This is a genomic window from Frigoribacterium faeni, from assembly GCF_011761235.1.
Classification (GTDB): domain Bacteria; phylum Actinomycetota; class Actinomycetes; order Actinomycetales; family Microbacteriaceae; genus Frigoribacterium; species Frigoribacterium faeni_A.
Genome location: NZ_JAAOYW010000002.1, coordinates 1,016,862 through 1,203,987, shown reverse-complemented (window position 1 = coordinate 1,203,987; position 187,126 = coordinate 1,016,862). Strand labels below are relative to the sequence as shown.

The 187,126-nt window shown below is 74.2% G+C and carries 154 protein-coding genes and 1 pseudogene (1 of these 155 running past the window's edge); 76 read left to right on the top strand and 79 right to left on the bottom strand.

Translation table 11 applies throughout. From position 1 onward, the window contains the following. Window positions 1-520: 520 nt before the first annotated feature. From FHR78_RS12090 to FHR78_RS12070, 5 genes are all read right to left on the bottom strand, one after another. Complete coding sequence (locus FHR78_RS12090; protein ID WP_347878174.1) at window positions 521-1,540, bottom strand: YeiH family protein; 1,020 nt, start codon at window positions 1,538-1,540, stop codon at window positions 521-523. 9 nt (window positions 1,541-1,549) lie between these two features. Then, window positions 1,550-2,320, bottom strand: coding sequence for a fumarylacetoacetate hydrolase family protein (locus FHR78_RS12085; protein WP_166760691.1), 771 nt, complete (start codon window positions 2,318-2,320; stop codon window positions 1,550-1,552). Next, a complete protein-coding gene (locus tag FHR78_RS12080; RefSeq protein ID WP_166760690.1) occupies window positions 2,317-3,429 on the bottom strand; it encodes a branched-chain amino acid aminotransferase in 1,113 nt (370 codons plus the stop codon). The genes FHR78_RS12085 and FHR78_RS12080 overlap by 4 nt, the downstream gene beginning before the upstream one ends. Then, window positions 3,426-4,508, bottom strand: coding sequence for a 3-isopropylmalate dehydrogenase (locus FHR78_RS12075; protein WP_166760689.1), 1,083 nt, complete (start codon window positions 4,506-4,508; stop codon window positions 3,426-3,428). The genes FHR78_RS12080 and FHR78_RS12075 overlap by 4 nt, the downstream gene beginning before the upstream one ends. A gap of 178 nt (window positions 4,509-4,686) precedes the next feature. Then, window positions 4,687-6,303: an MFS transporter gene (locus FHR78_RS12070; protein ID WP_166760688.1), complete on the bottom strand. Its 1,617-nt coding sequence runs from the start codon at window positions 6,301-6,303 to the stop codon at window positions 4,687-4,689. A gap of 88 nt (window positions 6,304-6,391) precedes the next feature. Between FHR78_RS12070 and FHR78_RS12065 the strand changes: the two genes are divergently transcribed. After that, on the top strand, window positions 6,392-6,967 hold the full coding sequence (locus FHR78_RS12065) for a TetR/AcrR family transcriptional regulator (RefSeq protein WP_243862289.1): 576 nt from the start codon (window positions 6,392-6,394) through the stop codon (window positions 6,965-6,967). A gap of 216 nt (window positions 6,968-7,183) precedes the next feature. Here the strand turns inward: FHR78_RS12065 and FHR78_RS12060 are convergent, their stop codons facing one another. From FHR78_RS12060 to FHR78_RS12045, 4 genes are all read right to left on the bottom strand, one after another. Next, a complete protein-coding gene (locus tag FHR78_RS12060; RefSeq protein ID WP_166760687.1) occupies window positions 7,184-8,266 on the bottom strand; it encodes a beta-propeller fold lactonase family protein in 1,083 nt (360 codons plus the stop codon). Further along, entirely contained in the window at window positions 8,263-8,622 is a 360-nt protein-coding gene (locus FHR78_RS12055) for a chorismate mutase (protein WP_166760686.1), read from the bottom strand. The genes FHR78_RS12060 and FHR78_RS12055 overlap by 4 nt, the downstream gene beginning before the upstream one ends. A gap of 101 nt (window positions 8,623-8,723) precedes the next feature. Then, window positions 8,724-9,143, bottom strand: a complete 420-nt coding sequence (locus FHR78_RS12050; protein WP_166760814.1) for an organic hydroperoxide resistance protein — start codon at window positions 9,141-9,143, stop codon at window positions 8,724-8,726. 25 nt (window positions 9,144-9,168) lie between these two features. After that, on the bottom strand, window positions 9,169-9,798 hold the full coding sequence (locus FHR78_RS12045; RefSeq protein ID WP_166760685.1) for a GNAT family N-acetyltransferase: 630 nt from the start codon (window positions 9,796-9,798) through the stop codon (window positions 9,169-9,171). 35 nt (window positions 9,799-9,833) lie between these two features. Between FHR78_RS12045 and FHR78_RS12040 the strand changes: the two genes are divergently transcribed. Then, the gene (locus tag FHR78_RS12040; RefSeq protein WP_166760684.1) at window positions 9,834-10,442 is read left to right on the top strand and encodes a maleylpyruvate isomerase family mycothiol-dependent enzyme; all 609 of its coding nucleotides are present in this window, start codon (window positions 9,834-9,836) and stop codon (window positions 10,440-10,442) included. Between the two features lie 183 nt (window positions 10,443-10,625). Here the strand turns inward: FHR78_RS12040 and FHR78_RS12035 are convergent, their stop codons facing one another. Then, window positions 10,626-11,912, bottom strand: a complete 1,287-nt coding sequence (locus FHR78_RS12035; protein WP_166760683.1) for an adenylosuccinate synthase — start codon at window positions 11,910-11,912, stop codon at window positions 10,626-10,628. A 145-nt stretch (window positions 11,913-12,057) separates the two neighbouring features. Between FHR78_RS12035 and FHR78_RS12030 the strand changes: the two genes are divergently transcribed. Together FHR78_RS12030 and FHR78_RS12025 are read left to right on the top strand one after the other, a co-directional pair. Continuing rightward, window positions 12,058-13,599, top strand: a complete 1,542-nt coding sequence (locus tag FHR78_RS12030; RefSeq protein WP_166760682.1) for a xylulokinase — start codon at window positions 12,058-12,060, stop codon at window positions 13,597-13,599. A 166-nt stretch (window positions 13,600-13,765) separates the two neighbouring features. Beyond that, the gene (locus FHR78_RS12025) at window positions 13,766-14,482 is read left to right on the top strand and encodes a metal-dependent transcriptional regulator (protein ID WP_166760681.1); all 717 of its coding nucleotides are present in this window, start codon (window positions 13,766-13,768) and stop codon (window positions 14,480-14,482) included. 302 nt (window positions 14,483-14,784) lie between these two features. Here FHR78_RS12025 and FHR78_RS12020 read toward each other — a convergent pair whose 3' ends face one another. The 4 genes from FHR78_RS12020 to FHR78_RS12005 all read right to left on the bottom strand — a co-directional run bounded on the left by FHR78_RS12020 (window position 14,785) and on the right by FHR78_RS12005 (window position 19,361). Then, the gene (locus tag FHR78_RS12020; RefSeq protein ID WP_347878173.1) at window positions 14,785-16,116 is read right to left on the bottom strand and encodes an ROK family transcriptional regulator; all 1,332 of its coding nucleotides are present in this window, start codon (window positions 16,114-16,116) and stop codon (window positions 14,785-14,787) included. 133 nt (window positions 16,117-16,249) lie between these two features. Continuing rightward, window positions 16,250-17,335, bottom strand: a complete 1,086-nt coding sequence (locus FHR78_RS12015; protein WP_166760812.1) for a Gfo/Idh/MocA family protein — start codon at window positions 17,333-17,335, stop codon at window positions 16,250-16,252. Window positions 17,336-17,400: 65 nt separating this feature from the next. Next, entirely contained in the window at window positions 17,401-18,093 is a 693-nt protein-coding gene (locus FHR78_RS12010) for a ThuA domain-containing protein (protein WP_166760680.1), read from the bottom strand. After that, entirely contained in the window at window positions 18,090-19,361 is a 1,272-nt protein-coding gene (locus tag FHR78_RS12005) for a Gfo/Idh/MocA family protein (RefSeq protein ID WP_166760679.1), read from the bottom strand. The genes FHR78_RS12010 and FHR78_RS12005 overlap by 4 nt, the downstream gene beginning before the upstream one ends. A 280-nt stretch (window positions 19,362-19,641) precedes the next feature. On the opposite strand from FHR78_RS12005, the gene xylA reads away from it, so the two are divergent. Beyond that, window positions 19,642-20,835 carry a xylose isomerase gene (gene xylA / locus FHR78_RS12000; RefSeq protein ID WP_166760678.1) on the top strand — a complete coding sequence of 398 codons (1,194 nt, stop codon included), beginning with the start codon at window positions 19,642-19,644 and terminating at the stop codon, window positions 20,833-20,835. Between the two features lie 734 nt (window positions 20,836-21,569). Here xylA and FHR78_RS11995 read toward each other — a convergent pair. After that, a complete protein-coding gene (locus FHR78_RS11995) occupies window positions 21,570-22,508 on the bottom strand; it encodes a transposase (protein ID WP_166760677.1) in 939 nt (312 codons plus the stop codon). A gap of 102 nt (window positions 22,509-22,610) precedes the next feature. Between FHR78_RS11995 and FHR78_RS11990 the strand changes: the two genes are divergently transcribed. The 3 genes from FHR78_RS11990 to FHR78_RS11980 are packed head-to-tail and all read left to right on the top strand — an operon-like array spanning window position 22,611 to window position 26,124. Then, on the top strand, window positions 22,611-23,294 hold the full coding sequence (locus FHR78_RS11990) for a TetR/AcrR family transcriptional regulator (protein ID WP_347878172.1): 684 nt from the start codon (window positions 22,611-22,613) through the stop codon (window positions 23,292-23,294). After that, on the top strand, window positions 23,291-24,040 hold the full coding sequence (locus tag FHR78_RS11985; RefSeq protein WP_166760676.1) for a hypothetical protein: 750 nt from the start codon (window positions 23,291-23,293) through the stop codon (window positions 24,038-24,040). The genes FHR78_RS11990 and FHR78_RS11985 overlap by 4 nt, the downstream gene beginning before the upstream one ends. Beyond that, on the top strand, window positions 24,037-26,124 hold the full coding sequence (locus FHR78_RS11980; RefSeq protein ID WP_166760675.1) for a YhgE/Pip family protein: 2,088 nt from the start codon (window positions 24,037-24,039) through the stop codon (window positions 26,122-26,124). The genes FHR78_RS11985 and FHR78_RS11980 overlap by 4 nt, the downstream gene beginning before the upstream one ends. A gap of 25 nt (window positions 26,125-26,149) precedes the next feature. Here the strand turns inward: FHR78_RS11980 and FHR78_RS11975 are convergent, their stop codons facing one another. From FHR78_RS11975 to FHR78_RS15445, 4 genes are all read right to left on the bottom strand, one after another. Further along, window positions 26,150-26,575 (bottom strand): DUF3151 domain-containing protein, encoded by a 426-nt coding sequence (locus FHR78_RS11975; RefSeq protein ID WP_166760674.1) that lies wholly within the window; start codon window positions 26,573-26,575, stop codon window positions 26,150-26,152. A 151-nt stretch (window positions 26,576-26,726) separates the two neighbouring features. After that, window positions 26,727-29,459, bottom strand: a complete 2,733-nt coding sequence (locus FHR78_RS15685; RefSeq protein ID WP_166760673.1) for a LuxR C-terminal-related transcriptional regulator — start codon at window positions 29,457-29,459, stop codon at window positions 26,727-26,729. After that, entirely contained in the window at window positions 29,456-29,920 is a 465-nt protein-coding gene (locus FHR78_RS11965) for an FxLYD domain-containing protein (protein ID WP_166760672.1), read from the bottom strand. Before FHR78_RS11965 ends, FHR78_RS15685 begins: the two co-directional genes overlap by 4 nt. After that, window positions 29,917-45,201, bottom strand: a complete 15,285-nt coding sequence (locus FHR78_RS15445; protein ID WP_166760671.1) for a DUF7507 domain-containing protein — start codon at window positions 45,199-45,201, stop codon at window positions 29,917-29,919. The genes FHR78_RS11965 and FHR78_RS15445 overlap by 4 nt, the downstream gene beginning before the upstream one ends. Before the next feature lie 305 nt (window positions 45,202-45,506). On the opposite strand from FHR78_RS15445, the gene FHR78_RS11955 reads away from it, so the two are divergent. From FHR78_RS11955 to FHR78_RS11930, 6 genes are all read left to right on the top strand, one after another. After that, the gene (locus FHR78_RS11955; protein ID WP_166760670.1) at window positions 45,507-46,649 is read left to right on the top strand and encodes a glycosyltransferase; all 1,143 of its coding nucleotides are present in this window, start codon (window positions 45,507-45,509) and stop codon (window positions 46,647-46,649) included. Between the two features lie 174 nt (window positions 46,650-46,823). Then, a complete protein-coding gene (locus FHR78_RS11950; RefSeq protein ID WP_166760669.1) occupies window positions 46,824-48,275 on the top strand; it encodes a polysaccharide biosynthesis tyrosine autokinase in 1,452 nt (483 codons plus the stop codon). After that, window positions 48,272-48,865, top strand: a complete 594-nt coding sequence (locus tag FHR78_RS11945; RefSeq protein ID WP_166760668.1) for a low molecular weight phosphatase family protein — start codon at window positions 48,272-48,274, stop codon at window positions 48,863-48,865. Before FHR78_RS11950 ends, FHR78_RS11945 begins: the two co-directional genes overlap by 4 nt. After that, window positions 48,862-49,926 carry a glycosyltransferase gene (locus FHR78_RS15680; protein WP_166760667.1) on the top strand — a complete coding sequence of 355 codons (1,065 nt, stop codon included), beginning with the start codon at window positions 48,862-48,864 and terminating at the stop codon, window positions 49,924-49,926. The genes FHR78_RS11945 and FHR78_RS15680 overlap by 4 nt, the downstream gene beginning before the upstream one ends. Then, complete coding sequence (locus tag FHR78_RS11935) at window positions 49,923-51,284, top strand: oligosaccharide flippase family protein (protein ID WP_166760666.1); 1,362 nt, start codon at window positions 49,923-49,925, stop codon at window positions 51,282-51,284. The genes FHR78_RS15680 and FHR78_RS11935 overlap by 4 nt, the downstream gene beginning before the upstream one ends. After that, window positions 51,281-52,861 carry a hypothetical protein gene (locus FHR78_RS11930; RefSeq protein WP_166760665.1) on the top strand — a complete coding sequence of 527 codons (1,581 nt, stop codon included), beginning with the start codon at window positions 51,281-51,283 and terminating at the stop codon, window positions 52,859-52,861. The genes FHR78_RS11935 and FHR78_RS11930 overlap by 4 nt, the downstream gene beginning before the upstream one ends. Before the next feature lie 137 nt (window positions 52,862-52,998). Here the strand turns inward: FHR78_RS11930 and FHR78_RS15675 are convergent, their stop codons facing one another. Then, complete coding sequence (locus FHR78_RS15675; protein WP_166760664.1) at window positions 52,999-55,260, bottom strand: acyltransferase family protein; 2,262 nt, start codon at window positions 55,258-55,260, stop codon at window positions 52,999-53,001. A gap of 63 nt (window positions 55,261-55,323) precedes the next feature. On the opposite strand from FHR78_RS15675, the gene FHR78_RS11920 reads away from it, so the two are divergent. After that, window positions 55,324-57,465, top strand: coding sequence for an acyltransferase family protein (locus FHR78_RS11920; protein ID WP_166760663.1), 2,142 nt, complete (start codon window positions 55,324-55,326; stop codon window positions 57,463-57,465). Here the strand turns inward: FHR78_RS11920 and FHR78_RS11915 are convergent. Next, the gene (locus FHR78_RS11915; RefSeq protein ID WP_166760662.1) at window positions 57,462-58,151 is read right to left on the bottom strand and encodes a TrmH family RNA methyltransferase; all 690 of its coding nucleotides are present in this window, start codon (window positions 58,149-58,151) and stop codon (window positions 57,462-57,464) included. The two genes, FHR78_RS11920 and FHR78_RS11915, sit on opposite strands and share 4 nt — an antisense overlap. A 74-nt stretch (window positions 58,152-58,225) precedes the next feature. Between FHR78_RS11915 and FHR78_RS11910 the strand changes: the two genes are divergently transcribed. Continuing rightward, window positions 58,226-59,038 carry an HAD-IIA family hydrolase gene (locus FHR78_RS11910; RefSeq protein WP_166760661.1) on the top strand — a complete coding sequence of 271 codons (813 nt, stop codon included), beginning with the start codon at window positions 58,226-58,228 and terminating at the stop codon, window positions 59,036-59,038. Window positions 59,039-59,256: 218 nt separating this feature from the next. Here the strand turns inward: FHR78_RS11910 and FHR78_RS15670 are convergent, their stop codons facing one another. Both FHR78_RS15670 and pyrE read right to left on the bottom strand, forming a co-directional pair. Beyond that, window positions 59,257-62,394 carry a septum formation family protein gene (locus FHR78_RS15670; protein ID WP_166760660.1) on the bottom strand — a complete coding sequence of 1,046 codons (3,138 nt, stop codon included), beginning with the start codon at window positions 62,392-62,394 and terminating at the stop codon, window positions 59,257-59,259. Beyond that, window positions 62,391-62,942, bottom strand: coding sequence for an orotate phosphoribosyltransferase (gene pyrE, locus FHR78_RS11900; RefSeq protein WP_166760659.1), 552 nt, complete (start codon window positions 62,940-62,942; stop codon window positions 62,391-62,393). Before pyrE ends, FHR78_RS15670 begins: the two co-directional genes overlap by 4 nt. Window positions 62,943-63,032: 90 nt before the next feature. Between pyrE and FHR78_RS11895 the strand changes: the two genes are divergently transcribed. Beyond that, on the top strand, window positions 63,033-63,869 hold the full coding sequence (locus FHR78_RS11895; RefSeq protein WP_166760658.1) for an exodeoxyribonuclease III: 837 nt from the start codon (window positions 63,033-63,035) through the stop codon (window positions 63,867-63,869). 31 nt (window positions 63,870-63,900) lie between these two features. Here FHR78_RS11895 and FHR78_RS11890 read toward each other — a convergent pair whose 3' ends face one another. Together FHR78_RS11890 and FHR78_RS11885 are read right to left on the bottom strand one after the other, a co-directional pair. After that, window positions 63,901-64,821, bottom strand: a complete 921-nt coding sequence (locus tag FHR78_RS11890) for an AEC family transporter (protein WP_166760657.1) — start codon at window positions 64,819-64,821, stop codon at window positions 63,901-63,903. A gap of 120 nt (window positions 64,822-64,941) precedes the next feature. Continuing rightward, window positions 64,942-65,439 carry a hypothetical protein gene (locus FHR78_RS11885; RefSeq protein WP_166760656.1) on the bottom strand — a complete coding sequence of 166 codons (498 nt, stop codon included), beginning with the start codon at window positions 65,437-65,439 and terminating at the stop codon, window positions 64,942-64,944. A 143-nt stretch (window positions 65,440-65,582) separates the two neighbouring features. On the opposite strand from FHR78_RS11885, the gene FHR78_RS11880 reads away from it, so the two are divergent. Continuing rightward, window positions 65,583-66,629, top strand: coding sequence for a threonine aldolase family protein (locus tag FHR78_RS11880; RefSeq protein ID WP_347878171.1), 1,047 nt, complete (start codon window positions 65,583-65,585; stop codon window positions 66,627-66,629). A 7-nt stretch (window positions 66,630-66,636) separates the two neighbouring features. On the opposite strand, the gene FHR78_RS11875 is transcribed toward FHR78_RS11880, so the two are convergent. Both FHR78_RS11875 and FHR78_RS11870 read right to left on the bottom strand, forming a co-directional pair. Further along, a complete protein-coding gene (locus tag FHR78_RS11875; RefSeq protein WP_166760654.1) occupies window positions 66,637-67,905 on the bottom strand; it encodes an ATP-binding protein in 1,269 nt (422 codons plus the stop codon). Then, window positions 67,902-68,555 (bottom strand): response regulator, encoded by a 654-nt coding sequence (locus FHR78_RS11870; RefSeq protein ID WP_166760653.1) that lies wholly within the window; start codon window positions 68,553-68,555, stop codon window positions 67,902-67,904. Before FHR78_RS11870 ends, FHR78_RS11875 begins: the two co-directional genes overlap by 4 nt. Before the next feature lie 167 nt (window positions 68,556-68,722). On the opposite strand from FHR78_RS11870, the gene FHR78_RS11865 reads away from it, so the two are divergent. Genes FHR78_RS11865 through FHR78_RS11845 form a run of 5 tightly spaced genes read left to right on the top strand, consistent with a single transcriptional unit; the run spans window position 68,723 to window position 72,900 of the window. After that, entirely contained in the window at window positions 68,723-69,274 is a 552-nt protein-coding gene (locus FHR78_RS11865; protein ID WP_166760652.1) for a hypothetical protein, read from the top strand. Beyond that, window positions 69,271-69,777 carry a hypothetical protein gene (locus tag FHR78_RS11860; protein ID WP_166760651.1) on the top strand — a complete coding sequence of 169 codons (507 nt, stop codon included), beginning with the start codon at window positions 69,271-69,273 and terminating at the stop codon, window positions 69,775-69,777. The genes FHR78_RS11865 and FHR78_RS11860 overlap by 4 nt, the downstream gene beginning before the upstream one ends. Continuing rightward, window positions 69,774-70,910 carry a peptidoglycan-binding protein gene (locus tag FHR78_RS11855; RefSeq protein WP_166760650.1) on the top strand — a complete coding sequence of 379 codons (1,137 nt, stop codon included), beginning with the start codon at window positions 69,774-69,776 and terminating at the stop codon, window positions 70,908-70,910. Before FHR78_RS11860 ends, FHR78_RS11855 begins: the two co-directional genes overlap by 4 nt. Then, a complete protein-coding gene (locus FHR78_RS11850; protein ID WP_347878170.1) occupies window positions 70,907-71,686 on the top strand; it encodes an ABC transporter ATP-binding protein in 780 nt (259 codons plus the stop codon). Before FHR78_RS11855 ends, FHR78_RS11850 begins: the two co-directional genes overlap by 4 nt. Then, on the top strand, window positions 71,683-72,900 hold the full coding sequence (locus tag FHR78_RS11845; RefSeq protein WP_166760649.1) for an FtsX-like permease family protein: 1,218 nt from the start codon (window positions 71,683-71,685) through the stop codon (window positions 72,898-72,900). The genes FHR78_RS11850 and FHR78_RS11845 overlap by 4 nt, the downstream gene beginning before the upstream one ends. Window positions 72,901-73,032: 132 nt before the next feature. On the opposite strand, the gene FHR78_RS11840 is transcribed toward FHR78_RS11845, so the two are convergent. Continuing rightward, window positions 73,033-73,671 (bottom strand): phosphoribosylanthranilate isomerase, encoded by a 639-nt coding sequence (locus tag FHR78_RS11840; protein ID WP_166760648.1) that lies wholly within the window; start codon window positions 73,669-73,671, stop codon window positions 73,033-73,035. Window positions 73,672-73,706: 35 nt separating this feature from the next. After that, window positions 73,707-75,896 (bottom strand): ATP-dependent Clp protease ATP-binding subunit, encoded by a 2,190-nt coding sequence (locus FHR78_RS11835; protein ID WP_166760647.1) that lies wholly within the window; start codon window positions 75,894-75,896, stop codon window positions 73,707-73,709. 179 nt (window positions 75,897-76,075) lie between these two features. Between FHR78_RS11835 and FHR78_RS11830 the strand changes: the two genes are divergently transcribed. The 7 genes from FHR78_RS11830 (at window position 76,076) to FHR78_RS11800 (ending at window position 86,432) form a co-directional block, all read left to right on the top strand. Next, window positions 76,076-78,253 (top strand): hypothetical protein, encoded by a 2,178-nt coding sequence (locus FHR78_RS11830; protein ID WP_166760646.1) that lies wholly within the window; start codon window positions 76,076-76,078, stop codon window positions 78,251-78,253. 128 nt (window positions 78,254-78,381) lie between these two features. Then, window positions 78,382-80,286 carry an Ig-like domain-containing protein gene (locus tag FHR78_RS11825; protein ID WP_166760645.1) on the top strand — a complete coding sequence of 635 codons (1,905 nt, stop codon included), beginning with the start codon at window positions 78,382-78,384 and terminating at the stop codon, window positions 80,284-80,286. Window positions 80,287-80,341: 55 nt separating this feature from the next. Next, entirely contained in the window at window positions 80,342-80,716 is a 375-nt protein-coding gene (locus FHR78_RS11820) for a hypothetical protein (protein WP_166760644.1), read from the top strand. Window positions 80,717-80,746: 30 nt separating this feature from the next. Beyond that, the gene (locus tag FHR78_RS11815) at window positions 80,747-82,630 is read left to right on the top strand and encodes an Ig-like domain-containing protein (protein ID WP_166760643.1); all 1,884 of its coding nucleotides are present in this window, start codon (window positions 80,747-80,749) and stop codon (window positions 82,628-82,630) included. Window positions 82,631-82,850: 220 nt separating this feature from the next. Beyond that, window positions 82,851-85,331, top strand: a complete 2,481-nt coding sequence (locus FHR78_RS11810) for an Ig-like domain-containing protein (protein WP_166760642.1) — start codon at window positions 82,851-82,853, stop codon at window positions 85,329-85,331. Window positions 85,332-85,442: 111 nt separating this feature from the next. After that, complete coding sequence (locus FHR78_RS11805; protein ID WP_166760641.1) at window positions 85,443-85,859, top strand: hypothetical protein; 417 nt, start codon at window positions 85,443-85,445, stop codon at window positions 85,857-85,859. Between the two features lie 126 nt (window positions 85,860-85,985). Further along, window positions 85,986-86,432: a pilus assembly protein CpaE gene (locus FHR78_RS11800; RefSeq protein WP_166760640.1), complete on the top strand. Its 447-nt coding sequence runs from the start codon at window positions 85,986-85,988 to the stop codon at window positions 86,430-86,432. A gap of 43 nt (window positions 86,433-86,475) precedes the next feature. Here FHR78_RS11800 and FHR78_RS11795 read toward each other — a convergent pair whose 3' ends face one another. The 5 genes from FHR78_RS11795 to dnaK form a co-directional block, all read right to left on the bottom strand. Further along, window positions 86,476-87,624, bottom strand: coding sequence for a methyltransferase (locus FHR78_RS11795; protein WP_166760639.1), 1,149 nt, complete (start codon window positions 87,622-87,624; stop codon window positions 86,476-86,478). Between the two features lie 122 nt (window positions 87,625-87,746). Then, window positions 87,747-88,154, bottom strand: a complete 408-nt coding sequence (locus FHR78_RS11790; RefSeq protein ID WP_166760638.1) for a heat shock protein transcriptional repressor HspR — start codon at window positions 88,152-88,154, stop codon at window positions 87,747-87,749. A 5-nt stretch (window positions 88,155-88,159) separates the two neighbouring features. Beyond that, entirely contained in the window at window positions 88,160-89,173 is a 1,014-nt protein-coding gene (locus FHR78_RS11785) for a DnaJ C-terminal domain-containing protein (RefSeq protein ID WP_166760637.1), read from the bottom strand. A 122-nt stretch (window positions 89,174-89,295) separates the two neighbouring features. Then, entirely contained in the window at window positions 89,296-90,006 is a 711-nt protein-coding gene (locus FHR78_RS15220) for a nucleotide exchange factor GrpE (RefSeq protein ID WP_243862288.1), read from the bottom strand. A 9-nt stretch (window positions 90,007-90,015) separates the two neighbouring features. Beyond that, window positions 90,016-91,896 carry a molecular chaperone DnaK gene (gene dnaK, locus FHR78_RS11775; protein WP_166760636.1) on the bottom strand — a complete coding sequence of 627 codons (1,881 nt, stop codon included), beginning with the start codon at window positions 91,894-91,896 and terminating at the stop codon, window positions 90,016-90,018. Window positions 91,897-92,179: 283 nt separating this feature from the next. Between dnaK and FHR78_RS11770 the strand changes: the two genes are divergently transcribed. Continuing rightward, the gene (locus FHR78_RS11770; protein ID WP_166760635.1) at window positions 92,180-93,541 is read left to right on the top strand and encodes an MFS transporter; all 1,362 of its coding nucleotides are present in this window, start codon (window positions 92,180-92,182) and stop codon (window positions 93,539-93,541) included. 277 nt (window positions 93,542-93,818) lie between these two features. Here the strand turns inward: FHR78_RS11770 and FHR78_RS11765 are convergent, their stop codons facing one another. Next, the gene (locus tag FHR78_RS11765; protein ID WP_166760634.1) at window positions 93,819-96,494 is read right to left on the bottom strand and encodes a S8 family serine peptidase; all 2,676 of its coding nucleotides are present in this window, start codon (window positions 96,492-96,494) and stop codon (window positions 93,819-93,821) included. A gap of 170 nt (window positions 96,495-96,664) precedes the next feature. Continuing rightward, window positions 96,665-98,794 carry an acyltransferase family protein gene (locus tag FHR78_RS11760; RefSeq protein ID WP_166760633.1) on the bottom strand — a complete coding sequence of 710 codons (2,130 nt, stop codon included), beginning with the start codon at window positions 98,792-98,794 and terminating at the stop codon, window positions 96,665-96,667. 375 nt (window positions 98,795-99,169) lie between these two features. Between FHR78_RS11760 and acs the strand changes: the two genes are divergently transcribed. The 4 genes from acs (at window position 99,170) to FHR78_RS11740 (ending at window position 104,399) form a co-directional block, all read left to right on the top strand. Then, on the top strand, window positions 99,170-101,227 hold the full coding sequence (gene acs, locus FHR78_RS11755; RefSeq protein ID WP_166760632.1) for an acetate--CoA ligase: 2,058 nt from the start codon (window positions 99,170-99,172) through the stop codon (window positions 101,225-101,227). 221 nt (window positions 101,228-101,448) lie between these two features. Further along, window positions 101,449-102,051, top strand: a complete 603-nt coding sequence (locus tag FHR78_RS11750) for a nitroreductase family protein (RefSeq protein WP_166760631.1) — start codon at window positions 101,449-101,451, stop codon at window positions 102,049-102,051. A 237-nt stretch (window positions 102,052-102,288) separates the two neighbouring features. Continuing rightward, entirely contained in the window at window positions 102,289-103,521 is a 1,233-nt protein-coding gene (locus tag FHR78_RS11745) for a DUF4190 domain-containing protein (protein WP_166760630.1), read from the top strand. 80 nt (window positions 103,522-103,601) lie between these two features. Beyond that, on the top strand, window positions 103,602-104,399 hold the full coding sequence (locus FHR78_RS11740; protein WP_166760629.1) for an isocitrate lyase/PEP mutase family protein: 798 nt from the start codon (window positions 103,602-103,604) through the stop codon (window positions 104,397-104,399). Between the two features lie 202 nt (window positions 104,400-104,601). Here FHR78_RS11740 and FHR78_RS11735 read toward each other — a convergent pair whose 3' ends face one another. The 6 genes from FHR78_RS11735 to FHR78_RS11710 form a co-directional block, all read right to left on the bottom strand. Continuing rightward, window positions 104,602-105,762 carry a YihY/virulence factor BrkB family protein gene (locus FHR78_RS11735; RefSeq protein ID WP_166760628.1) on the bottom strand — a complete coding sequence of 387 codons (1,161 nt, stop codon included), beginning with the start codon at window positions 105,760-105,762 and terminating at the stop codon, window positions 104,602-104,604. 173 nt (window positions 105,763-105,935) lie between these two features. Further along, complete coding sequence (locus tag FHR78_RS11730; RefSeq protein ID WP_166760627.1) at window positions 105,936-106,208, bottom strand: DUF3618 domain-containing protein; 273 nt, start codon at window positions 106,206-106,208, stop codon at window positions 105,936-105,938. Next, on the bottom strand, window positions 106,205-106,645 hold the full coding sequence (locus tag FHR78_RS11725; protein WP_166760626.1) for a phage holin family protein: 441 nt from the start codon (window positions 106,643-106,645) through the stop codon (window positions 106,205-106,207). The genes FHR78_RS11730 and FHR78_RS11725 overlap by 4 nt, the downstream gene beginning before the upstream one ends. Further along, a complete protein-coding gene (locus tag FHR78_RS11720) occupies window positions 106,638-106,994 on the bottom strand; it encodes a YtxH domain-containing protein (protein ID WP_166760625.1) in 357 nt (118 codons plus the stop codon). Before FHR78_RS11720 ends, FHR78_RS11725 begins: the two co-directional genes overlap by 8 nt. Before the next feature lie 126 nt (window positions 106,995-107,120). Beyond that, a complete protein-coding gene (locus FHR78_RS11715; protein WP_166760624.1) occupies window positions 107,121-108,704 on the bottom strand; it encodes a glycosyltransferase 87 family protein in 1,584 nt (527 codons plus the stop codon). A gap of 72 nt (window positions 108,705-108,776) precedes the next feature. Then, window positions 108,777-109,499 carry a TetR family transcriptional regulator gene (locus FHR78_RS11710; protein ID WP_166760623.1) on the bottom strand — a complete coding sequence of 241 codons (723 nt, stop codon included), beginning with the start codon at window positions 109,497-109,499 and terminating at the stop codon, window positions 108,777-108,779. Between the two features lie 102 nt (window positions 109,500-109,601). On the opposite strand from FHR78_RS11710, the gene FHR78_RS11705 reads away from it, so the two are divergent. Together FHR78_RS11705 and FHR78_RS11700 are read left to right on the top strand one after the other, a co-directional pair. Continuing rightward, complete coding sequence (locus tag FHR78_RS11705; RefSeq protein ID WP_166760622.1) at window positions 109,602-110,468, top strand: SDR family oxidoreductase; 867 nt, start codon at window positions 109,602-109,604, stop codon at window positions 110,466-110,468. A 174-nt stretch (window positions 110,469-110,642) separates the two neighbouring features. Beyond that, window positions 110,643-111,233 carry a TlpA family protein disulfide reductase gene (locus FHR78_RS11700; protein ID WP_347878169.1) on the top strand — a complete coding sequence of 197 codons (591 nt, stop codon included), beginning with the start codon at window positions 110,643-110,645 and terminating at the stop codon, window positions 111,231-111,233. A gap of 67 nt (window positions 111,234-111,300) precedes the next feature. On the opposite strand, the gene FHR78_RS11695 is transcribed toward FHR78_RS11700, so the two are convergent. Both FHR78_RS11695 and FHR78_RS11690 read right to left on the bottom strand, forming a co-directional pair. After that, the gene (locus tag FHR78_RS11695) at window positions 111,301-111,540 is read right to left on the bottom strand and encodes a hypothetical protein (RefSeq protein WP_166760620.1); all 240 of its coding nucleotides are present in this window, start codon (window positions 111,538-111,540) and stop codon (window positions 111,301-111,303) included. A 228-nt stretch (window positions 111,541-111,768) separates the two neighbouring features. Continuing rightward, window positions 111,769-112,035: a hypothetical protein gene (locus tag FHR78_RS11690; protein WP_166760619.1), complete on the bottom strand. Its 267-nt coding sequence runs from the start codon at window positions 112,033-112,035 to the stop codon at window positions 111,769-111,771. Window positions 112,036-112,354: 319 nt separating this feature from the next. Between FHR78_RS11690 and FHR78_RS11685 the strand changes: the two genes are divergently transcribed. After that, complete coding sequence (locus tag FHR78_RS11685; RefSeq protein ID WP_166760618.1) at window positions 112,355-112,846, top strand: hypothetical protein; 492 nt, start codon at window positions 112,355-112,357, stop codon at window positions 112,844-112,846. A 310-nt stretch (window positions 112,847-113,156) separates the two neighbouring features. On the opposite strand, the gene FHR78_RS11680 is transcribed toward FHR78_RS11685, so the two are convergent. Further along, a complete protein-coding gene (locus FHR78_RS11680; RefSeq protein WP_166760617.1) occupies window positions 113,157-114,161 on the bottom strand; it encodes a TolB family protein in 1,005 nt (334 codons plus the stop codon). 103 nt (window positions 114,162-114,264) lie between these two features. Here FHR78_RS11680 and FHR78_RS11675 point away from each other — a divergent pair, with 103 nt between their 5' ends. Next, on the top strand, window positions 114,265-114,585 hold the full coding sequence (locus FHR78_RS11675; protein ID WP_166760616.1) for a hypothetical protein: 321 nt from the start codon (window positions 114,265-114,267) through the stop codon (window positions 114,583-114,585). Window positions 114,586-114,658: 73 nt separating this feature from the next. Here FHR78_RS11675 and FHR78_RS11670 read toward each other — a convergent pair whose 3' ends face one another. Further along, entirely contained in the window at window positions 114,659-115,123 is a 465-nt protein-coding gene (locus tag FHR78_RS11670; RefSeq protein WP_166760615.1) for a hypothetical protein, read from the bottom strand. A gap of 389 nt (window positions 115,124-115,512) precedes the next feature. On the opposite strand from FHR78_RS11670, the gene FHR78_RS11665 reads away from it, so the two are divergent. Beyond that, window positions 115,513-117,813 (top strand): putative Ig domain-containing protein, encoded by a 2,301-nt coding sequence (locus FHR78_RS11665; protein ID WP_166760614.1) that lies wholly within the window; start codon window positions 115,513-115,515, stop codon window positions 117,811-117,813. Between the two features lie 154 nt (window positions 117,814-117,967). On the opposite strand, the gene FHR78_RS11660 is transcribed toward FHR78_RS11665, so the two are convergent. Beyond that, on the bottom strand, window positions 117,968-118,555 hold the full coding sequence (locus FHR78_RS11660) for a TetR/AcrR family transcriptional regulator C-terminal domain-containing protein (protein ID WP_166760613.1): 588 nt from the start codon (window positions 118,553-118,555) through the stop codon (window positions 117,968-117,970). A gap of 54 nt (window positions 118,556-118,609) precedes the next feature. Between FHR78_RS11660 and FHR78_RS11655 the strand changes: the two genes are divergently transcribed. Then, the gene (locus FHR78_RS11655; RefSeq protein WP_166760612.1) at window positions 118,610-119,830 is read left to right on the top strand and encodes a beta-ketoacyl-ACP synthase II; all 1,221 of its coding nucleotides are present in this window, start codon (window positions 118,610-118,612) and stop codon (window positions 119,828-119,830) included. A gap of 70 nt (window positions 119,831-119,900) precedes the next feature. Beyond that, entirely contained in the window at window positions 119,901-120,353 is a 453-nt protein-coding gene (locus FHR78_RS11650; RefSeq protein ID WP_166760611.1) for a GNAT family N-acetyltransferase, read from the top strand. An 84-nt stretch (window positions 120,354-120,437) separates the two neighbouring features. Here the strand turns inward: FHR78_RS11650 and FHR78_RS11645 are convergent, their stop codons facing one another. Next, window positions 120,438-120,938: a CGNR zinc finger domain-containing protein gene (locus FHR78_RS11645; protein WP_166760610.1), complete on the bottom strand. Its 501-nt coding sequence runs from the start codon at window positions 120,936-120,938 to the stop codon at window positions 120,438-120,440. Window positions 120,939-121,025: 87 nt separating this feature from the next. Between FHR78_RS11645 and FHR78_RS11640 the strand changes: the two genes are divergently transcribed. Beyond that, window positions 121,026-121,889, top strand: a complete 864-nt coding sequence (locus FHR78_RS11640) for an alpha/beta fold hydrolase (RefSeq protein WP_166760609.1) — start codon at window positions 121,026-121,028, stop codon at window positions 121,887-121,889. A gap of 69 nt (window positions 121,890-121,958) precedes the next feature. On the opposite strand, the pseudogene FHR78_RS11635 reads toward FHR78_RS11640, so the two are convergent. The 9 genes and pseudogenes from FHR78_RS11635 to FHR78_RS11595 all read right to left on the bottom strand — a co-directional run. Further along, window positions 121,959-122,411: pseudogene (locus tag FHR78_RS11635) on the bottom strand (recombinase family protein); the annotation flags it as partial. A 71-nt stretch (window positions 122,412-122,482) separates the two neighbouring features. Next, a complete protein-coding gene (locus tag FHR78_RS11630) occupies window positions 122,483-123,007 on the bottom strand; it encodes a hypothetical protein (RefSeq protein ID WP_166760607.1) in 525 nt (174 codons plus the stop codon). Between the two features lie 38 nt (window positions 123,008-123,045). Then, the gene (locus FHR78_RS11625; RefSeq protein ID WP_166760808.1) at window positions 123,046-123,609 is read right to left on the bottom strand and encodes a recombinase family protein; all 564 of its coding nucleotides are present in this window, start codon (window positions 123,607-123,609) and stop codon (window positions 123,046-123,048) included. A 211-nt stretch (window positions 123,610-123,820) separates the two neighbouring features. Beyond that, complete coding sequence (locus tag FHR78_RS11620) at window positions 123,821-124,810, bottom strand: prenyltransferase (protein WP_347878168.1); 990 nt, start codon at window positions 124,808-124,810, stop codon at window positions 123,821-123,823. Next, complete coding sequence (locus FHR78_RS11615; protein WP_166760606.1) at window positions 124,807-125,232, bottom strand: lycopene cyclase domain-containing protein; 426 nt, start codon at window positions 125,230-125,232, stop codon at window positions 124,807-124,809. The genes FHR78_RS11620 and FHR78_RS11615 overlap by 4 nt, the downstream gene beginning before the upstream one ends. Then, on the bottom strand, window positions 125,229-125,663 hold the full coding sequence (locus FHR78_RS11610) for a lycopene cyclase domain-containing protein (protein WP_166760605.1): 435 nt from the start codon (window positions 125,661-125,663) through the stop codon (window positions 125,229-125,231). Before FHR78_RS11610 ends, FHR78_RS11615 begins: the two co-directional genes overlap by 4 nt. After that, window positions 125,663-127,300 carry a phytoene desaturase family protein gene (gene crtI / locus FHR78_RS11605; RefSeq protein ID WP_347878167.1) on the bottom strand — a complete coding sequence of 546 codons (1,638 nt, stop codon included), beginning with the start codon at window positions 127,298-127,300 and terminating at the stop codon, window positions 125,663-125,665. The genes FHR78_RS11610 and crtI overlap by 1 nt, the downstream gene beginning before the upstream one ends. After that, window positions 127,297-128,193, bottom strand: a complete 897-nt coding sequence (locus FHR78_RS11600; protein WP_166760604.1) for a squalene/phytoene synthase family protein — start codon at window positions 128,191-128,193, stop codon at window positions 127,297-127,299. Before FHR78_RS11600 ends, crtI begins: the two co-directional genes overlap by 4 nt. Next, the gene (locus FHR78_RS11595; RefSeq protein WP_166760603.1) at window positions 128,190-129,305 is read right to left on the bottom strand and encodes a polyprenyl synthetase family protein; all 1,116 of its coding nucleotides are present in this window, start codon (window positions 129,303-129,305) and stop codon (window positions 128,190-128,192) included. The genes FHR78_RS11600 and FHR78_RS11595 overlap by 4 nt, the downstream gene beginning before the upstream one ends. An 18-nt stretch (window positions 129,306-129,323) precedes the next feature. Between FHR78_RS11595 and idi the strand changes: the two genes are divergently transcribed. Continuing rightward, entirely contained in the window at window positions 129,324-129,902 is a 579-nt protein-coding gene (gene idi, locus FHR78_RS11590) for an isopentenyl-diphosphate Delta-isomerase (RefSeq protein WP_166760602.1), read from the top strand. 151 nt (window positions 129,903-130,053) lie between these two features. Here the strand turns inward: idi and FHR78_RS11585 are convergent, their stop codons facing one another. Next, window positions 130,054-131,169 (bottom strand): fatty acid desaturase family protein, encoded by a 1,116-nt coding sequence (locus FHR78_RS11585; protein WP_166760601.1) that lies wholly within the window; start codon window positions 131,167-131,169, stop codon window positions 130,054-130,056. Window positions 131,170-131,508: 339 nt separating this feature from the next. Between FHR78_RS11585 and FHR78_RS11580 the strand changes: the two genes are divergently transcribed. Then, entirely contained in the window at window positions 131,509-132,234 is a 726-nt protein-coding gene (locus tag FHR78_RS11580) for a DUF308 domain-containing protein (RefSeq protein ID WP_347878166.1), read from the top strand. Continuing rightward, window positions 132,231-132,476, top strand: coding sequence for a hypothetical protein (locus FHR78_RS11575; RefSeq protein ID WP_166760600.1), 246 nt, complete (start codon window positions 132,231-132,233; stop codon window positions 132,474-132,476). Before FHR78_RS11580 ends, FHR78_RS11575 begins: the two co-directional genes overlap by 4 nt. A 276-nt stretch (window positions 132,477-132,752) precedes the next feature. On the opposite strand, the gene purB is transcribed toward FHR78_RS11575, so the two are convergent. Genes purB through FHR78_RS11560 form a run of 3 tightly spaced genes read right to left on the bottom strand, consistent with a single transcriptional unit; the run spans window position 132,753 to window position 135,036 of the window. Beyond that, complete coding sequence (purB, locus tag FHR78_RS11570; RefSeq protein WP_166760599.1) at window positions 132,753-134,135, bottom strand: adenylosuccinate lyase; 1,383 nt, start codon at window positions 134,133-134,135, stop codon at window positions 132,753-132,755. Beyond that, the gene (locus FHR78_RS11565; RefSeq protein WP_166760804.1) at window positions 134,132-134,581 is read right to left on the bottom strand and encodes a low molecular weight protein-tyrosine-phosphatase; all 450 of its coding nucleotides are present in this window, start codon (window positions 134,579-134,581) and stop codon (window positions 134,132-134,134) included. The genes purB and FHR78_RS11565 overlap by 4 nt, the downstream gene beginning before the upstream one ends. A 50-nt stretch (window positions 134,582-134,631) precedes the next feature. Beyond that, window positions 134,632-135,036, bottom strand: a complete 405-nt coding sequence (locus FHR78_RS11560) for a phage holin family protein (RefSeq protein ID WP_166760598.1) — start codon at window positions 135,034-135,036, stop codon at window positions 134,632-134,634. A 112-nt stretch (window positions 135,037-135,148) separates the two neighbouring features. Here FHR78_RS11560 and FHR78_RS11555 point away from each other — a divergent pair, with 112 nt between their 5' ends. The 15 genes from FHR78_RS11555 (at window position 135,149) to FHR78_RS11485 (ending at window position 148,065) form a co-directional block, all read left to right on the top strand. Then, window positions 135,149-136,219, top strand: coding sequence for a histidinol-phosphate transaminase (locus FHR78_RS11555; protein ID WP_166760597.1), 1,071 nt, complete (start codon window positions 135,149-135,151; stop codon window positions 136,217-136,219). 30 nt (window positions 136,220-136,249) lie between these two features. After that, window positions 136,250-137,407 carry a thiamine pyrophosphate-dependent dehydrogenase E1 component subunit alpha gene (locus FHR78_RS11550; protein ID WP_166760596.1) on the top strand — a complete coding sequence of 386 codons (1,158 nt, stop codon included), beginning with the start codon at window positions 136,250-136,252 and terminating at the stop codon, window positions 137,405-137,407. A 92-nt stretch (window positions 137,408-137,499) separates the two neighbouring features. Beyond that, the gene (locus FHR78_RS11545; protein WP_243862532.1) at window positions 137,500-138,465 is read left to right on the top strand and encodes an alpha-ketoacid dehydrogenase subunit beta; all 966 of its coding nucleotides are present in this window, start codon (window positions 137,500-137,502) and stop codon (window positions 138,463-138,465) included. Between the two features lie 13 nt (window positions 138,466-138,478). Further along, window positions 138,479-139,987 (top strand): 2-oxo acid dehydrogenase subunit E2, encoded by a 1,509-nt coding sequence (locus tag FHR78_RS11540; RefSeq protein WP_166760594.1) that lies wholly within the window; start codon window positions 138,479-138,481, stop codon window positions 139,985-139,987. Between the two features lie 70 nt (window positions 139,988-140,057). Continuing rightward, complete coding sequence (locus tag FHR78_RS11535; protein ID WP_166760593.1) at window positions 140,058-141,086, top strand: metal ABC transporter solute-binding protein, Zn/Mn family; 1,029 nt, start codon at window positions 140,058-140,060, stop codon at window positions 141,084-141,086. A 74-nt stretch (window positions 141,087-141,160) separates the two neighbouring features. Next, window positions 141,161-141,964 (top strand): metal ABC transporter ATP-binding protein, encoded by an 804-nt coding sequence (locus FHR78_RS11530; RefSeq protein WP_208393189.1) that lies wholly within the window; start codon window positions 141,161-141,163, stop codon window positions 141,962-141,964. Further along, entirely contained in the window at window positions 141,961-142,860 is a 900-nt protein-coding gene (locus FHR78_RS11525) for a metal ABC transporter permease (RefSeq protein WP_166760591.1), read from the top strand. Before FHR78_RS11530 ends, FHR78_RS11525 begins: the two co-directional genes overlap by 4 nt. Before the next feature lie 105 nt (window positions 142,861-142,965). Further along, complete coding sequence (locus FHR78_RS11520) at window positions 142,966-143,400, top strand: transcriptional repressor (protein ID WP_166760803.1); 435 nt, start codon at window positions 142,966-142,968, stop codon at window positions 143,398-143,400. 80 nt (window positions 143,401-143,480) lie between these two features. Next, window positions 143,481-144,059, top strand: coding sequence for an SgcJ/EcaC family oxidoreductase (locus FHR78_RS11515; protein ID WP_166760590.1), 579 nt, complete (start codon window positions 143,481-143,483; stop codon window positions 144,057-144,059). 270 nt (window positions 144,060-144,329) lie between these two features. Further along, window positions 144,330-144,566: a 50S ribosomal protein L28 gene (rpmB, locus tag FHR78_RS11510; protein ID WP_043595945.1), complete on the top strand. Its 237-nt coding sequence runs from the start codon at window positions 144,330-144,332 to the stop codon at window positions 144,564-144,566. After that, a complete protein-coding gene (gene rpmG, locus FHR78_RS11505; protein ID WP_043595944.1) occupies window positions 144,566-144,733 on the top strand; it encodes a 50S ribosomal protein L33 in 168 nt (55 codons plus the stop codon). Before rpmB ends, rpmG begins: the two co-directional genes overlap by 1 nt. 2 nt (window positions 144,734-144,735) lie before the next feature. Then, the gene (rpsN, locus tag FHR78_RS11500; protein WP_056058637.1) at window positions 144,736-145,041 is read left to right on the top strand and encodes a 30S ribosomal protein S14; all 306 of its coding nucleotides are present in this window, start codon (window positions 144,736-144,738) and stop codon (window positions 145,039-145,041) included. Between the two features lie 169 nt (window positions 145,042-145,210). After that, entirely contained in the window at window positions 145,211-145,498 is a 288-nt protein-coding gene (locus tag FHR78_RS11495; protein WP_166760589.1) for an HU family DNA-binding protein, read from the top strand. A 167-nt stretch (window positions 145,499-145,665) separates the two neighbouring features. Then, on the top strand, window positions 145,666-147,642 hold the full coding sequence (locus FHR78_RS11490; protein ID WP_166760588.1) for a cytochrome c oxidase assembly protein: 1,977 nt from the start codon (window positions 145,666-145,668) through the stop codon (window positions 147,640-147,642). Between the two features lie 246 nt (window positions 147,643-147,888). After that, window positions 147,889-148,065, top strand: a complete 177-nt coding sequence (locus FHR78_RS11485; protein WP_166760587.1) for a hypothetical protein — start codon at window positions 147,889-147,891, stop codon at window positions 148,063-148,065. Here the strand turns inward: FHR78_RS11485 and FHR78_RS11480 are convergent. Beyond that, window positions 148,062-148,754: an SDR family NAD(P)-dependent oxidoreductase gene (locus tag FHR78_RS11480; RefSeq protein ID WP_166760586.1), complete on the bottom strand. Its 693-nt coding sequence runs from the start codon at window positions 148,752-148,754 to the stop codon at window positions 148,062-148,064. The genes FHR78_RS11485 and FHR78_RS11480 overlap by 4 nt on opposite strands. A gap of 101 nt (window positions 148,755-148,855) precedes the next feature. Here FHR78_RS11480 and FHR78_RS11475 point away from each other — a divergent pair, with 101 nt between their 5' ends. Further along, the gene (locus FHR78_RS11475) at window positions 148,856-149,806 is read left to right on the top strand and encodes a helix-turn-helix transcriptional regulator (RefSeq protein ID WP_166760585.1); all 951 of its coding nucleotides are present in this window, start codon (window positions 148,856-148,858) and stop codon (window positions 149,804-149,806) included. Here the strand turns inward: FHR78_RS11475 and FHR78_RS11470 are convergent. Both FHR78_RS11470 and FHR78_RS11465 read right to left on the bottom strand, forming a co-directional pair. After that, complete coding sequence (locus FHR78_RS11470; protein WP_166760584.1) at window positions 149,803-150,852, bottom strand: LLM class flavin-dependent oxidoreductase; 1,050 nt, start codon at window positions 150,850-150,852, stop codon at window positions 149,803-149,805. The two genes, FHR78_RS11475 and FHR78_RS11470, sit on opposite strands and share 4 nt — an antisense overlap. 43 nt (window positions 150,853-150,895) lie before the next feature. After that, entirely contained in the window at window positions 150,896-151,642 is a 747-nt protein-coding gene (locus FHR78_RS11465) for an HD domain-containing protein (protein ID WP_166760583.1), read from the bottom strand. Between the two features lie 97 nt (window positions 151,643-151,739). On the opposite strand from FHR78_RS11465, the gene FHR78_RS11460 reads away from it, so the two are divergent. Continuing rightward, entirely contained in the window at window positions 151,740-152,708 is a 969-nt protein-coding gene (locus FHR78_RS11460; RefSeq protein ID WP_166760802.1) for a GlxA family transcriptional regulator, read from the top strand. A 151-nt stretch (window positions 152,709-152,859) separates the two neighbouring features. On the opposite strand, the gene FHR78_RS11455 is transcribed toward FHR78_RS11460, so the two are convergent. The 4 genes from FHR78_RS11455 to FHR78_RS11440 all read right to left on the bottom strand — a co-directional run bounded on the left by FHR78_RS11455 (window position 152,860) and on the right by FHR78_RS11440 (window position 156,325). Beyond that, entirely contained in the window at window positions 152,860-153,225 is a 366-nt protein-coding gene (locus tag FHR78_RS11455) for a hypothetical protein (RefSeq protein ID WP_208393065.1), read from the bottom strand. A gap of 2 nt (window positions 153,226-153,227) precedes the next feature. After that, window positions 153,228-154,391: an inorganic phosphate transporter gene (locus FHR78_RS11450; RefSeq protein WP_166760581.1), complete on the bottom strand. Its 1,164-nt coding sequence runs from the start codon at window positions 154,389-154,391 to the stop codon at window positions 153,228-153,230. A gap of 308 nt (window positions 154,392-154,699) precedes the next feature. Beyond that, window positions 154,700-154,927: a hypothetical protein gene (locus tag FHR78_RS11445; protein WP_166760580.1), complete on the bottom strand. Its 228-nt coding sequence runs from the start codon at window positions 154,925-154,927 to the stop codon at window positions 154,700-154,702. Between the two features lie 105 nt (window positions 154,928-155,032). After that, window positions 155,033-156,325, bottom strand: coding sequence for an acyl-CoA dehydrogenase (locus FHR78_RS11440; protein ID WP_166760579.1), 1,293 nt, complete (start codon window positions 156,323-156,325; stop codon window positions 155,033-155,035). A 197-nt stretch (window positions 156,326-156,522) separates the two neighbouring features. Between FHR78_RS11440 and FHR78_RS11435 the strand changes: the two genes are divergently transcribed. From FHR78_RS11435 to FHR78_RS11425, 3 genes are read left to right on the top strand one after another with little or no spacing between them, the layout of a single operon-like run. Then, on the top strand, window positions 156,523-157,548 hold the full coding sequence (locus FHR78_RS11435) for a MetQ/NlpA family ABC transporter substrate-binding protein (protein ID WP_166760578.1): 1,026 nt from the start codon (window positions 156,523-156,525) through the stop codon (window positions 157,546-157,548). Then, window positions 157,545-158,582 (top strand): ATP-binding cassette domain-containing protein, encoded by a 1,038-nt coding sequence (locus FHR78_RS11430; RefSeq protein ID WP_166760577.1) that lies wholly within the window; start codon window positions 157,545-157,547, stop codon window positions 158,580-158,582. The genes FHR78_RS11435 and FHR78_RS11430 overlap by 4 nt, the downstream gene beginning before the upstream one ends. Beyond that, window positions 158,575-159,252: a methionine ABC transporter permease gene (locus FHR78_RS11425; RefSeq protein ID WP_347878164.1), complete on the top strand. Its 678-nt coding sequence runs from the start codon at window positions 158,575-158,577 to the stop codon at window positions 159,250-159,252. Before FHR78_RS11430 ends, FHR78_RS11425 begins: the two co-directional genes overlap by 8 nt. Window positions 159,253-159,288: 36 nt before the next feature. Here FHR78_RS11425 and FHR78_RS11420 read toward each other — a convergent pair whose 3' ends face one another. Next, window positions 159,289-161,001, bottom strand: a complete 1,713-nt coding sequence (locus FHR78_RS11420) for an AarF/UbiB family protein (RefSeq protein WP_166760576.1) — start codon at window positions 160,999-161,001, stop codon at window positions 159,289-159,291. Window positions 161,002-161,006: 5 nt separating this feature from the next. Continuing rightward, complete coding sequence (locus FHR78_RS11415) at window positions 161,007-161,540, bottom strand: PadR family transcriptional regulator (RefSeq protein ID WP_243862286.1); 534 nt, start codon at window positions 161,538-161,540, stop codon at window positions 161,007-161,009. A 26-nt stretch (window positions 161,541-161,566) separates the two neighbouring features. Between FHR78_RS11415 and FHR78_RS11410 the strand changes: the two genes are divergently transcribed. The 4 genes from FHR78_RS11410 to FHR78_RS11395 all read left to right on the top strand — a co-directional run bounded on the left by FHR78_RS11410 (window position 161,567) and on the right by FHR78_RS11395 (window position 171,761). Further along, window positions 161,567-162,049, top strand: a complete 483-nt coding sequence (locus FHR78_RS11410) for a GNAT family N-acetyltransferase (protein WP_243862285.1) — start codon at window positions 161,567-161,569, stop codon at window positions 162,047-162,049. Between the two features lie 582 nt (window positions 162,050-162,631). Further along, complete coding sequence (locus FHR78_RS11405) at window positions 162,632-164,332, top strand: ribonuclease J (protein ID WP_166760574.1); 1,701 nt, start codon at window positions 162,632-162,634, stop codon at window positions 164,330-164,332. A gap of 167 nt (window positions 164,333-164,499) precedes the next feature. Beyond that, a complete protein-coding gene (locus tag FHR78_RS11400) occupies window positions 164,500-165,405 on the top strand; it encodes an NmrA family NAD(P)-binding protein (RefSeq protein ID WP_166760573.1) in 906 nt (301 codons plus the stop codon). 563 nt (window positions 165,406-165,968) lie between these two features. Continuing rightward, the gene (locus FHR78_RS11395; RefSeq protein ID WP_347878163.1) at window positions 165,969-171,761 is read left to right on the top strand and encodes a GH92 family glycosyl hydrolase; all 5,793 of its coding nucleotides are present in this window, start codon (window positions 165,969-165,971) and stop codon (window positions 171,759-171,761) included. 179 nt (window positions 171,762-171,940) lie between these two features. Here the strand turns inward: FHR78_RS11395 and FHR78_RS11390 are convergent, their stop codons facing one another. Beyond that, window positions 171,941-172,939: a hypothetical protein gene (locus FHR78_RS11390; RefSeq protein WP_166760572.1), complete on the bottom strand. Its 999-nt coding sequence runs from the start codon at window positions 172,937-172,939 to the stop codon at window positions 171,941-171,943. 125 nt (window positions 172,940-173,064) lie between these two features. Here FHR78_RS11390 and FHR78_RS11385 point away from each other — a divergent pair, with 125 nt between their 5' ends. The 3 genes from FHR78_RS11385 to FHR78_RS11375 all read left to right on the top strand — a co-directional run bounded on the left by FHR78_RS11385 (window position 173,065) and on the right by FHR78_RS11375 (window position 175,933). Then, entirely contained in the window at window positions 173,065-174,417 is a 1,353-nt protein-coding gene (locus FHR78_RS11385) for an AAA family ATPase (protein WP_166760799.1), read from the top strand. Window positions 174,418-174,510: 93 nt separating this feature from the next. Continuing rightward, entirely contained in the window at window positions 174,511-174,939 is a 429-nt protein-coding gene (locus tag FHR78_RS11380; RefSeq protein ID WP_166760571.1) for a DUF4383 domain-containing protein, read from the top strand. 64 nt (window positions 174,940-175,003) lie between these two features. Continuing rightward, window positions 175,004-175,933 (top strand): diacylglycerol kinase family protein, encoded by a 930-nt coding sequence (locus FHR78_RS11375; RefSeq protein WP_166760570.1) that lies wholly within the window; start codon window positions 175,004-175,006, stop codon window positions 175,931-175,933. Between the two features lie 190 nt (window positions 175,934-176,123). Here the strand turns inward: FHR78_RS11375 and FHR78_RS11370 are convergent, their stop codons facing one another. The 3 genes from FHR78_RS11370 to FHR78_RS11360 all read right to left on the bottom strand — a co-directional run bounded on the left by FHR78_RS11370 (window position 176,124) and on the right by FHR78_RS11360 (window position 179,818). Continuing rightward, window positions 176,124-178,286 (bottom strand): choice-of-anchor I family protein, encoded by a 2,163-nt coding sequence (locus tag FHR78_RS11370; RefSeq protein ID WP_166760569.1) that lies wholly within the window; start codon window positions 178,284-178,286, stop codon window positions 176,124-176,126. Between the two features lie 101 nt (window positions 178,287-178,387). After that, the gene (locus tag FHR78_RS11365) at window positions 178,388-178,777 is read right to left on the bottom strand and encodes a hypothetical protein (protein ID WP_166760568.1); all 390 of its coding nucleotides are present in this window, start codon (window positions 178,775-178,777) and stop codon (window positions 178,388-178,390) included. A 78-nt stretch (window positions 178,778-178,855) separates the two neighbouring features. Continuing rightward, a complete protein-coding gene (locus FHR78_RS11360) occupies window positions 178,856-179,818 on the bottom strand; it encodes a helix-turn-helix transcriptional regulator (RefSeq protein WP_166760567.1) in 963 nt (320 codons plus the stop codon). 174 nt (window positions 179,819-179,992) lie between these two features. Here FHR78_RS11360 and FHR78_RS11355 point away from each other — a divergent pair, with 174 nt between their 5' ends. Both FHR78_RS11355 and FHR78_RS11350 read left to right on the top strand, forming a co-directional pair. After that, window positions 179,993-180,481, top strand: coding sequence for a glutathione peroxidase (locus FHR78_RS11355; RefSeq protein ID WP_166760566.1), 489 nt, complete (start codon window positions 179,993-179,995; stop codon window positions 180,479-180,481). A 111-nt stretch (window positions 180,482-180,592) separates the two neighbouring features. Continuing rightward, entirely contained in the window at window positions 180,593-180,844 is a 252-nt protein-coding gene (locus FHR78_RS11350; RefSeq protein WP_166760565.1) for a hypothetical protein, read from the top strand. A gap of 26 nt (window positions 180,845-180,870) precedes the next feature. On the opposite strand, the gene FHR78_RS11345 is transcribed toward FHR78_RS11350, so the two are convergent. From FHR78_RS11345 to FHR78_RS11325, 5 genes are all read right to left on the bottom strand, one after another. After that, complete coding sequence (locus FHR78_RS11345) at window positions 180,871-181,605, bottom strand: glycosyltransferase (protein WP_347878162.1); 735 nt, start codon at window positions 181,603-181,605, stop codon at window positions 180,871-180,873. Continuing rightward, window positions 181,602-183,152: a PIG-L family deacetylase gene (locus FHR78_RS11340; protein ID WP_166760564.1), complete on the bottom strand. Its 1,551-nt coding sequence runs from the start codon at window positions 183,150-183,152 to the stop codon at window positions 181,602-181,604. Before FHR78_RS11340 ends, FHR78_RS11345 begins: the two co-directional genes overlap by 4 nt. Further along, the gene (locus tag FHR78_RS11335) at window positions 183,146-184,363 is read right to left on the bottom strand and encodes an acyl-CoA dehydrogenase (protein WP_166760563.1); all 1,218 of its coding nucleotides are present in this window, start codon (window positions 184,361-184,363) and stop codon (window positions 183,146-183,148) included. Before FHR78_RS11335 ends, FHR78_RS11340 begins: the two co-directional genes overlap by 7 nt. Before the next feature lie 50 nt (window positions 184,364-184,413). Beyond that, on the bottom strand, window positions 184,414-185,316 hold the full coding sequence (locus tag FHR78_RS11330) for a hypothetical protein (protein ID WP_166760562.1): 903 nt from the start codon (window positions 185,314-185,316) through the stop codon (window positions 184,414-184,416). Between the two features lie 215 nt (window positions 185,317-185,531). Further along, on the bottom strand, window positions 185,532-186,029 hold the full coding sequence (locus tag FHR78_RS11325; RefSeq protein WP_347878161.1) for an Lrp/AsnC family transcriptional regulator: 498 nt from the start codon (window positions 186,027-186,029) through the stop codon (window positions 185,532-185,534). 155 nt (window positions 186,030-186,184) lie between these two features. Here FHR78_RS11325 and ald point away from each other — a divergent pair, with 155 nt between their 5' ends. Further along, window positions 186,185-187,126: the 5' portion of an alanine dehydrogenase gene (gene ald, locus FHR78_RS11320; protein ID WP_166760561.1), read on the top strand. The gene runs 171 nt beyond the window's last position; only the first 942 of its 1,113 coding nucleotides appear in the window; it begins with the start codon at window positions 186,185-186,187; the stop codon falls past the right edge of the window.

Genomic DNA, 187,126 nt, shown 5'->3' with positions numbered 1-187,126 from the left:
GGCATTTGACAATGTGCACGCTGTTGAGTTCTCAAGGACCAAACGCATCAGGAACCCGACCTGTAATAGATCATCGTCCGGAGCGGCTGTGAAACCTTAGCACCGATCTTCGTGATGGAAGACCATGGCGTCTCGGCTCCGAGTGGAGCCTGGCTCTTCGAGAAGAGCCTTTCGTTCCGAGTGGAACGAGCCACAACCTTACATCGTGTTTCTCGGTGTTGCAACTTGCTTGGTCCGAGGCCAGCTAGAAGGACTAGAGGCAACTCGAGGACTTGGAAGTCGGTCCCGCTTGAGGCCGGAGGAGCTTCGCTCCGCCGCACCTTTGGGGTGACAAGAAAGAACATTACAGGCACATCGGCCCATCCGTCCAAACCCTGTCGCATCCCGGGCGTGTCGCAGTGCCGATCCCCGGAAAATCAAGGGTCGGGGCCTCGATCGGCCCGCAGACGGCGGCACACGGCCGCTCCGACCACGGTGAGCTGCCCGGTCGACCCCGCCGTCGAGGCGACGGCGGCCCCGACTAGCCCAGGGGCAGGACGAGGACGACGACCAGGGACAGCGCCGCGACGAAGACCCACGAGCCGAGGCCGACGAGCACGGCCCGACCACCGGTGCGGGCGAGCCGCTCGAGGCGCACGCTCGACCCGAGCCCGACGAGTGCCAGGCCGAGCAGGACCGTCTGGACCGTGTCGGCCCCGGTGACCACCGCCTCCGGCAGGTCGACCAGGGTGCGCAGCACGACCGCGGCCAGGAACCCGACCACGAACAGCGGCACCAGGGGCGGCCGGGTGCCGGCGTCGCCTCCCCCGCGACGGACGACCGCCGACGTGATCGCGACGACGGGGGCGAGCATCACCACACGGGTGAGCTTCACCACCACGGCGATCGCCAACGCCGAGGCGCCCGCGGTCTGCGCGGTCGCCACCACCTGGCCGACGTCGTGCACGCTCGCGCCGGTCCACGCGCCGAACTGCACGGGAGTCAGGCCGAGCGCCGAGCCGAGCGCGGGCAGCACCGCGATGGCGGCCGTCCCGCAGAGGGTGACCAGCGCGACCGGGGTCGCGGCGTCCTTGCCGCGGTCCCGCGTCACCGCCGACATCGCGCCGATCGCCGACGCCCCGCAGATCGAGAAGCCGGCTGCGAGCAGGAGGGGCTGGTCACCGGGGAGGCGCGCCCACCGCCCGAGCAGCCAGGTCACCCCGAAGGTGGCCGCGAGCACCCCGACCACCGCGAGCACGGTCACCCAGCCGAGGCCGGCGACGTCGACCAGGCTGAGCTTCAGCCCGAGCAGCACCACACCGATGCGGAGCAGCCGCTTGGCCGAGAGCGTCAGCCCCGGTGCGAGCACCCCGTCGAGGGCCGGCCGGAGAGCGGGCACCTGGCCGAGGACGATGCCGAGCACCACGCAGCCGGTGAGCACCGGCACCGCGGGGACCGCCAGGTGCAGGAGCCAGGCGACCCCGAGGACCACCGCGGCGAGGGCGACCCCGGGCAGGTGCCGTGCCCGCCGGGGCACGGCGGCGGTGGCCGGGGTCGTCACCGAATGTGCCTAGACGCGGTTCTTCGCGGGGTTGATCAGCGAGCCGATGCCGGAGATCGCGACCTCGACGGTCTCGCCCGCCGTGAACGGGCCGATGCCGGCGGGCGTCCCGGTGAGGATGACGTCGCCGGGCAGCAGCGTGAACACGTCGGTCACGTACTCGATGAGCTCGGGGATCTTGTGGATCATCTGCAGCGTGGACTCGCGCTGCTTGACCTCGCCGTCGACGCGGGTCTCGATGGTCAGGTCTGTCCAGTCGAGCTCGTTCTCGATGTACGGGCCGAGCGGCAGGAACGTGTCGTAGCCCTTGGCGCGCGTCCACTGGCCGTCGGCCGTCTGCACGTCGCGGGCCGTCACGTCGTTGGCGATCGTGTAGCCGAAGACGACGTCCTGGTAGTCCTCGGCCTTGACGCGCTTGGCGATCGAGCCGATCACGATCGCGAGCTCGCCCTCGAAGTCGACCTGCCCGACGTCGGGCGGCAGCTGGATCGAGTCGCCGAAGCCGATGACCGTCGTGTTCGGCTTCAGGAACAGCAGGGGCGCCTCCGGCGGGGTCTGCCCCAGCTCGTCGGCGTGGTCGTGGTAGTTCAGCCCGACGCCCACCACCTTCGAGCGCGGGATCACCGGCGCGAGCAGCTTCGCCGAGCGGAGCGAGACGCGCTCGCCCGTCGTCTCGTAGCCGCTGTACATCGGGTCGCCCGCGAGCACGATCAGCTCGCGCTCGTCGACGATGCCGTAGCGGGGGTCTTCTCCGGGGGTCGCGAACCGGGCGATCTTCATGCGTCGAGCCTCGTCATCCATCCGTGGACGTCCTCGCGACGCCCGTACTGGATGTCGGTGAGCTCTTCGCGCAGCGACATCGTGAGGGGTCCGCCCTCGGCGGCGGGCGACCCGATGTGCAGGCCCTCGCCCTTGAGCTCGGCGATCGGCACGACCACGGCGGCCGTGCCGCAGGCGAACACCTCGACGATGTCGCCGTTCGCGACGCCGTCGCGCCACTCGTCGAGCGAGACGCGGCGACGCTCGACGCGGTGCCCGCGGGCCTCGGCGAGCTCGAGGATCGAGTCGCGCGTGATGCCCTCGAGGATCGAGTCGCTGTCGGGCGTGACCAGGGTGCCGTCGGCGTAGACCAGCACCACGTTCATGCCGCCGAGCTCTTCGATGTACGAGCTCTCGGACGAGTCGAGGAACAGCACCTGCTGGCAGCCGTTCTCGTAGGCCTCCTGCTGGGGCAGCAGCGACGAGGCGTAGTTGCCGCCCGTCTTCGCGGCGCCGGTGCCGCCCTTGCCGGCGCGGGCGTAGTTCGTCGTGAGCCAGATCGAGACCGGTGCGACGCCTCCCGTGAAGTAGGCGCCGGCCGGGCTCGCGATGACGTGGTAGTCGACCTGCTGCGCGGCCCGGACGCCGAGGAAGCCCTCGGTCGCGATCATGAACGGTCGCAGGTACAGGCTGGTCTCGGGGGCGCTCGGCACCCACGAGCTGTCGACGCGCACCAGCTGCCGCACGCTCTCGACGAAGTCGTCGGTCGAGAGCTCGGGCAGCGCGAGACGACGGGCGGAGCGCTGCAGGCGGCGCCCGTTCGCGTCGGGCCGGAACGACCAGATCGAGCCGTCCGCGTGGCGGTAGGCCTTCATGCCCTCGAAGATCTCCTGCGCGTAGTGCAGCACCGACGCGGCCGGGTCGAGCCGGAGCGGGCCGTACGGGTGGACGCGCGCGGCGTGCCAGCCCTCGTCGAGCGTCCAGCGGATCGACACCATGTGGTCGGTGAAGTGCTTGCCGAAGCCGGGGTCGCTGAGGATGACCTCGCGCTCGGCGACGTCGCGGGCCGTCTCGGACGGCGTGAGCTCGAAGCTCAGCCCGAACTCGGCGGTGTCGTCGGTGGTGCTCATGATGCGGCCTCCTGGCGGGTGAGGGCGGCGACGCGGTCGGCGATCGCCGTGCCGATCTCGGACGTGCTGCGGCGCGTGCCCGACGAGCCGACGCGCTCGGCGAGGTCGGCCTCGACGGCGGCGCGGACGCGCCCGGCGGCCGCGTCGAGCCCGAGGTGGTCGAGCAGCAGCGCGACGGACAGGACCGCGGCGGTCGGGTCGGCCAGCTGCCGGCCGGCGATGTCGGGAGCCGAGCCGTGCACGGGCTCGAACATGCTCGGGAACGCCCCGCTCGGGTTCAGGTTGCCCGACGCCGCGAGACCGATGCCTCCGCTGATCGCGCCGGCCAGGTCGGTGAGGATGTCGCCGAACAGGTTGTCGGTGACGATCACGTCGAAGCGGGCCGGGTCGGCGACGAGGTGGATGGTGGCCGCGTCGACGTGCTGGTAGTCGACCTCGACGTCGGGGTACTCGGACGCGACGGCGTCGACGACGCGCTGCCAGAGCCCGCCCGCGAAGACGAGCACGTTGGTCTTGTGCACGAGGGTGAGCCTGCCGCGCCGGCCGCGCGCCGTCTCGAACGCGTACCGGACGACGCGCTCGACGCCGTGCGCCGTGTTCACGCTGACCTCGTTGGCGATCTCGTGCGGGGTGCCGGCGCGGAGGACGCCGCCGTTGCCCACGTAGGGGCCCTCGGTGCCCTCGCGGACCACCACGAAGTCGACCTCGCCCGGGTCGGCCAGCGGCGAGGGGACGCCGGGGAACACGGTCGTCGGACGCAGGTTGACGTAGTGGTCGAACGCGAAGCGGAGCTTGAGCAGCAGGCCGCGCTCGATGACGCCGCCCGTCAGGCGCGGGTCGCGCGGGTCGCCGCCGACCGCTCCGAGCAGGATCGCGTCGTGCGAGGCCAGGGCCTCGAGGTCGTCGTCGGTGAGGACGTCGCCGGTCTCGAGGTAGCGCGCCGCCCCGAGGTGGAACGTCGTCACGTCGAACGAGGCGTCGGCGCCGGCCGCGACCTCGAGCACCTTGAGGCCCTCTGCGACGACCTCGGGGCCGATGCCGTCGCCGGGGACGGCGGCGAGCCGGACGGTGCGCGACATGGGACTCCTGCGGTGATCGGGTCGGGTGACCCTCCACTGTACCTGCGCGGGGAGGCGGGACGCGCCTCCCCGGGACGGGCCTCGGGGAGGCGGGGGGCGCCTCCTCGGGTCGGGCCTCGGGGAGGCGGGTGCGCCTCCTCGGGTCGGGCCTCGGGGAGGCGGGGGGCGCCTCCTCGGGTCAGTCGTGCGCGGAGGCGCGGCGCAGGCAGACGAGGGCGACCACGACGGCGAGGGCCATGATGCCGGCGCCCACCGCGGCGGTCGCGACGAGGCCCGTGTCGAAGGCGTGCGCGGCGGCGGCGAGCAGCGCGTCCGCCGCCGCCGGGTCGAGCGGCCCGGCCGCGGCGACGGCGCCGCCCAGCGTCTCGCGGGCCGCCGACGCCGCGTCGCCGGGGACGACGTCGGGCACGACGAGGGCTCCGCGGTAGATGGCCGTGAGCATGCTGCCGAGCACGGCGGTGCCCAGCACGGCGCCGACCTCGTAGGCGGTCTCGGAGACGGCGGAGGCGGCTCCGGCACGGTCGGCCGGGACCGCGGCGATGATCAGGTCGTTCGAGATCGTCTCGGCGGCGCCGACCCCGAGCCCGACGAGGGCGAAGCTGACGACGAAGACCCACACGGGGGCGCCGGCGCCGGAGAGCCAGACGGCTCCGTAGGCGACGCCCGCCGCGGCGAGCCCGACGGCGACGATGCTGCGCGGCGCCACCCGGCGGACGATCGGCACGACCGCGAGCCCCGCCACGACCATGACGACGAGGCCGGGCAGCAGCGTGAGGGCGGCGTGCAGCGGACGCAGCCCGACCACGAGCTGCAGGTGCTGCGTCGTGAAGAAGAGGAAGCCGACGAGCGACGTGATGGCCAGCAGGTTGACGACGATGGAGCCCGCGAACACCGGGTCCGCGAACAGCCGCACGTCGAGCAGGGGGCGCGGCCGACGCAGCTGGCGGCGGACGAACAGCCAGCCGGCCGTGACGCCGACCACCGCCAGCCCCAGCACGTCGAGGCCGGGACCGTGCGTGGCGAGCTGCTTGATCGCCGCGACGACGGGCGCCATCGCCACGAGGGAGAGCAGGACGGAGACGAGGTCGAACGGGCCCGGCGCGGGGTCGCGGCTCTCGGCCACGAGCAGCGGGGCCGCGATCAGCAGGGGCAGCAGCACCGGCGCGGCGATGAGGAAGATCGAGCCCCAGGCGAAGTGCTCGAGCAGGACCCCGCCGAGGATCGGGCCGAGCGCCGAGCCGGCGGCGAAGCCGCTCGCCCAGATCGCGATGGCGAGACGGCGCTGGTCGCGGTCGGTGAACGTGCTGCGGAGCAGCGACAGGGTGGCGGGCATGATCATCGCGCCGAAGAAGCCGAGCACCGCCCGGGCCGCGATGAGCGCCTCGGCCGTCGGGGCGAAGGCCGCGGCGAGCGACACCGCGGCGAACCCGCTGGCCCCGATCAGGAGGAGGCGCCGCCGGCCGAAGCGGTCGCCGAGCGAGCCCATCGCCACGAGCAGGCCCGCGAGGACGAGGGAGTAGACGTCGACGATCCAGAGCTGGCCCGCCGCGCTCGGCCGCAGCGCGGTCGAGATCTCGGGGAGCGCGAAGCTCAGCACCGTGTTGTCGACCGAGACGAGCAGCACCGGGAGCATGAGGACGACGAGGGCGGCCCACTGCCGGGTGCCCGCGCGGGCGGGGGCGGGCGCCTGCGCCGGGGCGGGACCGGGTGCCGGGGTCCGTGCCGGCGCGGGGGCGGGTGCCGGGGCCGGGGACGATGCGGGCGCTGGGGTCTGGCGGGCGTCGGGGGTGCTCATGGGGCTCTCGGGGTCGAGGGGCGGGCGGGGGTTCTCGCTATACCGTCCAGACGGTACAGCTTCACAGTCCAGACGGTACAGTAACAGGATGAGCCCGCGTCCGTCAGCCCGTGAGGCGATGCTCGACTCGTTCGAGCAGCTCGTCGTCGAGGCGGGCGAGCGCAGCGCCACCTTCGACGCGGTGGCCGCCGCTGCGGACGTCTCCAAGGGCGGGCTGCTCTACCACTTCCCCTCCCGCGAGGCGCTGGTCGACGGCCTCGTCGCCCGTCTGGACGCCCTGCTCGACGACGACGTGGCACGGATGACCTCGGCGGCCGACGGGGTCGTCGACTACTTCATCCGCACCTCCTCGCGGTCGGCCCTGCCCGAGGACGACCCGCTCGACCGCTGCATCACCGCCGTCGCGGGGCTCGGCGCGAGCGGCCGCTGGCCGCAGGCCGTCGCCGCGCTGACCGCCATGCAGGACCGCTGGTACCAGGTCGTGCTCGACGAGGTCGGCGACCCCGCCGTGGCCAGCCTCGTCTGCCTCGTCTCGGACGGGCTCTACTTCACCCCGGCCCAGTTCGAGGAGGCGTCGGTCGCGTCGGGCGCACCGGGCGCGAGCCGGCGGGGGCGCGCCTCGGTGGACGAGGTCGTCGCGCTGCTGCGGAGCCTCGCGCGCTGAGTCCTGCGAGGGGTCGCCGCCCGTCGCAAATGCCGACCGTGCGGGTCGCAATGACGGGAAGATCACGTATTGCGCGGGCCGATCCGTGCCGGCGGTCGGCATTTGCGACACAGACCGTGCGGGAGGGGGAGGCCGCGGGCGATCGCAGCACGCGGGACGGGCGCGGGAGGCGGTGGAGCGGGGCCACCGGAGCAGGCCGCCGCGGCGCGGGGCGGGTCAGGCGGGGAGGACGCAGGCGGGGCTGCCGAGGGGGACGACGTCGACGGGCGCTCCGGGGACCCCGGTCTCGGGGTCGAGGGGCAGCACGACGAGCGTGTCGGACCCCTGGTTGGCGACGTAGAGGGCACCGGGCGTGACGGCGAAGTGCCGGGGCCAGGTGCCCCCGCAGGACGCCTCGCCGACGAGGCGCAGCCGGCCGTCGTCTCCGGGCGCGAGCACGCTGATGCTGTCGCGGCCCCGGGTCGCGACGTAGACGCGTCCGCCGTCGACGTCGAGGTGCGACGGGAACGCGCCCGGCGTCGACGACGAGCCCTCGAACACCTCGACGGAGTGGTCGACGACGAGCTTCTCGCCCGTGCGCCGCAGCACGTGCAGCCGGGCGTCGAGCTCGCCCGCGACGACGAGTCGGCCGTCGTCGAGCCAGGCCACGTGCCGCGGCCCGGCGCCCGCCGGCAGCAGGTGGACGCCGACGATCTCGGGCACCAGGGTGACGGGGTCGACGGCGACCTCGACGAGGCGGTCGGTGCCGAGGTCGCTGACCAGCAGCGTGCCCCAGGGGGTCGGGGAGGCCTGGTGTGCGTGCGGGTGCTCCTGGCGCTCCTGGACGGGGCCGCGGCCCACGGGCATCGCGACGGCGTGCACGACCCGGCTCGTCACGGAGGGGTCGCTCGACAGGACGCCCAGCGTGCCGCCGACGTAGTTCGCGACGACGAGGGCGCCGGAGGCCGGGTCGAAGAGGACGTGGCACGGCGCGGACCCCCCGGAGGCGGCGCTCGACGCGGCCACCAGGCGACCGGCGGAGACGGTGTAAGACAGCACCCGCCCCTCCGTGGTCTCGGACACGGCGTGCAGCGCGCCCTCGGTCGCGACGAGGAACGACGGGTCGTCGGCCTCGACGGTCTGCACCGTCTGCCACGGCTGGCCGGGCGCGGTGCGTTCGAGCACGGTGATGCCGACTCCCGAGCCGCCGCTCGAGGCGGTGTACGAGCCGACGTAGAGGCGCCGGGGCGACGTGGGCTCGGCCGGGCGGACGGGCACGGGGCCCGCGGCCGGGCCGCCCTCGGCGCCCCGGTCGCTCACGCGTCGCCCCGCGGTGCCGCGGTGCCGCTCGCGATGCGCTCGTGGTGCTGGATGACCTCGCCCACGATGAAGCCGAGGAACTTCTCGGCGAAGGCCGGGTCGAGGTGCGACTCTTCGGCGAGCTGGCGGAGCCGCTGGATCTGCACGCGCTCGCGCTCGGGGTCGCTGGCCGGCATGCCCGCCGCGGCCTTGAGGTGGCCCACGGACTGCGTGAACTTGAAGCGCTCGGCGAGCAGGTGCACGAGCGCGGCGTCGATGTTGTCGATGCTGCGACGGATGCTCGAGAGCTCGTCGATCGCCTCGCGGTCGTCGGTCGTGAGGGGGCTGTCCGCCCCGAGGGGACTGTCGAGTGCCATGCTCCGACCCTATCGGCCGGCCCCGGGCCACGACCGGACCGGACGGACGAGGAGGCGCGTCCCGCGATCGCGGGACGCGCCTCCTCGGGTCGTGCTCGACGTCAGTCGACGAGGGTCAGCGTGACCTCGACGTTGCCGCGCGTCGCGTTCGAGTACGGGCACACGTGGTGCGCCGCGTCGGCGAGCTCCTGGCGGCGGTCGGCCGGGACGTTGGGCGTGTAGATGTCGAGCTCGACGGCCAGGCCGTAGCCCCCGTCGCCGTTGCCGCCGATGCCGACGCTCGCGCTGACCGAGCTGTCGCTCGTGTCGACGTCGAGCTTCTTCGCGACGCCGTGCATCGCGCTGAGGAAGCAGGCCGCGTAGCCCGCCGCGAAGAGCTGCTCGGGGTTGGTGCCCTCGCCGGAGCCGCCGAGCTCCTTGGGGGGACGGGTGTCGAAGTCGAGGCGGTCGTCCTCGCTGCGGACGTGGCCGTCACGGCCCCCGCCGGTGGCGTGGGCGATGGCGGTGTAAGCGATCTCCAGAGTCATGAGAGCAACAGTCGACCCCTCATCTGGACGGTTGCTGAACAGTCTCCAGACGGCGCATGAGACCATCCCGGACGCCCGGCCACTCGTCCGCGAGCACCGAGTAGACCGCCGTGTCGCGCCACGAGCCGTCGGCCCGCGGCTGGGTGCGCCGCTGGACTCCCTCGAAGGTCGCGCCGAGCCGGAGGATCGCCGCCCGCGACCGCTCGTTCGCGCCGTCGGCCTGGATCTGGACACGCCCGAGCCCGTGGTCGAAGAGCGACCCGAGCACGAGCAGCTTCGTCTCGACGTTGACGCCGGTGCCCCAGACCTCCGGGGCGTAGGCGGTCCAGCCGAGGTGCGCGCTCTCGCAGCGGAGGTCGACCTGGCCGACGGTGGTGGTGCCGAGGAGCTCGCCGGCGTCGGGCCCCGGGGTCGTGCGGCGGACGCCGTAGACGAGCCCCGAGTCCCAGAGCAGGTAGCCGCGCATGAACTCGGCCCAGCCGTCGTAGTCGGCGCGGTACGCGGCCGCGCCGCCGCCCCAGCCTCCGGCGAACACCTCGGGGCGGCCGATCGCGCGGTGCAGCTCGGGCAGGTCGTCGAGGGTCAGCGGGGCCACGGTGACGAGGCGGCCGACGAGGGGCACGTGGGGCAGGGGCGCGGACGGCGACATGCCTCGATCCTGGCAGGTGGGGGCAAGATGTCATCGTGACCACACCCCGCACCTTCGGCCAGTCGGCCGAGTCGTTCGTCGACCTGCTCTCGCGCGTCCGTCCCGAGCAGTGGGAGGCGCCCGGTCTCGACCGCTGGAGCGTCCGCAGCCTGGCGGGCCACGCCTCCCGCGCCGTCCTGACGGTGTCGACCTACCTCGGCCTCGACGAGCCGAGCGACGTGACGATCCCCTCGGCCGAGGCCTGGTACTCGGCCTACGCGTCGCAGTTCACCGACGCCGACGGCGTGCACGCCCGCGGCGTCGAGGCCGGCCTCTGGCTGGGCGACGACCCCGCCGCCCGCGTGGCCGAGGCGCTCGCCGAGTCGCGCGCCGCCCTCGACCGCGCGCCCTCGAACCGCATCGTGTCGCTCGGCGGCATGGGGATCCCGCTCGGCGAGTACCTGCGGACCCGGGTGTTCGAGCTGGTCGTGCACACGATCGACCTGTCCCGGGCGACCGGGCTGACCCACACGCTGCCGTCGACCGCCGTCGCCGACACGGCCGCGCTCGCGGCACGCGCCGCCACGATGCAGGGACACGGCGAGGAGGTGCTGCTCGCGCTCACGGGACGCGGCCGCCTCGGGGACGGGTTCAGCGTCGTCTGAGGCGGGGGCGCCTCCTCGGCTCGTGCCGTCGGCCCCGGGTGCGGGGGCGGGGGCGGAACTCAGGAACGGGGCGGGGCGGGTTCCTGATCGGTGCACGGCTCAGGACGCTCGTTCCTGAGCCGTGAACACTCAGGACACGCGTTCCTGAATGAGGAGAGGACGGGCGCGGGAGGGGCGGGGCGGTCAGCCGAGGAGGTCGTGGCGCACGACGATGGCGTCGCGGCCGGGGCCGACGCCGATCGCCGAGATGCGGGCGCCGCTCATCGCCTCGACGGCCAGGACGTACTGCTGCGCCGCCTCGGGCAGGTCGGAGAACTCGCGGGCCCCGGTGATGTCCTCGCTCCAGCCGGGGAGCTCTTCGTAGATCGGCACGGCGTGGTGGAAGTCGCTCTGCGACACCGGGACCTCGTCGTGGCGGACCCCGTCGACCTCGTACGCGACGCAGACCGGGATGGTCTCGAGGCCGGTGAGCACGTCGAGCTTCGTCAGCACGAAGTCGGTCACGCCGTTGATGCGCGCCGAGTAGCGAGCGATCGGGGCGTCGTACCAGCCGCAGCGACGCGGGCGGCCGGTGGTCGTGCCGAACTCGAAGCCGTTGGCCCGGAGGAACTCGCCGGAGGCGTCGAACAGCTCGGTCGGGAAGGGCCCGGCGCCGACACGGGTCGTGTACGCCTTGACGATGCCGATGACGCGCTCGATGCGGCCCGGGCCGATGCCGGAGCCGGTGGAGGCGCCTCCTGCGGTCGCCGAGGACGACGTGACGAAGGGGTAGGTGCCGTGGTCGACGTCGAGCATCGTGGCCTGGCCGGCCTCGAAGAGGACGGTCTTGTCGGCCTCGAGCGCCTGGTGGATCTCGAGGGCCGTGTCGGCGACCATCGGCTTCAGCCGCTCGGCGAACGAGAGCAGCGACTCGACGATCTCGTCGGCCTCGATCGCGCGGCGGTTGTAGATCTTGACGAGCAGGTGGTTCTTCTGGTCGAGGGCCGCCTCGACCTTCTGGCGCAGGATGCCCTCGTCGAAGATGTCCTGCACACGGATGCCGACGCGGTTGATCTTGTCGGCGTAGGTCGGGCCGATGCCGCGGCCCGTGGTGCCGATCTGCCGCTTGCCGAGGAACCGCTCGGTCACCTTGTCGAGGGTGCGGTGGTAGTGCGTGATGACGTGCGCGTTGGCGCTCACCTTGAGCCGCGAGACGTCGACGCCCCGGGCGATCAGGGCGTCGAGCTCGTCGAAGAGCACCTCGATGTCGACGACGACGCCGTTGCCGATCACGGGCGTGACGCCGGGCGACAGGATGCCCGAGGGCAGCAGGTGCAGGGCGTACTTCTGGTCGCCGATGACGACCGTGTGGCCCGCGTTGTTGCCGCCGTTGAACTTGACGACGTAGTCGATGCGGCTGCCGAGCAGGTCGGTGGCCTTGCCCTTGCCTTCGTCGCCCCACTGGGCTCCGATGATGACTACTGCGGGCATGGTCGTCTCCTCGCGGTCGGCGGTCGCGCCGGGTGGGGCGCGGCTGCACCGTGATCGGGTGCACTCGAGTCTACCGACGAGGAGGCGCGCCACGCCGCCCGGGACCGCTCTAGGAATTCGTTGCGCGATACGACAAACTACGGCCATGAGTCTCGTCGCCGGGGTCGACTCCTCGACCCAGAGTTGCAAGGTCGTGATCCGCGACACCGTCACCGGAGCCCTGGTGCGCCAGGGCACCGCCCGGCACCCGGAGGGCACTGAGGTGCCGCCCGACGCCTGGTGGGACGCGCTCGCCGAGGCGATCGCCGCCGCCGGCGGCCTCGACGACGTCGCCGCGATCTCGGTCGCCGGGCAGCAGCACGGCATGGTCGCCCTCGACGCCGACGGCGAGGTCGTCCGCGACGCCCTGCTCTGGAACGACACCCGCAGCGCCCCCGCCGCCCGCGAGCTGACCGCCGAGCTCGGGGCCGAGGAGTGGGCGCGACGCACCGGCTCGGTGCCCGTCGCCTCCTTCACGGCCACCAAGCTGCGCTGGCTGCGCGACGCCGAGCCCGAGAACGCCGCGCGCGTCGCCGCGGTCGCCCTGCCGCACGACTGGCTGACCTGGCGGCTCCTCGGGCACGGGCCGGCCGCCTCCTCGCCCCTCGGCCCCGACCTCGACGCCCTCGTCACCGACCGCAGCGACGCCAGCGGCACCTCGTACTGGAGCCCCGGCGACGAGGCGTACGACCTCGAGCTGTTCGAGCGGGCGCTCGGGCGGGCCGGGCGGGTCGCCGCGGGGCGGAGCGAGGGTTCTGGCGCGGGGGACGGCTCGGACGGCTCGGGCGCCGGGGCCGGCCCGGACGGCCCGGACGGCTCGGACGACTCGGCCGTCGTGCTGCCGCGCGTGCTCGGACCGTCGGAGGCGGCGGGCACGACGGTCGCGCACGGGCCCGTCCCCGAGGGGATCGTCGTGGGCGCGGGCGCCGGCGACAACGCCGGCGCGGCCCTCGGGCTCGACGCCGGGGTCGGCGACCTCGTCGTCAGCATCGGCACGAGCGGCACGGCGTTCGCCGTGACCGACTCCCCCACCGCCGACGGCAGCGGCACGGTCGCCGGGTTCGCGGACGCCGCGGGCGGGTTCCTGCCGCTCGTCGCCACGCTCAACGCCGCCCGGGTGCTCTCGTCGATCGGCGCGCTGCTCGCCGTCGACCACGACGAGCTGGCCCGCCTGGCGCTCGCCGCCGAGCCCGGCGCCGGCGGGGTCTCGCTGGTGCCCTACTTCGAGGGCGAGCGAACCCCCGACCTGCCCGACGCCACGGCCACGATCTCGGGGCTGACCCTCGCCTCGACCACGCGGGAGAACCTCGCCAGGGCGGCCGTCGAGGGCATGCTGTCGGCGCTCGCCGACGGCGCCGCCGCGGTACGCGACCAGGGGGTCGAGGTGCGACGCGTGCTGCTGATCGGCGGCGCCGCGCTCAACCCCGCCGTGCAGGCCGTCGCCGCCCAGGTGCTCGACGTGCCGGTCACGGTGCCCGCGCCGGGCGAGTACGTCGCCGACGGTGCGGCACGGCAGGCGGCGTGGGCCCTCTCGGGGACGCGACCGGGGTGGACCGTGTCGACCCGCGCCTCCTCGGAGCCGGACCTCGTGCCCGCGATCGGCGAGCGCTACCGCGCGGCGCAGGCGCTGGGGTCGCTGCCGCGCTGAGCTGCTCGCGCCTGCTCGGGGCTTCCTGGGCCGAGGGCGGGTCTTCCGGGCCGAGGGCGGGTCGGCGGGGACCCGCCCTCGAGCCGGAACACCCGCCCTCGACCTGAGAACTGGGAGGCGCGGCGCCGGGACGAGGAGGCGCGGCGGCGGGACCTAGGATCGGCACATGGCACCGGAACCGGGACCCACCCGCTCGACGATGGCGGAGGACTACCTCAAGGTCATCTGGAAGGCCGAGGAGTGGGCCGCCGAGGGGTCGGCGGGCATCACGACGAACGAGATCGCCGCGACGCTCGGGGTGGGGGCCTCGACGGTGTCGGGCAACCTCCGCAAGCTGGAGCGCGACGGCTACCTCGACTACGAGCCGTACCGGCGCATCGCCCTCAGTGACCTCGGCCGTCGCGTCGCGGTCGGCATGGTGCGACGCCACCGGCTGATCGAGACCTACCTGGTCGAGCGGCTCGGCTACTCGTGGGACGAGGTGCACGTCGAGGCCGAGGTGCTCGAGCACGCCGTCAGCGACCGGCTGCTCGAGGCGTTCGACGTCGAGCTCGGGCACCCCACGGCCGACCCGCACGGCGACCCGATCCCCGCCGCCGACGGCACGGTCGAGCGGCCCGTCGCCCACACTCTGCAGGAGTTCGTCGAGGGCGAGTGCGGCCACGTCGTCCGCGTCTCGGACGACGAGCCCGAGCTGCTGCGCTACCTCGGCTCGCTGCAGCTGCACGTCGGCGCGCACGTGCGGGTCGCCGAGCGCCGCGACTACGCCGGGTCGCTGCGCGTCGAGCTGGACGACGGCACCGTCGACCTCGCCGGGCCCGCCGCCGGCGCCGTGTGGGCGACGCGCGACGAGCACGGGCACGCGGCGGCCGCGTCCGCCTGAGCGGCGCTCGGCGCGGGCTCGCGCTCGGGGGCTGCCGCGCGCCGTGCTGCTCGGCACTGCCGCGCGTCGTGTCGCTCGGGGCTTCCGCGCGCGGTACTGCTCTCTCCTGGCACCGCCGAGTGAACCGAACACCGCCCACTGCGGCGGTGTTCCGTTCACTCGGCGGTGTCGGGGGTGCGGGTCGGGGCGGCGGGCAGCACTGGGCTGGCAGGGCGGCAGGGCAGCGCGGGGCCGGGCCGGGCGGCGGGCGGCACGGGGCCGGGCGGGCAGCAGCAGGAGGCGGGGGGGGCAGGAGGCGCGGGTCAGGGGGCGACGCCGGCCGGGTCGGCCAGGAGGTCGGCGAAGGCCAGCTCGGCGGCCCCGATCATCAGCCGGTCGGCGCCGAGGGCGGCACGGCGCACGTGCAGGTCGTCGCGCGGGCCGGGCAGCGCCTGCGCGGTCACGCGGTCGAGCAGCCGGTCGGGCGCGGCGGCCTGCAGCGACCCCAGGAACCCGCCGAGCACGATCACCGACGGGTTGAAGGCGTTCACGACGTTGCGCAGCGCCACGGCCACGTAGTCGACCTGCCGCTCGACCTCGCGCCGCACGTCGGCGTCGCCCTCGGCGAGCGCCGTCGCCAGCGCGGCGTCGAGCTCGTCGGCCTGGGCCCGGCTCAGCCCGGTGACGGCGAGCAGCGCCGCTTGGCCGACCTCGGTCTCGAGGCAGCCGACGGCGCCGCAGTGGCAGAGCACCCCGGCCGACTCGACGAGGGTGTGCCCGATCTCGCCGGCGAAGCCGTCCCGCCCGCGCAGGGGCCGGCCGTCGACGACGACGCCCCCGCCCACGCCGCTGGCGCCTCCGTTGAGGAACACGAGGTCGAGGGCGTCCGCGCCGGCGCCGAAGAGGCCCTCGGCGACGACGGCGGTGGACGCGTCGTTGGCGGCACGGGCGGGCAGGCCGGTGGCCTCGGCGAGGAGGCGGGCGAAGGGCTCGTCGACCCAGCCGAGGTGCGGCGCGAGGCGCACGAGCCCGCCGTCGGCGTGCACGAGCCCGGGAACGGCGGCGCCCACCCCGACGACGCGGGCGCCGGGCACCTCGCCGGCGAGCTCCGCGACGAGGCGGGCCGCGAGGTCGGCGGCCTCGGCGGCCGTCGGGACGCCGTCGGTCTCGTGCCGCACGCGCCGCTGCACGACCCCGTCGAGCCCGACGCGGCCGACCGTGACGGCGTCGATCTCGGGGTTCACGGCGAAGGCGACGACGTCGGGCGAGGCGCTGACGACCGGGCTCGGCCGGCCGACGCGGTTGGCCGAGACCGGCTCCGACTCGACGGCCAGGCCGCGCTCGACGAGCTCGCCCACGAGGGCGGCGATGGTGGAGCGGTTCAGGCCGGTGAGGCGGGTCAGCTCGCTCCGCGAGGTCGGACCGTCGCCGTGGACGATGCCGAGGACGGTCGCGAGGTTCGAGCCCCGGGGGCGGTCGAGGAGGGGGCGGGCGCGTCCCGCAGGAGGGGCGGCCGGGACCGCGGTCGCCCGCCGCGCTCGGGCTGCGGGCTCGGGCCGGGCTGCGGACTCGGGCCGGGGCGCGGAGTCGGGCGACGTCGCCGGCACGGACGGCGTCGCCGCGCCGTCCTGGGCCTCACTCGTCTCGTCTCGCACCGCGGCCTCCCTCGCTCACGAGGTTATCGTCCGCACGGACGCGGGCCGTGCCCCCGGCGAGGTCGTGCTGCGACCCGCACGCCACGCCTCGCCCCGCACGACGCAGCCGCACCCCGCTGCACCGCGCGACCGCTCACGCCTCGTGCGGCTCGGCGCCGAGCGGGACGAGCGGCGGGACGTCGGGCCGGGAGACCAGCGACACGACCGCGCCGGACGCGCTCGACGCGGCCACCGCCTCCGTGATCTCGAGCACGTGCAGGGCGACGTCGCCGGAGGCGCGGTGCGGCTCCCCCACGGAGACCGCCCTGGCGAGGTCGGCGAGCCCGACGCCGCGTCCGGCGTCCAGGTAGCCCGCGGTCGGCTCGACGCCGCGCCAGGTGCGGTCGTCGGCGGTGAGCAGCTCGACGGGGTCGCCGAACATGTTCGCGTCGGGCACGGCGATCGTGCCCCGCGTGCCGAAGAACTCGGTGATCGGCGCCCGGGAGCCCCACACCTCGAAGCTCACCGTCACGGTCGAGACGGCTCCCGAGACGTGCCTCAGCAGGGCGCTCGCGTGGGTGTCGACCTCGACCTCGAGCGGCTGGCCGGCGCGCGGCCCCGTGCCGATCGTCCGGCGGCGGGCCGAGCGCGAGACCAGGCCGGACACGCTCTCGACGGGGCCCAGCAGGTGCACGAGCGTCGTCAGGTAGTACGGCCCCATGTCGAACAGGGGGCCGCCGCCCGGGCGGTAGTAGAAGTCGGGAGCCGGGTGCCACGCCTCGTGCCCGGACGCCGTCCACGAGACGGCCGCGCCGACGGGGTCGCCGACGACCCCCGACGCGACGAGCTGCGCCGCGGTCTGGACGCCCGTGCCGAGCACCGTGTCGGGCGCCGACCCGACCCGCACCCCGGCGACGCGGGCCGCCTCGAGCACCGCCGTGCCGTCGGCGACCGTCAGCGCGAGCGGCTTCTCGCCGTAGACGTGCTTGCCGGCGGCGATCGCCCGCAGCGCGATCTCGGCGTGCGCGGCCGGGATCGTGAGGTTCAGCACGACGTCGACCCGGTCGTCGGCGAGCAGCTCGTCGACGGTCAGGGCCCGCACGCCGAGACGCGAGGCCACGGAGGCGGCACGCTCGCCGTCGAGGTCGGCCACGGCCTCGAGGGCGAGACCGGGCAGCCGCTCGAACGTCGCGAAGTACTGCTCGCTGATCACCCCGACGCCGACGACGCCGACGCGCATCGGGGCCGGGGCGCGGCCGGCTGCGGCGCCGGTGGGGCCCGTGCGGCCCGTGCCGCTCACGCCGCTCATCGCGACGCCCACAGCAGGCCGCGCTCGACGAGCGTGCGCACGGTCGGGTGGTCGAGCACGTCCTGCGAGTGCCCGGGCGTGACGACGGCGATGCGGCCGAGGCCCCACTGCCGGGTCCAGACGGCGGGGGAGGTCACCGGGCGCGTCCAGGGGTCGCCGACCCGCGCCTCCTGCGTGGTCGTCGCGAGCACGTCGAGGTAGTCGTCGTGCAGCAGCCAGTACTGCTCGCTGTCGAGCTCGAAGTCGTCGAGCCCCTCGGTGACCGGGTGCGTCGCCGCCGCCTCCGTGAAGCGGATCGTGTGCCGGACGAACGCGTCGGTCCCGTCGCCGACCCGGTCGGCCGCGGGCTTGCCCGGGTGCGAGGCGAACTGGCCGCCGACCAGGTGCAGGTAGTCGGCGTCGCCGCGGAACGAGTCGGCGATGCCGCCGTGCCAGCCGGCCAGCCCGGTGCCGGCCTCGACGGCCGCCCGCAGGCCCGCCGTCTGCGCCCCCTCGATCGTCGACATGGTGACGTTCTGCAGCACGAGGTCGGCGCCGCTCATCACGTCGGCGTCGGCGTAGACCGCCGGGCCGTCGTGCACGCTGACCTCGAAGCCCGACCGCTCGAGGAACGGCACGAACGAGTCGGTGGTGCCGACGGGGTCGTGGCCGTCCCAGCCGCCGCGGACGACGAGCGCGCGGCGGGTCACGAGGCGGCCGCCGCAGTCGCGGGGGAGGTCGTCGCGGGGGGTTCGCTCGCGGGCCTGGTGAAGGCGCTCGCGGGCGCGGTCGGCGTCCAGCGGCTGCCGTCGGCGGCGCTGCGCTCGACCGCCTCGAGGACGCGCTGCACCTGGAGCCCCTCCGCGAACGACGGGGTCGGCTGCTCGCCGGCCGCGAGCGCGACGACGAGGTCGCGCACCTGGTGGCTGAAGGCGTGCTCGTAGCCGAGGCCGTGCCCGGTCGGCCACCACGACGCGGCGTAGGGGTGCTCGGGCTCCGTGACGTAGATCGTGCGGAAGCCGAGCTGGTCGACGGGCGCGCCGGCGTCGTAGACCTCGATCTCGTTCATGCGCTCGAGGTCGATCGCGACGGCGCCGCCCGTGCCGCTGAACTCGAGCCGCAGGGCGTTCTTGCGGCCGGTCGCGACGCGGGTCGCCTCGAAGGTGCCGAGCGCGCCTCCCTCGATGCAGGCCGTGAAGATCGCCGCGTCGTCGACGGTGACCTGCCCGCGCTCCGAGGAGGCGGTGCCGCCGAGACCGCGGACCTCGCCCAGCAGGGGCCGCTCGGTCGTGAACGTGTGCAGCAGGCCGCTCACGTCGGTGAGGGCGCGGCCGGTGACGAACTGCACGGCGTCGACGAGGTGCGCGCCGATGTCGCCGAGCGAGCCGGAGCCCGCGGCGGCCTTGTCGAGGCGCCAGGTCATCGGGCCCTCGGGGTCGACGAGCCAGTCCTGCAGGTAGAGGGCGCGCACCTGGCGCAGCTCGCCTATCGCGCCCCGGGCCACGAGGTCGCGGGCGAAGGTGATCGCCGGCACGCGCCGGTAGCTGAAGCCCACCATCGCCAGCACGCCGCGCTCCGCCGCGGCGGCGGCGGCCTCGGCCATGCGCTCCGCCTCGGCGACGGTGTTCGCGAGGGGCTTCTCGCAGAGCACGTGCTTGCCGGCCTCGAGGGCGGCGACCGCGATCTCGACGTGCGTCGAGCCGGGCGAGCAGATGTCGACGAGCTGGACGTCGTCGCTCTCGACCACGCGCCTCCAGTCGGACTCGGTCCGCCGCCAGCCCCAGCGCGCCGCCGCCGACCGGGTCGCCTCGACGTCGCGCCCGACGAGCACGGCCGTGCGCGGCCTGAGCGGCAGGTCGAAGAACGCGGGAGCGGTGCGCCAGGCCTGGGAGTGGGCCGCTCCCATGAAGCCGTGGCCGATGAGGGCGACTCCGAGGTCGCCCCGGGGGTCGGCCGAGTCGTCGTTCTCGGGGGACATGGTGACTCCTTCGTCGTCGTCCGCTGGTTCGTTGCGCTGCACCACAAACTAGGCCGGGGACGCCCGGCCCGCAACGAGCCCGGGCCGCTCGGCCGCCTCGCCGACCCTCCGGCTCCTCGCCGACTCCTCTCCGACTCCTCGCCGGCTCCTCTCCGACGAATCGCGCCGGGGGACTGTCGCACGAGGCTCGGGCGGGATATGTTGAGTCGCACAACATTCACCGTGGCGACCTCGCCCGGTGGACGGACCGCCTCGTGACCACTCTCGGAAAGGGACACCGATGTCCACCACCCCCACGCGCGACGACAAGTTCTCCTTCGGACTCTGGACGATCGGCTACACCGGCGCCGACCCGTTCGGCGGCCCGACCCGCCCCGACCTCGACGTCGTCGAGGCCGTCGAGAACCTCGACCGCCTCGGCGCCTACGGCCTGACGTTCCACGACGACGACCTCTTCGCGTTCGGCTCGACCGACGCGGAGCGCCAGAAGCAGATCGACCGCCTCAAGGGCGCCCTCGACGCGACCGGCATCGTCGTCCCGATGGTGACGACCAACCTCTTCAGCGCACCCGTCTTCAAGGACGGCGGCTTCACCTCCAACGACCGGGGCGTCCGCCGCTTCGCCCTGCGCAAGGTGCTGCGCAACATCGACCTGGCCGCCGAGCTGGGCGCCAAGACCTTCGTCATGTGGGGCGGCCGCGAAGGCGCCGAGTACGACGCGGCGAAGGACGTCCAGGCGGCGCTCTCGCGCTACAAGGAGGGCGTCGACATGCTCTCGCAGTACGTGCTCGACAAGGGCTACGACCTGCGCTTCGCGATCGAGCCCAAGCCGAACGAGCCCCGCGGCGACATCCTGCTGCCGACGCTCGGCCACGCGATCGCGTTCATCGAGACGCTCGAGCACCCCGAGATGGCGGGCGTGAACCCCGAGGTCGGCCACGAGCAGATGGCGGGCCTGAACTTCACGGCCGGCATCGCCCAGGCGCTGTACCAGGGCAAGCTGTTCCACATCGACCTCAACGGCCAGCGCGGCATCAAGTACGACCAGGACCTCGTCTTCGGCCACGGCGACCTGCAGAACGCGTTCTCGCTCGTCGACCTGCTCGAGCACGGCTCGCCCCAGGGCGGCCCCTCGTACGACGGCCCCCGCCACTTCGACTACAAGCCGTCGCGCACCGAGGACATCTCGGGCGTCTGGGACTCGGCCGCCGCCAACATGCGCATGTACCTGCTGCTCAAGGAGCGCGCGCAGGCGTTCCGCGCCGACCCCGAGGTGCAGGAGGCGCTGGCCGCCTCCCAGGTCGCGGAGCTGTCGACCCCGACCCTCGGCGACGGCGAGGGATACGAGCAGCTGCTGGCCGACCGCGCCGCGTACGAGGACTACGACGCGGGCCAGCACTTCGGCGGCCACGGCTACGGCTTCGTCCGCCTGCAGCAGCTCGCCCTCGAGCACCTGATGGGCGCTCGCAGCTAGGGCTGACGCGCCTCGCACGCCCTGACACCGCGTTGTGGACGGAGCACCGCCGAACGACGCGGTGTTCCGTTCACAACGCGGTGTTCGCGTTCGGCGGGGACGGGGTGCGGCGCTGGGCGCGGGGCGGGGTGCGGCGGGGGCAGGGTGCGGCACAGCCCGCAGGCGGCTGACGCATCACTGCCGAAACACCCCGTTGTGGACCGAACACCCCGTCGTTTCGGGGTGCATCGTCCACAACGGGGTGTTTCCGCGTGCGGGGGCGGTGCTCGCTCCTCCAGCAGAACGGGGCGCGCGGGGCCGCGGTCGGCGCGACACCGCGTTGTGAACGAAGCACCGCCCAACAACGCGGTGTTCCGTTCACGACGCGGTGCTCGCGTGAGGCGCGGGCAGGGTGCGGGGCGCGGCGCGGGGCCGGGTGGGGCGGGGTGGAGCGCAGAGAGGAGCAGCGCGGAGGGGCACGCGACTGATGCGCCGCCGCCGAGAACCCCGTTGTGGGGGGGGGGCCCCCGCGGGGGGGGGGGGGGGGGGCCCCAAGCGGGGGGGGGGGGGGGGGGCGCCCGGGCGCCCCCCCCCCCCCCGCGCCCCCCCGCGCCGGCCCCCCCCCCCCAGCCCCCCCCCCCCCACACCCGGTTGTGGACGATGCACCCCGTCGTTTCGGGGTGCATCGTCCACAACGGGGTTCTTCGGCGTGCGGGGAGGGCGCCGCGACGTGCGGGGAGGGCGCGGGGCGCGGGTCAGGGGCGGGGGGCGAGGGCGGCGCGGGCGCGGTCGGCGGCCTGGCGGGCGGCTCCGGCGTCGGCGACGGCACGGCGACGCTCCCGCGTGAGGAACTTCTCGCGGTCGTCGAGCTCGCCGCTGCGGCGCTCGGCGGCGGAGAACTCCTCGCGGAGACGGCGCAGCTGCCCGAGCACCTCGTCACGGTCGGCGGCCAGCCGGGCGGCGCGCTCGTCGACCTCGGCGAGCGCCGCCTCCGCCTCGTCGGCCTCGCGCTCCGCGTCGGCGGCCGCACGCTCGGCGGCCCGCCGGGCGGCCTCCCGCGCGCCCGACCGAGAACGTGAACCCGGGCCCGCCGATCCGCCGTCACCGTCGCCGTCGTCGCCGGACCCGTCACCGGACCCCGACCCCGCCCGCCCCGCCGCCCGGAGCCGCGCCGGGGCGACGCCCTCGGGGGCAGGGCCGGCGACGGCGTCGGCGAGGTCCGCCTCCTCGAGGCCGTCGGCGGCGAGCGCCCGCACGAGGCGACCGCTGCGCACGGCGGCGGCCGCGGCCGGGTCGGCCACGGCGGCCCGGAGGGTCTGCTCGACCTCGGCGAGCGCCGCGGCGGAGAGCGGCTGACCCGCGTCGACGGCCAGGTCGCGGGCCCGGGCGACGAGGCCGGCCAGCGCCTCCTTGCGGTCCCGGGCGAGTGCGGCGAGGGCGGCGCGGTCGCCGTCGGACTGGGCGGTGCGGAACCGCTCGCCGAGGTCGTCGAGCGCGGCGACGGCGTCGGCGGCGTCGCGGGCGAGCAGGTCGACGGCCCAGGCGGACGAGGAGGCGCGGCGCAGCGCCCGCAGGGAGGTCGCGAGGGCGGCGTCCCCGTCCGACCTCGCCTCGGCGGCCCGGGCGTCGCGCGCGGCGACGAACTCCTTGGGCGGGAGGGCGTAGAGCTGCCGGGCGGCCTCCGCGAGCGTCATCGCCCGACCCTACCCACGCCTCCTGCGGGAGGATGGCCCTGTGGACCGGCAACACGGCCTCTGATCTTGCACACCGGTGTGCAAGATCGTAAGATCGGGACCGTGACCACGCACCCCTCCTCCACCCGTGCACCACGGCGCGACGCCGCCGCGAACCGCGAGGCCCTGATGGCCGCCGCGGTGCGGCTGCTCAACGTCGACCCGGCCGTGTCGCTCGAGGCGATCGCCTCCGAGGCCGGCCTCTCGCGGCGCAGCGTCTACGGGCACTTCGCCACCCGCGACGACCTCGTCCGCGAGGTCAGCCTGCGCGGCGCCGCCCGCATCGGTGCCGCGGCGATGCCCGCCCCCTCCGACGACCCGGCCGTGCAGCTCGCCGAGCTCGGCGCCCGGCTCTGGTCCGAGGTCGAGCACGTGCGCGTCATGGCGCAGCTGACCGTGCGCGGCCCGCTGATGCGCGAGGTCGGCACGGCGCTCGCCCCGGTCAGGGCGTTCCTGCTCGAGACGGTGCGCCGCGGCGTCGCCGAGGGGCGCATGCGCGACGACGTCCGCGTCGAGACGCTGGCCCACCTCGTCGAGGGCTCCGCGCTCGCGGTGCTCGACGAGGCGACGGTGCGCGACCTCGACCGCGCCGAGGGCCACCGGCTCGTCATGCTCGCCGTGCTCGGCATGGTCGGGCTGGGCTGGCAGGAGGCGGGCGAGCTGATCCGCAGCACGCCGGCCCTGGCGCTCCCGGTCGCGACCGAGGCGGGCGACCGCGCCGGCCACGACGGGGAGGACCGCCCGTGAGGCTCGAGCTCGACCACGTCGCCGTCGGCGAGGGGCCCGGCGCCCCGCTGCCCGAGCTCACGGTCGTCGCCGACCGCGGCCGGCCCGGCTTCGTCGCCGTCGAGACGGTGGACGCCCCCGTGCTGGCCTCCCTCGTCGCGGGCGGGCGGATGGCGCCGACGCAGGGCCGGGTGACGCTCGACGGGAGCGACGACGCGGCCGCGATCCGCGCCTCCTTCGCCCTGGTCGACACCCCGTCGGTGGCCGAGCCGTTCGGGTCGCTGACCGTCGCGCAGGTCGCCCGCGAGGAGCTCGCGCTGGCCGACCTGCGCAGCGACCGCGCCTCGACGGCCCTGCTGCTCGACGAGATCGGCCTCGCCGAGCACCGCCGCACCCGCCTGCAGGCGCTGCCGACCGAGCTGCGCGTGCGCCTGCTCTGCGAGCTCGCCGTGCTGCGCGAGGGCGTGCAGGGCCTCGTGCTCACCTCGCCCGAGCGGCACGGCGGCGACGTCGCCGCGTGGCTCGCCGTCGTGCACGACCTCGTCGCCCGGGGCGTCACGGTGCTGACCGTCACCGGGTTCGCCGCGCTGGCCGCGGTCGAGGCGCTGCCGGCGCCCGACTTCTCCGGCCTCGACGAGCACGTCGGGGACGAGGTCCCCGCCGGCCCCGCTCCCGTCTCCGACCCCACCACCACCACCACCCCCGATCCCACCCCCACCCCCGACGACAGCGCGGTCGCCCCGACACGAGAGGACCCCCGACCGTGAAGATCGTCGCCGTCGTCCGAGCCGAGCTGCAGCGGCTCACCTCCACCGGCCTCGCGCGCCTCGCGCTCGTCGCCCTGATGACCGTCCCGCTGCTCTACGGCGGCCTCTACCTCTGGGCCAACCAGGACCCGTACGCGAAGCTCGACCAGGTGCCCGCCGCGCTGGTGAACGACGACCGGGGCGCCGTCGTCGACGGGACCGCCACGAACTACGGCGACCAGGTCGCCGACGAGGTCGTCGACGGCGGCGACTTCGACTGGCACGCCGTGTCGTCGGCCGAGGCCGCGGCGGGCCTGCGCGACGGGACCTACGACTTCACGTTCACCCTCCCCCGCGACTTCAGCGCCGACCTGTCGTCGGCGAGCTCCGACGACCCGCAGCGCGCCGAGATCGTGCTCGCGACCAACGACACGAACAGCTACCTGTCGACGACGATCGCCGAGCAGGCCGGCAAGACGATCCGCGCCTCGGTCGCCGAGAAGGTCGGCAAGGAGGCGGCGTCCACCCTGCTCGTCGGCCTCGCCGACATCCGCACGAGCCTCGGCAGCGCCGTCGACGGCGCCGGCCAGCTCGTCGACGGTGCCGGCTCGGCCGTCTCGGGGGCCGAGCAGCTCAGCACCGGCGCGGCCGACGCCTCCTCGGGGGCCGACCAGCTGGCGACCGGGGCGTCGAGCGCGGCGACGGGGGCACGGTCGCTCGCCGCCGGCACCTCACAGCTGAGCACCGGCGCGACGGCCCTGTCGACCGGGCTCGACCAGCTGCGCGACCAGACCGCCGGCCTGCCCGCGAGCACGCAGCAGCTCGCCGACGGCGCCGCCCGCGTGGCCGAGGGCAACGACCGGCTCGCGACCGCCGTCGGCGAGGCCGCCGCGACGAGCCAGGCGGCGGCCGACGCCGCCCCCGCGACCCAGGCCGAGATCGGGCGGCAGCTGGTCGCCTTCTTCGTCTCCCAGGGACAGACGCAGGAGGAGGCGGTCGCCTCCGCCGGCGAGGTCGCGACCTACTTCGCCCCCGTCACCGACGGCCTGGCCGACGCGAACGCGCAGGTGCAGCAGCTGAACGGGCAGGTCGGCACGCTCGCGAGCGGCGCGGACCAGGTCTCGACCGGCGCCGCCGCCCTCGCCGCGGCGACCCCGGCCCTGACGGGCGGCATCTCCGACGCGGCCGACGGGGCCTCGACGCTGGCGACGGGGGCGTCCTCGGCGGCCTCGGGCGCCTCCTCGTTGTCGACCGGCCTCGACGAGCTCGAGACGGGCTCGGCCGCATTGTCGAGCGGACTCGACACGCTCAGCACGGGCACGGTCAGCCTGCACGACGGGCTCGTGTCGCTCGACGACGGCGCCGTGCAGCTGCGCGACGGGCTGCAGAGCGGCCTGGGCGAGATCCCCGCGAGCACCGAGCAGAGCCGCGACGACCAGGCGTCGGCGATCAGCGACCCCGTCGACGTCGCCGACCAGCCGCTCACCAGCGCCGGCACCTACGGCGCGGGACTCGCGCCGTTCTTCATCAGCCTCGCGGCGTGGATCGGCATCTACGCGCTGTTCCTCATCGTCAAGCCGGTGTCGAAGCGGGCCATCACGGCCTCCGCCGCGCCCGCGCGGGTCGTCGTCGCGGGGTGGCTGACGCCCGCGATGCTCGGCGCCGTGCAGATGGTCGCGCTGTTCGCGATCGTGCGGGGCGCCCTCGGGTTCGAGGTCGTGCACACCTGGGGCATGATCGGGCTGATGGCCCTGGCGAGCGCGACCTTCGCCGCGATCATCATGACGCTCAACGTGCTGCTCGGCAGCGTCGGGCAGTTCCTCGGGCTGGTGCTGATGGTGGTGCAGCTCGTGACGGCCGGCGGCACGTTCCCGTGGCAGACGCTGCCCGGGCCGCTCGCCGCGCTGCACTTCGCGCTGCCGATGAGCTACGCCACCGACGGGCTGCGCCAGGTGATGTACGGCGGCAGCACGGCCACCGCCTGGGGCGACGCGGGCGTGCTCGCCTGCTGGCTGTTCGGGGCGCTGCTCGTGTCGCTCGTCGCGACCGCACGGATGACCCGGCGCCGGACGCTGCGCGACCTGCGGCCGTCGCTGATCGGCTAGGGCGCAGGAGGCGCGACCTGCGTCGTCAGCGTCGCGCCGCCTCCTCGGCCTCGATCGCCGGGCCGGCCGCGGGGTCGGCGTCGGCGAGGAACGTGCCGAGCCGCTCGACCTCGGTGGTCTCGCCGATGGCGGCGGCTCCGCGACGCAGGGCGAACAGCGACCGCAGCACGCCGCGGTTCGGCTCGTGCGACCACGGCACGGGGCCCTGGCCGCGCCAGCCGGCCCCGCGCAGGGCGTCGAGCCCGCGGTGGTAGCCGACCCGCGCGTAGGCGTAGGCCTCGAGGTCGGCGCCGCGCGCGGCGGCCTCGTCGCTGAGCAGGGCCCAGGCGAGCGACGACGTCGGGTGGGCGACGACGACCTCGGCGAGCGGGAGCGTGTCGAGGTCGGCGGTCACGGCGGGGTCGGCGGGCAGCAGGGTCTCGGGCACGCCGAGCAGGTTCTGGGAGGGCATGCGCCCATCCTCTCGCGCTCGGCCCCGCTGCGTCACTCAGGAAGCCGGGTGCCCGGGTTCCTGAGCCGTGCACGGATCAGGACCCGCGCCTCCTGCTTTCCGCGACTCAGGAGCCAGGTTCCTGAATGAAGCGAGAGAAGAGCGGGGGGGGTCAGCCGCCGATGAGGCCGCGCTGCGTGGCGGCCTCGACGGCCTCGCGCCGGCCGGAGACGCCGAGCTTGCGGTAGACGCTCCGCAGCTGCGTCTTGACGGTGTTGACCGAGACGTGCAGCTCGGCGGCGACCGACGGCAGGCTGCGCTCGGTCGCGAGGCTGCGCAGCACGACGGCCTCGCGCTCGGACAGTGAGCTGCCGATGGCGTCGGCGGGCAGGTCGCTCGCAGCCGGCAGGCCCTGCCGCAGCATGTCCGCCGCACGGGGGTCGCCGGCCTCGGCGGCCGCCTCGGCCAGCTGCTCGAGGTCCTCGCGCGGGGCGGTGAGCAGCACCGTGCGCATGCCCGTGTGGGCGAGCGCGTCGACGACGGCCGTGAAGGTGGCCAGCGCCACCGCGTCGCGGCCCAGCCGCAGCTCGGCGACCGAGCGCAGCAGCAGCAGCTGCGCCCGCACCCGCTGGTCGGGGACCCCGGCGAGCAGGGCGCCCGAGACCGTGTCGGCGGCCCGGCGGGCGTCGGCGCGCAGCAGGTGCGCCGCCCCGCGCCGCAGCACGACCGCAGGGTCGCCGGCGGGCAGGTGCTCGAGCTCGGCCTCGGCCCGGCTGACGCGCCCCACCGCGAGCAGCAGCCGCACCCGGGTCATCGCGAGCACCACGGCCGTCGCCCCCGTGACGGGCGAGCGGAGGGTCCAGCGGGCGGCCTGCGCGTCGAGGTCGACGAGGTAGCCGGCGGCCGCGGTCTGGCCGAGCGAGATCATCGCGGAGGCGCGCAGGGCGAGCACGATCGGCCAGTGCTCCGACGAGCCGAGGCCCAGCAAGGGCTCGACGTCGGGCACGAGCCCGAGGGCCTCGTGCGGTCGGAAGTCCTCGAGGGCGAGCACGGCGCGGGCGAGCCCCGCGGGCCCCGTGCGGTCGTCGCCGACCTGCGCGAGCAGCGCGCGGCCGGTCGAGACCTCGCCGATGAGCAGGTGCACGAACGAGCTGGCCGCGAGGGACGACGCCTGCTGGGCGGCGTCCTCCGGGCCCGAGGCCGCGTCGAACGCCTGGCCGAACGAGCGCAGGGCGGTCTCGGGCGAGCCGTCGAGCAGCGCGGTCACGCCGAGCTGCTGGTGCACGAAGGAGGCGACGGGCGCCATCGCGTCCCGCTCGGCCGGCGAGAGGGTCGCCATCACCTCGTCGGCGAGCACGGCGGCCTCGCGGGCGCGGGGGACGTCGCCGAGCATGCGCCGCGCCTGCGACTCGAGGGCGAGCAGGAACGCCTGGTCCGGCGGCGGGACCGACCCGACCCGCGCCTCGACGGCGGACACGGTCGCCTGCAGCGCCTGGGCGACGCGGGCGTGGTGCATGCTCACCGCCGAGAACGCGATGGCGGTCATGGCGAGCACGACGGGGTGGCGGGCGGTGCGCCGCGCGGGCAGGGCGCCGAGCACCTCGACCAGCTCGGTCGGGTGCCGCAGCACGAACGACGGCCACGAGCGCTGCAGCACCCGCGACAGCAGCGGCATGTCGAGCAGGGCCGCCGCGGCCCGGGCCGCGATCATCGGCCTGTCGTCGTCGAGGGCCCACTCGACCGCCTCCTGCAGCAGGCCCCGCGCGTCGTCGGGCCGGCGGGCGTCGAGCTCGCTGCGGAGCGCCCCGCGCACGGCGTCGTACCAGGCGAACTCGCCGTGCACGCCCGTGCTCTGGGTGCGCCAGGCGCCGAGCCCCTGCTCGGCCGCCCCGTCGAGCAGCTCGGTCGCGGCGGCGGCGTCGGGCAGGCCGGTGAGGCGCACGGCGAGCGGGATCGGCAGCGAGCCGACGACGGAGGTGCGCAGCAGCAGCTCGGTGACGGCCCCGTCGTGCAGCTGGCGGGCCACCGAGGCCCGGACGTGGTCGAGGGCGCACTCGCCCAGCGCCTCCTCGAACGACCGGCCGCCCCGGTCGACGAGCAGGGTGCGGTCGGCCTCGACGAGCGCGGCGACCGCCCGGGCCGACGCGACGACGGCCCCGGCGTGCCCGCCGACGGCGGCGTCGAGCACCGCGGTGCGCGAGGCGTCGACCGGGCGCCGCAGCACGCCGGTGACGATGACGGCCGCCTCCTGGGGCGACAGCGCGAGCGCGTCCGGACCGACGACGACGGTGTCGAGGGCCGCCGCGACGTCGCCCCGCTCGAGCCAGCTGCGCGACCGGCCGGCCGCGACGAGCCGCACCCGGCCGCCCGAGGCGAGCACCGCCTCCAGGTCGGCCCGCGCCGCGTCGTCGTCGAGGTGGTCGAGGTCGTCGAGCACCAGCACGAGGGGCCGGTCGAGGGCGGCCGCCGCCTGCACGAGCGCCCACCGGGCGGGCGCCGTGACGAGGTCGTCGCCGAGGAGGCGCGCGAGGCTCGTCGAGGACCGTCCCGAGCTGCGCAGGGCGTGCCCCACGGCCGCCCAGAGGAGGTGCCGCTGGTCGCCGCCGGCGCCGTCGCCGTCCCCGCCCCCGGCCCCCGCCGGCCGGTCGAGCACGTCCGCCAGCCCGAGCCAGAGCACGCGCTCGTCGTCGTGGCGGTGCCGGCGCACCCAGTCGGCCAGCAGCACGCTCTTGCCGCTGCCGGCCGGCCCGCGCAGCACGACGACGGGCGACCCCGTCGCCTCGTCGAGCACGCGCAGCAGACGGGGACGGCTGACCGTCGCGGCCGGCAGTCGCGGCACGCCGGTCAGCAGACCGGCACGGTGGCCCGTGCCGTGCTGACGAGGCGCGTCGCCCGGGGCGGTCACGCGGCGAAGCGCTCCACGCGCAGCACGCAGCTGAGGTCGGGGGCGTCGACGGCGACCTGCGCCTGCCAGTCGGCGGTCTCGCCCGCGCCGACCGAGTCGAGGTCGACCTGGGTGAGGCCGAGGGTGGCCTGGTCGCCGTCGAGCAGCGAGACGTAGATGCGGTAGTGCTGGGCCGCGTCCGTCGGGTTCGCGGCGGTGCCGGTGACGTTCCAGGCGCCTCCGTCCTGCTCGCACGCGGTCTGCTGCACGTCCTGCAGGGCGCCGACGAAGTCGGGGGCCGTGCCCGGGTCGTCGGTGATGTCGGTGACGGCGGGCGCGGCGGCCGCGCTCGTCGTCGTGGGCGTCGGGCTGGCGTCGCCGTCGCCGTCGCCCCCGCCGGTGCAGCCGGCCAGGGTCGTCACCAGGGCCGCCGTGCCGAGCAGGGCGAGGGAGGAGCGGAGGAGGGAGGGTCGGGTGGTCATGAGTGTCCTCTCGTTCGGGCGGCGTGCCGGGGGTTGTCCCGGCGGCGGCCGGTGAGGGCCAGGCCGAGCCCGGCCACCAGCAGCACCAGGGCGAGGAGCGCCGACGTGGCCGCCTCGTCGCCGGTGAAGGCGAGCATCGGGTCGTGGGTGGTCACGACGACGGTGTCGTCGTCGCGGGTCGGGGTGGTCCCGGGCGGGACCGTCCCGTCGGGGTCGGTGCCCGTGCCGATCGCGGTCGCCGTGTTCGCCACCTCGCCGGCCGCCACGTCGGCTGCCGTCACGGTGTACGAGGCGGTGGCGGTGACGGACTCGCCGGGTGCGAGCACGCCCTCGGGGCCGGGCCACTCCCCGTACCGTACGTCGCCGAGGCCGGGCATCTCGTCCTCCACGCCGACGCCGGTCATGGTCACCGTGCCGGTGTTGACGACGACGAACGCGTAGTCGAGCCGCTCGCCGACGCGGCCGGTGCTGCCCGGCGCGTAGGCCACGGTCTTGGTGAGCTCGAGGGCCGCCCGCGGCACCACCGTGACGACGGCGGTGTCCTGGTCGGCGCGCTGGGCGCCTCCCGGGGTCGTGCCGACGACCGAGGCGGTGTTGCGCACCAGCCCGGCGTCGACGTCGGCCTGGGTGAGCACGTAGTCGGCCGTCGCGGTGACGCCCTGCTGCGGGGCGAGCACGCCCGGGGCGCCGGGCCAGGCGCCGAAGACGACCTGGCCGAGGCCGGGCAGCTCGTCGGTCAGCGCGATGCCGGCCAGCGTCTCGTCGCCGGTGTTGACGACCTCGAAGCCGAAGCGGACGACCTCGCCGGCCGCTCCCTCGCCGACGAGCACGCCGGTCTTCGTCAGCGAGACGCTCGACGAGCCGGGCAGCACGACCGAGCCGTCGTCGACGTCGTCGACCTCGGCGCCGCCGGGGGCCGTGCCGGTGGCCGTGACCTCGCTGGCGACGAGGCCCGCGTCGACGTCGGCCTGGGTGAGCACGTACTCGGCGGTCGCCGTGACGCTCTGCCCGGGCTCGAGCACGCCGGGCTCGCCCGGCCAGGTGCCGAAGACGATCCGCGAGATGCCGGGCTGGCCGTCGACGAGCACGACGTCGCGCAGGGTGACGGTGCCGGTGTTCGTCACGACGTAGCCGAAGCGCACCACGTCGCCGGCCTTGCCGGTGGCGCCGTCGGCGAGCGTCTGCGTCTTCGTGACCCCGAGGGCCGCGGCGGCGGGGGCGGTGCGGACGGTCGCCTGGGCGGCCGCCGTCAGCTGCTCGCCGCCGGGCCGGGTCGAGGAGGCGGTGGCCGTGTTGGTCACCGCGCCCGCGTCGACGTCGGCCTGGGTCAGCCGCGACGTGGCGACGGCCGTGACGGCCTCGCCCGGGGCGAGCCGGCCCTCGGCGGTCGGCCAGGCGCCGAACCGCAGGGGGCTCAGGCCGGGCAGCGGGTCCGTGACCCGCACGTCGGACAGGGTGACCCTGCCCTCGTTGCGGACGGTGAGGGTCCACTCGACGAGGTCGCCGGCGACGCCCCGGCCCTGCACGGCCCCGGTCTTGACGAGGACGAGCGCGGCGTCGGCGGCGAGCGGCGTGCGGCCGTCGGCCGTGGCCGACACGTCGGCGGGGCCGCCGGGGCCGCGCACCGGGGTGCCGACCGCGGTGACGGTCGACGCGATCGCGCCGGCGTCGACGTCGGCCTGGGTCAGCACGTAGCCCGCGGTGGCGGTCACGCTCTGGCCGGGGGCCAGCGAGCCGACGGGGCCCGGCCAGGGGCCGAAGACCACGGGGCCGAGGCCGGCCTGGCCGTCGGCGAGCCGGACGCCGGTCAGCGTGACCGTGCCGGTGTTCGTGACGGTGAAGGCGAACGGCACGGTGTCGCCCGCGACGCCGGCCGTGCCCGCGGGCAGCGCCTGCGTCTTGGCGACGGCGATCCGCGGGGCGGCGGCGGCCGTGGGGACGGTCGCGGAGTCGCTCGCGACGGCCTCGGCGCCGGTGGGCGGCACGCCGGAGGCGGTGGCCCGGTTCACCACGGAGCCCGCGTCCACGTCGGCCTGCGTCACCGCGTACCGGGCCGTGGCCACGACCGTCTCGCCGGGGGCCAGCACGCCGGCCTCGCCGGGCCAGGCCTCGTACGACACGGCCGAGAGCCCGGGCAGCGGGTCGCTGACGGCGACGCCGGTCAGCGTCACCGAGCCGGTGTTGAGCACGGAGACGCGGTACTCGACCACGTCGCCGACGCGGCCCGAGCCGCCGTCCGCCCAGCGCGCCGTCTTCGCGACCGCGAGGGCCGGCGAGGCGGGCAGCACGAGCGGCGCGGAGTCCGTCGCCTCGACCGGGGTCGCGGCGGCGTCGTCGCCGGTGCCGGTGGCCCGCGCCTGGGTGGCGAGCACCCCGGCGTCGACCTCGGCCTGGGTGAGCACGTGCCGCGCCGTGTAGGTGGCGGCGGCGCCGGGGGCGAGGACGCCGGCGTAGGCGCCGGTGCCCGTCCACGAGGCGAGCGTCGGCGTCGTGAGGCCGGGCTGGGCGTCGGTCACGGCCACGTCGCGCACGGTGACGTCGCCGGTCGAGGTGACGACCCAGGTGTAGACGACCTCGTCGCCGGCCCGGCCCGTCGCGCCGGGCGCCAGGGCGACCTGCTTGACGAGGCCGAGGCGCGGGCCGTCGGCCGTGAGCGGCACGGTGGTGCGGGCGTCGGCCAGCACGGCGGCGCCCGACGGGGCGGTGCCGGAGGCGGTGGCCGCGTTGACCACGGCGCCGCGGTCGACGTCGGCCTGGACGACCGCGTAGGTCGCCGTGCCGGTGACCACCTGGCGGGGCGCGAGCACGCCCGCCGCGCCCGGCCAGGGGCCGAGCTCGACGGCGGAGACGCCGTTCAGGCGGTCGTCGACCGCGATGCCCGAGACGGTGACCGCGCCCGTGTTCGTGATGGTGAAGGCGAACGAGACGCCGTCGCCGACGCGGCCGGTGGTGCCCGAGGGCCCGGCGGTCAGCGCGCCCGTCTTCGTCAGCGCGAGCGAGGCGGCGCCGGCGAGGGGCACCTCCTGCACCTCCGAGGCCCGGACTGCCGGGCCGCTCGGCGGCGTGCCGACGACGCTGCCGCGCGAGGCGACGACGCCGCGGTCGACGTCGGCCTGCGTCAGCACGTAGCTGGCCGTGGCCGAGACCGTCTGCCCGGGGGCGAGCACCCCGGTCGCGCCGGGCCACGCGCCGTACGAGACGACGGAGGAGCGGGCCTGGTCGTCGGTCACGACGACCGACGAGAGGGTCGCGTCGCCCGTGTTCGTGACGAGGTACTCGAAGCGGACGACGTCGCCGGCCACGCCGGCGGCGCCGGGCTCGAGGGCCGCGGTCTTGACGATCGAGACGGCGGGCGAGGTCGCGGCCGTGGCGAGCGACGCACCGTCGCGCACGACGATCGGGTCGCCCCCGCCGGCCGGGCCGGCGGCGGTCAGCGTCGCGACGTTGACGAGGGCGCCGGCGTCGACGTCCGCCTGGGCGACGACCCGGTCGACGGTCGCGACGACGCGCTGGCCGGGGGCGAGCGTCCCCGGCGTGCCGGGCCAGCTCGCGGGCGTCACGACGCCGTCCGGGTTCGCGTCCGACGCAGCCATCGGGTCGGTGACCACGACGTCCGTGAGCGTGGTCGTGCCGGTGTTCGCGACCGAGATCGTGAAGCGGGCGACGTCGCCGACCCGGCCCGCGCCTCCTGCGGTCCAGGCCGCGGTCTTGACGAGCGCGGCCGAGGCCGTGCGCGAGACCTCGACGCCGGCGGTCGCGTCGGCGACGACGACCGAGCCCGAGGGCGTCGTGCCCGTCGTGCGCGCCGACGAGCTCACGCCGCCCGCGTCGACGTCGGCCTGCGTCAGCACGTAGCGCGCCGTCGCGGTGACGCTCTCGCCCGGCAGCAGCCGGTTCGTCGGGCTGGGCCAGGGGCCGAAGACCACCGGGGAGGCGCCGGTCAGGGCGTCCGTCAGGGTCACGCCCGTGAGGGTGGCCGTGCCGGTGTTCGTGACGACGTACGAGAACTCGACCGTGTCGCCGGCCACGCCGGCGGCTCCCGTCGCGAGGGCGGCGGTCTTCGAGATCCCGATCGCGGCGGCGGTGGGCGCGGTGGCGGCCGTCGCCGAGCTCGTGGCCGTGAGCGGCGAGCCGGTGGGCGGGCTCGCGACGACGCTGGCCGCGTTGACGACCGAGCCGGCGTCGGCGTCGGCCTGGGTGACCCGGTAGGTCGCCGTGCCCGTGACGGTCTGGCCGGGGGCGAGGCGCCCGGCGGTGCCGCTCGGCCACGACGCGACGACGACCGGCGAGAGGCCGACGAGGCGGTCGTCGAACACGACGCCGTCGAGGGTGACCGTGCCGGTGTTCGAGGCGGTGAAGGTGTACGTCAGCGCGTCGCCGGGCGCCGTGCCCGTGGCGGGCGCGACGGTCTTGGCGAACTCCAGCGCGGGCTGGGGCGGCACCACGACGGTCTTCTCGTCGCTGGCGGTCACCGTCTGCGCGGGCGCCGACGAGCGGCCGGAGGTCGTCGCGACGGACGACACCGAGCCGCGGTCGACGTCGGCCTGCGTCAGCACGTAGACGGCCGTCGCCCGGACGGACTCGCCCGGCGCGAGCGTGCCGGCCGTGCCGCCGGGCCAGGGGCCGGCCGTGATCGGGCCGAGGCCCGGCTGGGCGTCGGCCAGCACGACGCCGGTCAGCGTCGTGTTGCCCTGGTTGGTGACGACGAACGAGTACTCGACCCGGTCGCCGGCGCGACCGGTCGCGCCCTCGGCGAGCTGCGCCTCCTTGGCGAGGCCGACGACCGGCCCCTGGGGCGCCGCCTGCACGGTGGCCGACGCGGGCCGGCGCACGACGGTGCCGTCGGGCGCGGTCGCGAGGGCCGTGGCCGTGTTCGTGATCGCGCCGCCGGCGTCGACGTCGCTCTGGCGGATCGTGTACGAGGCGCGGCCCATGACGCGCTCGCCCGGGGCGAGCACGCCGACGGCGCCCGGCCAGCGGTCGAAGGTGACGTCGCTGAGGCCCGGCATGTCGTCGACGATGTCGAGCAGGCTCAGCGTGACCGTGCCGGTGTTGCGCACCTGGAACGTGTAGTCGACGCCCTGGCCCACCTGGCCGGTGGTGCCGGCGGCGAGGCGCCCTGCCTTGGTGAACGACATGGTCGAGACCTGGTCGACCGTGACGCCGGCCGTCGCGTCGGCGCGCACGGGCGTGCCGCCGGGGCCGGTGCCGGTCACGTGGGAGGCGCTGGTCACGCCCCCGGCGTCGACGTCGGCCTGGGTGAGCGTGTACGTCGTCGTCGCGGTGACGCTCTGGCCGGGCGCGAGGCGGCCGGCGGTGCCGCCGGGCCAGGCGCCGAAGACGGGAGCGGTGGCCCCGACCTGGTCGTCGGCGAGCTGGATGCCCGAGACGGTCTGGTTGCCGGGGTTGGTGACGACCCAGCTGAGCTGGACCGTGTCGCCGGCGACGCCGCGCGCGCCGGGCGCGAGCGCCTCGGTCTTCGTCAGCGCGAGGGCGGGGCGGCCCGAGGTCGTCGCGAGCGTCGCGGCGTCCGAGGCCCGGACGGTCTCGCCGCGGGCCGGCTGGGCCGAGGCGGTGGCGCGGTTCGCGACGGAGCCGGCGTCGACGTCCTGCTGCGTGACGGCGTAGGAGGCGGTGCCCGCGGCCGTCTCGCCCGGCGCGAGCACGCCCGCGGCGCCCGGCCACTGCCAGGCGATCGTGCCGAGGCCCGGCAGGGCGTCGGCCACGTCGACGCCCGAGAGCGTCACGGCGCCGGTGTTGACGACGGTGAACGAGTAGACGGCGGCGTCGCCCACGGCGCCGGAGCCGCCGTCGGCGTACGCGACGGACTTGTCGAGCGACACGGCCGCGGCCGCGGTGAGCGGCGTCGACGCGGAGGCCCGCCCGGCGACGGGGTCGCCCTGCGGCGGGGTGCCCGACGCGGTGACGGGCGACGACAGCACGCCGGCGTCGACGTCGGCCTGGGTCAGCACGTAGCGGGCGGTCGCCGAGACCGACTGGCCGGGCGCGAGCACGCCGTCCGTCGACGGCCAGCGGCCGACGACGAGGTCGGACAGGCCCGGCTGGGCGTCGGACAGCGAGACGCCGGTCAGCGTCGCCGTGCCCGTGTTCGTCACGGTGAACGAGTAGGTGACGACGTCGCCGGCGACGCCGGCCGAGCCGGCGGGCAGGGACTGCGTCTTCGCGACCGCGATCGCGGGCGTCGTCGGGGCGAGCGCGACCGTGGCCACGCCCGTGCCGGTGACCGGCTCGCCCGACGGCGGGGTCGCCGTCGCGAGGGCCTGGTTCACGACCGAGCCGGCGTCGACGTCGCCCTGGGTGACCGTGTACGACGCGGTGGCGCGGACCTGCTCGCCCGGGCCGACCTGGCCCACCGGGCCGGGCCACTCGCCGAAGCGGACGTCGCCGACGCCGGCGAGGGCGTCGCGCACCGTCAGCAGGTTCAGGGTCACGTTGCCGCGGTTGACGACGACGAACTCGTAGTCGATGCGGTCGCCGACCACGCCGCGCGCGCCGTCGGCGAGCGCGCCGGTCTTCGTGACAGCGACGTCGGGCCGCTCGGCGACCTCGGTGCGCGCGTCGGCGGTGCCCGCGACGCGGGCGCCGCTCGGCGGGGTGCCGCGCGTGGTGGCGGTGCTCGACACGCCGCCCGCGTCGACCTCGGCCTGGCTGAGCACGTGGGTCGCGGTCGCGGTGACCGACTGGCCGGGGGCGAGGGTGCCCGCGGCGCCGCCCGGCCAGGGGCCGAACACGGCGTCGGTGATGCGCGCCTGGCCGTCGCGCACGGTGACGCCGGTCAGCGTGACGCCGCCGGTGTTCGTGACGACGTACGAGTACCGCACGGTGTCGCCGGCCACGCCGGCGGCGTCGGGCGCGAGCGCCTGCGTCTTCTCGATGCGGATCGAGGGCGCGGCCGAGGTGGTGACCACGCTCGCCGAGGCACGGGCGGTCGGGGCGTCGCCCGAGTCCGCGGGCGGCGTGCCCGACACGGTGGCCGTGTTGACGGCCGAGCCCGAGTCGACGTCGGCCTGCGTGACGACGCGGTCGGTGGTCGCCGTGACGGCCTCGCCGGGCAGCAGCGTGCCCTCGGCCGTCGGCCAGGTGCCGTACTGCAGCGGGGTCGCGTCGGCCAGGGCCTCGACGATCGCGACGCCCGTCAGGGTCGTCGTGCCGGTGTTGCGGGCCGTGATGACGTAGCGCAGCGTGTCGCCGAGCTGCGCCGACTCGACGGCCGAGCCGTCGGTCGCGGTGGCGCGCTTGTCGAGCACGAGCGCGTTCTCGCGGACGCTCGCGACCGAGCCGTCGGCGTCGTCCGAGACGGTGGCGCCCTGGGCACCGGGCGCCGTGCCCGAGACGGTGGCCGAGGAGGCGATGCCCCCGTCGTCGACGTCGGCCTGCGTCAGGCGGTAGGTCGCGGTCGCGGTGACGGATTGCCCGGGCGCGAGGGTGCGCTCGGCGCCCGGCCACGGGCCGAACGCGATCGCCGAGAGACCCGGCTGGCCGTCGGCGAGCGCCACGTCGCGGAGCGTCGTGTCGCCGGTGTTGGTGACCGTGTACGAGAACCGGACCTCGTCCCCGGCGACGCCGCGGGCGCCTCCTTCGAGCAGTTCCTGCTTGTCGAGCGTGATCGACGGCGCCTGGGCGGCCGTCGCGAGCGTGAACGAGCGGGTCGACGTGATCGCGTCGCCGGCGGGCGGGTTCGCGATGGCCGTCGCCGTGTTCTCGACGAGGCCGCGGTCGACGTCGGCCTGGGTCACCTGGTACGAGGTGGTGCCCCGGGCCGCGCTGCCGGGCGCGAGCGAACGGCCCTCGCCGAGGCCCGTGTACGTGATGGCGCCGATGCCGGGCAGCGGGTCGCTGACCTCGATCAGGTAGAGGGTCACGTTGCCGGTGTTGACGATGTCGAAGGCGTAGTCGACGCGGTCGCCGAGGCGACCGGCCGCGCCGCCGGCGAAGGCGCCGGTCTTCTCGAACGAGTAGCCGGGCGCGGCGGCGACGAGCAGGCTGCGCACGTCGCTCGCCTCGACGCGGTCGCCCGCGGCGTCGACCGAGCGTGCCGTCACGGAGGCGGTGCTCCGGACGCGGCCGGCGTCGACGTCGGCCTGGGTCAGCACGTACGACGCGGCGAAGGTCACGGTCTCGCCGGGGGCGATGCGGCTCTCGCTCGTCCAGGTGCCCCCGTCGGCGAGGCCGATCGTGCCGAGGCGGGCCTGGTCGTCGGTCACGACGACGTCGGTGAGCGTCGAGGCGCCGGTGTTCGTCACGGCGAAGGTGAGCGACACGCGGTCGCCGGCACGGTGCACGGCGGCGCCGGGGTCGGCGAACACCTCGGTCTTGACCAGGCCGATCTGCGCGTCGGCGTCGAGCTGGATCGACGCGCTCGCGGCGGCGGTCGGGGTCGTGCCGTCGGGGGCGGACGCGGAGGCGGTGGCCCGGTTGACGAGGAGGCCGTCGTTCGCGTCGACGTCGGCCTGGGTCACCACGTGACGGCCGGTGCCCTTGACGGACTCCCCCGGCAGCAGGGTGCCGGCGGCGGCGGGCCACGGCCCGAGCTGCACGGTCACGCCGGCCATGTCGTCGGCCACGCCCACGCCGGTGAGCGTCGTGTTGCCCCGGTTGGTCACGAGGAACGAGTACACGACCGTCTCGCCGACGTCGGTCTGCTGGCCGTTGGTCGTCGAGGCGTCGAACGCGGCCGTCTTGGCCAGCGCGAGCGCGGGCGCCCGGGTGACGGGCGCCTCCGCCGCGGCGGTCGCCTGGACGGGCCGGCCGTCGGACGCCGTGCCGGAGGCCGTCGCCGCCGAGCCGATGCGGCCCGCGTCGACGTCGGCCTGGGTCAGGCGGTAGGCGCCCGTCGCCGTGGCGCTCTCGCCCGGGCGCAGCGTCACGGTCGTCGAGGTGCCCGAGCCCCAGGTCACCGCCGAGAGGCGGGCCTGCTCGTCGAGGATCGAGATGCCCGAGACGGTCACGTTGCCGGTGTTGGTGACGACGTAGGTGAAGACCGCGCCGTCGTTGGCCGTCGTGGGGCCCGAGGCCGGCGGCGTGACGGTCTCGGTCTTGGTCAGCTCGAGGCGGGGGGCGCTCGTGGCCGTGGCCACGGTCGCGGCCGCGGTGGCCGTGACGGTCTGGCTGCCGGGCGCGGGCGCGGTCGCCGTGGCGCGCGCCGTGTTGACGACGCTGCCCGCGTCGACGTCGGCCTGGGTCAGCACGGACTGCGCCGTGGCGGTGGCCCGGGCCCCGGGGGCGAGGGCCCCGGGCTCGCCGGGCCAGGTGACGACGGGCGTCGTGATGCCGGGCAGGGCGTCGGTGATCGCCGCGCCGGACAGCGTCACCGTGCCGGTGTTCTCGAGCACGAAGCGCCACTCGACCGTGTCGCCGACCGCACCGGCGCCTCCTGCGGCCACCGCCCCGGTCTTCGTCAGCTGGACGCCCGGCGCCTGCCGGGTCGTGACCTGTCCGTCGGCGTCGGCCCGCACGACGGCGCCGCGCGGCGACGTGCCCACGGCCGTGGCCCGCGAGCCGACCTGGCCGGCGTCGACGTCGGCCTGCACCAGGGTGAAGCTCGAGCTCGCCGTCACCGACTGGCCGGGGGCCAGGGTGCCGGCGGTGCCGCCCGGCCAGGCGCCGTAGACGACGGCCGTGGCGCGGGGCTGCTGGTCGCTGACCGAGACGCCCGTGAGGGTGGTCGTGCCCGTGTTGGTGATGACGTACCCGAGGTCGACGGTGTCGCCCACGTCGCCGGCGGCCGTGCCGCGCAGCGTCTCGGTCTTGGTCAGGCCGATGGCCTGGGTGCCCACGGCCGTGCGCACCGTCTCGGCGTCGGAGGCCGTCGCGGCCGTGCCGGACGGGCCGGTCGAGGAGGCGGTGGCCCTGTTCGCGACGCTGCCCGCGTCGACGTCGGCCTGGGTCAGCACGTAGGTCGCCGTGGCGCGCACGGTCTGGCCGGGGGCGAGCTGGCCGCTCACCGCGCCGGGCCAGGTGCCGTACGAGATGGCCGAGAGGCCGGGCAGGCGGTCCTCGACGGTGACGCCCGAGACGGTCTGAGAGCCCGTGTTCGTCACGTCGAAGCGGTAGGTGACGCGGCTGCCGACGGAGCCCGAGCCGGCCACGACGGCCGTCTTGTCGAGCGCGATCGCCGGGGCGGAGGCGATCGGCTGCACGGCCGTCGCCTCGGCCGACGTCTGCACGCCCTGCGGCGTCGTGCCCCGGACGGTCGCCCGGTTGGCGACGCTGCCGGCGTCGGCGTCGGCCTGCGTCACGACGTAGCGGGCCGTCGCGGTGACGGTCTCGCCGGGGGCGAGGCGACCGGCGGCTCCGGGCCAGGTGTAGCTGAGGGCGCCGAGGCCGGCCAGCGGGTCGGTGACGGCGACGCCGGTCAGCGTCACGGTGCCGCGGTTGGTCGCCGAGAAGCGGTACTCGAGGGCGTCGCCGGCGCGGCCGGCCGAGCCGCCCGCGACGGGCGCGACCTGCTTGGTCAGCGCGAGGGCGGGCGACGAGGTGATCGGCACCGTCGCGGCGCCGGAGGCGGTGGTCGCCTGGCCCCCCGGCGCGGTGCCGCGGGCCGTCGCCGTGTTGACGACCGAGCCGGCGTCGACGTCGGCCTGCGTCAGGGCGGCCGAGGCGCGGGCGACGAGGGTCTGGCCCGGTGCGAGCTGGCCGGGGGTGCCCGGCCAGGTCAGCACGGGGTCGCTGAGGCCCGCGAGCGAGTCGCTGAGGGTCACGGAGCCGACCGTGACCGTGCCGGTGTTCGTCACGCGGATGGTGAAGTCGGCGACGTCGCCGGCGGCGCCGGTCGAGCCGGCGCGCAGGGCGCCGCTCTTCGCGACGGCGAGCCCGGCGGTCTGCGGCACGGCGGTGGTGGCCGTCGCGCCCTGCGTCACGAGCGCGTTCTGGGGCGTCCGGCCGGAGGCGGTGGCCGTGTTCACGACGCTGCCCCGGTCGGCGTCCGCCTGCGTCAGGCGGTAGGTGGCCGTGGCGGTGACCGCCTGGCCGGGCGCGAGGGTGCCGGCGGTGCCGCTGGCCCAGCTGCCGTACGAGACGGCCGAGAGACCGGCCAGCGGGTCGGACACGGCGACGCCGCGCAGCGTCACGGCGCCGGTGTTGACGACGCGGAACGAGTAGGTGACGACGTCGCCGGCGGCGCCCGTCGCGCCTGCCGCGAGCGTGCCGGTCTTCGTCACGCCGAGCGAGCCGGGCGCGCTGATCGGGGCCGTGGCGGAGCCCTGACCCTGGACGGTGCCGAGCGCCGGGGTCCGGCCGGAGGCGGTGGCCGTGTTCACGACACTGCCCGCGTCGACGTCCGCCTGCGTCACCGCGTAGGTCGCGGTGGCCGTGACGCGCTGGCCCGGGGCGAGGGTGCCCGCGGTGCCGCTCGGCCACGTGCCGTACGCCGGGGCCGAGAGGCCGGGCAGCGGGTCGGCGACCGACACCGAGGTGAGGGTCTGGTTGCCCGTGTTCGTCGCGGTGAACGTGTAGGTGAGCACGTCGCCCGCGCGGGCCGCGGTGCCCGCGACCGACTTGGTCAGCGCGACCGCGGGAGCCGGGGCGACGGTGACGAGGGCGGACCCGCTGGCGCGCACCGCGCCTCCTGTGGGCGGGGTGCCGGAGGCGGTGGCCGTGTTCGCCACGCTGCCCCGGTCGACGTCGGCCTGGGTCAGCGCGTAGCGCGCGGTCGCCGTGACCTGCTGGCCCGGTGCGAGCGTGCCGGAGGTGCCGCTCGGCCAGGTGCCGTAGGCGACGGCCGAGAGCCCGGGCAGCGGGTCGGTCAGGGCGACGCCGGTGAGGCTGACGTTGCCCGAGTTGCGCACGGTGAACGAGTAGTCGACGCGGTCGCCGGCCCGGCCCTGGGCGCCGGAGGCGAGCACGCCCGACTTCGCGACGGAGAGCGCGGGCGACGAGGCCACGGGCACGGTCGCCGCGGCGTTCGAGCTGGCGCGCTGGCCGTTCGCCGGGGTGCCGGTCGCCGTCGCCGTGTTGACGACCGAGCCGGCGTCGACGTCGGCCTGGGTGAGCGCGTAGCTGGCGGTCGCGGTGACCTGCTGGCCGGGCGCGAGGCGTCCGGAGGTGCCCGACGGCCAGGTGCCGAAGGTGACGCGGTCGGCGACCAGCGGGTCAGTGATCGTCACGGCGTCGAGCGTCGAGGCGCCGGTGTTCCGCACGGTGAACGACCAGGTGACGACGTCGCCGACCCGGCCGGTGGCGCCCTGGGCGAGCGCGCCCGACTTCGTCAGCGAGACGTTGCTCGCGGCGGCCACGTCGACCGTGCCGGTCGCCGTCTGCCGCACGGCGGGGCCGGACGGCGGGGTGCCCTGCACCGAGGCGGTGTTCTGCACGCGGGCCGCGTCGACGTCGGCCTGGGTCAGCGTGTACGGCGCCGTCGCGGTGACGCGCTGGCCGGGGGCGAGGGTGCCGGTGGTGCCGTTCGGCCAGGTGCCGTACGTGATCGGGCCGACGCCGGCGACGTCGTCGGTGATCGTGACGCCGCGAAGCGTCACGGCGCCGGTGTTGGCGGCGGTGAAGGTCCAGGTGACGACGTCGCCGGCCCGGCCGGTCGCGCCGGCGGCGAGCGCGCCGGTCTTCGTCAGCGAGAGGGACGAGCCGGTCGACAGCGGCAGCGTGGCGGTGCCGGCCGACGACACGGACGCGCCGCTCGGGGGCGTGCCGGTGCCGCTGGCGCGGTTCACGACGGAGCCGGCGTCGACGTCGCTCTGCGTGACCGTGTAGGTGGCCGTCACGGTCACCTGGTCGCCGGGGCGCAGGGTGCCGGCGGTGCCGCTCGGCCAGGTGCCGTAGCGGAAGGCCGAGAGGCCGGCCAGCGGGTCGGAGGCGGCGACGCCGGTGAGGGTCTGGTTGCCGGTGTTCGACAGCGTGACCGTGTAGGTCACGACGTCGCCCGCGACGCCGGCGGCGCCCGCGGGCAGGGCCGCGCGCTTCGTCGTCGCGAGGGCGGGCGCGGCCGCGACGGCGACCGTGGTCGAGGCGGTGTTCGACGTGACGGCGGCGCCGCTCGGCGACGAGCCGCGGGCGGTGGCGGTGTTCGGCACGGTGCCGCGGTCGACGTCGGCCTGGGTGAGCGTGTACGTGGCGGTCGCGGTGACCTGCTGCCCGGGGGCGAGGCGGCCGGCGGTGCCGCTCGGCCAGGTGCCGTACGAGATCGCGCTGACGCCGGCCACGGCGTCGGTGATCGTCGCGCCGGTGATCGTCTGGTTGCCGCTGTTGCGCAGCACGAACGAGAAGCCGACGACGTCGCCGGCCCGTCCGGTGCTGCCGGCGGGCAGGGCGCCCGTCTTGGTGAGCGCGAGGGCGGGGTTCGCCGGCACGGCGGTGCGGGCGGTCGCGGAGGCGGTGGGCTGGGGGCCGCCGTCGGCGTCGGTGCCGACGACCTGGGCCGTGTTCGAGATCGAGGCGGCGTCGATGACCGCCTGCGTGAGGGCGAAGGTGGCGGTGGCGGTGACCGACTGCCCCTCGCCGAGGGTGCCGGCGGTGCCGCTGGGCCAGGCGCCGTAGGTGAGGCCGGAGAGGCCGGGGAGGCTCGTGTCCGTGATGCTGACGCCCGTGAGGGTGCCCCCGCCGGTGTTGCGGGCGGTGAAGGTGTAGGTGACGACGTCGCCCACGGCCCCGGTCGAGCCGGAGGGGAGCGCGCCCGTCTTGGTGAGCGCGATCGCGCTGAGGTGCACGTTCGTCGTGCCGGTGCTGGTGACGCTGACCGCGCTGTTGCCGGCGGCGGTGCCGGTCGCGGTGGCCGAGCTGACCTGGTTGGCCTGCGTGGGCGGGGGGCCGGTGCAGTTGAAGGTGACGACGGCCCCGACGGCGAGGGTGCCGATCGTCCGCCGGCAGTCCGGGTTGTCCGGGTCGGTCACGACGACGTTCGTCAGGGCCACGGAGCCGGTGTTCGACACCGTGATCTGGAACCTCGTGTTCTCGGTGGCGACGCGGTACTGGTCGCCGATCGTGCCGTCGAGGCTCTTCGCGATGGTCAAGGAGGCGGTGGGCACGCTGAGCACGGCGCTGCGCAGCAGGTACGAGTCGCCGCTGGTGCCGATCTGCAGGTTGATCGAGGTGTCGCCCGCCTGCACGCCCGACAGCGTCGTCGTCGCGGCGTCGACGCTCGCGTTCGTGAAGACGGGGGTCGCCGAGGCGCCGGTCTGCGTGTAGCGCGTCGAGCCGTCGGCCCGGCTGATGCCGATGTTGTTCAGGTCGCCGGCGGCGTTGGGGATCTCCGCGTAGGCCCCGGCCTGGCGGTTGTAGCGCATGTAGTCGCCGGTGATGCCGCGGTCGCCCTCGAACAGCGTGTAGCCGAAGCGGGCGGCGCCGAGCGACGAGAAGCCCGAGAACGCGACGGTGAGGTCGGGGTCGGCCGAGCCCTCGCGCACGTGGCCCTCGTAGTAGATGACGCTGTGCGGCTCGGACGCGGTGTTGCCCGCGACGTAGGTGCCGTAGTCGTAGACCACGGTGAGCGACCAGCCGGCGTAGCAGCCGGCGCCGACGGGAGCCCAGATGTCGCCGGCCGAGACGGTGAGGGCGCTGCCCGTGGCCGCGCCCGCGAAGGCGGCCGTGACGTCGGCCCCCGCGCTGTAGTACAGCGCCGTGCCGGGCGCCGTCGTGGCCGTGTCCTCGAGCACGCCCGAGGCCGGGACGCTGCGAACGGCGGCCGAGCCGACCTTGAGCTTCGCCGCCTGCGTGCGGTACCCCGCCGAGCTGTCGGGGCGGGTGGCGTAGGGGGTCTGCCCGCTGACGACCTGGTTCTGCGCCAGGCCGCCGCAGCGGAACGCGTCGGTGCCGGTGCGGCCCGCGAAGACGCCGGTGTTGGCGCTCCAGCTGAGGAACGCCTTCGCCACGGTGGCGCCCGAGGGGATGGTGACGGTCGCCGAGCTCGAGTTCGTGGTGAAGCCCGAGACCGTGTTCGAGGCCTGCATCGAGAAGTAGTCGTTGACGTTGTTCGTGACCGTGGTCGTGCCGGCGTGCAGGTTCGCGCAGGTGCCGGCGTTCGCGACGACGGCGGCGCCGCAGGCGAGCACGCCGTTGCCGACCTGGAGGAAGTCGCCGTTCACGGTGTCCTGCCACGAGGGGGCGGTGCCCCCGGCTGTACCCCACTGCACGACGGCGGCCTCGGCGCGCTCGGCCGGGTCGACGAGCGACAGGCCCGTGACGGGCACGACGACGGCGAGCAGCACGGCGACGGCGCGCAGGGGCAGCGGCCAGGCGCTCCCGCCCGCGCGGTGGCGGGGTCGTCGGCGGGCGGAGCGGGCGCGACGCGTCGGGGCGTCGGAGAGTGCGGGCACGGCTGATCCTCAGTGTCGAGCGGACGATCGCGCACGGCGATCGACGGCCTCCCGCCCCCTGGTGATCCGGGCGGACGCCGCTGCGGGGCTGCCGTCCCAGTAGGCGGCCCGCTCCCAGTCTCGGGGGGGCAGGTGTACCCCGACCATCTCCCGTCACCCAATTCACCCCGCGTTTCACCCCACGGTGTCCGCGCAAGGGGGGACACGCCTGTACCATCCCCCTCGCTCGGGGGGTCCCCGTCGTCGACGACGCGTGCTGCGGTACCGTGGGGCGGCCTCGCGCCCCCTCCCGGAACGGATCTCCCATGCCGCCTCGCACCCGCCCCTCCTCCGCCGCCGCCGGCGGTCGCCGGCCCTCGGTGGCCGTGATCGGCACGCGGGGCTACCCCAGCTACTACGGGGGCTTCGAGACGGCGGTGCGGCGCATCGCGCCCGCGCTCGTCGACGCCGGGTGGGACGTCACGGTCTACGGCCGGCACGGCGCCGTCCGCGAGGACGACCCCGCCCGCGACCCGCGGGTGCGCACCCGCACGACGCGCGGCGTCGAGAGCCGGTCGCTGAGCACCCTGAGCTACGGCCTGACCGCCGTGCTCGACGCGGTCGTGCGCCGACCCGACGCCGTGCTGATGATGAACGTCGCCAACGGCTTCTGGCTGCCGCTGCTGCGCCTCCGGGGCGTGCCCGTGCTCATCAACGTCGACGGCATCGAGTGGGAGCGCGCCAAGTGGGGCCGGGCGGCCAAGGCCGTGTTCAAGCTCGGCGCCCGCGCCTCCGCCCGGTTCGCCGACGCCCTCGTCTGCGACGCGGTCGAGATCGTCCGCCGCTGGCGCGAGGAGTTCGGCGTCGAGGGCACGTTCATCCCCTACGGCGGCGATCCCGTGCCCGAGCTGCCGGTCGAGCCCGGCCTGACGCACGGCGGCTACGCGCTCGTCGTCGCCCGGTTCGTCCCCGAGAACTCGATCGTCGAGTTCGTCGAGGCCGCCCGTCGCATCGCGCGCCGCCACGACGTCGTCATCGTCGGGTCGACGGGGTACGGGGGCGAGCTCGACGACCTCGTCCGCGACCTCGCGGCCGACGAAGAGCGGGTGCGCTGGCTCGGGCACGTCAGCGACGACGACCGCCTCTTCGCGCTCTGGCAGCACGCGGGCGCGTACTTCCACGGCCACAGCGTCGGGGGCACGAACCCCGCCCTGGTGCAGGCCATGTTCACCGGCGCCCCGGTCGTGGCCCGCGACACCGTCTACAACCGCGAGGTGCTCGCCGACGCCGGCGTCTTCGTGCCGCCCGAGCCGGACGCCGTCGCCGACGCCGTCACGGCGCTGCTCGACGACCCGGCCGAGCAGCAGAGGCTGCGGGAGGCGGCGACGCGACGGGCGGAGGAGGCCTACACCTGGCAGTCGGTGTGCGACGCGTACGAGGCGGCGCTGAGGCGGTCGCTGCGCCGCTGAGGCGGTCGCCGAGGCGGTCGTCGAGGCGGTCGTCGCGCCGCTGAGGTGGTCGCCGAGAGAGGCCCGACGAGTGATGTTCGCCATCCCTCGTCCGAAATGTTACATTGATCCCCGCACGCACAGTGCGCCGTGCGACCGCCGTCGTCCGGCACGTCGCCCGCCAGCGAGGATCACATGGAGCTCTCCGACTACGTCCGCATCGCGCGGAAGGGCTGGGCCCTCATCGTGGGCGGCCTCGCGCTCGGCCTCGGCCTCGGCGTCCTGGCCCTCCTCGTCATCCCGCCGTCGTACGTCTCGACGACCCGCGTCTTCGTCTCGGTGCAGGGCATCGACCAGTCCAGCGCCCAGGACATCGTCCAGGGCAGCAGCGCGGCGCAGCAGAAGGTCACCTCGTACCTGTCGGTGGCCACCAGCAGCCGAGTGCTCCAGCCGGTCGTCGACGAGCTGCGGCTCGACACGACGACCACCGAGCTCGCCGAGCGCGTCACGGCCACGTCCCCCGCCAACACGGTCATCATCTCGATCTCGGCCCGTGACCACGACCCCGGGGTCGCCCGCCGCATCGCGGCGGCCGTCGGCACCAGCTTCACGAAGGTCGTGGCCGACGAGATCGAGCTGCCCGTCGGGGGCGGTCCCACGCCCGTGCGCGTCGAGACGATCGAGCCCGCCTCGTCGCCGACGTCGCCGGCCAGCCCGAGGCTCGCCACCACCCTGGGCCTCGGCCTGCTCGCCGGGTTCGTGCTCGGCACGGGCGCCGCCGCGCTGCGGGCCGTGCTCGACACCAGGGTGCGCGGCCTCGCCGACGTGCACCAGGTCACCGACACGGCCGTGATCGGCGCCGTCGGCTTCGACGCGACCGTCAAGACCCGGCCGCTGTTCGTGCACACCGACCCGCGCAGCCCCCGCGCCGAGGCGTTCCGCAGCCTGCGCACGAACCTGCAGTTCCTCGACGTCGACACGGCCGGGCGCAGCTTCGTGCTGACCTCCGCCCTGCCTGCCGAGGGCAAGTCGACGACGAGCGCCAACCTCGCCATCGCCATCGCCGAGACCGGCGCGAGCGTGGCCGTCGTCGACGGCGACCTGCGGCGCCCGCGCCTCGCCGACATCATGGGCCTCGACGGCACGGTGGGCCTCACCGACGTGCTGATCGGGCGGGCCGAGCTGACCGACGTGCTGCAGCCCTGGGGCCGGGGCGGCCTCGTCGTGCTGGCCGCGGGCACGACGCCGCCGAACCCGAGCGAGCTGCTCGGCTCGCGGGCGATGGCGGCTCTGATCGACGAGCTGACCGCCACCTTCGACCACGTCATCGTCGACGCGCCTCCCCTGCTGCCCGTGACCGACGCGGCCGTCATCAGCACGATGACCTCGGGCGCGATCCTCGTCGTGGGCGCCGGCCGCGCGACCCGGGGCCAGCTCCGCCAGGCGCTCGACGTCCTCGAGCGCATCGGCAGCCGGGTGCTCGGCGTCGTGGCGACGATGGTGCCCGTCAAGGGCGCCGACGCCTACGGCTACTCGGTCTACTCGTCCTACTACGCCGACGGCGACGAGGCCGCCGACCCGGTCGTCCCCGAGCCCCTCGACGTGCCCGACCGGTCGCCGGCGGCCGGCCCGGTGGCCCCGCGGTGACGCCGCCCCTCGCCCTCGTCGTGCTCTGCACCGGCAACATCTGCCGGTCGCCCCTCGCCGAGGTCCTGCTGCGCGACCGGCTGGCCGACCTCCCCGTCACCGTCCGGAGCGCCGGCACCCGGGCCGTCGTGGGCGAGCCGATGGCCCCGCCCGTCGCGGCCAGCGTCGCCGCGCGCGGCCTCGACCCTGCCCACTCGGCAGTCCAGCTGGTGCGCGAGCACCTCGCCGACGCGGATCTCGTGCTCGGCCTCGCCCGCGAGCACCGCCGGGCCGCGATCGAGCTGCACCCCCGCGTCGTGCGCCGCGCGATGACCCTGCTCGAGCTCGTGCGCGTGGTCGAGCAGAAGGGCGCCGACCTCGCGGTCGAGGCACGGGCCGCGGGCCCCGACGCCGCGAGCCGGCTGCGCGAGGCGGTCCGGCTCGCCGTCGCCGAGCGGGGGGCCACGCTGCCCCCGGCGGCGCCCGAGCTCGACGACGTGCCCGATCCCTGGGGCCGCGACGACCGGGCCCACGCCGTCGCGGTGACCCAGATCGTGGGCGCGGTCGACACGGTCTCGCACTGGCTGCACCGCTCGGCGGGCGTGCGGTGACCGGCCCGTCGCGCGTGCTGCAGTACCGCGTGCACGACCCGTCGTACCCGCGCAACCGCAGGCTGCGCGAGCACCTGCGCGCCGCAGGCTGCGAGGTGACCGTGCTGGAGGCGAGCCGGCGCGGTCCCCGTGCGGTGCGCCTCCTGCGCGACCTCGTCGCCCTCGTGCGCGCCTCGGCCGACCACGACGTCGTCGTGCTCAGCGAGCTGCGCCTCGCGCACGCGCCCTACGTCGGCCTCGTCGGCCGGCTCACCCGGTCGACCGTGGTCGTCGACGGCTTCGTCGGTCTGCACGAGACCGAGGTGGGCGACTGGGGCCGCGTCGCGCCGGGCTCCCTGCGCGCCCGGCTCTACCGTCTGCAAGACGACCTCGCCGTCCGCGCCGCCCACGTCTACCTCGTCGACACCGAGGTGCGGGCGCGTCGAGTGGCGGCCACCCGGGCAGCGCGGCGCACCCGCGTGGTCTCCCTGCCCGTCGGCGCGCCCGCCTGGGCCGTGCCCACCCCGCCCCGAGCGCCCGGCGACGTGCTCGAGGTGCTCTGGTACGGCAACTACATCCCCCTGCACGGCCTCGACGTCGTCGTCGAGGCGCTGGCCCGGGCCCGGGGGCGGCGGCGCGTCCACCTCACCCTCGTCGGCGACGGCGGCACGCGGGCCGCCACCGAACGGGCCGTGCGGCGGCTCGGCGTCGACGACCTGTGCACGTTCCGCGGCCCTGTCCCGGAAGAGGCGCTGGCCGGCCTGATCTCGTCCGCCGACGTGTCGCTCGGCATCTTCGGCTCGTCCGAGAAGGCGCGCTCGGTGATCGCGAACAAGGTGTGGCAGGGCCTCGCCTCGGGGCGCGTCGTCGTCACCGCCGACTCGCCCGCCCTCGACGAGATCGCCGAGGCCGCCGGGCCGCTGCTCGTCACGACCGAGCCGGGCTCGGCGGCCTCGCTGGCCGACGCGCTGTGCACGGTCGATCCCCGCGCCGCGGCGCTCGCGGTGCCCGACGTCGACGTGCGGCTGGACGAGGTCGTCCGGCGCGGCTGGGCCGCGCTCGCGATCGGGGCGACCTCGTGAGCGGCCTCGCCCGACGGTCCCGGCACCTCGCCCGGCAGACGCGGCACCTCGGCCTGTTCGTGCTCGCGCCGCTCGTCGCGGCCGTGGCGCCCGTGCTCGTCGTCCCGGCCGTCACGTCGAGCTCGGGCGCCTCCGGCTGGGCCGCCGTGGCCGTCGCGCTGGCCGTCGGTGGCGCCGGCCAGGTGGTCGCCGAGCTCGGCTGGTCGCTCGACCAGGTGCAGGCGGTCGCCCGGGCCGACGACGACGAACGCCGGCGCCTGTGGGACGCGGGCCTCGCCGCCAAGCTCGCGGCCGCCTCCGTCGTCGCCCCCGTCTGCGCCCTGGTCGCCTGCCTCGTCGTGGCCGACCACGGCCTCGCGGCCGCGCTGGTCGCCGCCGGCACCGTGGTCACGGGTGCCGCCTCCCCGTCCTGGTTCTTCGTCGGCGCCGGCCGGCCCGGGGCGGCGCTCGTCTCGGACGCGCTGCCGCGGGTGCTGCTGCTGCTCGTCGCCGCGGCGGCGATGACGGCGGGCGCCGACCTCGTCGTCTACGGCGTCGTCCTGCTGCTCGTGCCCGTCGCGAGCGTCGGCACGGCGGCCGCGGTCGGGCGGCTGGCCTGGCTGCCGTCGTGGCGGGCGCTCCGCGAGGCCCCGCAGCTCGTCCGCCGACGGGCGGTGATCGTCCGGGGCCGCGCCGTGAGCACGGTCTACACGATGCTGCCGGCCGCCGTGCTGGGCGTGGTCTCGCCGGGCGCCGTCGCCGCCTTCTCGGGGGCCGACCGCCCCATGCGCATGGGCTTCGCCGTGCTCGGGGCGCTGCCCGCCCGCCTGCAGAACTGGCTCGGCTCGGCCCCCGCCCCCGACCGGGCCCGTCGCATCGCGATCGCCGTGGCGCTGAACACGGCCGCCGGCGCCGTCGCGGCCGTCGGCTTCGTCGTCGCGATGCCCGTCGTCGCCCCCGTCCTGCTGAGCGGCGCGGTCGAGCTCCCGACCGACCTGCTCGTGGCCGTCGCCGGGCTGCTGCTCGTCATGTCGGTCTCGCGGGGAGGCGCCCTCGGCCTGGTCTCCGTCGGCGAGGCGCCGCGCATCACGACCGCCGTCACCGCCGCGGCCGCCGTCGGCCTGCCCGCCCTGGTGGTCGGGGGCGCGACCGGGGGCGCCCTGGGCACCGTGCTCGCGCTCGTGCTGGCCGAGGCGGTCGGCTGCGCCGTGCAGTTCGCGTGCCTCGGCCGGGTGCTGCGCCGGCGGGTGCGGGCCGAGGGCCAGGTACCGGCCCAGGTTCAGGCCCAGGCGGCGGCCCAGGCCGGGGCCGGGGCCGGGCTCGGCGACCCGTCGGGAGCGTGCCCCCCGGCGACGGTCCGGCCGCGGACGGCGCCGTGATCGCGGCAGCCGTGGCGGCCGTGCTCGCGGTGGGGGCGTTCGTCGTCCTCTCCGCGACGGTGCGTCGCGAGACGCTCCGCGGCACCGTCGTCGCCGTGCTGCTCGGCCTGCACTGCTTCGCCTGGTCGCCGCTCGTGCCCCAGGCGATCTGCGACGCGGTCGTCGTCGCCAGCCTCGTGCTCCTGGTGCTGACCTGGGCCTCGCCCCGGCCCCGCCCGACAGCACGCCCGCACGTCGACGTCGCGCAGCTGCTGCTGGTGGTGCTCTTCGGCTGCGCGTGCCTCGTCACGGCCGTCGCGTACCCGCCGGGGCTCGGCCTCGTGGCCCGCATGGCCCTGCTCTGCGGCCTCGTCGTGGCCGTGCTGTCGCAGGCGAGCGCGGCCGACCGCCGCCGGGTCGTCGACGGCGTCGTCGTCGTCGCGCTGCTGCAGTGCCTGGCCGGCCTCGTCGAGTTCGTCCGCGGCGAGCCCCTGCTCTGGGGCTACAAGGTCTACACGACGGGACGCGGCCTCTGGAACGAGAACCACCTGCTCGGCGGCGGCCTCGTCCGGGTCCAGGGCACGATGTCGCACGCCCTCCCCTACGGCACCCTCCTGATGGTCGGACTCGTGCTGCTGCTCTGCACGTGGCGGCGGCGCGCCCCGGTCGCCCGCTGGTCGGCGCTCCTGCTCCTCCTGACCTGCATCACTCTCTCCGGCTCCCGCAGCGCCGTGGTCGGCGTCGTGGTGGCGGCGGCCTACCTGCTCGCCAGCTCGCGCCGTGCGGCGACCTGGCAGCGCGGGTCGGTCCTCGCCGCCGCCGCGGCCGCGATGGTGCTCCTCTCGTGGACGACCGTGTCCAGCACGGCGGACGCCCTGCTCGACTCCGGGTCGTACCTCAACCGAGCCGGTCACCTGCAGGCCGTGCCGCGCCTCCTCGGTCGTCCCGCCCTCGAGGCCTTCTTCGGCAGCGGGGAGTCCAGCGAGGCACGCCTCTTCGCCCGGGGCTACTTCTACGGGACGGGCTTCAACGTCGTCGACAACCAGCTGCTGTCGTCGCTCGGGACCCAGGGGCTGCTCGGGGCGGGCCTGGTCGTCGCCGTCTACGTCGCGTCCGCCGTCCGCGGGGGCCGGGACGCACGGGCCAGCGTCCTCGTCATGACCTCGGCCCTGATGACCTTCGACTTCTTCAAGATGACCACGATGGTGCTGCTCCTCACCGTCGTGGTGTGCCTCGCCGACCCGGTCTGGGCACGCGACGAGCCCGGGCCGGGGCCGGAGCCGGGGTCCGGGCCGGGTCGAGCGCGAGGAGTCGACGGCGCTCGCGGCGGCGGGACGGCGCGTCGGGAGGCGCCCTCTCGACGCCACGAGGGCGTCCCGGCATCGGTCGCCGCGGTCGTCGGGGCGGCCGCGGGGCCGGAGGGCGGCGGCGAGGGCGTCCCGGCGTCGGTCGGGTCGGCCCCGGGGCCGGAAGGCGGCGGCGAGGGCGTCGACGCCGCCGGGGACCGACCGACCTCGCGCCCGACCACCGCGACGCCGCCGGTCGCCGACAGGGACCCGAGCCGTCGACGAGGTCGGCGCGCCGCCCGGCCCCTCTGACGAGCGGTGCCCGCGGGCGCGGCGCCGGTGCCGGTCCCGGTGCCCGGCGCCGGTTCCCGGTGCTGGCGACGGGGCGGGTGCCCGACCGGGCTGGACCCGACCGGGCTGGACCCGGCCGGGCCGGACCCGGCCCGACCTCAGCCCGGGGCGGGCCCGTCCCGCAGGTGCGGCCCGACCAGGCCGGCCAGCGACCGCGACATCCGCGCCGTCAGGTGCTGGGTGTCCGACCGCACCAGCAACGGCCCTGCCGTGACGGGCACGAGCCCGCCCGACGTCGTGAACCAGGGCGTGACGTCGACCCGGACGGCGTCCGCCCCGGCCGCGACGGCGTCGGCGACCCCGGCGGCCTCCGCCCGCGCGGTCGCCGCCGCCCGCGGCTCGAGCGACGTCGAGCAGAGAGCGGCCCGGGTGGGTCTCGTCGCGCAGGCGGCGGGCGAGGCGCCCCGCGGAGGAGCGCCCAGCAGCACCACCCGAGCCCCCGCCCGAGCACCCGCCCGGGTTCCGTCACCCGCCTCCGCACCGGCAGCGGCACCGGCCGCCCCGCCGGACAGCCGTTCCACGGCCGCCGCCGTGCCCCGGCGCCACTCGGCCTCGGCCGCGACCCCGGTCGCCCCGCTCGTCAGCCGCTCGATGCCGGCCGCGCTCGACGACGTCACCACGAGCTCGGGCGCCGTCCGGTCGACGAAGTCGTCGAGGTCCTGCCGGCTCCGCGCGCAGGCCTCGGGGAACCCGTCGTCGCCTCCGCCGCTGCCGTAGCGGGCCTCGATGACCGAGCAGCTGCCGATGCCGAGCCCCAGGACGCGCCAGCCAGGCCCGAGGGCGTCGACGACGGCCGGCATCCAGCTCAGCGCGATCGAGTCGCCGACCACGACGGCGACGTGCTCGGACGACGCCGGCCCCGCCACGCACGGCCGCAGCGACCGGGCCTCGGTGCCGACGTCGAACCGGCAGCCGCCCGGGCCGATCTGCGGTGCCGAGGCGGAGGAGAAGGCCTCGCCGAGCAGGCCCGAGGGCACCTCGTCGGCCCCGGCGACCGCGGCGTCGAGCGCCGAGCGGAGCGAGGCCTCGTCCCAGGTGGGGCCGTCGGGGGCGGACGAGGCGGAGGCGTCGGACGGGGCAACGCCCGCGACGGCGGCGAGGCCGGACCGGGCCGCGGCCGGGTCGACCAGCCACGACGGCCCCCTCAGCTGCGCGGCGGACGTGCCGACCAGCACCACGCCGACCAGCGCGGCCAGCGCGACCTGGGCCGCGGGTCGCCGCGCCGCGCGCCCTCTCGCCGTCGCCCCCGGAGGTGCCGTCGGGTGCCGTGCCGCGGCCCGCAGCCAGCCGGAGCGCTGCACGCCTCGCTCGACGAACCGGTAGGAGGCGGCGGAGAGCACCAGCACCGCGCCCAGCTGCAGCGCGAGCCAGCCCGGCCCGACGAGGCCCAGGGAGGCGGCGAACACGACCACGGGGAAGTGCCAGAGGTACAGCGAGTACGACCGGCGGCCGATCCACCGGGCGGGCCGGGAGACGAGCACCGCCTCGACCGGGCCGAGCGAGCCCGTCCCCGCGCCGACCACGAGCACGGCGCCCGCCACGGGCAGCACCGCCCACGGCCACGGGAAGGCCACGACGTCGCCGGCCAGCGCGGGGCCGAGCAGCAGCGCCGAGGCGACGACGAGGCCCTGGCCGACCAGGGTGACGGCCCGACGCACGGCGACGGGCAGGGCGTGGGCCGACGGGGCGGCGAGCGCCGCGAGCCCGCCGGCCGCGAGCTCCCACGTGCGGCCGACGGAGTCGAAGTAGGCGGCCGCCGGTGCCGCGCCGGTGCGCCACGCGCACCAGGCGACCGACAGCAGGAGGACGCCCGAGAACGCCGCGGCGAGCAGCCGCCGGGACGCCGCGGGGCCGCGGCGGGCGAGCCGCACGACGAGGCCCACGGCGAGCACGAGCACCGGCCACAGGAGGTAGAACTGCTCCTCGACGGCGAGCGACCAGTAGTGCTGCAGGGGCGAGACGGCCCCGTCGGCCGCCAGGTAGTCGGTGCCGAGGGCCACGAGGTGCCATTTCTCGACGAAGAGGAGCGAGGCGAGGGCGTCGAGCCCCGTCGCCCAGGCACGGGGCGCGAGCCACAGCAGCGACGCGACGACGACGACGGTCGCGACGACGAGCCCGGCGGCCGGCAGGATGCGCCGGGCCCGCCGTGCGTAGAACGCCGTCAGCGAGACGGTGCCGGTGGCGTCGAGCTCGCCGAGCAGCCCGGTGGTGATGACGAAGCCGGAGATCACGAAGAAGACGTCGACGCCCGCGAACCCGCCCGCGGGCAGGCCGACGAGGTGCTCGGCGACCACCACGGCGACGGCGACGGCCCGGAGCCCCTCGATGTCGGGGCGGAAGGCCGGGCGTACTGCGGTCACCCCGATACTCTAGTACCGGTACACCACATTGCAGAATGTCGCTCTACCGGGTATATATGCCTCATGGACCTCTCCCGGACCCCGGTCGTCCCCCTCACGCCGCGAGCCGACCTCGAGGGGCTCCGGGCGGTGGCGGTCGCCGTGGTCGTCGCCTACCACCTCACGCTCGTGCCGCTCGGCGGCGTCGTCGGGGTCGACGTCTTCTTCGTCATCTCGGGCTACCTCATCACCCGGCTGCTGCTCGACGAGCACGACCGTGCGGGCGGCGTCGACCTCCGCGCCTTCTACCTGCGCCGAGCCCGTCGCCTGCTGCCGGCGGCGGCCGTCGTGCTGTCGGCCACGGTCGCGGCGGCCTGGCTGGTCTGGTCGACGCCGCGCGCCCTCGACGTGCTGCTCGACGCGGTCGCCGCCGCCAGCTCGAGCGAGAACTGGCACCTGATCGCCGCGGGCACCGACTACCTCCAGCACGACGGCCCGGTCTCGCCCCTGCAGCACTTCTGGTCGCTGGCCGTCGAGGAGCAGTTCTACGTCGTCTGGCCCCTGGTGGCCGTCGCGGTGCTGGCGGCGGCCCGGCGGCAGGGGCCCACGAGGAGGCGCGCGCTGGTCGGCTGCGTCGCCGTCGTCGCCACGGCCGCCTCGGCCCTCTGGTCGTGGCACCTCTCGGCGACCGCCGTCGAGACCGCCTACTTCGAGCCCTTCGGCCGGGCGTGGGAGCTGGGCGCGGGTGCCGCGTGCGGCGCCCTCGTCCCCCTCGTCGCCCTGCCGTCCGACACCTGGCGACGACGCCTGACGAGCCTCGGGGTGGTGCTGGTCGCCGTCACGGCCGTGGGCGTCGACCCCACGTCGGGCTTCCCGTGGCCCGGGGCGCTGCCGGCCGTCCTCGGCGCGGCCCTGATCGTGTCGCTCGGGTCGGGCACGATGCCCGGGCTGCCCCGGGTGCTGACCTGGCGGCCCCTCCTCTGGGCGGGACGCCGGTCGTACTCGATCTACCTCTGGCACTTCCCCGTGACCGTGCTCGGCACCGCCCTCGTCGACGCCTGGTGGCGCGTGCCGGCCTCGATCGTCCTCACGCTCGCGCTGAGCGCCGTCACCTACCGCGTCGTCGAGGTGCCCGCCCGTCGGCGACGGCGCCAGGTGTCGCCCTCGGAGCGGACGACGGCTCCCGGGCACCGGGGCATCGCCGTCGCGGCCGTGGTGACGCTCGTGGTCGTGACGGCCTCCGCGGCGCAGACGAGGTCCCCCACCAAGCTCGGCGACCCCTCCGCCCTCGCCGCGCTCGTCGGCCTCTCCTCCCGCCCGCCCGGCCTCGACGAGGTGCCGCCCCTGCCCGTGGTCGAGCCGCGGCAGACGGTGCTGGCCGCCCTCGAGGCCGACGCCTGGACCCCCGCCCAGCGCGCCGAGATCGACGCCGCCTACCGGGAGTGGCTGACCCCTGCGATGGACGTGCACACGGGCTGCCGCAACGACCCGACGCCCGACCCGGCCGCGGGCCGGACCTGCCGGTGGGGCCCCGCCGACGCCGAGCACACCGCGGTCGTGATCGGCGACTCCGTGGCCGCCAGCTGGACGAGCGCCGTCGCCGCCGCGCTCGTCCCCCAGGGCTGGGCCGTCGTCGCCCTCGCCTTCGCCGGCTGCACGCCGATCGACCTGCCGCCCGACGCCCGCTACGCCGACCCTGCCTTCGAGCGCGCCTGCGAGGTCGACCGCGAGGCGATGCTCGCCCTGCCCGCGGCCGAGGACGCCGACCTCGTGGTGGTGTCCGGCGGCGTCAACGTGCTCGCACGGCGCGTCGACGCCGTCGGGGTCGAGGCCGCCCGCGACGAGTGGCGCACTGCGGCCGAGTCGACGCTCGCCCGGCTCACCGCCGCCGCGCCCCGGGTCGTCCTGCTCGGGGCGCCGCCGGCGGGGCCGGCGATCCAGGACTGCTTCGTGCGGCCGGGCGACCCCGACGACTGCCTCTCGACCATCACCCCGGCGCAGCGGGCCCAGGTCGTCGCCGAGGCGGAGGCGGCGGCCGCCGCCGGTCCCGCCGCCGAGCACGTCGACGTGACGGACTGGTTCTGCGCCGACGACCGGTGCCCCGCCACGCTGGGCGGCCGGCTCGTCCGCCAGGACCGCTCGCACCTCACCGAGGCCACGTCGCTGGCCCTCCGCGACCTGCTGGGCGACCGCCTCCTGGGCTCGACCTCGACCGCGAGCCCCTAGGAGCGGTGCTGTCGCACCCACTCCCACATCACGACCGCGCCCGCGGCCGAGGCGTTGATGCTGCGGGTCGAGCCGAACTGCGTGATCTCGACCACCATCTCGGCGGCGTCGACGACCTCGTCGCTGAGGCCCGGCCCCTCCTGCCCGAAGACGAGCACGCAGCGCTCGGGCAGCGCGGTGCGCTCGAGGGGCACCGACCCGGCGACGTTGTCGACGGCGACCACGACGAGCCCCTCCCCCCGGGCCCAGGCCACGAAGGAGGCGACGTCCGGATGGTGCACGACGTGCTGGTAGCGGTCGGTCACCATGGCGCCCCGCTTGTTCCAGCGACGCCGACCGACGATGTGCACGGCCTCGGCCGCGAACGCGTTCGCGCTGCGCACGACGGAGCCGATGTTCATGTCGTGCTGCCAGTTCTCGATCGCGACGTGGAACGGGTGGCGCACGAGGTCGAGGTCGGCGACGATCGCCTCGAGCGACCAGTACCGGTAGCGGTCGACGACGTTGCGGGAGTCGCCGTCGCGCAGCAGCTCGGCGTCCCAGTGGTCGCCCTCGGGCCACGCGGCCTCGCCGCCGGGCCAGGGGCCGACGCCGTGGGCGACGACCGGGTCCGCCGCCGCCGCCGCGGGCCCGCCGTCGTGGCCGGGATCGGCGGGCGCGGGGTCGAGGGGGTCGCGGTCGGTCACGACGGCCAGCGTAGGGTGCCCGGACGACCGGCACCGCACCTCCTGCGCTCCGCCGCCGTCAGTAAGGTGTGCGCATGGGTACTCGCGACGAGGTCGAATGCTGGCTCACCGACATGGACGGCGTCCTGGTGCACGAGAACCAGGCGCTGCCGGGCGCCGCGGCGCTGATCCAGCAGTGGCAGGACGAGGGCACCCCGTACCTCGTGCTCACCAACAACTCGATCTTCACGCCGCGCGACCTCAGCGCCCGCCTCCGCGCGTCGGGGCTGCACGTGCCCGAGGAGCGGATCTGGACGAGCGCGCTCGCCACCGCCGACTTCTGCCGCTCGCAGATGCCCGGGGGCTCGGCGTTCGTCATCGGCGAGGCCGGCATGACCACCGCGCTGCACGAGGCCGGGTTCATCATGACCGAGACCGACCCCGACTACGTGGTGGTCGGCGAGACCCGCAACTACTCGTTCGACGCCATCACGAAGGCGGTGCGGCTGATCCTCGGCGGCGCCCGCTTCATCGTCACGAACCCCGACACGACCGGCCCGAGCGCCGACGGGCCCATGCCGGCGACGGGCGCCATCGCGGCCATGATCACCGCCGCGACGAACAAGCAGCCCTACGTCGTCGGCAAGCCGAACCCGATGATGTTCCGCTCGGCGATGAACCGCATCGGCGCGCACAGCGAGAACACCGCGATGATCGGCGACCGCATGGACACCGACGTCGTCGCCGGCATCGAGGCCGGGCTGCACACGATCCTCGTGATGACGGGCATCAGCGACCAGGCCGAGATCGACCGCTACCCGTTCCGTCCGAACGAGGTGCTGAGCGGGGTGCACGAGCTCGTCCGCGCCGAGCCCCTCGAGACCGACGTGGTGCCGAGCGAGCTCTAGCCCGCCCGGTCCGCGTGCGGGCCCGCTGCACGCTGCCCGGCGCCGGCTGCGTGCTGCGTGCTGCGTGCCACCTGCTGTCCGCAAATGCCGACCATCACGGCCCACGCGACCGCCTGGTACTCGGAAATCCCGTCATTGCAGGAGCGCCGGTCGGCATTTGCTGCAGAAGCCGGGCGGCGCCGGGCAGGGCAGGGCGCTGGAGGCGCGGGTCGGCCCGGTCAGGCCGCGGCCGGCGCGACGCTGGTCGTCATCGGCTCGCCGCCCGCCCGGTCGACGAAGCACCAGTACGACCGCACCCCGGCGGCCCACTCCGCGTCGGTCGCCGGCCAGCTCGCGCTGAACTGCGCGTCGGGGTAGGTGGACGCGGCCGCGAGGTCGAGGGCGTCCGCGCCGGTGCAGAGCACCGACATCTGCGACTGGAGCGCGTCGCTCCCCGGGTACGCGGCGGCAGGGTCGGCGTCGAGGGCGCCGATCGACGCGAGCTGCGCGACGTGCGGCTGGGCGCAGTCGACGACGTCGTAGTCCTGCTGCCACGCGTCGACGAACGTCGAGAGGCACTCGCCGCCCTGCAGGTCGCTCCACGGGTGCGAGCCGGTGCCCAGTGGGCCCGTCGCCGCCTCGGGGGCGAGCTGCGCGGGCGTCGCGGTGACGGTCCGCGTGGCCGCGGCCGCCGCGGGCGGCTCGGTCGGCTGCGGCGTGCCGGCGAAGAGCGACCGGCTGAGCACGAACAGGGCCGCGAGCGCGAGGACGATCACGACGGCGGCGCCGACCCCGAGCAGCACCCACCGGCTGCGCGGCCACGAGCCGATGCCGCCGCCCGAGCCCGCCGCGGAGCCGCCGGCCGGAGGCGTCGAGCCCGCCCCGGTCGCCGCTCCTCGCGGCACCAGCGGAGGCACGGACGAGGAGGCGCGGGTCGGCCCGGCCCCTGCCCCGCCCGCGACGGTGAGGCCGGGCAGCTCGGCGTCGCCGTGCGACACCGAGCGCGGGCGCTCCCCCGCGGACGAGGTCGGCGCCTGCGCGGTCGGCTCCGGCGAGGTGGGCGCCGACGCGGCGGCGAGCCCCGTCGGGCCAGCCGGCGGGACGGGCAGCACCGAGGTCGCGAGGTCCGCACCGGCAGGGGCCTGGTCGTCTCGGTCCAGGCCGAGGTCGAGGGCGCGGGTCGGCGGGTCGTCCGAGGCCGCGGCATCGGCGTCGGCGTCGGCGTCGGGCTCGGGCTGGAGCTCGAGCGCGGCCAGGGCCGCGGCGAGCGCGTCGCCCTCGGTGGTCGGGTCGTCGTCGGTCTCGGCCGTCGACGGCCGCAGCTCCTCCGCGGGCTCGCCGGAGTGCAGGTCGCCCCGGGGAACGTCGTCCTCGGGCACGTCGTCGCTGAGCGCCCAGGAGCCGCCCGACGCCAGCGGCCCCGGGTCGACGAGGTCGCTGCGGCCGGCGTCGGCGGACGGGTCGCCCGGGACGTCCTCGAGGGTCTCGGGGTCGTCGGCCGACGGACGCACGATGCCGAGCAGCTCCGTGAAGGTCGGCTCGTCCGCGCGCCCGGGAGCGTCCGCGCCGGCGGTCGGTGCCGCAGACCCTCCCGAAGGAGGCGCGGCGAACGACCCGGCAGCGCCCGCCGAGGCGGCGGGGCCGGCTGCGGCAGCGGGGTCGAGGTCGTCGGACGAGGCCGTCCCCTCGGCGCCCGCCGCCACGGCGGGCGGCACTACGACGCCGGCGGCCTCGGCCTCGCGGCGCTCGCGTCGGGTCATCTCGTGGTGCTCGGCCACCCACCACGGCTCCGCGGCGGGAGTCTCGCCGGCGACGTCGGAGTCGCCGGCCTCGGCGACGTCGGCGGAGTCGGTGCCCTCGGTGTCGGCGCCCTGCGGGTCGGTGCCCTCGGTCTCGGTGCCCTCGGTCTCGTCGACCTCGGTGTCGCCGACCTCGGACTGCCCCTCGGTCGTGGCGGCGCCGTGGTCGAGACCGCCACGGTCGTCGTCCGGGACGAGGTCGGGCTCACGGGCGAGGTCGGGGCCGGGGGCGAGGTCGTCCGACTCGACGCGACCGGCCTCGTCACCGACCGCGGCCCTGACGGGCAAGTCGGAGGCCTGCCCGGAGGCGTCGTCGCTCGGGCGGGCAGGCAGCCCCGTCACATCGTCAGCCGGGTCGTCCTCGGCCGTGACGGGCAGGTCGAGCGCCCGGGTCGGGGCGCCCTCGGGTGTTGCGTCCCCAGGCGTCGCGTCCTCGGCCGTGGCCTCGGGCGCCGCCGGGTCGTCGACCGTCACGGGGAGGTCGAGGGCGCGCGTCGCGGCGTCGACGGCGGGGTCACCGCTCGGGGCGACCGCCTCTTCAGGCGCCGGCTCCTCGGCGACCACGTCGAGGGCCCGCGTCGCGGCGTCGTCGTCGTCGTCGACGGGATGCCCGGACGGGGCGACCGCCTCGTGGGGCCGCGCCTCGTCGGGGGTCTCGACCCTCGCCTCCTCGGGCTCGTCGGCGGCGGCAGGTCCGTCCGACGGACGGACGGCGTCGGCGTCGTCGTCGGCGTCGCGCGTCGTGGGCGTGCCCCAGTCGAAGGTTGAGGGGAAGACCGGGGCGGGCTCCGCCGGGGGCGTGATGAGGGCGGTGAAGGGGCCGGGCTCGTCGGCGGGAGCCGCGTCCGTGGGCGAGACGTCGGCGGGCGCGGGCTCGTCGGCCTCCGCAGCCGTCCGGGCGACGTCGGCGTGCCCGGTCTCGTCGGCAGGCGGCGCGGCTGCGGGCGCCGGGGCAGGCACGACGGCCGGGCGCGGGGCCACGGCCGGCGGGACCTCGTAGCGGCGGGGCACGAGCGGCTCGGCCAGGGGCGCCGAGTCGGCAGGGTCGTCGCCCGACGCGGCGTGGTCGTCGGCCGACGCGGCGTCGTCGGCGCGCGAGGCGACGTCGCCGGTCTCAGTGTCGGCGGCGCCGGTCTCGGAGTCGGCGGACGACACCGGGGCAGGGGGCGGCACGGCTCCGGCGAGCGCCGAGAGGTCGAGCGCGAGGGGGTGGCCCGAGCTCTTCACGACGTCGGACTCGGCGGTCGGGGCGGGCGGCACGGTGAACGGCGGAGGCGAGACAGGGGTCTCGGCCGTCCCCGCAGCGGCGGGAGGCTCCTCGGCCGGGCGTGCGGCGGACGGGAACGCGTCGTCGACCGCCCCGGCGTCCGAGCGCGCCCCGGCGTCCGAGCGCGAGCCAGCGTCCGAGCGCGAGCCGGCGTCCGCGTCCGAGCCCGCGTCGGGCTCCGACTCCGCCTCGTCGTCCTCGAACTGCGCGGCGAGCCAGTCCCCGGCGTCGAGGCCGGTGGTGTCGGCGGCGGGCTCGCGTCCCGTCTCGTCGTCGTCGCCCGGGCGACGCCCCTCGCGCTCGTCGCTCACGGCTGCAGCCCGAGATCGTCCAGCCCGATGGCCGCGTAGTAGGGGTACCCGGCGGCCTCGATGACCTCGCGGGCGCCGGTGCTGCGGTCGACGACGACGGCGACGGCGGCGATCTCGGCGCCGACGGCCTCGAGCGCCTTCGCGGCGGTCAGGGGCGAGCCGCCGGTGGTCGAGGTGTCCTCGAGCACGACGACGCGGCGGCCCTCGAGGTCGGGGCCCTCGACCTGCTTGCCGCGGCCGTGGTCCTTCGGCTCCTTGCGGACCACGAAGGCGTCGTAGTCGCGGCCGAGGGCGACGCCCTGGTGCAGCACGGCCGAGGCGATCGGGTCGGCGCCCATCGTGAGGCCGCCGACGGCGAAGACGTCGGGCACGTCGGAGATGAGGTCGACCATGACGCGGCCGATCAGGGGCGCGACGCGGTGATCGAGGCTGACCTTGCGCAGGTCGATGTAGTAGCTCGCCTTCTTGCCGCTCGTGAGCGTGAAGTCGCCGTGGAAGACGGCCTCGGAGCGGATGTAGTCGATGAGCTGCGTTCGTGCGTCGGTCACGGTTGCCCATGGTAGAGCAGGCGACCCTGCCCAGGCCGGGTGCGCCTCCCGCCCAGGCCGGGTGCGCCTCCTGCCGGTAGCGTGGTGGGCATGCGCGTCGCGACCTGGAACGTCAACTCCGTCCGTGCCCGAGTCGGCCGGGTGGTCGACTGGCTCGTCCGGGAGGACGTCGACGTCGTCGGCCTGCAGGAGATCAAGTGCAAGCCCGAGCAGTTCCCGTACGACGCGTTCCGCGAGGCCGGCTACGAGGTCGAGCTGCACGGCCTCAGCCAGTGGAACGGCGTCGCGTTCGCGAGCCGCCTGCCGATGGACGACGTGACGATCACGTTCCCGACCCAGCCCGGCTTCGCGAAGGGGCAGGAGGGGCCCGACCAGCCCAAGGAGGCGCGCGCGATCGGCGTCACGGTCGAGGGCGTCCGCCTCTGGTCGCTCTACGTGCCGAACGGGCGCGAGCTGGGCGACCCGCACTACGACTACAAGCTCGACTGGCTCGCCGCCCTCGCCGCCGAGACCCGGGGCTGGCTCGCCGAGCGCCCCGACCAGCCGCTGGCCCTGATGGGCGACTGGAACGTCGCCCCGCTCGACACCGACGTGTGGGACGTCTCGGTCTTCGAGGGCCACACGCACGTCAGCCAGCCGGAGCGCGACGCCTTCGCCGCCTTCGAGGCGGCCGGCCTGGCCGACGTCGTGCGTCCGCGCCTGCCCGAGGGCTACACCTACTGGGACTACAAGCAGCTGCGGTTCCCGAAGAACGAGGGCATGCGCATCGACTTCATCATGGGCTCGCAGGCCTTCGCCGACCTCGTCACCGACGCGGCGATCCACCGCGACGAGCGCAAGGGCGACGCCCCGAGCGACCACGTGCCCGTGGTCGTCGACCTCGACCTCGAGACCGAGCTCGACGACGACCGCCCCATGATCTTCTAGCGGGCGGCCCTCACGACCGAGGAGGCGCCTCCTACTTCAACAGCGCCGCCACCAGCACCAGCAGGGGCACGGACCCGATGGTCGTGACGAGCACCGTGTCGCGGGCCACCACCACCCCCGTCTGGTAGCGCTGGGCGTAGTTGAACACGTTCTGGGCGCTCGGCAGGCCGGCGAGCACGACCGCCACGAAGAGCTGGTCGTGGTCGAGGTCGAAGACGAAGGCGCCCAGCAGCCAGGCGACGAGCGGCATCACGACGAGCTTGAGCACGGTCGCCACGGCGATGTCGGCGCGCCCCTCGCGCGCCTGCAGCGGCTTCGAGCCCGAGAGCGACATGCCGAACGAGAGGAGCACGACGGGCACGGCGGCCGCGCCGACGAGCAACAGCGGCTGCATGACGGGGTCGGGCAGCTCGACGTCGAGCACGGCCAGCAGCACCCCGAGCGCCGACGCGATGAGCAGGGGGTTCGTCAGAGGCCGGACGATCGCACGGCCGAGGCTGCTGCCGCGGTTGGTGACCGTGTCCATCACCGAGAGCACGACGGGCGTGACGACGAGCAGCTGGTAGAGCAGCACCGGGGCCACGAACGTCGCGCTGCCGAGCACGTAGGTGGCGACCGGCAGCCCGATGTTGTTCGCGTTGACGTACGCGCCGCCCATCGTGCCCATCGTCGTCTCGGCCGCCGTGCGCCGGAGGACGAACCGGAGCAGCACGACCGAGAGGACCGCGGCGGCCAGCGAGGCCAGGGCGGACACGACGAGCAGCTCGGAGAAGAGGACGTGCACGTCGGCCCGCGAGATGGTGGAGAAGAGCAGGCAGGGCGTCAGCACGAAGAAGACGAGCCGCGAGAGCACCTGGTGGGCGCCCGGGCCGAGCAGGTCGACGCGCCCCACCACCCAGCCCGCGGCGATGACCACGCCGATGATGCCGAACCCGATCAGCACTCCGCCCATGCACCCATCCTGGCGCAGACCGCCGACGGTCAGCGTCGGAGGCGGGGCTCAGCCCCGGCGGGCCGGCATCGGTCAGCCCCGGCGGGCCGGCATCGGTCAGCCCCTCCGGGCCGGCGTCGGTCAGCCCCGGCGGGCCGGCGCCGGCACGCGGGCGGCCGCCGAGCCCGGTGCCGCCGCCCGCAGCGTGGCCATCAGGTAGAGCACGGTCTCGGCGGCCTCGTCGCTCGTGGACCACACGACCTCGTCGCCCGCGGCCGCCACGACGTCGAACTCGACCCCTGCCTCGAGCCCGGAGCGCTCGGCGAGGCTGTCGACGAACCGCCGGCCGTCGTCGTCGAGGGTCGGCGACTCGCAGATCACGACGAGCGCGCCGCGGCACAGCGCGGGCGCGAGCAGGTCGGCCGCGCGGCCGAGCACGGCGGCGCAGGGCTGCGCCCGGTCGGCGCCGAACACCGCGGCCACGTCGAACCCGTCGAGGTCGGCGACCGCCACCTCGGCCTGCTCGTCGAGCTCGACCGCCACGACCTCCGCACCGAGAGCCGCCGCACGGTCGGCGGCCGGCGCGGCCCAGGACCACGAGCCCACCAGCGCGAGCTTGGGAGAGTGGACGAAGTACATGGACGGACCCCTCACGAACCACTGCCAGCCCAGCGCCGACAGGTGGGCCCACGCTACCCCCGGTGATGTGTGGGACATAAACATTCGAGGTGTTCTGGCCGATACGCGAAAATGCGCGGCTCCGAGCCGTGCAAGATGGGGTGGTGACGCGACTCCACGACCCCTCCGCCCACTCGTTCGCCTCCGACAACTACTCCGGCGCCCACCCCGAGGTCCTCCAGGCCATGGTCGAGGCGAACGGCGGCCACGTGGGCTCGTACGGCGCCGACCCGTACACGCGGCGCCTCGACGAGGTCGTGCGCGACGTCTTCGGCGAGGGCGCGTCGATCGACCCCGTGCTCACGGGCACCGGGGCGAACGTGTCGGCCCTGCAGGCCCTGGTGCCCCGCTGGGGCGCCGTCGTGTGCGCGGCCAGCGCCCACGTCTACACCGACGAAGGCGGGGCGCCCGAGCGCCTCGGCGGCATCAAGCTGCTCACCGTGCCGACGCCCGACGGCAAGCTCACGCCCGAGCTGATCGACCGGCAGGCCCACGGCTGGGGCGACCAGCAGCGCCCGCAGCCGCTCGCGGTCACCGTCACCCAGAGCACCGAGCTCGGCACCGTCTACACGCCGGACGAGCTGCGCGCCGTCACCGACCACGCCCACGCCCACGGCATGTCCGTGCACCTCGACGGCGCGCGGCTGGCGAACGCCGCCGCCTCGCTGGGGGTGTCGCTCCGGGCGATCACCCGCGACGCGGGCGTCGACTCCGTCTCGCTCGGCGGCACGAAGAACGGCCTCGTGCTGGGCGAGTCGGTCGTGACCTTCACCGAGGAGGCGCGGGCCGGCCTGGTCTTCCTGCGCAAGATGGACGCGCAGCTGGTCTCGAAGATGCGCTTCACGTCCGCGCAGTTCCTCGCGATGTTCGAGGGCGACCTGTGGCTGCGCTCGGCCACGCAGGCCAACGCGATGGCCACGCGGCTCGCCGGCGCGCTCGCCGTGCTGCCGGGCGTCGTGGTCACCCAGCCGGTCGACGCCAACGCCGTCTTCGTCGTGCTGCCGGCCGCCGCCGTCGAGCCCCTGCGGGCGACGCACCACTTCTACGACTGGGACCGCCAGACCGGCGAGGTGCGGCTGATGTGCTCGTTCGACACCACCGAGGAGCACGTCGACCGGCTCGTGGCCGACCTCCGGGCCCTGCTCGGCTGACCCGGGCTCAGCGGACGACCACGCGCAGGCCGCCGTCGGGCCGCGGCTCGACGTCGACCGTCCAGCCGTGCGCCCGGGCCACGGAGGCGACGATCGCCAGGCCGAGGCCGCTGTGCCGGGGCTCGTCGGCTCCCGTCGGCGCGGGGGCGGCCGTGCGGGCCGCGCCGGCCGCCCGCGTGAAGGGCTGCGTGAGCGTCGGCGCGACGTCGGCCGGGACGACCGCGCCGGTGTTCTCGACGACGAGCACGAGCCCCGGCCCGCCGTGGACGCGGAGCCACCCGCGCGGCACGTTGTGCTCGACGGCGTTCGCGACGAGGTTCCGCACGAGCTGCCCGAGCAGCACCGGGTCGCCGCACACCCGCGGGAACGACCCGCGGCCGACGACGACCTCGACGTCTCGCTCGTCCGCCCTCGGCAGCAGCGACCCGACGACCTCGGCCACGACGTCGCCGAGGTGCACGTCGACGTGGGCGTCGCCCGCGACCCCGCGGTCGGCCGTCGCGAGCGTCAGCAGGCTCTCGATCAGGTGCTCGCTCTGTCGGTTCACCTCGAGCAGCTGGTCGCGAGTGGCCGCGACGGCGTCGGGCGACGGGTCGTCGAGCCCGATCTGCAGGGCGGCCCGCTGCACCGCGAGCGGGGTGCGCAGCTCGTGCGAGGCGTAGGCGACGAACCGGCGCTGGGCCTCGAACGAGGCCTCGAGCCGGTCGAGCAGCTCGTCGATGGTCTCGGCCACCTGCGCCACCTCGTCGCGCGGCCCCGTCAGCCCGATGCGCTCGTGCAGGGTGCTCGCGGTGATGCCGCGCGCCGTCGCGACGACGTCGTCGAGCGGCCGCAGCATCCGGCCGCTGACGAACCAGCCCACCCCGGCCGCGAGCAGCGAGGCGACGGCGACGCCGAGCCCGGACCACAGCACCTGCTGGCGGTGCAGCAGGTCGGTCACGAGCACCGCGGACGCGTCGACCTCCTCGACGACGGGGCACCCGCGGCCGAGGCACGCCGTGGCGACGCCCGGGGTCGGCGCCGACGCCCCGACGTCGGGGTCGATCGAGGTCGTCGCCGGAGCCTCGGCGACGCCTCCGTCCACGGCCGCCAACGAGACCGCGACGCCCTGCGACGTGCCCGCGGCCACGCCCACCAGCACGATCCCGGCCAGCAGCGCGAAGGCGCCGCCGAAGGCCACGGAGGTGCGGGCCCGGATGCTCCACCGGCGCGGCGACAGCATCCCCAGCCCGCCGGTCCGGCCGCCGGCCGCCCGGCCGCCCGTGCGCGCGCTCACAGCTGGTACCCCCGCCCCGGCAGGGTCCGGATCGGGTCGGGCGGGCCCAGCTTGCGCCGCAGCTTGCTCATCGTGACGCGGACGGCGTTGGTGAAGGGGTCGACGTTGACGTCCCAGACCTTCTCGAGCAGCTCCTCCGCGCTCACGACCCTGCCGTCGGCCGCGAGGAGCGCCTCGAGCACCATCAGCTCCTTGGTCGACAGCGCCAGGTCGCGGCCCGACCGGGTCGCCATGTGGCGGGAGACGTCGAGCACGAGGTCGCCGCGCCGGAGGACGGGCGGCGCCGACGTTCCGGGTCGTCGGCCGAGCGCCCTGACCCGGGCGACCAGCTCGGGATACTCGAAGGGCTTCGCGAGGTAGTCGTCGGCCCCGAGCTCGAGGCCGCCGACCCGGTCGCCGAGGCCCCCGGCCGCCGTGAGCATGAGGATGCGGGTCGACGAGCCCCGCTCGGCCAGCCGACGGGCGACGACGTCGCCGTGCACGCCCGGCAGGTCGCGGTCGAGCACGACCACGTCGTAGTCGTTCACGGCGAGCAGCTCGTCCGCGTCGTCGCCGCGGTACGCGACGTCGACGGCCATCGCCTGCCGGGCGAGGCCGGCCGCGACGAGGTCGGCCAGGGTCTGCTCGTCGTCCACCACCAGGACCCGCACGGCCCCTCCGTCCTGCCGGAGACCGGCCTCGAGTCGACGTGCGCCGGCCGGCGCACCCTGCACCGACATTAGGACGGTGGTGTTTCACCGACATAACGTCGGCCGCCCCGCCGACGAAACGCGGCTCGTCGTGGACTGGGCGCACACCACCGACGAAAGGAGTCCTCGTGACCCCCACCGCCCCTCCTGCCCCCTGCCGGGCCGCCGCCCCGGGCGCCGCGCGCCGACGGACCGTCGCGCTGCTGGCCGCGGCCACGCTGCTGCCGGGCCTGCTCGCCGCGTGCTCGACCGACGCCTCCGGCGCTCCCGCCGCGACGACCGCCGCCGACCGCGTCGCCGCGTCCGACGCCGCCGCCCTCGGCGCCTGCGTCCGCGACGCGGGCTGGGACGTCGACGACGCCGACCTCGGCCGGCAGGGCGTCGCGCCGCTGCCCGACGGCGTCGACGGCGGCTCCGCCGACGCCGACCGCTACCTCGAGGCGGTCGAGACCTGCCAGGAGTCGGTCGGGTCGGGCACGCCGCACTTCACCGACGAGCAGACCCGGGAGTTCGACCAGCAGCTGCGGGAGATGGCCCAGTGCCTCCGCGACGCCGGCTTCGACGCCGTCGAGGATCCGGTCGACGGCGTCTGGCAGAGTCCCGAGCAGTACCTCGGCGACCCGGCGTACGACGCCGCCTCCGAGACCTGCTCGAGCGGGCTGGAGGTGGTGGGCCGATGAGCCGCCGGTCGACGACGGCGCCCCTGCTGGCTGCCCTCGCGCTCCTCGCCGCCCCGCTGACCCTGTCCGCCTGCTCCTCGGACGCCGACCCGGCCCCCGCGACGACGGCCGCGTCCGGCAGCTGGTCGTCCGCCATGGGCTCCTGCCTGCGGGCGCAGGGCTACGACGTGGCCGACTCCGACCTCGTCGAGGGCGTCGTCGCGCCGCCGGACGGGGTCGACGTCGACACGTACGCGAGCGACTGGGAGACCTGCCGCTCGGCGCTGCCCGAGGCGATCGGCGGGGGCGACCAGGAGCCGTCCGCCGAGGATCTCGCCGCCTGGCAGGAGGCGAACCTCAGGGTCGCGCAGTGCGTCCGCGACGCCGGGTTCCCCGACTTCGCCGACCCCGTCGACGGCGAGTGGAGCGCGGCCATGAGCACCAGCGACGACGACCCGCTGACCCGGGCGTTCCTCGACTGCTCGGACGAGCACGGCTCGAACGCCGAGGGAGCAGAGGGATGATGCCGACGGTGGAGGCTGCGCCGAGCGGGGCGGCGTCCGGCACGTCGGGGCGGGCCGGCCCTCGGCGGACGACGCGCCTGTGGGTCGCGCTCGCCGCCGGCGCCGCCTGCGCGATGTCGCTGAGCGGCTGCGCCCTGCTCGACGGCGCGGCGGCCTCGCCGGACCCGTCGTCGAGCGCCGCCGCGGCGACGGCCGGCCGCCCCACCACGCCGGTCGTGCGCGGCGACCTGGTCGACGGTAAGAAGTTCCCCGGCACGCTGGGCTACGGCCCGGCCACGCCGCTCCGCTCGGCGGCGGGCGGCACCGTCACGGGCCTGCCCGCCGTCGGCGACGTGATCGGCCTCGACGGCGTCCTCTACTCGGTCGACGAGAAGCCGGTGCGGGCGCTGCACGGCACCGTGCCGCTGTGGCGCACGCTCGAGCAGGGCCTGCGCGGCGCCGACGTGGGGCAGCTCAAGGACAGCCTGCGGGCCCTCGGCTACGACGTGGCCGACGACGACGTCTTCGACGGCCGCACCCGCGCCGCGGTCGTCCGCTGGCAGAAGGACCGCGGCCTCGAGCGGACGGGCACGCTGACGGCGTCCGACGTCGCCTTCGTGCCGGGCGACGTGCGGGTCGGCGAGCTGCAGGGGCGGGTGGGCGACGCCGCGGGGGAGGTCCTCTGGGGCTGGACGCCCGCCTCCCTCGTGGCCTCGGCCTCGGTCTCGGCGGCCGACGCGGCGCGGTTCCCGGGCGGCGCGGCCGTCCAGGTGGGCCTGCCCGGCGGCACGACGGTGCCGGGGACGGTCCAGGGCGTCGACGACGCCTCGTCCGACGACGGAGGCGGAAAAGGAGGCGGCGGCGGCGCCGGCGGGGAGAAGAAGACCGTCGTCGTGCGGCTCGACGGGCCCCTGCCCGAGGGCACCTCGACGACGGCCGCGGTCGACCTCCTCGTCGACGGCGAGAAGCGGGAGGGCGTGCTGAGCGTGCCCGTGACGGCCCTGCTCGCGAGCGCCGACGGCTACGCCGTCGAGAAGCGGGTCGGCGGAACGGTCGAGCGCGTCCCCGTCGAGCTCGGGTTCTTCGCCCAGGGCCGCGTCGAGGTCGTCGGCGGCGAGCTCGCCGAGGGCGACGAGGTCGTGGTGCCCTCGTGACCGGCGCGGGCACCGGGGTCAGGACCCCCGCCTCCTCGGCCGTGGCCCCGGCCGTGCTCGAGCTGACCGGCGTGACGAAGACCTACGGCGACCTGGCCGCCCTCGGCGGCGTCGACCTGACCGTCCGCCAGGGCGAGTTCGTCGCCGTGGTCGGGCCGAGCGGCTCGGGCAAGTCGACGATGCTCAACGTGATGGGCACGCTCGACCGCCCGACCTCGGGCTCCGTGCGCGTCGCGGGGCACGAGATCGGCGAGCTGAGCGACGACGCCGTCTCGCGGCTGCGGGCCGACCACATCGGCTTCGTGTTCCAGCACTTCCACCTCGCCCCGGGCGCCACGGCGACGGAGAACGTCGCCGACGGGCTGCTCTACGCGGGGGTGCCGCGCCGACGCCGGGCGGAGCGGGCGCGCGAGGCGCTCGCCCGCGTCGGCCTGGCCGAGCGCGCCGGGCACCGGCCGCACGAGCTGTCGGGCGGCGAGAAGCAGCGGGTCGCCGTCGCGCGCGCGATCGTCGGCGACCCCACGCTGCTGCTGGCCGACGAGCCGACCGGAGCGCTCGACTCGTCGTCGGGCGCGGCGATCCTCCGCCTGCTCCGCGACCTCAACGACCCGGGCACGACCATCGTCGTCATCACGCACGACCTGGCGCTGGCCGCGAGCCTGCCCCGCCAGGTGCGGATGCGCGACGGCCTCGTCGACGACGTCTCGGGGCTCGACGCGGCGGGCCTCGCCGCCGCGATGCCGGGGTCGTCGGCGTTCGCGGGGGTGGCCTCGTGACCGCCCGAGGCGCCGAGACGTCGGGCCGGACCGGCCACGTCTCGGCCGGCGACCTGCTGCGCCTGGGGTTCTTCGGCCTGCGCACGCGCCCCACGCGGGTCGTCCTGTCGGCCCTCGGCATCGCGATCGGCATCGCCGCGATGATCGCGGTCGTCGGCATCTCGTCGTCGAGCCAGGCCGCGCTCGACCGGGTGCTCGACGGGCTCGGGACGAACCTGCTCCGGGCGTCCCCGGGCGAGTCGTACAGCGGCGACGCGGTGCCCCTGCCCGCGGAGTCGGTCGAGATGCTCGACCGCCGCGACGACGTCGAGACGGCGGCGGGCGTGGGCCGCGTCGGCGACCAGAAGGTCTACCGCACCGACCGGGTGCCGGCGGCGGCCTCCGGCGGCATCGGCCTCGACGTCGTGCAGGGCGACCTGCAGGGCGCCCTGGGGGCCGAGCTCGCCTCGGGCTGCTGGTTCGGCCCGGCGGCGGACCAGCTGCCGCAGGTCGTGCTCGGGGCCGTCGCCGCGGCCACCCTCGGCCTCGACCACGTCGACGGCGACACCCGCATCTGGATCGGCGGCCGCTGGGTCGCCGTGGCGGGCATCCTCGAGCCCCTGCCGCTCGCGCCCGACCTCGACTCGTCGGCCCTGGTGCCCGCGGCGGGCGCCGACCGGCAGTTCGGCTTCGACGGGCACCCGACGCAGCTCTTCGTGCGGGCGGCGCCCGACTCCGTCACCGCGGTCCGCGACCTCATCGCCGCGACGGTCTCCCCGTCCGCCCCGTCGGACGTCTCGGTGGCCCGCCCCTCGGACGCGCTGGCCGCCCAGCAGGCCACCGAGGACTCCTTCACCGGCCTGCTGCTCGGCATCGGCGGCGTCGCCCTGCTCGTCGGGGGCATCGGCGTGGCGAACACCATGGTCATCACGGTGCTCGAGCGCCGGGCGGAGGTCGGCGTGCGGCGCGCGCTCGGCGCCCGCCGACGGCACGTGCGCGACCAGTTCCTCGTCGAGTCGCTGATGCTGTCGTCCCTGGGAGGTGCGGCGGGCGTCGCGATCGGGGTCGTCGTGACGGTCGTGTTCGCCGTCTCGCAGGGCTGGCCGGTGAGCATCCCGCTCTGGGCGGCGGCCGGCGGGCTCGCCGCCACCGTGCTGATCGGCGGCGTCAGCGGGCTGTACCCGGCGTCGCGGGCGGCGCGCATCCCGCCGACGTCGGCGCTGGCCGCGACCTGACGCACGGCGCCCCGGCGCCCCCGCACCCCGGCGCCCCGGCGCCCCGGCGGCGCATCGCCCCCGCACCCCGGAGTGGACGGAACACCCCCGAACGACGGGGTGCATCGTCCACTCCGGGGTGCCGCGCGTCGGTCAGGCCGCGGGCACGTCCCGTCGCGCGGCGGCGACGAACTCGGCGATCAGCCCGACGTCCTTGACGCCCCGCGACGACTCGACCCCCGAGCTCACGTCGACGCCGACCGCGCCGACGGACCGCAGCGAGGCGAGCAGCTCCCCGACGGTGTCGGGGGTGAGCCCGCCCGCGAGCAGCCAGTCCCGGGCGGGCGGGGCGGCGAGCAGCGGCCGGGCGTCGAACACGGCCCCGGCACCGGGCTCGACCGCGTCGAGCAGCAGGGCGTCCTCACGGAACGCGGCCCGCGCCTCCTCGGCCTCGCCGGCGTAGCGCGCAGCGCTCACGGCGCGGATCACCCGGAACCCCGCCGCCTGCACGGCCGCGACGTCGTCGAGCGACTCGTCGCCGTGCAGCTGCACCGTCGAGATCGAGGAGGCGCGGGCCAGGTCGAGCACCTCCCCCACGCCCTGGCCGCGGAACACGCCGACCGTCTCGATGCCCTCGGGCACGCGCGCCCGCAGCTCGCGTACGGTCGCGGGGCCGACGGTGCGCGGACTGCCCGGCGCCAGGACGAAGCCCACCGCGTCGGCCCCGGCGGCCACGGCCGCGTCGACCGTCTCGGGCGTGGACAGGCCGCAGATCTTCACCCAGGTGCGCATGCGTCCAGTCTGCCCGCCGCCCGGCAGGCGTCCGCTCAGTCGAGGTCGTCGAGCTCGTCGGCGGTGGGCTCGACCGCGTCCTGCCGCACGACCGTCAGCGCCTGCCCGTCGGCGGCCACGTCGACGAGCACGGTGTCGCCGTCCTCGACGGAGCCGCCGAGCAGCGCCATGGCGAGCTGGTCGTCGATCTGCCGCTGCATCAGCCGGCGCAGCGGCCGTGCCCCGTAGATCGGGTCGTAGCCGCGCTCGGCCAGCCACGCGCGCGCGTCAGGAGTCACCGCGAGCGACAGCCGGCGGTCGGCGAGCCGGCGGCCGAGCCGGTCGACGTAGAGCGAGACGATCTGGCCCAGGTCGTCGGCCGAGAGCGTCGAGAACACGACGATGTCGTCGAGGCGGTTGACGAACTCGGGCTTGAACGCCTGGCGCACGAGCCCCTGCACGAGCTCCTCCTTCTCGGGGTCGCCCAGGCCGGGGTCGGTGATGACCTGTGAGCCGAGGTTCGACGTCAGCACCAGGATCGTGTTGCGGAAGTCGACCGTGCGGCCCTGGCCGTCGGTGAGCCGGCCGTCGTCGAGCACCTGCAGCAGCACGTCGAACACCTCGGGGTGGGCCTTCTCGACCTCGTCCATCAGCACGACGCTGTAGGGGCGCCTCCGCACCGCCTCGGTGAGCTGCCCGCCGGCCTCGTAGCCGACGTAGCCGGGAGGCGCGCCCACGAGGCGGGACACGCTGTGCTTCTCGCCGTACTCGCTCATGTCGATGCGGACGAGGGCCTTCTCGTCGTCGAACAGGAAGTCGGCGAGGGCCTTGGCCAGCTCGGTCTTGCCGACGCCGGTCGGGCCGAGGAACAGGAACGAGCCGGTCGGGCGGTCCGGGTCGCTGATGCCCGCGCGGGTGCGGCGGACGGCCTCGCTGACCGCGGCGACCGCCTTCTTCTGGCCGATGAGGCGCCTCCCGAGCTCGCTCTCGAGGTGCAGCAGCTTCTCGGTCTCGCCGCTGAGCAGCCGGCCGACGGGGATGCCCGTCCACGCGGCGACGACCTCGGCGATGTCGGAGTCGGTCACGCTGTCGCTGACCAGCCGGTCGTCGGACTGCTCGAACGACTCGGCGTCGGCGAGGCGCCGCTCGATGTCGGGGATGCGCTCGTAGCTGATGCGCGCCGCGTCCTCGTAGCGGCCCTCGCGCAGGGCGCGGTCGGCGTCGATGCGGGCCTCGTTGAGGTCGCTGCGGAGCGTGCCGACGCCCTGCAGCGCGGCCTTCTCGGCCTGCCACCGCGCGTTCAGGTCGTCGTAGGCCGCCTGCCGCTCGGCGATCGTCTCGCGCAGCGTGGCGAGGCGGGCCTGCGAGGCCTCGTCCTTCTCCTTCTTGAGCGCGAGTTCTTCGATCTGCAGGCGCACGAGGCCGCGGTAGAGCTGGTCGAGCTCGACGGGCGACGAGTCGATCTCCATCTTGAGCCGCGACCCTGCCTCGTCGACGAGGTCGATGGCCTTGTCGGGCAGCTGGCGGCTCGGGATGTACCGGTTCGACAAGGAGGCGGCGGCCACGAGGGCACCGTCGGTGATGGTCACGCCGTGGTGCGCCTCGTACCTCTCCTTCAGGCCCCGGAGGATCGCCACCGTGTCCTCCACGGTGGGCTCGCCCACGTACACCTGCTGGAACCGCCGTTCGAGGGCGGCGTCCTTCTCGACGTACTGCCGGTACTCGTCGAGGGTGGTGGCGCCGATCAGCCGCAGCTCGCCGCGGGCGAGCATCGGCTTGAGCATGTTGGAGGCGGCCACCGAGCCCTCTCCCCCGCCTGCGCCCATGAGGGTGTGCAGCTCGTCGATGAAGGTGATGACCTGGCCGTCGCTCGCGGTGATCTCCTTCAGGACGTCCTTCAGGCGCTCCTCGAACTCGCCGCGGTACTTCGCGCCGGCGACGAGGGCCGCGAGGTCGAGGCTGATGAGGCGCTTGTCCTTCAGGCTGTCGGCGACGTCGCCCTCGACGATGCGCTGGGCGAGGCCCTCGACGACGGCGGTCTTGCCGACGCCGGGCTCGCCGATCAGCACGGGGTTGTTCTTGGTGCGGCGCGTGAGCACCTGGCTGATGCGCCGGATCTCGGCGTCCCGACCGATCACGGGGTCGAGCGCGCCGCTGCGGGCGATCGCCGTGAGGTCGACGCCGTACTTCTCGAGCGCGCTCTTCTGCTTCTCGCCGGTGGCCGGAGCGCCCTGCATGTTCGCCATGGGTGTGCCTTTCTCAAGAACCTGAGTGGAGCTGACTCAAGTTTACGCCGTGCCGGGCCCGGACGAAACCCCGACGGTCGTTGTGCCACCGGTCGTTGTGCCATGCTCTGTTCTACACGTAACATTCCAGTGCAGTACGACCGGCAGCGACGCTGCCTCGACGAGAGAGAGCACCCCTCATGAAGAAGTTGTCCTTGCGCTCGTGCGCGACCGGAGCGGCGACGGTCGCGATCGTCACCGGCCTGAGCTTCACGCCCGGAGCCGCCGTGCACGCCGCGGCGAGCGACGCCGCCGTCGACGCCGTCGGCGACGTCCTCGCGGGCCCGTTCCTCGCCGACTCGTGGCAGGCGTCCAACTTCGTGGTCGCCGGCGAGCCCACCGCAGGGGCCGGCCTCGAGCGCGCCGTCTACCAAGATCTCGACGCCGCGCGCGCCGCGGCCGCGACGTGGACGTTCCCGGGGCTGGCCAAGACCGGCCAGGTGCGCGGGACGGGCGCGGCCTCGAACGTCTGCCTCCAGGTGAGCCCGGCCGTCGACGAGACCGTCCTCGTGCCCCAGACCTGCGCCGACCGCCCCTCGCAGAAGTTCTCCTGGGTCGATGTCGACGGCGGCAAGACCCTGGTCTCGGCGGCCGCGCCGCGCACCTACCTCTCGACGAGCAGCGCCACGGGCACCTTCGTCCTGCACCGCTCGGCGTCCCGGGCCCTCACGTTCCGCACGGACGAGCTCACGCGCCCCTTCACCGCCGCCGTCGACGCGGTCGACGTCGCGGCGCGCACCGCCGACATCTCCGGGCGGGCCGTGCCCGGCGCCTACGTCCTCGTCGACGGGCGCGACCAGGTCCAGGCCGCCGACGACGGCACGTGGCACTACCGGCTCACCGACCTGTCGCTCGGCGTGACCTCGATCGGCCTCGAGCAGTGGGAGGGCACCACCAAGACAGGCGAGGTCACGCTCGACGTGACCCTCCCCGTGGCGTCCGTCACCGCCTCCGTCCGCTTCCCGACCGACACGTCGAAGCCCGCGGTCGTCAGCGGCGGCGCCCAGCCGGGCGCCGAGGTCGTCGTCACCGACGCCGCGGGCGCGGAGCTCGCCCGCACCACCGCCCAGACCGGCTCCGGCAGCTGGTCGGCGGCCCTCCCTGCCCCCGGCACCGGCGGCGACCGCCCCGTCCGCGTGTTCCAGCTCGTCGACGGCGAGAAGAACGGCGAGATCGGCGTCACGGTGGCCTACGGCGCCGGCGTCTCGGTCACGAGCCCGGCCGACGGCGCCGCCCACGACGGCGGCCGGCTCCGCATGAGCGGGCGAGGCGAGGCGGGCGCGTCGGTCACGATCCGCGAACAGGGCAGCGACGACGTGATCGGCACCGCCACGGTGCTCGTGAGCGGCAACTGGAACGCCACCCTCACCAGCCTGGACAGCCGGCGCCACGTGCTCGAGGCCGCCCAGGCCGGCAGGGGCGCCAACACCACCGTCGCGAGAGTGACGATCAACCCGGACGGCACCGGCGTCGAGCAGCCCTTCGAGCTGACCTCGCCGAAGGACGGCGACACGGTCGTCGCGCCGACGAACGACGTCGACTTCACGGGTCTCGGCACCACCGGCGACACCGTGCAGATCCGCAACACCTGGAACGACCGGCTGGTCACCTCGGCCACGGTCGACGAGTCCGGCACCTGGTCCGCCCGTGGTCAGGTCGGCAACGGCACGCAGCACCTCGAGGCCGTCGTCACCCACGGGGGCACGAGCACCCACCACCCCTTCACCATCACCGTGCGCAAGTCCGCCGGGGTCGAGCGTCCCTTCGCCGTGACCGACCCCGCGGACGGCTCGACCGTCGTCGCCCCGCAGCAGCGCGTCACCTTCAGCGGCACCGGCACCACGGGCGCCCAGGTCGTGCTCAAGGCCGGCTCGGGCCGGACCGTGGTCGACACCGTCGTCCGCGAGGACGGCACGTGGAGCTACACCGGCGGGCTCAACTGGCAGTTCTACGTCCTCGACACGATCTACACCGTGCCCGGCAGCGCGCCCGTGACGGGCACGATGAGCCTGACCGTCGTCCAGACCCCCGGCGTCGAGAAGCCGTTCGCCGTGACCACCCCCGCCGACGGCTCGGTCGTCATCGCCCCGGACAGGCAGGTGCGCTTCAGCGGCACCGGCACGACGGGCGCCCAGGTCGTGCTCACCGCCGGCAACGGCCGCGAGGTCGTGAAGACGGTCGTGCGGGAGGACGGCACGTGGAGCTACCTGGGTCAGCTCGCGTACCAGACCTACGTGCTCGACACCACCTACACCGTGCCCGGCAGCGCGCCGGTGCGAGGCACCCACACCGTGACCGTGCAGCCCGGCGACCTCTGAGAAGACCCCACGCACCGGCGGCCGCACGCCGCCAGCACCGGCCCGGAGGGGCAGGTCCGACCCGGTCGGCCCTGCCCCTCCCCCATCTCGACCGGCGGCGATCGCCGCCGGGACAAGGAGCACCACCCATGACATCAGCACGCAACCGCGCAGCAGCGATCGCGCTGGCCACGGCCGTCGTCCTCACCGGCACCGGCCTCGGCTCCGGGGCCGCCGTGGCCGAGACACCCGGCGCCCCGGGCGAGCCGACGACCACCGCGACCGCGGACGGCCTCACGGGCCCGTTCGTGACCGTGATGCCCGACTCGCGGTTCTCGGCAGTGGGGACGCCCGTCCCCGCGGGGAGGCTCAGCTACTCCGCCCACGAGGGTCTCGCCCAGGCGAGCGCCGCCGCCTCGGTCTGGACGTTCCCGGCGATCGGCTCGACCGGGCAGGTCCGGGGCACCGGCTCGTCCTCGAACACGTGCCTGCAGATCACCGCGACCCCGAACGGCTCGCACGTCCTCCCGCAGATCTGTCAGGACACGCCGAGCCAGCAGTTCTCATGGGTCGACCTCAGGGGCGGCAAGACCCTCACGTCGGCGGCCGCTCCGACGACGTACATGACGACGAGCGCCGTCAGCAACTTCTACAACACGACGAATCAGGCATCCCAGGCGCAGCTCGTCAGGACGGACCTGCTCGCGGGCCAGTTCTCGGCCAGGGTCGACTCCGTCGACGTCGCCTCCCGCACCGCCCGCTTGTCGGGGAGCGCCGTGCCGGGGTCGTACGTCGTGGTGAACGGCCGTGAGGAGGTCCTCGTCGACGGCACGGGCAGATGGGCCCACCAGCTCACCGGCTTGGCCCTCGGCACCAGCACGGTGGGGCTCGAGCAATGGGAGAACGGCGCCAAGACCGGCGAGACGACGGTGACGGTGACCCTTCCCGTGGCGGCGGTCACCGCCTCCGTGTCGTTCCCGGCCGACCCCCGCCAGGAGGCCGTGCTCAGCGGCGGCGCCCAGCCCGGCGCCACCGTCGTGGTCGCCGACGCCGCCGGCGCCGAGCTCGCCCGCACCACCGCCCTCCTCGGCTCCGGCAGCTGGTCCACCAGCATCCCCGCCCCCGGTGCCGGCGGCGACCGCCCGGTCCGCGTGTTCCAAGAGATCGACGGCGAGAAGAACGGCGAGATCGCCGTCACCGTCCGCTACGGCGCCGCCGTCACGGTCACCAGCCCCGTCGACGGCCAAGCCCACGGCGGCGGACGCCTCGCCATGACCGGCCGCGGCGAACACGGAGCGACCATCGTCGTCCGCGTCCAGGGCACCCAGAACGTCATCGGCACCGCCACCGTCCTCGCCAGCGGCGCCTGGAACCTCACCACCACCACCCTCGACGACCGACGCCACACCCTCGAGACGACCCAGACGGGCAAGGGCGACAACGTCACCGTCGCCACGACCACCATCAACCCCGACGACGAGGGCGGCGTCAGCCAGCCCTTCATCCTCGACAGCCCTGCCGACGGCCAGACGATCATCGCCCCGGGCAACCAGGTCACGTTCGCCGGACGCGGCACCACCGGCGACACCGTCCAGATCACGAACACGTACAACGGGCGCGTCATCGACACCACCACCATCGGCCAGGCAGGCACGTGGACCGCCCACGGCACCGTCGGCGCCGGCACCCAGAACCTCGACGCCGCCGTCACCCACCGCGGCACCACCACGCACCACCCCTTCACCGTCGTCCTCAAGACCAGCACCGGCACGGACAAGCCCTTCGCCGTCACCACGCCCGCCGACGGCTCCACCGTGACCGCGCCCCAGGGAGCCCTCCTGTTCAGCGGGACCGGCACCGCGGGCGCCACGGTCGTCGTCCGAGCCGGGAACGGCCGGGAGGTCGTCAAGACCGTCGTGCGTCACGACGGCACCTGGAGCGGCATCGGCTACCTGTACTTCATGACGTACACCCTCACCACCAGCCACGCGATCCCCGGAGGAGCCACCGCCGTCGGCAGCATCACCCTCACCGTCCAGCCCGACGACCGATGACCCCCGGGCGCACCAGCGCCGCCTCCCCCGAACACCCCACCGAGAGAGATCGACCATGAACAAGCTCCTGCTCCCCCTCACCGGAATCGCCCTCGTCGCCGCCCTCGCCGGCTGCACGAACGCCGCCGACGACGCGACGGCGACGGCGTCGCCCACCGCGTCCTCGTCTGCCGCCGCGAACGACACCGAGGCTCCGCCCACGGGCACCTGCACCGACGGCCAGGCCCTCATCACCGGCAACGAGGTCGAGGACGGCAAGGCGACGCTCCCCGACGGCTGCGAGAACGTCTACGTCCTCGTCGACGACACCACCATCGAGATCGGGCCCACCACCAAGCTCGCCTTCGAGGGCACCGGCAACACCGTCACCTACACCGGCGACGCCCCCGAGATCCTCGGCGGCGAGAACAACACCGTCACCGCCGGCTGACCCCACACCACGAGAGGAAGGAACGACTCCATGAAGACCACCCTGAGACGCGCCGGTGCGCTCGGGCTCGCCGCCGCCACGATCGTCACCGGGCTCACCGTCGGCACGTCGCCGGCGTCCGCCGTGGACGCCCCGCCCACGAGCCCGTCCGCGACCATCAAGCTCGTGTTCAAGGACGGCGCCCAGTACCGCGCCGTCGACGGCTCGTACGGTCGAGGCCAGACGCCCTACCCGACCCTCGCGGAGGCCCAGGCCGGCGCCGTCGCGTTGACCCCGATCAAGCTGAGCAACGGGTACTTCCAGCTCACCGGCGTGAGCTCGCTGGGCACCGACTCGTGCTGGTCGATGACGGCGGAGGGCTTCCGCGTGAACTGGTACTCGATGACCGAGGAGGTCTGCGCCAAGCCGGGGATCGCCTCGCAGTGGTACTACGACGGCACGACGCTGCGGAACGCGGCCGTGCCGACGCAGCAGATCGGCGCCGTCCAGGAGGGACCGCCGCGGCAGGTCTACCTCGCGTTCTCGTCGACGAACTCGTTCCCGCTGCAGACCGACGCCTCAGCCCTGCTGACCCTGACCGCGAGGGTCGACTCCGTCGACGTCGCCGCCCGCTCCGCCCGCATCTCGGGGAGCGGCAAGCCCGGGTCGTACATCGTCGTGGACGGCCGCGACCAGGTCCAGGTCTCGCCCGCCGGCACGTGGAACTACCACCTCACCGGCCTCGCTCTCGGCTCGAACAGGGTGCCGCTCGAACAATGGGAGAACGGCGTCAAGAGCGCCGAGACGGCCCTCGCGGTCGCGCTCGAGGTCGCCGGCGTGACCGCGACCGCCTCCTTCCCCGGCGACAGGAACCAGGACGCCGTGCTGAGCGGCGGCGCACAGCCCGGCGCCACGGTCGTCGTCACCGACGCCGCGGGCACCGAGCTCGCCCGCACCACGGCCCTGACCGGCTCCGGCCGGTGGTCGACCGGCATCCCCGCGCCCGGGGCAGGCGGCGACCGTACCGTGCTCGTCCACCAAGAGCTCGACGGAGAGCCGAACGGCCAGATCTCGGTGACCGTGCCCTACGGCGCCGCCGTCAGCATCACCTCCCCAGTCCCCGACCTCGGCCACGACGGCGGACGCCTGCCGACGAGCGGCCGCGGCGAGGCCGGCGCCACCGTCGCCGTCCGCGAGCAGGGCACGCAGAACGTCATCGGCACCGCCACCGTCCTCGCCAGCGGCGCCTGGAACACCACCGTCACCCTCGACGACCGCAAGCACGTGCTCGAGGCCACCCAGACCGGCAAGGGCGCGAACGTCACCCGGGCAACGGTCACCATCAACCCCGACGACGACGGCGTCAGCCAGCCGTTCGCCCTCGTGAGCCCGACGAACGGCCAGACGGTCGTCGCGCCGAACGACGAGGTCGCCTTCACGGGCCGCGGCACCACCGGCGACACCGTCCAGATCGTGAACACCTACAACGGCCGTGTCATCGACACCGCCACTGTCCGTTCCGACGGCACCTGGTCCGCCCGCGGGTCGGTGGGGCCCGGCGTGCAGAACCTGACCGCCCTCGTCACCCACCGGGGCACCGTCACGGACAACCCCTTCACGATCATCGTGCGGAGCACGCCCGGGGCGGACGAGCCCTTCGCCATCACCGCACCGGCGGACGGCTCGTTGGTCATCGCACCGGACTACCACGTCACCTTCACCGGCACCGGCAGCACCGGGGCCACCGTCGAGATGAAGGCCGGCAACGGCCGCCAGGTGATGAAGACGACCGTCCGGGACGACGGCAGCTGGACCGCCGTCGGCGAGCTCGGCCACCAGCGCTACACCCTCGACGTCATCTACACCCCGGCGGGAGGCACGCCCGTCACGACCACCTACACCATCACGGTCCAGCCCGGCGCAGCCGGCACCTGACGCGCTCCGTTCCGCCTTCGCCCGTCGAGTCCCAGAACGCTCGCGCCACCCCACGAGGCCCCGACCCCACGGTCGGGGCCTCGTCGTGCGCTCGGCGGTCGCTCGGCCGGATCCCCCATCACCGGGTGCACCGCCTTGTTGTGCATCTTGCGTGTGGCGTCTAACATTTTGGCATCTCAACGATCGGCAGTCCGACTGCCACGACAGGAAGATCACTCCCATGAAGACCACACTCAAGCGCGCCGGCGCGGTCGGGCTCGCCGCAGCCACGATCGTCACGGGGCTCAGCTTCGGCACGGAGGCCGCCATGGCCGCCCCCGCCGCCCCTGACGGCCCCGCCGCCACTGCCGTCACGGACGAGACCAGCTCCACCACTGCCGCGCCCGCCGAGCTCAGGGGACCGTTCATCACCTACCACCCCGGTGACGCGAAGCGCTACGCCGTGAGCACGGGGGTCCCCGCACGGAACCTGCTCTGGACGGACGCCGCCAAGACGCCCGACCCCGCGATCTGGACCTTCCCCAGGGTCGGCTCGTCAGGCCCGGTGCGAGGGACCGGCGCGGCATCGAACGTGTGCCTGCAGATCGGTGCGGATCCGAGCGAGACGCCCATCCAGCCCCAGACCTGCAGTGGCGGCGCCAACCAGACGTTCTCCTGGTGGCGCGCGAACGGGGGCTTGACGATCGCGCCCCTCGTCACCCCTCGGACGTGGATGCTGGAGAGCCCGAACGGCACGTACGTCACGTGGAGGAACTCGTCGCAGGCGACTCTCATCGACACCACGTTGCTCAAGGCGATCTTCACGGGCGGTGTCGACTCGGTCGACGTCTCGGCGCGGACCGCACAGATCTCCGGCAACGCCGCACCCGGCGCCTACGTCGTCATCAACGGCCGCGAGCAGGTCCAGGCCTCGAGCACCGGCGCGTGGTCGTACACGCTGACCGGTCTCGCGTTGGGGTCGAACACCGTGACCCTCGAGCAGTACGAGAACAGCGTGAAGACCGGGACGACGACGGTGCAGGTCAACCTGCCCGTCGCGACCTTGACCGCGACCGCGTCCTTCCCGGCCGACCGTGCCCAGAACGCCGTGCTCAGCGGTGCCGCCCAGCCCGGCGCGACCGTCGTCGTCACCGACGCCGCGGGCACCGAGCTCGCCCGCACCACGGCCCTGACCGGCTCCGGCGCGTGGTCGACCAGCATCCCCGCCCCGAAGGCCGGCGGCGACTACCCCGTGCGGGTCCGTCAGGAAGTCGGCGGAGACGTCGCCGGCCAGGTCTCCGCCACCGTGCCCTACGGCGCCGCCGTCACCATCACGACCCCCGTGGAGGGCCTCGCCCACGACGGCGGCCGCCTCCCGATGGACGGTCGCGGCGAGTCCGGCGCCGCCATCACCGTCCGCGAGCAGGGCACGCAGAACGTCATCGGCACCGCCACCGTCATCGCGAACGGCACCTGGCACCTGACCACGACCACGCAGCTGGACAACAAGCGTCACGTGCTCGAGGTGACCCAGGCCGGCAAGGGCGCCAACACCACCGTCGCCACCGTGACCATCAACCCCGACGGCACCGGCGTCACACAGCCCTTCGCCTTCACGAGCCCGTCGAACGGCGAGACGGTCATCGCGCCGAAGTACGAGGTGACCTTCACCGGTCGCGGCACCACCGGCGCCGTGGTCGAGATCATGAACGCGTTCAACAGCCGCGTCATCGGCACCGCCACGATCGGCGAGGACGGCACCTGGTCCACCACCGGCTCCGTCGGCTCCGGCAACCAGAAGATCCGCGCCAAGGTCGACCTCAACGGCACGATCGAGAACAACTACATCGACATCGTCGTCCGCAAGAACGCCGGCGTCGAGCAGCCCTTCGCCCTCGTCAGCCCCACCAACGGCCAGACGATCATCGCGCCGACGAACAAGGTCACCTTCACCGGACGCGGCACCACCGGCGACACCGTCCAGATCGTGAACACCTACAACGCCCGCGTCATCGACACCGCGACCGTCGGCGACACCGGCACCTGGTCGGCCAGCGGCTCCGTCGGGTTCGGCACGCAGAACCTCAACGCCGTCGTGACCCACCAGGGCGCCGTCACGGACAACCCCTTCACCGTCATCGTGAAGAAGACCGCCGGCGTCGAGAAGCCCTTCGCCATCACCGCGCCGGCGAACGGCGCCACGGTCGTCGCACCCGACGGCCAGGTCACCTTCACCGGCACGGGCACCACCGGCGCCCGCGTGGTCCTCACGGCCGGCAGCGGCCGCCGTGTCGTCGACACCCTCGTCGGCGCCGACGGCACCTGGAGCGGCACGAGCTACCTGACCGCCCAGCGGTACGACCTCGCCACCAGCTACACCGTGCCCGGCGGCACCCCGGTGACCGGCACCACCACCGTCGTCGTGCAGAACAGCGCCGGCGTGGAGAAGCCCTTCGCCATCACGACCCCCGCCGACGGCTCGACGGTCACCGCCCCGGACTACCGCGTGACCTTCAGCGGCACCGGCACCACCGGAGCCACCGTCGAGATGAAGGCCGGCAACGGCCGCCAGGTCATCAAGACCACCGTCCGCGACGACGGCACCTGGACCGCCACCGGCGACCTCAACCACCAGCGCTACACCCTCGACGTCACCTACACCCCCAAGGACGGCGACCCCGTCACCACCACCCACACCGTCACCGTCGCGCCCGGCGCGTGACCCGCGTCACCGCCACGCCCGGCACCCGGACGTAGCACCCGCACCACCCCGGCGGGGGCTGGCTCCACCAGCCCCCGCCTCCTCAGAACACCGACACGAGAGACCCCGATCATGAAGAAGCTCTTGCTCCCCCTCGCCGGCATCGCCCTCGTCGCCGCCCTCGCCGGCTGCACGAACGCCGCCGACGACGCGACGGCGACGAAGTCCCCCTCCGCGTCGTCGTCCGCCGCCGCACCCACCGACGGCGCCACCGCCGACGGCGACGCCGCGGCCGCCGACAGCACCGAGGCTCCGCCCACGGGCACCTGCACCGACGGCCAGGCCCTCATCACCGGCAACGAGGTCGAGGACGGCAAGGCGACACTGCCCGACGGCTGCGAGAACGTCTACGTCCTCGTCGACGACACCACCATCGAGATCGGGCCCACCACGAAGCTCGCCTTCGAGGGCATCGGCAACACCGTCACCTACACCGGCGACGCCCCCGAGATCCTCGGCGGCGAGAACAACACCGTCACCGCCGGCTGACCCCACGCCACGCACCGCCCCACGAGGCCCCGACCACACGGTCGGGGCCTCGCCCGTCTCCCGACCACGCCGCCGCCCGGCTGACGGCTCGGGCGCCGCGGAGGCCCGGCGGCGCATCATGGGGGCATGATCAGCGTCGACCTCGCCCGCCGCCTGCACGACGCCGGCCTGCGCTGGCGGCCGGCACCGGGCGACCGATTCGTCATCGACACCCCCGCCTTCGCCGACGACGTGTTCACGCTCAGCGACATGACGATCGAGGCCCACGACCACCCGACGGGCACCGTGCTCGGCTTCAACGGCACGACGGAGTGGGCCCTCGACTCGGTCGCGGCCGACGACTCGCTCTGGCTGCCTCGGGAGGACCAGCTGCGCCTCCTGCTGGCCGGGTCGTTCCGGTCGCTGAGTCGGCAGGGAGACGAGCACGAGGTGCTGGTCGTCGTCGGCGGCGCCGAGGAGCGCTTCGCGGCCCCCGAGGCGGAGGACGCGTACGCCCTCGCCCTGCTGCACTACGTCGACAGCTCGCTGCGGCTCGACGAGGCCGAGCCGACCCTGACGCTCGACGACGCCTGAGCCGGGGACGGGCCGGCGGGCCCGCCGGCGCGGGCAGGTCCGGTCAGCGGCGCACGGACCGCGTCACCGTGAACTTCGCGGTGCGGGACACCTGGGTCGTGGGGCCCACGACGCGGGACAGCTCGGGGCGGTAGCCGAGCGACGAGTTCCACACGCACCACAGCTCGCCGCCCGGCCGCAGCACGCGGGCCGCGGCCTCGAACAGCTTGTGCGCGATGGCGGTGTGCACCGTCGCCCCGACGTGGAACGGCGGGTTGAGCAGCACCACGTCGACCGACCCCGCCGGCAGCGACGCCGCCGCGTCGTCGCGGACGACGTCGACCCGGTCGGCCACGCCGTTCGCCTCGGCGGTGAGGCGGGCCGACGCGACGGCGGCGGCGGACTGGTCGGTGGCGACGACGTGCGCCCCCGGCCGCGCGAGGGCGAACGACACCGCGAGCACGCCCGTGCCGCAGCCGAGGTCGACGACCTCGCGGGCCTCGGGCGCGACCCCGCCGAGCTCGGCCAGCAGGGCCCGGGTGCCGATGTCGATCGTCGAGCCGGCGAACGCCGCACCGTGCGCGGCGACGACCAGGTCGCCGTGGCGCGACGTGCGAGGCCAGGAGGCGCCGCCTCCTCGACGGGGACCGCGCGCGGTCAGCACCCGCGACTTCTGGCGCGCCAGCCCCGCCGACACCGCGTCGAAGCGGCGGGCGAGCACGTCGTTCATGGCGCGGGTCATGTGCTTGACGCGGCCGCCCGCCAGCACGACGACGTCGGGGTGGGCGTGCTCGGCGACGAGCTCGGCGATCTCGTCGAGGGCGTCGAGCCCGCGCGGCAGCTGCAGCAGCACGAGACGGGCGCCGGCGACCAGCGCGGGCTCGAGGTCGTGCCCGGCCCAGCGGGCGGCGGGCACGAGGCGCGCGGCGTTGGCGGCGAGGGCGAGCTCGCCGGCCAGGGAGTCCTGGTGCACGCGCACGACGGGGTCGGCGGCGGCGGCCGCGCCGCCGGACGCCCGCACCAGCTCGGCGGCGCCGAGGGTCAGCGCGCCGTGCCGGTCGCCGACCACGACGACGTCGCCGGGGTGGCCGGTCAGCACGTCGGCCGCGACCTCGGCCGCGGTGTCGAGCAGGAGGCGGTCGGTCGCGTCGTGCGCCACGAGCTCGGGGGCCTCGATGTCGGGCCACCGGCGGAGCTGCGCGAAGTCGATCACCTGCCCACGCTAGCGCCCGGCGGGCACCACGCCGGCGGCCTCCGGCGGAGCAGCCACCGCGCGCAGCCGCCCCCGGCCGCCGGCGGAGCGGGCACCGGCGCCCCTGCGCGGCGGCCCGGGCCTCAGCGCAGCGGCCGCCAGACGACGACCGACGTCTGCCGCGACGGGCGCGTGCCGTGCCGCAGCGGCACGACCCCGCTCTCGCCCGCGGCGAAGACGCGCGACCCGGGGCGGTTGACCATCTCGTCGGCCAGCGCCCGCTCGAGCTCGCGCACCCGCGACTGCAGCGCCGTGACCTGGTTCTCGAGCTCGAGGATGCGCTTGACCCCCTCGAGCGAGACCCCCTCGCCGCCGAGCCGCGCGATCTCGCGCAGCTGCACCACGTCGCGCATCGAGTACCGGCGCGACTTGCCCGCCGTGCGCTGCGGCACGACGAGGCCGAGCCGGTCGTACTGCCGCAGCGTCTGGGCGTGCATGCCCGCGAGCTCGGCGGCCGTCGCGATCGCGAAGAGCGGCGAGTTCTCGTCCATCGGGGTCACGCCTGCGCGCGGGCCCGCACGATGAGGTCGTCGCGGGGGTTCTCGGCCGGGAGCGCCGCGGCCAGGGCCTCGACCGCCTCCTTGGCCTTGTCGCTGAGGTGCGACGGCACGGCCACCTGCACGGTGGCGAGCAGGTCGCCGGTGCCCGACTTCGTCGCGACGCCGCGGCCCTTGACCCGCAGCACGCGACCGGACGGGGTGCCGGGCGCGACGCGCAGCCGCACGGGCTCGCCGCCGAGCGTGGGCACCTCGATCGTCGCGCCGAGAGCGGCCTCGGCGAAGGTGACGGGCACGTCGAGCCGGAGGTTCTGGCCGTCGAGCTCGAAGACGGGGTGCTTGCGCACGGCGATGGTCAGCACCATGTCGCCGGCGTCGCCGCCGTCGGGGCTGGGCTCGCCCTTGCCGCGCAGCCGGATCTTCTGGCCGTCGTGCACGCCCGCGGGGATGCGGACCTTCATCGGGCGGCCGTTCGCGCCCTGCAGCGAGATGGTCTCGCCGACGACGGCGGTCTGGAAGTCGAGCGTCGTCGTGGCCGTCATGTCGCGGCCCTTCTGCGGGCCGCCGAAGCCGCGGTAGCCGCCGCTCGTCTGGCCGAAGCCGCCGCCGCCGAACATGCCGCCGAAGATGTCGTCGAAGCCGCCGCCGCCCTGCTGGCGGTACTGCGTGCGGCCGCCGCCGGGCTGGCCGCCGCCGCCGAACATGCCGCCGAAGACGTCCTCGAAGCCGCCTGCGCCGCCGCCGGGGCCGCCGCTGCCCGCCGTGAAGCGCGCGCCCGAGCCCATGGCCCGGATCTGGTCGTACTCGCGGCGCTGCTCGGGGTCGGAGAGCACCGAGTGCGCCTCGCTGACCTCCTTGAACTTCGCCTCGGAGGCGGCGTCGCCCGGGTTCGAGTCGGGGTGGTACTTGCGGGCGAGCTTGCGGTAGACCTTCTTCAGCTCGGCCGGCGTGACGTCCTTGGAGACACCGAGGATCGCGTAGAAGTCCTTGTCGAACCAGTCCTGGCTTGCCATGCGGCACCTCCTCTCTTTCTTCTGGGCCGCCGCCCTGACGGGGGCGGACCGGGGAACGGGGGAGGCGGTGGGCCCCTTCTCGAGGAGCCCACCGCCCGTCGCGACTCGCGTCGCGGATGCCGCTACTGCGGCGTGTGCACCGCGACCTTGGCGGCGCGGATGACCCGCTCGCCGATCTTGTAGCCCGGCTCGATCACGTCGGCCACGGTGTTGACCGTGACGTCGGCGCTCGGCAGCTGGACCAGGGCGTCGTGCATGGTGGGGTCGAAGACCTCGCCCTTCTCGCCGACCTGCACGAGCCCGAACTTGTCGAGCCCGCCGCGGATCTTCTGCGCGACGATCACCATCGGGCCCTCGGTCAGGTCGCCGTGCTGCTCGGCCCGGGCCAGGTCGTCGAGGGCGGGGAGCAGCGACCGGACGACCTCGGCGACCACGGCCTCGCGGTTCGCCTCGCGGTCGCGCTCGACGCGCCTCCGGAAGTTGACCAGCTCGGCCTGCGCCCGGAGCATGTCCTGGCGCATGTCGGCCACGAGGTCGCGGCTGGCCTCGTCGAGGATGGCCTCGTCGTCGGCGCTCAGCGACTCGGCGCCCTCGGCCTCGGCGGCCATCTCGGCCGCGGCGGCGGCCGCGCCCTCCGGCGCCTCGGCGCCCGCGGGCACCTCGACGTCGGGGGCCTCGGCGTCGACGAGCTCGTCGGGGTCGGTCACCGCGGCCGTGCCGCCGTCCTCGGACGGAGCGGCCGGCTCGGCACGCAGCTCGCCCGTCTCGGGGTCGATGCGGCGCTTGTCGTTCACCACGGGCTCGTCAGGCGTGCCGTCTCTCTCGTCTGCCATGAGGTGTCCCTACTTCTTGTCGTTGTCGTCGTCGTCCACGACCTCGGCGTCGACGATGTCCTCGTCGTCGCCCTGGGCCTGGCCGTCGGCGGGGGCGCCGTCGGCACCGGCCGCGCCCGCGGCGCCGGCCTGGTCGGCCTGGCCCTGCGAGTAGATGGCCTGGCCGAGCTTCGACTGGCTCTCGTTGAGCTTGTCGAAGGCGGGCTTGATCGCGGCCTCGTCGTCGCCGGCGAGGGCCGTCTTGAGCGCGTCGACGTCGGCCTGGACCTCGGACTTGACGTCGTCGGGCAGCTTGTCGTCGTTCTCCTTGATCAGCTTCTCGATCGAGTAGACGAGCTGCTCGGCGTTGTTGCGGACCTCGTTGGCCTCGCGACGCGCCTTGTCCTCGGCCGCGTGCTCCTCGGCCTCGCGGACCATGCGGTCGATGTCGTCCTTCGAGAGCGACGAGCCGCCCGAGATGACCATCGACTGCTCCTTGCCGGTGCCCTTGTCCTTCGCGGACACGTGCACGATGCCGTTGGCGTCGATGTCGAAGGTGACCTCGATCTGCGGGACGCCGCGGGGGGCCGGGGCGATGCCGGTGAGCTCGAAGGTGCCGAGGTTCTTGTTGTCGCGGGTGAACTCGCGCTCGCCCTGGAACACCTGGATGGCGACGGACGGCTGGTTGTCGTCGGCCGTCGTGAAGGTCTCGCTGCGCTTGGTCGGGATGGCCGTGTTGCGCTCGATGAGCTTGGTCATCGCGCCGCCCTTGGTCTCGATGCCGAGGCTCAGGGGGGTGACGTCGATGAGCAGGACGTCCTTGCGCTCGCCCTTCAGCACGCCGGCCTGCAGGGCGGCGCCGACGGCCACGACCTCGTCGGGGTTGACGCCCTTGTTGGGCTCCTGGCCGCCGGTCAGCGACTTGACGACCTCGGTGACGGCGGGCATGCGGGTGGAGCCGCCGACGAGCACGACGTGCGCGATGTCGGAGACCGCGACCCCCGCCTCCTTGATGACGTCGTTGAAGGGCTTCTTGGTGCGGTCGAGCAGGTCGGAGGTCCACTGCTCGAACTGCGAGCGCGAGATGGTCTCGTCGAGGTTGAGCGGGCCGTCGGCGGTGAGCGTCAGGTAGGGCAGCTGGATGCTGGTGGAGGTGCTCGACGAGAGCTCCTTCTTGGCCTGCTCGGCCGCCTCCTTCAGGCGCTGCTTCGCGATCTTGTCGGTCGAGAGGTCGACGCCGTTCTGGCTCTTGAACTTCTCGATGAGGTGCTCGACGATGCGGTTGTCCCAGTCGTCGCCGCCGAGGCGGTTGTCGCCGGAGGTGCTGCGGACCTGGATCGTCGAGAAGTCGTCGTCCTTGCCCACCTCGAGCAGGCTGACGTCGAACGTGCCGCCGCCGAGGTCGAAGACGAGGATGAGCTCGTCCTCCTTGCCCTTGTCGAGGCCGTAGGCGAGGGCCGCCGCGGTGGGCTCGTTGATGATGCGGAGCACGTTGAGGCCCGCGATCTCGCCGGCCTCCTTCGTGGCCTGGCGCTCGGAGTCGTTGAAGTACGCGGGCACGGTGATGACCGCGTCGGTGACGTCCTCGCCGAGGTACTGCTCGGCGTCGCGCTTCAGCTTGCCGAGGATGCGGGCGCTGATCTCTTGCGGGGTGTACTTCTTGTCGTCGATCTCGACCTTCCAGTCGGTGCCGACGTGGCGCTTGACGCTCGCGATGGTGCGGTCGACGTTGGTGACGGCCTGGCGCTTCGCGGTCTCGCCGACCAGCACCTCGCCGTCCTTCGTGAAGGCGACGACCGACGGGGTCGTGCGCAGGCCCTCGGCGTTCGCGATGACGGTGGGCTCGCCGCCCTCGAGGACGCTGACGACCGAGTTGGTGGTTCCGAGGTCGATTCCTACTGCACGTGCCATGTGTGGCGCTCCTTCGATTCTGGTGCTGCGTTCGATGCGGTGCCCGGCGGACCGGGAAGACTGCCGCGGACCTTGAGTCCGCTGGCATCAACTTTACTCACGCTCGACCCGGAGTCAAGCTGTGAACCTGAAAGTTGAGCCAGAGCGACTCAAGGAGGCGCGGTGCGGCCTGAGGAGGCGCGGTGCAGTCTGAGGAGGCGCGGTGCAGCCCGGCAGGGCGGGCGTGCCCCCAGAGAGGGGCGCCGCCTCCTCGCCGTCACCCGCGACCACTAGGTTGACCCCCATGACCGCAGCGCAGACGCTCGCCGACGCCGCCCCGATCCCGCGCCGCCGGGTCGTCTCGTGGGCCCTGTGGGACTGGGGCTCGGCCGCGTTCAACGCCGTGGTCACCTCGTTCGTCTTCAGCACCTACCTCGCGAGCGGGGCCTTCGTCGACCCCGCCGTCGTCGACGCGTCCGGCGAGACCAGGGCGCTGGCCGACAACGCCACCGTGATCTCGACCGCGCTGACGATCGCCGGCGTGCTCATCGCCCTGCTCGCGCCGGCGCTCGGCCAGCGCAGCGACGGCTCGGGACGACGCAAGCTCTGGCTCGCCGTCAACACCGGGCTGGTCGTCGTCGCGATGCTCGCCATGGTGTTCGTCGCGCCGGCCCCCGGCTACCTCGTCTTCGGCGCCGCCCTGCTCGCCGTCGGCAACCTCTTCTTCGAGTTCGCGAGCGTCAACTACAACGCGATGCTCGTGCAGGTCTCGACCCCGCGCACCATCGGCAAGGTGTCCGGCTTCGGCTGGGGCCTCGGCTACGTCGGCGGCATCGTGCTGTTGCTGCTGTTGCTCGTGGCCTTCCTGCAGAGCTTCGGCGTCGAGGGGCGCGGCGGGCTGCTCGGCGTCGCGACGGGCGCCGAGGGCGGCTCGTGGGACGTCCGGCTGTCCATCGTCGTCTCCGCCGTGTGGTTCGCCGTCTTCGCGGTGCCGGTGCTGCTCAGCGTGCCCGAGCTGCCCGCCGCGCCGGGACGACCCCGGGTCGGGCTGCTGGGCTCGTACCGCCTCCTCGGCTCGACGATCGCGAAGCTGTGGCGCACCAACCGGCAGGTGCTGCTGTTCCTGCTCGCCAGCGCGGTGTTCCGCGACGGGCTGGCCGCGGTCTTCACCTTCGGCGCGATCATCGCGGCGCAGGTGTTCGGCTTCACGCCGAGCATGGTGATCTACTTCGCCGTCGGGGCGAACCTCGTCGCCGGCATCGGCACCTTCGTCGGGGGCTGGCTCGACGACAAGGTCGGCGCCAAGACGATCATCGTGGGCGCGCTGGCCGGGCTGGTCGTCGCAGCATTCGCGGTGCTCGCCATCGGCACCGCGACGAACCTGTTCTGGGTCTTCGGCCTGGCCCTCGCCCTGTTCGTCGGGCCGATCCAGTCGGCCAGCCGCTCGTTCCTGGCCCGGGTGACGCCGCCCGGACGCGAGGGCGAGATCTTCGGGCTGTACGCGACCACGGGCCGCGCCGTGAGCTTCCTCGCGCCGGGGCTCTTCACGCTGTTCGTGAGCGCGACGGGCGACACCCGGTTCGGCATCGTCGGCATCGCGCTCGTGCTGCTCGCCGGGCTGGTGCTCATGCTCCCCGTCAAGGCCGTGCAGCGCGCCATCGACTGACCCCTCCCTCGTTCAGGAACATGCGTCCTGATCCGCGCTGCGGTGGGACCGTGGATCCTGAACGGTGCACGGATCAGGAACGGCGACCACCGGGTTCCTGGATCACGGACGGGTCAGCGCCCGGCGCGGCCGGCACGCCCGGAGCGCCCCGCACGCCCGCACGCCCGCACGCCCGCACGCCCCGCACGCCCGGCACGCCCGGCACGACGACGGCGCCGCCCGTCCCGGAGGACGAGCGGCGCCGTGTGCAGCAGGGCCCGCGGTGCGGACCAGCCGCCTAGCGGTCAGCCCGGACGGCGGCCCGGCGACGCAGTCGCCCGGCCGTGACCACCGTGCCCGCACCGACAACCAGGAGGAGCGCCGCGGCCACCAGGGGCACGGTCGGCTCGGAGCCGGTGTAGGCGAGCGCTCCGGCCGGGGCCGCGGCGACCGGCACGAGGCCGGAGCCCGCGGGCACCGCCACGGGAGCGGTGCCGGGCACCGTGCCGCCCGGCACCGTGACGGGCGGCTCGACCGGCGCCACGACGGCGACGACGCTGAACGGCACCGGCTCGGTGGCGGCCGACGTCGTGCCGTCGGTGAGGAGCTGCACCGCGGTCACGACGAAGTCGCCCTCGGGGACGCCCGTGAACGGCACGGAGAACGTGCCGGTCGAGTCGGTCTGCACCGTCGCGAGCGCGAAGCCGACCTCGGCGTCGTACGGGACCGGCTCGGCGTCCACGTCGAGTGCGCGCGCCTGGGCCGAGCGGGGCTCGCCGAGCTCGTCGAGCCCGGCGGCCTGGGCGGCCTCGCCCAGCAGCACGGTCACGAGCGCACCCGGCTGGGCGACGCCGGTCACCGTGACGGTGCCGGGCTGGACGACCTGCCCGGCGACGGGAGCGTCGATGCGCGGACCGGCCACCGCCTCCTCGACCAGCAGGGTCAGCTCGAACTCGCTGCCGGCGTCGCCGGTGAGCACGAGCGTGCTCACGCCCGCGGGAACGAGCGGGCTCAGCACGGCCACGTCCGCGATGCGGCCGTCGGCGTCCGCGACGGACTCGCCCTCGAGGGGCAGCCCGTCGGGGCCGGTGACCGTCACGGTCTCGTCGGGCGCGAAGTTCGCGCCGAGCACGCGGAACGGCCGCCCGGCCTGCACGGTGCCGTCGGCGACGGCCGCGATCGGGCCGACGGCGGGGACGACGTCCTCGGTGACCGCGGCGAACGCGTTGACGAGGCCCGCGCCGAAGTAGCGCGTGCCCGTCAGCTCGCCCGCGCCGGCGACCGGCGTGGCCTGGGCCTTGAGCAGCGCCTGCAGCTCGGCCGGCGAGGCGCCGGGGTGGGTCGCGGCGAGCAGCGCGGCGACGCCGGCGACGTGCGGCGAGGCCATCGACGTGCCGCTCTTCAGGCCGTACCCGCCGGGGACGGTGCTGAGGATCGACGAACCGGGGGCGGCGACGTCGACGACGCCCTCGCCGTAGTTCGAGAACGACGACTTCACGAGCGAGCCGTCGGCCTGCTGCTCGAGCGACGCGACCGTGACCACGCCGTCGATCTCGGTGGGGATGTCGGCGCACCCCGTCGAGACGTCCCGGTCGACCTTCACCGTGTCGTTCGGGCTGGAGGCGCTGCGCGTCTTGTTCGCCAGGTCGTAGTCGGAGTTGCCGGCGGCGGCCACGTTGAGCACGCCCTCCTGCTCCGAGTACTCGACGGCGCGCGTGACGGACTCGAGGGCCGGGGCCTGGTCGGCCTCGGTCGTGCACCAGAACTCCCACGGGTCGACGTAGTAGCTGTTGTTGGTCACGTCGAAGCCCTGGTCGGCGGCCCACATGAAGCCGCAGAGGGCGTACTCGGGGTAGATGAAGCCGCCGTCGTTGACGACCTTGACGCTGGCGAGCGTGGCGCCCGGCGCGACGCCGACGATGCCGACGCCGTTGTCGGAGGCCGCGATGGTGCCCGCGACGTGCGTGCCGTGGTCGCTCGTGGTGGGCACCCAGGCGGCCTGGTCGCGGTCCGGCTGGCCGTTCACGGCGCAGCCCACGGACGAGGAGGCGTCGATCCGGTCGACGAGGTCGGGGTGCGCCACGTCGATGCCGCTGTCGAGCACGCCCACGACGACGCCGTCGCCGGTCTCGACCTCGTGGGCCTCGGGGGCTCCGATGGCCGCCATGTCCCACTGGTCGCCCTCGAGCGGGTCGACGGGGGCGGCCTGCGCGTCGAGCGGCTGCTCGATGGACTGCGTGCCGGAGCCCTCGCCGGAGTCGGAACCGGTCGCGCCGGCGGCCGACCGGTCGACGGCGGCGGGCGCCTCGGCGGGGAGCGCGACCTCGGGGCCGACGACCGCGGCCGTGCGGGTCGGCCCGGCCGACTCGACGCCGGGCGTCTCGCGCATCGTGGCGAGGAACTCGCCGTCCCGCGACTGCGCCGTGACGACGCCGATCTCGGGGTAGGCGGACAGCACGACGCCGCCGGCAGCCTCGACGGCCGTGCGCACGGAGTCGACGGCGGCGTCGTCGCGCACGACGGTGTTGACCACGTAGTTCATGACGACGCCGTCGGCCACGCGGGCGGACGCCGCCGGCAGCTCGGCCGAGACGGCGTCGGACTGGTCGGCGGCGTCGGCGACGGGCTCGGCGGCGACCGGCGCCTCCTCGGCTCCGGGCTCGCCGGCGGCCGGCGCGGGCGCCTCCGCGGAACCGGGCGCCGCGACGTCGGGCGCCGAGGCGTCGGCTCCGGCGGCGTCCGCGGCCGGGGCGGTCTCGGCCGTGGCCGCGTCGCCCGCAGCGGCGTCCGCCGGGGCGGTCTCGACGGGAGCGTCGGCGACCGGCGTCGCGCTCGCGTCGGCCGTCGTCGGCACCTCGGTCGCGACCCCGTCGCCGTCGGCGGCGAAGGCGGCGGTGGGAGCGAGCACGAGGGCGCTCGCGAGGGCGAGGGCGGTCGCGTAGCGCGCTCCCCGGCGGCGGGTGGGTGTGATCACGGGGTGACTCCTGATGTCGGGCGCACGGCGACGGGCGCGAGCCACGAGGACGTGGTCGCCCGACCCCCTGGTCGAGCGGCCCTCGGGACCGGTCTCCCCCAGAGTAGGGGGCGCGAGTCCGCGACGGGTGTCGAGTGCGCATCCCGACCCGGGCCGCAGGCCGGGCGGCGTCAGACGCCGGGCACCAGCACGCCCTTCGACCGCAGCAGCTCGCCGAGCGCGGGCGACAGCACCGCCGCGAAGGCGCCCGAGAAGTGCACGTGGTCGATCTTCATCGGCACGGTGCCGACGAACGACGGGCAGACGCCCCGGAAGCAGACGAGGTCGCCCACGTCGACGATCGTCATCGGTCGAGCCTCGGCGTCCTTGCCGAGCTCGAAGAGCACGGCCCCGTGGCGCGCGCTGACCCGGCTCACGCAGTCGGCAGGCGTGCCCCCGGGCCGGTAGCACGTCTGCAGGTCGCCGCCGGGCGGGGGCGAGGTGAGGAACACGAGCTGCCCGACGGAGTCGTCGACCTGGGCCAGCAGCCGCTCGAGGCCGGACGCGAAGTCGGCGGGCGTCACGACCGCCCCCGTGGCCGCGTCGTCGAACGCGTCGAAGGTGTCGGTCACGATGAGGGCGTCGGGCTGCACCGTCTGGATCTCGTCGATGGTCCTGCTGATGTGCTCGGCGCACTGGTCGGCGACCGCGTTCGTCGTGCGCAGGTCGAGGAACGGGCAGCCGAAGCGTGCCCGCGCGATCAGCCGCCACCCGCTGTCGGGCTGCTCGACGAGGTCGACGAGCGCGTCGAGCTCGTGCACCCCGGTCGAGTCGCCCACGAGCACCGCCGTGTGCGGGGCCGTCGGCGAGCCGAAGGTGCAGGCCGCCGACCACGCCGCGGCGTTCGTCAGGGAGCCGCAGGCGAGCGAGTCGCCGCCGGGGATCTCGTGCCCCGGGTCGGGGTCGAGGGCCGGCCAGCTCGTGGCGGCGAGCGCCGACTGCACCTGCGCCTGCAGGGCCTGCACGGCGGGACCCGCCGCCGTGACCTCGGCCTGGTCGGGCGAGGCCGCGGCGTCCTCCGTGCCGGCGGCGCCGACGTCGGCACCGTCCGCCGCGAACACGGGCGGCGCCGTGGGGGGCTGCCGTTCGTGCACCACGAGCGGCGCCAGGACGACGGACACCATGAGCAGCGCACCGAGGGACGCGTTGCGCAGCGTCGTCGAGCGCTCGGCCGCCCAGTGCGCCCAGGCGTGCACCCGCCGCTGCCGCGTTCCGTGGCCGAACAGCGCCGGGGCCTGCATCAGCGGCACCTCGACGAGGTGGTGCGCGACCACGGAGCAGCCGAGCGCCAGCGGGTACGTCAGCCAGGCGGCGCCGGGCTCGACGGCCTGCACGACGACCAGCACCGGGAAGTGCCAGAGGTACAGCGAGTAGCTGATCGCGCCGACGTACCGGCTGACCGGGTTGGTGAGCACCACGGGCGGCCTCGAGGTGCCGGCCTCGCCCGCGACGATCACGAGGGCCGTCGCGAGGACGGGCAGCAGCGCCCAGGGGCCGGGGAACGCGCTCGTCTCGTCGACGACCCAGAACGAGGCCACGACCAGCGCGACCCCGGCCCACGCCGCCACGGTGCCCACGCCCGCCGGCACGCGTCGCCACCACGAGGCGGTCAGGGCGACGAGACCCCCGACGGCGAGTTCCCACGCGCGGCTGAGGGTCGAGAAGTAGGCCGTCGTCGGGCTGTCGGCCGTCTCGTGCAGCGACCACGCGAACGACGCGACCGCGATGACGCCGAGCACGACGGTGAGCGCGGTCGCGCCCCGGGCACCGGCCGACCGACGTCCGGCCAGCCAGAGCACCGCGATCACGAGCACCGGCCACAGCAGGTAGAACTGCTCCTCGACGGCGAGCGACCACAGGTGCTGCAACGGCGACGGGGGCGCGGTCGAGCCGAAGTAGTCGGTGCCGACGGCGGCGAAGCGCCAGTTGGCGGCGAGGACGGCCGACCAGGCGGTGTCGACGAGGGTCGTCGCCAGCCGGCGCTCGGGCAGCAGCCGCCAGACGGCGAACAGCGTGATGCCGACGACGACGACCAGGGACGGCAGGAGGCGCCGGGCGCGACGCCGCCAGAACCCCGCCATCGAGATGCGACCGTTCCGCGCGTGCTCCCGCAGCAGGAGGCCCGTGATCAGGTAGCCCGACAGCACGAAGAACACGTCGACGCCGACGAAGCCGCCGCCCGGGACGCCCGACACGTGGTCGACCACGACCGCCGTGACGGCGAGCGCGCGCAGGCCCTGGACGTCGGCCCGGAAGCGCATCGGCGAAGCCCGGACGGCAGCGGCCGGCGCGGGTGCGGCAGCACCACGGGCAGGCACGACGGCGGGGGCGGGGGCGGCAGTGACGGCAGCAGGCGAGTCAGGCACGGTGACGGGACCTCGGTCTCGGTGGTCGGGAGAGGCGGGGACGGGAGGAACAAGACGATCGCGGATGCAGCATGGTATGTCAGATGCGGGATGCTGGCAAAGGCCCTAGGTCGGACACGACGCCTGCCGCCGGTGCACGGGCCGATGCGTCCGCCCGACCCGGCCCAGATGACGACGTGTGTCGCCCCGCCCGCTCGACCCGCCCCGCAGCCCGTAGGGTCGACGGCCACGGACCCACGAGGGGCCCGGCACAGGAGGCGCGCACCGGCCATGACGAGCGACGGCACCATCTCGAACCTGCTCGACGAGACCAGGCGGTTCCCGCCTCCTCGTGTCCTCGCCGACCACGCGAACGTGACGAGCGCCGAGCACGAGCGTGCCGCCGCCGACCCCGTCGCCTTCTGGGAGGAGCAGGCCCGGCGCCTCGACTGGGAGACCCCGTGGCACACGGCGCACACGTGGGAGCCGGTCCGCGAGCTCGCCGACGGCAGCCTCACGGTGCCCGAGGCGACCTGGTTCGCGGGCGGCCGCCTCAACGTCGCCGTCAACTGCGTCGACCGGCACGTCGCGGCGGGCCGGGGCGACAAGGTGGCGCTGCACGTCGAGGGCGAGCCCGGCGACCGGCGCGACGTCACCTACGCGCAGCTGCAGCGAGAGGTCGTCAAGGCGGCCAACGGACTGCGCAGCCTCGGCGTCGGGAAGGGCGACCGGGTGGTCGTCTACCTGCCCGTCATCGCCGAGACGATCGTCGTGACGCTCGCGATCGCGCGCCTCGGGGCGATCCACTCGCTCGTCTTCGGCGGGTTCTCGGGCGAGGCCCTCAAGTTCCGCGTCGAGGACACGGGCGCGAAGCTGCTCGTCACCACCGACGGGCAGTTCCGCCGCGGCGCCGCGGTGCCGGTCAAGGCGAACGCCGACCACGCGGTGAGCGGCGAGAACCAGGTCGAGCACGTGCTCGTCGTGCGGCGCACCGGCGACCTCACCCCCGACGTGCCGTGGACGGAGGGCCGCGACCTCTGGTGGCACGACGTCGTCGACCCGCAGCCCGACACCGACGAGCCCGAGGCGTTCGACGCCGAGACGCCGCTGTTCATCATGTACACGAGCGGCACCACCGGGAAGCCGAAGGGCCTCGTGCACACGAGCGGCGGCTACCTCACGGCCGCGAGCTGGACGCACTGGGCGGTGTTCGACGCGAAGCCGGACGACGTGCACTGGTGCACCGCCGACCTCGCCTGGGTCACGGCGCACACCTACGAGATCTACGGGCCGCTGTCGAACGGCCTGACGCAGGTGATCTACGAGGGCACGCCCGACACCCCGCACCCGGCCCGGCACCTCGAGGTCATCGAGCGCTACGGCGTGACCACGTACTACACGGCCCCCACGCTGGTGCGCACGCTGGCGTCGTGGTTCCCCGACGGGCTGCCGACCGACCACGACCTCAGCTCGCTGCGCCTGCTCGGCAGCGTCGGCGAGGCGATCAACCCGGAGGCGTGGGTCTGGTTCCGCGAGCAGCTCGGCCGGGGCGAGCTGCCGATCGTCGACACGTGGTGGCAGTCCGAGACGGGCGCGGCCGTCATGGCCCCGCTGCCCGGGGCCGACGTGCTCAAGCCCGGGTCGTCGCTGCGCGCGCTGCCCGGGGTGTCGACCGCGGTCGTCGACGAGCACGGCGAGCGCGTGCCCAACGGGTCGGGCGGCTACCTCGTCGTGCAGCGGACGCCCCCGTCGCTGGCCCGCACCGTCTGGGGCGACCCCGAGCGCTACCGCGACAGCTACTGGACGAAGTACCGGCACCAGGGCTGGTTCTTCTCGGGCGACGGCGCCAAGTACGACGACGACGGCGACATCTGGCTGCTCGGCCGCGTCGACGACGTCATCAACGTGTCGGGCCACCGGCTCTCGACGATCGAGATCGAGTCGTCGCTCGTCGCGCACCCCCTCGTCGCCGAGGCGGCCGTGGTGGGCGTCTCGGACGACCGCACCGGCCAGGCGATCGCCGCCTTCGTCGTCCCCGCGAGCAGACCGGCAGGAGGCGCGGTGCGCGACGCCGGCGACGCCTCCGAACCGCAGGTGTGGGCCCCGCTCTCGGGGTCGCTGTCGCCCGCGCTGCGGGCCCACGTCGCCGACCAGATCGGCCCCGTGGCCCGGCCCGCGACGGTGCTCGTCGTGCCCGACCTGCCGAAGACGCGCTCGGGCAAGATCATGCGGCGGCTGCTCGGCGACATCTCGGACGGGCGTGAGCTCGGCGACACGACCAGCCTGCAGGACGCCACGGTGCCGGGGCGGATCGCGGCCGTCCTCGCGGAGGTGCGGGGCGCCTCCTAGGCACTGCCTGCCCCGGCCGGCCCCCGGCCCCTCCCCTCTTCCCCCTCCTCGCCCCCTCGAGCGGTCGGAAGAGGCTCCTCCCGCCCCCTCGGAGGACACCTCCTGACCACTCGACATCGACGACCACCCCCGTGGCGGGAATCGTGCGCCCGGGTGCTCGGTTGACCCCGCTGGCCCGACGAGGTGCCGACCCGTTCCCTGACCACGAAAGCCGGTGCTCCATGTCGATCTCCGAGTCCACTGCCCCCTCCACCGTCCGCACCGCCGAGACGAGCGTGCCGATCGTCGACCTGCTCGACGAGCGCTGGAGCCCCCGCTCCTTCGACCCGACCGCGACGATCAGCGACCGCCAGCTCGACGCGCTGCTCGAGGCCGCCCGTTGGGCGCCGTCGGCGCAGAACCACCAGGCCCGCCGGTTCGTCGTGGCCCGCCGCGGCAGCGAGTCGTTCGACACGATCGTCGGCGCCCTGCTCAGCTTCAACGCCATGTGGGCCGGCAACGCCTCGGCGCTCGTCATCGCCATCGCCGAGACCTCGACGGTCGAGGGCGACGAGCGCCCCACCGCCGAGTACGACCTCGGCCAGGCCGTCGCCCACCTCAGCGTGCAGGCGCACGCCGAGGGCTTCCACACGCACCAGATGGCCGGGGTCGAGTGGGACAAGATCGTCGCGGCGTTCGGCCTGACCGACAACCTCAAGCCGGTCACGATCACCGCGGTGGGCGTCGTCGACACCGCCGACAAGCTGATCGAGGCCCTGGCCGAGCGCGAGACCGCGCCGCGCACCCGCCTGCCCCTCACCGAGCTGGTCCTCCACCGCGACTAGCCCCCTCCGTCGCCGCCTCGAGAGGCCGCAGATCGATCTTCCCCGCACCGCGGGGGTCGGTCCGCGGCCTCTCGTGCGTCCGGGGCGGGGTCATTCCCTGGGGTGAGAGCCGAGGAGGCGCGGGTCATCCGCGAGGACCGCACCCGCGACACCGCGGGCGGACGACCGGTGCGCGGCCGGTCCGTAGCGTCGATGGCGAGCCGACGACCTCTGCTCGCCGCACCGAAGGAGACCCTCGTGACCGACGACCGCACCCCCGCCGACGGCGACCCCGCCGACCGCACCCCGGCCGACCAGCGCGCCGGCGACGAGCCCGGCGCTGCCCAGCCCGGCGCCGGAGCCGGCGACGCACAGCCCGCCGCCGGAGCCGGAGGCGGTGCCCACGGCGACGCCGCCGAGGCAGCCGACGCGGCCGCCACCGAGGCACCGGGCACCGAGACGCCCGCCGCATCCGCCGCACCTGCCGGCGCACCCGCCTCGCCCGCCTCGACCCCCATGACCCCCTCCCCCGCGCAGGCGACAGCCGCCGCGCCGACCGGCCCCGCCGCACCGACCCGCCCCGGGCACCCCGCCCCGGCCCTCGGCGGCCCCGGCGGCTGGGCGATCGCGGCGCTCGTCGTCGGCGTCGCCGCGTTCCTCCTCGGCCTCGTGCCCGGGGTCGGCCTGGTCGCCGCCCTCGTCGGCGTCGCCCTCGGCGTCGTCGCGCTCGTGCGCCGCCGGGCCCGGTCCGGCCTGGGGCTCGGCGTCACCGGCCTCGTCCTCTCGGGCCTGGCGGCGGCGACCAACGTCGCCGTCGTCGCCGTGCTCGTCGTGGCGACCCCGATCGCGGCTCGTCTCGTCGACGAGGCGGCGAGCACCTGGTACGACCGCGGGCAGCCGGCCTCCGTCGACGACGCCGACACGGACGCCCTCGGCGACGTCGCGACCTCGTGCTGGACGTTCCGGCTGCCCGCCGACACGTGGGCGGTCGGCCAGGACTCCGACGACGTCACCTGCCGCGCCTCGCTCGAGGTCGACGACGGGTCGCCGTCCTGGATCGACGTCGTGACCGTCCCCGCCGCGACCGCCGCCACGCTGGTCCCCGCCGCCGGCAACGACCCGGTCGCCGCCGTCGAGGCCCTCCGCACCAGCTGGCTGCCCGCCGTCGGCACCGTCGTCGGCGGCCCCGAGCAGGTCGAGCTCGACGGCCGCCCCGCCGCGCTCGTCCGCCTCGCGACCGGCACCGACCTGAGCGCCCCCGCCGCGGTCGTCGTGGCCTGGTCGCCCGCCGACGCGAGCGGCGCCTCCGCCCTGACGCTCGTGACGGTCTCCCAGGACGGCGACGGCTACGAGGTCGACGGCGACACGGGCACCGACACCGGCTGGGGCGACGACGCGGCCTGGGCCGCCGACGTCGCCGCCTCCCGCGCCGCCGCGACCGAGCGCGTTGTCGACAGCCTGCTCACGACCTGGGACTGGACCGACCGCTGACCGGGCCGACCCGCCCGCGGCACCCGCGCCTCCTCGGCCCCCTGCTGGCCAAGGAGGCGCGGGTGCGGTTGGCTGGACCCATGTCGATCTCCTCCACGGCCGCGAAGGCCGACCTGCTCCGCTCGCTGCACGTGCCCGGCGACCCGCTCGTGGTCACCAACGTGTGGGACAGCATCACCGCCCGCGTCGTCGCCGGCGCCCCGGGCGTGAAGGCTCTGGCCACCGCCTCGCACTCGATCAGCGAGGCCCACGGCGTCGAGGACGGCGAGGGGCTCGACGTCGACCAGATGCTCGACGCGGTGCGCCTCGTCATCCGCTCGGTCGATCTGCCCGTCTCCGTCGACTTCGAGAAGGCCTACGCCACCGACGCCGCCGGCACGCTCGACAACGTCTGGCGCCTCATCGAGGAGGGCGCCGCCGGCCTCAACCTCGAGGACAGCGTCGGCCAGTCGAAGGCCGAGCTCTACGACGTCGACACGCAGGTGTCGAAGATCGCGGCGGCCCGCCAGGCCGGCGACCGCGCCGGCGTGCCGATCGTCATCAACGCCCGCGTCGACGCGCTGGCCGGCGACCCCGACCTGTTCGACGACGCCGTCCGCCGCGCCAACGCGTACCTCGACGCCGGCGCCGACTGCGCCTTCGTGCTCGGCCTCGGCACCGAAGACCTCGTGAAGCGCGCGCTCGACGAGATCCACGGCAAGGTGAGCGTCATCTCGGGCCCGGACTCGGTGCCGCTCGCCCGCCTCGCCGAGCTGGGCGTCTCGCGCGTCAGCTTCGGGCCGATGACGATGGGCCTCACGCTGTCGCACCTGCGCGACGCCGCCGAGCAGCTCACCGCTCGGGGCGAGTACCCGCGCGAGCTCGGCTTCAGCTTCTAGGCGCCGCCGGCGGCACGGCGCGCGCCGCCGCCGCCGCGCGTCCCCGGGCGAGTTCGTCGTCGTCGGGCCGTCACGACGGCCCGTGCTCGTCGGACTCGCCCGCAGTCGCCGCCGGCCCTGCCGTCAGGCAGGGCCGCACATGACGAAGGCCCCCGCGACACCGGTCGCGGGGGCCTTCGTCGTGCCCCGAGGAGGCGCGGCGTCAGTCCCTGCCCCGCCCGCGGTCGCGCTCGAGGTCGCCCGAGTCGGCGTCGGCGTGGTCGTCGCCCTCGCGGCCGTGGCCGGCCCGCTCCTCCTCGGCCTCCTGTCGGGCGATCGACTCGGCGGCCGCCTGGCGCAGGCGCATGCCGTCGAGCTCGTCCTGGGCGGCCTTGGCCTGCTTCTTGTCGCTCTGCGCGGTGTCGCGCGGCGGCAGCAGGATGTCCTTCTCGGCCTTCATGCCGGCCTGCAGCTCGCGGCCGCGCTCGATCTCGGCGTCGAACTCGGCGCCGAAGAGCAGCGCGAGGTTGGTGATCCAGAGCCACAGCAGGAACACGATGACGGCACCGAGCGAGCCGTACGTCTTGTTGTAGTTCGAGAAGTTCGCGACGTAGAAGCCGAAGCCGACGCTGGCGAGCCCCCAGATGAGGATGGCGAGCAGCGAGCCCATGCTCATCCAGCGGAACTTCGGCTGCTTCACGTTCGGAGCGAAGTAGAACAGCACGGCGACGACGACCACGACGATCAGCAGCAGCACGGGCCACTTGACGATGCCCCAGACGAAGACCGCGGTCGAGCCGAGGCCGATCAGGTCGCCGACGGTCTGGGCGACGTCGCCGCTCAGCACGAGGATGAGGCCGGCGATCACGATCAGCACGACGGTGAAGGCCGTGATGGCGAGCATCGTCGGGCGGAGCTTCCAGATGGGGCGCCCCTCGTCGATGTTGTAGACGCGGTTCATCGCCCGGCCGAAGCCGCCGACGTAGCCCGACGCCGACCAGAGGGCGCCGAGCACGCCGACGACGAACGCGACGCCGGCCGCGCGCGACTGCGTCAGCTCCTCGATCGGGCCGCGCAGGGTGTCGGCGATCGACGAGCTGCCGAGCTGTGTGAGCAGGTCGAGCATCGCCTTCGTCGTGGCCTCGGCCTGGCCGAAGATGCCGAGCAACGAGACGACGGCCAGCAGACCGGGGAAGATCGCGAGCACGGCGTAGTAGGTGAGCGACGCGGCCAGGTCGGTGCACTGGTCGGAGCCGAACTCGCGCAGGGTCTTCTTCAGCACGTAGCCCCACGACCGCTTGTGCAGGTCGTCGGGGCTGTCGGGCTTGCGCGCGTCGTCGGGGTCCGGTGCGGTCTGGTCACGCGCGGTGCTGCTCTGCGCCATGGTCGTGGTCTTCCTGTCCTGGGGTGCTGCGGGGCCGGCGGGTGGCGCCGGCCTGGGGTGCTGCGGGGCCGCAGGTGGTGGCGGCCCGAGGTGTCGGGGGCCGAGAGGCGGTGTCGGCCGAGGTGCTGAGGGCCGGGCGACGGGGGCGTGCCCCCGTCACCCGGCCCGGACCGTCAGCGGCGGGCGATCTTCACGACGCCCGCGACGACCGCGGCCACGCCGGCCACGCCGGCGGCCGCTGCGGCGACCACGGGAGCCGGGTCGTCGTCGAGGCGGCGCTTGACGCTCGCCTTGAGGCGCCGGGCGTGCGCCGGCACGCTCAGCTTGTCCTCGATGGCGTCGAGGGTCTCGCGGAACTGCTCGCGGGTGCGGGCGATGTCCAGCTCGATCTCGGGGATGCTCGCGCCCTCGCGGGGCCCGGGCTTCTGCTCGTTCTCGTCGCTCATCGCGTCGTCCCCTCGGTGGTGGTGCTCGGCGTGCTGGTGCCCTTGAGCGCGGCGACGTCGGCCTTCACGCTGTCGACGGCCTGCTTCGGCACGGGCGGCACGCCCTTCTTGAGCGCCTTGACGCCCAGCAGCGCGAGCACGCCGGTGATGACCAGCAGCACGGCCGCCACGATCAGGGCGGCCAGCCACGGCGCCACCACGGTGGCGAGCCCCAGCACCCCGGCGGTGATCAGCACGGCGAGCAGGAAGAAGCCGAAGAGTGCGGCGCCGACCAGGAATCCTGCGCCGACCCCCGCCTCCTTCAGCTTGGTGACGAGCTCGGTCTTCGCGAGCTGGATCTCGCCCCTGATGAGGCGAGAGATGAGCTCGGGCAGGCTGCCGAGCAGCGAGCCGAGCGACTTCTTGGTGCTCTGTTCCGGTGCCTTGAGGTCACTCACCGACGTTCACCCCGGGCAGCTTGGCGGCGCCCTCGCTGTCGGAGCTCGCGCCCGTGGTCGAGGCGTCGGAGCCCGAGCCCTTCTTGTCGGTGGCCTTCGAGGCGACCGACTTGGCCTTCGAGCCGGCGGCGGAGGCCGCGTCGCCCGCGGCGGACTGCAGCTTCTTGCCGACGGCGGGAGCGTTCTCCTTGACGAAGTCCTCCGCCTGGTGGACGGTCTTCTGCACCGACGGGTTCTCCCACAGGCTCTCGGCCTGCGACTTGATCTTGACGTAGGCACCGCGCCCGGCGCGTGCGCCCAGGACGTAGCCCACGGCTGCTCCGGCGACGAAGAGGATCTTGCCCTTCATGAGTGCTCCATTCAGTTCGAGGTCGAGCGGGCCCCAGCGGCCCTGATCGTCAACGCTGGCACGAACCCCGGCGCACAGGCCAGATTCCCAGGGCGGTCGACCGCCCAGGGGTACACCGCGCGCCGCTCAGGAGGGGCGACGATCTGCCTCGCTGTGGACGCCCGCCTGGTCGACGGCCGTGCCGAGCGGCGCGCCGGTCGAGACCGACCCGAGGGGAGCCGAGGAGGCGGTGCGCACGCCCCCGAGGCCGGCGAGGCTCCCGGCCCACGCGCGTCGTGCCCATCTGCGGGGCTCGAGCCGTCGGCCCCACGCGGCGAGCGCCTCCTCGACGAGGCGCAGCACGCACCAGCCGAAGAGGGCGACCAGCAGCGCGTTGCGCAGGCCGAGCACGACCACGGCGACGGGGTGGAGGTCGATCAGGGGCAGGTAGAGCACCGGGAACACGAGCGTCGTGAGCCCTGCGGCCCACGCCGTGATCGTCGCCGGCGTGCGGAACACGGCGGGGCTCGTCCACAGGCCGGCCGCCACGACGGGCGCGATCCACAGCACGTACTGGGGCGACCCGACCTTGTTGAACACGATCAGGGTGACGGTGAGCGTGAGGGCGCCGAGCAGCACCAGGCGCGGCTCGTGCGCGGCGCCGGCCGTCGCGACGACCCGCCCGTCGCGACCGGCCTGCGCCCGCCCGGCCTGCGCCCGCCCGGCCCGCGCCCGCCCGGCCGCCGCGACGGCGAGCAGGCCGACCAGCACGACCATGACGACGCCCATCGTCTGCGTGCTGCCGTGCACCGCCCACGAGTCGCCCGGACCCATGACCTCGCGGGTGGCGAGGCCGACGTTCTCGTAGACGGAGGCGCCCCGCACCCCCAGCATCGCCATCCACAGCCACGGGGTCGCCAGCGGGGCCTCGAGCTGCAGCGCCCGGTCGGACTGCATGGTGACGAAGCTGTCGACGTTCGACAGCCCGCCGCCGAGGGCGACCGCCCCGACGACGACGAGCGTCACCCACAGGCACGACCGCACGACGGCCCCGCGGCCCCGGCTCGCGACCACGGCCGCGGCGATCACCGCGGCCGGCCACACCTTGACCCACGTGGCCGCGGCGAGCAGCGCTCCGGCTACCCGCGGGCGGGTGCCGAGCAGCAGCAGGGCGGCGACGACGGCGGGCGCGCTGAACGCCTCGAGCCGCAGGAACGCGACCGGGCTGAGCAGGAACAGCGCGAGCAGCCACCACCACGCGGCGGGCGCGTCGACGGTGCGCCGGCCGCGGTCGGTGAGCAGCCAGAGCGACGCGGCGTTCGCGGCCGTCACGAGCACGAGCCAGACGAGCTGGTAGAGCGACTCGCCCAGCACGTTCGGCAGCACGACGGGCAGCAGGGCGCCCGCCGGGTAGACCCAGGCGAAGTCCATGACGGGCCAGCGGCCCTCGCTCAGGGCGCCGGTGGCCCAGGTGCGGTACAGGGGCAGGTCGCCCTCCGCGCCTCCTCGGAGCATCAGCGGCCCGAGGGCGACGAAGACGGCGGCGTGCAGGGCGGCGAAGGTCCACCAGATCGCGCGCGGCTGCCGGCGGAACAGGCGCCAGACGTCACGCAGGTGCCGCACGCCCCGCCCGGCGCGGGCGGCGAGCGGCCCGTGCGGCGAGCGCGACCGTCGGGGCAGCGGGGGCCGTGGAGTCGAGGAGGCGCTGGTCCGGTCGGTGGGCGAGCTCACCCCCCGGACGCTAGGGCGCGCACCTTTCGACGAGGTGAACGTCGGGCGTCCGGCGTCGACGCCGCCCCTCCCCTACCGTGCGGACGGCGAGGAGACGATCCGGTCGAGCCACTCGACGAGGAGGCGGCGCTCGGGGTCGCTGAGGTGCTCGAGCTCGGGGGCGACGGCACGGAACGCGACGGCCGCGGTCAGGTGACCGGACCCGGCCGTGGCGGGGGCGTCCGTGAGGATCTGCGCCAGGAGGCCCTCGAAGACGGCATCCGCCAGTCCGGGATCGCGCTCGGCGGGCGGAGTCGCGAGGATCGTCGTGATGACCCCGACGCCCGCCGACTGGATGAGCCCGATCGCCCGCGCCTCCGGGACCGCGAGGCGCCCGGCCGCGGCGACCCGACGGACACGAGCCGCGAGGACGTCCTTGCCCAGGCGAGCGGCGGGCGAGCCCGCGACGCGACGCGGGTCGCTGAGCAGGGCGAAGAGAGCCGGGTTCTCGAGACCGAACTCGATCTGACGACGCCACCCGTCGCCGAGCTCCTCCACGGGGTCGAGGTCCGCCTCGGCGGCGGCGGCCACCGTCGAGGCCTTGTGCGCGACGAACGACGACATGACGTGCTCGGCGACGGCCTCGAGCAGGCCGTCCTTGTCGCCGAACAGCCGGTAGATCGCGGGCGCCTGGACACCGGCGGCCTGGGCGACCCCTCGTGTCGTGACGGCGCCGGGCCCCTCCTCCCGGAGGAACCGGGCGGCGACCTCGACGATGCGCGTCCGGGTGTCGGCGGGCACTGGTTCGACGGTCACGAGATCAACGATAACGCCCCCTTGTCATCGCTGCGTTTCCAGCGATAGCATCCTGAGAGTTCCGCGGATACTCCATCTGCGTTCCGACGAGAGGCCTCACCCATGATCATCGTCACCGGCGCCACCGGCGCCCTCAACGGCTCCACCGTCGCGCACCTCCTCGAGACCATGCCGGCCTCCGACGTCGCCGTCGTCGCCCGCGACTCTGCGAAGGCCGCCCACTTCGCGGACCGCGGAGTCGAGGTGCGGACGGGTGACTACGCCGACCCCACGTCGTTGCCGGCCGCGTTCGCGGGAGCCGACCAGCTCCTCCTCGTCTCGTCCAACGACCCGCAGGCCGACGCCCTCGCGCTGCACCGGAACGCGGTCGAGGCCGCGGTGGAGGCGGGCGTCGGCCGGGTGCTCTACACGAGCCACCAGGGGGCGGCGCGGGACACGCCCTTCGGGCCGGGGCGCGACCACGAAGCGACCGAGCGCCTCCTCGCCGAGTCGGGACTCGCCTGGACGTCGTTGCGCAACGGCTTCTACGCGCACAGCCTGACCTGGTTCCTCGGAGACTGGCGCGAGACGGGCGTCGTGACGGTGCCGGCCGACGGGCCGGTGTCGTGGACGGCTCGAGAGGACGCCGCCGAGGCCGCCGCGCGCATCCTGCTGGCCGACGGGGCGCACGACGGGCCCGTCACCCTGACCGCGCCCGCGGCTCCCACGTTCGCCGAGGTCGCGGCGATCGCCGCCGACGTCGCGGGCCGGCCGGTCGAGACCGTGGTGCTCGGCGACGACGAGTGGATCGCACATCAGGTGTCGGCGGGGCAGCCGGAGCCCATGGCGCGGTTCATGCTCGGGATGTACCACGCCGCCGCCGGCGGGTTCTTCGCCGGCACCGACCCCCTGCTGGGCGAGATCCTCGGGCGCGAGCCCCGCTCCGTCCGCGACCTGCTCACGGCGCCGCTCGAGGCGACCGGCCACTAGGAGGCGTCCAGCCCTCGGTCGCCGGTCATCGCGCACCGCATCAGGAGCTCTGACGGAGCCGAGACGATGACGGCCCGAACCGAGCGCCGCCCCAGAGGCGGGCCCGACGGTGTCGACGGGATCGCCCCGGATGCGACGCTGCCCGCGTGCAGGCGGGCCGAGTTATCCTCACGCGTGCGGACACGACGAATCCTGGTTCTCCCGGCCCTTCTCCTGGCCACCGGCGCGGCCGTGGCGGGGTGCACCTCATCAGCGGGGATCGAACAGCAGTGGGGTGACGGCAAGGGGTATCTCTCAGCCGACCAGCTCGTGACCGAGGTCGCTCCCGAGGACCGCGGCGATCCGATCGAGTTCGACTCCGAGCTCAGCGACGGCACGAAGATCACCGCGGCGGACTACCAGGGCAAGGTCGCCGTCCTGAACTTCTGGTTCGCCGGGTGCGTCCCCTGCCGAACGGAAGCGGCCGATCTCCAAGCGGTGAGCGAGGACACGGCCGACGACGCCGCGTTCCTGGGCGTCAACGTCCGGGACCAGCCCGACACCGCTGACGCCTTCACCCGACGCTTCGGCGTCACCTACCCCACCGCCATGGACGTGGACTCCGGAAGCGTCCAACTCGCGTTCGCCGGCGAGACGGCCCCCAATGCGACCCCGGCGACGTTCGTCCTCGACCCGGACGGGCGCGTGAGCGCGCGGGTCTTAGGGGCCGTCGATCCTTCGATCCTCCGAGCACTCATCGAGACGGCGGCCGCGACGACCGAGTGAACCGGGTGGTCTCCGCCACTTCTGCGCGATCCTCGGCCGCCCGAGCGCCCCGCCCCGTAGCCGACCCCTATCGGGTCTCTGGATCCCGGTCGGCCCGCCGGCGTGACCGCCTCCGCGCTCGGAAGAGGAGCACGAGGATGCGGAGGACGGTTCCGAGGCCCATCGCGATGATGATGCGGCCGGCGAAGGACGCATCACCCAGGACGGGGATCGTGTCGAACGGCTGAAGGAGGATCGCGGCCCCCGCCAGGACGAGAGCCACGGCGACGACGAACCATCGGCGCTCTTCTCGGGGCAGGAGCTTCATGCCATCAGTGTGCGCCCCGATCCCACGATCGACGATCCGAGGACTGGGACCGCGTGGTCCCCAAGGCCTTCCGCGGTCGACGCGACGAGATCGTCGAGCGGATGCAGCGCAGTCGTCTCCTGGCGGGGACGCCCTTCCGCGATGTCTTCGCGTGAGTCGCACTGTCCGGCAGCCGCTCCCCTACCGGGCACCCTGACGAGGGTCGAGCCAGCTTCGTCCGAGACGGACTCAGTCGTCGTCCCATTCGTCGCGCAATTCTTTGGTCAGCACCGCGACCTGAACCGTCAGAGCTCCGAGTAGTTCTTCGCGGTTTAGCCTGTTCGTCGTTCTGTAGGCCCAGGTCGTCTCGCCTTCGGCATCCAGCGTCTTCACGAGCACGAAGGCCTCGATGGCCGTCTCGCCTGCCTCCAACGCATGGACCTCCAAGCCCGTCAGAGCCTGATCGATCGGAACGCGTTGCTCGCCTGGTGCCGGAATGCCGGAGTGACTGCCCATGCCACGAGTAAATCTCATCGTGGGGCCCTGATGCTGCCTCTGTGCTTTCTCGTCATCGCGAGCTGGCGCGATGAGTCCGGGGCAGCCCTGCTGGTCGGAGTGCATGTCATCGTCGCCGGCATCGCTACTGGTGTTGTGGGTCTTCTGCTCCGCTGGGGGGCAACGTCCTGTGCGTCGCCCAGCCGCGGTGCCCATGGGTCGAGGTCAGAACACCACCGAGGGCTCGGGAGAGCTGACGGTGCGCTGAGGAACTCCCTCCGAGCACGCTGGATGGCCCCAGCTGACTTGCCCGACACTGCGCCCGTGGGACGATGGCCACATGCGTTGGGATGGAGACGTACTGCCCACGCCGACCGAGGCGATGGTCCTTCACGAGTTCCGCTTGATCTTGTCTGACGCCCTTCCCGGAATAGCAGCGCGCTGGCTCGCAGCCGAGATGGCCAACTCGCCTGCAGTGCGTTCTCTAGCAGGACAGAACCCCCACGACGCCTGGACTGTTGGAGCTCTCCTCGCGGCAACCATCGACGAGCTCGGCCCATCCGTCCCACTGGCGACAGCGGACCGCAGAGCCATGGCCGTCGAATGGGTCGCCAGGAGCTGGCTCCGACACGGCAACACGAGACACGCCGTCAACACCCTTTCGCAATTGGCCATCACGAATCTCGGTCTCGACATGTGGCTCGAAGAATTCATCGGCCTCGATGACGAGTGGGAAGACCCGGGAACGTGGGGACGGACCCACGAAGATCTCGAATCAACGGCATCACGCCTGCTAGTCGAGTTGCTTCACGAACCGGACACCGGCCGATGACGTTCTCCTCACGCACGGTGAGGGTTCGGCGGTCTGCCCGAGCAGCGGTCGAAACAGCACCGAGCCCCTGATGCCTTCTACGTCTTGATGCTCAGCCAGAGCCTGGTCGAGAGACGATGGGCCTCGGGCGCCGGGCGGAGGATCTACTTGCGCCGACGAGCCCGCTGCTCTCCGCGCAGAACAAGGCAAAGCCCCACGAACGATGCCCCGAGCACTAGAGGCGCGACGTAGTAGATCACCGCCTCAGTGTGCTCCTGCCCCGCCCCTTGGCCAAGCGTCTCGGTTCCCGATCCGCTGTGGAGACGGCACCTCAACGGCGATGAGTGATCGATGACGGGTCTGCCTGCACCACCGCGGGTGTCATGAAGATGCCCCGGAAACCCTGGCCCCCTCCGCCCGGCACGGGGAGGTCGAGGACGTCGTGCTGTTCACCACGGTCGATGTCGAGCACGCTGAGCACGAGGCGCCCCGAACCGCCGCTTCCGTAGGCGATGACCCGGCTGTTGTCCGCCCATCCGATGGCTTCCTCCCAGAACGACGCGCCTCGGCTGCGGTTCCGCATCTCGAGCGATCGGAGAGGAGTGGCGGTTCCCGACGCGACGTCGAGGATGGCGAACTGGGAGTGCGGGTCGGCCCTGACGAGGAGGCGGGAGCCGTCCGGGCTCCATGCTCCCGACCCGGCCGGGCACAGTCCTAGATGGCGACGCTGATCGCCGGTCGTGAGATCCGTGATGCTCAGCCAGTCGTTCTCGGGACCGTCGACGGCGCGGTGCCCCAGGGCGAGGAATCGGCCGTCGGCTGAGAAGTGGGCCGAGGGCCCGTGAAAGTTGAACCGGAGGGGGTCGGCGAGAGGTAGGACCTCCTCTTCTCCCTCGCCTGCCAGTACGTAGCGCCCGTGACGAGGGCCGTCGACCGTAGGGTGCGTGAACTCGATGCTGAGTCGACGCCCGTCGGGGGCCGGGTAGACCTGCTCCTCGAAGGACGGCCATCTCTCGAGCAGGGGCCCGTCGGATCGTTCGTCCGACACCAAGTCCCACCGGACGAACCGGCGCTCGGCCGGCACGTCGGGGTTCCGGCTTCCCTCGTAGTAGCGGAGGTAGGTGATCGTTCGACCGTCTGGGGCAAGTGGTGAGTGAAAGAGGAGGGTGTGCGCGTCGGGCTCGATCGGGGCCAGGGCGAGCAGACCGACTGTCGGGTCCCATGCCCACACCCTGTCGTCACTGACCGCGACCCAGGGCGAGGGCGTAGACGGACGCCCCGGACGCGATCGGGGCGCGTGGATCTTCCCGCTAGCGTGCCAGGAATCGTCAGCCATGTGACGAACCTAGTTTCCGAATTGATCTCCGGTAGGCGATCCCCTGACGGGCAGACCAGGTCCACGGAACCTAGCCGTCACCGATCCAGGGAGACAATGAGTCATGTCCTACGACGACGGCATCGCGTCTCGCCTGCACCAGCGACGGGTCCCTCGCATCGCTGCTGTCCTTCTCGCAGCAGCTTTCGTACTCCTCGTCTTGCTCCCTCTGCTGCCCAGCCCCTACGTCTGGGGCGGCGCGCGACTCGCGTTGTTCCTCCTGCCCCTCCCTCCCCTCCTGGCTTTCGGGGGCACGATCGCAGCAATTCTCGACCGGGAGGTCGGCGTGAACAGCAAGGCCCTCTGGGCCGTGGGCTCTGCCCTCTTCGGGCTCGTCTGTGTGCCGGCACTCTTCGTGCTCGTCACCCTCATAGCGGGGCCCTGAAGAACGGGCTCCCGGCCCGACGTGATCCCCGGAGGACCTATCGGCCGCTGAGCGGTCGTCCATCGGGACGTCGTCAGCGGGCGATCGGCATAGAGGCTGCTTCTTCCAAACGGGCATGAGGCCACCAGGCATGCGCGCTGGTCACGGCGAGCAAGAACCAGCCCGTCACCGCGACCGGCCAGTCAGGCACATAGGCCTCGTAGGCAGGCATTCCCTGGAACGAAGTGAAGTGTTGCATCCCCGCCTCCCCAATGAACCAGGCAGTCACGGCAACGACGATCGACGCTCCTACGGCGACCACCGTGACCAAGGGATGCCGAAGCCACACGCGGCGCAGCCCCGGCACGAGACGAAGCGGGAGCCCAACGATCAAAGCCGCGATCGTCGTGACGGCCGCGATGACGGCTACTGCTGACGCCGTGAACGCCCCCGCGGTGGCGACACTCGAGAATGCGGCCAAACCGTCTACGAACAGCAAGGCACCGCAGACCACCATCTGAACCGGCAGAGCCATCCAAACCAGCCGCTCAGCGCTCATTAGATCCACAGTGGCGGTGAAAGGCAACTCTGCCTAGCCCGCAGTCGAGGGCCGCAGGCCCGGTAGCGGATGGTCCAACGGGACACCCGGCTAGCGCGACAGCAACGGGCCTGGACACTCTCCCTGTCCATTGAGACGGCGGAACACGGTCCTACCTGATCGATCGACTGACATCGAGGATCGACTACGAGCGGGCTGCCCGCGCAGAGCTCCGATGTTGTGGCTTGTCGGCTGGATACTCCCTAGGATCGACGAGGGCCGCTCAGCGTGCCTGCACAGAACCCCCCGGGGGGTGGCCGAGCCTTCGCTCGAACGAACTGGATTCTGTGGCGGACGACATGCACGAGCGCGACCACCCTGCTCGGCGCAGCTGAAAGACGGGACTGACCATGCGCGCCCTGATCGCCGCCGTCGCGACGACGATACTGGCGGTGTGCCTCCTGTGGGCCCCCGCCGCGTTCGCTGCCACCATCACCACGACGATCCCGACCGGAGCCCTCGCCGACGACGTCGTGGCCGCACCTGACGGCGCGACGGTTTACGTCATGAACTCGGGAGACCGGACCATCTCCGTGGTCGACACCGCGACGAACACCGTCCGGGCGACCTGGCCCCTCACCACGTTGCCGGGCGCATTAGCGCTAAGCCCCAACGGATCTACCCTCTTCGTCTCCGCCTTCGACTCCGTGCTGTTCCTGGACACCACCACCGGCACGATCGAGCAGGCAGTGCCTCTAGCCGCGTCGGCGTCTGACATCACAGTCAGCCCGGATGGCTCAGTCGTCTACGCACCTCTCTACAACGCCGGGACCATCGCCGTGCTCAATGCGACGACCGGTGCAGTCGTCCGCACGATCGACCCCGGACTCCGGGAGGGCGTGATATCGCTGACCGTCAGCCCGGACAGCAGGACGCTCTATGGGTCGCTGCCAAGTTCGAGGGTCGTCTTCGAGATCGACGCCGCAACCGGAATCGCAGGACGGTTCGCCAGCGTCACCGACACGCCCCGCTTCCTCGTTACGAGCACGGACGGGACCGCGCTGTACGCCCCGACGGAACGCGGCAACGCCACCTCGGTGATCAACACCGCGACCTTCAACGTCGTGCGGACCATTCCGGGGACAAGAGCCTACGACGTGGCTGCGAGCCACGATGGCCGGTTCGTGGCGATCACCAATCGGGGGGCGGCCGGTGGGGTCCAAATTATCGATGTGACCACGAACACAGTTGTCCAGACCGTCGCCGTCGCGAACGCCTACGCCGTCGCTTTTTCCCCCTCTGGCTCGATCTATGCATCGACCCGCAGCGGAAATAGCGTGGTCGCGGTGTCCTTCGACCGGTCGCCGGTTCTGATCGACACCACGCCGCCGGCGACTGCGACGGTCGGACAGCCGTACTCGTACACCTTCAGTGCTGACGGCACCCCCGCGCCGACCTTCACGGTGTCATCAGGAACCTTGCCCGGCGGGCTCACGCTCACCGCTGGCGGCTTGCTCTCCGGCACCCCCACGACCGCCGGGGCGGTCACCTTCACGGTCACCGCGACCAACGGGATCGCACCCGATGTAACCACGGACCCTCTGACCATCACCGTAGAGGCGGCGGTCGCCGCTCCCGTCTTCACCAGCGCGGCACCGCCCGCGACGGCAATCGCAGGGCAGTCGTACTCGTACACCTTCACCGCAACCGGAAACCCGGCACCGACCTTCGCCGTGACATCAGGCACCCTGCCCGCCGGACTCGAACTCGACGCCGCTGGCGTCCTGTCCGGCATCCCGACTACCGCCTCCTCGAGCACCTTCACCGTGACCGCGACCAACGGCGTCGCCCCTGACGCGACGACGGAAGCGATCACGATCACGGTGGCCGCCGCCCCTACAGCACCCACCTTCACGGCCGCGACTCCGCCCGCCTCCGTGACCGTCGGCCAAACGTACATGTACACCTTCACCGCAACCGGAAATCCCGCGCCGACGTTCGCCGTGACATCAGGCGCCCTGCCCGCAGGACTCGAGCTCGATGCCGCTGGAGTCCTGTCCGGCATCCCGACCACCGTCTCCTCGAGCACCTTCACCGTGACCGCTACCAACGGCGTCGCCCCAGTGGCGTCGACAACACCAGTCACCATCACGGTGTCCCCAGTAGTTGTGCCCGCCCCTGATCGGCTCCCCGCACCGATCATCACAAGCCCCACCCCCGACCAGACCATCACGGGCAGCGTGACCTACAGCGGCACGGGCACCCCAGGGGCATACATCGCATTGGTGACCTACGAGGGTGAAATCCCCCCGCAGTCCTCCGGACCAATCGAGGCCGCCTTTGCCGCCGCCGACCCAATTCAGGTCTCCGCCGATGGAACCTGGTCACGGATTGTCACAGTCACTCCAGGCGACTACACGACCTTCGCGGTCCAGTTCCTTCGCGATGCGAACTGGAGCGTGACGGGCAGCTCGCCCGCTTCCGTGTCCGTCACCTACAGCGTCACCGCAGCCGTGGTCCCCGCCGCATCGACACCAACCTCCCCCACCCCTGCGGTAGGCACACCGAATGCGGGTGCACCGAAAGGGCTCGCCTTCACAGGCTCGAAAACTACAGGCCTCGCTAGTTTCGGCGCACTGCTCACAGCAGCCGGCGTCGCCCTCACTGTGACCACCCGCCGCCGACGAGCCGCGGAGCCGACCGCTAAATAGGGACCATGCGAGCAAGTCCCCGACCCGTCTGCGGCGGAGGGATTCTTAGCGCGATTGCGACCGAAGTAGTGACCGACAACCCATCCCCTAACGGGCGATCAGGAACGATCGCTAACAGGCTGCCGCCAGCGGCAACCTGCCGATGACATCCGCGTCATGACGGGTCAGCAATCGAGAGCGTCGCGGCGAGATCGAGGTCGCTAGGACCGCCGGTGACGCCCGCGGACGCGAGGAGGGTTGCTCCGAAGACCGCGCTCCAGAAGGTTCGGGCGTCCCTGCCGACACCGCTCGCGCTCGTCCAGTCGCGCTCTCGGGTCACGCGCTCCAGGTAGCGCTCTGACTGTCGGAAGAGGACAGCGAGCAACAGCCTGACGCGCTCGCGTTGCGGTGCGTCATCCCCGGCACGAGCCAGCGCCTGCACGACGATGACCGTGGCCGGCATGGCCAACGCGGTGCGGGCCAGGACCTCGCGGAACTGTCCAACGTCTGTAGCTCGGCGGCCGGCGGCTTGCAGCCGCGTGGTGTCCCTGAGGAGCAGCGCGAAGGCGGCATCGAGCACCAGTCGGTCCTTCGACCCAAAGTGGTGCGTGATTTGGTTCGGGTACGCCCCAGCCGCACGGGCGATCTCACTGACTGTGATGCCGCGCGGTTCGCTCGCGCTCAGGAGCCCGGCCGTCGCAGCGAGAATGCGGGCACGTGTCGCCGCGCCCCGTGCCGTGCCGCTGCCTGTTGCGCTTGCCATAGCTCAATTGTACGTGATACAACTTGACTTGTTCGTCGTACAAGAAGGAGCATCGTGGACATCTCAGTTACTGGCTACGGCGCGGTCTCACCCTTCGGACACGGCGTCGACCCGCTGTGGGACGCACTCCTGGCGGGTTCTTCCGGTGTTCGCCAGCTCGACCGCGATGGTGCTCTGTGGGAGCAGGTGCCGATCCGTGTCGGAGCGCCCGCAGCGCTCGACGCCGACGGCTTGCTCGGCCGGGTCCGCGCGAACCGGCTGGACCGAAGCCAGCAGCTCGCACTCGTGGCCGCGGCCGAGGCATGGTCCGACGCAGGAGCGCCGGCCGTTGCCGGCGATCGGCTCGCTGTGGTCGTCGGGACCGGCGTCGGCGGCATCGAGACCCTGCTCGACGCACACGACACCCTCGGAGCCAGCGGTGCCCGCCGGGTGTCACCGCGCACGGTGCCGATGCTCATGGCCAACGCTGCCGCCGCCCAGATCAGCATCGAGTACGGCGCCCGCGGTGGTGCCTACACGACGGTGTCCGCGTGCGCATCCGGAGCCGAGGCGATCGCCGTCGCCGCACGACTCATCGTGACGGGCGAGGCTGACGTCGTGATCGCCGGCGGGGCAGAGGCTGCGGTGACCCCGGTGACCATGGCTTCGTTCGCCCAGTCACAGGCACTGGCGAAGCCCGACGGCGACGACCCCGCGACACTCTCTCGCCCGTTCGACGTCCGGCGCCGAGGCTTCGTGTTAGGTGAAGGGGCAGGTTTCGTCGTCCTCGAACGCGCCGAGCACGCAGCGGCACGTCGCCAGCGATCACATGCGACGCTTGCCGGTTGGGGCATCACCTCCGACGCGCATCACATCACCGCACCTCTCGAAGACGGCAGTGAACAGGAACGAGCGATGACCGCGGCCATCCGGATGGCCGGGCTCACCGGTGGCGACGTCGACCACGTCAACGCGCACGCAACGGGCACCCTCTTGGGGGACATCGGCGAAGCGGCTGCAATCCGTCGAACTGTCGGGCCGCATGCGCTCGTGACCGCGCCGAAGAGTTCCATCGGCCACATGTTCGGCGCAGCCGGGGCTGTGGAGGCGATCCTGACGATCCGGGCGCTGGAAACCGGGACGGTCCCGCCAACGAGGAACCTCGAACAGCTCGACCCAGCGGTGGACTTGGACGTCGTCACCGGGACGGTTCGGAGCGCTCCGTTGCGAGCGGCGCTGAACAACTCGTTCGGGTTCGGCGGGCAGAACGCGTCCCTGGTGTTCACCACCGCCTGACCGCCTTCGGCATCCGCGACAGCCGGCCGGCTATCAGAGCGAAGCTGGAGCGCTCTTCGTAGGGTGGCTCATGGTCATCATCGGAACGGAATCGGCACGCGCAGACGATGTGCTCGATCTGCTCCGCGAGGGCGATGCATTCGCGTTGGCGTTGTACCCCGCCGAGAACTACCACGGCCTCGACGTCGAGGCTCTTGCAGCGGACGGCGTGACGCTCTTCGTCGCTCGTGATGACGGTGCAGCGCTCGGCACGGCGGCACTCGTGGACCGCGGCGACAGGTCAGCTGAGATCAAGAGGATGTTCGTCAAGGACACGGCCCGCGGACGTGGGATCGGACGTGGCCTCGTCGAAACGCTCGAGGCCCACGCGCTGGGCACGGGCATCTCGACCCTGCAACTTGAGACAGGGGTCCCACAATTCGCCGCGATCGCCCTCTATGAGAGGCTGGGCTACTGCCAGATCCCTCGCTTCGGCGAGTACACCGAGGACCCGCTGAGCTACTGCATGGAAAAGCACCTGTGAGCACCGAGCACCGATCACCGATCCACCCGGACCTGATCGACCATGGGGGCCGCACCGCAAGCAGACTGCAGACCAGGGCGGCGTTCAGCTGATCTTGGGCCGGCGCGCGTGCGTGCGTGCTTTCGCCCTGTTGCCGCAGGTCGCCATGGAGCACCACTTCGCGGTGCCGGGGCGGCTGTGGTCGATGAGGAACAGGTTGCACTCGGCGTTCGCGCAGGCGCGGACGCGACCCGGGAACTGCTCGGCGACGCGTGACCACGCCAGGACGGCCGTGGTCGCGAGGCGGTCGTCGTCCGCCGCGACGAGGTCCCAGGCCACGCCCTCGGACGTGACGCGAGGCGTGCGCACCGCCCCCTCGACCACACGCGCGAGCTCGTCGACCGCCTCCGGCCCGGCCCCGCGGATCACGGCCTGGAGGGCCGCGCGAGCCCGGCGGAGCTGAGCGGCCTCGTCGACCGAGCCGACGCCGCCCCAGCTCCGGGCCAGCTGGCGACCGTGGTCGCCCTCGAGGGCGTCCGTCGGGTGACCGTCCACCACCGGGGCGCTGTTGAGCACGGCCAGCAGCAGCTCTTCGTCCGTCAGCATCGGTCCTCGTCTCCTCGCACCTGTCCGGCGCGATCTGACCCATGCTACCGTCCACCTAACCAGTAAAACAATCCAAAGGGGTTACGCATGGTCGCCGTCCACCACCGCACCGTCTCCGTCGACGGGCACGACGTGTTCTACCGGGAGGCCGGGCCCGCCGACGCCCCCGTGCTGCTCCTGCTGCACGGCTACCCGTCGAGCTCCCACATGTTCCGCCACCTCATCCCGATGCTGGCCGACCGCTACCGCGTGGTGGCACCCGACCACCTCGGCTTCGGCCGCTCGTCCGCCCCGTCGACCGACGAGTTCGACTACACCTTCGAGGCCCTCGCCGCCGTGACCGGGCGATTCCTCTCGTCGCTCGGGATCGAGCGGTACACGGTCTACGTCCAGGACTACGGCGCCCCGATCGGCTGGCGTCTCGCCCTCGCCGACCCTGCGGCGATCACCGGCGTCATCACCCAGAACGGCAACGCCTACGAGGACGGCTTCGTGCCGAGCTTCTGGGACGGCATCTGGGCCGACGCCGCCGAGCGGACCGCCGAGACCCGCGACGCGCTCCGCCCCGCGCTCGGACGGGAGGCCGTCGAGTGGCAGTACACCCACGGCGTGCCCGACCCCACGACCGTCGACCCCGACGCCTGGGAGCACGACCTCGCCCTCCTCGCCCGCCCCGGACAGGACGACGTCCAGCTCGCCCTCTTCCGCGACTACGCGACCAACCGCGCCCTGTACCCGGCGGTGCACGACTGGCTCCGCACCTCCGGCGTCCCCGTCCTGGCCATCTGGGGACGCAACGACGAGATCTTCGCCGCCGCCGGCGCGAGCGCGTTCCTCGAGGACTCCCCCGAGGCTCGGGTGGAGCTCGTCGACGGCGGGCACTTCCTCCTCGAGTCGCACCTGGACGAGGTCGCCGGCACGATCAGGGACTGGCTCGCAGACCAGGCCTGAGCGCACCGGACCGCCCCCGCTTCAGCCACAGACACGGTCAGGGTCGAGCGAGGCGTGGCCGCAGGGCGGTCACGCCTGCTCGGCCCGTTGGATCGAGCGATACACCGTCGACCGGGCGACGCCGAACAGCTCGGCGATCTCGCCGGCGGTGTGGGCACCGGTGCGGTGCAGCTGCACGAGGCGCTTCTCCTGCGAGGCAGTGAGCTCGGGTCTGCGGCCACGGAGCTTACCGGCGGCCTTCGCGACAGCCATGCCCTCCCGCGTCCGGGCACGGATGAGTTCGCCCTCGAACTCGGCAACCATGCCGAGGACGTTGAGCAGCAGCCGGCCGATGGGGTCGGTGGGGTCGTAGACCGCTCCCCCGAGATTGAGAGCGACGCCCTTCTTCGTCAGCTCGTCCGCGATGTCGGTCGTGTCCCGCAGTGACCGAGCTGGACGATCGAGCTTGGTGACGACCAAGACGTCGCCGGCACGGCACGCCGCCAGCGCCTCAAGGAGCCCCGGCCGTGCTCGAGTCGTGCCGAAAGACCATCGTCTACTGCGACACACCAAAGCCGCCCTTTCCTCCTCTGCGCGTGCCTGGACTCCTGGTGCTACCCACGCAGGGGCCCGGGCGCGGCAAGCAAGTCGGCAGCCTCGATGGCGATGAGATCCGACAACTGTTCCCGTGGCAGCTCGTCGACACGGCTCATGATCAGCAAGGCCTCGACCGCAGGCACCCACGTGTCATCCCTGAATTTGAAACTGAATTCTCGCAAGGCTTCCGAGAGCTGCAGAGACCTGTCGTTGCGACCAGCGATCAAGCGCAGACTCTCGACAATGAGAGTTCGTCGGCCAGCCTCGTCTGCGTCGGTGGTCAACCCTAGATCGGTGCCGATCGCGAGGAGGTACCGAAGATTCTCGTTTGCAGGCAGGCTCTTGGACTCGCCAGCAAGAAGGCGAATGTTCAAGCTGTCATGGCCCGCCATCAACCAAGCGACGGCAAGCTCAGGGCCGCACCATTCATCGGCCTCTCGAGTGAGCGCGACGAGCAGCGGGATCGCGATCACGTCCCATTCAGTCACCTCAGTTTGCACAAATCCGCCATGGTCGACGGCAGCATTGTCTTCTGCGACCAAAGGTCTCGTCCTCGCCTTGACTCGCTTGTGGAACCACATCAGGACTGTTCCCCTCGTTGAATCGCACGGTAGACCGTTGAGCGGGCGCCGCCGAACAGCTCGGCGATCTCGCTCGTCGTGTGGGCGCCGGTGCGGTGCAGCTGCACGAGGTGCTTCTCCTGCGAGGAGGTGAGCTTGGGCTTGCGGCCTCGGAGCTTGTTAGCGGCCTTCGCGATGGCCATGCCCTCGCGGGTTCGGGCACGGATGAGGTCGGCTTCGAACTCGGCCACCATGCCGAGGACGTTGAAGAGGAGCCGGCCGACATGGTCGGTGGGGTCGCAGACCGCTCCCCCGAGGTTCAAGGCGACGCCCTTCTTCGTTGGCTCGTCCGCGATGTCGGTCGCGTCCCGCAGCCATCGAGCAAGACGGTCGAGCTTGGTGACGACGAGGACGTCGCCGGCGCGGCACGCGGCCAACGCCCCGCGAAGACCCGGCCGGGCTCGAGTCGTGCCCGACAAGCCGTGGTCAACATGCACGTGTTGATCGTCAACACCCAGTGCTGCAAGACCGTCCCGCTGTGCTGTGAAATTCTGTCCCGAGGTCGAGACGCGCGCGCATCCGATGAGCCCGAACGGCCGTAGCGTTCAAGCCCCCGTCACCGGGCACTTTTGCGGGACAGGCATACGCGAATCCGCAGGCCAGACGCCACTTGACCTCTGCCGGCCGAAACTGGCTCGAGAAGGTGTCCCGATGAACGACCGGCTGACGGGCACCGCAGAACCGCAGCAGGCGCCGCCCCTCAGGGCCGCGCCCGCCATCAGCGCGAGCCTGACCTCAGCGCAGCGCCACCCACGCGATCAGCAGCATCGTGGTGATGAACCCCGCCACGAAGTTGAGCCAGAGGAACCGCTTCCAGCCCTTGTTCGCGCCCTCCGCCTCCGCGTCGGTGACGTTCCACCACGGGGCGCAGTTCAGCGCGTACGCGACCGGGATCACCGCGGCGAACGGGCCGGGGGCGTCGGTGAACGTGAGCAGGACGCCCGAGAGCAGGTAGGCGACGACCGCGAGGCGCACGGTGGTGCGCGCCCCGAAGACGGTCGCGATCGAGGCGATGCCTCCCTCGCGGTCGGCGAGGACGTCCTGCACGGCGCCGAACGCGTGGCTCGCCGCCCCCCAGAGGAAGAACGCCCCGAGCAGCGCCCACAGCTGCGGCGTGAACGTCGCCCCCGCGAGCACCAGCCCGTAGACGGCCGGGCTGACGAAGTGCGTGCTCGACGTGACGGAGTCGACCACCGGGCGCTCCTTGAAGCGCAGGCCCTTCGCCGAGTACGCCACCACGGCGAACAGGCTCACGGCCAGCACCAGCCAGCTGAGCGGGCTGCCCACCGCGACGAGGAACAGCACGAACGGCACGCACGACAGCACCGCCGCCCAGAGCGTCGTGCGGTGCATGCTGCGGTCGAGCAGCGCGCCCTCGACGCCGCCCTTGCGCGGGTTGCGCAGGTCGCTCTCGTAGTCGAAGACGTCGTTGATGCCGTACATCGCCAGGTTGTACGGCACGAGGAAGAACAGGATGCCCACGACCGCGACCAGCCAGTTCACCTGCGAGAAGTCGAAGGCGGGGCTCGGGCCGGTCGAGAGGACGACGGCCGCCGTGCCGTCTGCGATCTGGCGGGCGACCGTCTCGGAGACGTAGGCGCCCTCGCTCTCGGGTCGCGGCGCACTCGCCGCCGTCAGGATGTACGCCGCCGCGAACGGGAACGCCGTGTTGATCCAGCTGAGGGGCCGGGACGACCAGAACAGGGCCTTCAGGGTCGCCGTCACCGCGCCTCCTCGGCCTTCGTCCCCGCGCCGCCGGCCCGGGCCGCACGACGCGCCGCGGTCGCGGCCTTCGCCGCCTCGGTCTCGCTCTTCGAGCCGAGCAGGGTCCACACGCTCGGCAGCAGCACGAGCGCCGCGACCGCGTACGCGAAGTCCTCGAGCGGGGCGATGCCGACGAAGGCGCCGCTGATCCGCGACTCGTCGTAGCCGACCAGCCCGACGCCGATCATGACGTTGTCGAAGACCGCGGTCATCACGAGCAGCACGGCCGTGGCCAGGCCCGCCGCGCGCACCACGGGCGCGAGCGACCCGGGAGCCGAGGAGGCGCGGGTCGCCCGGGTGCGCACCCAGCGCAGCAGCAGCGCGGCTCCCGCCGTCACGGCCACGAGCCCGAGGAACACGGCGTTGATCGCCCAGTAGGTCATGCGCGGCCGCCGTCCGTCGGCGCGTCGGAGGAGCTCGCCGACCCGGCGGCACCGGCAGACCCGCCCGGCACGACCGGCTCGCCCGTCGACAGGCGCGCCGAGGCGGCCCGCCGCTGGGCCCGGGCGTCGAGCACGAGCCGCGAGCCGGCGAGCAGGTCCATCGTCAGCCAGCAGAGCAGCACGAGGAAGAAGACCTCCTCGAGGGGCAGCTCGGGCGCCAGCTGCACGCCCGTCATGAACGAGGTCTCGCCCCGGAAGAACACTCCGGCGTCGATGCCGACGATGTCCCAGATGAGGAAGAACACGACGCCGACCAGCAGCGTGACGAACGCCCGCCAGCCGTCGCGCCAGAAGAACAGGCCGAACCGTCGGTCGAGCATCGCCATGCCGAAGATCGAGATCAGCAGGGCGATCAGGTACGCGAAGCCCATCAGGCGGCGCCGGGCTCGGGCAGCGGACCGGTGCTCGTGTCGCCCCGCATGTTCTTGAGCAGGATCTCGGCGCTGATCAGGCACATCGGCAGGCCGATGCCCGGCCGCACCGAGCCGCCGGCGTAGAACAGGCCCTGCACGTGCTCGGAGGTGTTGCCCGCGCGGAACATCGCGCTCTGCGAGAGCGTGTGCGCCGGGCCGAGCATGCTGCCGCTCCACGCGTTGACGTCGTCGACGAAGTCGCGCGGGCCGCGGGTGCGACGCAGCACGACGCGCGACGCGAGGTCGGGGATCTCGGCCCAGTCGGCGATCTGCTCGATGACCTGGTCGGCGAGCCGCTCGATCAGCGGGTCGCCGTCGCCGGCCACGTCGCCGCCGCCGAGCGCCGGGTCGGCGGGCAGCGGCACGAGCACGAACAGGTTCGTGTGCCCGGCGGGCGCCGTCGACGGGTCGACCGTGCTCGGCTTGCAGACGTACAGCGAGGGCGGGTCGGGGATGCGCTTGTCGTCGCCGAAGATGCGCTCGAAGTTCTCGTGCCAGTCGCGCGCGAAGAACAGCGTGTGGTGCTCGAGCTCGGGCACCTCGCCCTCGACGCCGAGGTAGAGCAGCAGGGCGCTCGGCCCCGGGTCGCGCGTCGCCCAGTAGTCGGAGTCGTAGGTGCGCAGCCCCTCGGGCAGCAGCGTCGTCTCGAGGTGCTCGAGGTCGGCCGCGCCGACGACCACGTCGGCCTCGAGGCGGTGGTGGCCGCCGTCGGCGTCGCCGTGCTCGACGCCGCGCACGACCGCGGTGCGCCCGGGCCCCGGCTCGGTGAGGACGCGCGTGACCGGCGCCTCCGTGACGATCCGCACCCCCGCCTCCTCGGCCACCGCCGCGATCCGCTGGATCACGGTCGTCAGGCCGCCCTGCGGGTAGAGCACGCCGTCGTCGAGGTCGAGCGTGCTCATCAGGTGGTACATGCTCGGCGTCGCGAACGGCGACGACCCGAGGAACACGGCCGGGTAGCCGAGGATCTGCCGCAGCCGCGGCTCCTTCACGGCCCGCGAGGCGAACGCGTCGAGATCCTGCAGCAGCAGTCGGCCGAGCTTCGGCAGCCGCACCACGACGTCGCCGCGCAGCAGCGGCCCGACCGTCTCGAAGCTCGTGTAGAGGAACCTCTGCTTCGCGAGCTCGTACGTGTCGCGCGCCGACCGCAGGTAGCCGCGCATGCGGTCGCCGCTGCCGGGCTCGACGCTGTCGAACAGGGCGATGTTCTCCTCGAGGCCGCGCGGCACGACGATCGGCTCGGCGCGGGTGCCGTCGGCGTCGGGCTCGAACAGCACGCGGTAGCCGGGGTCGAGCGGCACGAGGTCGAGCTGCTCGTCGGACGACGTGCCCATCATCTTGAAGAAGTGGTCGAACACCTCGGGCATGAGGTACCAGCTCGGCCCCAGGTCGAAGCGGAAGCCGTCCTGCTCCCACGTGCCGGCGCGGCCGCCGACCTGGTCGTTCTTCTCGAGCACGGTGACCTCGTGGCCCTCGCGGGCCAGCAGCGCGGCGCTGGCGAGGCCGGAGATGCCCCCGCCGATCACGACCACCCGGCGGCCGTGCCGCTCGATGCTCGTGTCGCCGGTGGCGCGCTTCAGCCAGGGGGTCGTCACAGGGAGGCTCCAGGGGGTCGGTGGTCGGGCACGGAGGCGACGCGGCCGGCGGCGGCCCGCAGCGCGATCCGCACCTTGACGGGGTCGGGCACGCGCACGCGCGTCCGGATGAGCGAGGAGGCGGGGGTCGCCTCGAGACGTCGGTTCAGCTCGGCGAACAGGCCGTGGGCGAGCGCCACCGCGCGGCGCGACGAGGCGGGGAGCACGGGGATCACCTCGCCCGAGACGCGCAGGTCGTCGTCGATGTCGGCGACCAGGCGCTGCTTCGTGGCCTCGTCGAAGGTCGTCACGTCGACCCCGGGGAAGTAGCTGCGCCCGAGGTGCTCGAAGTCGGCCGCGAGGTCGCGGAGGAAGTTCACCTTCTGGAAGGCCGCGCCGAGACGCGTCGCGCCCTCGTCGAGCAGCGCCCGCGTCGAGTCGGGGTAGGCGTGCCCGGCGAGGAACGCCCGCAGGCACATCAGCCCGACGACCTCGGCGGAGCCGTGCACGTAGCGGTCGAACGACTCTTGGTCGTGCTCGGTCGCGCTGAGGTCGGCGCGCATCGACTCGAAGAACGGCCGGGTCAGCTCGGGGCCGAAGCCCGTCGCCCGCGCGGTCCGCGCGAAGGCGTGCACGACGAGGTTGGCGCTGAAGCCCTGCTGCATCGCCCGCTCGGTCTCGGACTCGAGCTCGTCGAGGCAGCGACGGGACTCGTCGACCGTCAGGCCCGCCTCCGTGGCCGGTCCGTCGACGACCTCGTCGGCGACGCGCACCAGCGCGTAGACGTTCTCGACGTGCTGCCGCACGGCCGGGCCGAGCAGCCGCGACGCGAGGCCGAACGACGTCGAGTAGCGACGGATGACGCCGGACGCCGTGCCGTCGGCCGCGTCGTCGTAGAGCGCGAGGCCGGTCACCGCACGCGCTCCAGCACGACCTGGACGAGCGGGGCGAGCGCGTCGCGCAGTGCGGCGCCGATCTCGGGGCCGTCGAGCACGTCGAGCGCGCGGCGGGCGTGCTCCTCGACGAGCTGCTCGGCGAAGCGCCGGGCCCCGCAGGCCTCGAGCCGGCCGCGCACGACGTCGGCCTCGGCCTCGGTCAGGTCGGCCTTGCCGATGAACGGGCGGATGCCGAACCAGTCGTCCGTCGTCGCCGCGTGCGCCACGAGCACCGTGCGCTTGCCCTCGCGCAGGTCGCCGAGGGTGGTCTTGCCGGTGTCGGTCTGGGTGCCGAAGACGCCGAGCAGGTCGTCGACCACCTGGTACGCGACCCCGACCTCGCGGCCGAACTCGCCCAGGGCCCTGACCACCGCCTCCGGCGCCTGGGCCAGCACCGCGCCGGCCTGCAGCGGCGCCTCGAACGAGTAGACGGCGGTCTTGGCGCGCTCCATCGCGAGGATCTCGTCGACGGTCGGCAGGTCGTCCGAGAGCGAGAGCTCGACGTCGATCATCTCGCCGCCCGCGCTGACGAACACGGCCTCGTCGAGCAGGTCGAGGAGGCGCGCCTGCACCGGGCCGTCGCAGGGCACCTGCAGCAGGAGGCGGCTCGCGCCCGTCAGCGCCAGGTCGCCCGCGATCACGGCGGCCGACATGCCGCGGTGCTCGGCGGTGGGCGTGGGGACGCCCGCCGTGGTCGCCTCGTCGCGGTAGCTGCCCGAGACGTTCGGGATGCCGCGGCGCGAGAAGTCGCGGTCGATCACGTCGTCGTGCACGATCAGCGCGGTGTGCAGCAGCTCGAAGGCGGCGCCGACCTTGGCCGCGGCCTCGTCGTCGTGGCCGCCGAGCGCCGTGTAGGTGGTGAAGACCATGCGCGGCCGGAACCGCTTGCCGCCGCTGGTGTTGCGCTCGAGGACCTTCCAGAGGTCGACGTAGCGGTAGCCGACCGACTCGGCCCGGCGCTGGGCGAGGCGGAAGAAGTCGTCGAGCACGGCGTCGACCCGGGCCTGGTCGCGCGCGTCACGGTCGACGAGGTCGCCGCCGACACGGCCCTGCCGGTCGTGCGTCCCCGCACGCTGGTGTTCAGCGCTCACCAGGGCAGACTACCTCTCATGACACCCGAGACCTCCGTGCATCCCCAGGCGCTCCGCAGCCCCGTCACGAGCAGCGGCGACGAGCTCGTGGTACTGCTCGACGAGTCGGGCGAGCCCTGCGGCACGCACCTCAAGGCCACGGTGCACACGGCGACGACGCCGCTGCACCTCGCCTTCAGCTGCCACGTGCTCGACGACCGCGGCCGCGTGCTCGTCACCCGCCGCGCCCTGTCGAAGAAGACCTGGCCCGGCGTCTGGACGAACTCGTTCTGCGGGCACCCGGCGCCCGGCGAGACCCCCGAGGAGGCGGTGGCCCGGCGAGCGTCGCAGGAGCTCGGCATCGAGGTCGCCGAGGTGACCAGCGTGCTGCCGGACTTCCGGTACCTCGCGACCGACGCCTCCGGCGTGGTCGAGAACGAGATCTGCCCCGTCTTCACCGCTCGCGCGGTCGGCGTGCCCGACCCCTCGCCCGACGAGGTCGCCGAGTGGGCCTGGACCGACCCGCAGGCGCTGCGCGACGCGGTCGCCGCGACGCCGTTCGCCTTCAGCCCGTGGCTCGGCTGGCAGCTCGAGGCGTGGCCGACGCCGCAGGGCTGAGTGCCGCCGGGCGCGCGGGCGCCGACGCGCGCCGACAGGGGCAGGCCCCGGACGACGACGGCCGCCCCGACCGAGGTCGGGGCGGCCGTCGTGGTGAGCACCTCGGGGGACGCGGCCGTCGTCGTCGACCCGGCCCGCGCCTCCTCGGGGGTCAGCGGGGGCGCAGCTGCGCCGCGGCCGGGCAGTCGAACGGGTCGCCGCCGGCGGCGAGGCCGACGCGGTTCAGGTAGCGGATGACGATGCCGTACGACTTGACGGCCGTCGTCTCCTGGTAGGGGATCTCGTGCTCGGCGCAGTGCGCCTTGACCAGCTTCGACGCGGCACGCAGGTGCGGCCTGGCCATGCTCGGGAACAGGTGGTGCTCGATCTGGTAGTTCAGCCCGCCCATGAACGCGGTCGAGAAGCGACCCGTGATGTTGCGCGAGGTGAGCACCTGCTTGCTGAGGAAGTCGACCTTGGCGCCCTCGGGGATGATCGGCATGCCCTTGTGGTTCGGCGCGAACGACGAGCCCATGTAGAGGCCGAAGACGGCCATCTGCACGCCGATGAAGGCGAAGGCCATGCCGACGGGCAGGAAGAAGAACACGGCGCCGAAGTAGAGCACCATGCGGGTGGCGATCAGCGAGATCTCGAGCGCGCGGCCCTCGATCTTCTCCTTCGTGAGCAGCACCTTGAACGAGTGCACGTGCAGGTTGACGCCCTCGCCGAGCAGCAGCGGGAAGAAGAAGTAGCCCTGACGACGCGTCAGGTGCTTCATGAGGCCGGTCTGCTTCGCCGCGTCCTCCTCGAGGAACGACACGGTGTCGAACGCGATGTCCGGGTCCTTGCCCTTGGTGTTCGGGTTGGCGTGGTGGCGGGTGTGCTTCGACATCCACCACGCGTAGCTCATGCCGACGACGCCGGCGGCGAGCACACGGCCCACCGCGTCGTTGCGGGTGCCCGAGTCGAAGACCTGACGGTGCGCCGCCTCGTGGGTGAGGAACGCGAACTGGGTGAGGATGACGCCGAGCGCCGCGGCGATGAGCAGCTGGAACCAGCTCGAGCCGAGCAGCACGAAGCCGGTCGCGGCGCCGCCGAGGCAGGCCACGAGGATCACGAAGACGGTGACGTAGAAGCCGGTGCGGCGACGCAGCAGGCCGGCCTCGCGGACGCTGGCGAGCAGGGCCGAGTAGGTGCTGGTGGGGCGGCTGGCGCGACCGGCGACGGTCGGGCGGAAGCCGGACGAGACCGGGCCGGAGGCGGCGGTCGGGGGTGCGATGACGGACATGGGTGCTCCCGCGGGGATAGTTCGACTTCCCAGCCGCGTGACGTGAGCGATGTGCCCGGATGCTCCTGACGCTAGGGGCAGGAGCGGGGGCAGCGCCAGTGCTCGCCGCGATGCACAGGGAAGCCGGGCGGATGCACAGGTGGGGGCGTTGCTCCGCGCGCGGGCGCGGGAGGGCGCGCTGGTGCGCGCGAGAAGCCGTCTCGGCGGCTGTCGCGGCGGCTCTCCGCGCGGCTGTCGCGGCGGCTCTCTCGGCGGCGAGCGACCCGGGCCGCTCGGCGCGGGAGCTGCCAGGAGGGGGCGGTAAACTCCTCGGGTCCGCCCCGCCAAGGAAGAAGTACCGTGCCGTCTGCCTCCGCGCCTCTCGTGCCGTCCGGCGACGACACGGCCGCCGGCGGCCGCACCGCCGGTCGGGGCGACGCCTCGGTCGGGCACGACGCGTCTCGCTACTGGCCCGTGCCCCTGGTGCGTGCGGCGCCCCTCCTCGTGACGGCCGCCGTGGTGACCTTCTCGCCCGACCACTCGCCGTTCGTCGGCCTCGTGGGCTTCGGGGCCGCCGCCGCCGTGGGCGGTCTGCTGCTCGCCGTCGGCGCGCTGCTGCGCCTCGACGACCGCAGCAGCCGCACGCTGCAGGTCGTCCAGGGCGTCACGACCGCCGTCGCGGGCGTCGTGGCCCTCGCCGCCTCGTCGGCCGGGCTCGCCTTCTTCGTCGCCCTCGTCTCGGGCTGGGCCCTCGTCGCCGGCGCCCTCGAGCTCGTCACCGGGCTGCGTCGTCGCGGCCGGTCCCCCCTCGCCCGCGACTGGGTCAGCGTGGCCGTGCTCACGATCGCCCTGGCCGTCGTGTTCCTCGCCGTGCCGCTCGACTACGCGCAGCCGCTCGGGGGCGTCGAAGAGATCCAGGGCGAGCTCACCTCGTCGACGGTGCTCGTCGGCGTGCTCGGCGCGTGGGCCGCGGTCGTCGGGGTGTTCCTCGTCATCGCCGGGCTCTCGCTCCGGTGGCAGACCGACACGGCGCACGGGCACCGCCCGGGCACCGATCCGACACTCGACGAGGGACACCACGCATGACCACACCCAGCTGGCGCGAGCGCGTCCGACCCGCCGAGTTCCTCGGCCTCAGCGCCGTCTTCGCCCTCTTCGTCGGGCTCGTCGTGCTGATGACGACGCGTCAGCTCGAGCTCGCGCTGATCTTCCTCTGCATCGCGTTCATCGTCGCGCTCGTGCTCATCGCGATGCTCGCCCTCGCCGCCAAGCCCAACGAGGACGAGCGCCACGAGATCGACGAGTCGGACCGCCCCAAGGGCCACTGACCCGCGGCGCCGCCGTGCCCGTCGCAAATGCCGACGGTTGCCCCTCCCAGAGCCTCAGAACACCCGGATATCCCTCTTTTGCAGAGTGCGCGGTCGGCATTTGCGGCTGAGCCGAGTGGACCACCCGGCGTCACTGGAGCTCGAGCCCCCAGGTCTCAGCAAATGCCGACCATCCGCCCCTGGGACGGCCCACAATGACGGGATTTCCCGGTGTTGCGGACGCGGCGGTCGGCATTTGCTGCAGATCGACGAGAGGGGTCTAGGCGCAGCCGCGCACTACCCCAGGCGGGCGACGAGCTCCGAGGCGAGGCCCGTGTAGGTCGCGGGGGTGAGGGCGACGAGGCGGGCCTTCGCGTCGGCGCCGATGTCGAGACCCTCGACGAAGGCGACGAGGTCGGCCTGCGAGACGCGCTTGCCGCGGGTGAGCTCCTTGAGCAGGGCGTAGGGGTCGGCGATCGACGAGCGACCGGCGACGACCTCGGCGCGGATCACCGTCTGGATCGCCTCGCCGAGCACCTCCCAGTTGCCGTCGAGGTCGGCCTCGAGCGCCGCGGTGCCGACGGCGATCTCGCCGAGGCCCCGCCGCAGGTTGTCGAGCGCGAGCATCGAGTGCCCTAGGGCCACGCCGATGTTGCGCTGGGTCGACGAGTCGGTGAGGTCGCGCTGCTGGCGCGAGGTGACGAGCGTGGCGGCGAGCGAGTCGAGCAGGGCGCACGACAGCTCGAGGTTGGCCTCGGCGTTCTCGAAGCGGATCGGGTTGATCTTGTGCGGCATCGTCGACGAGCCCGTCGCGCCGACCTGCGGGATCTGCGTGAAGTAGCCCATCGAGATGTACGACCACACGTCGGTCGCGAGGTTGTGCAGCACGCGGTTGGCGTGGGCGACGCGCGAGTAGAGCTCGGCCTGCCAGTCGTGCGACTCGATCTGGGTCGTGAGGGGGTTCCAGGTGAGGCCGAGCGCGTCCTCGACGAACGAGCGCGAGATCTCGGGCCAGTCGGCGCCCGGGTCGGCCACGACGTGCGCCGAGAAGGTGCCCGTCGCGCCGCTGAACTTGCCGAGGTACTCGGTGCCCTCGATCTGGGCGCGGAGGCGCTGGAGGCGGTGCACGAACACCGCGAACTCCTTGCCGACGGTCGTCGGGGTCGCGGGCTGGCCGTGCGTGTGCGCGAGCATCGGCACGTCGCGGGCGTCGACCGCCCAGCGCTGCAGGGCCTCGACGACGGCGTCGAAGGCGGGCAGCCACACCTCGGCCACGGCGGCCTTCACGGTGACCGCGTACGACAGGTTGTTGATGTCCTCGCTGGTGCAGGCGAAGTGCGTCAGCTCGGCGATCGCGTCGAGGCCCAGCTCGGACAGCCGGGCGCGCACGTAGTACTCGACCGCCTTGACGTCGTGACGGGTCGTGGCCTCGAGCCCCGCGAGCTCGTCGATCGCGTCCTGGCCGAAGTCGGCGACGATCGCTCGCAGCGCCTCCTTCTGGTCGGCGGCGAGCGCCTGCGAGCCGAACGCCCCGCGGTCGGTCTGGGCGATCAGCCACTCGACCTCGACGTGCACGCGCGCCCGGTTGAGGCCGGCCTCGCTGAGGTGGTCGCCGAGCGCGCCCACGGAGGTGCGGTAGCGGCCGTCGAGCGGGCTGAGGGGCTGAGGAGGCAACGTCATAAGGGTCCCTTGCGGAGTGCGGGTTCGATCTGGCGGAAGAGGGCGGTGCAGGCTCGCTCGACCATGGCGAGCACGTCGTCGAAGGCGGCTGCGTCCGAGTAGTAGGGGTCGGGCACGTCGGGGCCGCGCCGGGTCGTGCCCTCGGGGTCGAACGACATCAGCAGCTGCACCTTCGAGCGGTCGGCCTCGTTCTCGGCCCACGACCTCAGCACCCGTTCGTGGCCCCGGTCGAGCGCGACCACGAGGTCGTGCCGGGCGAAGTCGGCGGTCGAGAACTGGGAGGCGCGGTGCCGGGAGCCATCGTAGCCACGGGCCTGCAGCGCCTGGACGGTGCGCGGGTCGGCCCCCTCGCCGACGTGCCAGTCGCCGGTGCCCGACGACGAGACGACGAGCGAGTCGGCGTGGCCGGCCCGTGCGGCGAGCTCGCGCAGGACCACCTCGGCCATGGGCGACCGGCAGATGTTGCCGGTGCAGACGAAGACGACGCTGAAGCGGCTCACCGGCGGCGGTCGCCGGACTCGACGACCGGGCGCACCACGATGCCGATCAGCCAGGCGACGACGGCGAGCACGAGCGCGCCGAGCACGCCCCACCAGAAGCCGTCGACGACGAGCCCGAAGCCGATCTGCCCCGAGATCCAGGCGACGATGCCGAGCAGCAGCCCGTTGACGATCAGCGCGAGCAGCCCGAGCGTGAGCACGTACAGCGGGAACGCCACGACGCGGATCGCGGTGCCGACGATGCCGTTGACGAGGCCGAAGATCAGCGCGACGAGCAGGTAGGTGAGCACCGTCTCGGTCGTGCCGCCGTCGCCGTAGGGGTCGACCCGCACGCCGGCCACGACGGACGTGGTGGCCCAGAGCGCGAGGGCGTTGATGAGCAGCCGCACGATGAATCGCATGGGTCCATCATGCCGACCCGCCGCCTCCTCGCGGTAGTCGTGCGCGACCCGGGAGCGGACACGAGGAGGCGCGGGCCCGCTGTGGAGGAGGGGCACGTCCTAAGGTGGCCGGGTGAACGCTCCCGTCAGGCTCCGTCCCGAGATCGCCGCCCTGCCCGCCTACCGCCAGGGGAGGCAGGCCGCGCCCGACGCGTTCAAGCTGTCGTCGAACGAGAACCCGTTCGAGCCGTTGCCCGCCGTCGTCGAGGCCCTGCGCGACGCGGTAGCGGTGAACCGGTACCCCGACGCCACCGCGGCCGACCTGCGCGCCGCCCTCGCCGACAAGTTCGGCGTCACGACCGACGAGGTGCACGTGGGCGCCGGCAGCGTCTCGCTGCTGCAGCAGCTCGTGCTGGCCGCCGCGGCGCCCGGCGACGAGGTCGTCTACGCGTGGCGCTCGTTCGAGGCCTACCCGGGGCTCGTCACGGTCAGCGGCGCGACGAGCGTGCAGGTGCCGCTCCGCGAGGACGGCAGCCACGACCTCGTCGCGATGGCCGCGGCCGTCGGCGAGCGCACCCGCCTCGTGATCGTCTGCTCCCCCAACAACCCGACGGGCACCGTCGTCACGACCGCCGAGTTCGAGGCGTTCATGGCCGCCGTGCCCGACGACCTGCTCGTCGTGCTCGACGAGGCGTACGCCGAGTTCGTCACCGACGAGCACGCCGTCGACGGGCCCTCGCTGACCGAGCGGCACCCGAACCTCGTCGTGCTGCGCACCTTCTCGAAGGCGCACGGGCTGGCCGCGCTGCGCGTCGGGTACGCGATCGGCGCCTCCTCGGTGCTCGACGCCGCGCGCTCGACCGCGATCCCTCTCGCCGTCACCGCGCAGGGCCAGGCGGCCGCCCTGGCCTCGATGGCGCACGAGGAGGAGCTGCTCGCGCGGGTGGACCGCATCGCGGTGCTGCGCGACCAGGTCTGGCGCGCCCTCGTCGACCAGGGCTGGGAGCCGCCGCTGGCGCAGGGCAACTTCGTCTGGCTGCCGACGGGCGAGCACACCGCCCACGCGGCCGAGGTGTTCGCGGCCCACGGCCTGGTGGTCCGCGCCTTCGCGCCCGAGGGCCTGCGCGTCACGATCGGCGAGCCCGCCTCGGTCGACCGACTGTTGCGCGCGGCCCAGGAAGTGCTCAGCAACACATCCTCGTGAGGGCATGTGTGCCCTAGTAGATTGGTCCCCATGTCTCCGAGCGAAGCGGGCCAGCGGGCCGGCACGGTCCAGCTGCTGACGCCCACGGGCGAGCTGGTCCGCACCGACGCCACGGCCGAGTTCCTGCCCTGGGTCGACGCCCTGAGCGACGACCAGCTGCGCGCCATGCACCGCGACATGGTGCTGACGCGGCGGTTCGACCGCGAGGCCGCGGCCCTCGCCCGCCAGGGCCAGCTGGCGCTCTGGGTGCCGAGCCACGGGCAGGAGGGCGCCCAGGTCGGGCTGGCCCACGCCACCCGCCCTCAGGACCACCTGTTCCCCTCGTACCGCGAGCACGCCGTCGCCCTGGCGCGCGGTGTCGACCCGGTCGACGTGCTGCGCCTGCTGCGCGGCCACACGCACGGCGGCTGGGTGCCGGCCGACCACGGCAACTTCCACGTCTACACGCTCGTGATCGGCTCGCAGACCCTGCACGCCACGGGCTTCGCCATGGGCCTCGGGCTCGACGGCAAGAGCGGCACGGGCGACCCCGAGGTCGACGAGGCCGTCGTCACCTTCTTCGGCGACGGCGCCACCAGCCAGGGCGACGTCAACGAGGCCATGATCTTCGCGACGAGCTTCCAGACCCCCGAGCTGTTCTTCCTGCAGAACAACCAGTGGGCGATCAGCGTGCCGGTGTCGCGCCAGTCGCGCACCCCCCTCGTCGACCGCGCGGCCGGCTTCGGCCTGCCCGCGACCCAGATCGACGGCAACGACGTGCTCGCGAGCTACGCCGTCAGCCGCCGCGACCTCGACGCGGCCCGCTCGGGCTCGGGGCCCCGCTTCATCGAGGCCATGACGTACCGCATCGGCGCGCACACCTCGTCCGACGACCCGACCAAGTACCGCACCGACGACGAGCTGCAGGGCTGGATCGCCCGCGACCCGATCGACCGCTTCGCGGCGTTCCTCCGCTCGCGCGGCGAGGGCGACGCGTTCTTCGCCGAGCTCGAGGCCGAGGGCGACGACCTCGGCCACGACGTGCGCACCCGCACCACGTCGCTGCCGTCGCCCGACCCGTCGCTGATGTTCGAGAACGTCTACAGCGAGCCGCACCCGCTGATGCGCGAGCAGCACGAGTGGCTCACCCACTACGAACAGGGCCTCGGCGGCGGCGCCGACGCCGACACCGCAGGAGGACGCGCATGAGCGACGTGACGACCACCACCGCCGCGGCCCCGGCCGAGGGCGCAGGGAGCGGCGCCGACGCGGTCGAGCCGACCCGCGCCTCCTTGGAGACCATGCCGCTCGGCAAGGCCATCAACGCCGGCCTGCGCCGCGCGATGGCCGACGACCCGCGCGTGCTGCTCATGGGCGAGGACATCGGCACGCTCGGCGGCGTCTTCCGCGTCACCGAGGGGCTGCAGGCCGAGTTCGGCGAGGGCCGCGTCATCGACACGCCCCTGGCCGAGTCGGGCATCGTCGGCACCGCCATCGGCCTCGCGATGGGCGGCTTCCGACCCGTCGTCGAGATCCAGTTCGACGGCTTCATCTACCCCGGCTTCGACCAGATCGTGTCGCAGCTCGCCAAGATGACGAACCGCCACGAGGGCTCGCTCACGATGCCCGTCGTCATCCGCGTGCCCTACGGCGGGCACATCGGCGCCGTCGAGCACCACCAGGAGAGCCCCGAGGCGTACTTCGCGCACACGGCCGGCCTGCGCGTGGTCAGCCCGAGCACGCCGCACGACGCCTACTGGATGATCCAGGAGGCGATCGCGTCGAACGACCCGGTCATGTTCTTCGAGCCCAAGAGCCGCTACTGGCCCAAGGGCGAGGTCGACCTCGCCGAGCCGCACGCGCCGCTGCACGCCAGCCGCGTCGTGCGCACCGGCACCGAGGTCACCCTGCTCGGGCACGGCGCCATGGTCAGCGTGCTGCTGCAGGCCGCCGAGATCGCCGCCGCCGAGGGCATCTCGGCCGAGGTCGTCGACCTGCGGTCGCTGTCGCCGATCGACTACGCGCCCATCCTCGAGTCGGTCCGCAAAACCGGCCGGCTCGTCGTCGCACAGGAGGCGCCCGGCTTCGTCAGCGTCGGCTCCGAGATCGCCGCGACCGTCGCCGAGAAGGCGTTCTACTCGCTCGAGGCCCCGGTGCTCCGCGTGAGCGGCTTCGACACGCCGTTCCCGCCCGCCAAGCTCGAGACGCTCTACCTGCCCGACGCCGACCGCGTGCTCGAGGCCGTCGACCGCGCTCTCGCGTACTGAGAGGAACACCTCCGTGACCAGTGAGTTCAGCCTGCCCGACGTCGGCGAGGGCCTGACCGAGGCCGAGATCGTCGAGTGGAAGGTCGCGCCCGGCGACACCGTCCAGATCAACCAGGTGCTGGTCGAGATCGAGACGGCCAAGTCGCTCGTCGAGCTGCCGTCGCCCTACGCGGGCGTCGTCGAGAGCGTGCTCGTCGCCAGCGGCGAGACCGTCGACGTGGGCACCCCGATCATCACCATCGCCGACGGCGACGGCCCGGTCACCCCGGCCGACCGCGCGGCCCGGGCCGAGTCGGCCGAGACCGGCGCGATGGCCCGCACGGCCCAGATCATCGCCCAGGAGGAGTCGGCCCTGTCCGAGCAGCGCGCTCGCCAGGCCGCGCCGGCCCCGGCTGCCGCGCCCGCGCCTCCTGCGCCCTCGGCCGACGAGGTGGCCGCGTCGGGCAGCACGGGCACCGTGCCGTCCGCGCCCGCCGAGCCGTCCGCGCCCGCCGAGCCCGCGTCGGGCTCGGGCGCCGTGCTCGTGGGCTACGGCGCCGCCGGCGGCCACGGCCAGACCCGCCGCCGCAAGGTGTCGCAGGGCGAGGTCGACGCGCGGCAGCTGCGCGTCGCCGAGCAGGCCCGCCGTCGCCCGACGACCTCGGTGCCCGCCGCGCTGGCCCTGCCGATCATCGCGAAGCCGCCGATCCGCAAGCTCGCGAAGGACCTCGAGGTCGACCTGACCACCGTGCAGCCGACCGGCCTCGCCGGCGAGGTCACCCGCGACGACGTCATCCGGCACGCGCAGCAGGCCAGCGTCTTCCGCAACATCGAGACGCCCGAGTGGAGCGAAGAGAGGGTCGAGCGCATCCCCGTCAAGGGCGTGCGCAAGGCCATCGCCGCCGCGATGACCTCGTCGGCGTTCACCGCGCCGCACGTCAGCCTCTTCGTCGACGTCGACGCGACCCGCACCATGGAGTTCGTCAAGCGCCTCAAGGCCTCGCCGCAGTTCGCCGGCGTCAAGGTCTCGCCGCTGCTGATCATGGCGAAGGCCATCATCTGGGCGGTGCGCCGCAACCCGATGGTGAACTCGGCGTGGACCGACCGCGAGATCCTCGTGCACCACTTCGTCAACCTCGGCATCGCCGCCGCGACGCCCCGCGGGCTGATCGTGCCGAACGTCAAAGAGGCCCAGTCGATGAGCCTGCTCGAGCTCGCCCAGGCGCTCGAGCAGCTGACGCTGACCGCCCGCGACGGCAAGACGAGCCCCGCCGACATGCGCGACGGCACCATCACGATCACCAACATCGGCGTCTTCGGCATGGACACGGGCACGCCGATCCTCAACCCCGGCGAGGTCGCCATCGTCGCCCTCGGCACGATCAAGCCGAAGCCGTGGGTCGTCGACGGCGAGGTGCGGTCGCGCATGGTGACGACGATCGGGGCGAGCTTCGACCACCGCGTGGTCGACGGCGACGTCGCGAGCCGGTTCGTCGCCGACGTGGCGAGCGTGCTCGAGGAGCCGGCGCTCCTGCTCGACTGAGCCCGCGCCTCCTCGGGCTGCCCCGCCAGTCCGTTTTGACAATCATTATCAGTAGCAATAGCGTGGCGGCATGAAGACATCGCGCGCCCTGCCGCTCCTCGCCCTGCCCGCCGCCGCCGTGCTCGTGCTGAGCGGCTGCGCCTCCGGCGACGGTTCGGGCGCGGCCGGCTCGTCGTCCGACGACGGAGGCGCCATCGCCGTCGTCGCGTCGACGAACGTCTACGGCGACATCGCGAAGACGGTCGGCGGCGACGCCGTCGACGTCACCAGCGTGATCAGCGACCCCTCGCAGGACCCGCACTCGTATGAGGCCGACGCCCGCACGCAGCTCGCCGTCTCGCGCGCCGACGTCGTCGTCCAGAACGGCGGCGGCTACGACGAGTTCATGCACACGCTGCTCGACGCGAGCGGCTCGGAGGCGGCCGTCGTCGACGCCGTCGAGGTGAGCGGGCTCGACGACGGGCACGGCGCCGACGACCACGGCTCGGACGACCACGGCGACGAGGCGCACGCCGACGAGACCGGCGAGGCCGGCGCCGCCGCCGGCGCCGACGAGCACGAGCACGACCACGGCGAGTTCAACGAGCACGTCTTCTACAGCCTGCCCTCGATGGCCGCGCTGGCCACCGCGATCGCCGACGAGCTCGGCGCCGTCGACGCCGCGCAGGCCGACACGTTCACCGCGAACGCCGAGGCGTTCGGCGAGCAGATCGCCGACCTGGAGGCGCAGGCCGCGGACGTCGAGGCAGCCCACGGCGGCGAGTCGGTCGCCTACACCGAGCCCGTGCCCGGCTACCTCTTCGACGCCATGGGCCTCGTCAACGTCACCCCGGCCGACTTCTCGGAGGCCATCGAGCAGGGCGACGACGTGTCGCCCGCCGCGCTGAACGAGACGCTCAAGCTCTTCTCCGACGGCTCGGTCGACCTGCTGGCCTACAACGAGCAGACCTCGAGCCCCGAGACCGAGCAGGTCGAGCAGGCGGCCACCGACGCCGGCGTCGCGATCGTCCCGGTCACGGAACTGCTCCCCGAGGGGGATGATTACGTCTCGTGGCAGCAGAGCAACATCGACAGCATCACGGCGGCGCTCGAGAAGTGACCCCGGGCACGGCCGGTCCCTCCCCCGCCGCCGCCGCCCGCGCCTCCTCGGCCGGCGGCGGCGGCGACGCCGTGCTGCGCCTGCGCGGCGCCGGCGTCTCGTTCGGCGACCGCACGCTCTGGTCGGGGCTCGACCTCGACGTCGCGCCCGGCGAGTTCATCGCCGTGCTCGGCCCGAACGGCGCGGGCAAGACGACGCTGCTGCGCGCCGTGCTCGGCCAGCAGCAGCTCACCGAGGGCACGCTCGAGTTCCTCGGCGAGCCGGTCGGCCGGGGCCACCGGCGCATCGGCTACGTGCCGCAACAGCGCCTCATGGAGGCCGGCACCCCGCTCCGCACCCGCGACATGATCGCGCTCGGCGTCACCGGGCACCGCTGGGGCCTGCGCCGCGAGTCGGCCGCCGAGCGCGCGACGATCGACGCCCTCGTGGACGAGGTGGGCGCCTCCTCGTTCGCCTCCGCCCCGGTCGCGAGCCTGTCCGGCGGCGAGCAGCAGCGCGCACGGGTCGGCCAGGCCCTCGCTGCCGAGCCCGCCCTGCTGCTCTGCGACGAGCCGCTGATCTCGCTCGACCTGCGCCACCAGCGCGGCGTCACCGAGCTCATCGACCGGCAGCGGCGCGCCCGCGGCGCCGCCGTCGTGTTCGTGACGCACGACGTCAACCCGATCCTCGACGTCGTCGACCGGGTGCTCTACCTGGCGGGCGGGCGGTTCCGCATCGGCACGCCCGACGAGGTGCTGCAGGCGCCCGTGCTCAGCGAGCTCTACGGCACGCCCGTCGACGTGGTGCGGACCATGGGCCGCATCGTCATCGTCGGCGGCCAGGGGCACGACGACCACCACGTCGACGACCACGACGACGACGAAGGACTCGTGCGGTGACCGATCTCTGGACCCAGCTGTTCTCGTTCCAGGACTTCGGCGAGCTCGTCGTCCTGGTGCGCAACTCGATCATCGCGGGCGCCGTGCTCGGCCTCGTGGGCGGGCTGATCGGCCCGTTCGTGATCACCCGCAACCTGCCGTTCGCCGTGCACGGCATCAGCGAGCTGTCGTTCGCCGGGGCGTCGGCCGCGCTGCTGATCGGGGCGAACGTGGTCGGCGGCTCGGTCGTCGGCAGCGTCGTGGCGGCCCTGCTGATCGGGCTGCTCGGCTCGCGCGCCCGCGAGCGCAACTCGATCATCGCCGTGCTCATGCCCGCCGGCCTGGGCCTCGGCATACTGTTCCTGGCGCTGTACCGCGGACGCTCGGCGAACAAGTTCGGCCTGCTCACCGGCCAGATCGTGTCGGTCGACAACCCCCAGCTGGGCTGGCTCGTCGCGATCTCGGCCGTCGTGATCGTGGTGCTGCTCGTGATCTGGCGCCCGCTGACCTTCGCCAGCGTCGACCCCGACGTCGCGGCCGCGGCCGGCATCCCGGTGCGCGCGCTCGGCCTCGTCTTCATGCTCGTGCTCGGCCTCGCCGTGGCGGTCTCGGTGCAGATCGTCGGCGCCCTGCTCGTGCTCGCCCTGCTCGTGACGCCCGCCGCCGCGGCGCTGCGGCTCACGGTCGACCCGCGCCTCGTGCCGCTGCTCAGCGTCGGCTTCGCCGTCGTCTCGGTCGTCGGCGGCATCCTGCTCGCGCTCGGCGGCGGCCTGCCGATCAGCCCCTACGTCACGACGATCTCGTTCCTGATCTGGCTCGTCTGCCGCATCGTCGGCGGCCGGCGCGAGAGCCGAGGAGGCGCCCCCAGGCGACCCCAGGACGCCCCGCTACCCTCGACGACGACGAAGGAGGCCTGACGTGGTGGACGGTGCACGAACGGTGAGCGACGCGGTCGGCGGTGCGCGGCCCGGCGGCGCGGGCGGCGGCAGCCGGCCCGGCGACACGGTCGGCGGTGCGCGGTGGTGACGCGTCGGAACACCTGGCAGCGCGAGGCCGTGCGCGAGGCGCTCGGCCGCAGCGAGGGCTTCGTCAGCGCCCAGTCGCTGCACGGCCAGCTGCGCGACACGGGCTCGCCGATCGGGCTCGCGACGGTCTACCGCGCCCTCTCGGACCTCGCCTCCGACGGAGCCGCCGACTCGCTGCAGCAGGAGGGCGAGAGCCTCTACCGCGCCTGCACGCCGGGCACGCACCACCACCACCTCATCTGCCGCACCTGCGGCACCACGGTCGAGATCGAGGCCGACGCCGTCGAGACCTGGGCGCGCCAGGTGGCGGCCCAGCACGGGTTCACCGAGGCCCAGCACGTGGTCGACGTCTTCGGCACCTGCGCCGCCTGCACGGCGGAGAAGGCCGCGGGGCGCGACCCTGCCGTGACGCGAGGCGGCGCCGTCGGCTAGAGGGGCGCCTCCTCGGCTCACCCGCCGCGGCCCGATATGGTGTCGTGCGACATTTCGCACGACACCACCTGGAGCCACGGATGAACCACCTCGACCTGCGTCGCACCCCCCTCTCGATCCGTCTCGCCGGCGCCGCCGTCACGGTCCTCGCCCTCGCGGGCTGCTCGACGTCGGGGGCGCCCTCGTCGTCGTCGACGTCGCCCGGCTCGACCGCGCCCGGCTCGACGGCGCCCGGATCGACGGCCTCGGCCGCCCAGGACGACGCCGCCCTGGCGCTCGTCGACGACTTCGTCGACGCGTTCAACGCCGGCGACGCCCCGGCCCTCGCCCGCACCTTCGCCGACGACGCCGAGTTCGTGAACATCTACGGCTCGCGCATGTCGGGCCGTGACGGCATCGAGAGCGGCCACGCCGTCGCCTTCGCGAGCCGCCTCGACGGGGCCGAGCTCGTGGTCGACGCCTCCCACGTGGTCGAGGTCGAGGGCGTGCGGGTCGTCCAGGCCGAGTGGAGCCTGCAGCACGCGGCCGACGTGGCCGACGCGAGCCTGCTCGTGCCCGAGGGCAGCGGAGTGCTGACGTTCTCGGTCGCCTGCCCCGACGACGACGCGTGCCGGTTCGCGTCCGGCGCGAACGTGCGGACCGCGGCGGCGCCGAGCTGAGGCGGCGGCCCGGGACCAGCCGTCGAAGGGTCGGGGTCTCAGCTCAGCCGACGGGCCGCGGTCGCCGGGATGACGACGGGTTGCGTGGCCTCGGGCGTGTCGCGTAGGCTCTCCCTTTGGTTGGGCGCTCTCTGCGCCCATGTGCACCGATCCTCGAGCACCACGGCCCGTCACGCGGGCCGAGCGGGGTGACGCGCGCCGACAAGTGACCTTGGGTAGGGGTCGATCGCCTCCGGGCGGCGCTCCCTACGGTACCTACGGAGGAAAATCATGGCAGCAACCTGCCAGGTGACCGGAGCCGTTCCCGGCTTCGGACACAACATCTCGCACTCGCACCGACGCACCAAGCGTCGTTTCGACCCGAACATCCAGAAGAAGACGTACTACGTGCCGTCGCTTCGTCGTAACGTGACCCTGCAGCTCAGCGCCAAGGGGATCAAGGTCATCGACGCTCGTGGCATCGAGTCGGTCGTCAAGGACCTGCTCGCTCGTGGGGAGAAGATCTAATGGCTCGTCAGCAGGACGTCCGTCCCATCATCAAGCTCCGTTCGACGGCGGGCACCGGTTTCACGTACGTGACCAAGAAGAACCGTCGCAACAACCCCGATCGCCTCGTGCTCAAGAAGTACGACCCCGTGATCCGCAAGCACGTCGAATTCCGCGAGGAGCGCTAAGCATGGCCAAGAAGAGCAAGATCGCCAAGAACGACCAGCGCGCCGTCATCGTCGCCCGCTACGCGGAGAAGCGCCTCGAGCTGAAGAAGGCCCTGGTCGACCCGGCCGGCACCGACGAGAGCCGTGAGGCCGCCCGCCTCGGCCTGCAGAAGCTGCCGCGCGACGCGTCGCCGGTCCGCCTCCGCAACCGCGACGCGATCGACGGTCGCCCCCGCGGTCACCTCAAGGAGTACGGCATCAGCCGTGTGCGCTTCCGTGACATGGCGCACCGTGGTGAGCTTCCGGGCATCACGAAGTCTTCCTGGTAGGTTCGAGCCGTTTCCCGGAGCCTCGGCTCCGGGGAGCGACCCGCCCGGCGCCTCGGCGTCGGCAACTGAACCACACGGGAGCAGGGCCCTCGGCTCTGCAGCCTGATCCGAACAGGCACGGTGAACGCCGTGTCATGTCTCACCGAACGAAGTCCGAGGAGGACACCACATGGCTGACAAGTCACTGAACCGCACCGAGCTCGTCGCAGCTGTCGCTTCCGAGTCCGGCCAGAGCCAGGCTGCCGTCGGCAGCGTCGTCGACGCGTTCTTCTCCGTCGTCTCGCAGTCGGTCGCCGACGGCACGAAGGTCACCATCCCCGGGTGGATCGCCTTCGAGAAGACGCACCGCGCCGCCCGCACGGGTCGCAACCCGCAGACGGGTGAGGCCCTCGAGATCGCCGCGAGCGACTCGGTCAAGGTCAGCGCCGGCAGCAAGCTCAAGGCTGCGGTCAAGTAGTCCTCCGCTCCTCAGGGAGCACCCGCGAGAGGGCGGCGACTTCGGTCGCCGCCCTCTTTCGTGCGTCCAGGGGGTGTTGCACGAACGGGCGGGCGGGGCGGCGGGAGATCGCTCGGCGGCGAGCGGAGCGCTCCCGCTCACGGTCGGGGCGACCTAGCATGGGAGCGATGCCCAGACTCTCTCGCACGGCCGGGCCCGCACTGCTCGTGGTCGTCGCGTTCGCGGCCCTCGTCGCCGCCCTCAAGTTCGGCGGCGCGGCCGACGCGCCGCTCGTCGTCGACCCCGGCCAGGTCGTGCGCTACGGGCTGCCCATGGCCAAGATGCTCGGCAACATCGGCGCCGCGGTCACCATCGGCACGTTGTTCCTCACCTGCTTCGCCCTGTCGCGCGACCGGCCCGAGTTCGAGCGCGCCATGGACATCGCCGCCGGCGCCGCCGGGTTCTGGACCGTCGCCTCCGCGGCCACCAGCTTCTTCACGTTCCTCAGCGTCGCCAACGTGCCCGTCACCCTCGACGAGCAGTTCGGCCGCACGCTGGCGTTCTTCCTCACCGACACCGAACTCGGCCGTGCCTGGCTCACCACGACGCTGATCGCCGCCGTCGTCACGGTGCTGAGCTTCGTGCTGCGGAACATCTGGGCCCTGGTCGCCCTGACCGTGCTCGCCGGGGGCGGGCTCATCCCCCTGGCGCAGCAGGGCCACGCCGCCGGCTCGAGCGGACACGACGCCGCCGTCACCGACCTCGCGCTGCACCTCGAGGGCGCGTCGGTCTGGCTGGGCGGGCTCGTCGCGCTCGTGCTGCTGCGGAGCACCCTCGAGAAGGGCCGCATCGGCGTCGTCCTCGCGCGCTACTCGACCGTCGCGATCATCTGCTTCGTCGTCGTCGCCGTCTCGGGAGTCGGCAGCGCGGCGCTGCGGATCGGCGACTGGGCCGCCCTGTCGACGGGCTACGGCGTGCTCGTGCTGGTCAAGACCTTCGCCCTCGTCGCGCTCGGCCTGTTCGGCGTCGTGCAGCGTCAGTACCTGGTGCGGCGCATGGACACCCACCCGACCGCGACCGCACGCTTCTTCTGGTGGTTCGTCGCCGCCGAGCTCGCCTTCATGGGACTCGCCTCGGGCGTCGCGTCGGCGCTCGCCCGCACGGCCACCCCGGTCGAGGAGGTCGCGACGACCGACCTGGCCGCCCCGACCGCGGCAGAGATCCTGACCGAGGAGGCGCTGCCTCCGGAGCTGACACCGATCCGGTACCTGACGGAGTGGAACGTCGACCTGCTCTGGGCGCTCGTCTGTGCCTTCGGGATCTTCTTCTACGTGGCCGGTGTCGTGCGCCTGCACCGCCGCGGCGACGGGTGGTCGCTCGGCCGCACGGTGTCGTGGGTCGCCGGCATGCTCGTGCTGTTCTACGTGACGAACGGCGCCCCGAACGTCTACGAGCCGTACCTGTTCAGCGCGCACATGCTGTCGCACATGGTGCTCGGCATGGTGATCCCCGTGCTGCTCGTGCCCGGCGCCCCGGTCACCCTGGCGCTGCGGGCGATCCGCAAGCGGGCCGACGGCACCCGCGGGCCGCGCGAGTGGATCATGATCCTCGTGCACTCGCGGTACGCCCACGTGATCAGCAACCCGATCGTCGCCGCCGTGCTCTTCGCCGGGTCGCTCTTCGTCTTCTACTACACGTCGCTCTTCAGCTGGGCGACGACGACGCACCTCGGCCACTACTGGATGATCGTGCACTTCCTGATCGTCGGGTACCTCTTCGTGCAGTCGATGATCGGCATCGATCCGGTCAAGGGCCGCCTGCCGTACCCGCTGCGCATCGTCGTGCTGCTGGCGACCATGGGGTTCCACGCGTTCTTCGGCATCGGCATCATGACGGCGACCGGGCTGTTCCTCGCCGACTGGTACGGCGCCATGGGCCGCACCTGGGGCGTCACCCCGATGCAGGACCAGTACGCGGCGGGCGGCATCGCCTGGAGCGTCGGCGAGATCCCGACCGTGGCCATGGCCATCGTCGTCGCGATCATGTGGAGCCGCAGCGACGGCCGCGAGGCCAAGCGCAAGGACCGCCAGGCCGACCGCGACGGCGACGCCGAGCTGACGGCGTACAACGAGCAGCTTGAGGCGCTGGCCCGCAGCGGTCGCTGAGCCCGCGGCGCGCGTGCGCTCGTGCGCGGCTGCGCTCGTGCGCTCGTGCGCGGCAGCTGCCGGCGTCACACCCCGAATGCCGCACGACACCCCGTTTATTCGAGGTGTGGTGCGGCATTCGGGGTGTAGCCCGCGCCGACGTGCACCCCGTGCGGGGGCCGCTCGCTCTGGGGGTCGTGCCGGAGGCGCGGTGCGGCTTGGATCGGAACCCGACGTCGACCGACGCCGACGACCGAGAGGACCCCCGTGGCGAGCCCCATCGTGAGAACCCAGCTCGGGGTCGTCGTGCTCGGCATCGCGGCGGCCACCCTCTTCGGCGGGGCGCTGCCCCACGAGAGCACGGCCCACTCCCCGGCGCCCCAGCAGCAGGAGCAGAGCCGGCAGCCGAGCGACGCCGCCCCCGCGGCCGGCACCACCCGCTAGAAGGGCGCCACCCCGTCGCGGTCGATGAACGTGCCCGTCGGGCCGTCGGACCCCTGGGTCGCCAGCTCGACGACCGCGTCGGTGCCCTCGGTCACCGTCTGCGGCCCGGAGTGGCCGTTGAGGTCGGTCGCCGTGTAGCCGGGGTCGGCCGCGTTGACGCGGATGCCGGGCAGGGCCTTGGCGTACTGCACCGTGAGCATCGTCACGGCCGACTTCGACGCCGTGTAGAGCGGCGCCACCACGGTCGACTCGACACGGTCGGCGTCGTGCACCGCGGTGAACGAGCCGAGCCCGCTGGTCACGTTGACGATCGCCGGTGCCGAGGAGGCGCGCAGCAGCGGCAGGAACGCGTGCGTCGTGCGCACGATGCCGGCCACGTTGGTGTCGAGGACGAGCAGCGCGTCGGCGCCCGTCAGGTCGGCCGGGTCGGCGTGCGACCCCGTGATGCCCGCGTTGTTGATGAGGACGTCGAGCCCGCCCTCGGCGGCGACGAGCTCGGCGGCCGCCGCGACCGACGCGTCGTCGGTGACGTCGAGCTGCACGAAGCGGGCGCCGAGCTCGTCGGCGGCCTGCTGCCCGCGGGCGGTGTCGCGGGCCGCCATCCAGACGGTGTGGCCCTCGGCGAGCAGGCGGCGGGCGGTCTCGAGGCCGAGGCCCTTGTTGGATCCGGTGATGAGTGTCGTGGTCATGACCCGAGTCTGCGCGCCCGCGCCGACGGGCGCGTGGCCCGGCCCGGCGGGAGGACTGCCAGTACCAGGCAGCCGCCCCCGGGGGAGGAGAGGATGAGCTCATGCCTGCACAGGACGACCAGCTCGGCTGGCTGCTGAAGACCTGGCGAGCCCGCCTCGCTCCCGGTGACGCCGGCCTGCCCGCCGGCGGCCGGCGCCGTGCCCTCGGGCTGCGGCGCGAGGAGCTGGCCGCCCTCGCGGGCCTCTCGGTCGACTACGTCGTGCGCCTCGAGCAGGGCCGCGCCCAGCACCCCTCCGACCAGGTCGCGACGGCGCTCGCCCGGGCCCTGCAGCTCGACGACTCCGAGCGCGACCACCTGTTCCGCAGCGCCGGCCTGCTGCCCCCGACGGCGGCGGTCGTGTCGCGGCACATCCCGCCCGGGGTGCAGAGGCTGGTGGGGCGGCTGCGCGAGACTCCCGTGGCGGTCTTCACCGCCTCCTGGGACCTGCTCACCTGGAGCCCGCTCTGGGGCAGCCTGCTCGGCGACCCCGACGGCTGGCCCGCCGGCGAGCGGAACATCGTCGTGCGGGCGTTCCGCGACGCCCGCCGACAGGCAGACCCCACGGCGACGGACCCGACGGCGACGGGCCGAGGAGGCGGCGGCACGGCCGTGCAGACCCGTCACCTCGACGGGGCGGGCGGCGCCCGGTTCCGGGCCGCGCTCGTGTCCGACCTGAGGCGGACGCTCGTGGACCACCCGGACGACCCGCGCCTCCGGGGCCTCGTCGACGGGCTGCTCGCCTCCGAGCCGGAGTTCGCCGAGCTGTGGGCCCGCGGCGCCGTCGGCGTGCACGAGTCGGCGCGCAAGGTGATGGACCACCCGCTCGTCGGCCCGCTCGAGCTCGACTGCGACGTGTTCACCGTGCCGGGCAGCGAGCTGCGGATCGTCGCGTACACCGCCGCCGAGGGCAGCCCGGCGGCCGCCGCCCTCGACTTCCTGCGGGTCGGCGCCGTCGGGGCCGAGGGGGCGCGGACCGAGGGGGCGCGAGCCGAGGAGGCGCGGAGCCGCTAGGCCAGCATCTCGCGCACCAGGGGCACCACCTTCGTGCCGTAGAGCTCGATGCTGCGCATCATCGACGCGTGCGGCAGACGGCCCATGCTGTAGCGCATGTCGAAGCGGGTGGCGCCGAGCAGCGCCATGTTCTTGGCGATCTTGGCGGCGACCGTCTCGGGCGACCCGACGTAGAGGGCGCCCTCGGGGCCCGCGCTGGCCTCGTACTGCGCGCGCGAGTAGGGCGGCCAGCCGCGCTCGCGACCGAGCTGGTTCGTCTGTGCCTCCTGGTACGGGAACAGCACCTCCTTCGCCTCGTCGTCGGTCTCGAGCACGAAGCCGGGCGAGTGCATCGCGATGGGCTGCGACTCCTTGCCGAACTCGCCGAGGGCGCGGCGGTAGAGGTCGGCGTAGGGCGCGAACTGGGCGGGCTGGCCGCCGATGATCGCGAGGAACAGCGGGAGGCCGTAGTGCGCGGCCCGGATGACGGACTGCGGCGAGCCGCCGACGCCGACCCAGGTCTTCAGCGTGCCGCTCTCGGGCCGCGGGTAGACCCACTGGTCGCTGAGGGCGCCGCGCTTGGTGCCCTGCCAGGTGACGGGCTCGTCCTTGAGGAGCTCGGCGAAGAGCTGGATCTTCTCCTCGAAGAGCACCTCGTAGTCCTGCAGGTCGAGGCCGAAGAGGGGGAACGACTCGGTGAACGAGCCGCGGCCCAGGATGACCTCGGCACGGCCGTTCGACAGGGCGTCGACCGTCGCGAAGCGCTCGTAGACGCGGACCGGGTCGTCGGAGCTGAGCACGGTCACGGCCGAGCCCATGCGGATCTTCTCGGTGCGCGCCGCGATCGCCGCGAGGACGACCTCGGGGGCGCTCACCGCGAAGTCGACGCGGTGGTGCTCGCCGACGCCGATGAAGTCGAGCCCGACCTGGTCGGCGAGCACGGCCTGCTCGACGAGGTCGCGGATCGACTGGGCGTGCGAGATGAGCTCGCCCGCGCCGTCGACGCCGGCCGGGCGCTCGGTGACGTCGCCGAAGGTGTCGAGTCCGAACTCGAGGGGGTGTGCCATGGGGTGCGCTCCGATCCGCTGCGTTTCATGCGTGTGCATGATTCTACGGGGTGAACCTGGGGCGGGGGCTGAGCATTCCTGGCGCGTGGCGGTCGAGCGGGTTCGCCGCGATGCGCTCGGGCATGCCGCCACGCACCGTGCGGCCCGCCTGCCCCTCGGGCTTGCGCGCGGCCTGGTCGCCGATCGAGCGTGAGAACTCGGCGGCGAAGCCGAGCCGCGGGACGGCCGCGACCAGGGAGGCGACGAACGCGTCGTCCCAGTCCGCGCCTCCTGTGCCGCTGACGTCGAGGCTGGTCGCCCGCTCGAGCAGGTGCGCCTCGGGGTCGAGCGCGACGTCGACCGACGGCCACATGTGCCGCTCGACGATCTCGGCGAGCCGGCGCTGCCGCGGCTCGGACCAGCCCGCCCCGGCGGCGAAGACGCGGGCGACGGCTCCGCCGGCCTGCTCGAAGTCGACGGCGTGGGCGTCGAACGGGGGCACCAGGCCGAGGTCGTGCAGCAGCGCCGCGACGTAGAGCAGCTCGGCGTCGACGGCGACGGACTCCCGGCGGCCGAGCTCGGCGGCGAGCGCCCACGACCTCTCGCTGTGACCGAGCAGAGCCTCGCTCGCGTGGGTCGCGGTGACCTCTCGGGCACGGGCGGCGACGGCGGTGGGCGGGACGAGGAGGCGCGCGACCGCGGCCGAGGAGGCGGCGGTCGCGAGGGCGGGAGCGGCAGCGGCCGCGGGAGCGGCAGGCGCGGGAGCGGCAGCGGCAGGCGAGGAGGCAGGGGCAGCAGCGTCGGACGACATGCCCCCGAACCTACGAGTGGACGCCGCGCCCGACCAGTGGCAGGATCGCCACCGACAGCACCAGGACTGCCAACAGCCGGGAGGCCCCGTGGACCGCATGATCGTCACCACCCTCGTCGCCGACGGGGTCGCCCCCTTCGAGTTCGGCGTGCTCTGCGAGGTCTTCGGCCTCGACCGCAGCGCCGACGGCGGCCCGTCGTTCGAGCACCGGATCGTCACCGAGCACCCGGGCGTCGTCCGCACGAACCAGGGCTTCGGCATCACCGTCGCCGACGACCTCTCGGCGGCCGCGGACGCCGACGTGGTGTGCGTCCCCGCGCTGGGCAGCTACGGCGCCGACGGCACGCTCTCGCCCGCCGTCCGCGAGCTGCTCGTCGCTGCCGAGGCGCGGGGAGCCTGGCTGATCAGCGTCTGCAGCGGGGCCTTCGTGCTGGCCGACGCGGGGGTGCTCGAGGGACGCCGCGCGACCACCCACTGGCTGCACGCCGAGCGCCTGCAGCGTCAGCACCCGGGCGTCACCGTCGACCCCGACGTGCTCTTCGTCGAGGACAGGAAGGTCATCACGAGCGCCGGCACCGCCGCCGGCATCGACGCCTGCCTGCACTTCGTCCGCCGGGTCGCCGGGGCGGCCGCCGCGAACGTCGTCGCCCGCCGCATGGTCGTGCCCGCGCACCGCGACGGCGGCCAGAGCCAGTTCGTCGCGACGCCCCTGCCCGCGGAGGCCGACACCTCCCTGGCCCCGCTCACCGACTGGATGCTCGCGCACCTCGACGAGGATCAGCCCGTCGAGGCCCTCGCCGCACGGGCCCACATGTCGCCCCGCACCTTCGCCCGGCGGTTCAAGGCCGAGCTGGGCACGACGCCGGGGGCCTGGCTGACGAGGCAGCGCCTCCTCCGGGCACAGCACCTGCTCGAGGTGACGGGCCTCGGGCTCGACGTCGTCGCCGGCCAGGCCGGGTTCGGGTCGGCCGCGGTGCTGCGGCACCACTTCACGCGGGTGCTCGGCACGACGCCGCGGGCGTACCGGGCCGCGTTCCGCGGTGCGGAGGCCGGCGAGGCCGCGTAGCCCGGCCCCCGGCCCCTGGCCCTCGGGCCGGGCGTCGAGTGGTCGGTCCCGGCTCTTGGAGGGCCCGGCACGAGCCGGAACCGACCACTCGACCCCTCGCGAGTAGCCCGGGAGAGCCGAGGAGGTGCGGGTCGGCCCGCCGAGACCGGCGTCAGTGGAACTGGGGAACGATCATCCACAGGCCGAAGAGCACCGCGGCGACGCCGACCCCGAAGCAGGCCGCACCTCCGACGGTCGCGGCGAGGGAGCGCGGGGCGCGAGGGTCCGTCGGGACGCGACCGGCGCCTCCTGCGCTCCGGGCCGCGCCGTCCGACGAGCCGGCACCGGCGGCGGCACCCCGAGCGAGCGATCCCGCGTCAGCACCAGCACCAGCGCCCGCGACCGCGGCGACGGGCTCGGTCGCCCCGGCGGCGAACAGGCGGATGCCGAGCGCGAAGGCCGTGACGATGACGGCGGTGGCGGCGAGGGCCACCACGAAGACGACCACGAAGGCGCCCCAGTCCACTCCGAGGAACACGGTCACTCTCCCTGTCCGCGGGAGGCGCCGGCCGGCTGGGTCGCGGCGGGCGCCTCCTCGCTGTCGTTGACGGTCTCGTGGGTCACCGGGTGGCGACGCGCGAGCAGCACGAGGGCGGAGCCGCCGGCCAGCGCGAGCACGGCCACGACGACGAGCCCGAGGGTGCTCGTGCTGGCGATCCAGGCGCTCACCCCGCCGACGAGGGCGGCCGCGGGCAGCGTGATCACCCAGGCCGAGGCGATCTTGCCGACGACGCCCCAGTGCACGGTCGCGAGCTTCTTGCCGAGGCCCGCCCCGACGATGGAGCCCGACGTCACCTGCGTCGTCGACAGCGCGAAGCCGAGGTGCGACGAGATGAGGATCGTCGCCGCCGAGCTCGTCTCGGCCGCGAAGCCCTGAGGGGCCTGCACGTCGGTGATGCGCTTGCCGACGGTGCGCATGATGCGCCAGCCGCCGAGGTAGGTGCCGAGCGCGATCGCGAGGCCGCACGCGAGGACGACCCAGAGCTGCGGGGTGGTGCCGGCTCCCTGGTAGCCGGCGGCGATCAGGGTGAGCGTGATGACGCCCATCGTCTTCTGCGCGTCGTTCGTGCCGTGCGCGAGCGAGACGAGCGAGGCGCTGACCGTCTGGCCGTGGCGGAACCCGGCGGTCGAGCCGCGCAGCGTCGCCTGCTTCGTGATCCGGTACGCGGCGTAGGTCGCGACGAGGGCGACGGCCCCGGCGACGAGGGGCGAGATGAGCGCGGGCAGCACCACCTTCGAGAGGACCACCGCGAAGTCGACCGAGCCGACCCCCGCGCCGATCACGGCCGCGCCGATCAGCCCGCCGAAGAGGGCGTGCGACGAGCTCGAGGGCAGGCCCAGGTACCAGGTGGCGAGGTTCCAGATGACGGCGCCGACGAGGCCGGCGAAGATCATCGTCGGGGTGACCTGCACCCCTCCCTCGCCCTCGCGGATGATCCCGTTCGACACCGTGCTCGCGACCTCGGTCGACAGGAACGCGCCGACGAGGTTGAGCACCGCCGAGATGAGCACCGCCACCTTCGGCTTCAGCGCCCCGGTCGCGACGGAGGTGGCCATCGCGTTGGCCGTGTCGTGGAACCCGTTCGTGAAGTCGAACACGAGCGCCACGACGATCACGAGCGTGACCGTGACGAAGACGTCCATCGTCGTTGCCCCTCAGCTCTGCGGGGGCCCGGGGGCCGTCACGGTGACGGGCGCGCTCCTGCACGGGCGACGCTAGGCCGGGAGCGTGGCCGCGTCGGTGAACAGCAGGCGAATTGTGCAGTGCGTGCAGGGTGGGTGTGCCGGTGTGGGCGCGGGTGCCGGCGCGGGCGCCGAGTGGTCAGGATGCGCGGTCGGCGGGGCCGGGAGGGGCCGGGGCCGACCACTCGACCGCCTGCCCAGGCCGAGGAGGCGCGGGTCGGGCCGGTGAGACCGGGCCCGGCCACGAGAGGTCGGGTCAGGAGGTCGGGTCAGGCCGAGTTCTGGTCGGCGCCCGACCACGACGCGCCGCCGGCCTGGCCCCGGGCTCCGGCCTGTCCGCGCTCGGCGTCGGCTTGCGCCCGGACCCCGGCCCCCGGGTCGGCGTCGTCGAGCTTCGCGGCGAGCGCCCGGTCCCGCCGGTCGCGCAGCATGATCGCGACGGTGGCCGCGGCGATGGCGAGCAGGAACAGGACGATGACGACGGTCGCGGTGTTCACGGTGTACCCCCTCGGTGACGTCCCGCCACGCTACCGGCGCCCGAGCTCGCCGTCGAGGCCCGCGGCACCGGCGCCGCGCGTCGGTGAGCCGTCACGAACGGCTGGTCACGACGGCAGGAGGAGCCGTTCGTGACGGCTCACGGGGCCGGTGCGGAAGGGGGTGCCGTTGAGGCGCCGGTCGCCCAGCGCCCGCTCGCGGTGCACGGCGGGGTTGTGCGACGCGATGGTCCGGGCGTTCCGCCAGTGCCGGTCGAGGGCCCGGTCCGAGTCCACCGCGGAGGCGCCTCCCACCTCGAACAGGGCGGTCGCCGCCTCGAGCACGAGCGGCAGGACGACCTGCTGCGCCTCGAAGACCGTGGCGAGCGCCTCCTGGTACCCCTCGTCGGGATCCCCAGTACCCGACGCGCCCGCCGCACCCAGGGCTCCCGCACCGCCCACGGCGTCCGCCGCCTCCCCCGCCCGCCGGTCCGCCGCCTCCAGCGCCCGCACCGCCGACAGCGTGACCGCCTCGACCGCCGACGCGATGCTCGACAGCCGGCCGACGACGCCCTGCACGAGCGGGTCCTCCCGGGGCAGCGAGACGCCGGCGACGCCGAAGGTGCGGGTGCGCGGCCGGACGAAGTCGACGGCGTCGCGCAGCACGGCCCGGGCGATGCCGCTCTGCGTCGCGAGCAGGACGAGCTGGTAGAGCGCCTGCGTGTAGGCGAGGGGGCGGCGCTCGGCGTTGTCGCTCCACGGCAGCACCTGGCGCGGGTCGACCTCGACGTCGTCGAAGACGGTCGTGCCGCTGCCGGTGAGCCGCTGCCCGAAGCCGCCCCAGTCGTCGACGCGGGTGACGCCCGGGGCGTCGGCGCGCACCGCGAGCGCGACGGGCTCGTCGCCGCGCAGCGCCCCGACCCAGATCCAGTCGGCGTAGAGGGTGCCCGTGCTGTAGAACTTGCGGCCGTCGAGGCGCAGGCGGCCGTCGACCTCGGTCAGCCGGGTCGTGACGGCGGTCGCGTCGCCCCGCTCGGCCTGCGCGTTGCCGACGAGCACGTCGCCGGCCGCGAGCCGCGTCAGCCACTCGGTGCGGAGCGGCCCGTCGGGCTGGGCCCGCTGCGTCTCGACGAACGCCACGTGCCCCCGCAGCAGCTGCGGCAGGTTCGAGTCGGCCGCGCCGAGCCGGACGAGGAGACGGAACTCCTGCTCCAGGGACGCGCCCCAGCCGCCGTGCTCGGCCGGCACCCGCAGGGCCCCGAAGCCGGCCCGGCGCAGCCGGTCGACCTCGTCCACGGGCAGGCGGCGGTCCCGTTCGCGGGCGACGGCGCCGGCCGCGACGTCGTCGACCAGGGGCCCGAAGACCGCCTCGATGCGGTCGTCGAGGAGGCGGGGGTCGGGGGCGCTCGTGCTGTCGGTCATGCGCTCCTTTGTGTCATGCCCGCGCCTCCTGCGACAGGCCCGGCGACACATGACGAAACGTCACGACACATGTCGCAAGAGTCGTCGCGGCGGGGGCGACGGCCGTGGCAGGGTCGGCAGCCACCAGCCGGTCGGCCCTCCCGCGGCGCACCCCGCCCCGACGCCGACCGCCCGTCCCCCCACACCGAGGAGTCACCGTGTCCGATCACGACGCACCGCAGTCCACGCCCGCCGCCGACCCGCCCGTCGGGCTCCGCACCTCCCTCGACCGGTCGCGCCGTCGGCGGCGACGCGGCCTGCTGACCGGGCTCGGCGTCGTCGTCGCCGCGGCCCTCGTCGGCGGCGGCTTCTGGGCCGGGTCGGCCACCGCGGGGTCCGGCGACGGCGCCCAGGCCGCGACCGGCGGCGGCGCAGGGGGCGGCGACCGGATCAGCGTGAAGATCGCCGGCAGCGGCGAGAGCGACCTGCAGGACGCGGTGAAGACCGTCGCGGCCGAGGAGGGCCTCGACGTGACCTGGGTCAACTTCGACGACTGGACGCTGCCGAACTCGGCGCTCGTCGCCGGCGAGGTCGACGCCAACGCGTTCCAGCACACGGCGTTCCTGAGCGCCTACAACGTCGCCCACGACACCGACCTGACGCCGGTGTTCTCGACCACCATCACGCAGTGGGGCGTCTTCTCCGCGACGATCGACGACCTCGACCAGCTCGGGCAGGGCGCGCGCATCGCGATCCCCGACGACGCGTCGAACGGCGCCCGGGCGCTGTTCATCCTGCAGGCGGCCGGGCTGATCGAGCTCGGCCCGGACGTCGGCCTGTACCCGACCGTCGACGACGTCGTGACGAACGACCTCGGCCTCGAGTTCGTGCCGATCGGCGCGACGACCATCCCCACCCAGTTCGACGACCCGAGCCTCGACGCCGTCGTGGTCGGCACCTCGTACTTCGACCCGTCGCAGCAGGTCGACGCCGAGGACGCGCTCTACCTCGACGACTCGCTCAGCGAGGAGTCGCGCCCCTACGTCAACGCCGTCGTGACCCGGGCGGACGACGCGGACGACGAGGCGTGGACCAAGTTGGCGGACGCCTACGCCGACCCGCGCGTCGCGGCCGCGCTCGAGGAGGAGTCGTTCGGCGCCACCGTGCTCGTCGACGTGCCGGTCGCCGACCTGCGCAGCACCCTGGCCGAGCTCGAGACCGCCGCCCGCGAGCTGACCTCGTGACGGCGGCCCCGGTCGTCTCGTTCGAGCACGTCTCGAAGTCGTACACGGTGCAGGGGCGCCGGTTCGACGCCCTGCGCGACGTCAGCCTGGAGGTGCGCCGCGGCGAGGTGTTCGGCATCGTCGGCTACTCGGGCGCGGGCAAGTCGACGCTGCTGCGCACCGTGAACGCCCTGGAGCGGCCGACGAGCGGCCGGGTGGTCGTCGACGGACGCGAGGTGTCGGCGCTGCGGGGCCGGGAGCTGTACGCCGCCCGTCGCCGCATCGGCATGGTGTTCCAGCAGTTCAACCTGTTGTCGTCGCGCACCGTCTACGGCAACGTCGCGTACCCGCTGAGGCTGTCCGGGCTGTCCCGCGACGAGACCGTCGACCGCGTCGAGGAGCTGCTCGAGTTCGTCGGGCTCAGCGAGAAGGCGCTCGAGTACCCGTCGCGCCTCTCGGGCGGCCAGAAGCAGCGCGTCGGCATCGCCCGGGCGCTGGCGAACCGCCCCGACGTGCTCATCTCGGACGAGGCGACGAGCGCCCTCGACCCCCAGACCACGGGCGAGGTGCTCGACCTGCTGCGCCGGGTCAACGAAGAGCAGGGGCTCACCGTGCTGCTCGTGACGCACGAGATGGAGGTGATCCGCGAGCTCGCCGACAGCGTCGCCGTGATGCAGGGCGGCGAGGTCGTCGAGACCGGGTCGGCCTACGACCTGTTCGCCGACCCGCAGCACCCCACGTCGCGGCGGTTCGTCTCGTCGGTGCTGCACCACCAGGCGACCCCCGGGGCCCTGCGACGCATCCGCGAGGTCCACACGGGACGCATCGTGCGCCTCCACGTCGAGGACCGCGAGTCGAACGACCCGTTCCTGTCGCGCGTGGCGCGCACCCACGGCGTCGACTTCAACGTCGTCTACGGCGGCGTGAGCGAGCTGCAGTCACGGCTCTTCGGCGACCTCACGGTCGAGCTGCTCGGCGACGACCCCGCCGTCGACGCCGCGATCGTCGACCTCCGGCGCACCACGACCGTGACGGAGGTGGTCGCCGGTGCGTGACATCGACCCCGCCGTGCTCTGGCCCAAGATCTGGACGGCCCTGCTGCAGACGCTCCAGATGGTGACCGTGTCGTTCGTCCTCGCGACGGTGCTCGGCGTCGTGCTGGGTCTGGTGCTCTACTCGACCCGACGCGGCGCCCTGCTGCAGAACGCGGTCGTCTCGACGACGCTGAACGCGGTCATCAACGTGATCCGCCCCATCCCGTTCATCATCTTGATCGTCGCGATCTCGCCCCTCACCCGGGTCGTCATCGGCACGAGCATCGGCACCGGCGCGGCGATCTTCGCCCTCACCATCGTGGCGACCTTCTCGATCGCGCGCATCGCCGAGACGAACCTCGTCGCCGTCGACCGCGGATCGGTGGAGGCGGGGGCCGCGATGGGCGCATCGCCCCTGCGGGTGCTCGTCACCATCGTCGTGCCGGAGGCGCTCGGCCCGTTGGTGCTGGGCCTCACCTACATCTTCGTGGCGCTCGTCGACGCGACCGCCGTCGCGGGGCTGGTCGGCGGCGGCGGGCTCGGCAACCTCGCCATCACCTACGGCTACCAGCGCTTCGACACGGTCGTGATGGTGACGGTGATCATCATCGTCATCGTGCTCGTGCAGGCCGCGCAGCTGCTCGGCAACGTCGTCGCCCGACGGGTGCTGCACGAGACGGCGCGCGCGTGAGCGGCTGTCGCTCGGGCCGCGCGGCCCGCGCCGCCCTCAGCCCGGGAGGCGACCGGCGAACAGCGCGTACAGCAGCGGCGCCGCCGAGACGGCCATCAGGGCCGTCCCGAGCCCGTCGCCGTCGGCCCTCAGCACCGCCCCCGCGATGAGCAGCGCGCCGAACAGGACGGCGGCCAGCACGCGGCGGGCCGTGCGCTCGATCCGGCCGAGCTGCCGCTCGATGCGGGGGCTGCCGACCTCGAGCGTGCCGTCCTCGAGGCGGCCGACGAGGTGGTCGAGGCGGCCCGGCAGCCGAGCGGCGACGCCGACCGCGTCGGCCGCGCGGCGGGCCACGTCCTGCACCGCGTTGCCGCGCTCGTCGCGGACGAGGCGGGCGGCGTAGGGCTCGACCGAGTCCCACAGGTTGAAGACCGGGTCGAGGGCGCTGGCCACGCCGGAGGTGAGGGTCACCGCCCGCAGGACGAGCAGGAAGTCCTCGGGCAGCTGGAACGGCAGCGACCGGATCAGGTCGCCGAACTGCCCGGCGAACTCGCGGTACTCGCGCGGGTCGACCTCGCGCAGCTCGGCGAAGCCCATGCCGCCGAACCGGGCGAACGTGGCCGTGACGGCCCGCTCGAGCTCGATCGTGTCGGCGGTGGGCAGCAGCACCCCGAGGTCGCGCATGGCGCCGACCATGCCGCTGCCGTCGCGCGACGCGGCCGCGATGAGCAGCTGACGCAGGCCGTTCCGGGTGCCGGTGGGCACCTCCCCCATCATCCCGAAGTCGATGAAGGTGAGGCGCCACGGCCGCTCGCCCTCGGCCGCCTCGACCGGGGTGACGAAGATGTTGCCCGGGTGCGGGTCGGCGTGGAAGAAGCCGTTGCCGAAGAGCTGGTCGAACATGACGGCCGCGAAGACGGGGGCGACCTCGACGGGGTCGATGCCGGCGGCGCGCAGCCCGGCGGCGTCGGTGATCTTGATCGCCGAGACGTCCTCGAGCACGAGCACGCGGCGGGTGGACCGCTCCCACACGACGTCGGGCACGCCCACGCGGTCGTCGTCGGCGAAGTCCGCGGCGAAGCGGGCCGAGTTCGCGGCCTCGTGCAGGTAGTCGATCTCCTCGAGGCTGGTGCGGGCGAACTCCTCGACGAGGGCGGGCGCGTCGACCCGGTCGTACACGAGCCGGACGTGGCTGAGCCAGCCGCCCACCTTGCGGAGCGCGGCGAGGTCGACGTCGACGATGCGGTCGATGCCGGGACGCTGCACCTTGAGCACGACGTCGACCAGGCCGGTGTCGGCCGCGTCGACCGGGCCGAGGACGGCGCGGTGCGCCTGCCCGAGCGAGGCGGCGGCGATCGGGTCGGGCGACACGGAGGCGAAGACCCGGTCGAGGGGCACGCCCAGCTCGGCCTCGGCGAGCGCCCTGATCTCGGGGAACGGCACGGGGGTGACCTCGTCCTGAAGCCCTTCGAGCTCCTTGGTGATCTCGGGCGGGAGCACGTCGAGGCGCGACGACAGGTACTGGCCGACCTTGATCATCAGGCCGCCGAGGTCGAGGGCGAGCACGTGGAAGCCGCGGGCGAAGCGCTGCATCCGCCGCGGCCGGGTGCGGTCGGCGAGCCAGCGCAGGCCGAGGCGCGGCAGCACCAGCTCGAACCACCAGGTCACGGCGAGGTGCCGGGACGCGAACCGCAGGATGCGGCGGTACCGCGCGCGACCGGCCCGGTCGCGCACCGCGGGGCCTGCCTCGTCGGGACGGGGCGACGCCACCCCGGTCAGTCTCGGGCGAGGATCGAGTAGATGCGCCGACGGGCCTCGTCGAGCACCGCCACCGCCTCGTCGACCTGGGCGGGGGTGCCGGTGCGGCCGACCTGGGCGGTCGCCCGGGCGAGCTCGACGCCCGCCTTGGGCAGGGCGGTGCGGCGGTCGCCGGAGGCGCGCTGCGGCGCCCACGGGTCGGTCTCGTCGACGCCCGCGGCGGCCCGGCCGGAATCGGTGAGCGACCAGACCTTGCGGCCGTCGGTCTCCTCCGCCTCGATCAGGCCCTCGTCGGCGAGCAGCTGCAGGGTCGGGTAGACGGAGCCGGCGCTGGGCTTCCAGTCGCCGCCGGTGCGCTCGTCGATCTCGTGGATGATCTGGTACCCGTGCATCGGCCGCTCGCCGAGCAGGGCGAGGATCGCCGCGCGGACCTCGCCGCGGGGGGCGCGGGCACCGTCGCGACGGTCGAAGGTCGAGCGGAGCTGATCCATCGCCTGCCACATCCCCTCGAGGTCGACGCCGAAGGTGCCGGGGTTGCGTGAGGTGCCCATGATGATCTCCTGTCGAGGGTCGAGCGATGCCCGAACGATATACCTCGGGCCCCGGCGCGAGCGGGGCTGGCACCCAGGGTCGGTGTCGGTGCCCCGAGTGGTCGGAGCCGGTGTGCCGAGTGGTCGGTTCCGGTCGTCCCCGGCGGCCCGAGCGACCGGAACTGACCACTCGACGCCCGACGCCCACCGCTTCCCGGCCTCCGCCCGGCAGGATCGACACGTGGACGACGTCCGACCCGACGGACGCTGCCGTCCTGGGGCTGCTCGCCGTCGCGCCGGCCGCGCAGGGGCGGGGTCTCGCGCGAGCGCTGATCCGTCACGTGACGGATCGGCTCGCCGAGCTCGGTCACACGCGGGTCGTCCTGCACGCACTGCTCGACGACGCCGCGGCCCTGCACCTCTCCGAGAGCGAGGGCTGGGAGGCGATCGGCGAGCCGTTCGAGCACTCCCTGCTCGGTCGCCCGATGCGCACGTACGAGCGTGACCTGCGCGCCGTCACGCCCGGCTGACGGGCCTGGCCCCGCCGACGGGACCGACGCCTCCGTCGGCTGACTGCGCCGGCTCAGGAGGGCACGGGGCACAGTTCCTGAACCGTGCACGACTCAGGACTGCGGGTCTCCCCGCCGCGCGGATCAGGACCGAGCTTCCTGAACGAGGAGAGGCAAGAGCGGGGCTGGCACCCAGGGTCGGGGTCGGTGCGCCGAGTGGTCGGTTCGGGTCGTCCCCGGCGGCCCGAGCGACCCGAACTGACCGCTCGACGCCCACCTCCGACCCGCGGGGTCGCCGTGCACCCGGGCCGGGGGGCTTACACTGGGGTCGACAGTTCGACGGACCACGCTCCTGGTGGTCGACGCGATCACACCGTGGATGAACGAACGTCTCAGCCGAAACCCCGACGGGCGGCGAGGCGGATCGCCTCGTGGTCGCCCACCGCGGTGCTCGACAGCGATGCCGACGACGCGACCAGCGCCTCCTTCGCCGGCCGCACCGCGAGCAGCCGGACAGCCTTCCGAGCCGGGCGGGACCCCGGCAGAACACCGACACCTCCGTGCGGGCACACCTCGCGCGATCCTCCACAGAAAGCGGCCAGCATGCCGAACATCGCGACCAAGCACTCCCTCGACCTCAAGAAGCCCCAGCCCCTGAAGCGCGGCGCCCTGCGCGTCACCCCGCTCGGCGGCCTCGGCGACGTCGGCCGGAACATGACCCTCTTCGAGCACAAGGGCAAGCTCGTCGTCGTCGACTGCGGCGTGCTCTTCCCCGAAGAGACCCAGCCCGGCATCGACGTGATCCTGCCCGACTTCACGCCGCTGCGCGACCGCCTCGCGGACGTCGAGGCCATCGTGCTGACGCACGGCCACGAGGACCACATCGGAGGCGTGCCCTACCTCCTCAAGGAGCGCCCCGACATCCCCCTGGTCGGCTCGAAGCTCACGCTCGCCTTCATCACGGCGAAGCTGCAGGAGCACAAGATCACGCCGATCACCCACGAGGTCGCCGCGGGCGACCACCACCAGGCCGGCCCGTTCGACCTCGAGTTCGTGGCCGTGAACCACTCCATCCCCGACGGCCTCGCCGTCGCGCTCCGCACGAGCGCCGGTCTCGTGCTGCACACGGGCGACTTCAAGATGGACCAGTTCCCGATGGACAAGCGGATCACCGACCTCAACCACTTCGCCCGCCTGGGCGACGAGGGCGTCGACCTGTTCATGACCGACTCGACCAACGCCGAGGTGCCCGGCTTCACGACCGCCGAGAAGGACCTCGGCGCCGCGATCGACCGCGTGTTCCGCGAGGCGCCCAAGCGCATCGTCGTCTCGAGCTTCGCCAGCCACGTGCACCGCATCCAGCAGGTGCTCGACACGGCCCACAAGCACGGCCGCAAGGTCGCGTTCGTCGGCCGGTCGATGGTGCGCAACATGGGCATCGCCTCCGACCTCGGGTACCTGAACATCCCCAAGGGCCTGGTCGTCGACCTCAAGCAGCTCAGCAAGATGCAGGACAACAAGATCGTCCTGATCTGCACGGGCTCGCAGGGCGAGCCGATGGCGGCGCTCTCGCGCATGGCCAACCGCGAACACATCATCAAGGTGGGCGAGGGCGACACCATCCTGCTCGCGAGCTCGCTCATCCCCGGCAACGAGAACGCCATCTACGGCGTCATCAACAGCCTGATCCGCTGGGGCGCGACCGTCGTCCACAAGGGCAACGCCAAGGTGCACGTCTCGGGCCACGCCAGCGCCGGCGAGCTGACCTACTGCTACAACATCGTCAAGCCGAAGAACGTGCTGCCGGTGCACGGCGAGTGGCGCCACCTCACGGCCAACGCCGACCTCGCGATCGCCACCGGCGTCGCCGAGGACAGGGTGCTCGTCGTCGAGGACGGCGTCGTCGTCGACCTCGACCGCGGCCGCGCCAGCATCGCCGGGCGCATCCCCGCGCCCTACGTCTTCGTCGACGGCGCCACCATCGGCGTCGCCACCGAGGACGCCCTCAAGGACCGCCTCTCGCTCGCCGAGGAGGGCCACATCACCGTGCTCGGCATCTACGACCTCGCCACGCAGAAGCTCGTCGAGCCCGTCGAGTTCATCCCGCGCGGCTTCGTCGAGGCCGTCGGCTGGGAGGACCAGGCCGAGGACGTCGCGGCCAAGGCCCTCGAGCAGGCCACCGCACGGGGCCACGTCGACGGCGAGGCCGCCGAGCGCGCCATCGAGGACGGCCTCAGCCGCTGGTTCTTCCGTCGCCACCGCCGCACGCCCGTCATCACGACGGTCGTCATCGACGCCGACTGACCCGCCCCGGCCCTCAGGGGCCGTGAACCGACGCGAAAGGCTCCTCACGCGTGCGTGAGGAGCCTTTCTCGTCGGTTCGTCGGCCGAGGGGCCGGGGGTCGGGGCCGGGAGGGGACGCAGGAGGCGCCGAGCGCGTACTGATGGAGGACCCACGTCAGGAGCCCCCCATGCCCACAGCCATCGTCGCCGGAGCGACGGGCGACCTCGGTCGCCGCGTCGTCCGCGAGCTGCTCGCCCGGGGCGCCGACGTCCGCGTGCTCACCCGCCCCGAGAGCGGTGCGGCCGACCGCCTGTTCGGCGGGACCGAGGGCGTGGTCGTGACCCGCGCCTCCTACGACGCCCCGGCGGCGCTGCGCGACGCGGTCCGCGGGGCCGACGTCGTCGTGTCGACGGTCAGCGGGGTGCGCGACGTGATCGTCGACGCACAGACCGCCTTGCTCGAGGCCGCGGTCGCCGAGGGCGTGCCGCGCTTCGTGCCGAGCGACTACTCGGCCGACTACCGGTACCTGCCGCCGCGGTCGAACCGCAACCTCGAGTTCCGGCGCGAGTTCGCCGGGGTGGTCGACGCGTCGCCGATCCGGGCGACGTCGGTGCTCAACGGCGCGTTCGCCGACATGCTCACCGGCCAGGCCCCCATCGTGCTGGCCGACCGCAAGCTCGTGCTGTTCTGGTCGGACGCCGACCAGGTGCTCGACTTCACCTCGAAGGACGACACCGCCGCCGTCGCCGCCGCCGCCGCCCTCGACCCGGCCGCCCCGCGCTACGTCGAGGTCGCCGGCGACCGCGTCACCGCCCGCGAGCTCGCCCGCACCATGTCGTCGCTGACGGGCGAGCCGTTCCGCGCGCAGTGGGCCGGCACGACCGGACTGCTCTCGGCGATGAGCAAGGGCATGCGGCGGTTCTCGCGCGAGACCGACGAGGCGTTCCCCGCCTGGCAGGGCATGCAGTACCTCGTGAGCATGTACAGCGGCGACGGCCAGCTGCGCCGCGTCGACAACGAGCGCTGGGGCGAGGGCCGACGCTGGACGACCACCCGCGACGTGCTCGCCGCGCACGTCGCCTCCCAGGCCTGACCTACCCTGCCTCTCCTCATTCAGGAACATGAGTCCTGCATCGCGTCGCGGGGGGAGCGGGCGTCCTGAACCGTGCACGGATCAGGACAGCCCGCGCCGTGATTCCTGAATCGTGGCGAGTCCCGTCGGCAGGCCCCTGACCCCTGTCCTCCCCTGCCCTGCCCTGCCCTGCCCTGCCCTGCCCCGGGCCCGCCCGGTGAACCGTCACGAACGGCTGCTCGCGACGCCCTGAGCAGCCGTTCGTGACGGCTCGCGCGACGGTCCGCGCGACGGCGAGGAGGGCAGACGAGGAGGCGGCAGCCCGCAGCCGAGACCCGTCACCTGTACCCCGCGACCAGTGGATGCCCCTTGACCGGGGGCCACGCTGCCGATAGGAATGACGAGCTGACGGCGCTGTCATCGACGACACGTGTACCCCGTCATGCGCGGCCGCTACTGAGCGGCCCCACCCAGATCACGGGATCACCCGCAGGAGAACGACGATGGCGTCAGCTCGACCCCACCAGGCCGAACGACAGCAGCGAGCCTCAGCTCGCTGGAGGGATCGGACACAGCGGGCGGGGGTGATCCTGACCGCGACCGCCCTGGCGGCGACCGGCGCCCTCGTCGGCGTCTCCCCGGCGAACGCGGCCGGCTCGGCCGGCGCCGCTGGCTCAGCCGGGCGCGCCGGCTCCGGCGACGCCCGCGCGGCGGCCGTGCTCGGCGACGACTGGCGCACCAGCTTCGAGGCGGACGACGCGCAGCCCCTCGCGAGCACGCCCGCCACCCCTGACGACCTCGGCACCGTGAAGGCCTCGAACGGCCTGCCGCCGGGCAGCCTGCTCGGCCACGTGACGAAGGCCTCCGCGAGCGCGGAGAACGCCCCCGGCGAGATCGCCGTCAACCTCACCGACGGCAACCCGGCGAGCAAGTGGCTCGCGTTCCAGCGCACCGCGACGATCACCTACCTGCTCGACTCGCCCCAGAGGGCGACCGAGTGGTCGCTCACCAGCGGCAACGACGCCCCCGAGCGCGACCCCCGCGCGGTGACCCTGCAGGGCTCCGCGGACGGCGGCGTCAACTGGGTCGACCTCGACGTGCAGCCCGCGGTCGCCTTCACGGGCCGCGGCGCGACGAACGAGTACGCCGTCGCGGCGCCGGCGGCCTACGACGCCTACCGCCTCGACATCACCGCCAACGCGGGCGGGAGCCTCACCCAGCTCGCCGACTGGTCGCTCGGCGACGGCACCGACGCCGTGCCCGAGGCCGGCCCGATGGTGACCGTGGTCGGCGGCGGCCCGGTCAGCGGCCCGAACATGAAGCCCGGCGCGGGCTTCAGCGGCACCAAGTCGCTGCGCTACGCGGGCGAGCACACGGCCGCGGAGGGCCGGGCCACGAACGTGCTGTTCGAGGACCTCGAGCTCGAGATCGGCGACGACACCGAGTTCTCGTACAAGATCTTCCCCGAGCTGGGCGGCGACCTGCAGTACCCCGCCACCTACGCCGCGATCGACCTCGAGCTGGCCAGCGGCCGCACGGTGAACGGCGTCGAGGGCATCGTCGACTCCCACGGCGAGGGCGCCTCGGCCGCCGACCGCGGCAGCTCGAAGATCCTCTACGCCGACCAGTGGAACTCGGTGCGGGTGCCCCTCGGCGACCTCGCCGGCGAGACCGTGACGCGCGTCCTGTTCGACTACGACAACGCCGGCGGCGCGGTCGGCACCCGGTTCCAGGGCTGGGTCGACGACCTCGACCTCGACCCCGCCCCCGCGCGGGTCGACGGCTCGAGCCTCGTGAACTACGTCGACACCCGGCGGGGCACGAACTCGACCGGCGGCTTCAGCCGCGGCAACAACGTGCCGGCGGCCACGGTGCCGAACGGCTTCAACTTCTGGACCCCGATGACGAACGCGTCGAGCCAGAGCTGGCTGTACGACTACCAGCGCGGCAACGACGACGCGAACCTGCCCCGCCTGCAGGGCATCGGCGTCTCGCACGAGCCGAGCCCGTGGATGGGCGACCGGAACCAGCTCGCGATCCTGCCGTCGACGACGGCCGCGACCGCAGGAGGCGCGGGTGCGCCCGACGCCTCGCTCACCACCCGGGCCCTCCAGTTCGACCACGGGGCCGAGATCGCGCGCCCCGACCTCTACAGCGTGGCGACCACCAGCGGCCTCGAGGCCGCCGTCACGCCGACCGACCACGGCGCCGTGCTGCGGTTCGCCTTCCCTAAGGGCACGGACCCCGACGCGCGCACCGGCAGCGTGCTCGTCGACCGCGTCGCGGGCACCTCGGGCCTGAGCGTCTCGGCCGACGGCCGGGTCTCCGGCTGGGTCGAGGGCGGCTCCGGCCTCTCGGTCGGGGCGACCCGCATGTTCGTGAGCGGTCGGTTCGACCGCACGCCCACCTCCGTGGGCGCCGCCGCCGGCGACCGGGCAGGCGCGCAGTACGCCTCGTTCGACGCCTCCGCGGCGAGCGCGGGCAGCCCCGCGGGCGTGGTCGAGCTGCGGCTGGCGACCTCGTTCATCTCGTCCGAGCAGGCGACCCGCAACCTCGACCTCGAGGTGACCGGCCGCAGCTTCGACGAGGTGCGCGAGGCGGCCGAGCGCCAGTGGAACGACCGCCTCGGCGTGGTCACGGTCGAGGGCGCCCGCGACGACCAGCTCGCGACGCTCTACGGCAGCCTGTACCGCCTGAACATGTTCCCGAACTCGCAGTTCGAGAACACGGGCACCGCCGCCGCGCCGGTCAACCGGTACGCGAGCCCGGTCGCCCCGACCCAGGGCGCCGCGACGGACACGACGACCAACGCGCAGGTGATGGACGGCGAGGTCTACGTCAACAACGGCTTCTGGGACACCTACCGCACCGTCTGGCCCGCCTACTCGCTGCTCTACCCCGAGGTGGCGAGCCGCCTCATGGACGGCTTCGTGCAGCAGTACCGCGACGCCGGCTGGATCGCGCGCTGGTCGAGCCCCGGCTACGCCGACCTGATGACGGGCACGAGCTCGGACGTCGCGTTCGCCGACGCCTACGTGAAGGGCGCCGTCGACGGCGACCTCGCGCTCGAGGCGTACGACGCGGCGCTCAAGAACGCGAGCGTGCAGCCGACCCAGAGCGGCGTCGGGCGCAAGGGCCTCGACCAGTCGCTGTTCCTCGGCTGGACGCCGTCGAGCACCGGCGAGAGCGTCTCGTGGGGCCTCGAAGGCCACATCAACGACTTCGGCCTCGGGCAGATGGCGGCGAAGCTCGCCGACGACCCCGCGACCCCGGAGGCGCGGCGCGGGCAGCTGAGGGAGGAGTCGGCCTGGCTGCTCGACCGCGCCCGCGACTACGGCACGCTGTTCGACCCGGCGACCGGCTTCTTCCAGGCGCGCGACGCCGACGGCGCCTTCGCCGAGCCGGCCGACACCTACGACCCCGAGTCGTGGGGCGGCGCCTACACCGAGACGAACGGCTGGAACTTCGCGTTCCACGCCCCGTTCGACGTGCCCGGCCTCGCCGCGCTCTACGGCGGGTCCGAGGGCCTCGACGCCAAGCTCGCCGAGTTCTACGGCACCCCCGAGGAGGCGGACAAGCCGGGCGGCTACGGCGGCGTCATCCACGAGATGGTCGAGGCCCGCGACGTGCGGATCGGCCAGCTCGGCATGAGCAACCAGGTCTCGCACCACATCCCGTACATCTCGGCCGCGAACGGCGACCCGGCGACGACGCAGGAGGTCGTCCGCGAGATCACCCAGCGCCTCTTCGTGGGCAGCGAGATCGGCCAGGGCTACCCCGGCGACGAGGACAACGGCGAGATGTCGTCGTGGTTCCTGTTCTCGGCGCTCGGCTTCTACCCGCTCGCCATGGGCACCGACTCGTACACGATCGGCTCGCCGCTCTTCGACGCGGCGACCATCCACCTCGAGAACGGCAAGGACTTCACCGTCCGCGCCGAGGGCAACTCGAACGACGCCGTCTACGTGCAGTCGGCGACGCTCGACGGCGAGGCGCTCGACACCGCCTCGCTGAGCCAGCAGAGCATCAACCGAGGAGGCGAGCTGACGTTCCGGATGGGCGAGCAGCCGAGCGGATGGGCGGCCCACGCCCCCGAGGCCGCCGACCCGGCGGCGACGCTGGTCGACGCCACCACCGCCGGCCAGGGCGTGCTCAGCGCGAGCGACGTCACGGACGTCGCCCGCCTCGCCGACGACTCGGCGAGCACCTCGGCCACGTTCGACCTGCCCGACGCCGACGTCACGTGGCGCTCGGCCTCCGGGCCGGTGACCGTGTCGCGGTACACGCTGACCAACGGCGCGCAGGGCACCTCGTCGCCCACCGGCTGGACGCTCGAGGGCTCGACGGACGGCACCACGTGGCTGCCGCTCGACGAGCGCACGGCGCAGACGTTCCCGTCGGCGCTGCAGACGCGGCCGTTCACCGTCACCGACCCGCGGCCCTTCACCTGGTACCGGATCGCGACGACCGGCACCGGCGACGGCCGCGCGGCGACCCTCAGCGAGATCGAGCTGATGGCCGACCCGACGGCACCGGCCGGCGCCTTCACGCTGACCGGCAAGCCGGGCCTGACGAGCGAGGCGGGCGCCTCGTTCGAGAGCGCCGTGGCCACGCTGACCCGCGCCTCCTCGGCGGACGGGACGGACGGCACGGACGCCGGCGCCGTTCCCGAGGGGCTGACGGCGACGGTCGACTGGCTCGACGGCGACGGCCCGCAGCCGGCGACGCTGACGCCCACCGCCCTCGGCGGCTGGGACGTCACGGCCCCGGCCCGGGTGTTCGACGCCCCGGCGACGTACACGGCGATCGTCACGGCGCAGGACGGCACCGACTCCGCGACGACGACGGCCTCGGTGGTCGTGTCGCGGACGGCTCCCTCGTCCACCGACGCCTTCGACAGCGTCTGCCTCGGCGAGCCCGGGCAGGCCGCGAACTGCGACTACCTCGACGCCGGGTTCTCGCGGCCGTCGCTGGCGGGCAAGGGCTTCGTGCAGGGCGAGACGGTCGAGGTGCCCGGCACCGCGCTGTCGTTCGACCTGCCGGCGGTGCCCGCCGGCGAGCCCGACAACGCGACCGGCCAGGGCCAGGTGCTGCCGCTCGACCTCGGCGACGACGTGACGCAGCTGTCGGTGATCGGCACCGCGACCGAGAAGCCGCAGCAGACGGTCGGCACGCTGACCTTCGACGACGGCACGACGCAGCAGCTGCCCATCGAGTTCGGCGACTGGACCGGCGGGGTGACCACGCCGTCGTTCGGCAACATCGTGGTCGCGACGTCGGACGGGCGCACGCGGGGCGCGAACGGCTCCGACACGACCGTCGCGGGCGTGTACTCGACCGCGCCGGTGACGCTGCCCGAGGGCAAGCGAGCGGTGTCGCTCACCCTGCCGACGCAGACGGGCGACCCGCGGTCGGCCGGTCGGATCCACGTGTTCGCGATCGCGACCGACGGCACGCGCCTCGCACCGCCGGAGGCGCTGGTCGCCACGGGCGCGGAGGCCGGCCTGGCCGGGACCGCCGGCACCGAGGTCTCGGGCGCGCTGGCGACCGTGACCGGCGGGGTCGGCGACGCCGCGGGCTCGGGCGACGCTGCCGGCCCGGGCGTCTCGGCGCTCGTCAACTGGGGCGACGGCACGGCCCTCACGCCGGGCACGATCGTCGACGGCGTCGTCTCGGGGGCGCACACCTACGCGCTCGCGGGCAGCTACACGGTGACCGTGACGGTCGACGACGGACGCTCGAGCGCGGCGGCGACCACGACCGCCGTGATCGCGGCGGCACCGGTCGACCCGGGCCCCGGACCCGGCACCCCGGGCGACCCGGGCACGCCGGGCCAGCCGGGCACCCCGGGCACGCCGGGCCAGCCGGGCACCCCGGGTCAGCCGGGCACGCCGGGCGACCCCGGCACGGTGTGGACGCCGTCGATCTCGGTGCTCGCCGACTCGGCGACGCGGGGCACGGTCGTCCCCGTCGACGGGAACGGCTTCGCCCCGGGCGAGCAGGTGACGCTGACGCTGTTCAGCGACCCGATCGCGCTCGGCACGCTGACCGCCGACGCGGACGGCATCGTCCGCGGGTCGTTCACGGTGCCCGCCGACGCCACGACCGGCGCCCACGAGGTCGAGGCCCTGGGCGCGACGTCGCAGGTGGCCGTGCGCGCCGCGTTCGAGGTGGTCGACACGGCCCCGGCCGACGCGGGGCGCGCCCCGCTGCGGCCCGGCTCGTACGACGGCTCGCTCGCCTACACGGGCGGCGACCGCGACCAGGCCGTCGACGCCGGGCTGGTCGGCGGCGTGCTGCTCGCCGCCGGCGGGCTGGTGCTCGCCCTCGAGGCGGCCCGGCGCCGCCGTCGCCGTCACGAGGTCGCCGCGCGGTAGGGCGACCCCCGCGGGCGCCCGACCGGTGCTGCAGCAGGCGGCCCCCTCCCCCACCGGGGCGGGGGCCGCCTCCTTCTGTCCTGGGGCTGCCTGCCCCTGGCCCGTGCCTCGTGAGCCGTCACGAACGGCTCTTCCCTGCCCCGGGAAGAGCCGTTCGTGACGGCTCACCGCCCGGCGGGCTACTGGAAGGTGAGGAGGTCGCCCGTGTCGATCGTCATCGTGTAGCTGACGGTGAAGGGGACGTCCTCGTCGATCGTGTAGCGGCGCCCGTCGAAGAGCGCCTGCGCGTCGACGACGAGGTGCGCCGTGCCCGCGGCCTCGGTGACGAGCCACTGGCCCGAGACCGTGCCGGGCTGCACCGAGAGCGCCGGGTAGGCGACGATGCTCCACGCCGGGTCGCCCGTGACGCGGTCGTCGACCTGCCTGCCGAAGGGGCAGCCCGCGGGAAGCAGCACGGCCTGCGTGACGCAGTCGGTGTCGAGCATCGCGTCGAGCTGCTCCTGCAGGGTCTGCGAGAAGGAGGCGCGGGCCACGGTCGCGACGCTGGCCGACGACGTGCCCCCCGCGCTGATCACGGCCACCGTCACGGGCGGCGCCTCGAGGTAGGCGCTCTCGTGCGAGAGGGTGAACCGCGAGGGCGCCAGCACCTCGAAGCGCGTCGCGACGTCGCCGCTCTCGGTGGTCACCTGGCGGCCGTCGACGGTGAACCGCGGGTCGTTCTGCGGCGTGACGTCGAGGGTCGCGGTCGGTGCCTGCGCGAAGCTCCAGGCCTGGAACACGCCGAAGCGGGTGCCGGCCCGCTGCACGACGAACTGCGACCGCCCCGGGGTGCCGTCGAGCGTGTACGTCATCGTCACGGTGCGGGTGCCGTCGGCGAGCTGGAGCTCGGACTCCTCGCGCACGTCGGCGAGGCCGCCGAGCGACGGGACGGTGAGGAGGCTGTCCTCCAGCTCGTCGGTCGGCTCGATGCCCGCGAGGGTGAGGGCGCTGGCCGTGTCGCCGCGGTCGACGGCGTCGAGGTAGCCGCGGGCGAAGCCGCCGGCGCTGTAGACGGTCGCGTTGAGCGCCACGACGGTCACGGCGAACCCGATCAGCACGAAGAGCGCCGCGCCGCCCCAGATGGCGACGAAGGGCCACCACGACGACGCGCGCCTCCTCTCCCCCACGGACGAAGACATGTCCACAGCATAGGTCGGCGGAGGTCACGGACAGCCGTGCAGCCGAGGAGGCGCGGGTAGATTGGGACCCTCGCCGCGCCTCCTCGGTGCCGGCCCCCACCTCCGTCGAAAGGCCCGTGCCGACCGTGTCCGTCGCCCTCTCCGCCGAGCAGCAGGCCGTGTTCGACGCCATCGAGGACACCCGCGAGCACATCTTCGTCACCGGCCGCGCCGGCACCGGCAAGTCGACGCTGCTGAACCACCTGTCGTGGAACACCTCGAAGCAGGTCGTCATCTGCGCCCCCACCGGCGTCGCGGCGCTGAACGTCGGCGGGCAGACGATCCACTCGCTGTTCCGCCTCTCGATCGGCCTCATCGCCGACCACGACATCGACCAGAACAGCGAGCTGCGCAAGCTGCTCAACACGATCGACACGCTCGTCATCGACGAGGTGTCGATGGTGAACGCCGACCTGATGGACGCGATCGACCGGTCGCTGCGGCAGGCCCGGCAGCGACGGTCCGAGCCGTTCGGCGGCGTGCAGGTCGTGCTGTTCGGCGACCCGTACCAGCTGCCGCCGGTGCCCGGCGACGCCGAGGAGCGGGCGTACTTCCGCGACAACTACCGGTCGATGTGGTTCTTCGACGCGCACGTCTGGCAAGAGGCCGCGCTGCGCATCTACGAGCTGGCCTTCATCCACCGGCAGACCGAGGGCGACTTCAAGGAGATGCTGAACGCCGTGCGCCACGGCCGCGTCACCGCCGAGATCGCCGGGGCCCTCAACGGCGCCGGCGCACGGCCCGCCCCGACCGACGGCACGGCCATCACGCTCGCGACCCGCAACGACACCGTGACCCGCATCAACAAGGTCGAGCTCGAACGGCTGCCGGGGCGCGTGCTCACGGCCAAGGCCGAGGTCAGCGGCGAGTTCGGCGGGCGGGCGTTCCCCGCCGACGAGGCCCTCGAGCTCAAGCGCGGCGCGCGCGTGATGTTCCTGCGCAACGACCAGGACCAGCGCTGGGTGAACGGCACCACGGGCACGGTGACGAAGGTGCGCGACACGGTCTTCGTCGAGGTCGACGGCGAGGAGCACGAGGTGCAGCCCGCCGTGTGGGAGAAGTTCGCGTACTCGTGGTCGGCCTCGACCAAGCAGCTGCGCAAGGACGTCGTCGCCGAGTTCACGCAGTTCCCGCTGCGGCTGGCCTGGGCCGTGACCATCCACAAGTCGCAGGGCAAGACCTACGACAGCGCGATCGTCGACCTCGGCAGCCGGGTGTTCAGCGCCGGGCAGACCTACGTCGCGCTGAGCCGCATCACCGCCCTCGACGGGCTCTACCTCACGCGGCCCCTGCGGCCCGCCGACATCATCGTCGACCTCGACGTGCGGCGGTTCATGAGCCAGGCGACGCGGGTGCCGGCGATCCGGGCGGCGGAGGACGCGGCGGCGGCCGCGGACGGGGACGGCGCGGGTGCTGCCGGTGCGGGCGCGGCGGGGTGAGGAGCAGCGGGGCACCGGGCGTGTCTCGGGCACCGGGGCGTCCTGCAGGGGTGCACCGCACCTCCTGCGGGGGTGCTCTGGCATGATCGGGGGATGACCTCGACGACCCCTGCCGCCTACGAGCCCACGATCCGCGAGTCGCCGAACCGCGCGGCCGCCCTCACGATCGGCACGATCGTCCTGCTGGTCGGTGCCTGCGGCTTCCTGGCCGAGAACATGGGCCCGTTCTTCGGCACGACCGGGGCGGCGCTCGGGTTCCTCAACGTCACCCCCGCCCTCGTCGTCATCTGGGTGCTCTCGGGCGCCGGCCTGATCATCGCGGGCGCCTCCGGCCGCGGACCGGCCCGCAGCATCGCCACGGTCGTCGGCCTGCTCTTCGTGGTGCTCGGCGTCGCCGGGTTCCTCGTGCGCGACACCGAGGCCAACCTCCTCGCGCTGAACCTCGGCGACGACATCGTGCACCTCGTCGCCGGCGGCATCCTGCTGCTCACCGCGATCGGTGCGGAGCGCCGCCGCCGCTGAGGCCGCGCCCACGCTGACGCCGGACGGCGGGGCGGCGGAGCCTCCGCGCTGACATGATCGGGGGATGGACCCGACTCCCCGCCGCCGCGTCGTCGTCGCGATCAACCCGTCCGCCTCGTCCGGCCGCGGACGCGAGGTCGGCGACGCCGTCGTCGACGCCCTGCGGGCGGCGGGCCACGACGTGGTGCCGCTCCGCGAGCCGACCGTCGAGGCCCTCGCCGCGGCCGCCCGCGCCCAGGTGCTGACGCTCCCCCACGCGCTCGTCGTGGTCGGCGGCGACGGCGTCGTCAACCTCGGGGTCCAGCTCGTCGTCGGGGTGCCGGTCGCGCTGGGGATCGTGCCGACGGGCACCGGCAACGACATGGCCCGCACCCTCGGGCTGCCGCACGACGACCCCGAGGCGGCCACGCGCCTCCTCGTGTCGCTGCTGGAGCGTCCGCCCCTCGTCGTCGACGCCGGCAAGGTGACCCGTGACGGCGAGACCTCGTGGTTCGGCTGCGTGTTGTCGGCCGGCTTCGACGCCGTCGTCAACGAGCGCACCAACCGGCTGCGCTGGCCCGCGGGACGTCGCCGCTACGACCTAGCCCTGCTGATCGAGCTGGCACGCCTGCGGCCGCTCTCGTACCGGCTCGAGCTCGACGGGGTCGCGCGCGAGGTCGAGGGCACCCTCGTGACCGTCGGCAACGGGCGATCGTTCGGCGGAGGCACGACCGTGCTGCCCGACGCCCGCCTCGACGACGGGCTGCTCGACGTGCTGATCGTGGAGCCCCTGGGGCGCCTGCAGTTCGTCGGGCTGTTCCTCAAGGTCGCGCGCGGCACCCACCTCGCCGACCCGCGGGTGCACGTGCACCGCGTGCGGAAGGTCGTGATCGACTCCGACGACGTCGTGGCCTACGCCGACGGCGAGCGAGTCGGGTCGCTGCCGGTCACGGTCGAGGTCGCGCCCGGGGTCCTGCACGTGCTCGCGCCCGCCGCCGCTGCCCTGAAGGCCTGACCCCGCGCCGATCGCCCGGCCCGGCCGAGCATCGAGTTGCCCCGGATGGTCGCCCCGCGCGTCAGGGAGCGACCATTCGGGGCAACTCGTCTCTCTCGCCGTGCGGCAGCCGGTGCCAGCGCGCGGCACGAGGAGGCACGAGAGGGGCAGGCGAGCCGAGGAGGCGCGGGCCGGGCCTCGAGGGGAGGCGTCAGCCCCGCAGGCGAGCAGCCCGACGGCGCGCCCGGACGAGCAGCGCGACTCCTGCGGCGACGAGTCCGGCGGCGAGGGGCAGGGCCCAGGACGCCAGCTCCGCACCGGTGTAGGCGAGGTCGTCGCGCGACGACCCGGCCGCGGTCGACGTGCCCGCGCCTCCTGCGCCGTCCGCACCCGCACCTGCGCCCGCACCGGCACCGGCGCCCGCACCCGGCGCACCGGCGCCGTCGCCCGGGGCGACGACCGGCGGGTCGACCGCCACCGGCGGGTCGACCACGACGGGCGGGTCCACGACGACGGGCGGCTCGACCGGCTCGACCGCGGCCGGCACCGAGATCGCGAAGAGCGTCGTCGTGCCCGACACCTCGTTGCCGACGGCGAGCATCGGCTCGCCGGTCGCCGAGTCGGCGGCCGGGATGAACGCCAGGCCCTCGGGCCCGAGGTCGCCGGCGGCCGACAGCACCGCCGCGGGGTCGGCCGCGTCGGCCGCGTCCTCGCCCGACACCGAGAAGTCCCGGTTGTTCACGTAGGCCACGAAGGAGGCGGCGGTCGGCACGGTCACGTCGTAGACGGCGATCCCGCCCACGCGCTCGAAGCCGATGAACGCGTAGGTGCGCCCGTCGATCTCGCCCAGGGCCACGCCCTCGGGCTCGGGGCCCTTGTCGTCGCTGCGGCCGTCGAGGCCGGACTCGGTGTGGTTCGAGTTGAAGAACTCGGGGGCGGCGGCCGCCGTGACCTCCTCGAAGTCGGAGCCCGAGTCGAAGACCTGCCGGCCGGCCGCGTCGAGGATGCTGAACGACCGCGACCCGAAGGTGTAGAGCGTCTCGTAGCACGAGCCGTCGGCGCTGAGGCCGTTCGCGGTCGTCACGTTCAGGCGGCCTAGCGCGGCGGCGCCCAGCGACCCCGCCGCGGGCGCCGTGGCGCAGACCGGCGCGACGCCGTTGCGGCCGAGGGCGCTGACGCGCGACACCTCGCTGTAGCCGTCCCAGTCGCGCGAGTCGCCCTCGTTCGCGGTGACGACGTAGGTCGAGCCGTCGACCTCGTAGCTGGCGATGGTGTCGGGCATGAGGTAGCCGCGCACGCCCGCCCACGTGTCGATCGCGATCGCGGGGCCGCCGTCGGCGCCGTCGCGGTCGGAGGGGTCGAAGGGCACGACCGAGCGGTCGACGCTGCCGAGCGGCACGACGTCGGTGACGGCGGCCGAGGCGACGTCGACGATCGCGAGGGCGTTCGCCTCCTGCAGCGAGACCCACGCCGTGGCGCCGTCGGCCGAGAAGGTCGCGTACTCGGGCTCGAGGTTCTCGGACACCGGGTACAGCAGCGGTGACGCGTCGGTGACGGTGCCCGCGTCAGCGCGGCCGCCGAAGATCCGCACCTCGGGGTCGAGCACCGAGCTGCCGCCCGCCTCGAAGGCCCGGAAGCCGGCCGTGCGCACGGCCGACTGCGCCGGCGCGGACACGGTGGCGGGGGCGGCCACGACGCTGATCGTGCCCTCGGGGTCGACCGAGTAGTCCTCGGCCGGCTCGCCCTCGTTCGCGACGATCACCCGCGTGCCGTCGGGGCTGAAGGCGAGCATGTCGGGCAGCGAGCCGACGCGCACGGCGCCCAGCGCCGTCCCGTCGCCCGCCGCGTCGAAGAAGACGACCCAGCCGAGGTCGGTCTTGACGTCGCTCTCGACCGCGACCGCGCCGAGCCCGTCGGCGCGCACCGACACCGAGTTGGCGACCGCGCCGGCGGGCACGACCGAGCCGTCGGCGGCCACGACGCCCGTGGTCTGCACCGTGAAGCCGGCCGACCGCGGCGCCGAGGGCGTGCCGACGTCGAGGACCTCGACGATCGCCTCCGCCGCGTTGACCACGAGGAGGCGGTGCAGCAGCTGGCCGGGGACGCCACGGCTCGGGCCGGTCCAGTGCTCGACGATCTCGGCGGCGCTGGCGTCGAAAGTTCCGGTCTCGTACGAGCCGACGGGCTGCAGGTCGAAGGCCTCCTGGTCGGCGAAGACCTCGACGGGGGCGACGACGACGGCCGCGCCGGCGGGCGACGCGAGGCCGAGCAGGCCGGCGGCCGCGAGGGCCGCGGTGCCGCTCAGGGCCACCGCGCCGAGCGGGCGGCGGGAACGGGCGGGCGTGGGACGGGAGGCCGGGCGGCGTTCGCGCATGCGGGAGCTCTCTCTGGTGCGGTCGGGTGACGGGTCGTCACGACCGTATGCACGACAGGTGCCGCCGAGGTGGCCGCCGGGTGAACGGCAGGGGCGGCGGGTCAGGCCCCGAGCGCGTCCTCGTCGAACTGCGCGGGGCGGAACTGCTCGCCGTCGAGGTCGACGACGACCTCGTCGCCCACCGCCACGGGCTGCGGCGACGCGCCGGCCACGTCGCGGGTGCGGGCCAGCAGGTCGTCGACCAGGGCGTCGTCCGTGATGTCGCCGTCGCCCGCGTCGTCGTCCTCGGGACGCACGTCGCTCGTCAGCATCTGGCTGGCCGGGCCGACGAGGATGCGGAACCGCCGACGGACCCCGTGGGCGTCGAGCCCCGGCAGGTCGATGGTGTCCGACCGGCCGCACATGGCCAGCGCCTGCGCGTAGGCCATCACCGCGTCGGCGATGGCGTCGCCGGTGACGACGTGGTCCTCGGCGTAGCTGATGCGCTTCACGACGGCTCCTGGGGCTGGTGGGCGAGGTGGTCCACGGTACGCGCCCGCCGCCTCCTGCGGCCTGGAGGGCCCGGTCGGTCAGACCCGCTGCAGGGTCTCGCGCGGGTACTCGTCGAAGCGGTGCACGTAGGAGGCGGAGAACCGACCCAGGTGCGCGAACGCCCAGCGCGTGGCCACCTCGGCCACCGTCACGGTGTCGGGCCTGCCCTCGACGAGCTCCTCCCGCACGCGGTCGAGCCGCACGGCGCGCAGGTACTCGGAGGGCGTCGTGTCGAGGTGCCGACTGAACGCCTGCTGCAGCCCCCGGGGCGTGAGGCCGGCGTGCCGGGCCACGTCGCTCGGCGTGATCGGCTCGTGGGCGCGGCCGTGCACGTGCTCGATCGCCAGCCGCAGCGACGCGTTGCGCGGCGCGAGCACCTCGTCGGGCAGGCGGCGCGACGTGTGCGGGAACGTGTCGAGCAGCACCCCCGCCGCGTACCGCGCCGTCTCGGCGCGGGCGGCGTCGTCGGCGTCGTCGTCGAGGTACGTGCGCGCGATCCGGCGCAGGGCGACGTTGAAGCGGCCGCGGGCCTCGTCGCCGAGCACCGCGGTGTGGTCGAAGCGCACCGAGCCGGGGTAGGCGTCCTCGCGCTCGGACGCGACCTCGTCGACGACGCTGTCGGCGACGTGCAGCAGGTTCTGCTCGACGTCGGTGACGCGGAACGAGAACGGCCGCCCGTAGGGGAAGGGAACGGGGTGCCCGAGCTCGGGCGACACCTCGTCGCGGCCGATGTCCATCACGGCGCTGCCGCGGCCGATCCACTGCACGATCCGCTCGCCGCGCGGCTGGATGGTGCCCGTGACGTCGCCCGAGAAGTGCGTCGTGCGGAGCGTCAGCTCGCCGTCGCCGCGCGTCGTGTGCCGCCACGTGAAGGGCTCGTCGCTCGCGACGAAGCGGAGGCCGCCGACCTCGCCGTAGCCCGCCCCGAAGAACCGGGCCGCGCCCTCGACGTCCTCACCGTGCGCCTCGACCCGGATACGGCGTCGGGGGTCGTCGGACATCCCTCCGATCTTGGCGGGCGGGGCGGCGGAGGACAAGTCGGTCGAGGGGGCTTGACGGAGGAGGCGCCACGTGCTTCGTGCGCGTCGGTCGCGGGGACGGCGCGAGCGACCCGGGCGGGGCTGTGCGGGGCCGCGCGCAGGTGCCCGCCGCGCCCGGCGAGTAGCGTCGCGCGCATGAGCGCCCTCGACGACATCGACCTGACCACCCTCCGCGGCGAGCACACCCGGTTCGGCGCCTTTGCCGACAAGGTGGTGCTCGTCGTCAACGTCGCCTCGCGCTGCGGGCTCGCCCCGCAGTACGAGAAGCTCGAGCAGCTGCAGCGCACCTACGGCGAGCGCGGCTTCACGGTCGTGGGGTTCCCGAGCAACCAGTTCCTGCAGGAGCTGGGGTCGTCGGAGGCCATCGACGAGTACTGCTCGGCGACCTGGGGCGTGACGTTCCCGATGATGGAGAAGGTGCGCGTCAACGGGAAGTCGGAGCACCCCCTGTACACGGAGCTGAAGAAGACCCCCGACGCGGCGGGCAAGGCCGGCAAGGTGAAGTGGAACTTCGAGAAGTTCGTCGTGACGCCGTCGGGCGAGGTGCACCGGTTCCGCCCGACGACCGAGCCGGACGACCCGGCGATCGTCGACGTGATCGAGGCGGCCCTGCCCCGGGGCTGAGCCGCCGACGGGCGTCGGCGCGGGCGGGTCGCGAGCCGCGACGCAGCGGACTCCCAGACCGCGGGCGATATGTCACGTTTATGCTGGGAGGCGACCCGAGAGGACGCGCCCGTGAGCAGCATCTACGACTCGCTCGTCGCCCAGAGCGCCGAGACCACACCGATCTACCGCAGCCTGCGCTCGCGCCTGCGCGACGGCGACGCGGCCGCGACCCCGGCGACCTCGGCCACCCCGGGCCCGGGCGCGGTCCCGGGCCCGAGCCCGTGTCCCGCCCGGGCCGAGGTCGCCACGGCCCCCCGTCGTGCAGCGCCGCCCCCGCTCTCCGCCGTCGCGACGTGGCCGCTCGGCCGGATCTCGGGCTGACGCCCCGTCCCCGCGGGGCCCCCGGCTCAGGCGAGCAGGTCGTTCGCGAGGTACCCCGCGTAGCCGCCGCGAGTGCGGCCCACCTGGCGGCCCGACGTGAGCACCTCGCCCGCCTCCGACGCGACGGCGACCGCCCCGGCGGCCTTCGCGCGGGCGACGAGCTCGACGTCCTCGTGCAGGTCGAGCTCGCCGAAGCCCCCGGCGGCGACGTAGACCGACGCGCGCAGGCCCAGGTTGGCCCCGTGCACGTGGCCGTTCGGCCGGCCCGGCGTGTGCCGCGACAGCCAGGCCGCGACCTGGGCGTCCGAGAGGTCGGCGAAGTCCGGCCGCACGGTGCCCACGACGAGGTCGGCGCCCTCGTGGTCGGCCAGGTCGAGCTGCGAGGTGAGCCACGCGGGCGGCACGGCGGAGTCCGCGTCGGTGTTCGCCAGCCAGACCGCGTCGAGCGGCACGCCGAGCTCCGCGAGCCTCTCGACGGCGATCCGGGCGCCCTCCGAGCGAGCGGCGCCGACGGAGCGGAGGCGGGTCTCGACCACGGTGACGTCCGGGGCGGCGGCCGCGATCGCGGCCGTGTCGTCCGAGCAGTCGTCGGCCACGACGACGGTGACGACCCGCACCTCCTCGGCTCGACCGGGCCCGTCGGGGGCCCGACCGGCCAGCAGGAGGCGCGCCTCGCGCACCGAGGCCAGGCACCGGGCGATCAGGGCGGCCTCGTCGCGTGCGGGGACGACCACGGCGACGCCGGCGATCGGGCGCGTCACCGCAGGCCCGTCCGCGTCGCGACCGAGCGCGGGTCGCGCGACCAGACGTCGAGCAGGAAGTCCTCCTCGACGTGGCCGACGACGCGGGTCAGCCCGGCCGTGCGGGCCCAGGCGGCGAGCGCCTCGTGCACCTCGTCGCCGTCCTGCGCGAAGTCGTCGGCGCCGTGCCGCCAGTGGCAGGCCACGAGGGACCCGCCCGGGGCGAGCCGCCGGTCGACGTCGGCGAGCAGCTGCCCGAGGGCCGCGGGCGACAGGTAGTAGCCGACCTCGCCGAGCACGACCAGGTCCTGCTCGCCGTCGGGCAGCCCGGCCGAGACGTCGGCGACCTCGACGCGGACGTGCGGACGGTCGGCCAGCCGCTCGCGGGCGCGCTCGACCGCGACCGACGAGACGTCGAGGGCGAGCACGGAGTCGGCCCGCCCCGCGAGCTGCTCGGTGACGACGCCGATCGAGCAGCCGATCTCGAGCACGCGGCCGAGCCGCTCGTCGGGCAGCGCGGCGAGCACGAGCGCGCGCTTGCGCCGCTCGTACCAGCGGGTGGTGACGCCCCACGGGTCGTCGCGGCGGGCGTGCGTCGCGTCGAAGGCGGGCGCGAGCGCGGGCTCCGAGGCGAGCTCGCGCTCCGGCTCCCTCGACGGCGGGTCTTCCGGGTCGAGGGCGGGTCCGGCGCGACCCGCCGTCGAGCCGGAAGACCCGCCCTCGGCGAGGGCGGCGGCGGCGGGCGCCTCGACGAAGACCTCGTCGCCGCCGACGAAGTGCTCGACGAAGTCCGGCCGCAGCACGGCCTCGTCGCCCGGCCCGTCGCCGAGCGGCTGCACCTGGGAGGCGTACCGCGCGAGCGCGCGCTGCTTCGCGAGGCCCGCCTCCTCGTCCCCGGCGACGCGCACGAGCGTCGGCCAGGGCACGTCGGCGTGGTCGGGCGAGCCCCAGTGCCACATCCAGATCGGGTACTCGAGGAGGCGGGCGTCCGGCAGGACGGACCCGGCGCCTCCCACGAGCTCCGCGGCCACCTCGCCGAGCACCCGGTGGTCGCGGTGGCCGTCGCCGCGCCACGGGGCCACGACGAGCACGGGAGCCCGCTCGGCGAGCAGCGCCGCCACACGGCCGCGGACCTCGTCGCGGGCCTCGCGGACCGCGCCGTCGGCGACGCCGAGGGCGACGAGCTCGATCCCGGTGCCGAGCTCGTCGAGGGCCCGGCGGGCCTCGACCAGCCGCAGCTCGCGGAGCGACCCGGCCGAGGTCGTCGTCGAGCGGGGGTGCGAGGCGGCGCCGTCGGTCACCACGACGACCGTCACGGGTCGGCCGTGGCGCACGAGCTGCGCCACGAGCGATCCGGCGCCGAGGGTCTCGTCGTCGGCGTGCGCGGCGAGCACGACGACCGGCCCGGAGGCGCCCACCAGGTCGACGGGACCGGGCGCGTCGGGCTCGGCGGCCTCGGGCGCGGTCGCGGGGTCGAGCGGTCGCGGGGCGGGCAGCGCGGCCCAGCGCGGGTCGGAGCGCCACGTCGCCACGGGGGTGCCGGGCTCGCGCGCGTCGAAGCTCACCACGAGGCGGGCCCCGCGGCGGGGGCGGGCGCGGGCGCACCGGCGGCGGCAGGCGCAGTGTCGGCGGCGGCAGGCGCAGTGTCGGCGGCGGCGAGCGCCGCGTCGCGCACGGCTCCCCCGAGCGAGGCGTCGTCCTTCTCGGCGTGCCGCTGCCGCAGGTACAGCTCGAGGTCGGCGACGCGCTTGGCGTGCGCCGGGTCGGAGGCGAGCGGGCCGGGGCCGAGGGCGCCGCCGACGGCCGCGAGGACGTCCTCGGCGGCGTGGGCGACCGTGGCGCGCGTCCTCTTGGCCAGGAGCCGCGCCTCCTGCCCGACGGCGCGTCCGGCATCGACCGCGACCGCCGCCTCCTCGAGGGCCCGGCGGGCGTCGGCGAGACGCTCGTCGACGACGCCGAGCGCGCGCAGCAGCCAGGGGTCGGGGTCACGGGCGACGGCGGCGTGCAGCAGGGCGCCGGCCACGCCGACGGCCCCGCCGTACCAGCAGGCCGCGACGGCGATGCCGCCCCACTCGAAGCCGGGGCGGCGCAGGTACCAGCCGGGCTCGCCGACGGGCGTGGCGGGCACGCCGTCGAAGACGACCGGGCCCGAGGGGATCTCGGCGAGTCCGCGCGCGTGCCAGGCGCCGGGCACGACCTCCACGCCGGGCTGGCGCAGGTCGACCGCGAAGAGGCGACGCTCGTCGCCGACCCACGCCGTCACGAGGGCGCCGTCGAGCACGTCGGCGAGCGAGCACCACGGCTTGGTGCCGCTGAGGGCCCAGGAGGCGCCCGGCGCGTCGGGCGCAGCGGTCGCGTCGGGCGCGGGGCTCGCTTCGGGCGTGTCGGGCCCAGCGCCCGCGTCGGGCGTGTCGGCCGCGACCGGCTCCGCGACGAGCCGCGCGCCCGGCCCCTCGGCGGCGAACACCCCCCAGGTGAACCGTCCGGACGAGGAGGCGCGGGCCGGCAGCGCGACCTCGCCTGCCTCCCGCGCCTGGTCGAGGATCGCCACCGCGTCGAGGTGCGGCTCGACGGCCCGGGCCGCCCCGACGTCGTGCGCCGCGAGCGTCGCGAGGGCCCGCCACAGGTCTGCGGTGGAGCCTGCCCCGGGGACGGGCGCCGCGCCTCCTGGGCCGGTCAGGTCGGCGGCGAGGAGGAGGGAGTCCGCGACGGATCGCGGGAGACGAGCGCGGACGACGGCCGTGGCCGAGGAGGCGTCGACCTCGTGGAAGAGGTACATGCTCCTGAATCTACGTCCCGCCGGCGTCGGCCGGTGATCTGTGACGACGGTCAGAGCAGCACGGTGCTGCTGCGGAAGTGCGTCGGGTCGGTGCCGACCTGCCACATGACGGTGAGCCCGCGCGGGGCGCCGTCGGTCGGGGCCGAGCCGACGGGGATCGTGAACTCACGTCCCGAGCCCGCCGAGACTGGCTCGTCGACCGGGATCTCGACGCCGTCCACCCACGCGGACAGGCCGTTCGGGTAGCCGACGGTCGACGGTCCCTCCGCGTCGGCCGAGGCCGGCGAGGCGAACGACACGGAGGCGGGGGCCGAGTCGTCGAAGGGAGCGGCACCTGCGTCGACGGCCGCGTCCTCGGGGCCCACGGCGGGGTTGGTCCACTCGTAGACGGAGTCGCCCGTCGAGGGCACCCCGGCGTCGTCGATGCGGAGGCCCGCCGACGACTCGCGGACGAGCCACGCGTCGGCCTCGGCCTCGGTGGTGGCGCTGACCACGGTGACGACGCCCTCCGCGGCGGTCGCCTCGGTGAAGGGCGCGGCGAGGAGCTGGCCCGCCGCCTCGGCGGTGACCGTGCCGTCGCGGCCGAAGGCGGACGCGAACTGCTGCTCGGACGGGTAGGCCGCCTGCGACTCCGGGCTCAGCAGCGGCCAGGCGGCGGCCGCGTCGCCCGCCGCGGCGGCGTCGAGGTACTGCCGGACGAGCGCGACCGCCGGCGAGGCGTAGGGGGTCTCGGCGGGCTCCGCCGAGGCCGAGCCGGTGGCGACGGAGCCGGGCGCGGGGGTGATCGTGACGGTCGGGGCCGCGCCCTCGGCGTCGGCGGTGCAGCCCGTCGTGAGGCCGAGCACGGCGACGGCCGCGAGGGCGGCGGCGGCGAGGGCCGGGCGGGACGGGCCACGGCCGGTGGCGCTGCTGCGGGCGATCGGTTCGGTGAGGACGTCTCGTGTCGTGCGCATGCCCCGGACGATAGGCGACGGCTGTCGAGGCCGACCGCCACTCCCAGGGGACCGTGACCCGCGCCTCCTCGGGGGCCCGACCCGCGCCTCCTCGTGTAGGTGTCGGCGGGTCGCCGTCGTCGGCGGCGGGTCCGCGCCCACCCGCCCGGGAGCACGGCGACCCGCCGCACCCCGCGACACGCGGCACCGCGGCACCGCACACGCCGCGGCGCCGGTCAGCGGAACGAGGCCGCGACCCCGTTGCGGTGGTAGTCGAAGACGATGCTCGTGCGCGTCGAGGCGACCGACGGCTGGGCCGAGAGGTGGTCGACGACGAAGGTGCGGATCTCGCTCGAGTCGGCCACCGCGATGTGCACGATGAAGTCGTCGTGGCCGCCGAGGAAGAACACCTGCAGCACCTGCGGCAGGCTCCGCACGGCCTCGGAGAACGCGGTGATCGCCGCCTGCCGCGACCCCGGCCGCAGCGTCACGCCGACGATCGCCTGCAGCGGCAGGCCGAGGCTGCGCTGGTCGACGCTCGTGAGGAACCCCGTCACGACGCCGCGGTCGATCAGCGACCGCAGCCGCACGTGCGCCGTCGAGGGCGCCACGCCGACGGCCTCGGCGAGCGCCGCGTTCGAGATGCGCCCGTCGGTCTTCAGCATCTCGAGGAGGCGCAGGTCGAGGTCGTCGAGCGGCCCGGAGGCGCGAAGATCGTTCGGTTCAGGGCTCACGGTGGGCGTCCTCCCGGTCCGGATGGGTGCGTCACCGCAGTGTGACAGAAGATCGTTCGGCGGAAACAGGCGCGTAACGAACGATCGCCACCATCGGAGCACACTGTCCACAGCAGGGACGCGACGGAGCACCCCTGACGACGATCGGAGCCGCCATGCGCGTCGGAGTCCCCACCGAGATCAAGAACAACGAGAACCGGGTGGCCCTCACGCCCGCCGGCGCGGACGCCCTCGTGCGCCGCGGCCACGAGGTGCTCGTGCAGGCGGGGGCCGGTCTCGGCTCGCGCATCCACGACGACGACTTCCGCGCCGTGGGCGCCGTGGTGGTCGACACGGCCGACGAGGTCTGGGCCGCCGCCGACCTGCTGCTCAAGGTCAAGGAGCCCGTCCGCTCCGAGCACCGCCGCCTGCGCGCCGACCAGGTCGTCTTCACCTACCTGCACCTCGCCGCCGACCGCGAGCTGACGGAGGCGCTGGTCGCCTCGGGCACGACCGCGATCGCCTACGAGACGGTGCAGCTGCCCGACCGTTCGCTGCCGCTGCTGCAGCCGATGAGCGAGGTGGCAGGGCGCCTGTCGATCACGGTCGGGGCGTACCACCTGATGCGCGCCTCCGGCGGTCGGGGCACGCTGCTCGGCGGGGTGCCGGGCACGCCCGCCGCGAAGGTCGTCGTCATCGGCGGCGGGGTCGCCGGCGAGCACGCCGCCGCGAACGCGCTCGGCCTGGGCGCCGACGTGACCGTGGTCGACCTGTCGCTGCCGCGCCTCCGTGCGCTCGAGGCGCGCTTCGACGGCCGGGTCGCGACGCGGCACTCGTCGCCGTTCGAGATCGCCGGCCAGGTGCGCGACGCCGACCTCGTGATCGGCTCGGTGCTCATCCCCGGGGCGGCGGCGCCGAAGCTCGTCACCGACGAGATGGTGGCGACGATGAAGCCCGGCGCGGTGCTCGTCGACATCGCGATCGACCAGGGCGGCTGCTTCGAGGGGTCGCGGCCCACCACGCACGACGACCCCACCTTCGCCGTGCACGACACCGTCTACTACTGCGTCGCCAACATGCCGGGCGCCGTGCCCGAGACGTCGACCCGCGCGCTGACC

What these genes read in the sequence shown, in the direction of transcription:
- FHR78_RS11565 (WP_166760804.1), bottom strand. Translation starts at nt 134,581, where the DNA reads ATGGCCGAGGTGGTCCTGCGCGAGCTCGCCGCACGGGCCGGCCACGCC.
- FHR78_RS11660 (WP_166760613.1), bottom strand. Translation starts at nt 118,555, where the DNA reads ATGGCAAGCGCAACAGGCAGCGGCACGGCACGGGGCGCGGCGACACGT.
- FHR78_RS11860 (WP_166760651.1), top strand. Translation starts at nt 69,271, where the DNA reads ATGAGCCGCCGGTCGACGACGGCGCCCCTGCTGGCTGCCCTCGCGCTC.
- FHR78_RS11890 (WP_166760657.1), bottom strand. Translation starts at nt 64,821, where the DNA reads ATGGGCGGAGTGCTGATCGGGTTCGGCATCATCGGCGTGGTCATCGCC.
- FHR78_RS11830 (WP_166760646.1), top strand. Translation starts at nt 76,076, where the DNA reads ATGAAGAAGTTGTCCTTGCGCTCGTGCGCGACCGGAGCGGCGACGGTC.
- FHR78_RS11360 (WP_166760567.1), bottom strand. Translation starts at nt 179,818, where the DNA reads ATGTCCGACGACCCCCGACGCCGTATCCGGGTCGAGGCGCACGGTGAG.
- FHR78_RS11680 (WP_166760617.1), bottom strand. Translation starts at nt 114,161, where the DNA reads ATGGCTGACGATTCCTGGCACGCTAGCGGGAAGATCCACGCGCCCCGA.
- FHR78_RS15220 (WP_243862288.1), bottom strand. Translation starts at nt 90,006, where the DNA reads ATGGCAGACGAGAGAGACGGCACGCCTGACGAGCCCGTGGTGAACGAC.
- FHR78_RS11440 (WP_166760579.1), bottom strand. Translation starts at nt 156,325, where the DNA reads ATGACCGACAGCACGAGCGCCCCCGACCCCCGCCTCCTCGACGACCGC.
- FHR78_RS11535 (WP_166760593.1), top strand. Translation starts at nt 140,058, where the DNA reads ATGAAGACATCGCGCGCCCTGCCGCTCCTCGCCCTGCCCGCCGCCGCC.
- FHR78_RS11750 (WP_166760631.1), top strand. Translation starts at nt 101,449, where the DNA reads ATGTCGATCTCCGAGTCCACTGCCCCCTCCACCGTCCGCACCGCCGAG.
- FHR78_RS11815 (WP_166760643.1), top strand. Translation starts at nt 80,747, where the DNA reads ATGAAGACCACCCTGAGACGCGCCGGTGCGCTCGGGCTCGCCGCCGCC.
- FHR78_RS11735 (WP_166760628.1), bottom strand. Translation starts at nt 105,762, where the DNA reads ATGGCGCAGAGCAGCACCGCGCGTGACCAGACCGCACCGGACCCCGAC.
- FHR78_RS11885 (WP_166760656.1), bottom strand. Translation starts at nt 65,439, where the DNA reads ATGTACTTCGTCCACTCTCCCAAGCTCGCGCTGGTGGGCTCGTGGTCC.
- FHR78_RS11740 (WP_166760629.1), top strand. Translation starts at nt 103,602, where the DNA reads ATGTCGATCTCCTCCACGGCCGCGAAGGCCGACCTGCTCCGCTCGCTG.
- FHR78_RS11480 (WP_166760586.1), bottom strand. Translation starts at nt 148,754, where the DNA reads ATGACCACGACACTCATCACCGGATCCAACAAGGGCCTCGGCCTCGAG.
- FHR78_RS11475 (WP_166760585.1), top strand. Translation starts at nt 148,856, where the DNA reads ATGCCTGCACAGGACGACCAGCTCGGCTGGCTGCTGAAGACCTGGCGA.
- FHR78_RS11415 (WP_243862286.1), bottom strand. Translation starts at nt 161,540, where the DNA reads ATGGGCACCTCACGCAACCCCGGCACCTTCGGCGTCGACCTCGAGGGG.
- FHR78_RS11805 (WP_166760641.1), top strand. Translation starts at nt 85,443, where the DNA reads ATGAAGAAGCTCTTGCTCCCCCTCGCCGGCATCGCCCTCGTCGCCGCC.
- rpsN (WP_056058637.1), top strand. Translation starts at nt 144,736, where the DNA reads ATGGCCAAGAAGAGCAAGATCGCCAAGAACGACCAGCGCGCCGTCATC.
- FHR78_RS11995 (WP_166760677.1), bottom strand. Translation starts at nt 22,508, where the DNA reads ATGACGCTCGCGGAGGCCGCCCGGCAGCTCTACGCCCTCCCGCCCAAG.
- FHR78_RS11645 (WP_166760610.1), bottom strand. Translation starts at nt 120,938, where the DNA reads ATGCTGACGGACGAAGAGCTGCTGCTGGCCGTGCTCAACAGCGCCCCG.
- FHR78_RS11760 (WP_166760633.1), bottom strand. Translation starts at nt 98,794, where the DNA reads ATGCGCTTCCGGGCCGACGTCCAGGGCCTGCGCGCGCTCGCCGTCACG.
- FHR78_RS11835 (WP_166760647.1), bottom strand. Translation starts at nt 75,896, where the DNA reads ATGGCGAACATGCAGGGCGCTCCGGCCACCGGCGAGAAGCAGAAGAGC.
- idi (WP_166760602.1), top strand. Translation starts at nt 129,324, where the DNA reads ATGACACCCGAGACCTCCGTGCATCCCCAGGCGCTCCGCAGCCCCGTC.
- FHR78_RS11335 (WP_166760563.1), bottom strand. Translation starts at nt 184,363, where the DNA reads ATGTACCTCTTCCACGAGGTCGACGCCTCCTCGGCCACGGCCGTCGTC.
- purB (WP_166760599.1), bottom strand. Translation starts at nt 134,135, where the DNA reads ATGACGTTGCCTCCTCAGCCCCTCAGCCCGCTCGACGGCCGCTACCGC.
- rpmB (WP_043595945.1), top strand. Translation starts at nt 144,330, where the DNA reads ATGGCAGCAACCTGCCAGGTGACCGGAGCCGTTCCCGGCTTCGGACAC.
- FHR78_RS11820 (WP_166760644.1), top strand. Translation starts at nt 80,342, where the DNA reads ATGAACAAGCTCCTGCTCCCCCTCACCGGAATCGCCCTCGTCGCCGCC.
- FHR78_RS11460 (WP_166760802.1), top strand. Translation starts at nt 151,740, where the DNA reads ATGATCGTCACCACCCTCGTCGCCGACGGGGTCGCCCCCTTCGAGTTC.
- FHR78_RS11895 (WP_166760658.1), top strand. Translation starts at nt 63,033, where the DNA reads ATGCGCGTCGCGACCTGGAACGTCAACTCCGTCCGTGCCCGAGTCGGC.
- dnaK (WP_166760636.1), bottom strand. Translation starts at nt 91,896, where the DNA reads ATGGCACGTGCAGTAGGAATCGACCTCGGAACCACCAACTCGGTCGTC.
- FHR78_RS11955 (WP_166760670.1), top strand. Translation starts at nt 45,507, where the DNA reads ATGCCGCCTCGCACCCGCCCCTCCTCCGCCGCCGCCGGCGGTCGCCGG.
- FHR78_RS11840 (WP_166760648.1), bottom strand. Translation starts at nt 73,671, where the DNA reads ATGCGCACCTGGGTGAAGATCTGCGGCCTGTCCACGCCCGAGACGGTC.
- acs (WP_166760632.1), top strand. Translation starts at nt 99,170, where the DNA reads ATGACGAGCGACGGCACCATCTCGAACCTGCTCGACGAGACCAGGCGG.
- FHR78_RS11705 (WP_166760622.1), top strand. Translation starts at nt 109,602, where the DNA reads ATGATCATCGTCACCGGCGCCACCGGCGCCCTCAACGGCTCCACCGTC.
- FHR78_RS11785 (WP_166760637.1), bottom strand. Translation starts at nt 89,173, where the DNA reads ATGGCAAGCCAGGACTGGTTCGACAAGGACTTCTACGCGATCCTCGGT.
- rpmG (WP_043595944.1), top strand. Translation starts at nt 144,566, where the DNA reads ATGGCTCGTCAGCAGGACGTCCGTCCCATCATCAAGCTCCGTTCGACG.
- FHR78_RS11825 (WP_166760645.1), top strand. Translation starts at nt 78,382, where the DNA reads ATGACATCAGCACGCAACCGCGCAGCAGCGATCGCGCTGGCCACGGCC.
- FHR78_RS11800 (WP_166760640.1), top strand. Translation starts at nt 85,986, where the DNA reads ATGATCAGCGTCGACCTCGCCCGCCGCCTGCACGACGCCGGCCTGCGC.
- FHR78_RS12085 (WP_166760691.1), bottom strand. Translation starts at nt 2,320, where the DNA reads ATGAAGATCGCCCGGTTCGCGACCCCCGGAGAAGACCCCCGCTACGGC.
- FHR78_RS11615 (WP_166760606.1), bottom strand. Translation starts at nt 125,232, where the DNA reads ATGACCTACTGGGCGATCAACGCCGTGTTCCTCGGGCTCGTGGCCGTG.
- FHR78_RS11855 (WP_166760650.1), top strand. Translation starts at nt 69,774, where the DNA reads ATGATGCCGACGGTGGAGGCTGCGCCGAGCGGGGCGGCGTCCGGCACG.
- FHR78_RS12025 (WP_166760681.1), top strand. Translation starts at nt 13,766, where the DNA reads ATGGCACCGGAACCGGGACCCACCCGCTCGACGATGGCGGAGGACTAC.
- FHR78_RS11675 (WP_166760616.1), top strand. Translation starts at nt 114,265, where the DNA reads ATGTCCTACGACGACGGCATCGCGTCTCGCCTGCACCAGCGACGGGTC.
- FHR78_RS11585 (WP_166760601.1), bottom strand. Translation starts at nt 131,169, where the DNA reads ATGTCCGTCATCGCACCCCCGACCGCCGCCTCCGGCCCGGTCTCGTCC.
- FHR78_RS11695 (WP_166760620.1), bottom strand. Translation starts at nt 111,540, where the DNA reads ATGAAGCTCCTGCCCCGAGAAGAGCGCCGATGGTTCGTCGTCGCCGTG.
- FHR78_RS11975 (WP_166760674.1), bottom strand. Translation starts at nt 26,575, where the DNA reads ATGCCCTCCCAGAACCTGCTCGGCGTGCCCGAGACCCTGCTGCCCGCC.
- FHR78_RS11495 (WP_166760589.1), top strand. Translation starts at nt 145,211, where the DNA reads ATGGCTGACAAGTCACTGAACCGCACCGAGCTCGTCGCAGCTGTCGCT.
- xylA (WP_166760678.1), top strand. Translation starts at nt 19,642, where the DNA reads ATGTCCACCACCCCCACGCGCGACGACAAGTTCTCCTTCGGACTCTGG.
- FHR78_RS12080 (WP_166760690.1), bottom strand. Translation starts at nt 3,429, where the DNA reads ATGAGCACCACCGACGACACCGCCGAGTTCGGGCTGAGCTTCGAGCTC.
- FHR78_RS11355 (WP_166760566.1), top strand. Translation starts at nt 179,993, where the DNA reads ATGAGCGCCCTCGACGACATCGACCTGACCACCCTCCGCGGCGAGCAC.
- FHR78_RS11920 (WP_166760663.1), top strand. Translation starts at nt 55,324, where the DNA reads ATGGACCTCTCCCGGACCCCGGTCGTCCCCCTCACGCCGCGAGCCGAC.
- FHR78_RS11405 (WP_166760574.1), top strand. Translation starts at nt 162,632, where the DNA reads ATGCCGAACATCGCGACCAAGCACTCCCTCGACCTCAAGAAGCCCCAG.
- FHR78_RS11515 (WP_166760590.1), top strand. Translation starts at nt 143,481, where the DNA reads ATGAACCACCTCGACCTGCGTCGCACCCCCCTCTCGATCCGTCTCGCC.
- FHR78_RS11790 (WP_166760638.1), bottom strand. Translation starts at nt 88,154, where the DNA reads ATGGACGAGAACTCGCCGCTCTTCGCGATCGCGACGGCCGCCGAGCTC.
- FHR78_RS11400 (WP_166760573.1), top strand. Translation starts at nt 164,500, where the DNA reads ATGCCCACAGCCATCGTCGCCGGAGCGACGGGCGACCTCGGTCGCCGC.
- FHR78_RS11650 (WP_166760611.1), top strand. Translation starts at nt 119,901, where the DNA reads ATGGTCATCATCGGAACGGAATCGGCACGCGCAGACGATGTGCTCGAT.
- FHR78_RS12070 (WP_166760688.1), bottom strand. Translation starts at nt 6,303, where the DNA reads ATGAGCACCCCCGACGCCCGCCAGACCCCAGCGCCCGCATCGTCCCCG.
- FHR78_RS12075 (WP_166760689.1), bottom strand. Translation starts at nt 4,508, where the DNA reads ATGTCGCGCACCGTCCGGCTCGCCGCCGTCCCCGGCGACGGCATCGGC.
- FHR78_RS11545 (WP_243862532.1), top strand. Translation starts at nt 137,500, where the DNA reads ATGCCGCTCGGCAAGGCCATCAACGCCGGCCTGCGCCGCGCGATGGCC.
- FHR78_RS11690 (WP_166760619.1), bottom strand. Translation starts at nt 112,035, where the DNA reads ATGGGCAGTCACTCCGGCATTCCGGCACCAGGCGAGCAACGCGTTCCG.
- FHR78_RS11610 (WP_166760605.1), bottom strand. Translation starts at nt 125,663, where the DNA reads ATGGGCTTCGCGTACCTGATCGCCCTGCTGATCTCGATCTTCGGCATG.
- FHR78_RS11665 (WP_166760614.1), top strand. Translation starts at nt 115,513, where the DNA reads ATGCGCGCCCTGATCGCCGCCGTCGCGACGACGATACTGGCGGTGTGC.
- FHR78_RS12015 (WP_166760812.1), bottom strand. Translation starts at nt 17,335, where the DNA reads ATGCGCGTCGGCGTCGTCGGCGTCGGGGTGATCAGCGAGCAGTACTTC.
- FHR78_RS11330 (WP_166760562.1), bottom strand. Translation starts at nt 185,316, where the DNA reads ATGCGCACGACACGAGACGTCCTCACCGAACCGATCGCCCGCAGCAGC.
- FHR78_RS11560 (WP_166760598.1), bottom strand. Translation starts at nt 135,036, where the DNA reads ATGCGATTCATCGTGCGGCTGCTCATCAACGCCCTCGCGCTCTGGGCC.
- FHR78_RS12045 (WP_166760685.1), bottom strand. Translation starts at nt 9,798, where the DNA reads ATGTCGCCGTCCGCGCCCCTGCCCCACGTGCCCCTCGTCGGCCGCCTC.
- FHR78_RS11380 (WP_166760571.1), top strand. Translation starts at nt 174,511, where the DNA reads ATGACCTCGACGACCCCTGCCGCCTACGAGCCCACGATCCGCGAGTCG.
- FHR78_RS11470 (WP_166760584.1), bottom strand. Translation starts at nt 150,852, where the DNA reads ATGGCACACCCCCTCGAGTTCGGACTCGACACCTTCGGCGACGTCACC.
- FHR78_RS11370 (WP_166760569.1), bottom strand. Translation starts at nt 178,286, where the DNA reads ATGCGCGAACGCCGCCCGGCCTCCCGTCCCACGCCCGCCCGTTCCCGC.
- FHR78_RS11965 (WP_166760672.1), bottom strand. Translation starts at nt 29,920, where the DNA reads ATGACCACCCGACCCTCCCTCCTCCGCTCCTCCCTCGCCCTGCTCGGC.
- FHR78_RS11770 (WP_166760635.1), top strand. Translation starts at nt 92,180, where the DNA reads ATGACCGCAGCGCAGACGCTCGCCGACGCCGCCCCGATCCCGCGCCGC.
- FHR78_RS11465 (WP_166760583.1), bottom strand. Translation starts at nt 151,642, where the DNA reads ATGTCGTCCGACGCTGCTGCCCCTGCCTCCTCGCCTGCCGCTGCCGCT.
- FHR78_RS11390 (WP_166760572.1), bottom strand. Translation starts at nt 172,939, where the DNA reads ATGTCTTCGTCCGTGGGGGAGAGGAGGCGCGCGTCGTCGTGGTGGCCC.
- FHR78_RS11410 (WP_243862285.1), top strand. Translation starts at nt 161,567, where the DNA reads ATGCCCGAACGATATACCTCGGGCCCCGGCGCGAGCGGGGCTGGCACC.
- FHR78_RS12065 (WP_243862289.1), top strand. Translation starts at nt 6,392, where the DNA reads ATGAGCCCGCGTCCGTCAGCCCGTGAGGCGATGCTCGACTCGTTCGAG.
- FHR78_RS11810 (WP_166760642.1), top strand. Translation starts at nt 82,851, where the DNA reads ATGAAGACCACACTCAAGCGCGCCGGCGCGGTCGGGCTCGCCGCAGCC.
- FHR78_RS11720 (WP_166760625.1), bottom strand. Translation starts at nt 106,994, where the DNA reads ATGAAGGGCAAGATCCTCTTCGTCGCCGGAGCAGCCGTGGGCTACGTC.
- FHR78_RS12055 (WP_166760686.1), bottom strand. Translation starts at nt 8,622, where the DNA reads ATGGCACTCGACAGTCCCCTCGGGGCGGACAGCCCCCTCACGACCGAC.
- FHR78_RS11640 (WP_166760609.1), top strand. Translation starts at nt 121,026, where the DNA reads ATGGTCGCCGTCCACCACCGCACCGTCTCCGTCGACGGGCACGACGTG.
- FHR78_RS11950 (WP_166760669.1), top strand. Translation starts at nt 46,824, where the DNA reads ATGGAGCTCTCCGACTACGTCCGCATCGCGCGGAAGGGCTGGGCCCTC.
- FHR78_RS12035 (WP_166760683.1), bottom strand. Translation starts at nt 11,912, where the DNA reads ATGCCCGCAGTAGTCATCATCGGAGCCCAGTGGGGCGACGAAGGCAAG.
- FHR78_RS11550 (WP_166760596.1), top strand. Translation starts at nt 136,250, where the DNA reads ATGTCTCCGAGCGAAGCGGGCCAGCGGGCCGGCACGGTCCAGCTGCTG.
- FHR78_RS11490 (WP_166760588.1), top strand. Translation starts at nt 145,666, where the DNA reads ATGCCCAGACTCTCTCGCACGGCCGGGCCCGCACTGCTCGTGGTCGTC.
- FHR78_RS11685 (WP_166760618.1), top strand. Translation starts at nt 112,355, where the DNA reads ATGCGTTGGGATGGAGACGTACTGCCCACGCCGACCGAGGCGATGGTC.
- FHR78_RS11910 (WP_166760661.1), top strand. Translation starts at nt 58,226, where the DNA reads ATGGGTACTCGCGACGAGGTCGAATGCTGGCTCACCGACATGGACGGC.
- FHR78_RS12005 (WP_166760679.1), bottom strand. Translation starts at nt 19,361, where the DNA reads ATGTCCCCCGAGAACGACGACTCGGCCGACCCCCGGGGCGACCTCGGA.
- FHR78_RS11450 (WP_166760581.1), bottom strand. Translation starts at nt 154,391, where the DNA reads ATGGACGTCTTCGTCACGGTCACGCTCGTGATCGTCGTGGCGCTCGTG.
- FHR78_RS11575 (WP_166760600.1), top strand. Translation starts at nt 132,231, where the DNA reads ATGACCACACCCAGCTGGCGCGAGCGCGTCCGACCCGCCGAGTTCCTC.
- FHR78_RS11375 (WP_166760570.1), top strand. Translation starts at nt 175,004, where the DNA reads ATGGACCCGACTCCCCGCCGCCGCGTCGTCGTCGCGATCAACCCGTCC.
- FHR78_RS11670 (WP_166760615.1), bottom strand. Translation starts at nt 115,123, where the DNA reads ATGAGCGCTGAGCGGCTGGTTTGGATGGCTCTGCCGGTTCAGATGGTG.
- FHR78_RS12030 (WP_166760682.1), top strand. Translation starts at nt 12,058, where the DNA reads ATGAGTCTCGTCGCCGGGGTCGACTCCTCGACCCAGAGTTGCAAGGTC.
- FHR78_RS11730 (WP_166760627.1), bottom strand. Translation starts at nt 106,208, where the DNA reads ATGAGCGACGAGAACGAGCAGAAGCCCGGGCCCCGCGAGGGCGCGAGC.